The sequence below is a fragment of the Streptomyces sp. NBC_01390 genome (genome assembly GCF_045040105.1).
Classification (GTDB): domain Bacteria; phylum Actinomycetota; class Actinomycetes; order Streptomycetales; family Streptomycetaceae; genus Streptomyces.
The window spans coordinates 2,524,929-2,755,614 of sequence record NZ_CP109551.1 but is presented as its reverse complement, the minus strand read 5'-3'; the positions used below and the strand labels follow the sequence as shown (position 1 = coordinate 2,755,614).

Annotated in this window: 170 protein-coding genes, 1 tRNA gene and 2 pseudogenes (2 of these 173 only partly in view); 93 read left to right on the top strand and 80 right to left on the bottom strand. The window is 70.7% G+C overall.

The features are described 5' to 3' along the window. The 4 genes from OG241_RS12245 to OG241_RS12230 form a co-directional block, all read right to left on the bottom strand. Positions 1–1,280 carry the 5' portion of a serine/threonine-protein kinase gene (locus tag OG241_RS12245; protein ID WP_405815276.1) on the bottom strand. Its footprint begins 379 nt before the window's first position, so the window shows 1,280 of its 1,659 coding nt (coding positions 1–1,280); the start codon lies at positions 1,278–1,280; its stop codon lies off the left edge, out of view. 92 nt (positions 1,281–1,372) lie between these two features. Beyond that, positions 1,373–3,178, bottom strand: coding sequence for a sulfite exporter TauE/SafE family protein (locus tag OG241_RS12240; RefSeq protein ID WP_405815275.1), 1,806 nt, complete (start codon positions 3,176–3,178; stop codon positions 1,373–1,375). Further along, complete coding sequence (locus tag OG241_RS12235) at positions 3,175–5,043, bottom strand: tetratricopeptide repeat protein (RefSeq protein WP_405815274.1); 1,869 nt, start codon at positions 5,041–5,043, stop codon at positions 3,175–3,177. The genes OG241_RS12240 and OG241_RS12235 overlap by 4 nt, the downstream gene beginning before the upstream one ends. A 154-nt stretch (positions 5,044–5,197) precedes the next feature. Beyond that, positions 5,198–6,739, bottom strand: coding sequence for a DUF4331 domain-containing protein (locus tag OG241_RS12230; protein ID WP_405815273.1), 1,542 nt, complete (start codon positions 6,737–6,739; stop codon positions 5,198–5,200). A gap of 237 nt (positions 6,740–6,976) precedes the next feature. On the opposite strand from OG241_RS12230, the gene OG241_RS12225 reads away from it, so the two are divergent. The 3 genes from OG241_RS12225 (at position 6,977) to OG241_RS12215 (ending at position 8,763) form a co-directional block, all read left to right on the top strand. Beyond that, the gene (locus tag OG241_RS12225) at positions 6,977–7,519 is read left to right on the top strand and encodes a sigma-70 family RNA polymerase sigma factor (RefSeq protein WP_319288807.1); all 543 of its coding nucleotides are present in this window, start codon (positions 6,977–6,979) and stop codon (positions 7,517–7,519) included. After that, a complete protein-coding gene (locus OG241_RS12220) occupies positions 7,516–8,367 on the top strand; it encodes an anti-sigma factor domain-containing protein (protein ID WP_405815272.1) in 852 nt (283 codons plus the stop codon). The genes OG241_RS12225 and OG241_RS12220 overlap by 4 nt, the downstream gene beginning before the upstream one ends. A gap of 126 nt (positions 8,368–8,493) precedes the next feature. Next, positions 8,494–8,763: a hypothetical protein gene (locus OG241_RS12215; RefSeq protein ID WP_318320545.1), complete on the top strand. Its 270-nt coding sequence runs from the start codon at positions 8,494–8,496 to the stop codon at positions 8,761–8,763. A gap of 79 nt (positions 8,764–8,842) precedes the next feature. Here the strand turns inward: OG241_RS12215 and OG241_RS12210 are convergent, their stop codons facing one another. The 3 genes from OG241_RS12210 to OG241_RS12200 all read right to left on the bottom strand — a co-directional run bounded on the left by OG241_RS12210 (position 8,843) and on the right by OG241_RS12200 (position 11,993). Then, the gene (locus tag OG241_RS12210) at positions 8,843–10,045 is read right to left on the bottom strand and encodes a CaiB/BaiF CoA transferase family protein (RefSeq protein ID WP_405815271.1); all 1,203 of its coding nucleotides are present in this window, start codon (positions 10,043–10,045) and stop codon (positions 8,843–8,845) included. Between the two features lie 203 nt (positions 10,046–10,248). Continuing rightward, the gene (locus OG241_RS12205; RefSeq protein WP_405826170.1) at positions 10,249–11,001 is read right to left on the bottom strand and encodes an ABC transporter permease; all 753 of its coding nucleotides are present in this window, start codon (positions 10,999–11,001) and stop codon (positions 10,249–10,251) included. A gap of 47 nt (positions 11,002–11,048) precedes the next feature. Further along, a complete protein-coding gene (locus tag OG241_RS12200; RefSeq protein ID WP_405815270.1) occupies positions 11,049–11,993 on the bottom strand; it encodes an ATP-binding cassette domain-containing protein in 945 nt (314 codons plus the stop codon). Positions 11,994–12,057: 64 nt separating this feature from the next. Here OG241_RS12200 and OG241_RS12195 point away from each other — a divergent pair, with 64 nt between their 5' ends. Further along, entirely contained in the window at positions 12,058–12,771 is a 714-nt protein-coding gene (locus OG241_RS12195; protein WP_405815269.1) for a TetR/AcrR family transcriptional regulator C-terminal domain-containing protein, read from the top strand. An 8-nt stretch (positions 12,772–12,779) separates the two neighbouring features. On the opposite strand, the gene OG241_RS12190 is transcribed toward OG241_RS12195, so the two are convergent. The 3 genes from OG241_RS12190 to hmgA form a co-directional block, all read right to left on the bottom strand. Continuing rightward, positions 12,780–13,958, bottom strand: coding sequence for a type ISP restriction/modification enzyme (locus tag OG241_RS12190; RefSeq protein WP_405815268.1), 1,179 nt, complete (start codon positions 13,956–13,958; stop codon positions 12,780–12,782). 175 nt (positions 13,959–14,133) lie between these two features. After that, the gene (locus OG241_RS12185) at positions 14,134–14,883 is read right to left on the bottom strand and encodes a GntR family transcriptional regulator (protein ID WP_405815267.1); all 750 of its coding nucleotides are present in this window, start codon (positions 14,881–14,883) and stop codon (positions 14,134–14,136) included. Positions 14,884–14,910: 27 nt separating this feature from the next. After that, on the bottom strand, positions 14,911–16,254 hold the full coding sequence (hmgA, locus tag OG241_RS12180; protein ID WP_405826168.1) for a homogentisate 1,2-dioxygenase: 1,344 nt from the start codon (positions 16,252–16,254) through the stop codon (positions 14,911–14,913). 170 nt (positions 16,255–16,424) lie between these two features. On the opposite strand from hmgA, the gene OG241_RS12175 reads away from it, so the two are divergent. The 6 genes from OG241_RS12175 (at position 16,425) to OG241_RS12150 (ending at position 23,993) form a co-directional block, all read left to right on the top strand. Then, positions 16,425–17,042, top strand: a complete 618-nt coding sequence (locus tag OG241_RS12175) for a TetR family transcriptional regulator (protein ID WP_405826166.1) — start codon at positions 16,425–16,427, stop codon at positions 17,040–17,042. Between the two features lie 143 nt (positions 17,043–17,185). Then, positions 17,186–19,441: a molybdopterin oxidoreductase family protein gene (locus OG241_RS12170; protein WP_405815265.1), complete on the top strand. Its 2,256-nt coding sequence runs from the start codon at positions 17,186–17,188 to the stop codon at positions 19,439–19,441. A 133-nt stretch (positions 19,442–19,574) separates the two neighbouring features. Next, entirely contained in the window at positions 19,575–21,014 is a 1,440-nt protein-coding gene (locus OG241_RS12165; protein ID WP_405815264.1) for a CitMHS family transporter, read from the top strand. 40 nt (positions 21,015–21,054) lie between these two features. Continuing rightward, positions 21,055–22,314 carry an MFS transporter gene (locus tag OG241_RS12160; protein ID WP_405815263.1) on the top strand — a complete coding sequence of 420 codons (1,260 nt, stop codon included), beginning with the start codon at positions 21,055–21,057 and terminating at the stop codon, positions 22,312–22,314. 109 nt (positions 22,315–22,423) lie between these two features. Continuing rightward, positions 22,424–23,086, top strand: coding sequence for a hypothetical protein (locus OG241_RS12155; protein ID WP_405815262.1), 663 nt, complete (start codon positions 22,424–22,426; stop codon positions 23,084–23,086). Continuing rightward, positions 23,073–23,993, top strand: a complete 921-nt coding sequence (locus OG241_RS12150; RefSeq protein ID WP_405815261.1) for a class F sortase — start codon at positions 23,073–23,075, stop codon at positions 23,991–23,993. The genes OG241_RS12155 and OG241_RS12150 overlap by 14 nt, the downstream gene beginning before the upstream one ends. Here the strand turns inward: OG241_RS12150 and OG241_RS12145 are convergent. The 3 genes from OG241_RS12145 to OG241_RS12135 all read right to left on the bottom strand — a co-directional run bounded on the left by OG241_RS12145 (position 23,985) and on the right by OG241_RS12135 (position 26,525). Next, positions 23,985–24,962 carry a DMT family transporter gene (locus OG241_RS12145; protein WP_405815259.1) on the bottom strand — a complete coding sequence of 326 codons (978 nt, stop codon included), beginning with the start codon at positions 24,960–24,962 and terminating at the stop codon, positions 23,985–23,987. The two genes, OG241_RS12150 and OG241_RS12145, sit on opposite strands and share 9 nt — an antisense overlap. A 93-nt stretch (positions 24,963–25,055) precedes the next feature. Next, complete coding sequence (locus tag OG241_RS12140) at positions 25,056–25,787, bottom strand: ArsR/SmtB family transcription factor (protein ID WP_405815258.1); 732 nt, start codon at positions 25,785–25,787, stop codon at positions 25,056–25,058. A 72-nt stretch (positions 25,788–25,859) separates the two neighbouring features. After that, positions 25,860–26,525: a TetR/AcrR family transcriptional regulator gene (locus OG241_RS12135; RefSeq protein ID WP_405815257.1), complete on the bottom strand. Its 666-nt coding sequence runs from the start codon at positions 26,523–26,525 to the stop codon at positions 25,860–25,862. 74 nt (positions 26,526–26,599) lie between these two features. On the opposite strand from OG241_RS12135, the gene OG241_RS12130 reads away from it, so the two are divergent. The 3 genes from OG241_RS12130 (at position 26,600) to OG241_RS12120 (ending at position 28,825) form a co-directional block, all read left to right on the top strand. Continuing rightward, entirely contained in the window at positions 26,600–27,751 is a 1,152-nt protein-coding gene (locus OG241_RS12130) for an acyl-CoA dehydrogenase family protein (protein WP_405815255.1), read from the top strand. 72 nt (positions 27,752–27,823) lie between these two features. Beyond that, positions 27,824–28,111, top strand: coding sequence for a YiaA/YiaB family inner membrane protein (locus OG241_RS12125; protein WP_189146418.1), 288 nt, complete (start codon positions 27,824–27,826; stop codon positions 28,109–28,111). Positions 28,112–28,201: 90 nt separating this feature from the next. Beyond that, positions 28,202–28,825: a TetR/AcrR family transcriptional regulator gene (locus OG241_RS12120; RefSeq protein ID WP_405815254.1), complete on the top strand. Its 624-nt coding sequence runs from the start codon at positions 28,202–28,204 to the stop codon at positions 28,823–28,825. 15 nt (positions 28,826–28,840) lie between these two features. On the opposite strand, the gene OG241_RS12115 is transcribed toward OG241_RS12120, so the two are convergent. Beyond that, complete coding sequence (locus tag OG241_RS12115; protein ID WP_405815252.1) at positions 28,841–29,302, bottom strand: MaoC family dehydratase; 462 nt, start codon at positions 29,300–29,302, stop codon at positions 28,841–28,843. A 122-nt stretch (positions 29,303–29,424) separates the two neighbouring features. Here OG241_RS12115 and soxR point away from each other — a divergent pair, with 122 nt between their 5' ends. Beyond that, positions 29,425–29,940 (top strand): redox-sensitive transcriptional activator SoxR, encoded by a 516-nt coding sequence (soxR, locus tag OG241_RS12110; protein ID WP_405815251.1) that lies wholly within the window; start codon positions 29,425–29,427, stop codon positions 29,938–29,940. Positions 29,941–30,190: 250 nt separating this feature from the next. Here soxR and OG241_RS12105 read toward each other — a convergent pair whose 3' ends face one another. Beyond that, positions 30,191–30,910, bottom strand: coding sequence for a 3-keto-5-aminohexanoate cleavage protein (locus OG241_RS12105; protein ID WP_405815250.1), 720 nt, complete (start codon positions 30,908–30,910; stop codon positions 30,191–30,193). A gap of 69 nt (positions 30,911–30,979) precedes the next feature. Next, positions 30,980–31,585: a hypothetical protein gene (locus OG241_RS12100; protein WP_006382008.1), complete on the bottom strand. Its 606-nt coding sequence runs from the start codon at positions 31,583–31,585 to the stop codon at positions 30,980–30,982. A 416-nt stretch (positions 31,586–32,001) separates the two neighbouring features. On the opposite strand from OG241_RS12100, the gene OG241_RS12095 reads away from it, so the two are divergent. Then, positions 32,002–34,806 carry a penicillin acylase family protein gene (locus OG241_RS12095; protein ID WP_405815248.1) on the top strand — a complete coding sequence of 935 codons (2,805 nt, stop codon included), beginning with the start codon at positions 32,002–32,004 and terminating at the stop codon, positions 34,804–34,806. A 70-nt stretch (positions 34,807–34,876) separates the two neighbouring features. Here OG241_RS12095 and OG241_RS12090 read toward each other — a convergent pair whose 3' ends face one another. Continuing rightward, the gene (locus OG241_RS12090; RefSeq protein WP_405815247.1) at positions 34,877–36,235 is read right to left on the bottom strand and encodes a serine-threonine protein kinase; all 1,359 of its coding nucleotides are present in this window, start codon (positions 36,233–36,235) and stop codon (positions 34,877–34,879) included. Positions 36,236–36,313: 78 nt separating this feature from the next. After that, positions 36,314–37,552: an exo-beta-N-acetylmuramidase NamZ domain-containing protein gene (locus tag OG241_RS12085; protein ID WP_405815246.1), complete on the bottom strand. Its 1,239-nt coding sequence runs from the start codon at positions 37,550–37,552 to the stop codon at positions 36,314–36,316. Between the two features lie 196 nt (positions 37,553–37,748). Between OG241_RS12085 and OG241_RS12080 the strand changes: the two genes are divergently transcribed. From OG241_RS12080 to OG241_RS12070, 3 genes are all read left to right on the top strand, one after another. Continuing rightward, a complete protein-coding gene (locus OG241_RS12080) occupies positions 37,749–38,513 on the top strand; it encodes an SDR family oxidoreductase (RefSeq protein WP_405815245.1) in 765 nt (254 codons plus the stop codon). Continuing rightward, positions 38,510–40,195 (top strand): class I adenylate-forming enzyme family protein, encoded by a 1,686-nt coding sequence (locus OG241_RS12075; protein ID WP_405815244.1) that lies wholly within the window; start codon positions 38,510–38,512, stop codon positions 40,193–40,195. The genes OG241_RS12080 and OG241_RS12075 overlap by 4 nt, the downstream gene beginning before the upstream one ends. A gap of 62 nt (positions 40,196–40,257) precedes the next feature. After that, positions 40,258–40,851: a TetR/AcrR family transcriptional regulator gene (locus OG241_RS12070; RefSeq protein WP_164317892.1), complete on the top strand. Its 594-nt coding sequence runs from the start codon at positions 40,258–40,260 to the stop codon at positions 40,849–40,851. A 224-nt stretch (positions 40,852–41,075) separates the two neighbouring features. Here OG241_RS12070 and OG241_RS12065 read toward each other — a convergent pair whose 3' ends face one another. The 3 genes from OG241_RS12065 to OG241_RS12055 all read right to left on the bottom strand — a co-directional run bounded on the left by OG241_RS12065 (position 41,076) and on the right by OG241_RS12055 (position 43,814). Then, positions 41,076–42,290: an acyl-CoA dehydrogenase family protein gene (locus OG241_RS12065; RefSeq protein WP_405815243.1), complete on the bottom strand. Its 1,215-nt coding sequence runs from the start codon at positions 42,288–42,290 to the stop codon at positions 41,076–41,078. A 6-nt stretch (positions 42,291–42,296) separates the two neighbouring features. Then, positions 42,297–43,331, bottom strand: a complete 1,035-nt coding sequence (locus OG241_RS12060; RefSeq protein WP_405826164.1) for a phosphotransferase family protein — start codon at positions 43,329–43,331, stop codon at positions 42,297–42,299. 180 nt (positions 43,332–43,511) lie between these two features. Next, on the bottom strand, positions 43,512–43,814 hold the full coding sequence (locus tag OG241_RS12055) for a hypothetical protein (RefSeq protein ID WP_405815242.1): 303 nt from the start codon (positions 43,812–43,814) through the stop codon (positions 43,512–43,514). Positions 43,815–43,974: 160 nt separating this feature from the next. Here OG241_RS12055 and OG241_RS12050 point away from each other — a divergent pair, with 160 nt between their 5' ends. Next, complete coding sequence (locus OG241_RS12050; protein ID WP_405815241.1) at positions 43,975–44,925, top strand: NADP-dependent oxidoreductase; 951 nt, start codon at positions 43,975–43,977, stop codon at positions 44,923–44,925. 28 nt (positions 44,926–44,953) lie between these two features. Here the strand turns inward: OG241_RS12050 and OG241_RS12045 are convergent, their stop codons facing one another. From OG241_RS12045 to OG241_RS12030, 4 genes are read right to left on the bottom strand one after another with little or no spacing between them, the layout of a single operon-like run. Further along, positions 44,954–45,292 (bottom strand): DUF202 domain-containing protein, encoded by a 339-nt coding sequence (locus tag OG241_RS12045; protein ID WP_405815240.1) that lies wholly within the window; start codon positions 45,290–45,292, stop codon positions 44,954–44,956. After that, positions 45,289–45,681: a YidH family protein gene (locus OG241_RS12040; RefSeq protein ID WP_405815239.1), complete on the bottom strand. Its 393-nt coding sequence runs from the start codon at positions 45,679–45,681 to the stop codon at positions 45,289–45,291. The genes OG241_RS12045 and OG241_RS12040 overlap by 4 nt, the downstream gene beginning before the upstream one ends. 11 nt (positions 45,682–45,692) lie before the next feature. Further along, positions 45,693–46,214 carry an NUDIX hydrolase gene (locus tag OG241_RS12035; protein WP_405826162.1) on the bottom strand — a complete coding sequence of 174 codons (522 nt, stop codon included), beginning with the start codon at positions 46,212–46,214 and terminating at the stop codon, positions 45,693–45,695. 13 nt (positions 46,215–46,227) lie between these two features. Beyond that, on the bottom strand, positions 46,228–47,151 hold the full coding sequence (locus OG241_RS12030) for a DMT family transporter (protein WP_405815238.1): 924 nt from the start codon (positions 47,149–47,151) through the stop codon (positions 46,228–46,230). Positions 47,152–47,503: 352 nt separating this feature from the next. On the opposite strand from OG241_RS12030, the gene OG241_RS12025 reads away from it, so the two are divergent. The 4 genes from OG241_RS12025 (at position 47,504) to OG241_RS12010 (ending at position 51,631) form a co-directional block, all read left to right on the top strand. After that, positions 47,504–48,454, top strand: a complete 951-nt coding sequence (locus tag OG241_RS12025) for a hypothetical protein (protein WP_405815237.1) — start codon at positions 47,504–47,506, stop codon at positions 48,452–48,454. Positions 48,455–48,570: 116 nt separating this feature from the next. Continuing rightward, positions 48,571–50,136, top strand: a complete 1,566-nt coding sequence (locus OG241_RS12020) for an APC family permease (RefSeq protein WP_405815236.1) — start codon at positions 48,571–48,573, stop codon at positions 50,134–50,136. 111 nt (positions 50,137–50,247) lie between these two features. Next, entirely contained in the window at positions 50,248–51,021 is a 774-nt protein-coding gene (locus OG241_RS12015; RefSeq protein WP_405815235.1) for a molybdopterin-dependent oxidoreductase, read from the top strand. Then, positions 51,005–51,631 carry a cytochrome b/b6 domain-containing protein gene (locus OG241_RS12010; protein ID WP_405815233.1) on the top strand — a complete coding sequence of 209 codons (627 nt, stop codon included), beginning with the start codon at positions 51,005–51,007 and terminating at the stop codon, positions 51,629–51,631. Before OG241_RS12015 ends, OG241_RS12010 begins: the two co-directional genes overlap by 17 nt. 234 nt (positions 51,632–51,865) lie before the next feature. Here OG241_RS12010 and OG241_RS12005 read toward each other — a convergent pair whose 3' ends face one another. The 4 genes from OG241_RS12005 to OG241_RS11990 form a co-directional block, all read right to left on the bottom strand. Continuing rightward, on the bottom strand, positions 51,866–52,894 hold the full coding sequence (locus OG241_RS12005) for an L-idonate 5-dehydrogenase (protein ID WP_405815232.1): 1,029 nt from the start codon (positions 52,892–52,894) through the stop codon (positions 51,866–51,868). Between the two features lie 47 nt (positions 52,895–52,941). Beyond that, positions 52,942–53,709 (bottom strand): glucose 1-dehydrogenase, encoded by a 768-nt coding sequence (locus OG241_RS12000; protein WP_405815230.1) that lies wholly within the window; start codon positions 53,707–53,709, stop codon positions 52,942–52,944. A gap of 35 nt (positions 53,710–53,744) precedes the next feature. Beyond that, positions 53,745–55,142: a gluconate:H+ symporter gene (locus tag OG241_RS11995; RefSeq protein ID WP_405815229.1), complete on the bottom strand. Its 1,398-nt coding sequence runs from the start codon at positions 55,140–55,142 to the stop codon at positions 53,745–53,747. Positions 55,143–55,213: 71 nt separating this feature from the next. Then, the gene (locus OG241_RS11990) at positions 55,214–55,753 is read right to left on the bottom strand and encodes a gluconokinase (RefSeq protein WP_405826161.1); all 540 of its coding nucleotides are present in this window, start codon (positions 55,751–55,753) and stop codon (positions 55,214–55,216) included. A gap of 105 nt (positions 55,754–55,858) precedes the next feature. On the opposite strand from OG241_RS11990, the gene OG241_RS11985 reads away from it, so the two are divergent. Continuing rightward, the gene (locus OG241_RS11985) at positions 55,859–56,560 is read left to right on the top strand and encodes a FadR/GntR family transcriptional regulator (RefSeq protein WP_405815228.1); all 702 of its coding nucleotides are present in this window, start codon (positions 55,859–55,861) and stop codon (positions 56,558–56,560) included. A gap of 50 nt (positions 56,561–56,610) precedes the next feature. On the opposite strand, the gene OG241_RS11980 is transcribed toward OG241_RS11985, so the two are convergent. After that, positions 56,611–57,066, bottom strand: a complete 456-nt coding sequence (locus OG241_RS11980) for a YchJ family protein (protein WP_405815227.1) — start codon at positions 57,064–57,066, stop codon at positions 56,611–56,613. Between the two features lie 379 nt (positions 57,067–57,445). Here OG241_RS11980 and OG241_RS11975 point away from each other — a divergent pair, with 379 nt between their 5' ends. The 20 genes and pseudogenes from OG241_RS11975 (at position 57,446) to OG241_RS11880 (ending at position 87,872) form a co-directional block, all read left to right on the top strand. Continuing rightward, complete coding sequence (locus OG241_RS11975; RefSeq protein WP_405815226.1) at positions 57,446–59,311, top strand: phage tail sheath family protein; 1,866 nt, start codon at positions 57,446–57,448, stop codon at positions 59,309–59,311. Between the two features lie 64 nt (positions 59,312–59,375). After that, entirely contained in the window at positions 59,376–59,900 is a 525-nt protein-coding gene (locus OG241_RS11970) for a phage tail protein (protein WP_006376990.1), read from the top strand. A 644-nt stretch (positions 59,901–60,544) separates the two neighbouring features. Next, positions 60,545–60,991 (top strand): annotated as a pseudogene (locus OG241_RS11965) (hypothetical protein); the annotation flags it as partial. Next, a complete protein-coding gene (locus tag OG241_RS11960; RefSeq protein WP_405815224.1) occupies positions 60,984–61,721 on the top strand; it encodes a hypothetical protein in 738 nt (245 codons plus the stop codon). The pseudogene OG241_RS11965 and the gene OG241_RS11960, both read left to right, overlap by 8 nt. 70 nt (positions 61,722–61,791) lie before the next feature. Then, positions 61,792–62,742: a DUF4255 domain-containing protein gene (locus OG241_RS11955; protein WP_405815222.1), complete on the top strand. Its 951-nt coding sequence runs from the start codon at positions 61,792–61,794 to the stop codon at positions 62,740–62,742. 44 nt (positions 62,743–62,786) lie between these two features. Continuing rightward, a complete protein-coding gene (locus OG241_RS11950; RefSeq protein WP_405815221.1) occupies positions 62,787–64,757 on the top strand; it encodes an ATP-binding protein in 1,971 nt (656 codons plus the stop codon). Then, on the top strand, positions 64,748–65,044 hold the full coding sequence (locus tag OG241_RS11945) for a hypothetical protein (RefSeq protein ID WP_405815220.1): 297 nt from the start codon (positions 64,748–64,750) through the stop codon (positions 65,042–65,044). The genes OG241_RS11950 and OG241_RS11945 overlap by 10 nt, the downstream gene beginning before the upstream one ends. Continuing rightward, the gene (locus OG241_RS11940) at positions 65,041–71,514 is read left to right on the top strand and encodes a DUF4157 domain-containing protein (RefSeq protein WP_405815219.1); all 6,474 of its coding nucleotides are present in this window, start codon (positions 65,041–65,043) and stop codon (positions 71,512–71,514) included. Before OG241_RS11945 ends, OG241_RS11940 begins: the two co-directional genes overlap by 4 nt. A gap of 147 nt (positions 71,515–71,661) precedes the next feature. After that, the gene (locus tag OG241_RS11935; protein ID WP_405815218.1) at positions 71,662–72,384 is read left to right on the top strand and encodes a hypothetical protein; all 723 of its coding nucleotides are present in this window, start codon (positions 71,662–71,664) and stop codon (positions 72,382–72,384) included. Then, positions 72,381–73,082 carry a hypothetical protein gene (locus tag OG241_RS11930; RefSeq protein ID WP_405815216.1) on the top strand — a complete coding sequence of 234 codons (702 nt, stop codon included), beginning with the start codon at positions 72,381–72,383 and terminating at the stop codon, positions 73,080–73,082. Before OG241_RS11935 ends, OG241_RS11930 begins: the two co-directional genes overlap by 4 nt. Positions 73,083–73,093: 11 nt before the next feature. Then, complete coding sequence (locus OG241_RS11925; protein ID WP_405815215.1) at positions 73,094–73,456, top strand: hypothetical protein; 363 nt, start codon at positions 73,094–73,096, stop codon at positions 73,454–73,456. After that, a complete protein-coding gene (locus OG241_RS11920; RefSeq protein WP_405815213.1) occupies positions 73,449–74,588 on the top strand; it encodes a hypothetical protein in 1,140 nt (379 codons plus the stop codon). The genes OG241_RS11925 and OG241_RS11920 overlap by 8 nt, the downstream gene beginning before the upstream one ends. Before the next feature lie 80 nt (positions 74,589–74,668). Then, positions 74,669–75,205 (top strand): phage baseplate assembly protein V, encoded by a 537-nt coding sequence (locus OG241_RS11915; protein ID WP_405815212.1) that lies wholly within the window; start codon positions 74,669–74,671, stop codon positions 75,203–75,205. Positions 75,206–75,223: 18 nt separating this feature from the next. Then, entirely contained in the window at positions 75,224–75,562 is a 339-nt protein-coding gene (locus tag OG241_RS11910) for a hypothetical protein (protein WP_405815210.1), read from the top strand. Further along, entirely contained in the window at positions 75,559–75,972 is a 414-nt protein-coding gene (locus tag OG241_RS11905; protein WP_405815208.1) for a GPW/gp25 family protein, read from the top strand. The genes OG241_RS11910 and OG241_RS11905 overlap by 4 nt, the downstream gene beginning before the upstream one ends. Next, positions 75,969–79,184, top strand: a complete 3,216-nt coding sequence (locus tag OG241_RS11900; RefSeq protein WP_405815207.1) for a putative baseplate assembly protein — start codon at positions 75,969–75,971, stop codon at positions 79,182–79,184. Before OG241_RS11905 ends, OG241_RS11900 begins: the two co-directional genes overlap by 4 nt. After that, positions 79,181–83,098: a putative baseplate assembly protein gene (locus OG241_RS11895; protein ID WP_405815206.1), complete on the top strand. Its 3,918-nt coding sequence runs from the start codon at positions 79,181–79,183 to the stop codon at positions 83,096–83,098. Before OG241_RS11900 ends, OG241_RS11895 begins: the two co-directional genes overlap by 4 nt. Next, a complete protein-coding gene (locus tag OG241_RS11890; protein ID WP_405815205.1) occupies positions 83,098–85,308 on the top strand; it encodes a hypothetical protein in 2,211 nt (736 codons plus the stop codon). The genes OG241_RS11895 and OG241_RS11890 overlap by 1 nt, the downstream gene beginning before the upstream one ends. Before the next feature lie 105 nt (positions 85,309–85,413). Further along, the gene (locus OG241_RS11885; RefSeq protein ID WP_405815204.1) at positions 85,414–86,988 is read left to right on the top strand and encodes a DUF6519 domain-containing protein; all 1,575 of its coding nucleotides are present in this window, start codon (positions 85,414–85,416) and stop codon (positions 86,986–86,988) included. Beyond that, positions 86,988–87,872: a peptidoglycan-binding protein gene (locus OG241_RS11880; RefSeq protein WP_405815203.1), complete on the top strand. Its 885-nt coding sequence runs from the start codon at positions 86,988–86,990 to the stop codon at positions 87,870–87,872. The genes OG241_RS11885 and OG241_RS11880 overlap by 1 nt, the downstream gene beginning before the upstream one ends. Positions 87,873–87,996: 124 nt before the next feature. Here the strand turns inward: OG241_RS11880 and OG241_RS11875 are convergent, their stop codons facing one another. From OG241_RS11875 to eccD, 12 genes are all read right to left on the bottom strand, one after another. Beyond that, a complete protein-coding gene (locus OG241_RS11875) occupies positions 87,997–89,394 on the bottom strand; it encodes a M1 family metallopeptidase (RefSeq protein ID WP_405815202.1) in 1,398 nt (465 codons plus the stop codon). Between the two features lie 92 nt (positions 89,395–89,486). Next, on the bottom strand, positions 89,487–93,362 hold the full coding sequence (locus tag OG241_RS11870) for a Pls/PosA family non-ribosomal peptide synthetase (protein ID WP_405815201.1): 3,876 nt from the start codon (positions 93,360–93,362) through the stop codon (positions 89,487–89,489). A gap of 284 nt (positions 93,363–93,646) precedes the next feature. Then, positions 93,647–94,936: a ricin-type beta-trefoil lectin domain protein gene (locus OG241_RS11865; protein WP_405815200.1), complete on the bottom strand. Its 1,290-nt coding sequence runs from the start codon at positions 94,934–94,936 to the stop codon at positions 93,647–93,649. 204 nt (positions 94,937–95,140) lie between these two features. After that, positions 95,141–114,958 (bottom strand): hypothetical protein, encoded by a 19,818-nt coding sequence (locus tag OG241_RS11860; RefSeq protein ID WP_405815199.1) that lies wholly within the window; start codon positions 114,956–114,958, stop codon positions 95,141–95,143. A 7-nt stretch (positions 114,959–114,965) separates the two neighbouring features. Next, positions 114,966–115,307 (bottom strand): hypothetical protein, encoded by a 342-nt coding sequence (locus OG241_RS11855; protein WP_405815198.1) that lies wholly within the window; start codon positions 115,305–115,307, stop codon positions 114,966–114,968. A 6-nt stretch (positions 115,308–115,313) separates the two neighbouring features. Then, positions 115,314–115,772 carry a YbaB/EbfC family nucleoid-associated protein gene (locus OG241_RS11850; RefSeq protein ID WP_405815197.1) on the bottom strand — a complete coding sequence of 153 codons (459 nt, stop codon included), beginning with the start codon at positions 115,770–115,772 and terminating at the stop codon, positions 115,314–115,316. Positions 115,773–115,842: 70 nt separating this feature from the next. Further along, positions 115,843–118,572 (bottom strand): AAWKG family protein, encoded by a 2,730-nt coding sequence (locus tag OG241_RS11845; RefSeq protein WP_405815196.1) that lies wholly within the window; start codon positions 118,570–118,572, stop codon positions 115,843–115,845. Positions 118,573–118,641: 69 nt separating this feature from the next. Then, complete coding sequence (locus OG241_RS11840; protein WP_405815194.1) at positions 118,642–119,079, bottom strand: type VII secretion system-associated protein; 438 nt, start codon at positions 119,077–119,079, stop codon at positions 118,642–118,644. An 85-nt stretch (positions 119,080–119,164) separates the two neighbouring features. Continuing rightward, on the bottom strand, positions 119,165–119,488 hold the full coding sequence (locus OG241_RS11835; RefSeq protein ID WP_405815193.1) for a WXG100 family type VII secretion target: 324 nt from the start codon (positions 119,486–119,488) through the stop codon (positions 119,165–119,167). 62 nt (positions 119,489–119,550) lie between these two features. Beyond that, on the bottom strand, positions 119,551–119,889 hold the full coding sequence (locus OG241_RS11830) for a hypothetical protein (protein WP_405815192.1): 339 nt from the start codon (positions 119,887–119,889) through the stop codon (positions 119,551–119,553). 124 nt (positions 119,890–120,013) lie between these two features. Further along, complete coding sequence (gene eccB, locus OG241_RS11825) at positions 120,014–121,606, bottom strand: type VII secretion protein EccB (RefSeq protein WP_405815191.1); 1,593 nt, start codon at positions 121,604–121,606, stop codon at positions 120,014–120,016. A gap of 198 nt (positions 121,607–121,804) precedes the next feature. Then, a complete protein-coding gene (gene eccD / locus OG241_RS11820; protein WP_405826159.1) occupies positions 121,805–123,205 on the bottom strand; it encodes a type VII secretion integral membrane protein EccD in 1,401 nt (466 codons plus the stop codon). A gap of 268 nt (positions 123,206–123,473) precedes the next feature. Here eccD and eccCa point away from each other — a divergent pair, with 268 nt between their 5' ends. Beyond that, on the top strand, positions 123,474–127,403 hold the full coding sequence (gene eccCa / locus OG241_RS11815; RefSeq protein WP_405826157.1) for a type VII secretion protein EccCa: 3,930 nt from the start codon (positions 123,474–123,476) through the stop codon (positions 127,401–127,403). A 232-nt stretch (positions 127,404–127,635) separates the two neighbouring features. On the opposite strand, the gene OG241_RS11810 is transcribed toward eccCa, so the two are convergent. From OG241_RS11810 to OG241_RS11800, 3 genes are all read right to left on the bottom strand, one after another. After that, entirely contained in the window at positions 127,636–128,847 is a 1,212-nt protein-coding gene (locus OG241_RS11810; RefSeq protein ID WP_405815189.1) for a S8 family serine peptidase, read from the bottom strand. A 203-nt stretch (positions 128,848–129,050) separates the two neighbouring features. Next, complete coding sequence (locus OG241_RS11805) at positions 129,051–132,362, bottom strand: right-handed parallel beta-helix repeat-containing protein (protein ID WP_405815188.1); 3,312 nt, start codon at positions 132,360–132,362, stop codon at positions 129,051–129,053. A gap of 179 nt (positions 132,363–132,541) precedes the next feature. Continuing rightward, positions 132,542–132,626, bottom strand: a tRNA-Leu gene (locus OG241_RS11800). A 188-nt stretch (positions 132,627–132,814) separates the two neighbouring features. Between OG241_RS11800 and OG241_RS11795 the strand changes: the two genes are divergently transcribed. From OG241_RS11795 to OG241_RS11785, 3 genes are all read left to right on the top strand, one after another. After that, positions 132,815–134,149, top strand: a complete 1,335-nt coding sequence (locus tag OG241_RS11795; RefSeq protein WP_405815187.1) for a M20/M25/M40 family metallo-hydrolase — start codon at positions 132,815–132,817, stop codon at positions 134,147–134,149. A 223-nt stretch (positions 134,150–134,372) separates the two neighbouring features. Further along, positions 134,373–134,606 (top strand): chaplin ChpH, encoded by a 234-nt coding sequence (gene chpH, locus OG241_RS11790; RefSeq protein WP_319094163.1) that lies wholly within the window; start codon positions 134,373–134,375, stop codon positions 134,604–134,606. 136 nt (positions 134,607–134,742) lie between these two features. Then, entirely contained in the window at positions 134,743–135,996 is a 1,254-nt protein-coding gene (locus OG241_RS11785) for a chaplin family protein (RefSeq protein ID WP_405815185.1), read from the top strand. 114 nt (positions 135,997–136,110) lie between these two features. On the opposite strand, the gene OG241_RS11780 is transcribed toward OG241_RS11785, so the two are convergent. After that, the gene (locus OG241_RS11780) at positions 136,111–136,299 is read right to left on the bottom strand and encodes a DUF5703 family protein (protein WP_005485166.1); all 189 of its coding nucleotides are present in this window, start codon (positions 136,297–136,299) and stop codon (positions 136,111–136,113) included. Between the two features lie 47 nt (positions 136,300–136,346). Here OG241_RS11780 and OG241_RS11775 point away from each other — a divergent pair, with 47 nt between their 5' ends. Continuing rightward, positions 136,347–137,069, top strand: a complete 723-nt coding sequence (locus OG241_RS11775; protein WP_405815184.1) for a hypothetical protein — start codon at positions 136,347–136,349, stop codon at positions 137,067–137,069. Between the two features lie 107 nt (positions 137,070–137,176). Here the strand turns inward: OG241_RS11775 and OG241_RS11770 are convergent, their stop codons facing one another. Then, positions 137,177–139,459, bottom strand: a complete 2,283-nt coding sequence (locus OG241_RS11770; RefSeq protein ID WP_405815183.1) for a helix-hairpin-helix domain-containing protein — start codon at positions 139,457–139,459, stop codon at positions 137,177–137,179. Next, positions 139,456–140,439: an aldo/keto reductase gene (locus tag OG241_RS11765; RefSeq protein WP_405815182.1), complete on the bottom strand. Its 984-nt coding sequence runs from the start codon at positions 140,437–140,439 to the stop codon at positions 139,456–139,458. Before OG241_RS11765 ends, OG241_RS11770 begins: the two co-directional genes overlap by 4 nt. Positions 140,440–140,591: 152 nt before the next feature. Here OG241_RS11765 and OG241_RS11760 point away from each other — a divergent pair, with 152 nt between their 5' ends. Beyond that, positions 140,592–141,647: an LLM class F420-dependent oxidoreductase gene (locus OG241_RS11760; RefSeq protein WP_405815181.1), complete on the top strand. Its 1,056-nt coding sequence runs from the start codon at positions 140,592–140,594 to the stop codon at positions 141,645–141,647. A 278-nt stretch (positions 141,648–141,925) separates the two neighbouring features. Beyond that, positions 141,926–142,714: a ferritin-like domain-containing protein gene (locus OG241_RS11755; protein WP_405815180.1), complete on the top strand. Its 789-nt coding sequence runs from the start codon at positions 141,926–141,928 to the stop codon at positions 142,712–142,714. 18 nt (positions 142,715–142,732) lie between these two features. Here OG241_RS11755 and corA read toward each other — a convergent pair whose 3' ends face one another. Further along, entirely contained in the window at positions 142,733–143,737 is a 1,005-nt protein-coding gene (corA, locus tag OG241_RS11750) for a magnesium/cobalt transporter CorA (protein WP_405815179.1), read from the bottom strand. A gap of 77 nt (positions 143,738–143,814) precedes the next feature. Here corA and OG241_RS11745 point away from each other — a divergent pair, with 77 nt between their 5' ends. The 5 genes from OG241_RS11745 (at position 143,815) to OG241_RS11725 (ending at position 148,584) form a co-directional block, all read left to right on the top strand. Continuing rightward, positions 143,815–144,501, top strand: a complete 687-nt coding sequence (locus OG241_RS11745) for a histidine phosphatase family protein (protein WP_405815178.1) — start codon at positions 143,815–143,817, stop codon at positions 144,499–144,501. A 110-nt stretch (positions 144,502–144,611) separates the two neighbouring features. Next, positions 144,612–145,202, top strand: a complete 591-nt coding sequence (locus tag OG241_RS11740) for a DUF3090 domain-containing protein (RefSeq protein WP_405815177.1) — start codon at positions 144,612–144,614, stop codon at positions 145,200–145,202. Beyond that, the gene (locus OG241_RS11735) at positions 145,166–146,002 is read left to right on the top strand and encodes an SCO1664 family protein (protein WP_405815176.1); all 837 of its coding nucleotides are present in this window, start codon (positions 145,166–145,168) and stop codon (positions 146,000–146,002) included. The genes OG241_RS11740 and OG241_RS11735 overlap by 37 nt, the downstream gene beginning before the upstream one ends. Positions 146,003–146,168: 166 nt before the next feature. Further along, the gene (mshC, locus tag OG241_RS11730) at positions 146,169–147,398 is read left to right on the top strand and encodes a cysteine--1-D-myo-inosityl 2-amino-2-deoxy-alpha-D-glucopyranoside ligase (protein ID WP_405815175.1); all 1,230 of its coding nucleotides are present in this window, start codon (positions 146,169–146,171) and stop codon (positions 147,396–147,398) included. Positions 147,399–147,618: 220 nt separating this feature from the next. Further along, positions 147,619–148,584 (top strand): SMP-30/gluconolactonase/LRE family protein, encoded by a 966-nt coding sequence (locus OG241_RS11725; RefSeq protein ID WP_405815173.1) that lies wholly within the window; start codon positions 147,619–147,621, stop codon positions 148,582–148,584. Positions 148,585–148,660: 76 nt separating this feature from the next. On the opposite strand, the gene OG241_RS11720 is transcribed toward OG241_RS11725, so the two are convergent. The 8 genes from OG241_RS11720 to OG241_RS11685 form a co-directional block, all read right to left on the bottom strand. Beyond that, positions 148,661–149,665, bottom strand: a complete 1,005-nt coding sequence (locus OG241_RS11720; RefSeq protein WP_006381166.1) for a PAC2 family protein — start codon at positions 149,663–149,665, stop codon at positions 148,661–148,663. 236 nt (positions 149,666–149,901) lie between these two features. Then, positions 149,902–150,573, bottom strand: a complete 672-nt coding sequence (locus tag OG241_RS11715) for a FadR/GntR family transcriptional regulator (protein WP_334592220.1) — start codon at positions 150,571–150,573, stop codon at positions 149,902–149,904. A gap of 176 nt (positions 150,574–150,749) precedes the next feature. Continuing rightward, positions 150,750–152,051 carry an amidohydrolase gene (locus tag OG241_RS11710; protein ID WP_405815172.1) on the bottom strand — a complete coding sequence of 434 codons (1,302 nt, stop codon included), beginning with the start codon at positions 152,049–152,051 and terminating at the stop codon, positions 150,750–150,752. Next, positions 152,048–152,830, bottom strand: coding sequence for a nucleoside phosphorylase (locus OG241_RS11705; RefSeq protein WP_405815171.1), 783 nt, complete (start codon positions 152,828–152,830; stop codon positions 152,048–152,050). The genes OG241_RS11710 and OG241_RS11705 overlap by 4 nt, the downstream gene beginning before the upstream one ends. Then, complete coding sequence (locus OG241_RS11700) at positions 152,827–153,759, bottom strand: ABC transporter permease (RefSeq protein ID WP_405815170.1); 933 nt, start codon at positions 153,757–153,759, stop codon at positions 152,827–152,829. The genes OG241_RS11705 and OG241_RS11700 overlap by 4 nt, the downstream gene beginning before the upstream one ends. Next, on the bottom strand, positions 153,759–154,868 hold the full coding sequence (locus OG241_RS11695; RefSeq protein WP_405815168.1) for an ABC transporter permease: 1,110 nt from the start codon (positions 154,866–154,868) through the stop codon (positions 153,759–153,761). The genes OG241_RS11700 and OG241_RS11695 overlap by 1 nt, the downstream gene beginning before the upstream one ends. A gap of 1 nt (position 154,869) precedes the next feature. Further along, on the bottom strand, positions 154,870–156,423 hold the full coding sequence (locus OG241_RS11690; RefSeq protein ID WP_405815167.1) for an ABC transporter ATP-binding protein: 1,554 nt from the start codon (positions 156,421–156,423) through the stop codon (positions 154,870–154,872). After that, positions 156,401–157,453 (bottom strand): BMP family ABC transporter substrate-binding protein, encoded by a 1,053-nt coding sequence (locus OG241_RS11685; RefSeq protein ID WP_405815166.1) that lies wholly within the window; start codon positions 157,451–157,453, stop codon positions 156,401–156,403. The genes OG241_RS11690 and OG241_RS11685 overlap by 23 nt, the downstream gene beginning before the upstream one ends. A 320-nt stretch (positions 157,454–157,773) precedes the next feature. Between OG241_RS11685 and mtnA the strand changes: the two genes are divergently transcribed. Further along, on the top strand, positions 157,774–158,814 hold the full coding sequence (gene mtnA, locus OG241_RS11680) for an S-methyl-5-thioribose-1-phosphate isomerase (RefSeq protein ID WP_405815165.1): 1,041 nt from the start codon (positions 157,774–157,776) through the stop codon (positions 158,812–158,814). A 70-nt stretch (positions 158,815–158,884) separates the two neighbouring features. On the opposite strand, the gene mtnB is transcribed toward mtnA, so the two are convergent. From mtnB to OG241_RS11665, 3 genes are read right to left on the bottom strand one after another with little or no spacing between them, the layout of a single operon-like run. Further along, positions 158,885–159,505 (bottom strand): methylthioribulose 1-phosphate dehydratase, encoded by a 621-nt coding sequence (gene mtnB / locus OG241_RS11675; RefSeq protein ID WP_405815164.1) that lies wholly within the window; start codon positions 159,503–159,505, stop codon positions 158,885–158,887. Beyond that, positions 159,502–160,287 (bottom strand): acireductone synthase, encoded by a 786-nt coding sequence (mtnC, locus tag OG241_RS11670; protein WP_405826155.1) that lies wholly within the window; start codon positions 160,285–160,287, stop codon positions 159,502–159,504. Before mtnC ends, mtnB begins: the two co-directional genes overlap by 4 nt. A 2-nt stretch (positions 160,288–160,289) precedes the next feature. Continuing rightward, positions 160,290–160,889 (bottom strand): 1,2-dihydroxy-3-keto-5-methylthiopentene dioxygenase, encoded by a 600-nt coding sequence (locus OG241_RS11665; protein ID WP_405815162.1) that lies wholly within the window; start codon positions 160,887–160,889, stop codon positions 160,290–160,292. Between the two features lie 540 nt (positions 160,890–161,429). Here OG241_RS11665 and OG241_RS11660 point away from each other — a divergent pair. The 4 genes from OG241_RS11660 to mtnK all read left to right on the top strand — a co-directional run bounded on the left by OG241_RS11660 (position 161,430) and on the right by mtnK (position 166,452). Continuing rightward, positions 161,430–162,527, top strand: coding sequence for a substrate-binding domain-containing protein (locus OG241_RS11660; protein WP_405815161.1), 1,098 nt, complete (start codon positions 161,430–161,432; stop codon positions 162,525–162,527). Next, positions 162,514–164,064, top strand: a complete 1,551-nt coding sequence (locus OG241_RS11655; protein ID WP_405815160.1) for a sugar ABC transporter ATP-binding protein — start codon at positions 162,514–162,516, stop codon at positions 164,062–164,064. The genes OG241_RS11660 and OG241_RS11655 overlap by 14 nt, the downstream gene beginning before the upstream one ends. A gap of 166 nt (positions 164,065–164,230) precedes the next feature. Next, the gene (locus OG241_RS11650) at positions 164,231–165,271 is read left to right on the top strand and encodes an ABC transporter permease (protein ID WP_405815159.1); all 1,041 of its coding nucleotides are present in this window, start codon (positions 164,231–164,233) and stop codon (positions 165,269–165,271) included. An 11-nt stretch (positions 165,272–165,282) separates the two neighbouring features. Further along, on the top strand, positions 165,283–166,452 hold the full coding sequence (gene mtnK / locus OG241_RS11645) for an S-methyl-5-thioribose kinase (RefSeq protein ID WP_405815158.1): 1,170 nt from the start codon (positions 165,283–165,285) through the stop codon (positions 166,450–166,452). Between the two features lie 105 nt (positions 166,453–166,557). Here the strand turns inward: mtnK and OG241_RS11640 are convergent, their stop codons facing one another. The 4 genes from OG241_RS11640 to OG241_RS11625 form a co-directional block, all read right to left on the bottom strand. Then, positions 166,558–168,174 carry an FAD-dependent oxidoreductase gene (locus OG241_RS11640; RefSeq protein WP_405815157.1) on the bottom strand — a complete coding sequence of 539 codons (1,617 nt, stop codon included), beginning with the start codon at positions 168,172–168,174 and terminating at the stop codon, positions 166,558–166,560. 7 nt (positions 168,175–168,181) lie between these two features. Next, on the bottom strand, positions 168,182–169,732 hold the full coding sequence (glpK, locus tag OG241_RS11635; RefSeq protein WP_405815156.1) for a glycerol kinase GlpK: 1,551 nt from the start codon (positions 169,730–169,732) through the stop codon (positions 168,182–168,184). Between the two features lie 81 nt (positions 169,733–169,813). Further along, positions 169,814–170,599: an MIP/aquaporin family protein gene (locus tag OG241_RS11630; RefSeq protein ID WP_405815155.1), complete on the bottom strand. Its 786-nt coding sequence runs from the start codon at positions 170,597–170,599 to the stop codon at positions 169,814–169,816. Positions 170,600–170,921: 322 nt separating this feature from the next. Then, positions 170,922–171,686, bottom strand: a complete 765-nt coding sequence (locus tag OG241_RS11625) for an IclR family transcriptional regulator (protein WP_405815154.1) — start codon at positions 171,684–171,686, stop codon at positions 170,922–170,924. A gap of 317 nt (positions 171,687–172,003) precedes the next feature. Between OG241_RS11625 and metH the strand changes: the two genes are divergently transcribed. The 4 genes from metH to OG241_RS11605 all read left to right on the top strand — a co-directional run bounded on the left by metH (position 172,004) and on the right by OG241_RS11605 (position 180,121). Then, positions 172,004–175,522: a methionine synthase gene (gene metH / locus OG241_RS11620; RefSeq protein WP_405815153.1), complete on the top strand. Its 3,519-nt coding sequence runs from the start codon at positions 172,004–172,006 to the stop codon at positions 175,520–175,522. A 130-nt stretch (positions 175,523–175,652) separates the two neighbouring features. Then, positions 175,653–176,354: an HAD family hydrolase gene (locus OG241_RS11615; protein WP_405815152.1), complete on the top strand. Its 702-nt coding sequence runs from the start codon at positions 175,653–175,655 to the stop codon at positions 176,352–176,354. A gap of 496 nt (positions 176,355–176,850) precedes the next feature. Then, positions 176,851–178,455 (top strand): ABC transporter substrate-binding protein, encoded by a 1,605-nt coding sequence (locus tag OG241_RS11610; protein ID WP_405815151.1) that lies wholly within the window; start codon positions 176,851–176,853, stop codon positions 178,453–178,455. Between the two features lie 85 nt (positions 178,456–178,540). After that, positions 178,541–180,121, top strand: coding sequence for an ABC transporter substrate-binding protein (locus OG241_RS11605; protein WP_405815150.1), 1,581 nt, complete (start codon positions 178,541–178,543; stop codon positions 180,119–180,121). Between the two features lie 81 nt (positions 180,122–180,202). Here OG241_RS11605 and OG241_RS11600 read toward each other — a convergent pair whose 3' ends face one another. Together OG241_RS11600 and OG241_RS11595 are read right to left on the bottom strand one after the other, a co-directional pair. Further along, entirely contained in the window at positions 180,203–180,874 is a 672-nt protein-coding gene (locus OG241_RS11600; protein ID WP_006375930.1) for a response regulator transcription factor, read from the bottom strand. Between the two features lie 88 nt (positions 180,875–180,962). After that, positions 180,963–181,841 (bottom strand): RecB family exonuclease, encoded by an 879-nt coding sequence (locus OG241_RS11595; RefSeq protein ID WP_405815149.1) that lies wholly within the window; start codon positions 181,839–181,841, stop codon positions 180,963–180,965. A gap of 179 nt (positions 181,842–182,020) precedes the next feature. Between OG241_RS11595 and OG241_RS11590 the strand changes: the two genes are divergently transcribed. Continuing rightward, complete coding sequence (locus OG241_RS11590) at positions 182,021–183,466, top strand: site-2 protease family protein (RefSeq protein WP_405815148.1); 1,446 nt, start codon at positions 182,021–182,023, stop codon at positions 183,464–183,466. A gap of 32 nt (positions 183,467–183,498) precedes the next feature. Here OG241_RS11590 and OG241_RS11585 read toward each other — a convergent pair whose 3' ends face one another. From OG241_RS11585 to OG241_RS11575, 3 genes are all read right to left on the bottom strand, one after another. Next, entirely contained in the window at positions 183,499–184,824 is a 1,326-nt protein-coding gene (locus tag OG241_RS11585; protein ID WP_405815147.1) for an acyltransferase family protein, read from the bottom strand. Next, positions 184,821–185,906 carry a glycoside hydrolase family 113 gene (locus tag OG241_RS11580; RefSeq protein WP_405815146.1) on the bottom strand — a complete coding sequence of 362 codons (1,086 nt, stop codon included), beginning with the start codon at positions 185,904–185,906 and terminating at the stop codon, positions 184,821–184,823. Before OG241_RS11580 ends, OG241_RS11585 begins: the two co-directional genes overlap by 4 nt. 69 nt (positions 185,907–185,975) lie before the next feature. Then, positions 185,976–187,424: a glycosyltransferase family 2 protein gene (locus tag OG241_RS11575; protein WP_405815145.1), complete on the bottom strand. Its 1,449-nt coding sequence runs from the start codon at positions 187,422–187,424 to the stop codon at positions 185,976–185,978. Positions 187,425–187,621: 197 nt separating this feature from the next. On the opposite strand from OG241_RS11575, the gene OG241_RS11570 reads away from it, so the two are divergent. Further along, positions 187,622–188,524, top strand: coding sequence for a tRNA (adenine-N1)-methyltransferase (locus OG241_RS11570; RefSeq protein WP_319094121.1), 903 nt, complete (start codon positions 187,622–187,624; stop codon positions 188,522–188,524). 195 nt (positions 188,525–188,719) lie between these two features. Next, on the top strand, positions 188,720–189,295 hold the full coding sequence (locus OG241_RS11565; protein ID WP_405815143.1) for a hypothetical protein: 576 nt from the start codon (positions 188,720–188,722) through the stop codon (positions 189,293–189,295). Between the two features lie 76 nt (positions 189,296–189,371). Here the strand turns inward: OG241_RS11565 and OG241_RS11560 are convergent, their stop codons facing one another. Further along, positions 189,372–189,677, bottom strand: a complete 306-nt coding sequence (locus OG241_RS11560) for a ferredoxin (RefSeq protein WP_405815142.1) — start codon at positions 189,675–189,677, stop codon at positions 189,372–189,374. A gap of 253 nt (positions 189,678–189,930) precedes the next feature. Here OG241_RS11560 and arc point away from each other — a divergent pair, with 253 nt between their 5' ends. The 6 genes from arc (at position 189,931) to prcA (ending at position 196,050) form a co-directional block, all read left to right on the top strand. Beyond that, on the top strand, positions 189,931–191,697 hold the full coding sequence (arc, locus tag OG241_RS11555) for a proteasome ATPase (RefSeq protein ID WP_405815141.1): 1,767 nt from the start codon (positions 189,931–189,933) through the stop codon (positions 191,695–191,697). A 234-nt stretch (positions 191,698–191,931) separates the two neighbouring features. Beyond that, positions 191,932–193,443: a depupylase/deamidase Dop gene (gene dop / locus OG241_RS11550; RefSeq protein ID WP_405815139.1), complete on the top strand. Its 1,512-nt coding sequence runs from the start codon at positions 191,932–191,934 to the stop codon at positions 193,441–193,443. A gap of 155 nt (positions 193,444–193,598) precedes the next feature. After that, the gene (locus tag OG241_RS11545) at positions 193,599–193,814 is read left to right on the top strand and encodes a ubiquitin-like protein Pup (protein WP_161064777.1); all 216 of its coding nucleotides are present in this window, start codon (positions 193,599–193,601) and stop codon (positions 193,812–193,814) included. Between the two features lie 9 nt (positions 193,815–193,823). After that, a complete protein-coding gene (locus OG241_RS11540; RefSeq protein ID WP_405815138.1) occupies positions 193,824–194,420 on the top strand; it encodes an endonuclease VII domain-containing protein in 597 nt (198 codons plus the stop codon). Beyond that, positions 194,372–195,217: a proteasome subunit beta gene (gene prcB, locus OG241_RS11535; protein ID WP_405815137.1), complete on the top strand. Its 846-nt coding sequence runs from the start codon at positions 194,372–194,374 to the stop codon at positions 195,215–195,217. The genes OG241_RS11540 and prcB overlap by 49 nt, the downstream gene beginning before the upstream one ends. Before the next feature lie 89 nt (positions 195,218–195,306). Further along, complete coding sequence (gene prcA / locus OG241_RS11530) at positions 195,307–196,050, top strand: proteasome subunit alpha (protein ID WP_006379810.1); 744 nt, start codon at positions 195,307–195,309, stop codon at positions 196,048–196,050. 83 nt (positions 196,051–196,133) lie between these two features. On the opposite strand, the gene OG241_RS11525 is transcribed toward prcA, so the two are convergent. Next, a complete protein-coding gene (locus tag OG241_RS11525; RefSeq protein WP_405815135.1) occupies positions 196,134–197,153 on the bottom strand; it encodes a LacI family DNA-binding transcriptional regulator in 1,020 nt (339 codons plus the stop codon). A gap of 121 nt (positions 197,154–197,274) precedes the next feature. Here OG241_RS11525 and OG241_RS11520 point away from each other — a divergent pair, with 121 nt between their 5' ends. The 11 genes from OG241_RS11520 (at position 197,275) to OG241_RS11470 (ending at position 208,814) form a co-directional block, all read left to right on the top strand. Then, positions 197,275–198,534, top strand: a complete 1,260-nt coding sequence (locus OG241_RS11520) for an MFS transporter (RefSeq protein WP_405815134.1) — start codon at positions 197,275–197,277, stop codon at positions 198,532–198,534. A 9-nt stretch (positions 198,535–198,543) separates the two neighbouring features. Continuing rightward, the gene (gene pafA / locus OG241_RS11515; RefSeq protein WP_405815133.1) at positions 198,544–199,905 is read left to right on the top strand and encodes a Pup--protein ligase; all 1,362 of its coding nucleotides are present in this window, start codon (positions 198,544–198,546) and stop codon (positions 199,903–199,905) included. A gap of 130 nt (positions 199,906–200,035) precedes the next feature. Beyond that, the gene (locus OG241_RS11510) at positions 200,036–201,040 is read left to right on the top strand and encodes an FKBP-type peptidyl-prolyl cis-trans isomerase (RefSeq protein WP_405815132.1); all 1,005 of its coding nucleotides are present in this window, start codon (positions 200,036–200,038) and stop codon (positions 201,038–201,040) included. Between the two features lie 96 nt (positions 201,041–201,136). Continuing rightward, positions 201,137–201,508 carry an FKBP-type peptidyl-prolyl cis-trans isomerase gene (locus OG241_RS11505; protein ID WP_405815130.1) on the top strand — a complete coding sequence of 124 codons (372 nt, stop codon included), beginning with the start codon at positions 201,137–201,139 and terminating at the stop codon, positions 201,506–201,508. Positions 201,509–201,709: 201 nt separating this feature from the next. Next, complete coding sequence (locus OG241_RS11500; protein ID WP_405815129.1) at positions 201,710–202,663, top strand: helix-turn-helix transcriptional regulator; 954 nt, start codon at positions 201,710–201,712, stop codon at positions 202,661–202,663. A gap of 16 nt (positions 202,664–202,679) precedes the next feature. Further along, the gene (locus tag OG241_RS11495) at positions 202,680–203,747 is read left to right on the top strand and encodes a helix-turn-helix transcriptional regulator (protein WP_405815127.1); all 1,068 of its coding nucleotides are present in this window, start codon (positions 202,680–202,682) and stop codon (positions 203,745–203,747) included. Next, positions 203,744–204,037, top strand: a complete 294-nt coding sequence (locus OG241_RS11490) for a hypothetical protein (protein ID WP_405815126.1) — start codon at positions 203,744–203,746, stop codon at positions 204,035–204,037. Before OG241_RS11495 ends, OG241_RS11490 begins: the two co-directional genes overlap by 4 nt. Positions 204,038–204,086: 49 nt before the next feature. Beyond that, complete coding sequence (locus OG241_RS11485) at positions 204,087–204,281, top strand: hypothetical protein (protein ID WP_006379812.1); 195 nt, start codon at positions 204,087–204,089, stop codon at positions 204,279–204,281. A gap of 256 nt (positions 204,282–204,537) precedes the next feature. Then, positions 204,538–204,822: a Sec-independent protein translocase subunit TatA gene (tatA, locus tag OG241_RS11480; RefSeq protein ID WP_405815125.1), complete on the top strand. Its 285-nt coding sequence runs from the start codon at positions 204,538–204,540 to the stop codon at positions 204,820–204,822. Positions 204,823–204,875: 53 nt separating this feature from the next. After that, positions 204,876–205,835, top strand: a complete 960-nt coding sequence (tatC, locus tag OG241_RS11475) for a twin-arginine translocase subunit TatC (RefSeq protein ID WP_405815124.1) — start codon at positions 204,876–204,878, stop codon at positions 205,833–205,835. 117 nt (positions 205,836–205,952) lie between these two features. Then, a complete protein-coding gene (locus tag OG241_RS11470; RefSeq protein WP_405815123.1) occupies positions 205,953–208,814 on the top strand; it encodes a DEAD/DEAH box helicase in 2,862 nt (953 codons plus the stop codon). 327 nt (positions 208,815–209,141) lie between these two features. Here the strand turns inward: OG241_RS11470 and atzF are convergent. The 4 genes and pseudogenes from atzF to OG241_RS11450 form a co-directional block, all read right to left on the bottom strand. Continuing rightward, positions 209,142–210,821: pseudogene (gene atzF, locus OG241_RS11465) on the bottom strand (allophanate hydrolase); the annotation flags it as partial. Between the two features lie 378 nt (positions 210,822–211,199). Then, the gene (locus OG241_RS11460; RefSeq protein ID WP_405815122.1) at positions 211,200–214,715 is read right to left on the bottom strand and encodes a 5-oxoprolinase/urea amidolyase family protein; all 3,516 of its coding nucleotides are present in this window, start codon (positions 214,713–214,715) and stop codon (positions 211,200–211,202) included. After that, positions 214,712–215,350, bottom strand: a complete 639-nt coding sequence (locus OG241_RS11455) for an urea amidolyase associated protein UAAP2 (protein WP_405815121.1) — start codon at positions 215,348–215,350, stop codon at positions 214,712–214,714. Before OG241_RS11455 ends, OG241_RS11460 begins: the two co-directional genes overlap by 4 nt. After that, positions 215,347–216,171 carry an urea amidolyase associated protein UAAP1 gene (locus OG241_RS11450; RefSeq protein ID WP_405815120.1) on the bottom strand — a complete coding sequence of 275 codons (825 nt, stop codon included), beginning with the start codon at positions 216,169–216,171 and terminating at the stop codon, positions 215,347–215,349. The genes OG241_RS11455 and OG241_RS11450 overlap by 4 nt, the downstream gene beginning before the upstream one ends. Positions 216,172–216,388: 217 nt before the next feature. Between OG241_RS11450 and OG241_RS11445 the strand changes: the two genes are divergently transcribed. The 6 genes from OG241_RS11445 to OG241_RS11420 all read left to right on the top strand — a co-directional run bounded on the left by OG241_RS11445 (position 216,389) and on the right by OG241_RS11420 (position 222,140). After that, on the top strand, positions 216,389–217,024 hold the full coding sequence (locus tag OG241_RS11445; protein WP_405815119.1) for a TetR/AcrR family transcriptional regulator: 636 nt from the start codon (positions 216,389–216,391) through the stop codon (positions 217,022–217,024). 327 nt (positions 217,025–217,351) lie between these two features. Then, positions 217,352–219,097 carry a sensor histidine kinase gene (locus OG241_RS11440; protein ID WP_405815118.1) on the top strand — a complete coding sequence of 582 codons (1,746 nt, stop codon included), beginning with the start codon at positions 217,352–217,354 and terminating at the stop codon, positions 219,095–219,097. Next, positions 219,094–219,501, top strand: coding sequence for a roadblock/LC7 domain-containing protein (locus OG241_RS11435; protein ID WP_319094099.1), 408 nt, complete (start codon positions 219,094–219,096; stop codon positions 219,499–219,501). The genes OG241_RS11440 and OG241_RS11435 overlap by 4 nt, the downstream gene beginning before the upstream one ends. Beyond that, entirely contained in the window at positions 219,498–219,980 is a 483-nt protein-coding gene (locus OG241_RS11430; protein WP_405815117.1) for a DUF742 domain-containing protein, read from the top strand. The genes OG241_RS11435 and OG241_RS11430 overlap by 4 nt, the downstream gene beginning before the upstream one ends. Beyond that, entirely contained in the window at positions 219,961–220,581 is a 621-nt protein-coding gene (locus OG241_RS11425; RefSeq protein WP_006380993.1) for an ATP/GTP-binding protein, read from the top strand. The genes OG241_RS11430 and OG241_RS11425 overlap by 20 nt, the downstream gene beginning before the upstream one ends. A 74-nt stretch (positions 220,582–220,655) precedes the next feature. Further along, positions 220,656–222,140 carry a cytochrome P450 gene (locus OG241_RS11420; protein WP_405815115.1) on the top strand — a complete coding sequence of 495 codons (1,485 nt, stop codon included), beginning with the start codon at positions 220,656–220,658 and terminating at the stop codon, positions 222,138–222,140. 18 nt (positions 222,141–222,158) lie between these two features. On the opposite strand, the gene OG241_RS11415 is transcribed toward OG241_RS11420, so the two are convergent. The 5 genes from OG241_RS11415 to OG241_RS11395 form a co-directional block, all read right to left on the bottom strand. After that, on the bottom strand, positions 222,159–223,100 hold the full coding sequence (locus OG241_RS11415; RefSeq protein WP_405815113.1) for a pseudouridine synthase: 942 nt from the start codon (positions 223,098–223,100) through the stop codon (positions 222,159–222,161). Positions 223,101–223,206: 106 nt separating this feature from the next. Next, a complete protein-coding gene (locus OG241_RS11410; protein ID WP_405815112.1) occupies positions 223,207–224,322 on the bottom strand; it encodes a terpene synthase in 1,116 nt (371 codons plus the stop codon). Positions 224,323–224,694: 372 nt separating this feature from the next. Further along, positions 224,695–226,227 (bottom strand): amino acid permease, encoded by a 1,533-nt coding sequence (locus OG241_RS11405; protein ID WP_405815111.1) that lies wholly within the window; start codon positions 226,225–226,227, stop codon positions 224,695–224,697. Between the two features lie 305 nt (positions 226,228–226,532). After that, a complete protein-coding gene (locus OG241_RS11400; RefSeq protein ID WP_405815110.1) occupies positions 226,533–227,381 on the bottom strand; it encodes a siderophore-interacting protein in 849 nt (282 codons plus the stop codon). Between the two features lie 208 nt (positions 227,382–227,589). Then, positions 227,590–228,519 carry a 5'-3' exonuclease H3TH domain-containing protein gene (locus OG241_RS11395; protein ID WP_405826153.1) on the bottom strand — a complete coding sequence of 310 codons (930 nt, stop codon included), beginning with the start codon at positions 228,517–228,519 and terminating at the stop codon, positions 227,590–227,592. A 271-nt stretch (positions 228,520–228,790) separates the two neighbouring features. Here OG241_RS11395 and OG241_RS11390 point away from each other — a divergent pair, with 271 nt between their 5' ends. Continuing rightward, complete coding sequence (locus OG241_RS11390) at positions 228,791–229,885, top strand: glycine betaine/L-proline ABC transporter ATP-binding protein (RefSeq protein WP_405815109.1); 1,095 nt, start codon at positions 228,791–228,793, stop codon at positions 229,883–229,885. Continuing rightward, on the top strand, positions 229,878–230,686 hold the beginning of the coding sequence (locus tag OG241_RS11385) for an ABC transporter permease/substrate binding protein (protein WP_405815108.1). The gene runs 1,030 nt beyond the window's last position; the window shows 809 of its 1,839 coding nt (coding positions 1–809); it begins with the start codon at positions 229,878–229,880; its stop codon lies beyond the right edge, outside the window. Before OG241_RS11390 ends, OG241_RS11385 begins: the two co-directional genes overlap by 8 nt.

The window sequence follows — 230,686 nt, the reverse complement described above, 5'->3', positions numbered from 1 at the left end:
TGGACCTCGACGGTCTGCGCCGGCTGCGAGGACGCGCCACCGTCGCCGCTCGGGGTGGCGCTCTTCTCGTCGTCGGATTCGCTGGGGCTGTTCTTCGGCGAACTCGCGTCGCCCGTACCGGGGTTGCTCTGCTGGGTGCTGCTCCCGGCGCCGGTGTTGTCCCCGCCCTTGTCGCGGTTCAGCAGCGTGTACGTCAGTCCGGCCACCGCCAGTGCGACGGCGGCGAGGCCCGCGACCAGGACGACGGCCGCCCGGCGGTTGCGGGCCGGTTCGGCGGTGCGGGTCGCATAGGTGTCGGGCGGCGGTGAGGCGTCCCAACTCGCCGCCGCGGGAACGGGCATCGGCCGAGGGAGCGTCGGCGGGTGCTGAGGGAAGCCCGCCCCGGTCGTCGGCGTGTAGGGGACCGTCGGTCCGGTGTCCCCGCGCACGGGGCCCGTCCCGGAAAGCGTGCCGCCGGCCCCGATGATCCGCAGATCGTGCTCGGCCTGCTCGGCGGTGACACGGTCGGCCGGATCCTTGCGCAGCAGCCCCTCGATGACCGGCGTCAGCGGCCCCGCCCTGAGCGGCAGCGGCAACTCCTCGTCCACGATGGCCCGCAGGGTGCTGAGCGGGGTGTTCTGCCGGAAGGGGGAGTTGCCCTCGACCGCCGCGTACAACAGCACGCCCAGTGACCACAGGTCGGACTCGGGGCCGGGGGTGCGCCCCAACGCCCGCTCGGGCGCGAGGAATTCGGGGGAGCCGATGAGCTCGCCGGTCATGGTGAGGGCCGAGCTGCCCTCGACCGTCGCGATACCGAAGTCGGTGAGCACCACCCGGCCGTCGTTGGACAGCAGCACGTTGGCCGGCTTCACGTCCCGGTGCAGCACCCCGGCCTCGTGCGCGGCCCGCAGCGCGGCGAGCACCTCGGCGCCGATGTGCGCGGCCCGCTGGGGGGACAGCGGCCCCTCGGCGTTCAGCTGATCGGCGAGCGAGAGCCCGCGGACCACCTCCATGACGATCCAGGGCCGGCCGTCCTCGGTCGCCACGTCGTACACCGTCACGACGTTCCGGTTGGAGACGCGGGCGGCGGCCCAGGCCTCGCGCTCCAGCCGGGCGTACAGCCGCTCGATCTCGGAGTTCGGGAGTCCGGCGGGCGCGCGCACCTCCTTGACGGCGACCTCGCGGTACAGCAACTCGTCACGGGCCAGCCACACCGTGCCCATGCCGCCCTCGCCGAGCGGTGAGAGCAATCGGTAGCGTCCCGCGATCAGACGTTCACTGCCGCCTGGTTCCTCGGACACTGGCGTCCCCCCGTCGCAGCCGCGCGTTCACGGATTCCGTCTCATTGCACGCCGGTTTTCTGCACTCCGCCTGATTTCTTCCCAAAAGTAGCTCAGCCGAGCGCGGAAGCCGCCCCCTTGAGTACCAATCCGATGCCCAGCGCGACAACGAGAAACGCGGACGCCAGCGGCGCGGTACGCCGTACGAGCGCGACCATCGGCCCTCCGGCGAGCCCCGGACGCCGGTCCAGCAGCCGGTTCGCCCCGCTGCCCAGCCGTACGACGAGGAACCCGGCCCCGGTGAGGGTCAGCGCGAGCCCGACCCCGTAGGCCAGCACGAGCAGGAACCCGAACCACGCCTTCCCCAGCGCGGCGGCACCGACCAGCACGACCACCGCCGAGGGGCTCGGCACCAGCCCACCGGCGAACCCGAGGAGGATCGTGCCGCGCAGGGTGGGTGCGACGTCATGCGTGTGGGTGAAGCCGCCGTGGGTGTGTTCGAGGGTGGTGGAGGCGTGCTTGTGCTTGCGGTCGTGGTGCTCGTGGGTCTCGTGGGAGTGGTCGTGCCCGTGCCCGTGCCCGTGATCGTGCTGGTGGTCGTGGTCGTGGTCGTGGTCGTGGTCGTGGTCGTGCGCGTGTGCGGGAGCCGCGGCGGGTGCGGCCGCGAGAGCGGTGGCTGTGTGCGCGTTCGACGCGTGGGCGAGGACCAGTTCGCGTGCCGGGGCCTTGTCGGCGACGTGGGTGTGGCTGTGGGGGTGCTCGTGACCGTGGTCGTGATCATGGGAGTGACCGTGGTCGTGGTCGTGGTGGTCGTGACCGTGGTCGTCGTGCGGATGAGGGTGCGGATCGGCGGCGAGGTGTGTGCGCTCGTGTGCGCGCTGGCGCCAGGCCCGCCATGTGAGGGTCAGGCCCGCACCCGTCACCAGCACACCGCTCGCCGCGCCCAGCCAGGCGATCACCGAGGGCGCCGCCGCCGAACCGGCCGTCACCAGCAGGCCCAGGGCGACCACGCCCAGCGTGTGGGTGACCGTCACCGAGGCGGCCAGCGGCATGACGTCGCGCAGCCGGGCCTTGCCGCCCCGGGCGGCCGCCGTGGCCGCCATCAGGGTCTTGCCGTGGCCCGGGGCGAGCGCGTGCATCGCACCGAGGAAGACCGCGATGACCAGGGCCAGCGCGGCGAAGCCGATCGTCAGGTCGTGCCGGGCCACCAGGGAGTCCAGCGCGCGCGTCCAGCGGTCGGCGCCGCGCGGCAGCACGGAGGAGGCCGGGGCGGCCTTCTCGCCGCTCTCGACGAGGGCCGGCCCGCCCGGCCTCACCCGCAGGGCGGCCGTCGCGGTGTCGGCCGGTGAGGAGAGCAACTCCTTCGGATAGCTGGTCAGTTCGCCGGAGACCGACTTCTGCGACACGTCGGACTCGGCGAGCGTCATCCGGTCGCCGCGCGCGGTGATCTCCCGCCAGCCGGGGCCCGACTCGATGCCCGCGCTGTGGAAGCCGAGGGAAACGGTGTCCCCTTCGGCGACCTCGGGGAGGGCGGCCGTGAGCCCGCACTCCACGCGCAGGGTGTTGAGGCCGGCCTGACCGGGCCGTGTGCTCGCCTTGGCGCTGCCGACGGACAGGGGGACCGTACGGCCCGCGACGGTGACCGTGCTGCCCTTCGCGGCGGTCGCGCACCGCTGTTCGGCCCAGTCGGTCAGACCCAGCTTCTTGATGTCGGGCTTGGCCTGGGTCGCCGGGATCTCGGCGAGGTCCTCGACATGGGCGACCCGGAGCTGTCCCGGGGCGACGACGAGACCGTCGTACCGGTTGACGGTGAAGTTGCCGAGCGGATGCGCGCTCGCGGCGCCGGCGGGAACCAGCACGAGCGCGCAGGCTGCCGTGAACAGGGCGGCGCCGGAGGCGGCCACACGACGGGGCTTCACTTCGCCGCCTCCAGGGTCTTGAGAGCCGTACGGGCCTTCTGGGCGCCCAACGGGGAGAAACCGGGGTTGAGTTCGAGGGCGGCGGAGAGCGAGGCGCGGGCTTCCTTCGGGTGGCCCGTGGCCTGCTCGATCATGCCGCGGTGGTAGAGGAAGGAGGCGTTGCGGTAGCCGGTCGCGGTGGCGCGGCGGGCGTACGGGAGGGCTTCCTTGTCGTGGCCGTTGACGTGCAGGGCCCACGCGAGGGCGTCGGCCGTGTGCACGGTCTCGCGGCGCGCCCACTCGGCGCGGGCCGCCCGCAGCGCCGACTTCTTGTCGCCGTGGTCGGCGGCGGCGAGCGCGGTGTCCAGGTCGGCGTTGACGCCGTTGGCGCGGGCGATGGCCGTCCAGGCGTTGACCAGTGCGTACTGGTCGTGGGCCTTGGCCAAGTCGCCCTCGCCGCCCCGGACTTCGTACAGCTCGCCGAGTTCGACGAGCGGACCGGGCAGCGGATAGCGGGAGACGACGTCCTCCATGCCCTTGATCGCACCGGCCCGGTCGCCGTCGGCGAACTGGGCGCGGGAGCGGCCCTCCAACGCCGGGAGGTAGGCGTCGTCGGCGGCCAGGGCACGGGCGTAGAACTCCAGGGCGGACTTGTACTGGCCCTGGTTCCAGGCGAGTTGCCCGAGCGCGGTGGACACGTAGGCGATGTCACCGCGTGAGGTGGCGGAGGCGAGCGCCTGCTCCAGCACCCGCCGGGCGACGGTGACCTCGCCGCGCAGCTCACGCACGTACGCGTACCGGGTGAAGACAGGCACCCCGGGCCGCTTGGCGTCGGCCTCGTCGGTGGCCTTCAACGCCTCGTCGTAGCGCCCGAGTTCGACCAGGGCGTCGATACGGGTGGACAGGGCGCGCTCGCTGTAGGGGTTCTGCGCGAGGGCCTGGTCCGAGTACTTGAGGGCACCGGGAAAGTCATGGCGGGCGGCGGCGAGGGCGGCACGCCCGGCGAGAGCGGGGTCGTTGTCGGGCATCAGCTCGAGGGACCGGGCCAGGGCCTGCTGGGCCTGCGGATACCGGGAGGGGTCACCCTTGGTGCGGGCCTGCTCGACATAGGCGAGGCCGAGCGTCGCCCAGCTGCCGTAGTCCTTGGGCTGCGCCCGGAGATGCGCCTGAAGGGAGGCGATGCTCGCGCCGATGTCCCCGCTCGCGAGCAGCGCGGGAGACATGGCGGCCGGCGCCGACGAGACGGTGGCCGCACCGCTCCCGTCCCGAAGGGCGCCCAGCACCACGGCTCCGGCGGTGAACGCCACCGCCAACGCGGCGGCACAGGCCCCGAGTTGCACCGCCCGCCACCGCCGCGACGACTCCCCGAGCCGCCGAACAGCGGCGACGCGCTCGTCGGAGGGCACCTCGGGCGAGGCCTCGGTACCGTCCGCCTCAGCGACGCCGGGCGCGAGGTCGGCCGCCGCTGCCTTTTCGGTCTCCGGCGTCTCCTGGGGATCCGCCGTGCCCCCGGCATCCGTCCCGGCGGAGGGACCGGTGCCGGCGGCCGGGGTGATGGAACCCGGGCCCGGCTCAGTGTCGTTTGTGGCGGAGCCCGGTGTGTGGGTGGGCCTGGTGTCGCCCGTCTCGGCGACGGGTGGTGCGGGTACCGCGGTCGGGGCGCCGGTCGGTGTGGAGCTGTCCGGACCGGCCACGTCCGTTCCGTCCGGGCCGGACAGCTTTGCGCCGGGGCGCCCGTCGGTGCCGTCGGAATCCTCCGTGTCGAGGATGTCGGCAGCCCCCGCCGTGTCGGTCGGCCGGGGGCCGAGCTCACGGCCCGGTCGCGTGAGCGGCGGCTGCGGCGCCTGCTCGCGGTCCGGTGCGTTGTCGTTCGTACGCGGGGGCATGCCCTCTCCTCAAGGTCCTGGGCGGGTCATCTTCGGGGAACTGCTGTCAACCGCCCGGGTGGGGCCGGAAGTTGACGGGGTGTGACGCGGCCCGCGCCGTGGGGGATGGATACGAGCGGGCCGCGCCAGTTGGTGGGGGTGGGAACGGAACGGGTCAGTACGCCCGGTTGCCCATGTTCCGCCGCCACCACACAAAGCCGGCGGTGAGCAGCAGGAACCCGGCCGCACCGGCCGCCGCCGAACCGGCGATCAGCATGGTGTCGGTGCCGCCGCCGGAGGTGCCGGCGGGCTGCAGCGCGTCACCGAGCTGGCTGCGGACGTCGTTGGTGCCGCTGGTGCCCTTGGCGAGCGGACCGCGCGAACCCTCGGTCGGCAGAGCCACGTACGGGAAGTACTTCTCGAAGCCCTTGTCGTTCTTGTCGACCGCGTCGCCGAGGTCGTTCTTCGCGCCGACCAGCTCACCCTCGACGACCTGGAGCGAGGCGTCGATCACGTCGTCCGTCAGACGACGGCCGTTCGGGAAGCCCGCGTTGTCACCGTCGAGAACACCGAGACGCTTGGGGTGCATGGACGGGGCGATCGAGGTGTTGAGACGCAGTTCCTCGGCCGGGGTCACGTAAGGCGGCTGGTTGAGACCCTTCACACCCTTGAGGAAGACGTCCACCAGGTCGTTGCGCGGCTCCTTGGGCGCGGGGATCTTGTAGATCGCCTCGATGAGCTTGGGCAGCTCGGGGTTGGTCACGTTCTTCAGGAACTGGGCGTCGTCCCACGGCGAGGACGCGTTGAACCTGTCCTTGTCCTTGATGGGGTTGACGACCTCGTTGACGAGCGGCATGCCCAGGCGCGAGACCTGCGAGTAGTAGCCGCTGGCGTTCTTGCGCTGGGTCGTCGAATAGATACCGACGACCGGCTGCTTCGACGACTCCGCGATCATGTGCGTCGGCACCTGGAGCGCGATCGTGTTGACGTTGTAGCCCTTGAGCGTGTCGTTGCCGACCTCGGAGAGGTTCCCGCCGTACAGCAGGTCGAAGACCCGCAGGTCCGCGAAGAACGGGTCGTCGGCCTGGCCGGCGAACGTCGTCGAACCGTTCGTCAGCTTGTGGATGGCCTGGTAGCGCAGCTTCGAGTAGTTCGGCATCGACGCCTTGCCGACGTTGGACGGAGCCACCGGCACATCGTCGGCGATCTTCGTCTTCGACACCTGGTACTTCTTCTTGAGCTTGATCAGCTCGATGTCGTACGTCTGCGTGACGTTGAGGTCCGGGTCGTACAGGCTGTCCACCGCACCCGTGTTGTACAGGAACGACTTCTTGTTCTTCACGTGCGTCTTGAAGGTGTAGCGGAAGATGAGGTCGTCCTGCGCGTCACCGTTGTTGTCGATGTGCAGGTCGTACTGGGCGTCCTCGGCGAACTGGTAGAAGTTCGGGCCGCCGCCCGGCTCCTCGAACGGGATCCAGTTCGCGACGATCGTCGTCGTGTCCTTCTTGTCCGGGCTCACGAACGCGTACAGGTCCGTGTTGTCGTACTGCGGTGTGCCCGAGATCAGCGGAGCCTCGCGGTGGCTGGAGGCGGAAGCCGTACCAGGTACGAGCGCGGTGACACTGGCCGCCGCGAGCCCGCCGGTGGCCAGCGCACCGCATATGAGGGTCGCGATGCGCCTGCGCCGTGCGCCGCCCTTGGAGATGGTTGTCGTCATTCCGTCCGTCCTCACCGTGTCAACTTGCCTGACGACGGGGATTCGGAGCCCTCCCGCAGGCGGATTGGTCGAATCTGAAAACTTTCTTGAAAACGTTTGGGACCCGGCCGACCCGCGTTTCGAGGGCGGTTGATCCGTACCCATCCGGAGGCAGGTCGGCTACGAATGCCTAAGGTGACGGTGACAAGTGTGATGGAGCGGGGAGGGGCCGTGTGCGGCCATAGAGAGGGGACGCGGGTGGGAGCGGACGAGCTTCTGGTTCTCGTGGCCGGCGGAGACCAGAAAGCCTTCGAAGAGCTGTACGGGATCGTGTCCGGGCCGGTGTTCGGGCTGGTGCGGCGCGTGGTGCGGGACCCGGCACAGTCGGAGGAGGTGTCACAGGAGGTTCTGCTCGAACTCTGGCGCTCGTCACCGCGGTTCGACCCCAGGAAGGGCAGCGCCCTGTCCTGGATACTCACGCTCGCGCACCGCCGGGCCGTCGACCGGGTACGCAGTGCCCGCGCGGCCGGGGAGCGCGAGCAGCGCGAGGCACAGCGATCCCACCGTCCCGCCTTCGACCACGTCGCCGAGGAGGTCGAGGCCGGCATGGAACGCGAGTGGGTGCGCCGCTGCCTGGACCGGCTGACCACCCTGCAACGCCAGTCGGTCACCCTCGCCTACTACGACGGCTACACATACCGTGAGGTGGCGGAGCAGCTCTCGCTCCCGCTGGGCACGGTGAAGACACGGATGCGCGACGGACTGACCCGGCTGCGCGAATGCCTGGGAGGTGTCGCATGAGCGTGCTCGGCAGACTGTTCCGCCGCGAGGATCTCCACTCCCTCGCCGCCCCCTACGCCCTCGACGCCCTGGGCCCCGACGAGCGGCGCCGCTTCGAGAAGCACCTGTCCGGCTGTGACGCCTGTACCTCGGAGGTGCGCCTGCTGTCCGAGGACGCGGTCCGGCTGGCCTGGTCCACGGCCGCGCCGCCCCCCTTCGCCATGCGCGACCGGGTGATGTCCGCCGTACGCGCGACTCCGCAGGAGTCCCCGGGCCACTCCCCGGCGCGCGCCCCCGGCCGCTCCGCCGAAGCGCCCCGGAGGCGGAGCCATCAGCTGCCGGCGCATGTGTGGGGCACCGAACCGCTGCCGTCCGCCCGCCGTGCGCCCCGCATGCGCCCCATGTTCGCCCCGTTCGCCACACTGACGGCGGCGGCCGCCCTCGTCGTCGCCGCGCTGTTCGCCGTGCAGTACACCCAGACTCAGGACAAGCTGGACACCGCGCAGGCCCAGGCACGTGACATTGCCGACGTTCTGTCGGCTCCGGACGCGCGGGCGACCGCCGACCGGGACGCGAAGGGCCAGGGAATCACCGCGATCGCCTCCGCGTCCGAGGGGCGTGCGGTAGTGACCCTCAGTGGGTACGAAGAGCTGCCGGGCGACCGCGTGCATCAGCTGTGGCTCATGCGCCCTGATGTGCAACCACGCTCCCTGGGACTCTTCAAGGGCGACACGCCCTTGGTCGCGACCGGTCTCGACAAGTCGGCCACATCACTCGCTGTCACCGTCGAACCCGACGGAGGCTCAGAGCAGCCCACCAGTGCACCAGTTGTCCAACTCGCCCTGGAATCGGTTGGATTCGGAGAGTAATCAACGAGGAGTCGTCAACGCCCTTGCGGGGAAGGTGAATCCTGTGACCGAGATACACGAGTGCCCCGAGGGAGCGATAGGGTTAACCTGCCCGGGCCGGGTGGACTCGTACGGGTGGGGAGTGACATGGAACAGATAACGATGCACAGCAGGGCACGCGTCCCTGCGATCACGTGCGGGAGCAGCGCGACCAAGGCGCGTCTCGACCGCCATCTCTCGGTGCTGTCGGGACCCGCGGTCCCCCAGCGCGAGACGGCGGAGGCGACCTCGCTGATGCGCGAACTCACCTCACGGGACACCGTGAAGCAGCGCAGCGACCTCGGCAAGCGAGTCAGCAGGCTCTCGCTCTTCGCTCCTCTGCGCCGTCTGAGCCGCACCCTGTTCGGCGGACGCTGAGCGGACGGCCGTATCGGCGCCCCACGTCGATCACGGTTCACGCCGTCTCCGTAACCGTCCGGCCGCTTCAGGCCCGTGCTCAGGCGGTCACACCGTCCCGGCGCAGTGCTGCGATCTCCTCGTCCGTCATCCCCACGGCACGCAGCAGCGCCTCGGTGTGTTCCCCGAGCGCGGGCACATCACCCATCCGCGCCTCGACCCCGCCCGGCAGCGTGATCGGGGGCAGCAGCGCACGCAACGGCCCGACCGGTGACCCCACTTCCCGCCACCGGTCCCGCGCCGCGAACTGCGGATGCTCCGCCACCTCCTGTACGTCCCTCAGCCGCGCGCACGCGATCCCGGCGCCCTCCAGCCGTGCCAGCGCCTCGTCGACGTCCAGCGCGCCGAGCGACGCGGCCACATACGCATCGGTCCGCTCCCGGTTCCCGACCCGCGCCGCATTTGTCGCGTACGCCGGATCCGACCCCAAGTCGGGACGCTCCAGCACCTGTTCGGCCAGCCGCCGCCACTCGCGGTCGTTCTGCACCGACAGCAGCACCCGCCCGCCGTCCGCCGTCGCGTAGGCGTCGTACGGGGCGATGACGGCGTGCGCGAGGCCGGTGCGCGCCGGGGGAGTGCCGTCGTGCATCGCGTGGTGGAGGGGGTGCCCCATCCACTCGGCGAGCGCGTCCAGCATCGACACCTCCACCGGCCCGCCCCGCCCGGTCACGCCCCGCCGTACGAGGGCCGCCAGCACCCCGGAGAACGCGTACATGCCGGCCGCGATGTCCGCCGCCGGGATCCCGGCCTTCACCGGCTGCTCCGGCGTCCCGGTCACCGACACCAGCCCGGCCTCGCACTGCACGAGCATGTCGTACGCACGCTTGCCCGCGTACGGTCCTGACGGGCCGTACCCCGAGATGTCCACGGCGACCAGCCGGGGGTGCGCTGCGCAGAGGGTGGCCGCGTCGAGGCCGAGCCGGGCGGCGGCGCCCTGGGCGAGGTTCTGCACGAACACGTCGGCGTCCGCGAGCAGTCGCCGCAGGACGGCGAGCCCGCGAGGGTCCTTGACGTCGAGGGCGAGGGATTCCTTGCCCCGGTTGCACCAGACGAAGTGCGAGGCGAGACCGTGTGCGGCGGTGTCGTAGTCGCGCGCGAAGTCGCCGCCGTCGACGCGCTCGACCTTGATGACCCGGGCGCCGAGGTCGGCGAGTTGGCGGGTGGCGAAGGGGGCGGCGACGGCTTGTTCGAGGGCGACGACGGTGAGGCCGGTGAGGGGGAGGGGTTCCATGCGGGCGATCATGTCGGTTTTTCGCCCCCGCCGCCCCTACCCGTCCCATCCTCGGGGGCGCTGCCCCCGAACCCCCGCTCCTCAAACGCCGGAGGGGCTGGATCTTTCAGCCCGTCCGGCGTTTGAGGACGAGGCCCCTTCAGGGCCGACAGGGGGGTCTGGGGGCGCAGCCCCCAGGGATGGGACGGGTAAGGGCGGCGGGGGCGAGGAAAGACTCACCCCTCGCCCTCCGCGTACCGTCGTACCGCCAGCGGCAGGAACACCGCCAGCAGCACCCCGCACCACGCCACCGCCCCGGCGACCGGGTGGACGACCGGCCACGCCCCGTCCGCCGGGATCGGGGCGTTGCCGAACAGGCTTCGCATCGCCGTGGCCACCGCGCTGATCGGGTTCCACTCCGCCAGTGTCCGCAGCCACCCCGGCAGCCCGTCCGTCGGGATGTACGCGTTCGACAGCAACGGCAGCAGGAACGTCGCCCCGCCCAGCTGCCCGGCCGCCTCCTCGCTCCGGGAGAGCAGCCCCAGCCAGATTCCGATCCACGTCGTCGCGAACCGGAAGAGCAGCAACAGCCCCACCGCACCGGCCGCCCCCAGCGCCGAACCCTCGATCCGCCACCCCACCGCGAGACCGACCAGCAGCAGCGGCACGGTTGTGGCAGCGGTGACCACGAGGTCCGCGAGGGCCTGCCCCAGCGGGACGGCGGCCCGGCTGATCGGCAGCGTACGCAGCCGGTCGGTCACGCCCCGGTGGGTGTCCTGGGCGGCCTGGAACATCCCGGTCATGATGCCGTTGGCGGCGGTCGCCACCAGCAACCCCGGTACCAGGAAGGCGCGGTAGTCCTCGCCGGGCATCGCGAGGGCGCTGCCGAAGACGTACCCGAAGAACAGCAGCATGGTGATCGGCATGGACTGGGTGAGGATCAGCAGCCCCGGGTTGTGCCGCAGCCGCCGCAGATGCCGGCCCAGCATGGCCGTCCCGTCGTACGCCAGGGTGGACGTCGTGGAGGTCAACGTGCTCACGCGGCCAGCTCCTTACGCTCCGTCAGGCGGAGGAAGACGTCGTCGAGGGTCGGCGGGCGCAGGCTCGCGTCGAGCAACGCGACGCCTGCCGTGTCGAGTTCGCGCACCAGCCGGGGGAGGGTGATCGTCGGATCGGTGGTGACCGCGCTGACGGTGAGCCGGTCGCGGTCCAGCACCGGTTCGCAGCCGGTGAGTTGGTCAAGGACTCCGGCGGCCCCGAGCAGTGCGCCGGGGTCGGCGACCACGACCTCGGCGTAGGAGCCGATGAGCGCCTTGAGTTGGTCGGGTGAGCCGGTGTGCGCGACCCGGCCGTGCTCCACGAGGGCTATCTCGTCGGCGAGTTGGTCGGCCTCCTCCAGATACTGGGTGGTCAGCAGCACCGTCGTGCCCTCGTCCTTCAGCGCGCGCACGGCCGCCCAGATCTGGTTGCGGGCCGCCGGGTCGAGCCCCGTCGTGGGCTCGTCGAGGAAGAGCACCTCGGGCCGCTTCACCAGGCTAGCCGCGAGGTCGAGGCGGCGGCGCATCCCGCCCGAGTAGGTGGACGCGGGCCGGTCGGCGGCCTCGGCCAGTCCGAAGCGGTCGAGCAGGTCGTCGGCGCGTGCGGCCGGCCCTCTGACCCGGTGCAGCCGGGCGAACAGCCGTAGGTTCTCGCGGCCGGTGAGGTCCCCGTCGACCGAGGCGTACTGCCCGGTGACGCCGATCCGGCGCCGTACGGCCGCCCCCTCCCGGGCGAGGTCGTGCCCCGCGACGCGCGCCGAGCCCGCGTCGGGCCGCAGCAGCGTGGTGAGGAGCCGTACGGCGGTGGTCTTGCCCGCCCCGTTCGACCCCAGCAGCCCGCACACGGACCCCTCGGCCACGGCCAGGTCCAGCCCGCGTACGGCATGGATCTTCCCGAAGGATTTCTCCAGACCCTCACTAAGTACAGCGTACGTAGTAGTCATGAAGTGACCATAGCGCACTACGTACGCTGTACGTAACTACGATGGGTGGTCGAGGTGATGATCAATGGCCGGCCGAGCCGCCGTACCCGAAGTGATCTGGTCGCGTCCCGAGCGTGCGGGCCGTGGTCCCAAGGCCGCCTACAGCCGCGCCGACATCGCGGCGGCCGCGGTGCGGATCGCGGACGCGGAGGGGCTCGACGCGGCCTCGATGCGGCATGTCGCGGCCGAACTGGGCTGCGGCACGATGTCGCTCTACAACTACGTCCCCCGCAAGGAGGACCTGTACGAGCTGATGGTTGACGCCATCAGTGGCGAGCACGAGCTGTGGGAGCCCTCGGGTGACTGGCGCGCCGACATGCTCCGGGTGGCTCACCAGACGCGCGCCCTCATGTACCGCCACCCCTGGCTGCCGCGTCTGATGTCCCCGGTCTACGGGTTCAGCCCCAACGCCCTGCGTTATCTCGAGCACTGTCTGAGCTGCCTCGACTCGTTCGACGGCACCTACGGCACGAAGTTCGAGCTGATCGCGATGCTCAACGGCCTGGTGACGACGTACGTCGGCAACGAGCTGGGGACGGCCGAGCGGGTTCGGTCGTTGCCCTGGTCCCAGGAGCAGGAGAACGCCGTGCGGATGGGGTATCTCGGCGGGCAGGTGGCGAGCGGGGCGTATCCGAGGCTGGCGGCGGCGTTCACGGAGGATGCGGGGCCGATCGATCTGGAGGCGGTGTTCGAGCGGATGCTGTCGCGGGTGCTTGACGGGTTCGCATCGCGCCCCTGAGCGGTTGGTCAGATGAGCGCGAACTGACCTTCCGGGCCCTCTTCGTGGTGGTCCAGAACCGATGCCGGTCGGCGGGCCGCGTCAGCCACCGGGAGTACGCCCGCCGTTCGTAGCTCTGTCGCCGTGATCGGGTCCGTCACCGTCAACTCCGCCTGCTGCGGGCGCAGTTCCGCCAGCAGCGCCAGTACGGTGATCAGCTCGAGCAGTTCGGAGGTCCAGGGCTGCGGCCAGGTCGTCGGGCGGATCGCCTCCAGGGCCCCGGGCTCGGCGGGACCGGACACCCGTACCGCCAGCCACTGTTCAAGGACCCGCACCCCGCCGGCCTCGAAGTCCCAGGCCTCGGGCGGTACCGGGGAGATCCGGCCGTCGTCGATTCGGAGGGTCTCCTCGTCGCGGTCGTAGTGGACGGCCACCGGGTGGGAGGGCAACGGGGCTCGCACGTACGGGCGTCGGCCGCCCGGCAGTTTGGGGCGCTGGCCGTCCCGTCGCGTCAGCCACAGCAACCGGCGGCCCAACTCGACGCCCCTGGACCAGAGTTCGGGGTCGGCCGTGAGCGGGACGGTGAGTCCCGGGCGTACCGCGACCAGTGCCCAGGCGAGGACGTCAACCGGGTCAGGGCGGTGACCGAGGCGGTCGGCGAGGTGGTCCAACAGGCCCGGGGCCAGGTTGGGTTCGGCGCCGCCGGGGCGTCGGTACAGCGGACGGACGCGGCCCGGCCGGACCAGCGGCAGCCGGGACGAGGCGAGCAGCGGTGGCCATCCGGAGCCGGGAGGCGCGGTCGCCATCTCGGTGACGAACACCTGCCGTTCGTCCGCCACCCGCCACAGCTCGGGACGCGCCGCGTCGATCAGCCGGTGGTCCGGGATCAGCCACTGCTCGTCGAAGGGCGCCCGCAGTACCCGTACGGGTTCCGCGCAGGGGCCGGTGGCGCGGGCGAGTTTCTCCGTGCCGCCGCCGTGCCGGCCGGGCAGTTGGCCGACCGCCGAGAGGAGGGTGCGTGAGCGCGTCGGTTCGAACAGGGCCTCGCGGTCCGGTCCCTCGGCCTTCAGCAGGGCGTCCCAGCGTGCCTTCAGGGAGGCCGCGTCGGGGGCCGCCGGCCACCCCCGGCCCAGCCGTGGCGGTGCGACGGACCACGGCATGAGGTCCGCGAGCAGCGCAGCGTCGTCGTCGGGCGTCACGCTGGGCATCGTACGACGCGACTTCCTGAGCGTGCTCCCCAGCAGGCCGGGCGGAGTCGGCTGTGGCCCGGCAACGCGCCGAGGGGGCGCCGAGCCGTGATGTGTGTGGCTCCGCCGGGCGCGGCCGGACACGAGGGCGGCGCAGCCGGCCGACGGCACGATCGCGGCGCGTCCGGTGGAGCGCTCACGTCGCGTCCAGGGTCACCGTGAAGGAGAAGCGGTCGCCCCGGTAGTGGATGACGGCCACGTCCAGGACCCGGCCTGTCCCGTCGTACGCGACGCCCGTGTAGTGCAGGATCGGGCTGAGCAGCGGGACCCGGAGCAGTCGTGCCGTCTCCGGGTCCGCGAGACGGGCCTGGACGGTGTCCGTGATGCGGCTGATGTCCGCTCCCACCACGTCCCGCAGCACCTTGGTCATCGGCCAGCGCGCCAGATCGCGCGGGTCCATCCGCTCGGCGAGTTCCGGACGGACGTAGTTGCGGGCGTGGTTGGTCGGTTCGCCGGTCTCCTCCTCGCCGCGCAGCCGGTGGTACGTGGCCACCTCCACGAGATCCGGGAAGTACTCGGCGAGTTCGGCGGGCACGGGCGCGCTGCCGTGGTCGAGGAGTTCGGTCGTCATGCCGGACTGCTGCGCCACGATCGCGTCGACCGAGCCCAGCAGCCGGACGGGAGCGCCCCGTTGGGCATCGGGCTCGATGAACGTGCCGCGCCTGCGGTGGCGGCTGATCAGACCCTCGTCCTCCAGCTCCTTCAGTGCCTGCCGCATGGTCAGCACGCTCACGCCGTAGTGCGCCGCCAACTGCTCCTCGGTGGGCAGCCGCAGCGGGTCCCGCGCGGACCGGCCGAGGATCGAGGCGCGCAGGGACTGCGAAACCTGGTACCAGAGTGGCAGTTTGCGGTTCAGGACGATCGAGTCCGGGGCGAAGGAGGTCACGAAGGTATCCGTACCGGTCGCGATCGTTCAGTGCAACGGGCGGAAGTGCCGCTGGAGGCCCGACCACACGTCGTCGTACCCGGGTTGCAGATGATCCGCCCGCGCCGCCTGTGCCGTCAGGGTCATCGGCCACCGCGTCTCGAACATGAACGCAAGCCCGTCGTCGACCTTCTGCGGACGCAGCTCGGCGGCGCTGGCCCGGTCGAAGGTCTCCCGGTCGGGGCCGTGCGCGGACATCATGTTGTGCAGCGAGCCACCCCCGGGCAGAAAGCCCCCTTCCCCGGCCGCCTTCGCGTCGTACGCGCCCTCGATCAGCCCCATGTACTCGGTCATCACGTTCCGGTGGAAGTACGGCGGCCGGAAGGTGTCCTCGCCCACCAGCCAGCGGGGCGCGAAGACGACGAAGTCGATGCCCGCGAGGCCGGGAGTGTCCGACGGGGACGTCAGCACCGTGAAGATCGACGGGTCCGGGTGGTCGTACGAGAGGCTGCCCAGGACGTTGAAGCGGCGCAGGTCGTATACGTACGGGACGTGGTTGCCGTGCCAGGCGACGACGTCGAGGGGGGAGTGGTCGTACACGGCCGTCCAGAGGTTGCCGCAGAACTTGTTGACGACCTCCACCGGACCCTCGACGTCCTCGTACGCGGCGGTCGGCGCCCGGAAGTCCCGTGCGTTCGCGAGCCCGTTGGCGCCGATCGGGCCGAGGTCGGGGAGCCGGAAGGGGGTGCCGTAGTTCTCGCACACGTAACCGCGGGCCGAGGCGTCGGTCAGCTCCACCCGGAAGCGCACCCCGCGAGGGATCAGCGCGACATGGCCGGGCTCGACGGACAGCGGTCCGAACTCGGTGCGCAGCAGCAGCCCGCCGGCCTCGGGGACGATCAGCAGCTCGCCGTCGGCGTCGCTGAACACCCGCTCCATCGACGAGTTGGCGTGGTAGAGGTGCACGGCCATACCGCTGCGCTGGGTGGCGTCGCCGTTGCCGCCGAGGGTCCACAGGCCCGCCAGGAAGTCCATGCCGGCCGCGGGCTCGGGCAGCGGGTTCCAGCGCAGCCGGTTCGGATCGGGCACGGATTCCGTGAAGGGCGCCGTGCGGATCGAGCCATTGCCGGTGGCTGTGAACGGGGGATGCGCGGCCGAGGGGCGGATGCGGTACAGCCAGGAACGGCGGTTGTGGGCGCGGGGCTCGGTGAACGCCGTACCGCTGAGCTGCTCGGCGTAGAGGCCGAGGGGGGCGTGCTGCGGCGAGTTGCGGCCCACGGGGAGGGCGCCCGGGACGGCCTCCGAGCTGTGCTCGTTGCCGAAACCGGAGAGCGACGAGAGCCCGGCGAGCCCGGTCGGCCCTTCGGTGGCCTTCCGCGCGTCCCCGCTCACGTCGCCCGCCGTGCCTCCTGCGTCCCCTGCGTCCCCTGCGTCCCCGCTCATGCGTGCACCCTCGCTCCCTCACGCGCCCATTCCTATGCTTCACCGTAGGATTGGATGTTCACCGGCGCAAGAGGAGAAAACGAGGGGCACGGTTCACCGGATCGTCGGGGAGCGGCATGATGAGGCCCGTGCCCCCAGCGACCTCGCTACGTCGTGCGCCCGTACAGCGGCGCAGTGCCGAACGGCTGACCAGAATCCTCGACGCCTGTGCCGATCTCCTCGACGAGGTCGGCTACGACGCCCTGAGCACCCGGGCGGTGGCGATACGCGCCGGAGTCCCCATAGGTTCCGTGTACCGCTTCTTCGGCAACAAGCGCGCCATGGCGGACGCGCTGGCCCAGCGGAACCTGGAGGTCTTCATCGCGCGCGTCACCGAGCGCCTCCGGCAGGAGAGCGGCGGCGGGTGGCGCGAGGCCATGGACGCCGTGCTCGACGAGTACCTGACCATGAAACGGACGGCGCCGGGGTTCTCGCTCGTCGACTTCGGCAACCAGATCCCGGTCGGCAAACGCGACGCCGAACCCAACCACCGCGTCGCCGACACCCTCGCCACCCTCCTCTCCGGCGTTCTCGACCGCGAACCGGACGACGACCTGCGCCGCACCTTCCTGGTCGCCACGGAGACCGCCGACACTCTGGTCCACCTGGCCTTCCGGGTCACCCCCGAGGGCGACGAGCGGATCATCGCGGAGATGCGGGCACTGCTCCGGGCGTATCTGGCGCGGGTCCTGGACTGAGCCCCGGGCCTGCCCGGCGGCCGGGGCCGAGGTGAGTGCACGCAAGAGTGCGCTCAACCCCTCCCCTCCATCCCTACCGGTCGGTATGCTCGGCGCGTCACCACCCGTGCGTCACCGTTGCCGCCACCCCACCGGGAGGACCCGTGTCCAGCCCCACCGACTCCCGCACAGCCCTGCGCGTCTGCCCCCTGTGCGAGGCCACCTGCGGACTGACGCTCACCATCGAGAGCGGCCGGGTCGCGAGTGCCCGTGGTGACCGCGACGACGTGTTCAGCCAGGGGTTCATCTGCCCCAAGGGCGCCTCCTTCGGGGCCCTCGACAGCGACCCCGACCGGCTGCGCACCCCCCTCGTGCGACGGGACGGCGAGTTGCGCGAGGCCAGTTGGACGGAGGCCTTCGACGCCGTCGCCGCCGGCATCCGGGGCGTGGTCGAACGGTACGGAGCGAACTCCGTAGGAGCCGTCTTCGGGAACCCGAACGTGCACACCGTGGCCGGAGGCCTCTACCCGCCGGTCCTGCTCGCCGGCCTCGGCACCCGCAGCGTCTTCACGGCCTCCACGGTCGACCAGATGCCCAAGCACGTCTCCAGCGGGCTGCTGTACGGCGACGCCAACGCGATCCCCGTACCCGACCTCGACCGCACCGACCATCTGCTGCTCATCGGCGCCAACCCCCTTGAGTCCAACGGGAGTCTGTGCACCGCACCCGACTTCCCCGGCAAGCTCAAGGCCCTGAAGGCGCGCGGCGGAACGCTCACCGTCATCGACCCGCGCCGCACCCGCACCGCCAAGCTCGCCGACCGGCACATCGCGATCCGCCCCGGCGCCGACGCCCTGCTGCTCGCCGCGATGACCCAGGTCCTCTTCGACGAACACCTCGTCGACCTGGGCGAGTTGGCGCCGTACGTCCAAGGGGTCGACGAAGTCGAGGCGGCCGTACGGGACTTCACCCCCGAGGCCGTCGCCGAGGCCTGCGACGTGGACGCCGACACCATCCGCGCCCTGGCCCGGGAACTCGCCGCCGCGCCCACCGCCGCCGTGTACGGCCGCCTCGGCACCTGCACGGTCCCGTACGGCACCCTCGCCAGCTGGCTGGTCGACGTCCTCGACATCCTCACCGGCAACCTCGACCGGCCTGGCGGTGCTCTCTTCCCGCAGGCGGCGACCGACAGGACACCCCGGCCGGCCGGACCCAGCCACGGGTTCACGCTGGGCCGCTGGCACTCGCGCGTGAGCCGACACCCGGAGGCGAAGGGCGAGTTGCCGCTCTCCGCGCTCGCCGAGGAGATCGACACCCCCACCGCCGAGGGTGAGCCGATCCGGGCCCTCATCGCCGTCGCCGCCAACCCCGTCCTCTCCGCACCCGACGGCGACCGGCTCGACAAGGCGCTGGACTCGCTCGACTTCATGGTCAGCGTCGACCCCTACCTGAACGAGACCTCGCGCCACGCGCACGTCGTCCTGCCCCCGCCGCCGCCCTCACAGAGCCCCCACCACGATTTCGCCCTCAACACCCTCGCTGTCAGGAACCAGGTCCGCTACAACCGCCCGGCAGTCCCCCTGGAGCCGGGCAGGATGGCCGAGACGGAGATCTTCGCGCGGCTCGTCCTGGCCGCGACCGGTATGCACGGCGCCGACCCCGCCGCCGTCGACGCCATGGTCATCGACCAGACCCTCGGCAAGGCCGTCAAGGAACCCCACTCCCCGGTCCACGGCCGCGATCCGCAGCAACTCGCCAAGGAACTGGGCGGCGACACCGGCCCCGAGCGGCGCCTCGACCTGATGCTGCGCCTGGGCCCGTACGGCGACGGCTTCGGCGTACGACCGGACGGGCTGAGCCTGGCGAAAGTGCTCGACCACCCGCACGGCATCGACCTCGGGCCGCTCCAGCCGCGGCTGCCGCAGCCGCTGAAGACCCGCAGCGGCCTGATCGAACTGCTGCCGCGGCCCATAGCCGACGACCTGCCGCGCCTGCGCGAGGCCCTGGGCGAGCGCCCCGCCGGGATGGTGCTCATCGGCCGACGCCATCTGCGGTCCAACAACAGCTGGATGCACAACGTGCCCGCCCTCACCGGCGGCACCAACCGCTGCACCCTCCACATCCACCCCGAGGACGCCGCCGCCCTCGGCGTACTGGACGGAGCCCCGGTACGGATCAAGGGCGCCGGGGGAGAGGTGGTGGCCCCCGCCGAGATCACCGACGTCGTCCGGCGCGGGGTCGTGAGCCTGCCCCACGGGTGGGGACACGACCGGCCCGGGACCCGGCTCGCGCACGCCGCCACCGACCCCGGTGTCAACGTCAACCAGCTCCTCGACGGCCGACTTCTCGACCCGCTGTCAGGCAACGCCGTACTGAATGGTGTACCCATCGATCTCGCGCCGGCAGGCACAACGCCGTGACGGCGCTGTGACCTGGAGTTTTGCGCTTATTGCTCGCGCGTCAACGTCTTGTTAAGACTTGTCGGGCCGACCTAACGTCAACGCACTGCCGACTCCGGTGGGAGTTCAAGGGCGAACGTTAGGTAACCCACTCATGTTGACCATCCTGGGCTTCACGATGATCGCGACCTTCCTGGTCCTGATCATGATGAAGAAGATGTCGCCGATCGCGGCGCTCGTACTGATCCCGGCACTTTTCTGCGTCTTCGTCGGGAAGGGCGCCAAACTCGGTGACTACGTCATCGACGGCGTCACCAGCCTCGCCCCCACCGCGGCGATGCTCATGTTCGCGATCGTCTACTTCGGTGTGATGATCGACGTCGGCCTCTTCGACCCGATCGTCCGGGGCATCCTGAAGTTCGCCAAGGCCGACCCGCTGCGCATAGTCGTCGGTACGGCGATCCTCGCGGCGATCGTGTCCCTCGACGGCGACGGCTCGACCACCTTCATGATCACGGTCTCGGCGATGTACCCCCTGTACAAGCGCCTGAAGATGAGCCTCGTCGTGATGACCGGCGTCGCCGCGATGGCCAACGGCGTGATGAACACCCTCCCCTGGGGCGGCCCGACGGCACGTGCCGCGACGGCCCTGAAGCTGGACGCCAGCGACATCTTCGTCCCGATGATCCCGGCGCTCGCCGTCGGCCTGGCCTTCGTCATCGCCCTCTCGTACGTCCTCGGCCGCCGCGAGCGCAAGCGGCTCGGCGTGCTCACGCTGGACGCGGTCCTGGTGGAGGAGCCGGAGACGGAGACCGTCCTCGTCGGCGCCGGTTCGACCACGGGCACGGCCACGGGTAAGGGGTCCGGTGCGGGCAAGTCGGCCGCGCCCACCGGCGGTTCGGGTTCCGACGACACCGTCGACAGCGGCACGGACGATGACGACGACCGGATGCTGAAGGTCCTCGACCCGAACCGTGCCACCCTGCGCCCCAAGCTCTACTGGTTCAACGCGCTCCTCACGGTCACGCTGCTCACCTCCATGATCATGGAGTGGCTGCCGATCCCGGTGCTGTTCCTGCTCGGCGCCGCGCTCGCCCTGACGGTCAACTTCCCCCACATGCCCGACCAGAAGGCCCGGCTCGGCGCCCACGCCGAGAACGTCCTCAACGTCTCCGGCATGGTCTTCGCCGCCGCCGTCTTCACCGGCGTCCTCACGGGCACCGGCATGGTCGACCACATGGCCCGCTGGCTCGTCGACAACATCCCCGACGGCATGGGCCCGCACATGGCCTTCGTGACCGGCCTGCTGAGCATCCCGCTCACCTACTTCATGTCCAACGACGGCTTCTACTTCGGCGTCCTGCCGGTGCTCGCCGAGGCCGGCGCCGCCCACGGCGTCTCCCCGCTGGAGATCGCCCGCGCCTCCCTCATCGCCCAGCCCCTGCACATGTCCAGCCCGCTCGTCCCGGCCGTGTACGTCCTCGTCGGCATGGCGAAGGTCGAGTTCGGCGACCACACCAAGTTCGTGGTCAAGTGGGCCGTGCTGACATCCCTGACGATCCTCGGGGCAGGCATCCTGTTCGGCATCATCTGACCGGCGTCACAACCGCGCATACGTCCGAAAGGACAACACCATGAGGCCCGGTGGGAACCGCGGCTGGCTGCTCCGCCTGGTCATCGCCTTCAGCTTCACGCAGGGGGCGGTGTCGATGGCCCGGCCAGCCGTCTCCTACCGGGCCCTCGCGCTGGGCGCGGACGAGCGGGCGATCGGCGTCATCGCCGCCGCGTACGCCCTGCTCCCGCTCTTCGCCGCCGTACCGCTGGGCCGCCGCACCGACCACGGCCGCTGCGCACCCCTGCTGACAGTGGGGGCCCTGCTGGTCTCCGGCGGCTGCGCTCTTGGGGCGACCGCCGACTCCCTCGGCGTGATGGCCGCGTGGAGCGGGGTGATGGGCCTCGGCCACCTCTGCTTCGTCATCGGCGGCCAGTCGATCGTCGCCCGCCGGTCCGCCCCGCACGAACAGGACCGCAACTTCGGCCACTTCACCATCGGCGTCTCGCTGGGCCAGTTCGTCGGCCCGATGGCGGCGGGCGCGCTGATCGGCGGCCACGACATGGCGGCCACCAGCGCCCGCGCCCTGCTGGTCGCGGCCGGGGTCGCCGCGCTGTCGTTCACGTCGTTGTGGCGCGTCGAGGACCGTACGGCCGTCAAGTCCCGTACGGAGCAGGGCGAGCGCATCCCCGTGCACCGCATCCTGCGCACCCGGGGTGTGCCCGCGGGCATCTTCGTCAGCCTCGCCGTGCTGTCCGCGACCGACATCCTCACCGCCTACCTTCCGGTGGTCGGCGAGCACCGGGGCATCGCGCCCGCGGTGATCGGCGTACTCCTCGGGCTGCGCGCGGCGGCCACCATCGCGTGCCGTCTGGTGCTGACCCCGCTGCTGCGGCTGCTCGGACGCCGGGTGCTGCTCACCGTGACCTGTCTGCTCGCGGCGGTGCTGTGCGCGGGGATCGCGCTGCCGGTGCCGGTGTGGGGGCTGGCCGTGATGCTCGCGGTGCTCGGCTTCTGCCTGGGCGTCGGACAGCCGCTGTCGATGACGACGGTCGTGCAGGCCGCCCCGGCCGGCGCCCGTTCCACCGCCCTCGCGCTACGCCTGACCGGCAACCGGCTCGGCCAGGTCGCCGCGCCCGCCGCGGCCGGTCTGGTCGCCGGAGTCACGGGCGTGGCGGCGCCGTTCGTGATGCTCGGCGCGCTGCTGTTGCTGTCGGCGGGGACCGCGATGCGGCCGGGTGCCGAGCCGGGGCCGGGGGCGGGTGCGGGTGCGGAGCCGGCCGCCCCGGACCGGCACCGCAGATCAGGGGCGCCCTCGGGACGGCAGAGACCGGATGGGTGATATCCGACGGGGCATAGGGCGGTGCTCCCACCCCTGAGGGTGCGGATGTGAAAGAGAGTCAGAAGAAGCGGGATTTGTATGAAAATCATCTGACTCGGAGGAACCGCGCATGACCACCTCACTCCGTCCACGCCGGACCGGCGTCCGCACCGCCGCGCTCGCTGCCCTCACCCTCGCGGGCACCACCCTCTTCGTGGCCCCCGCCGTCGCCGCTCCCGGCGACAACGGAGACGTCAAGATCCACAAGGTGGGTACGCCCTTCACCGACCAGCGCAACGAACCGAAGGTCTGCGACTTCTACCTCGCCGCGTTCAACTTCGACGACCTCCCCGACAACCAGGACATCGAGTGGTCCATCGAGACCCAGCCCCTGGTGGCGAACGGCGCCACGCTCGCCGACACCCTCCAGTTGGAGGACGACGGCACCGGACACACCATGCCCCTCGCGCTCCCGGACGGTCAGTACAAGCTGACGTGGAAGATCGTCGGCGGCAACGGCGCGGGCAAGCACAAGGTGTTCCAGGTCGACTGCCCGATCGGCAACCCGAGCCCGTCCCCGACCCCGACCGGCGGCCCGGGTGGGCCCGGCGGAGGTCCCGGTGGTCCGGGCGGCGGTCCGGGCGGCCCGCACGGCGGGGTGCCGGCGGGCGGTGGCGGTGTCGCCCGGGCGGAGGCCTTCTCGCCGGTCGCCGGTGCGGCTGCCGTGGGCCTGATCGTGGTCGGCGGAGTGGTCTACCTCCGGACGCGCCGACGCGCCGATGGAGCGGCGTAACGACATCCGTCGGCCCAGGCCCTGGCGCCGGACGCGCGCCTACCGCCTGACGCGCACGGTCGTCCTGACCGTCGCCCTGGCGGTGGGCGGCGTCTGGTGGGCCCGGGTCGACGACCCCGCCCCCGCGCCCGTCACCGCCACTGACGGCGCACCGGTCGCACCGTCCACCGGGACCGGCGAGACCAGTGAGACCGGCGGGACCGGCGACACAGCGAGGGCGGCACGGGAGCCCACGCCCACGTCCACACCCACCCCCACACAGCGGCCGGCCACCGGGCGGCCCGAGCAAGCCGTACCTCCCCGGGCAGGTGGTCCCGCGCGGGGGCGGCCGGGGTCCACCGGTCGGACGCCGACCGTGGCCCGCCCGGGAAGGCCGGTCACGCCACGGGGGCCCGCCCTGCTCCCTCGCTCCCGTCCCACCAAGCTCACCGTTCCGTACCTCGATGTCGAGGCGCCGGTCGTGGATCTGCACCTCGACCGGCACGGTCAGCTCACCGCGCCCCCGGACGACAACTCCAACCTGGCCGGCTGGTACGCGGACGGGCCGTCCCCCGGCGAGAACGGCACGGTGATCGTCGTAGGGCATCGCGACACCCGCGCCGGGGCCGCCGTGTTCATCGGCCTCGACGAAGTCGCCCTGGGGCGGCTGATCGAACTCCGGCGCGCGGACGGGCGTACGGCGGTCTACACGGTCGACGCCGTGAAGACGTACGACAAGGCGCACTTTCCCAGCAAGGAGGTGTACGGCGCCCGCGCCCGCCCCGAGCTGCGGCTCATCACCTGCGGCGGCGGCTACGACCGACGGACCGGCTACAGCGGCAACATCGTCGTGTACGCCCATCTGACGGCGACACGACCGGCGCCGTCCGTGCCCCCGGGCCGTGGGGGCAGGGCGCGTTCACGCTGACTCGTCGGCCTTGTCGGGCCGTGGCAGGGCCGGGGCGACCTCCTCGGCGGCCACGGCCCCCGCCACCCGCGCCCGCGCGCGGGACCGTGACACCGCCACGCCCGCGAGGCACAGCCCGCCGCCCGCCAGCGTGAGCAGGCCCGGCACCTCGCCCAGCGCCAGCCAGGACATCAGCACGACCAGGGCGGGCACTGCGTAGGTGGTCGCGCCCATCCGGCTGGCCGTCGTACGGGCCAGTGCGTACGCCCAGGTCGTGAAGGCCAGCGCGGTCGGGAAGACGCCCAGGTAGATCATGTTGAGGGTGGCCGAGAGCGGCGCGTCGGCGGCATCGCCGACCAGCTGCCCGGCGAACGGCAGACAGGTCAGGGCGCCGACCAGGCAGCCGAACGTCGTCGCCTGGAGGGCGCTGGCCCGGCCGAGAACCGGCTTCTGCGCCACGACGCCCGTGGCCCACGCGGCAGCCGCGAGCAGACACAGCGCCACCCCGAGCACCGATGTGCCGCCCCCGCCGGACATCGACAGCCCGACGGTCACCGCGCCCGCGAACGACACCGCCATGCCCGCGAGCAGCCGGGGCGGCATCGGATCGCCGAGCAGCCGGGTGCCGAGCAGGGCTATGAGAATCGGGCCCACGTTCACGACCAGGGCGGCCGTCCCCGCGTCCACCTGCTGCTCGCCCCAGTTCAGGACCACCATGTAGATCCCGAACCAGAGCACCCCCGAGATCGCGATCCCGCGCCACGCCGACCGGGGCGGCAGCCCCTCCCGCCGTACGAGACAGATCGCCCCCAGCGTCACGAACCCGGCGAGCATCCGCCCGAGCGCCAGCGCCCCCGGCGAGTAGGCGGCCCCCGCGCTGCGGATCGAGACGAACGCGGACGCCCACAGCACCACGGTCACACAGGCGGCGACCGCGGCGAGCACCTCCGTACGGGGGGCCGGGCGCGAGGTCGGGGAGGAGGTCATCATGCTCCAGAGGCTAGGCAGCTCGGGCGGGAAGGGCTCGCGATTTTCGGACGTGAGGCTGTGCGGACGGCCGTGCCGCGCGGGTCGTACGGCGGCTCAGTGCAGGGCCGTCGCCTCGATGCCGAGGAGCTCGGCGAGGCGGTGTTCCCCCTCGGGGGTCACCCTGACCGCCCGCTCCGAGCCGATGCGTTCGCACCAGCGGGCGTCCAGGGCGTGCCGGCACAGGGCGGCGCCCGCGATGCCCGCGAGGTGGGGGCGGCGCTCGGTCCAGTCGAGGCAGGCGCGGGTGAGGGGGCGGCGACCGGAGCGGTCGAGGTCGATGCCGACGGTGGCGAACCAGCGCAGCCCGGCGTCCGTGAGCGCGAACCCGGTGTCCTGGCTGAGCAGCCCACGCTCGGTCAGTGCGTCGGTGAGGGCGATGCCGAGCCGGCCGGCGAGATGGTCGTAGCAGGTACGGCCGCGTGCCATCGCGGACCCGGCGTCGAACTCCCGCAGCGTGCGCGGCAGTTCGGGCGAGGGAGGCCCGACGTGGGCGGCGAGTTCCTCGACGAGCTGGGCCACGCGGGCGTCGGCCAGCCGTACATAGCGGTGCCGTCCCTGGCGTTCCTCGGTGAGCAGTCCGCCGGCGACGAGCCGGCCCAGGTGCTCGCTGGCCGTCGACGGGGCGACCCCGGCGTGCCGCGCCAGTTCTCCGGCCGTCCACGCCCGCCCGTCCAGCAGGGCCAGCAGAAAACCGGCCCGCGTCTCGTCCGCCATCAGCCCGGCCAGGGCCGCGAGACCGGACGCTCGGCCCGGCTTCCTCGCACTCCTCGCATCCCTCGTGGTCATGGCTCCAGCATGGGGTACGGACACTTCGGCACCCACCGAAGTGTCCGAGGCGGGTTGCCCCTCAGGTCCCCCTCAGGTCTGCTCGGGTCGCTCCAGCTGCTCGTACTGCTGTGCCAGCCCGGCCAGCAGCGCCGTGAGGCCGGTCTCGAAGGCCCGCTCGTCGATCTTCTCCTGCTGCTCGGAGAGGAGGTGGGCCTGTCCGAGGTGGGGATAGTCGGCCGGGTCGTACGCGCTCTCGTCGTCCACGAAGCCACCGGCGAAGGAGCCGAGGGCGGAGCCCATGATGAAGTACCGCATCAGCGCGCCGATCGACGTGGCCTGGGCGGGCGGCCAGCCCGCGTCGACCATCCCGCCGTAGACGGCGTCGGCGACGCGCAGGCCCGCGGGGCGGCGGCCGGGTCCGCGAGCCATCACCGGAACGATGTTCGGGTGGTCGCGCAGGGCGGCCCGGTAGGAGACCGCCCAGTCGTGCAGCGCGGTACGCCAGTCCGGGCGCTCCCCGGCTCCGTCGCCCCGGTCGAACATCGACAGGTCGACCAGCACACTCACCGAGTCCGCGACCGCCTCCAGGAGCTGGTCCTTCGTGCGGAAGTGGTTGTAGAGGGACGGCCCGCTGACGCCCAGCTCGGCGGCGAGCCGACGCGTCGACAGGGCGGCCAGTCCTTCCGCGTCCACCAGCGCCCGTGCCGTCTCGACGATCAGGTCGGTGCTGAGGAGGGGCTTGCGCGGTCGGGCCATGGCGCACATAGTAGGGCTGCACCTGTAAACTAGCGCTGCTAATTAAAAGTGGTGGGACTCGTAGGAGGCTGGCCGTGAACCTGGAACTGAGCGAGGAACAGACCGCTGTCCAGCGGCTCGCCCGGGACTTCGTCGAGCGCGAGATCACCCCGAACGTCGTCGCCTGGGACCGCGCCGAGGACGTCGACCGGTCGATCGTCAAGAAGCTGGGCGAGGTGGGCTTCCTGGGGCTGACCGTCGACGAGGAGTACGGCGGCTCGGGCGGCGACCATCTCGCGTACTGCCTGGTGACCGAGGAACTCGGCCGCGGGGACTCCTCCGTGCGCGGGATCGTCTCCGTGTCCCTGGGGCTGGTGGCCAAGACCGTCGCGCACTGGGGGAGCGAGGAGCAGAAGCGCCGCTGGCTGCCCGGCCTCACCTCCGGCGAGTACGTCGGCTGCTTCGGCCTGACCGAGCCGGGCACCGGGTCCGACGCCGGCAACCTCACCACGCGTGCGGTGCGCGAGGGCGACGAGTACGTGGTCAACGGCACCAAGATGTTCATCACCAACGGCACGTGGGCCGACGTGGTGCTGCTCTTCGCCCGCTCCACCGACGCCCCCGGCCACAAGGGCGTCTCCGCCTTCCTCGTGCCGACCAGCGCCCCCGGCCTGACCCGCCGCACCCTGCACGGCAAGCTCGGCCTGCGCGGTCAGGCCACCGCCGAGCTGGTCTTCGAGGACGTGCGCGTGCCCGCCTCGGCGATGCTGGCCCCCGAGGGCAAGGGCTTCTCCGTGGCCATGTCGGCGCTCGCCAAGGGGCGGATGTCCGTCGCCGCCGGATGCGTCGGGATAGCCCAGGCCGCCCTGGACGCCGCCGTCGGGTACGCGGGCGAGCGCGAGCAGTTCGGCGGGCCCATCGCACAGCACCAGCTCGTGCAGGAACTGCTCAGCGACATCGCCGTGGACGTCGACGCCGCCAGGCTGCTGACCTGGCGAGTGGCCGACCTGATCGACCGCGGCCTGCCCTTCGCGACCGAGTCGTCCAAGGCCAAGCTCTTCGCCTCCGAGGCCGCCGTCCGCGCCGCGAACAACGCCCTGCAGGTCTTCGGCGGCTACGGCTACATCGACGAGTACCCGGTGGGCAAACTCCTGCGCGACGCCCGCGTGATGACCCTCTACGAGGGCACGAGCCAGATCCAGAAACTGCTGATCGGCCGCGCGCTGACCGGCGTATCGGCCTTTTGAGTACCTTCCTGAGTACAGCCCTGAGTACCTCGGCGGATGTGGCACGGGTCACCGTCGCGCACCCTTTCCCCCATGAGTGAGACACCGGTCAAGCAGCAGAGCACGGCGGCCTTCTACGGTCAGGCCGTCGCGTCCTTCGGGATCGCCATGGGGGCCACGGCCATCGGCATCTTCCGGTTGCAGGCCGACGCCTGGGTGCGCGGCTTCCTCGGGATCGCCGTCCTCTATCTGGTGACCTCCGCCTTCACCCTGGCCAAGGTCATCCGTGACCGCCAGGAGGCCGGGCAGATCGTCAGCCGGGTCGACCAGGCCCGGCTGGAGAAGCTGCTCGCCGAGTACGACCCCTTCGAGAAGCACTGATCGGCAAGGCTCAGAGCAGGCGCACTAAGCGCTCGCTCACCCACGGCGGTACAGTGGGGGGTCACTGTCGGTGGAAGGGGCGAACGGGCGATGAGTACGGCGGAGCAGACGGCCGGCGGCGAGGCGGCGCCTTGGGCTGAGGTGACCCCCGACGCGGCCCGGCGGCTGCTTGTCGCCGCGGTGGAGGCCTTCGCCGAGCGTGGCTACCACGCGACGACGACCCGTGACATCGCGGGCCGTGCGGGCATGAGCCCGGCCGCGCTCTACATCCACTACAAGACCAAGGAAGAGCTGCTCCACCGGATCAGCAGGATCGGCCACGAAAGGGCTGTAGAGATCCTGCGTACGGCGGCTCGGACCGAGGGCACCGCGGCCGAACGGCTGGCGGAGGCCGTCAGCTCCTTCGTCCGCTGGCACGCCGGAGGGCGTACCACCGCACGGGTCGTGCAGTACGAACTCGACTCCCTCGGCCCCGACGCCCGCGCCGAGATCCTCGCGCTGCGCCGCCAGTGCGACGCCGAGGTGCGCGGGATCCTCGAGGACGGGGTGGAGGCGGGCGAGTTCGACGTGCCCGACGTGCAGGGCACGACGCTCGCCGTGCTGTCGCTGTGCGTCGACGTGGCCCGCTGGTTCAACGTCAACGGTTCGCGCACGCCGGACGAGGTCGGCGGGCTCTACGCCGACCTCGTGCTGCGGATGGTGGGGGCCGGGTAGCCCGCGTTCACCGGCTCACAGGTAGTACCGCGACACCGACTCGGCGACACACACCGGCTTGTCGCCGCCCTCGCGCTCCACAGTGAAGGCGACGGTCACCTGCACTCCGCCGGTCACGTCCTCGACCCCGGAGATCCGCGCGGTGGCGCGCAGGCGCGAGCCGACCGGGACGGGGGAGGGGAAACGGACCTTGTTCGTCCCGTAGTTGACGCCCATCTTCACGCCCTCGACCCTGATCAGCTGCGGCCCGAACAGCGGCAGCAGCGACAGCGTGAGATAGCCGTGCGCGATGGTCGTCCCGAAGGGGCCGGTGGCGGCCTTCTCCGGGTCCACATGGATCCACTGGTGATCGCCGGTCGCGTCGGCGAACAGGTCGATCCGCTTCTGGTCGATCTCCAGCCAGTCGGTGTAGCCCAGTTGCTCGCCCACCGCCGCCTTCAGGTCGTCCGCACCCGTGAAGATCCTCGGCTCTGCCATTCCCGGCCTCCTCGCCACTGTGTCCAAGCAACCACATGCGTCTAAGCAACTGCTTAGCATGGTAGGCCGTGGGCTCCATGTCAACGGACTGCGGTCCGTGCCGGGTGGGTAGGGTTCGAGGGGTGCCCCAGATTCCCGAGAAGATCCACGAACTCACGGTCGGCCAGCTCGCCGCCCGCAGCGGCGCCGCTGTCTCCGCCCTGCACTTCTACGAGTCCAAGGGCCTCATCACCAGTCGCCGCACCTCGGGCAACCAGCGCCGCTACAGCCGTGACGCGCTGCGCCGGGTCGCCTTCGTCCGGGCCGCACAACGGGTCGGCATCCCGCTCGCCACGATCCGTGAGGCGCTCGTCGAGCTACCCGAGGAACGCACGCCCACCCGGGAGGACTGGTCCCGGCTCTCCGAGAACTGGCGTGCCGAACTCGACGAGCGCATCAAGCAGTTGAATCGGCTCCGGGATCATCTCACCGACTGCATCGGGTGCGGGTGTCTGTCGCTGGAGGGCTGCGTCCTTTCCAACCCGGACGACGCGTTCGGCCAACGCCAGGCGGGGTCCCGGCTGATGGTGGAGAGGCGCGGCGTCCGTCCGGCTGCTCGGACTCCGTCCCTTCCTGGTGTGTCGGACACGCCGGACTGACCGCGTTGGCGATTGCCGGATCCGTGCCTGTGGCTCCGCCGGGGTGCGGATTTTTGTCTGCGGGTCCGTTGGGGCTGGTCGCGCAGTTCCCCGCGCCCCTTGAGGTGGGTTTCGTGGGGGGTGTGGGGTTGGCCGCGGGTCGGGTGGGGGCTGGTCGCGCAGTTCCTCGCGCCCCTGGAGGGTGGGGGTTGGTCGAGGAGTTCGCCGTGCCCCTGGAGGGTGGGGGCTGGTCGCGGTGTTTCCGCGTCCCTTAGGGGTGGTGTGTGGCCGCCAGGGCTGTCGTTATCAACTGGGCGTTGGACAGGGCCCGTTCGCCGTTCGGTAGGTGGAGGGTGTCTTCGAGGCCGATGCGGGTTGCCAGGCCCCGTCGGGCCGCGAGGCGGAGTACCGGCCAGGTGCTGGTGTCCTCGCCGTGCAGGAGGATCGGGCGGCCGTGGGGGGACGCGGCGAGGTCGGTGAGGAGGGTGTGCACCGTCGCCTCGGCCGTGGTCGGGTCGGTGTCCGTCACCTCTGCCAGGACACGCAGAACCTTGGAGGCGAGGGGTGAGGCCGCGAAGCGTGCCGCCCCGTCCGTCCCGGACCGGATGCCGGCCTCGACACCCACCCCGAGGCCGATGAGAAGGGCCGCCAGTTCCTCCGCGCCCGGCTCGTGCCAGTTGACGGAGGCGTGGTCGGGCAGCACCGTCCAGCCACTCACGCGTTCCAGCCGCCGCGCCGGATCCGGCTCGGCCCAGGCGCCCGTGGTCACGCCGACGGGCACGGTGACCCGAGACCGTATCGCTGTCAGCGTCGCCGCGACCGCGCGCGGCGACAGGGTGTCCTGTCCGCAGGGAGACTTGGGATGGACGTGGACGTCGGTCGCCCCGGCCAGTACCGCATCGGCCGCGGAGTCCGCCATCGCTCCCGGCGACAGCGGAATCAGCGCGCCGTGCGAGGCGCCCCGGGAGCCGTTGAGACACACCTGCGTCATACCCCGATGGTGCCATCCACGGCCGGTTCGATTGGGGGGTGCGGCATCCCCGGCGCACCCCCGTCGTGCTCAGGCCGACGCGAGCAGCAGCCGGCCGCGCCTGGATTCCGCCAGGGCCTCGGGGGTCAGTACGGGCCGCGGCACCACGATGCCGCACTCCGTGCAGACGGGACCCGACGACGGCTCATGGGCCAGGTCGTACTTCCACGTGAGGCGCTCCCCGTCGCACACCGGGCACACCGAGCCCGGTTCGCGTTCCAGGGCGGCGATCAGCCGTCGCAGCACCTCGGCCAGCGGTTCGTGGGGGTGCACCCCCGGATCGTCGCACCAGGCCACCCCGAACCCACCCCAGGTCAGCCGATGCCAGTCGTCCACGCTTCCGGGCCTGCGCAGCCCGTCGAACTTCTCCTTCTTGCGGCGCTTCGCGAACTCCACCTCGTACGCCTGCCAGACCGAGCGCGCTTCCTCCAGCTCGTCCAGTGCGGCCACGAGCCGCGCTGGATCGGGGGAGCGGTCTTCCGGTCCGAACCCGGCCCGGGAGCACAGGTGGTCCCAGGTCGCCCTGTGCCCGTAAGGGGCAAACCGCTCAAGGCACTTACGGAGCGAGTACCGCCGCAGCGCCAGATCGCACCGCGGGTCCCGCACCTGTCTCGCCAGACTCCGGAAACCGGCCATCGCCTTGCACCTCCGTCACATCTGCACCTGTACTTCGGTCACTTCGGCGTCGTCGAACGGACGTCGCCGAATAGACGTATCGACAAGCGATTCGGCTCCATCTGTTTTCCGATGACGGCCATAAGCCGTTCGCCGGGCCCCCTCGGGACCGACGTCAACGGCTCTAAGCCGTCCGCCGGACCACCCTTCACGGTTACCTCCCGCACCTGTCGGTTGTCTGTGCAACACCTGTTGAGCACGGCGCCGGAACCGGCTTCGCTTCCAGCGCCTCGAAGTGCCCCCGCACTCCCCAACGCAATTCCTGTACCACGTTGTTCAAAAGTGACGCATGTTCATCTTCTATCGCGGGGATACCGGCGGTAACCTCTGGCCCACTCCGCTAGGAGTGGCCCACCCCCCGGTCCGGAGGAGCTGCCATGTCACGGCGCACCCCAGGCAACACCGTCGATAGAACCTTCGACAGACTGAGAACTCCCGGCGGACTCTTCGGGTTCCTGAAGACCGCAGCCGTATGCACACTCATTGCCGGTCTTTTGTCGCCGCTTTCTCCGCTCTCCCCGGCGACCGAGGCCCAGGCCGCCGCCGCGAACGACTACTGCGGCGGCCAGTGTTCGGACATCCTGCCGCCCGGCGAGAACGGCAACGCGACCCTCGCCCAGATCCTCCTGAACCAGGCCTTCGGTTCGCAGCCCGACCACGCCGAGGACCAGCTCGGGCCCTATGCCAACCTGGCCACGGGGTACACCGGTCTCACCAACACCACGATCAACAACTTCTTCAACGACTCCTCGTTCGGGGTCGCCGCCGACCAGGTCGCCTCCACCCTGGCCCCGGCCGGCCGCACCGACGTGACGATCGTCCGTGACAAGAAAACGGGTGTGCCGCACATCACAGGCACCACCCGTTACGGCACCGAGTTCGGCGCCGGGTACGCCGCAGCCCAGGACCGCCTCTGGCTGATGGACGTCTTCCGCCACGTCGGACGCGGCCAGCTCACCCCCTTCGCGGGCGGCGACCCCTCCAACCAGGGCCTCGAGCAGGAGTTCTGGCGCCACGCCCCCTACACCGAGGCCGACCTCCAGGCCCAGATAGACAACGCGGTCGCCACCAACGGCGCCCGCGGCCAGCAGGCACTCGCCGACGTCAACGCCTATGTCGCGGGCATCAACTCGTACATCGACGCCTCCGACAGCGGCCGCTACTTCCCCGGCGAGTACGTCCTCACCGGCTGGAAGGACTCCGTCACCAACGCGGGCACCATCCAGCACTTCAAGACCACCGACCTGGTCGCGCTGGCCTCCGTGATCGGCGCGCTCTTCGGCTCCGGCGGCGGCGGCGAGGTCAACAACGCGATCGCGCTGATGGCCGCCCAGTCCCAGTACGGTGTCGCCGAGGGCACCAAGGTCTGGGAGGCGTTCCGCGAGCGCAACGACCCCGAGGCCGCCCTCACCGTCCATAACGGCGAGAGCTTCCCGTACGCGACCGCGCCCGCCAACCCGCAGGGCGAGGCCCTGCCGGACGCCGGTACGGTCGCCGAGGAACCGCTGGTGTACGACCGTACGGGCAGCGCCGCCACCGCGACCGCGACCAGCGCCTCCAGCACGGCGACGGCCACCGCCCTCACCTCCGCGAAGCGCGGTATGTCCAACGCCCTGGTGGTGAGCGGCGCGAAGACCGCCAGCGGCCACCCGATCGCCGTCTTCGGTCCGCAGACGGGCTACTTCGCCCCGCAGTTGCTCATGCTCCAGGAGATCCAGGGCCCGGGCATCAGCGCGCGCGGTGCCTCGTTCGCGGGCCTGAGCATGTACGTCGAACTCGGCCGCGGCCAGGATTACGCGTGGAGCGCGACGACCTCCGGGCAGGACATCATCGACTCGTACGCGGTCGAGCTCTGCCAGGACGACTTCCACTACCTCTACCACGGCACCTGCATCGCGATGGAGAAGCTCGAGCAGACCAACGCCTGGAAGCCGACCACGGCCGACGGCACGGCGGCCGGCTCCTACCGGATGCAGGTCTACCGCACCAAGTACGGCCCGGTGAGCCATCGGGCGACGGTCGGCGGCAAGAAGGTCGCCTACGCCAACCTGCGCTCCTCCTACATGCACGAGGCCGACTCGATCATCGGCTTCCAGATGCTCAACGACCCCGACTACGTGAAGAGCCCGGCGACCTTCCAGTCCGCCGTCCAGCACATCAACTTCACCTTCAACTGGTTCTACGCCGACTCCACCCACACCGCGTACTACAACAGCGGCGACAACCCGGTGCGCGCGACCGGCGTCGACGCCGAGTTCCCGGTCTGGGCACAGTCCGCGTACGAGTGGCGGAACTGGAACCCGACCACCAACACCGCCGACTACACGCCGCCTTCGGCCCACCCCAACTCGGTCGACCAGGACTACTACATCTCCTGGAACAACAAACAGGCCAAGGACTACACCACCGCCTCCTGGGGCGACGGTTCCGTCCATCGCGGCAACCTCCTGGAGGACCGGGTCAAGAAACTCGTCGCGGCGGGCGGCGTGACCCGGGTGCAGCTGGTGAAGGCGATGGCCGACGCCGCGCTCGCCGACCTGCGGGCCGAGGACGTGCTGCCGAAGCTGCTGCGGGTCGTCAACAGCTCGACGGTCACCGACACGACGGCCGCGGCGGCCGTCAGCAAGCTGTCCGCGTGGGCGACCGCGGGCGCCAAGCGCACGGAGACGTCGGCGGGTTCGAAGACGTACGCCAACGCCGACGCGATCCGCATCCTGGACGCCTGGTGGCCGCTGCTGGTGCAGGCCGAGTTCCAGCCGGGCCTCGGCACCGACCTCTATACCGCCATCACCACCAACCTCCCCGTCGACGAGGCACCCTCGGCCGCACACGGCCCGACCGGCTCACACGCGGGAAGCTCCTTCCAGTACGGCTGGTGGAGCTACGTCGACAAGGACATCCGGGCGGTACTCGGTGACCCGGTGCAGGGCGGGCTGACGCAGAAGTACTGCGGCGGCGGCACCCTCAGCGGCTGCCGGGACATCCTGATCAGCACCCTGAAGACCGCGGCGGGCAAGACGGCCGCCCAGGTCTACCCCGGCGACACCCTCTGCGCCGCCGGCAACCAGTGGTGCGCCGACTCGATCGTCCAGCGCACCCTGGGAGGCATCAAGCACTACAACATCAGCTGGCAGAACCGTCCGACCTTCCAGCAGGTCGTCGAGTTCACCTCACACCGGTGACAACGGGTGACAACCGGTAACGCCAGTAGCAGTTGAGGCACCTGTGTGGTGCCGGCGGCGGGTCAGTGGATCAGTGGATACGGCCCGCCGCCAGCACCACCTGCGCCAACTCCGAGTGGCAGATGTCGCTGTGGGCTCCCGAGGGAGCCCCGCCGTTCCTGACCACCGCCGCCGCGTCGACGTTCACGCACCCGCTCACCGGCAGCTTCCCCGCCGCCAGCGCTTCGGCGATCGTCAACCCGACCGTCCCCGGCACGGCCTGGACACCGTCGTGGCCCATCGCACCCCACTTGGGGCCAAGCGCCTCCGCGACGGTGAAGCCCGCGACGGGCCGGTCGGCCGCGAGGACCCCCTGGCTCTCGCCCGCCATGCGCGAGGCCAGCGGATAGAACGTGCTGAGCGCCCCGTCGTAACGGGAGTAGCAGCACACCAGCGGACCGTCGATACGGCTCTGCCGACCCTTCAACGCGCCCCCGCTGTGCGGGTCGTGCGGCAGCTCGGCCGCGAACGCGTAGTGCGAGAAGGCCCCTTGGAGCAGCGTCACCGACTTCACCGTACGCACCCCCTCGGGCAGCCCGCGCAGCGCGAACGACACAAGGCGCCCTCCGAAACTGTGCCCGACGAGATGCACCCGCACCCCGGGCACCGCCGCGGCGAGCCGCCCGAGCGCCGGCCCGAGACCCCGCTCGCCGACGGTTCCGGCCCGTCTCTTCATCGCGTAGTACGTGGCCTGCCGCAGCAGTTCCTTCGCGCCGTTCCAGGGATTGGGCAGTGCGAACTCGGCGACGGCGTCCGGGGATTCGGGCCGGGACAGGGCCCGGCCGAACTCCTCGCAGACCTCCGCCGTGCTCCCCGCGAACATCTCGGGGGTGCCCTCCGGCTCGCCGCCCGAGAGGAGGAGGTCCGCCGCGAACCCCGTCTGCGGCGCCTCCGGGGGCACCTCGACCAGCAGCCGCACCAGCCCCCCGAACTCCTCCAGGGCCTCGTCGTCGCCCGGCTGCCGGTCCAGCAGTCCGGCGATCTGCTCGACGACCGTGGCCCGCCCGGGGAACGTCTCGACGAGCGCCTGCCGGGTGTCCTTGTCGAGCCCGGGCCGACCGGTCGTCTCGGGCAGGACGGTGGCGGTCATGGACCGCTGGAAGTCGGGGATCGGCTCGTCCGTGAAGCGCATCGACGGCCACACCACCCCCACGTAGCCGATCCTGGCGGTCACGGGGGCGAGTGCGGGGACGGCCTCGAAGAATCTGCTGTAGAGCTGGGTCGCCATGGACCGGTCGTTGTTCCAGCCGTGCGCGAAGACGATGAGGTCACGCACCTGACGAGCCTTCACCTCCGCGAGCAGCCGGTCCCGTTCGCGCCCGTCCGCGTCGCCGTCCGCGTCGAACGTCAGCTCCCAGTAGGGAGAAACACTCATCTCCGGATCCGCCATGACATTCCCCGTCCCCCGTGGTGTGGTGATGTGGGGCGTATCGTCCCGCTAACAGGGGGAGTTGGCCATACGTCACGCTCACTTGTAGATGAGGTACTTCCCGCGCATGCGCCGGAACGCCGCCAGTTCCTCCTGCCAGCCCGCCACGACCTCGTCGGGACCGGCTCCCGCGTCGATCATCGTGCGCACCAGAGTGGAGCCGGTGAGCTTGTCGATCCAGTTGTCCGAGCGCCAACCGAAGCCGCTCCAGACCTTCTTGGATGTCACCAGCAACGCGACCCCGGTAAGCACCGGGTCGTAGGCCGCCCGGTCGTGCACATGGATCTGCACGCCCCCGATGGTCTTTCCCTGGAACTTGGAGAAGGTCGGCGCGAAGTACGCCTCCCTGAAGTGCACGCCGGGCAGCCCCAGTTGCTCGGCCGCGGCGGCCCACCGCCGGTCGATCCCCTCGGCGCCGAGCAGTTCGAAGGGCCGGGTCGTGCCGCGCCCCTCCGACAGGTTCGTCCCCTCGAAGAGACACGTCCCCGAGTAGACCAGCGCGGTGTCGGGCGTCGGCATGTTCGGGCTCGGCGGCACCCAGGGCAGCCCCGACGCGTCGTAGAACTCCGACCGCTTCCACCCCGACATCAGTACGGCGTCCAGCTCCACCGGCGCGGCCAGGAACTCCCTGTTGAACAGCCGCGCCAGCTCGACCACTGTCATCCCGTGGGCCTGGCAGATCGGCTGCCGACCGACGAACGTCGCGAACTCCCTGTGCAGCACGGGCCCGAGGGCCGCCCGTCCGGTCACCGGGTTCGGCCGGTCCAGCACGAGGAAGGACTTGCCCGCGAGCTGGGCCGCCTCCATGCAGTCGTACAGCGTCCAGATGTACGTGTAGAAGCGGGCGCCCACGTCCTGGATGTCGAAGACGACGGTGTCGACGCCGGAGGCGGTGAAGATGTCGGCGAGCGGGCGGCCGCTCTTGAGATACGTGTCGTAGACGGGGAGCCCGGTCGCCGGGTCGTCGTAGCGCCCCTCGGAACCGCCGGCCTGCGCGGTGCCCCGGAAGCCGTGCTCGGGGCCGAAGACGGCGGTCAGCTTCACCCGGTCGTCCGCCTGCATGACGTCGACGATGTGGCGTACGTCCCTGGTGACGCCGGTGGGGTTGGTGACGAGGCCGACCTTTTTGCCGTTGAGCGGGGCGTAGTTCCTGGCGGTGAGGTTCTCGAAGCCTGTGCGGAGTTTTTTGGGGCGGTGTTCGGTGGTTGTTGCTGCGCATGCCGGTAGGGCTGCGGCTGCTGCGGTTGTTGTCAGGAGGCCGCGTCTGGACAGGGGCATGGGGGTTCCCTCCATGAGGCGGTGCGGGTGGTGGTGGCACCGTATGCGCTTCCGCATGTAGTTCGTAGGGTGCGGGTTCGTTGTGGCTGGTCGCGCAGTTCCCCGCGCCCCTGGGGAGTTGCCGCACCCCTTTCTTGCAACATACCGACCGGTTAGTCTGGTCGCACTTGGAGCCGTCTTGCGTCAAGGGAGACCGATGGTGGGAGTCGTACAGGGTGCCGGAGTGGTGGTCACCGGAGCGGGGGGCGGGATCGGGGCTGCCATGGCCCGGCGGTTCGCCGCCGAAGGGGCCCGGGTGGTCGTCAATGACCTGGACGGGGACAGGGCCGAAGCCGTTGCCGCTGAGATAGGGGGGATCGCGGTGGCCGGGGACGCCTCCGTGATCGTTGGTGAGGCCCGGGCCGCTCTTGGTGGGACCGTCGATGTCTACTGCGCCAATGCCGGGCTTCCCTCGGGTGGGTCCGAGGCGGCCGAGGAGAAGGTCTGGGCGCTCGCCTGGGACGTGAACGTGATGGCGCACGTGCGGGCGGCCAACGAGCTGCTGCCGGAGTGGCTGGAGCGCGGCAGCGGCCGTTTCGTGTCCACCGTGTCCGCCGCCGGGCTGCTCACCATGATCGGCGCGGCGCCCTACAGCGTGTCCAAGCACGGTGCGTACGCCTTCGCGGAGTGGCTGTCGCTGACGTACCGCCACCGCGGACTCAAGGTGCACGCCATCTGCCCGCAGGGTGTGCGGACGGACATGCTGGCCGGGACCGGCAGCGCGGGCGACCTGGTGCTCGCGCCGACCGCGATCGAACCCGAGGCGGTCGTGGAGGCGCTGTTCCAGGGGATCGAGGAGGACCGGTTCCTGATCCTGCCGCACCCCGAGGTCGCCGACTACTACCGGGCGCGGGCCGCAGACCCCGACCACTGGCTGACCAGCATGAACCACATCCAGCAGAAGTGGGAGGCCACCCGATGACCGACGCGGACACCGGCTCCCGGTACGGGGCGAAGCCCTGGCTCGGCCTCCTCGACGACGCCCAGCGCGGGCCCGTCAGCCCCGACGACTCACTCGTCCACGCGCTGCGCCGGACCGCCGCCGAGGTCCCGGACCGTACCTTCCTCGCCTACTTCGACGGCCGGCTCAGCCACCGCGAGGTCGACGAGCTGAGCGACTCCGTCGCCGGGTACCTCGTCACCCGGGGGCTGGAGCGCGGCGACCGGGTCGCCGTCCTGCTGCAGAACTCGCCGCTCTTCGTGCTCGCCCTGCTGGGGGCCTGGAAGGCGGGCGCGACCGTCGTCCCCGTCAACCCGATGTACAAGTCGGGGGAGGTCACCCATGTCCTGCGGGACGGTGACGTGGCCGCGCTGATCTGTTCCGACCGGGCCTGGGAGTCGTACCTGAGGGAGACGGCGGCGGACTCTCCGGTGCGGATCGTGCTCACCGGTTGCGAGCTGGACTTCCAGGCCCGCGGTGACGCGCGCGTGCTCGCGTTCGAGCGGCTGCCGCAGGCCCCGGACGCCGAGGATCTGACGGCGGTCGCCAGCTACGGCCACCAGGCCCCCGACGCCCACGATCGTGATCCGCGCCCCGCCGACATCGCGCTGATCAGCTACACCTCCGGCACCAGTGGCTCCCCCAAGGGAGCCACCAACACCCACGCCAACATCATGTACAACGCGGAACGGCAGCGGACCGGGCTGCCGCTGCCCGAGGCGCCCGTCTACTTCGCGATGGCGCCCCTCTTCCACATCACCGGCATGGTCTGTCAGCTCGGCGCCAGTCTGAACAGCGCGGGCACCCTCGTCCTCGCCTACCGCTTCGAGCCCGGTGTCGTCCTGGACGCGTTCGCCGAGCACCGCCCGCACTACACGGTCGGCCCGTCGACGGCCTTCATGGCCCTGGCCGCACACCCGGCCGTCACCCCCGACCACTTCTCCTCCTTCCGGCACATCTCCTCCGGCGGCGCCCCACTGCCGCCCGCCCTCGTGGAGAAGTTCCGGGCCGGCTTCGGCCCCTACATCCGCAACGGCTACGGCCTCACCGAGTGCACCGCCCCCTGCGCCTCCGTACCGCCCGCCCTGGAGGCTCCCGTCGACCCGGTCTCCGGGACGCTCGCCGTGGGCGTGCCGGGCCCCGACACCGTCGTACGGATCGTCGACGACCAGGGCGTGGACGTTCCCTTCGGGGAGCAGGGCGAGATCCTCGTACGGGGACCACAGGTGGTCCCCGGCTACTGGCGGCTCCCGGAGGCCACCGCGGAGACCTTCCCCGACGGGGAGCTGCGGACCGGCGACATCGGGTTCATGGACGCCGAGGGGTGGCTGTACGTCGTCGACCGGAAGAAGGACATGATCAACGCGTCCGGCTTCAAGGTGTGGCCGAGGGAGGTCGAGGACGTGCTGTACACCCATCCGGCGGTACGTGAGGCGGCCGTCGTCGGGGTGCCCGACGGGTACCGGGGCGAGACCGTGAAGGCGTACATCAGCCTGCGGCCGGGCGCGGAGGGGGACCCGGACGCGCTCGCCGCGTACTGCAAGGAGAGACTGGCCGCCTACAAGTACCCGCGGCAGGTGGAGATCCTGCCCGAGCTGCCGAAGACGGCGACCGGAAAGATCCTCCGTCGGGAACTGCGTACCCGGTCAGGGGACTCTCAGTAGGCGACTCGTAGGCGACTTGTAGGCAACTTTCGGTGAAACGTATGGGAAGGCTGGTGGCGGTAGTGCCCAGGACGACGGACGGTGACGGTACGCCCGTCCCGCAGCGGCTGCTGGCCGCCGCCACCCGGCTCTTCGCGGAACAGGGGTACGACCGCACGTCCGTGCAGGAGATCGTCGAGGCGGCCGGTGTCACCAAGGGGGCGCTGTACCACTACTTCGGGTCCAAGGACGACCTGCTGCACGAGGTGTACGCGCGCGTGCTCCGGGTTCAGCAGGAGCGGTTGGACGCGTTCGCGAACGCGGACGCGCCGGTGGAGGAGCGGTTGCGGCGGGCGGCGGCGGATGTGGTGGTCACGACCATCGAGAACCTCGACGACGCGATGATCTTCTTCCGCTCGATGCATCATCTGAGCCCGGAGAAGAACAAGCAGGTGCGGGCGGAAAGACGCCGGTACCACGAGCGCTTCCGGGCCCTGATCGAGGAGGGCCAGGAGACGGGTGTCTTCTCGAGGGCGACCTCGGCGGACCTGGTGGTGGACTACCACTTCGGTTCCATCCACCATCTGTCGACGTGGTACAGCCCGGAGGGCCCGTTGAGCTCGACGGAGGTCGCGGAACAACTGGCGGACCTGCTGCTGCGAGCGCTGCGCCCGTAAGGGCGGTTTCTCGCCCCCGCCGCCCCTACCCGTCCCATCCTGTCCCTGGGGGCTGCCGCCCCCAGACCCCCGCTTCGCGCTGAACGCGCTCGTCCTCAAACGCCGGACGGGCTGGAGGTGTCGGCCGGCATTGGTATTTTCAGCCCCTCCGGCGTTTGAGGAGCGGGGGTTCGGGGGCGGAGCCCCCGAGGATGGGACGGGTAGGGGCGGCGGGGGCGAGACAACTACACGTACCGCTTCAGTTCACGTCGGGCCAGGGACCGCTGGTGTACCTCGTCCGGGCCGTCCGCCAGTTTCAGTGTGCGCGCGCTCGCCCACAGCTCCGCCAGCGGGAAGTCCTGGCTCACCCCACCCGCGCCGTGCAGCTGAATCGCCTTGTCGATGATGTCGACCACCGCACGCGGCGTCGCGATCTTGATCGCCTGGATCTCCGCGTGCGCCCCCTTGTTGCCCACCGTGTCCATCATCCACGCCGTCTTCAGCACCAGCAGCCGCAGCTGCTCCACCGTGACCCGCGCGTCCGCGATCCAGTTGTGGACCACGCCCTGCTGGGCCAGCGCCTTGCCGAACGCCGTCCGGGAGACGGCCCGGCGGCACATCAGCTCGATGGCCCGCTCCGCCATCCCGATCAGCCGCATGCAGTGGTGGATACGGCCGGGGCCCAGCCGCGCCTGCGCGATGGCGAAGCCGCTGCCCTCCTCGCCGATCAGGTTCGCGGCAGGCACCCGCGCCTCGTCGAAGATCACCTCGGCGTGGCCGCCGTGGGAGTGGTCCTCGTAGCCGAACACCTGCATCGCCCGCTTGACCGTGACGCCCGGGGTGTCCCGGGGGACCAGGATCATCGACTGCTGGCGGCGGATGTCGGCGCCGTCCGGGTCGGTCTTGCCCATGACGATGAAGATCCGGCAGTCGGGGTTCATCGCCCCGGAGATGTACCACTTGCGGCCGGTGATGACGTAGTCGTCGCCGTCCCGCCGGATCCTTGTCTCGATGTTCGTCGCGTCGGACGAGGCCACCTCGGGCTCGGTCATCGCGAACGCCGAGCGGATCTCGCCCGCCAGCAGCGGCTCCAGCCACTGCTTCTTCTGCTGCTCGTCGCCGAACTGCGCCAGCACCTCCATGTTGCCGGTGTCCGGCGCCGCGCAGTTCAGCGCTGTCGGCGCCAACTGCGGGGAACGGCCGGTGATTTCGGCAAGAGGGGCGTACTGGAGGTTGGTGAGGCCGGCGCCGTGCCGGGCGTCGGGCAGGAAGAGGTTCCACAGGCCCTGGCTACGAGCCTCGGCCTTCAACTCCTCGACCACGGCCGGGGTGTCCCACGGCGAGGCCAGCGCGGCCCGCTGTTCCTCGGCCACGGCCTCCGCCGGATAGACGTACTCGTCCATGAAGGCGAGGAGCTTGGCGCGCAGTTCCTCGGTGCGCGCGTCGAACGCGAAGTCCATGACGGATCAGCCTTCCTGGAGACCTGTGCGAAGTGTGGTCAGGCCGTGCTCGATGAACACGGGGACCAGGTCCCCGATACGGTCGAAGCCCGCGCCGAGCGTCTGGCCCAGCGTGTAGCGGTAGTGGATGCCCTCCAGGATCACGGCCAGCTTGAACCAGGCGAACGCCGTGTACCAGGCGACCGCCGAGACGTCGCGCCCCGAGCGCGCCGCGTACCGTTCGATCAGCTCGGTGGGGGAGGGATGTCCGGCGGCCTCGGCGGTCGTGGACACGGGGGAGTCGGGCGCGCCCAGCGGCATGCTGTACATCACCAGCAGGCCCAGGTCGGTGAGCGGGTCGCCGAGCGTCGACATCTCCCAGTCGAGGATCGCCGTGATCCTGTCGTCCGTGTCGATGAGGACGTTGTCCAGCCGGTAGTCGCCGTGCACGATCGCCGGGGCGGACGACCGGGGCAGGGCTCGGCCGAGCGCCGCCTGCAGTTCGTCGATGCCGGCCAGGTCGCGGTTGCGGGAGGCGTCCAACTGCTTGGCCCAGCGCCGCAGTTGCCGGTCGAGGAAGCCCTCAGGTCGGCCGAAGTCCGCGAGGCCCACCTCGGCGGGGTCCACCGCGTGCAGCTCGACGAGGGTGTCCACCAGCGACAGCACCACGTCCCGGGTCCGCGCGGGGCCGATCGGGGCGAGCTGCTCGGCCGTACGGTACGGCGTGCCGGGCACGAACTCCATGACGTAGAACGGGGATCCGAGCACCGCTTCGTCCTCGCACAGCAGCACGGGACGCGGCACCGGTACGGAGGTGGGGTGCAGGGCGCTGATCACCCGGTGTTCGCGGCGCATGTCGTGCGCGGTGGCCAGGACATGGCCCAGCGGAGGGCGTCGTACCACCCACCGGGTGGTGCCGTCCGTGACCGCGTAGGTGAGGTTCGACCGGCCGCCCTCGATCAGTCGGCCGGTCAGGGGGCCGTGCACGAGTCCGGGGCGTTCGCCGTCGAGCAGGCCGCGCAGCCGGTCGAGATCGAGACCTGGCAGGTCGTCCGGGGGCATCATCGCTCCTACGCGTACGGAAACAGGACCTGCCTCATGATGCCGACCGGTCGGTATGTCGTCCAGTGGGTGAGCGAAAAGTGACCGGCGTCTCGCTTCCAGTGTGCGGAAGGAGACGCCGGCCGGGTAGGGCGGGGGTGCGGTTCCGGGTTCCGGGTGGGTTCCGGTGGCCGGAAACGGTCAGTGGTCGTCCCAGTGGCCGTCGTGCGCGGCGTGGCGGTGGCCGTCGTGCAGATAGTCGACGTGGCCGCCGTGCAGGACGCTCGGGTGCCCGCAGCCGTCCCCGTGCACATGGTCGTGGGTCTCGTGCGCCACGTGGCCGCCGGGCTCGCACTCGTCCCAGTGGCCGCTGTGCGCGCGGTGCAGATGACCGTCGTGCGCGTAGTCGACGTGGTCGCCGTGCGGCACCTCGGTGTGGCCGCAGCCCGGGCCGTGGGTGTGCTCGTGGGCCGGGTGTTCGTGGTGAAGTGTGGGGGTGCTCATGATGCTCGCCTTCGGGCAATCGCGGGTACGGAAGTGGTGGAAGTGCGGGTGGTGACGTCGGACAGGCTGACACGCGAGACGTACATATCCGGCCATTCGACTTGCGTGGCGTACGCACACCCCGGAGGGTCGGGCATGAGGAAACCGGAGGACCAGACATATGAAGGCCATCACCTACAGCCGGTACGGCGGTCCCGACGTCCTGGAGTTCGACCAGGACGCCCCGGAACCCAAGGTCGGGCCCGACTCCGTGCTGATCAAGGTGCGGGCGGCGTCGGTCAACCCGGTGGACTGGAAGTGCCGCGAGGGCTATCTCGACGGCATCCTGGACGCCGTCTTCCCGGTGACGCCGGGCTGGGACGTCTCCGGGGTCGTGGTCCGTCCGGGCCCCTCCGTCACCGAGTTCGCCGTGGGTGACGAGGTCATCGGCTACGTACGCGAGGACTTCCTCTCGCGCGGCACCTTCGCCGAGTACGTCGCCGCCCCGGTGCGCACCCTCGCCCGCAAGCCCCGCAACCTCTCCTTCGAGGAGGCTGCCGGGCTGCCGCTGGTCGGACTCACCGCCTACCAGGTGCTGGCCAAGTCGCTCCGCGTCCGCACGGGCGAGACCGTCCTGGTGCACGCGGCGGCGGGCGGGGTCGGCTCCGTCGCCGTCCAGCTGGCCCGCCGGCACCTGGGTGCGGCGCACGTCATCGGCACCGCCAGCGTGCACAACCACGACTTCGTGCGCGAACTGGGCGGCGTCCCGGTGACCTATGGCGAGGGCATGGCCGACCGGGTGCGGAAACTGGCCCCGGGCGGCGTCGACGCCGTGTTCGACACCGTCGGCGGCGACACGTTGAAGGACTCCGTCGAGCTGCTGGCCCCCGGGGGCCGCCTGGTGTCGATCGCGGACCCGGACGTCGTCGGTTTCGGCGGTCAGTACTACTTCGTACGCCCCGACGCCGCGGACCTCGCGCACCTCTCCGAGCTGGCCGAGCAGCATGTCATCTCGCTGCACGTGTCCGACACGTTCCCCCTGGAGCGCGCGGCGGAGGCGCACCGGCTGAACGCGGAGGGCCGTACCAGGGGCAAGATCGTGGTGACGGTGGACTGGGCCGAGGAGGCCTGACCGGCCGAGTCGGCGCCGGGCTCCGGCGTCAGAGGACGAGCGCCGCTCCGCACACCGCCAGGGCGACCGTGCACAGGGCGGCGGCGGTGGCGTGCCGGGCGGCGAGTCGCGGCGGACCTTCGTCGGCCGTCGTCGCGAGCGTCCGGATGCGCCGGTGGGCGACGGTCAGGAACCACAGCCACAGCACGCAGCACACCGCGCAGACGGCGATCCCGGCCGTCGAGGGCCCGCCGTGCAGGGCGCTCTTCCCGGCGAGCACGGCGGCGACGGTGCTCGACAGCGTCGTACGCCGCCACGCCAGCCGGGTCCGCTCCGGTTGCAGCCCGGGATCCCGCACCTCGGCCCCACGCCCGCCCGGCTCGCTCACCCGTTCCCCCGGACCAGTACGACGACCACCATGGCGACCGCGACCACGGCGACCGCGAGGCTCAGCAGCGCCGGGAAACGGGACACCGGCAGGTCCTCGCCCCGCCGCATCGCCCGCTCGCACCGCACCCAGTGGTTGACGGCCCGCAGCGAGCACAGCACCCCGGCGGCCAGGAGCGCGAGCGCCAGCCCCACCCGCCACCCCCATCGCAGGTCGGGCAGGAACTGGTCCACGGCGAACCCGCCGCCGATCAGCGCGAGCGCGGTACGCAGCCAGGCCAGGAAGGTGCGTTCGTTGGCGAGGGAGAAGCGGTAGTCGGGGGTGCGGCCCTCGTCGCCGATGTCCTGGGGGGCGAACCACAGGCGGACGTTCCGTGCGAAATCGATCACGTGCCGGAATTTTACGGGTTCCCGGCCGAGCGGTACGCACGGAGGCGCCGGTACGCCTCCAGGCCGTCCGGCACCCACTCCCACTCCCCGAGCCGCCCTTCCACCTCGTCCTCGGGCAGGAACGCGTGCCAGGCGACCTCCTCCACCTGGGGGTGGACGGGAAGCTCGCAGCGGACCTCGTACACCGCCGACCACCAGCTCTGGCCGGTGCCGTTGTCGTACAGGAACCTGAAGAGGGGCTCGGGGCGAGGCAGGCCCGTGACGCCGAGTTCCTCCTCGGCCTCCCTCAGAGCCGCCGTGTCGTACGACTCGCCCGCGCCCACGACTCCGCCGACGAACATGTCGTACAGGGAGGGAAAGACCATCTTGGTGGCGGTGCGGCGGTGCACGAAGATGCGGCCGTGGGCGTCCCTGGCCTGGATGAAGACGCAGCGGTGGCGCAGCCCGCGCGCGTACGCCTCGCCCCGCGGGGACCGGCCGACGACCTCGTCGTTCTCGTCGACGATGTCGAGGATCTCGTCGGCGGGGTCAATGGGATCCGTGGGATCAGCGGGAGTAGTGCTCCCGGGGGAGTGAGTGCTCATGTCCGCCATCCAAGCCCATCGCCCTCGGTGTGCTGCCGTTCGGCATCGCCGGGTGGAGGCCCAGCAGGACGATGCCCACGACCACCGCCGCGAGGCCCGCCGCCTCCCATGCCAGCGCGCCGGTGTCGGTGTGCAGCCGGTCGCCGAGGAAGCCGACGCCGCAGACGATGCCGGCCAGTGGCTGGGCCGCCGTGAGGGCGGGGAGGGACATCCGCAGGGGAGCGGTCTCGAAGGCGCTCTGGACCAGGATCAGACCGGTGAGGCCGAGGAGCAGTACGCCGTACGGCTGCCAGCCGGTGAGGAGGTGGGTCAGGCCGCCCTCCGAGAAGCGCTGGCCGCTGACCCGCGTCAGGGCGTCCTGCACGCCGTAGAGGAGGCCGGCCGCCAGGGCCAGGAGAACGGGGCCCGCGCTGAGCCGGGACCGCTTCGCGTACGTCGTGAGGAGCAGGGCGACGCCGAGCATGGCGCCGATGATCAGCCAGTGACGCCAGGGGTCCGAGACGGCCGAGCCGCCGCGCGGTTCGCCCGCCACGATGAACGCCGTCACCCCGCCGGCGAGAAGCAGCAGGCCCGTCCAGCCCTGGCGGCCCAGCGGCTGCTTGGTCTGCTTGCGGGAGAGGGCGAGCGCGAAGAGCAGGTTCGTCGCGAGGAGCGGCTCCACCAGGGACACCTCGCCCTGGCTCAGTGCGACGGCGCCCAGCACCATGCCCGCCACCATCAGGCCGATGCCGCCGAGCCAGCGCGGCACCCGCACCAGGTCCAGCAGCAGCCGCGGGGAGAGGAAGTCGCTCAGGGGGGCCTGCCGGGCCACGTTCTGCTGCAGGACGAAGCCGAGGCCCAGACAGCAGGCGGCGCTCACGGCGAGAGTCAGAACCAGGACGGACACGCGACGTACCTCGATGACGGGGCAGGGTATGGGGTGTGGTAAAGGCCGACTGTAGTCGTCCTCGACCGGTCCTGCCCCGGAGATGTGACGGAATCGTGGAGCCGACGGTTCCTCCCCGTCCGCACGGTGACCGTTTCGCGACTTAACGTCATCCCTGCGGTATTGGCGGGGCCTGCCGGGTTCTGTCAGCTCGTCAGGTCAACTGTCCTATACGGATGCGTAATTGACACGTGTCGTGAACGGATCCGGCCTTGACGTGAAGCATTCGTGGAGGGTTTGCTGGCCGTGATCAACCGATGGCAGTCGAATGATCGCCGTCCGCAGACCGCGTCGTGTGAGGAAGTTCCCCGCGGTGTCTCCACCTCCACCACCCCTGGGCCGGGGCCGTAAGCGTGCCGCCCAGGCCTTCGACGCCGCGCTCGACGACACCGAACTCGTCGCCGCGCGCACCGCTCTGGCCCAGGGGCGCTGGCAGGCCGTCCGCGCACTGCTCACCACCACCGGCGACGACTGGGACCGCCGGGGACACCGGGTCACGGTCCTCGCCCTGGAATCCGGCACCGCCGCCTGGGCCCGTGACTGGCAGCTGGCCGAACCCGAGTCCGCCGACGCCGCCGTCCTGCTCGCCGTGGCCACCGTCCAGCGGGCCCTGGTGGGCAAGGATAATCCGGCCCGGGCCCGCGACGCCTGCCATGCCGCCGCCGCGCTCGCTCCCGCCGACCCCACACCCTGGCTCGGGCTGCTCCTGCTGGAGCGGAGGATGGGCCTGGAGGAGACCGTCGTCCAGCTCTTCGACGAGGTCCGGCACCGCTACCCGGACCATCACCACGCCCACCATCTGATGGTCGCGCGCCTCGCCGAGCGGCGTACCGCCGCCGGCCAGGATCCGCTGCACGAGGTGTACGACTTCGCCAACTGGGCCGTCGAACAGGCCCCCGCCGACTCGCCGTTGGCGATCCTGCCGGTCGTCGCGCACGCCGAGCGCTACCGCGTCCTCGCCGCCGCAGGCCTGGAGTCCGCAGACCCGGCGTCCTCCGGGCACTGGGTCGGACGGCGGGCCCGCCAGGTGATGAAGGCCGCGTTCGACTGGTGGCTGGAGTGGGAGCGCGACGACCATCCGCGCCGCCTGGTCGACCTCAACTTCCTTGCCCACGCCAAGTTCTGCGAGGGGCGGGGCGCGGAGGCCGCGGCCCTGTTCCACCGGATCGGCCCGCACCAGACGCCCGTCCCGTGGTCCTACCCGGACCGCGACCCGCACACCGCCTTCCGTGCCGCCCGCGACAGCGCGCTGGGCACGGTGTAACGCCCCCACACGCTTCACGCACGACTGAACAGCATGACCGATCACGCAACACCGCTCACGCTTCACCGATCACGCACCAGTGAAAATTTCCGTACGCCCGAAAGGACAACCCCGCGATGACGACGGGCAGTTCGAGCACCAGCAGACCCAGTGCCGGCGACAGCGGCATCAGTACCTTCAAGGGGCAGGAGCGCGCCCTGCGCGCGGACCGCCTCGGCACCGGGGGGCTGCTGCTCTCCGTGCTCGCCGCGACCGCTCCCCTCATGGTGGTCGCAGGTGTCATGCCCACCACATTCGCGGTGATGGGCATCGTCGGCCAGCCCCTGCTCTTCGTCCTTCTCGGCGTCGTCCTCGTCCTCTTCAGCGTCGGGTACGCCGAGATGAGCCGCCACGTCCACAACGCGGGTGCCTTCTACGCCTACATCTCGCGTGGCCTCGGCGGCACCGCCGGGGCGAGCGCCGCGATGCTCGCACTGGTCGCCTACAACGCCCTCCAGGTCGGTATCTACGGCATCTTCGGGTTCGAGGTCTCCAGCCTGTTCTCCACCTATCTGGACACCGAAGTCGCCTGGTGGATACCGGCGTTGCTGGCCGCGCTGGCCGTCGGCGCGCTCGGCTGGCTGAAGATCGACGTCAACGCGCGGGTGCTCGGCGTACTGATAGTCATCGAGGTCGTCCTCGTCGTCATCTTCGACATCGCCGCCGTCGCCGACCCGTCGAAGGAGGGACTGTCGCTGCACGCCTTCAACCCCGACACCCTCACCGGCGCGGGCGTCGGCACCGCCCTGTGCTTCTGCATCGCCGCCTTCACCGGCTTCGAACAGGCCCCCGTATACGCCGAGGAGACGAGCCGGCCGCACGTCCTGGTCCCGCGCGTGATGTTCCTCGCCGTCAGCTTCGTCGCCGTGTTCTTCGCGATCAGCTCATGGGCGTTCACGGTCGCCGCGGGCCCCTCCGCGATCGTCGGCACCGCGCAGAAGGAGAGCGCCGGACTGCTGTTCTCCCTCACCGAGTCCCGGCTCGGCGGTACCTTCACGGACGTCCTGCACGTCCTGTTCGTGACCGGCATGTTCGCCGCGCTGCTCAGCTTCCACAACGTGGTCGCCCGGTACGCCTTCGCCATGGGCCGCGAGGGACTGCTGCCCGCGACCTTCGGCCGTACCACCGGCGCCAGCGGCGCGCCCGGCACCGGCTCGCTCCTGCAGACCGTCGTGGCCGTGGTGGTCGTGGCGGCCTTCGCGGTGTCCGACGACGGACCGGTCGGTGACCCCACCACTCCCGTGCTGAAGCTGTTCACCTGGCTGGGCAACATCGGCGCCCTGGGCGTGATCGTGCTGATGGCGGCGGCCTCCGTCTCGGTCATCGCCTTCTTCGCCCGTCGTGGCGCCGTGGGCGCCCAGGCCTGGCGGCTGCTGACGTCCGCGCTGGCCGGCATCGCGCTGCTCGTCATCGCCGGCTACACGATCAGGGACTTCGACATCCTGGTCGGCACGGGCCCCGACTCCTCCCTCAACTGGCTCCTCCCCGGGATCATCGGCGCCGCAGTGGTCGTCGGCCTGGTCCAGGGCGTGGTGCTGCGCTCCCGCAAGCCCGAGGTGCACGCCCGGATCGGGCTCGGCAACGAGGCGTTCCAGCTGGACAAGGTGGCCGAGTCGGCGGAGTCCGCGGAGGCGGCCTCCTGAGCACGTTTTCCGGGGCCGCCACCTGAGAACCGGGTGAGAAGCGGTTACGGAAGTCTGACGCGTACCCGCGATCCCTGGCTCGACAGGGGTCGCGGGTGTTCGAATGGATACGTGAACTCCGAACGACCCCAACCCCGACCGTCCGAACGACCCGGGGCAGGCGAAGAACGCGACGGGCAGGACCGGGGTACGCCCATCGGCCGCCGGGTCCTGCTCGGCACCCTCGGCCTCGGCGCGCTGGGCGTGGTCGCCGCGCCCGGCCTTCAGCGCGGTATGGAGGCCTTCCTCGCCGGCGCGGCGGAGAAGGACCCCACCGGCCTGACCGGCCTCCTCCCGAACGGCGGCGGCTTCCGTTACTACTCGGTGACGTCCTCCGTACCCCACAAGGACGCGGGCAACTACCAGCTGAAGATCGACGGCCTCGTCGACAGACCGGCCACCTACACCCTGGCCGACCTGCGGGCGATGCCCCAGACCAGGATGGTCAAGGACGTCCAGTGCGTCACGGGCTGGCGGGTGCCCGGCACGCCCTTCGAAGGGGTCCGGCTGTCCCGGCTCCTGGACGCGGCGGGAGTGCGCTCCTCGGCCGGGGCGGTGCGCTTCACCTGCTTCGACGGCGCCTACTCCGAGAGCCTCACCCTCGACCAGGCGCGCCGCGCCGACGTCCTGGTGGCGCTGCGCATGCAGGACAAGAACCTGAGCCACAGCCACGGCGGCCCGGTCCGCCTGTATGTCGCCCCCATGTACTTCTACAAGTCCGCCAAGTGGCTCTCCGGCATCACGGTCACCGAGGACGTACGGGCCGGCTACTGGGAGAACCGCGGCTACGACATCGACGCCTGGGTCGGCAAATCGAACGGACGCGACGATGAGCCTACGAGCTGACGCCCCGGCCCCCTCCGCCACGGAGGTACGCCGCTTCGGCCGCTCCCAGAAGTGGGTGCACCGCGTGACGGCCGCGCTGATGGGCGTGTGCGTGGCGACGGCGGCCTGTCTGTACATCCCCCAGTTCGCCGAGCTGGTCGGCCGCCGCGAGCTGGTCGTCCGCGTCCACGAGCTGGCGGGCCTCGCCCTGCCGGTACCCGTCCTGGCCGGCCTGGCCTCCCGCGCCTTCCGACGGGACCTCGGCTTCCTCAACCGTTTCGGCCCGCACGACGGCGTCTGGCTGCGCGCGGCCCTACGACGTGACAAGCGCCGCACCTCGCGCCCGGCGGGCAAGTTCAACGCGGGCCAGAAGGTCTACGCGTCCTGGATCGCGGGCGCCACCCTGGTCATGCTCGGCACGGGCCTGCTCATGTGGTTCACCCACCTCACCCCGCTGATGTGGCGCACCAGCGCAACCTTCGTCCACGACTGGCTGGCCCTCACCATCGGCATCGTCCTGGCCGGCCACATCGGCATGGCCCTGGCCGACCCAGAGGCCCGCCGAGGCCTCAGAACGGGCACGGTAACCAAGAGGTGGGCGGACGAAGAACACCCCCTGTGGCGCCCCTGAGCCCTTGATAGGGGCGCGGGGAACTGCGCGACCAGCCACGACGGCCCCGCGCCCAACGCACTTCCGGGGGCTGACGGGCCCTTGTCAGGGGCGCGAGGAACTGCGCGATCAGCCACGACGGACCCGCAGCCAACGCACTCTCAGGGCCAAACGAGCCCTTGATAGGGGCGCGGGGAACTGCGCGACCAGCCACAGCGGCCCCGCAGCCAACGCCCCCCACCTCCAGCGGACCCCTCACACCCCGCCGAAATCCAACAGCACCTTGCACGACCTCCCCCGATCCCCCGCCAGCACAAACGCCGACTCCGCCTCCCCAACCGGCACCACCGCACTGACCAGCCCGTCCAGCCCCGGCTCAGCCGCCAGCAGAGCCAACGCCTCGTCGAACTCCGTGTCGAAGCGAAACGCGCCCCGCACCTCGATCTCCCGCGTGACGACGAGGTTCCCCGCGAAGGGACTGGGCCCCGGCGGCAACAGCCCGAGCTGCACGACGACCCCACCCCGCCGCACCAGACGCAGGCAGGTGTCCAACCCGGCGGCCACCCCCGACGCCTCGACGGCGACGTCCACCTCGGCCGGCCACCCGGGATCGCCGGGATCGTCCGCCCGTACGACCGAGTCGGCGCCCGCGACCACCGCGTACCGCAGGGCCTGCGGGAGCAGATCAGTGACCGTCACCCGAGCCGCGCCTGCCGCTTTCGCCGCCGCAACGACCAGGCACCCGATGGGCCCGGCGCCGGTGACGAGGACGTGCCTGCCGGACAGCTCCCCGGCCCGGCGTACGGCGTGCAGGGCGACGGAGAAGGGTTCGGCCAGGGCAGCCAGGTGCAGCGGCAGGCCCGCCGGTACGGGCCTCAACTGCTCTGCGGGGACGACCAGTCGCGCCGCGAAGCCGCCCTGGACGTGGGGCGTGCGGGCGGCGCTGCCGAGGTAACGCGTGTCCCGGCAGACGTTGCGCCGGCCGGACGCGCACTCGGGACACACCCCGCACGGGGTCGCCGGGTGCACGGCAACCGGCGTACCCACGACGGGACCTGACGCACCGTCACCGTACGAGACGACCGCCCCCACGACCTCGTGGCCCAGCACCATCGGCTCCTTGAGACGGAAGTCGCCGACCCCGCCGTGCCGCCAGTAGTGCAGGTCCGAGCCGCAGACCCCGCCGTACCGGACCGCCACCAGCGCCTCGCCGGGCCCGGGGGCCGGTACCGGCAACTCGTCGACCCGCAGGTCGCCCTCGCCGTGGATCACGCAACCGAGCATCGGGAGAACCCCTTTCGTGTCCGCTTTCGTGTCCGCGCTCGTCCGTGTCACAGGACGCTGGTCATGCCGCCGTCGACGTACAGCACCTGGCCGCCGACGAAGTCCGCCGCCGGGGAGGCGAGGAACAGCACACCGCCCACCAGGTCCTCCGTACGCCCCCACCGCCCGGCCGGCGTGCGTTTGCGCACCCAGGCGCTGAACTCCGGGTCGTCGACGAGAGGTTGGGTGAGTTCCGTCTCGATGTAGCCGGGGCCGAGGGCGTTCACCTGGACTCCGTGCGGGCCCCAGTCCGCGCACATGCCCTTGGTGAGCATCTTCAGCGCGCCCTTGGTGGCCGTGTAGGGCGCGATACCCGGGCGGGCCACCTCGCTCTGCACCGAGCAGATGTTGACGATCTTGCCGTGGCCGCGTTCCGTCATCCGGCGGGCCGCCTCCCGGCCCACCAGGAACGCGCTGGTGAGGTTGGTGTCGAGGATGCGGTGCCAGTCGGAGTCGCTGAACTCCAGGAGTGGCGCCCGCAGTTGCATGCCGGCGTTGTTGACCAGGATGTCGAGCGGGCCGACCCGCTCCTCGATGTCCGCGATACCGGCGGCGACCGAGGGGCCGTCGGTGACGTCGAACGCGGCGGTGTGGATGTCCCCGGACTCGGCGGCCAGTTCGGCGGCGGCCTTCGTCAGCCGGTCGCCATCGCGCCCGTTGAGGACGACCGTGCAGCCCGCCTCGGCCAGTCCCCGGGCCAGGGCGAGGCCGATGCCCCGGCTGGACCCGGTGACCAGGGCCGTACGGCCGCTGATGTCGAACAGGGGGTGACTCATGCCCGTACGTCCAGTCATTTCCCGTACCCCTGGCCCTAGATCACGAGTGAGAGCAGCAGGACCAGGCCGCCCGCGACCACGGAGATGATCGTCTCCATGATCGACCAGGTCTTGAGGGTCTGGCCGACGTTCAGGCCGAAGTACTCCTTGACCAGCCAGAATCCGGCGTCGTTGACATGGCTGAAGAAGAGGGAGCCGGCGCCGATGGCCAGGACGAGGAGGGCCGCGTGGGCCGTCGACATGTCGGCCGCGAGCGGGGCCACGAGGCCGGCCGCGGAGACCGTCGCCACCGTCGCCGAGCCCGTCGCCAGCCGGATCGCCACCGCGATCAGCCAGGCCAGCAGCAGCGCCGGGATCGACCAGTCCTCGGATATGTCCAGGACCATCTTGCCGACTCCGGAGTCGATCAGCGTCTGCTTGAAGCCGCCGCCGGCGCCGACGATCAGCAGGATGCCCGCGATGGGCGCGAGGCCCGTGTCGACGATCCGCGAGATGCGTTCCTTGCTGAACTCGGCCGGGCGGCCCAGCGTGAAGATGCCCACGAGGACGGCGGCGAGCAGGGCTATCAGCGGGGAGCCGACGACGTCGAAGACGCGCTGCACCATGTGCGTGGGGTCGTCGATGATGATGTCGACCAGCGCCTTGGACAGCATCAGGACGACGGGGAGGAGGATCGTGGCGAGGGTGGCACCGAAGCCGGGGCGCTTCTCCAGGTCCTCGGAGGGGCGCTGGGGGATCATGCGGTCGGGGGCGGGCACATCCACCCAGCGGGCCGCGACCTTCGAGAACAGCGGGCCGGCGATGATCACCGTCGGGACGGCCACCAGAACACCGAGCGCCAGCGTCACACCGAGGTTGGCGCCGACCGCGTCGATCGCGATCAGCGGACCGGGGTGCGGCGGGACCAGCCCGTGCATCACGGACAGGCCGGCCAGCGCCGGGATGCCGATGCGCATCAGGGAGTAGTTGCCGCGCTTGGCGACCATCAGGACGACCGGGATCAGCAGGACGACGCCGACCTCGAAGAACAGCGGCAGGCCGATCACGGAGGCGATCAGGACCATCGCCCACGGCATGGTCCGGCCGGAGGCCCTCGCCAGGATCGTGTCGACGATCTGGTCCGCGCCGCCGGAGTCGGCGAGCAGCTTGCCGAGGATCGCGCCCAGGGCGATCAGGACGCCCACACCGGCCACCGTCGAGCCGAGCCCGGTGGTGAAACTGGCGATGGCCTTGTCGAGCGGCGCGCCCGCGAAGGCGCCCAGCGCGAGCGAGCCGATGGTCAGGGCGAGGAAGGCGTGCAGCTTGAACTTGGTGATCAGCAGGACGATGAGCGCGATACCCGCCAGCACGGCGATGCCCAACTGGGCATGGCCGGCCGAGGTGATCGGCTCGACGGTGTCCGCTGCCAGCATCTCGACGCTGAGTCTGGTCACGGTGGTTCCCTTGTCTTCTGGAGTACTTCAGGGGGTCTGGAAAGGGACTTTCCAGCGCTACGAGCTACGAGCTACGAGCTGCGGAGTGCCTCGGGGCCGTTGAGGTCGCCGAGGTCGCCGAGCGCCGCCACAGCGCGGGCGGTGATCTCCTCCGGGGTGCCGGAGACGTTCACCGCGACGCCCGCCTCGTCCGCTTCGAGCGGCTGGAGGGTGGCGAACTGGGAGTCGAGCAGCGCCGTCGGCATGAAGTGGCCCTGCCGATGCGCCATCCGGTCCTCGATGAGGGCCCGGTCGCCGGTGAGGTGCACGAAGACCACCCCGGGTGCGGCGGCACGCAGTCGGTCGCGGTACGAACGCTTCAGCGCCGAACTGCTCACCACCCCGCCCAGCCCGGCCCTGCCGTGCGCCCACTCGCCGATGGAGTCCAGCCACGGCCAGCGGTCGTCGTCGGTCAGCGGGGTCCCGGCCGTCATCTTGTGAATGTTGGCCGGGGGGTGGAAGTCGTCGCCCTCGGCGTACGGAACGCCGAGCCGGGCCGCGAGCAGGGGACCGATCGTGGTCTTCCCGGTGCCCGCGACGCCCATGACCACGACGACGTGGGGGGTGCGCATCTGCTGCATGGACGCAATGAAACGCATTAGGTCTGACAAATTCAAGACCTGAGAATGATTAAGTCTGACTTTTTAGGAGTGTGACGTGCCCCGTACGCTGAGTGCATGAGCACACCGGGTCGAGGGCTGCACGGCCATGTACTGGAAACCCTCGGGCCGGCGATCACCGCGGGCGAGTACCCTCCGGGCAGCGTTCTGCGCACGGACGAGCTGGCCCAGCGCTTCGACGTGTCACGCTCGGTGATGCGGGAGGCGGTCCGGGTCCTGGAGTCGATGCACCTGGTCGAGTCCCGCCGCCGGGTCGGCGTCACCGTCCGCCCCAAGGCCGAGTGGAACGTGTACGACCCCCAGGTCATCCGCTGGCGGCTGGCAGGCACCGACCGCCCGCAGCAGCTGCGCTCCCTCACCGTGCTGCGCTCCGCCATCGAGCCGGTCGCTGCGGGCCTGGCCGCCAAGTTCGCCACCGCCGAGCAGTGCGCACGGCTCACGGAGTGCGCGCTGGGCATGGTCGCCAACTCGCGCGGCCATCAGCTGGAGGGCTATCTGGTCCACGACGTGGCCTTCCACCGGGTGATCCTGGAGGCCTCCGGCAACGAGATGTTCGCCCGTCTGGGCGACGTCGTCGCGGAGGTCCTGGCCGGCCGCACCCATCACGAGGTCATGTTCGAGGACCCCGACCCGACCGCCGTCACCCTGCACGTACAGGTCGCCGAGGCGGTCCGCGAGGGCGACGGGGAGCGCGCGGAGCGACTCACCCGGGAGATCGCGGTCGGGGCCCTCCAGGAACTGGACATCCTCGCGCCCTAGGGCCCCTAGGGGCCCTAGAAGTCATAGGAGCTATAGGAGCGCTACGAGTCCTAGGAGTCCTGGGCGCCCTGTCCGCTCCGATCGCCCTCGTCGATGTCCCCGTCGACGTACACCCATGCCCCGTCGACCCGCTCGAACCGGCTCCGCTCCCGCAGTGCACCGCCCTGGTAGGAGGCTCGGAACGTCACCGTCCCGGTGGTGTGGAAGGCCGTACCGGCGCCCGTTTCGATGATCTCCAGGCCCGTCCACCGCATTCCCGGGTCGAATGGGATCCCCGCCGGGCGGGTACGCGGGTGCCAGGTGCGCAGGAGGTAGGGCTCGTCGCGCTTCACGAAAGCGCTGTAGCGGGAGCGCATCAGGGTCTCGGCGGTCGGTGCCGCCGCCTCACCCCGATGGAATCGGCCACAGCACTTTTCGTACGTCTCCGCAAGACCGCACGGACATGTGAAGCTCTGAACAGGGGTGGAGGGGCGTTGGCGCCGGAGATGCGCGGTACGTCGTGACATGACCGCCATTCTGCGGTACTGCCGGACTCATCGGCTGTGCGCATTCTGTGAAGTGGCTGACCCGACACGAGTACATCACGTGCGAGTCGTGCGCGGGCGCCTCCACCGAACCTTCCCCACGGGTGGCGTGAACACGTCTTGCTGGCTCAACTCCCCACCCCCAAAGGTGGATTACGCACTTGAGCATCAGGAGTCGCAAGCGTGTTGCTTGGCCCGGACGGCCGTCCGTCCGGGGCTCTGACGGGGGAAAGCTGAAGAGGTGTCATGGGCCGGCGCGTTCTCGCGCTCCGGACAGTTCCGTGCGCACCCGACCGGACGACTCTCCCTCCGCCTCCTCTTGGTGCCCTCATCCGGTGCCCGGACAGAGATTGGAGGGGGAATGCCGACGACAGCAGTGGGTGCGGCCAGGCCGACATACCCCGGCGTCTACGTCGAAGAGCTTCCCAGCAGCAGTCGTACCGTCTCCGCCGTGACCACGTCGGTGACCGCGTTCGTGGGGCACACCCGGCGCGGTCCGCTGAACGAACCCGTGCGTGTCACCGGATTCACCGAGTTCGAGCGGCGGTTCGGCGGCCTTGCCTCGCAGAGCGCCGTCGCCTACGCCGTGCACCAGTTCTTCGGCAACGGCGGTTCCGTCGCCGTGATCGTGCGCGTGGCGAAGTCCGGCAGCGGCAAGGCCGCGTGTGTCGTCCTGGAGTCCACCGAGGGCCACAGCGAGGCCCACGTCCTCCAAGTGCACGCCAGGGAACCCGGCGTGTGGGGCAACGGCCTGCGCGTCGCCGTGGACTACGACACCCCGAACTGCGACGAGACCTTCAACCTGCGGGTGTACGACGCGAAGGGCGACGCCCGCGAGTCCTTCACCGGGCTGTCCATGGACGCGGGGAACGGGCGGTACGCGCCGACCGTCGTCAACGCCGGATCGCGGCTCATCCGCGTCGAGGCGGTCGGGGAGGGGCGGCCCGATCCGTCCGGGACCGTGTCCAAGCCCTTCGGCAACGAACTGCCCGACCTGGCCGTCGACGTGACCGTCAAGATCGGTGACGTGGAGCGGGAGTTCACGCTCTACGACCCCGAGTGCGACGGCGAAGCCCCGTGCTCCGTCGCCGAGTTGGCGCTGCTGCTGGAGCGCAAGCTGCGGGCGCTGCCCGACGCGCCGGGCAGGCACGCCTACGCGGGTGTCGAAGTCACCGCGTTCGGGCGGCGGTTGCAGGTCGTCGCCGGGTCCACCGACCCCGAGGACGTCGTCCGCTTCCTCGGCCAGTGCGCCAACGACCTGGGCCTCGAAGCCTCCGTCAACCCGCCTGTCTTCCCCCTGGAGGGCGGCGAAGACGGCAAGGCCCCCGGCCCGCGCGACCTCATCGGCTCCGAGGCCGCCAAGACCGGCATCCAGGCCCTGCGTGGCGTCGCCGACGTCAACCTGCTGGCCCTGCCGGAGCTGGCGGCGTACGAGAAGACGGAGGACATGCTGACCGTCGTCTCGTCGGCGCAGCGGCTGTGCGAGGAGCGGCGGATGTTCCTGCTCGTCGACGCGCCCAGCACCTGGGTGAGCGTCGACACGGCCCGTGCCGGGCTCGCCGCCTTCGACGCGGTCCGGGGCAGCCACGCCGGCCTGTACTTCCCGCACCTCCAGCTCACCGACCCGCTCACCGGACGGCTGCGCGCCTTCCCGCCGTCGGGCGCAGTCGCCGGCGTCGTCGCGCGGACCGACGCGGAGCGCGGGGTGTGGAAGGCACCGGCCGGCACGGAGGCCCGTCTCGCGGGCGTCCACTCGCTCACCGTCGACCTGACCGACCGCGAGACCGGGCTGCTCAACCCGCTCGGCGTCAACTGCCTGCGGACGTTCCCCATGACGGGTCCGCTGGTGTGGGGGGCGCGCACGCTGGAGGGCTCCGACGCGCTCGACAGCGAGTGGAAGTACGTACCCGTGCGGCGGCTCGCACTGCATGTCGAGGAGAGCCTCCAACGCGGCCTGCAGTGGGTCGTGTTCGAGCCCAACGACGAGAGTCTCTGGCAGCAGATCCGGCTGGGCGCGTCCTCGTACCTGCACACCCTGTTCCGGCAGGGCGCCTTCAAGGGCAGCACGCCGCGCGAGGCGTACTTCGTCAAGTGCGACCACGAGACGACGACCGACGAGGACGTCGCGAACGGCGTCGTGAACGTCCTGGTGGGCATCGCGCCGGTGCGTCCCGCGGAGTTCGTGGTCGTCAGGATCCAGCAGACGTCCGGACAGTTCGCCCTCTAGGGCCGAGCAGGTCCCCGACGGACCTCGTAGGTCCCCGAACATCGTGGAGAGTTGAAGGAATCCGATGGCTGAGTTCACGGTCAACGCCCAGCGCTTCGACCCGTACAAGAACTTCAAGTTCCTGGTCCTGTGGGACGGTCGTACGGTCGCCGGCATCAGCAAGATCAGTCCGCTCAAGCGGACCACGGAGGTCGTCAAGCACCGCCACGGCGGCGACCCCTCCTCCCCGCGCAAGTCGCCGGGACGCTCCGAGTTCGAGGGCATCACCCTGGAGCGCGGGGTCACCCACGACCCCGAGTTCGACCGCTGGGCCAACAAGGTCTGGCAGATCGGGGCGGGCCTCGGCTCCGAGGTGTCCCTCGCGGACTTCCGCAAGGACATCGTCATCCAGGTCCTCAACGAGGCCGGCCAGGTCGCCGTCTCGCACAAGCTCTACCGGACCTGGCCCAGTGAGTACCAGGTCCTCGGCGAACTCGACGCCAACGCGAACGCGGTGGCCATCCAGTCGCTCAAGTTGGAGTGTGAGGGCTGGGAGCGGGACTACGAGGTGCCCGAGCCGCAGGAGCCGTCGTTCCTGAACCCGGCCTGAAACGACGGTAGTTGATCGATCGGGGGATGGGCATGGCGATCACCTCGGCGGCCGGACTGCTGGCCGCCTGGGAGGCGGGACTCGCCGAGGCGCCGGTCGGGCGTGCGCTGCTGCTGCACCGCACGGCCCGCCCGGACGTCGACACCGGAAGGCTGCCGCAGCTTCCGGTGGGCGAGCGCGAGGCGGACCTGTTCGAGCTGCGCCGCGCGCTGTTCGGCGAGCGCATGCAGGTACGGCTCGCGTGCTCGGCGTGCGGCGAGGACATGGAGTTCGAACTGGACGCGGGGGAGCTGGCGCGCTCCCTGGGCGGGCGGGGCGGTTCGCCTACCGGCGGAGGGGTGGCCTCGGCCGGTAGTGGCGCGGCCGCTTCGGATGGGCTCGGCGAGGTGGCCTCGGCCCGGATTGGCGGAGGGTCTGCTGCTGAGCGCGGCGGGTTGGCCTTTGCGGGTGGTGGCGGGGTTGGTGGGACCGGGCGTGGCGATGTTGCCTCGGCCGGATTCGGCGGAGGGGCTGCGGTCAGGCGTGGTGAGGAGGGTTCGGCCGGGCGTGGTGGTGTGGGCTCGGCCGAGAGTGACGGGTCGGGCGCTGCCGGGCGTGCTGGAGGGCCTGCGACCTGGGGCGGTGAGGTGGCCTCGGCCGGGCTGGGCCGTTCCGTTGTGCGGGTTCGACAGGACGGGTGGGACGTCGAGTTCCGGGTGCCCGGGGTTGCCGACCTCGCCGCGGCGGCCCGGGCCGCCGACCCGCGGGGGGCGCTGCTCGCGCGGTGCCTCGTGTCGGCGGTGTACGACGGGGCCGCCGTGTCCGCGACAGACCTGCCCGGCCCCGTGCAGCGCCGGATCGCCGAGGCCGTCGAGGCGGCCGACCCGGGCGCCGATCTGACGCTGAACGTGGCCTGCCCGGAGTGCCGGGCGGCCACCCAGGCCGAACTCGACATCGCCTCCTACCTGTGGACCGAACTGGACGCCTGGGCACGGGACGTGCTCCTCGACGTCCATCTGCTCGCCACCGCGTACGGCTGGAGCGAGCCGGAGATCCTGGCGCTCAGCCCGCTGCGGCGCCGCTACTACCTGGAGCTGTGTGCGGATGTCTGACTCACCGGCCCCCGACGGGCCCGACTTCCTCGACCGGTTGATCGCCCGGCACACCGCCGGAGCCGTCCCGGGCGCGTCCCGGGTGCGCCCCCGGCTGCCCGGGCCGTTCGAACGGGTCGAGGCGGTACGGGCCACGGCGCCCGAACCGGACGGCGAGGCCCCGTTGTGGCCCGCAGCCGCTCCGGTCGCGGCCGCACCGCACCCGGACCGGCCTCGCCCGGCGGCATCCGGGGCACGCCCGGCTCCGGAACGGGAGCGGACCGTCGTACACACAGAACGGGTGTACGACAGCCGGCCGACCGAACCCGCGCCGCGCACCGCCGACCCTGAAGGGCCCCTGCTGCGGCCGGTCACGCAGCTGCTGCCCAGCCCGCGACCGACTGCCGGAGCCGCGCGCCGCACGGCGGGTGGTCGGCACCCGGAAGACGACTCCACCCGGAACGCGGCGCCCGCGCCCCGCACCCCGGGCCCGGACTCCGCCTCCCGCGCCACCGCGTCCACGGTCCCGCGACCCAGCGCCGCGGACACGACCGCTGCGCGTGAGGCCGTACGGCAGGCCGCCGCGCGGCGGCCCGGACGGGCGCCAGAGCAGGTCGTCGAGGTACGGATCGGGCGGCTCGAAGTGACGGCGGCGGCACCCGCGGGAGGTACCCGTCGGCGTACGACGGCTGGCGAGCGACCCGGAGCGACCGTGAGCCTCGCGGACTATCTGGCCCGGGGGCGCGAGTGAACCGCGCGACGCGGCCGGCCCAGGAAGAGGAAGCAGTTGGACGAGCAGCGGGGACCGGGGAACTGACCTCATGAGCAACGCACTTGCCATCGCCCACGTCACCCAGGCCCTCGCTGTCCTGATCGAGAACAACCTGGGGCCGGAGTTCGACGCGGCCGTCACGGTCGAGACACGTAAGCCGCCGACCGAACCGTCCGGCGAACCGACCATCCATGTGTTCCTGTACCAGGTCACGCCCAACACCTCACAGCGCAACAACGACCTGCCGACCCGCGCCGCCGACGGCACGCTGGTCAAGCGGCCCGCCGCCGCACTGGACCTGCACTTCCTGATCAGCGCGTACGGCGAGGAGAACGAGCTGGTCGGGCAGCGCCTGATCGGCTCTGTCGTCCGCACCCTGCACGAGATACCGATCCTGCCGAAGGACGTCATCGAACAGGCGGGTGAGAAGCCGTACTTGGCGGGCAGCGACCTTCTGGAATCGGCGCAGCGCGTCCGCTTCACACCGACGGTGATGGACGTCGACGAGACGTCGAAGCTCTGGGGAATGCTCTACCAGACGCCGTACTCGCTGTCGGTCGTCTACCAGGCCGCCCTCGTCCTCATCGAGGGACGTGAATCGCCGGTCGCGGCGAAGCCGGTACAGCGGCCCGATGTACGCGTGCTGCCGTTCGGGGCGCCGGGCGCACCTGAGCCGGGTGGGCAGGCGCTGCCACCCGTGAACGAGGTTGTGCAGGACGGGAGTTCGGAATCTGATCCGGAATCGGCGTCCCGGCCCGCGAAGGCTGCGGCGAAGGCGCCCGCCAGGAAAGCCGTGGTGAAGGCACCGGCGAAGGCGACACAGTCCCGCACCCGCAAGACGGCCCAGCCGGCGAAGGCGACGGAGCCGGGGTCGGGCGGCGGCAGGGGCGCGCGCGGCGGCGCGGGCAAGCGCGCGACCGCCTCCCCGGACAGGGCAGGAGAGCCCGACAAACCTGAGAACACCCAGAACACCCAGAACACCGAGAACGCCGAGAGCTGAGGGCCGGGTGCGGACAACGAGCGGGGGCAGCTGACGACATGGGGATGACAGAGGGGACCGGCGTGCACGCCACGGGTCCGACGACGCTGACGGCGGAGATCCGGCGTGTGCTCGCCCGCGTCGACGCACACGCGGCGCACGCCGGACAGGGGCAGGGGACACGGGGCGTCGAGGATTCGCAGCCCGACACCATGCCCGTGCCCGCCGGTCCCGTCACCGCGCCCCTCGACGCCCTCGTCACCTGCTTCGGCCTCACCCCCTTCGAACGGGACCTCGTACTCCTCACCGCCGCCCAGGAGTTGGAGCCGACCACCGCCGCCCGCTGCGCCGCCGCCTGCGGTGACCGGGAGCGGACGTACCCGACCTTCTCGCTCGCCCTCGCCGCGCTTGCCGAGCCGCACTGGAGCGCGCTCACCCCGGTGGCACCGCTGCGCCGCTGGCGGATCACCGAGCTGGACGACGACTCACGGCTGACGACATCCAGGCTCCGCCTCGACGAACGCATCCTGCACTTCCTGCTGGGCTCGCCCTACCTCGACGCCCGGCTGCACGGCCAGCTGCGACGCGCGAGCGTGCCGGACCGGCTGCCGCCCTCGTACGACCTGGCCGCGAGCCGGGTCGCGGCCGGCTGGGCGACCGCGACGAGCCCCGACGCGCCGCTGCTCGTCGAGGTGACCGGCGGCGAGCTGCGCAGCCGGGCCGACATCGGCGCCGCCGCGGCGGCCCGCGCCGGGCTCGGGCTGTACTCGCTGAGCGCCGAGGACATCCCGGGTGACCCCGCCGAACGGGACCGCTTCGCCCGGCTCTGGCAGCGCGAGGCGATCCTGCTGCCCGCCGCGCTCCTCGTCGACGTGGGCGAACTGGACCGCGACCAGCGGACGGCGACGGAGGCGTTCCTCGCCGGGGCCGCCGTACCCGTCGTGGTGTCGAGCGAGGACCCGCTGCGCACGGACCGCCCGCACGGCACCCGGGTCACCGTCCCCCGACTGGACGAGGAGGAGCAACTCGCCCTCTGGGCCGACGCGTTCGAGGAAGTCGCCGACCTCGGCCAAGGTGAACTCCGGTCCCTGGTCGCGCAGTTCCAGCTGCCCCCGCACGTGGTGCGGGCGGCGGCAGCGGCCGTACGGCGTGATCTCCCCGGCGAGGACGACCTGGACGCGGCCGAACTCGCCTGGCGGGCCGGGCTCGACGAGGCGCGGGTCGGGATGGACGAGCTGGGGCGGCGCATCGAACCCGAGGCGGCCTGGGGCGACCTCGTCCTGCACGAGCGGCAGACGAGCGTACTGCGCGAGATCGTCGCGCATGTCCGTCAGCGCCCGACCGTCCACCAGGAGTGGGGATTCGCCGCGACGCTGCGCCGAGGGCTCGGTGTCACGGCCCTCTTCGCGGGCGGCTCCGGCACCGGCAAGACGCTGGCCGCCGAAGTCATGGCGAAGGAGCTGGGCCTCGACCTGTTCGTCGTCGACCTCTCCCAGGTCGTCAGCAAGTACATCGGGGAGACCGAGAAGAACCTGCGCCGGGTCTTCGACGCCGCCGAACGCGGCGGCGCCCTCCTGCTGTTCGACGAGGCCGACGCTCTCTTCGGCAAGCGCAGCGAGGTCAAGGACAGCCACGACCGGTACGCCAACCTCGAAGTCAGCTATCTGCTGATGCGGATGGAGGCCTACCGGGGCCTCGCCATCCTCACCACCAACATGAAGAAGGCCCTGGACACGGCGTTCCTGCGGCGCATCCGCTTCGTCGTCGACTTCCCCTTCCCCGCCGAACACGAACGCGCCGAGATCTGGCGCCGCGTCCTGCCCCCGCAGGCCCCGGTGAAGGACATCGACGCCGCCCTGCTCGCCCAACTCACCGTCGCGGGCGGCTCGATCCGCAACATCGCCCTGTCCGGCGCGTTCCTCGCCGCCGAGGAGGGCGACCGCCTCCAGATGCGTCACATGCTCGCGGCGGCCCGCACCGAGTACCTCAAGCTGGAGCGCTCCCTGACGCCGACGGAGGTGCGCGGATGGGTGTGAACGGGCAGCGTCAGCAGGCGCCCTCGGCGATACGGCTGGACATCGGCGAACTCGTGCTCGACGGGTTCCGGGCAGACCCCGAGCGGGTCTCGGCGGCCTTCGAGCACGAACTCACCCGCCTGGTACGGGAGTACGGCGTGCCCCTCGCGGCCGACGGCGCGGTGGGCGTCGACGCGCTGACCGGGCTGCCGCCGCTGCCCGCCGGCCTGTCCGCACGCCGCCTCGGGCAGGAACTGGCCCGCGCCGTGCACCAGGGGCTCAGCGGTCAGGGGGAGGTGACCCGGTGAGCGGCAACGCGCAGTCCCAGGACGCCCGTTCGGAGCAGTCGGCCGCCGAGCAGCGCCGACGCAGGCGAAAGGAACGGGGCGCCAAGTCCCGTACCCCGTCTGCGAAGGACGTCGTCAGCGGCGCCGGACAACCGCTCGATCCCGGCGTACGACGGGAGTTGGAGGAGCGCCTCGGTCACGACCTCAGCCGCGTACGGCTGCACACCGGCCGGGACGCCGCACAGCTGACCGAGCTGCTCGGCGCGGACGCGGTGGCCGTCGGCCAGGACATCCTCTTCCGCGAGGGCGCCTACCGCCCGGGTACCGCGGACGGGCAGCGCCTGCTCGCCCACGAGCTGCTGCACACCGTCCAGAACCCGCACGGGCTCGGCGCGCTGCGGGCCGGGCGGGACCTGGGCGCGGTGAGCCTGCCGCAGCAGGCGATCGAGCGGGAGGCGGAGTCGGCCGCCCAGGAACTTGTCCGGGGCGGGGAGATCGCAGCCGGCACTGCGCAGCCCGAGGGCGCGGTCGAGGAAGGGCAGGCTACGCCGGGCTGGCTGCGCTACGCCACCGTCGACGCCGACCGGATGCGGGCCGAGGCCGTCGACCCGGCGACCCTTGTGGACCGGCTCGCGGGCGGTGTGCTGCGCTCGCTGCGCGGCGACCCCGCCGACGCCTCCGGCCGGGTGCGACTCGAACTGGCGCGTATGTCCGAGCAGTTGGAGGACGCCGTCATCGAGCGGCTGGAGGCGCGGCTGCTCACTCCGGAGTACGAGCGCCTCCTCGACCTCGCCGAACAGGCGGACGGCCCGGGCCCGCTGGAGCTCCAGCCCGCCGAGGTGCCGCTGCCCGAGATGGACCTCTTCGAGGCCCTCGGCGTCGAGCGCGTCCAGTGGAAGAAGCAGCAGGAGTCGGGCCGGGGTTCGCGTGACCGGCGTGCCGCCGACGCCCGCGAGGAGCGGCAGGACGCCAGGGACCGCGACGAGAAGGCCGGTGTGCAGCGCAGTCGGGCGCGGTCCGACGCAGCCACCGAGGATCAGGAGGCCGCGCAGCGCACGGAGCAGGAGGACGAGCGCAACGCGTCCCGGCAGCGGGCCGGGCAGGAGCAGCAACAGGAGGGCGAGAAGGCCGCCGCCGACCGGGAGCGCACCGACGAGGCGGCCGACGAGCGCGCCCAGGGGCAGCAGCAGGGCGCGGAGGAGGCCAAGGAGGAGCGCAGGGAACAGCGCGAACGCGAGGAGGCCGACCCCGAGCAGGCCAACGCCCCTGGGGCCGACAAGCGCGGGCGCAAGGACCAGCAGACCCAGCCCGCCGCCGGGGCCAGGCGCGAGGAACTGGACCCGAAGCAGAAGGGCCAGCCCGGTCCCGTACGGCCGGAGAAGGTGGACGAACGGGGTGAACAGGCCGACTCGGCGCTGTCCGAGCACGGGCTGAACGAGAAGGATGAGAACGGGGGCGCGGGGGACGCCGAGGTCGACCCGCGTGAGGAGGAGCAGCCGCTCGGCCTCGAAGCGGGCGCCGACCGGGAGGTCGCGGGCGGCCAGGACGAGGGCGCCGCGGCGGGCGGCGACTCCGAACCCGTGATCAAGCCCGAGGACCATCTTCCCGAGGCCGACCTCGACCTGTCGGCCGTACCGACCGCGGACCAGCTCCAGCCGGGTGCCTCCGAACCGACGCCGCCGACCTTCCCGACTCCGCCGCCGACGAAGGCGGAGAAGATCGAGCAGGAGCGGGAGAAGCGGGACCAGGAGGAGGACGAGCAGGCCGCCGGGCCCGAACCGAAGGCTCCCGGCCAGGACGAGGGGCCCGTCGAGGGCGAGGCGCCGCAGCCCGAGAACGGGCCGGCCGCCCAGGCCCAGGACCGTGGCACCAAGGACCTCCAGGAGACCGAGAAACCGCTCGACCAGGAGGTCGGCCGGGACCCCGCCACCGAGGACAGGGAACGGCCCGAGCCGGAGGCCGAGAAGCCCGCCCCGGAGCAGCAGCAGGAGAAGGAGCAGACCAAGGACGCCTCCGACGATCCCGGCGAGACCGGGGCGGAGGGCGGCGACGAGCCGCCGGACGCCAGGGACGCGCAGGAGGAGAAGAGCGATCGGCAGGAGCGTACGAGGGTGCAGGCGCGGTCGGCACCGGGTCCGGTGGCTGCCGTGGCGGGCTTCTCGCCGGCCACGGCCACCACGAGCATGGTGGCGACCGCCGGCGTGTCCCGTCCGGCCGGTGCGCAGACTCCGAAGACACCTGTCGAGGACCGTGATCCCTCGCCCGCCGCACGGCGTGGGGCCGAGCCGCCCAGGTCCGAGCGTGAGGCGCCCGGCGCCAAGAGCAGCATCCCCAAGGAGACGGGACCCGGCGCCGTACCGCGCGGGCCGGTGGGCGGTAGTGGCAAGAGCGGCCCGACGACCGCCGCCGGGCCGGGTGCCGCGCCGTCCGTCGCCCAGGCGGCGGTGAGTCCGGCAGCCGAGCAGACCGCGGCACCCGGCCAGACGTCGGACAGTGCATCCCCCCAGCCCGAGGCGTCCCTGGAGAAGGACGGCGGTGGCTGCGCGCCGCCCGAGCCCGCCGCGGAGAAGGACGACGGGGGCAAGGGCAGTTGCGGCGGGGGCGGCGGAGAGGCCGCGTCCGAGGAGAAGGAGCAGGAGCCGCCGGACGTCTCGGCGCAGGACCCCAAGACCGCCGTACAGACCGTGGGCAAGCTGGCACCCGACCAGGCGGCGGCGGCCCTGCCCGGTGTCGACCGGGCCGCGAGCAAGAAGGTCGGCGAGGAGCAGCAGCGTCTCGACGCCGCCCCGCCCACGCGGGAACGTCCCTCGGGGGCGCCCAGGACGCTGTCCGGGAAGCCCGAGGCCGCCCCGGCGGCGGACGCGGTCACCGGCAAGGTGGAGAAGCTCGGCCCGGAGGACCGGGCCGAGAAGCAGAAGGCCAAGGGCAGCGACAAGGCCGAGGGCAGGCGCCCCACGGACGACGTGCCTCCGCCGCCGCCCCCCGCCGTGCCGGACAAGGGACTCAGCGAGGCCGAGGCCGCGAACGTCGATGCCGCGGCCGACGCCGTACCGACCACCGACCCCGAACTCGCGAACAAGACGGTCGGACCGGCGCCCAAGATCCGGCTGGAGGGCGCCAGCGACCCGACGCGCACCGACGACCAGCAGCGGGCCCTGAAGGAGAAGCAGTCCGAGATCCAGCAGACGGGCCGTGACGACGCGGCCAAGCCGATGGGCGAGGACCAGATCTTCCCGGACGCGCCCCGGGAACAGCTCGCGGGCAAGGCGGCCGGCGGCCGGCGGGGCAAGGGCGGCGGGCTCAAGGCCATCTCCCGGCCCAAGGACGGCGTCGGAGCCGTCGCCAAGCAGGAGAAGGGCCCGGAGATCCAGGGCGCCGCGGGTCAGGCGCAGGGTGATCTCGGGACCGAGGAACAGAAGCACCAGCAGGGCGAACAGCAGGCCAAGCAGGAGAAGCAGGCCGAGATCGACCGCGAGGTCGCGCAGAACACCGACAAGCAGACCGCCGAACGGGGCAGGGCCGCCCGTGAGACCCAGGCGCAGCGGGAGGACTGGCGGGCCGAGCAGGACAAGAAGATCGCGGACGCGGACAAGGAGTCCGACGACGAGCACGGCACCAGGAACAAGGAGATCGTCAAGGCGCGCGACGACAAGGACAAGGAGGTCGCGGCGCGCAAGGACACGGACAACGCGCAGATCGACACCGAGCGCGAGAACGCCGAGAAGGAGGCCGAGAGGAAGAAGGAGGAGGAGAAGCCGTCCGGTGGCTTCTTCGGCTGGGTCGCCGACAAGGTGGGCGACTTCTTCAAGGGTCTGCTCGAAGCGGTCACCAAGGTCTTCGAGGCCGCACGTGCTCTCGTCAACGGCATCATCGACAAGTTCAAGGAGTGGGCCAACGCGGCGATCGACTTCGTCCGCGACCTGGCCGTCGCGGCGATCAACGCGCTCGCCGACGCGCTGATCGCGATCGGTGACGTGCTGCTGGCGGCCTTCCCGGAGCTGCGGGACAGGTTCCGCAACGCGATCGAGGGGCTGCGGGACGCGGCCATAGCCACGGTCAACGAACTGGCGGACGGCCTGAAGAAGGCGGTCAACTCGCTCCTGGACGCACTGGCGGCGGGCCTGAACGCGTTGCTGGACGTCCTCGAAGCAGGCCTCAAGGCGGTCATCAAGGCCTTCGAGGCCATCATCGTCGGCGCGATCAAGTTCGCGCAGGCGGCGATCGAGGCGCTGGGGAAGTTCGCGGCGCTGGTGGCCGACATCGCGCCGGACCCGGGTGGCTGGATAGGCAAGGCGGGCAGTTCGGCCAAGTCGGGGATCACGGACCATCTCTGGAGCGCCATCAAGGTGGGCGTGAAGCGGTGGTTCGACACGAAGGTCGAGGGCATCCTGGGCCTCGGCAAGGCGGTCATCAACGTCCTGGTCAAGGGCTGCGTCTCGCTGAAGCAGATCGGCAAGATGGCGTGGGACGCGATCATCGCGTCCCTGCCGATGATGATCGCGTCGCTGGTCATCGAGAAGGTCGTCTCGATGATCGTCCCGGCGGCGGGCGCGATCCTGACGATCGTCCAGGGCCTGATGGCGGCCTGGCAGTCGATCAGCTCGATCCTGGCGGCGTTCGGGAAGTTCTGGGCGTACCTGAAGGCGGTCAAGGCGGGCCCGGCGGCGTGCCTGTTCGCGGAAGCGGTGGCGGCGGGCGTGGTGGCCCTGCTCGACTTCATCGCCAACTTCCTGATGATCAGGCTCTCCTCGGCGACGAAGGGAGTGGGTGCGCGGCTCAAGGCCATGTCCCAGAAGGTCATGGACGGCCTGAAGCGGACGGGCAAGGGCGCGAGGTCGGCGGCGGGCAACGCGGTCAACAAGGCGCGGGGGGCGCTGCGGAACGCCACGCAGAAGGTGGCGGAGCCGGCGGCCGCGCCGAGGCCCAAGGGGGCCCCGTCCCCGGGCCCGAAGGCTCCGGTGAAGCCGAAGGACACGGCTACGCCTAAGGGGCCGGCGAAGCAGGAGCCGGTGGGGGCGAAGCGGCAGGACGCGGCGGAGCAGCGGCGTCCGGACCAGGACAGAACCCCCGACCGGGACCAGGCGCCGGCCAAGGACAAGAGCCCCGAGGCCCCGTCCAAGAAGAAGGAGATCGAGGGCCCCAAGCCGACCAAGCCGAAGAAGCCCAAGTCCCCTGCAGGGAAGGCCCTGTCGAGGGCAAAGGGAGCGGTCAAGTCCGCTCTGAAGAAGGTCGGGAACGCGGCGAAAACGCTCGGCCGGAAGTTGAAGAAGACGAAGGTCGGCAAGGCGCTGAAGAACAGCGCATCGAAGTTGCGCAACGCATTCAAGAAGAAGCGTGACCGATTGCGCGACGACAAGAAGAACTGGACGGACCAGAAGAAGCGCCAGTCCGACAATGGCAAGAAGAAGGAGAAAACAAAGGAGTCCAAGGAGGCTCGGCTGGCAGCAATCTTGGCACGTATCCGCCCCCTGGTCGAGAAACTCCTGAGAAAGGGAGTTCCCGACCATGCGCTGCGCGCTGCTCTCGCGGGAATGCGCCTCTGGTACCGACTGACGGATCTATCCACCGTCGGGTTCCCCGACTTCAAGATCCTCGCCACGCTCAATCCTCGCGGCTATGTAATCGACGGTGTCTACTACGACTACACCGGCGAGGAGATCGATCGCCTTGGCGACAAAATTCGACGCTTCAACTCGAATGCCGAAGCTGAGGCCTACGGAGAAGCGGTGCTGAGGCCCATCATCAAGGCGATTCCCGCCGCACAGCGGAAGGCAATCGAGGAGTACACCTGGTGGTCGTATCCTTATAATCAAATTTCCCGCGGGCGTGATCCGGGTGTCGCTCTTGCGGATTGGCAGCGGGATCGCGGCAAGAGGGCGCCCTTCCTCGATGTGTTCGGCGGCCGGGAGCCGACGTTGAGAGAGGTCGTGGCCGCTTCGCGGCGCACCGACATCACGCCCAAACAACGCAAGATCATTGACAGAATCGTAAGTTCTCAGGACCCGAGAAAGCAGCTTCGCGTCGAACTGAAGAACAAGGGTTTGCGAGATCGACTGACGAGAACCTTTGGGGGGACTTTCCCGACAGAGGCCGACATGATGTCCCGCATGGATCTGATGGACCAAGCGCTGCAGAATCCACTCCCGGAGGGGCTCGGGGTGCAACGAACCCTCCAGAAGGTGGATTTCATGCCCGGATACTCGGGCGATGCCAATAGCCTGAAGGGAACCACTCAGCGGGAGCCTGGTTATATGTCCACTTCGTTGGGCGCCACTTCTGCGTTTGCCGACACCAAGCGGAACCCCTATCGAATTCATCTGGATGTACCGAAGGGTGCGCCGGGTCTGTGGATCGGCCAGTTGAGCAAGTACTCGGAGCAGCGGGAGATAATCCTGCCGAGGAATACTGAATACATCATCACCGACGTCCGAGGGCCGACAGCCGATGGGGTCTGGGACATCTACGCCAGGGTCATCCTGCCCAGGCCCTAGCTCACCAATTTTCCAGTAGCGACAAAGTAGCCTATGAGAGGAGGGCAGTCACCAATGGTCCCACATGATGCGCACGAGCCTTCGAGGGCTTACTCCACTGGCACGGGGGCTCCCGTGCGATACCTACCGGTGACCATGGAGGGGGAGTTGATCGGCTACCTCTGGGCATCGGAGCGTAACGACGGAATCAGTTTTATTCGACGACTGGTTGCCCAACGCCCCACCCTTCTCGCGTCCGTAGCCTGGTCCGAACGGTTGGATCAGGCCGAGAGGGACGGTCTTGCACCGCTGCAGGCGCTGCGTCGTTGGATCGGAGTGCCGGAAGACGCCGAGGCCGGCTGTATCGCAGCCGACGCCGTAGAACAGGCGGCGCCAGATCTGCGAACACTGGAAGAGCTCACCAACCCGGAGCATAAGGAACCCTCCTCCGAAGAGGAGAACGACGATAATTCCGTCGTGGACGAGGCCATGATGGATCGTTCACAAGGTTGGGAAGATCTCTCTCCCTTCACACTCGAACGGCCTGGTTACGCGTTCTTGACCGACGGGCCGATTCGGTATCTTCCGGTCCGTCGAGGGCGGCTTCTGCTGGGTTTTCTGTGGGCCTCGGAGACTGACGACGCGGCCTATTTCATCAAGCGGGCAGGTGCCGGAGCCGACGGCACCTATGCCGAGGGCCGATGGATTTCGCTGCTGCGCCGGGCCAAGGAGGAAGGGCTCACCCCGATCCAAGCTCTGCACCATTGGATCGGCGCACCAGAGGACCCCGTGGCGGGTGGCATCGCCGCCGACGCGGTGGAACAGCAGCTGCCGGATGTGCAAGCGCTTGAAGCGCTTGCCGACATGCTCACAGAGGACAACAAGTCGTGACCCGCTACGCCGACATCCCCAAACCCATCCGCTCCGGAATAGTCGTCGTCAACCCCGACACCGGTACCCCCCAGCGCATCATCGTCCTCCAGTTCAACCCGGACACCCTGGAGCGCAGCCTCGCACCCCAGACCGCCGGCGACAGCGCCGACTCCGGAGGCGGCGGTGGGACCGGGGGTGGGGACAAGAACGAAGCTCTCCGGCTCAAGGGGCCCGCGCAGGAGACCTGGAAGTTCACCGCCGAGATCGATGCCACCGATCAGTTCGAGGTCGCCGCGCCCGACGGTATCCATCCCCAACTCGCCACCCTCGAAATGCTTGTTCAGCCCACCACTGACCAACTGCGCGCCGCGAGCCGGCTCGCGCAGAGCGGGACCATCGAGATCAGCCCGATCGAGATGCCGTTGACCCTGTTCACCTGGGGGAGCAAGCGCGTCATGCCCGTTCGGCTGACCGAGCTGTCCGTCAACGAGTCCGCGTTCGACGTGAACCTCAATCCGATCCGTGCCTCTCTCGGCATCGGTATGAAGATCCTCACCGTCAGCGATCTGCCCGCCGGGCACAGAGGCGCCGACCTCTACATGGCGCACCTCGCGCAGAAGGAACAGCTCGCCGCTGCCGCCCGGGGCGGAAGCCTCGGGGCACTCGGGCTCGGCGGCATCGGCGTCGGTGTCGGCGCGTTCAGTGGAAGGGGCTGAGGGAGACCGCCATGGCCGACATCGAACCGTACGAGAACGCCCTGGACGCCATTCCGGGCGCTCATCCCTATCCGCGCACCAGTCGGTATCACGACGCCGAGATCGGGGTTCACCGTCAGGCCGACGGGACCGAAGTCCGTTACGTCAAACGGCGGTTGCTGCCCCCTCTCCACGACGACACGCACCCCCACACCGTCGGGGCCGGCGAGCGCCCAGACCTTCTCGCCCAGCGCTACTTCGGCGACCCCGCCCAGTGGTGGCAGATCGCCGACGCCAACCCCGTACTCGACCCACGGGAGTTGACTGAAGAGCCCGGCCGGGTCATCGGCATACCGACCCTCGGCGGGCTCCCGCGAGGTGACCGGCGTGTTTGATCTGCCCGTGGGGCAGGGCCCCGTCCACATCACGCTTCTCATGGGGCCCAAGCTCGTCCAGCCCGTCCCCGCCGAGGTCACCCAGGCCCTGCTGTCCGCGCAGATCACCGCGACCGCGGGTGAACGCAGCGGATTCCAGCTGGCCTTCGACCTCACCAAGAACGGCATCATCAGCCGACGGCTGCTCCCCGAGGGGTTCTTCGACCCCAAGACCCGCCTCATCGTGACCGTCGCCGTCAGAGGCACCCCCGACGTCCTCTTCGACGGCCTGATCGTCCGGCACGAGGTCGGCGCCAGCAACCAGCCCGGCCACTCCACCCTCACCATCACCGGCGAAGACCTGACCCTCCTCCTCGACCTGGAGGAACGCACCGCCCGCTACCCCAACCTCCCGCCCTCCGAGCGCGTCCTCGCCATCCTGCGTCAGTACTCCGACTACGGCATCCGGCCCGACGTCTACACGGAGAAGATCGCCCAGCCACCGCACCAGGATCTCCGCGTCCACTACCAGACCGGCACCGACCTCCAGTACGTCACCGAACTCGCCCGCGCCAACGGCTACACCTTCTACCTCGAACCCGGACCCAACCCCGGCCAGTCCTCCGCCCGTTGGGGGCCCGAGGTGCGGCTCGGGATACGGCAGCACGCGCTCAACGTCAACATGGACGCCAACTCCACTGTCGATCAACTGACGTTCGCCTACGACGGGACGGCGCGCGAGGAGCCGCAGGCCCGTTGGCAGGACCCGGGGACCAGGCTGTCCACGCTGCTGCCCCAGCCGCCGATCAGCCCGCTGCGTCCGCCGCTGGGCAAGCGGCCCACCCCGGCCCTCAAGCGCCGCACCCTGTCCGGCACCGCCAAGCAGCAACGGGCGGAAGCCGAGGCCGAGTTGCTGGCGCGTGCAGCCGTCTCCGCCGATGTCGTCTCCGGTTCGGGCTCGCTCGACGTCAACCGGCACGGCTACATCCTCCAGCCCCGCCAACTCGTCGGCGTACGCGGCTCGGGACGGGCGTACGACGGCGACTACTACGTCAAGTCCGTCACCCACAACCTGCGTCCGGGCTCCTACCAGCAGAACTTCACCCTCTCCCGGGAGGGACTGGAGGCGCTGAGCGACTACGTCAGGCCCTGACCCCCGGCCCCCGGTGCGCCAACCGCGCAATACCCGCAACAGACCACAGACCGCAGATAACTAACCAGGAGCAGTTCAGCATGGCGGCACCCAGTAATCGCTACCTCGGCAAATTCCGTGGCCGGGTCGTCGACAACAACGACCCGCTGAGGATCGGACGTCTCACCGTCGAGGTTCCGGACGTCCTCGGCGACGAGCCGTCGACGTGGGCGCTGCCCTGTCTGCCGTTCACCGGTCACGAGTCCGGCCAGTTCGTGGTGCCGAAGGAGGGGGCGGGGGTGTGGGTGGAGTTCGAGCAGGGGGACCCCAGCTTCCCGATCTGGACCGGCTGCTGGTGGGGGACCGCCGACGAACTGCCGCCCGACGCGCGCCGCGAGCTGGAGGCCAACGCGGCCAACAAGCCGGTCGTCGTGCAGACGCCCCTCGCGCACAAGCTCGTCATGAACGACACACCCGGCGTCGAGCAGGGGATCCTCCTCCAGGCCCAGGGCGGCGCCTACATCCGCATCACCCAGGGAGTCATCGTCATCGCCAACGGCGCGGGCGCCGAGGTCCTGCTGAGTGGCGATCAAGTGACCATCAATGAGGGCCAGTTGACCGTGCTCTCGAAGCGATAGAAGACGGGGGACGAAGAAGTGTCCGGGAGTCTGCTCGATGCGAGCGCCGTGATCGGCTGCCCGCACGGCGGTCGTGTCAGCGCCGCCTCCACACCCACCGGCGGCGTACGGGTCGCCGGCGCCGTCGTCGTCACGGCGGCGCACGCCAACACCGTCGTCACCGGCTGCCCGCACACCGTCGACGGTGTGCCCACGCCCTGCGTCTCGGTCCGCTGGACCGCCGCCGACACCGGTGTCCTGGTCGACGGCGCGCCCGCGCTCCTCGACACCTCCGCGGCCCAGTGCTTCACATCGGGCCTCGTCCCGCAGGGGCCACCCGTCGTCCAGGCCGTGCAGCGAAAGGTCACCGTCCGATGAGCCGCCCGACCCGCCCCGGCGCCACCAGCATGGCGACAAGCCCGCGCAGCGACATCGCGTTCCCCTTCCGCGCCGACCGGCGTGGCCGCACCGCGCACGCCCGTCACGCCGAGCACGTCCACGACCTCGTCGAGCAGCTCCTCTTCACCAGTCCGGGCGAGCGGGTGATGCGCCCCGACTTCGGCTGCGGACTCCTCGAACTCGTCTTCGCGCCCAGCAGCCCGGAGTTGATCAGCACGCTCGAACTCTCCGTGCAGGCCGCGCTGCAGCGCTGGCTCGGCGACCTCATCGACGTGCTGGCCCTCGACGTGGTCGGCGAGGACAACGTCGTACGCGTGCATCTCTCGTACGTCGTCCGCGCCACCGGCACCCGACGTGACGACGTCTTCGAAGGGCGGGCCGCCGTATGAGCACCCACCAGAGCGACAGCGTCGCCGTACCACGGCGCGCGAAGGTAAGGGCCGCCCAGCTCAACGGAGTTGACGCCGTCGAGGTCGATGACGACGGGCTGCTGCTCACCGTCACCTTCCTCGGCAAGGCCCCCCACGGGCTGTGCCCCGAGAACATCCGCGTCGACGGCGGCCGACGCGTCACCGGCATCACCGCCGTCGACGTGAGCGTCGAGCGGGAGGAGGACCCGGAACTCGACGACCGGCTGTACGTCACCCTCGACAAGACCGGCGACAGCTCCCGCTACCGCCTCTCGGTCGTCGAGACCGACCCGTACGACCGCCCGGGCACCCAGCCCTACCGAGGCTTCGACCAGCGCTACCACAGTGCTCTCTTCTCCTTCCGGCCCGACCGTCCAACACCCTTCGACAGCGCGGGAGATGAGCCGGGCAGCGGCTCCGAGCGGGTCTTCCCGGCCGCTCCCGTCGTCGACTACACCGCCCGCGACTACGACACCATCCGCAAGCTCCTCCTCGACCGGCTCGCGCTCACCACCCCCGACTGGGTCGAACGCAACCCCGCCGACCTGGGCGTGGCCCTCGTCGAACTCCTCGCGTACACCGGCGACCAGATCAGCTACCAGCAGGACGCGGTCGCCACCGAGGCCTACCTCGACACCGCCCGCCGCCGCGTCTCCGTACGCCGGCACGTCCGGCTCATCGACTACGCGATGCACGACGGGTGCACGGCCCGGGCACACGTCACCGTCGAGACCGCCGGTGACCACACGCTCGCCCCGGGCACCTTCCGCTTCGCCTCCGTCGACGTTCGCAGCCTCGACCCGCACGACCGGCCCGAGCCCGGCACCGTCGTCGACGAACGTGACCTCGCCGATCTCGACGAGCGCGGCTCGGTGGAGGTCTTCGAACCGGTCCTCGCCGCCGACCCGTTGGAGCTGCGGGTCGCCCACAACGCGATCCGGCTGTGGACCTGGGGCGGCGAGGTGAACGCCCTCCCGAAGGGCGCCACCGCCGCCACCCTGCGCGACGAATGGCAGGACCCCGAGACCTGCCGCGACCGCCGACTCGACCTCAGGCCGGGTGACCTGCTCGTCCTGGAGGAGGTGAAGGGCCCGCGTACCGGCACCCCCGGCGACGCCGACCCCGCCCGCCGCCAGGCCGTCCGCCTCACCTCCGTCACCCCCGCCCTCGACCGCATCGAGGACCAGCCGGTCCTGGAGGTCACCTGGGCGGCCGAGGACGCCCTCCGCTTCCCGCTCTTTCTCACCGCCCGCGCAGGACGTGACTGCCTGCCCGTCGAGGACGTGACCCTGGCGCGCGGAAACGTGGTCCTCGTCGACCACGGCCGCTCCCTGCCCGGGGACGGACTGCCCGAGACGTTCACCGTGCCGCCCGTACCCGCCGTCGTCGCCCCGTGCGACCCTCCCGCCTTCGGCTGCTCCGACCGCACCGAGGGCAACGCGCCCGCGCGACTCGTCAACTCCCTGGCGGACAAGGCGGAAAGCGGGCAGGCGCTGACGGCAGACGACATCCGCGAGCTGTTCGACGTACTCGGTGAAGCCGCCACCACCCGCGCCGGCCTCGGCCTCGAACGTGCCGGACAGCGCCACGAGCGTGTCGTGCCCGGCACCGCCTACGCCCAGGCGGCCGCCCTGCGCACCCTGCTCGCGCAGTCCGCCTACCCCGGCATCGCACCCCGCTTCCGGCCGGTCCTCGGAGGGGCGCCGATCGCCCAGGCGGTGCCGTTCCCCGACCCGGTGACCGTCTCCGCCGGACAGGCCGAGCGGATCGCCGCCATCCCCGGACGGGTACGGCAGCGCCTCGTCGAACTGTGGCGCAGCGCCCGTGACCGCGACGGGCTCGGCGACGAGGAGATCGCCGAACTCGCCGTCGTGTACGGCCTGAAGGTGCTGGAGCGGTACGAACTCCGCCGCCATCCCGTGCGCGCCCTACGGGAACTGCTGCACGGGAACGACGAGTTGCTCGACGGCAAGCTGCGCCGCGTCGAGATCCTCACGGCACGGGCCCGCGCCGGGACCGTCCTCGACGGGCACATCGCCTGGGAGATCGCGCACAGTTGGGGCCCGGCGTACGCGGCCGGACTCCACCCCGACGAACCCGTGCTGCGCGGCTCCGCGACCGCCGCCCTCACCCAGGACCCACGCTGCGCCCTGCCCGCCGTACGGCTGGAAGAACAGGAAGGCGACAACTCCTGGTCACCGCGCCGGGACCTGCTGGGCAGCGGCCCCCGCGACCGGCACTTCGTCGGCGAACTGGAGGACGACGGACGCCTCGCGCTCCGCTTCGGCGACGGCAGGCACGGCGCCCGGCCCGTCCCGGGAACCCGGCTGGCCGCCCGCTACCGCCTCGGCGGCGGCAGCGCGGGCAACGTGGGCGCCGAGGCCATCAACCACCTGGTCGTCAACCACCAGACCGTCAGCGAGCAGACCGTCAACGACAAGGTCGTCAACGACCAGGACACGTCGGGGGAATGCCCGTCGCCGCCCGTCGCCGTCGTCCGCAACCCGCTGCCCGCCGCCGGTGGCACCGAGCCCGAATCCATGGAACTGGTACGTCAGTTGGCCCCCCTCGACCTGCGCCGCACCCGACTGCGCGCCGTCACCGCCGAGGACTACGCGGACCTCGCCGCCGCCCTCCCCGGCGTCCAGCGCGCCGCCGCCGAGATCCGCTGGACCGGCAGCACCCAGGAGGCCCACCTCGCTATCGACGCGTACGGCACCGGAACGCCCCCGCCCGAGCTGCTCGCGTCGGTCGCCCAGGCCCTGGAGGCGTACCGGCGCATAGGCCACGACCTCGTCGTCGGCCCCGCCCGGCATGTACCGCTGGACCTCGCGCTCACCGTGTGCGCCGCGCCGGGCCACCAACACGGGCAGATCCTCGCCGAGTTGTACCGCGTCCTGGGCACCGGCCGGTTGCCGGACGGACGGCTCGGGTTCTTCCACCCGGACGCCCTGACCTTCGGCGAGCCGGTCCGGCTCAGTCGGCTGGTCGCCGTCGCCGCCGCCGTACCCGGTGTGGAGGGCGTCCAAGTAGGCAGACTGCGGCGGCTGTTCGAGCAGGACCGAGGAGAGAGGGAGGACGGCGTGCTGCGGCTCGGCCCGCTGGAGATCGCCACCTGTGACAACGACCCGGACCGGCCGGAGAACGGCCTCCTGGCGATATCCCTGACGCCTCTTGGAGGTGCCCGATGACCACCGACACGACCCTCCCGGCGGCCGACTTCGCCGACGACTGCACCTGCGGCGGCGCCTGCCGTCCCGGTCACGACGAGCGCCTCGCCCCGGCCCCGCTCCACAACCCGCCCGGCCGCACCGCCCTCGACTACCGCGTCGACGAATACGGCGGCTTCCTGGCCGCCCTCCTCGACCGGCTCGCCTCGCCCGCATACCCGGCGCTCGGAGGCCTCACCGTCCGCACCCCGGACGACCCGGCGATCGGCCTGCTCGACGCCACCGCCGTCCTCGGTGACCTGCTCACCTTCCACTCCGAGCGGATCGCCGACGAGGCCTACGTCCGTACGGCCAACGAGCACCGCTCACTCGTCCTGCTCGGGCGGCTCGTCGGCCACCGGCCACGCCCCGGAGTCGCCGCCACCACCCATCTCGCGTACACCCTCGAACGCGACCCGCGTGCCGAGACGTTGCCCGTGCTGATACCTCGTGGGGCGCGCAGCAACAGCGTGCCGGCGTCCGCCGACGAGCAGTCGCAGACCTTCGAGACGAGCCGCGATCTGACGGCCCGCTGGGACTGGAACGAGCTGAAGGTCCGCCGTCGGCGCCCCTCCCTGCTCACCCCGCAGGACCTGGAGTCCCGCTCCGAGATCTTCGTCGAAGGCACCGCGAACTCCCTGCGCACCGGCGAACAGTTGCTCTTCGTCTTCGGCGAACAGGCTGATGGTGCACGCCTGTTGCTGCCGGTCGCGAGGACACGCGTCGACCGCGACGACGACATCACGGCGATCTCCCTGGCCTCGTCCGCGCCGGCCACGCTGAAGGAACTCGTCGACGAGGTCCGCCGCTGGACGGCCGAGCCTGCGATCCCCGGTGAGCCCGGCGACGAACCGCCGACGCCGGAGATCCCCAACCCGCGCCCGGTGAGCCGGTTGATCGAGGACTTCGACGATCAGGTTCTCGCCTCGCTCCGTGCCGACCTGGATGGTGTGAAGACGCCGGAGCAGTTGGCGGCCCGGCTTGCGGAGCCGGTGGCTCGGCTTGGTGAGGCGCAGGTGCTTGCCACTCCGTGGGAGGGCGTGGCGGTGTGGTTCGAGCGGTTGGAGGCGGTGCTGGGTGAACTCGGTTCGCGTGCACTTGAGTTGGCGCCGGTGCAGAGCGCAGAGGGGGGTGACTCTGTAGGTGGTCGGGCGGGTGCTGCGCCGTTGGGGCTGGTCGCGCAGTTCCCCGCGCCCCTGGAGGGCGATTCGCGTGCCGCTGGTTTTCAGGCTCCGGTCGGGCGGATTGCCGCGCCGCTGGAGGGGGATTCGCGTGGCGCTGGTTTTCAGGGTCCGGTCGGGCGGTTCCCCGCGCCTCTGGAGGGCGATTCGCGTGCCGCTGCTTTTCAGGCTTTGGCTGCTGTTCTGCCCGGGCTGCGGGCCTCGGCGCCCGCTCCTGCCGCTGGTGCCCGTGTCCGGCGGCCCGGTGGGGACGCGGCCCGTCTGCTCTCCGCTCTCGACCCCGGGCTTGGCAGCCTCTACCCGGCCTGGCGCTCCAGTGCCCCCGGGACTGCGCCCCAGCTGCTGCGTGAGCTGCTCGCGCTGCGTGTCACCACGGCCCCGTTCGGTGCCACCGCGCCGCTCAAGCCGGTTCAGGACGACCGGGGCCGGGTCATCCGTACCGCCGACTGGCCGCTCACCGGCGCCGCGCTCACGAGCATGCGCGTCGTCTACGACACGGCGGGCAAGGTTCCGGTCAGGGCCGAGTTCCAGTACGTCGAGGGCAGCAGCTCCGACCAGCGGGCCGAGAACCTGCCCGTCCCGCAGTTCGTCACCTTCCCGCTGGGCACCGGACAGGTGGACCTGTCCGTCCGCGCCGCCCAGGACCCCCAGCAGCCCGGGGTCACCGCCCGCCTCCACTCGGGGCTGCCGGAGCGCACGGTGTTCGTGTCGCGGCCCGACGACGAGGGGCTGGTGACCGTCGCCATCCACAACGGCACCAGCCAGGAGATCTCCCTGCGCCCCGGCGTCAGCGAGCAGTTCACCCACGGGGAGTACGAGGTGAGCCTGCGCTACGCGCTGGGCTCCACCGAGCCCAACGTGGAAGTGGTCATCGCGAGCAAGCCACAGCCCATCAACCACCGACTCCTCCAGCTCGACAGCGTGCACACCGGCATCACGGTCGGCAGCTGGGTCGCGATTCAGCGCCCCGCCAAGGGAGTTCAGGGCGGAATCCCCGGCGACCCGAAACTCGCCTTCGTCACCACGCAGGTCGTCGCCACCCGTACGGCCTCCTACACCAACTACGGCATCACCGGCCGAGGCACCGAACTCACCCTCGCCGACCCCTGGTTGGACGAGTTCGACGTCCTGCTCTCGCACATCCGGGACACCACCGTGCACGCCGCCGGGGAAACCCTGCACCTGGCCGACGAGCCGCTCGGCGAGGACGTGCACGGCAACGAGATCGAACTCGCCCAGCTCTACGACGGGTTGCGCGCGGGCCGCACCCTGATCGTCACCGGTGAGCGCACCGACATCCCCGGCGCGACCGGCGTCCGGGCCACCGAGGTCGTCACCCTCGCCGCGGCCGACCCGGCCGTCGACCCCCGGCTCCCCGGCGACCACGTCCACACCAGGCTCACCCTGACCGCCGACCTCACCCACCGCTACCGCCGGGAAAGCGTCAGCATCCTCGGCAACGTCGTCGAGGCGACGCACGGAGAAGGGCGCGACGAGGCCATCGGCAGCGGCGACTCGGACCGCGTCAACCAGACCTTCGCGCTCTGGCAGTCGCCGCTCACCTGGCTCGCCGACGACAACCCCCTGGGCGCGACACCCGTGCTGGAGATCCGCGTCGACGGTCTGCGCTGGCACGAGGTCGACAGCCTCGCCGGACGCGGACCGCGCGAACGCGTCCACATCACCGGCACCACCTCCGACGGCCGTACGACGGTGACCTTCGGCGACGGGGTCAACGGCGCCCGGCTGCCCACCGGCCACGAGAACGTCCGAGCCCGCTACCGCTTCGGCACCGGCAAGGCCGCCAACACCGCGGCCCACCGGATCACCCAGCCCCTCACCCGCCCGCTCGGCGTCAGCCAGGTCACCAACCCCCGCCCCGCGACCGGCGGTTCGGACGCGGACGGGCCCGGTCTGACCCGCCGGACCATCCCGCTCGCCGTGTCGGCCCTGGACCGACTGGTCTCCACGGCCGACTACGAGGACTTCGCCCGCTCCCGCGCCGGTATCGGCCGGGCCACCGCACGCGAACTCTTCGACGGACGGCGGCGGTTGCTGCACGTCACGGTCGCGGGTACGGACGACATCCCGATCGCCGACGACGCGGAGATCCTGCGTGCCCTGCGCGGCGCGCTCACCGAGTACGGAGACACGGGCCTCGCCGTCCGCGTCGACGTCCGTGAACTGGTCCTCCTCCTCGTCGCGGCCAGGGTCAAGGTCGCCCCCGACCACTCCTGGGAGCTCGTCGAGCCACGCCTCCGGCAGGCCCTGCTGCGCAGACTCGGCTACGAGGGACGGGAGTTGGCCCGCCCGGCGCGACTGTCCGAGGTTCTCGCCACGGCCCACACCGTGCCCGGCGTCGACTACGTCGACGTCGACGTCTTCACCGGCGTCCCCGCCGCCGCCACCCCCGAGCAGCTCACCGAGCTGCTCGCCCACCCCGGCACGCCGAGGCCCTCGGTCCCGGCGCACCCGGCGACGTACGACGAGAGGACCCACACGGTGCGGAACGCGGACGGCGAGACCCTCTCGTCGATCTGCGCCCGACACGGCGTCCCGCTCGCCGAACTCCTGCGCCTCAACCCCGACATCACCGACACCCGGCGCCTCGCCAAGGGCCGGACGGTGTACGTCTTCCGCGGCATCCGCCCAGCCCAGCTCGCCCTGCTGTCCCCGCGCGCCGCGGACACCCTGATACTCACGGAGGTCAAGTGATGGCCGCGAACCCCCCGGACGTCCAGTTCGAGACCGCAGCACAGGGGACCGCCCGGGACCCCGACGGCCTCGCCGCCCTGCTGCCCCGCTGGCACCTCCTGCGCGACGCCGAGGAGGGCGAACCGCTGCGTGCGCTGCTCGCGGTGATCGCCGAGCAGCTCGACCGGGTACGCGACGGAGTCGAGCAGGGCTACGAGGATCTGTTCGTCGAGACGGCGGCCCCCTGGGTGCTGCCGTACCTCGGCGACCTGGTCGGCTACCGCACCCTCCCCGGCTACGAACGCGTCCTTACCGACGGTCTGCACGACGGGGGCCGGGCGGCGCTCGCCGAGGCGATAGCCCCGCGCGCCGACGTGGCGGCCACCGTCGCGAGCCGCCGCCGCAAGGGCACCCTGCACCTTCTGGAGGAGATCGCCGAACAGGTCGCCGACCTGCCCGCGCGAGCCGTCGAGCTGTCGCGCCTGGTCGCCCACAACCAGTCGGTCAAGCTCCACCGGGACACCGGACGGGGCCGGCTCCTCGACCTCCGGAACAGTTCCGCGCTCGCCCTCGCCGGCGGCCCGTTCGACACGGCGGCCCGTACGGTCGACGTGCGCAGCGCCAACTCGCCGCGCAGGCAGGGAGGTTGGACCCCCGCCGGAGTCGCCCTCTTCGTCTGGCGGCTGAAGGCGTACTCACTGACCCGCTCCCCGGCGTACTGCGTGGACCGCGCCCGCAACCTCTACACCTTCTCGATCCTCGGCAACGACAGCCCCCTGGTCACCAAACCGGTCCCGGAGCCGTCACCCACACACCTCGCCGCCGTCGACAACGTGCCCGCCTTCGTCACCCGCCGTCTGCTCCACGACCGCCTCACCGACTACTACGGACCCGGCAAGAGCTTCGTCATCCGGCGCGACGGCGAGGACAAGCCCGTGCCCCCGTCCGACCTCGTGGTCACGGACCTGTCCGACTGGCGCTACCGGCCGAAGCGCGGCCAGGTCGCCGTGGACCCCGAGCTGGGCCGGATCGCGTTCGGCGCCCGCTCCGCACCCCGGCAGGGCGTCTGGGTCGACCACCACTACGCGTTCGGCGCCGACATGGGCGGCGGCGAGTACGAACGGGCCCGGGTGGCCCGGCCCGACGCCGACTTCTACCGGGTGGGCCCCGGACAGCCGTACCGCCAGATCATGGACGCCTACCGCGCCTGGCAGCACGACCGCCGGGCGGACCGCACCGGCCCCGAAGGCATCATCGAGATCACCCACAGCGGCGCCTACCAGGAGCAGCTGGACTTCGACCTCGACCCCGGCGACCGCCTCGAACTCCGCGCCGCCGAAGGCACCCGACCGGTGATCCGCCTCCTCGACTGGTACAGCAACCGCCCCGACGCCCTCAACATCCGTGCCGTGGCGGACGACTGCGCCCCGCACGAGCGCCCCCGGATCACCCTCGACGGGCTCCTCGTCGCCGGCCGGGGCATCAACGTCACCGGTCCGATGGGAGCGGTCGTCCTACGGCACTCCACCCTCGTCCCGGGCTGGTCACTGGAACCGGAGTGCGACCCGCACTCGCCCGACGAACCGAGCATCGTCCTCGAACGCACCACCGCCTGCCTCCAGATCGAGCACAGCATCCTCGGCACCATCGAGGTCATCGGCGACGAGGTCAGCGAGGACCCCCTCGACATCCACCTCCGCGACAGCATCCTGGACGCCACCGCCGACGACCGCGAGGCACTGTCCGCCCCCGACTGCCGCCACGCCCACGCCGTCCTGCACCTCCACCGCACCACCGTCATCGGCGAGATCCACACCCACGCGGTACAAGTCGCCGAGAACTCGATCTTCACCGGCCGACTGCACGTGGCCCGGCGCGGCATCGGAGGTCTGCGCTACTCCTACGTCCCCGCCGGGTCCCGTACCCCGCGCCGGTACCGCTGCCAGCCGGACCTGGCCGGTCCCGAACAGGCGGCACGCGTACGGCCGTTGTTCGCGTCGAAGCGCTACGGGACGCCCTGGTACGGCCAGTTGGCCGACCTCCCCCACTCTCGGCTTCGCTCGAGCGGGGGGACCCCCATCGCCGAGGAGATCCGGCGCGGCGCGGACGACGGCGCCGAACTGGGCGCCTTCCACGACCTGTACCGCCCGCAGCGCGAGGACGGTCTGCGCGCCCGGCTCGCGGAGTACACGCCCGCCGGTACGGACGCGGGGATCTTCTTCGTGACCTGAGCCGACCCGGGCCGCCTCGATCCCGCATCCGTCAACGACCGCGTGACCTCGCCCACTTCTCACTTCTGAGCCGTCTGAACCTTCCGAACCTGGGGGACCCCTTCCATGCACGCCGACCTCTCCCGACTCACCTTCCGCCCCGACCGCCACTACTCGTCGGTCATCGCCCAGCAGGGCCGCGTCCAACTCGACGCCGACGCCAACGAACAGGCGGCGATCCAGCTCCACCAGGCCCGTACCCTCGCCGCCGACCTGATCGGACCGCACGGCGGACCGCGCGACTCGGCCGGCTTCCGTATCGAGTACGTGGGCGGCAGGCACGACATCGACACCCTGTACATCCACGGCGGCCGGTACTACGTCAACGGCATCCTCCTCGACGCGAACCGCACGGCCCCCGGCACTCCCGTACCGAGGGACGACGGGGACACCCCGGACGCCCAGGACCAGGCGCCGACCGACAGCGCCCAACCGCCCGCGTACTGGACCTACTGGGACCAGCCCGACGGTTTCCGTGACCCCGAGCGGCCCGGCGACCGGCTGCCCTCGCCCGCCCAGTCGCCCTTCCTCGTCTACCTGAAGGTGTGGGAGCGCTCGGTCACGGCCGCCGAGGACCCGGCGCTGCGCGAGGTGGCCCTGGGCGCCGCCCTGCCCGACACCGCCGCCCGCGTGAAGGTCGTCTGGCAGGTGCTGCCGCTCGCGCTGGCCGCGCTGGACATCGAGGAGCCCGAGCCGTCGAAGGCGGTGGTCAGCGCCGCCTTCGACCGCTGGGCGCTGAAGCAGTCCACGCCCACGGCCCGTCTCGCCGCCCGCAGCGAACGCCCCGACCACGCCGACGAGGACCCCTGCCTCGTCAGGCCCGACGCCCGCTACCGGGGCCCGGAGAACCAGCTCTACCGCGTCGAGATCCACGACGGGGGCGAGGCCAAGGACGCCGGCTTCAAGTGGTCGCGCGAGAACGGCTCCGTGGTCTTCCCGGTCGACGAACTCGACGGCACCTGGGTCCAGTTGGCGTCCCTCGGCTACGACGACAAGCTCGACCTGGATGTCGGCGACCGGGTCGAGTTCACCGACAGCGCGTACTCCTCCCGGCTGGAACCCCTTCCCCTGCTGCGAGTCGAGGAGCTGGACCTTCCCGGCCGCCGGGTCCGTCTCTCCGCCGAACCTGAGCCCGGCGTGGGCCGCCTGCCCGAGCTGAACCCGTTCCTGCGCCGCTGGGACCATCACGAGGGCACCAAGCGCAAGGGCCGTACGACAGCCCTCCGCAACGGCGCCGTTCCGGTCACGGAGGGGGAGTGGCTGCCCCTGGAGGACGGCGTCGAGGTCTACTTCGCCAAGGGTGCCACCTACACGACCGGCGACCACTGGCTCATCCCCGCCCGCACCGCCACCGGCAGCGTCGAATGGCCGGTGGACCGGGCCCGGCGCCCCCTCCTCCAGGCGCCTGCCGGCATCGTCCGCTCCTACGCCCCGCTGGCCCTGGTGCAGGGCGAGGGCAGCACGGTGGACCTCCGCCGCGCCTTCGGGTGGGCGGCGAGCAGTGTCCCGGCGGCCGACGAGGCGGCCCTCGCGGCGGAGGCACAGGCCCGCCGGGAGGAACAGGCGGCGGACGCCGATCCCTCCCACGGGAGGTCCCAGACCACCGCGAAAGCGGAGGCAGCCGTGGACGGAGACAAGTAATGGCGAACCCGCTCAGCGCGTCCAAGCTGCTGGAGATCCTGCGCGCGGAGGGCCTGACGGTCCACGAGGTCCGCAGCTGGCGCACCCACAACCGCAACGCGAAGGGCCCTTGGGGCCCGGTCAACGGTGTGATGATCCACCACACCGTCACTTCGGGCACGAACTCCTCCGTCACCCTCTGCTACGACGGCCACGCCAACCTGCCCGGCCCCCTCTGCCACGGCGTCATCGACAAACAGGGCCACATCCACCTCGTCGGCAACGGCCGCGCCAACCACGCGGGGCTCGGCGACAACGACGTCCTCAGAGCCGTGATCAACGAGTCGAAGCTGCCCGTCGACAACGAGGCCGACACGGACGGCAACCGCCACTTCTACGGCTTCGAGTGCATCAACCTGGGCAACGGCACGGACCCCTGGCCCGAGGCGCAGAAGGAGGCCATCGAGAAGGTGTCCGCCGCGATCTGCCGCCACCACGGCTGGAGCGAGCGCTCGGTGATCGGCCACAAGGAGTGGCAGCCCGGCAAGGTGGACCCCCGAGGCTTCACGATGGACAGCATGCGGGCCCGTATCCGCGAACGCCTGGCAGGGGGCGGCGGCAAGGACACCGACCCCACCCCGACACCGCCCAGGCCGTCCTACGTGCCGTTCCCCGGCGCCGCCTTCTTCCATACGGGTCAGAAGTCCCCGCTGATCACCGCCATGGGCCTCCGCCTGGTGGCCGAGGGCTGCGGACGCTACGAGAAGGGCCCCGGCCCCGAATGGACCGAGGCCGACCGAAAGTCCTACACGGCCTGGCAACAAAAACTCAACTACAAGGGCAAGGACGCAGACGGAATCCCGGGAAAGACAAGCTGGGACAAACTAAAGGTGCCGAGCATCTGATTTTTTGCTGCCGCGTCCACAGGGCGCTATGGAGCAACGGCGAGGAGACGCGCCCCTACAGGGGCGCGGGGAACTGCGCGACCAGCCACAACGCACCCGCACGCACCCACTACGCACACACCCCCTACGCACTGGAAGACGGCGGATAAGAGGGCCGCGCAGGCACCCGCGGCCCTCCCGTCACCGGCGGCGCCGCCTTCGGCGAGGGCAACGCCGGCAACGCCCCCTCATAAAGCCACGCAGCGAACAACTCGTCCAACGGCTCCACAGCAAACCGAGCCACATACGCCGTGAACGTCCCCGTACTCACCGACCCACCCCGGTGCAACCCGGCCCACCCCCGCAACATGCGGAAAAACGCCTCGTCCCCCAAAGCGCACCGCACCGCGTGCACGGTCAGCCCACCCCGCTGGTACAACCGGTCGTCGAACATCAACTTCCGCCCGGGATCGGCGAGCCGCAGATCCTGCGGCCGCCCGGACAGCAACCGATGCGCCACCGCGGCGAGTTGCTGCGCACTGCGCCCACCGGACCGCTCCGACCACAACCACTCCGCGTACTTGGCGAACCCCTCGTTCAGCCAGATGTGCCGCCAGTCCGCGATGGACACGCTGTTGCCGAACCACTGGTGGGCCAGCTCGTGCGCGACGAGCCGCTCCGAACTCCGCGCCCCGTCGACATGGTTGGCGCCGAACAGCGACAACCCCTGTGCCTCGACGGGCACATCGAGTTCCTCCTCGGTCACCACGACCGCGTACTCACCGAACGGATACGGCCCGAACAGCTCCTGGAACAGCTCCATCATGGCGGGCTGACGTGCGAAGTCCCGGGAGAACTCGGTGAGCAACTCGGCCGGAATGTGCCCGTGTTGGGGCACCCCGCCCAGCCCGGGGTCGCCGAGCAGAACGGTCTGGTACTTCCCGATCGACAGCCCGACGAGATAGCTCGACGTCGGCGCGGACTGCTCGTACACCCACGTGGTGGTGGACGCCTTGGTCGTCCGGGTCAGCAGCCGGCCGCCCGCCACCACCGAGTACGCCGACGGTGTGGTGATCGAGATCTGGTAGGACGCCTTGTCGGCGGGCCGGTCGTTGCACGGGTACCAGGAGGGTGCCCCGATCGGCTGGCTCGCCACCAGCGCCCCGTCCTCCAGCTCCTCCCAGCCGATCTCGCCCCAGGGGCTGTTGACCGGCTTGGGGTTGCCCGCCCAGTGCACCTCGACGGTGAACGCGGCCCCGGTCCGCAGCGGCTTCGCGGGGCGGATGCGCAGCCGGCCGCCCCGGTGCGTGTAGTGGGCGGCCTTGCCGTCCACCCGTACCCGGCCGATCTTGAAGTCGCCGAGGTTCAGCTGGAATTCGGCGAGCGGGGACCGGCCCGCTATGGCGTTGATGCGGGCCGTGCCCGCGAGCCGGTTCGGGCCGGGGCGGTAGTCCAGCGCGAGTTCGTACCGGTGCACCCGGTAACGGGCGTCACCGTTTGCCGGAAAGTACGGGTCCGAACCCACTGTCTGCTGAACGCTCACTGCTGAGTCTGCTCCCTGCGATGTGCTCGTACGAGGTGCCGGAGATGAACCCACTCCCGCTCCGGTACCCGAACGAGCCGTGCCCACCGCTTTCAGGAACGCCATGACTCGATCGGGTTGCCCAGCCAGCGGGTGTCGTCGGGAACGGACTCCGCCGCCATGACCAGCGACGCGGGACCCAGAGTGGACCGGGCCCCGACCGTGGAGCCGGGCAGGACGATCCCGCCAGGACCCAGCGTCGCGCCCTCACGGAGGACCACAGTATCCGTCCGCAAGATCCGGTCGTGGAAGAGGTGTGTCTGGAGCACGCATCCCCGGTTAACAGTGGCCGCGTCGCCCAGGGTCACCAGGTCGGTCTCGGGCAGCCAGTAGCTCTCCACCCAGACCCCCTTGCCGATGTGCGCGCCGAGCCCCCGCAGCCACGCCGACAGCACGGGCGTACCCGGCACGGCACCCGCGAGCCACGGTACGGCGACGACCTCGACGAAGGTGTCCGCCAGCTCGTTGCGCCACACGAAACTGCTCCACAGCGGATGCTCACCGGCGCGGTGGCGTCCGACGAGCGTCCACTTGGCGACGATGGACAGGAGGCAGGCGAGGGCCCCGACAGCGAGCAGCACCAGGCCGCCCGCCAGCCAGAACCATCCGCCGAGCACGCTGAACGCGGCGACCGTCAGGACGGCGAGACCGGCCGAGCAGAACACCGGCACGATCCGGAACAGCTCCACCAGCGCCCGCGCCCACAGCAGGTGCGCCGGGGGATCGTACGTACGGCTCTGGTCGCCGCCGCTCGCCGACCGGGGCAGCTTCATGGGCGGCAGGCCCAGGTACGAGCTGCCCTTCTTGGCCTTCTTCGGCGTGGCCGAGAGGACCCCGACCAGCCCGCCGTCGGGCACCGACCGGCCCGGCGCGGTCATCCCGGAGTTGCCCAGGAAGGCCCGCCGCCCGATCTCGGCCCGCCCGATCCGCAGCCAGCCACCGCCGAGCTCGTACGGCGCGGTCAGGGTGTCGTCGGCCAGGAAGGCGCCCTCGCCGACGGTCGTCAGGCTCGGCAGCGCCAGCACGGTCGACACCTCGGCGCCGCGCCCGATCCGCATCCCGAGCAGCCGCAGCCACACCGGCGTGATCAGCCCGGCGTACAGCGGGAACAGCGTCTCGCGGGAGCGGTCCATGAGCTGGGTGACCGTCCAGGCCTGCCAGCCGATGCGGCTGTGCGTGGGATGCGTACCCTCGCGCAGCCTCAGACTCAGCAGCCGTACGGCGACCAGGATCACCAGCGCGTACGCGAGACCGAACGCCAGCGTGGCCGGCACCAGCGCGAGCGCGACGCCCCGCAGCGCGGCCCCGAGTCCGGCGTCGGGGTCGACGAACAGGCTCGTGACCAGCAGCGCGACCGCGCCCGACAGGACCGGCAGCATGGTCAGCGCGAACCCGGTGATGCCGTACATGGCCCGCCAGGCGCGCCCGCGCTGCGGACGCTCCTTGGGCCAGTTCCGCTTGGCCTTGCCGAGCTTCACGGCCGGCGCACCGGCCCAGCGCTGCCCGGTCGGCACCGTCCCGGCGACCGCCGAACCCGGCGCCACCTCGGCCCGCTTGCCGACCCGCGCTCCGGGGAAGAGCAGGCTGCGCGTGCCGACGACAGCGCCGGCACCCACCTTGACCTGCCCGATCTCCAGCCGGTCCCCGTCGAGCCAGTGTCCCGACAGATCCACCTCGGACTCGACGGCGGCCCCGCGCCCCAGCTTGAGCATGCCGGTGACCGGGGGCAGCGAGTGCAGGTCGACGTCCGCGCCGACCTTGCCGCCGAGCGCTCGCGCGTACCGCTCCAGCCACGCACCGGTCAGCGAGGTCGCCCCGCTGAACTCGGCGAGCCGCTCGGCGGTCCACAGCCGCAGATGGACGCTGCCACCGCGCGGGTACCGCCCAGGCTTCACATCGCGCAGCAGCAGCCGCGCTCCACCGGCCGCGAGGGCGAGCCGCCCGGGCGGGGAGAACAGCACGGCGGCTCCGACGGCCACCGCCCACCACGACGTGACGGGCGCCCACGGATAGGCACCGAACCAGTGCAGTACGTTCCCGGCGGCGGCCAGCGCGACCGCCCACCGCAGGCCCATCAGCGTGAACAGCGGAATCAGCAGCAGCAGCTGCACGGCCTTGGCGCGCAGGGGAACCGGCGCGATGATCCGCCCGCTCGTGTCGTCCTGTGCGGACTCCTCCAGGTGCCGGGCGAGCTTTCGCAGCACCGGCTGCTGGTAGATGTCGAGGACGGCGGCGCTCGGGTAGCGCGTCCGCAGGCGTGTGGTGAGCTGGGCGGCGCCGAGACTGCTGCCGCCGATCGCGAAGAAGTCGTCGTCCGCGCTGCCCACGGGGATGCCGAGGACCTCGCTCCACTGCTCGGCGACCCAGGCCTCGGTGCCGTACAGCTGGGCGGCGGGGCCGGTCTCCATGGCCTCCAGCGGCCACGGCAGGGCGCCCCGGTCGACCTTGCCGGACGTGCGCGTCGGCAGGTCTGCGACCGGCGCGAGCAGCGGCACCAGGGCGGCGGGCAGCTCGGCGCGCAGCCGCTCCACGGCGGCGGCATGGTCCCAGCCGTCCTGCGTCACGACATAACCGACGAGCAGCTGGTTGCCGCTGCGGGCGGTCCGGACGGCCGCTGCGGCGCCGGCGACACCGGGCAGGGCCTGGAGCGCCGAGTCGACCTCGCCCAGCTCGATACGGCGTCCGCCGAGCTTGATCTGCTCGTCGGCCCGCCCGAGGAAGATCAGCCCCTCGGGTTCGGCCTTGACGAGGTCTCCGCTGCGGTAGGCGCGCTCCCAGCCGAGGGATTCGAGGGGCGCGTACTTCTCGGCGTCCTTCTCGGCGTCGAGATACCGCGCGAGTCCGACACCGCCGATCACCAGTTGCCCACTGGCCCCCATGGCGGCGGGCTCCCCGGCCTCGTCGACGACGGCCAGCTCCCAGCCGTTCAGCGGCAGCCCGATCCGGATCGGCTCCTCCCCGGTCATCAGGGAGGCGCAGGCGACGACGGTGGCCTCGGTGGGCCCGTAGGTGTTCCACACCTCGCGCCCCTCCGTCACCAGCCGCTGCACCAGCTCGGGCGGGCAGGCCTCCCCGCCGAAGATCAGCAGCCGTACGTCGTTGAGGGTCTCGGGCTCCCACAGCGCGGCCAGCGTGGGCACGGTGGAGACGACGGAGATCTCCTGCTCGACCAGCCAGGGCCCCAGGTCGGCGCCGCTGCGGACCTGTGAGCGCGGTACGGGCACCAGACAGGCCCCGTAGCGCCAGGCAAGCCACATCTCCTCGCAGGAGGCGTCGAAGGCCACGGAGAGGCCCGCCATGACCCGGTCGCCGGGCCCCACGGGGTCGTCGGTGAGGAACAGCGCGGCCTCGGCGTCCACGAAGGCGGCGGCGCTGCGATGGCTGACGGCGACGCCCTTGGGCTTTCCGGTGGAGCCGGAGGTGAAGATGATCCAGGCGTCGTGCTCGACCCCGGGGCGGCGGGCGGGAAGCTCACTGCGGGCGCCGGGTACGGTGATCTCGTACCCGGCGCCGACCACGGCCCGTACGTCGGCCTCACCGAACACCAGCTCGGCCCGCTCGTCCGGGTCCTCGGCGTCCACGGGGGCGTAGGCGGCACCGGCGGCCAGCACGGCCAGGATGGCGACGTACAGCTCGTTGGTCCCGGACGGCACCCGGACCCCGACACGGTCCCCGAGGCCGACTCCGGCGGCGCTCAGCCGGCGGCGTACGCCCTCGACCTCGGCGGCCAGCGCCCGGTAGGTGAGCGCGGTGGTGCCGTCGTCGAGGGCGGGCTCGTTCGGGTACGAACGTACGGTGGCGTCGAACACGTCGACGAGGGTGCGCGGCGAGGCGGCGGGCCCCGCGGAGAAACGTGCTGAGTCGCCGAACCGCTCGCGGATCTCGTCGTCGAGCAGACCGAGAGCACTGCTCTCGTGTAGGGCTGTCATCAGGTCCTCGCGTCTCGTTCCCGGAGACCTCCGGGGCGCTGGCGAGGGCCCGCAGGTCTGCCTGGGGTTGTCCGGCTCCAGCTCCGTTCCGTAACAAGCCGGAAATTTTAGTACGAGACTAGGCTCGCGCCAGTGCGCCTGCCAGGTGAGAGCGCCGTACGGGGGGTGCGGCGGCGACTCCCGGCGCCGGGAGTCGCCGGGGCCAACCTCCTGACCTGGTGATCTTCGTAGGTCACCCGGCCGGACGAGATATCGCCCACACCCAGCCTAAAACAGCGAATCGGTCAGCGCGCGGTCCACTTCTGGTTGGGTTGACCGTTGCACGTCCACAGTTGGAGCCGGGTGCCGTTGCCCGTCTTCTGGTCCTTGACGTCGACGCATTTGTTGGCCTGCGGATTCACCAGGTCGTTGGGCCCGGCGAGGATGAAGTGCTGGGCCGGATTGCCGCTGCACTTGGCCAGTTGGATGACCGCGCCGTCCGCGGTGGAGCCCCAGGCGACGTCCATGCACAGGCCCATGGCGCGCACGGTGCCGTCGGACTTGAACGTCCACTTCTGCTGGGCCTTGCCGTTGCACGACCAGATCTCCAGCGGGGCGCCGTCCTTGCCCTTGTCGCCGACGACGTCGATGCACTTGTTGGACGCGTGACTGAAGATGATCGCGCCGGGGACGACCGGAGCGGCGCTCGGTTTGCTGCTCGTGCCGGTGCTGCCGCTGTTGCTCGAACCGCCGCCGCTGGTCGAGCCCTTCGTGCCGGACCCCGAACTGCCGCTCTTCGAACCGGAGGAGTTCTGCGACGTGTTGGAGCCCGCGCCCTGGCTCTTGCCGCCGGAATTCGCGGCAGCGCCGACGCCCGCACCGGCGCCCGGGGCCGCGCCGCCCGCAGCGCCCTTGCCGCCGGTGCCGGCGGGGGCCTTCGCGGGCGCCTTCGACGGCGACTTGGAGGGCTTCGCCCCACCCGCGTTCGGCTTCGGGTCGGCCGACTCGAAGGCGCCGGGAACCGCACCCTCCAGCGAGTCGCTCAGTACGGTGTCCGCCGTGCTGCCCCCGGCGGCGCTACGGGACGGGGTGTCGTCGTTGTCGCGGGCGCTGATCAGGAACGGCACCGACACCAGGAGCGCGCCCGCGATGGCCGCGGCGGCCAGGATGGCCCGCGACGGGCGGCCGGGGTGGCCGTCCTGCGCGGCGGTGGTGACGCCGCCGTCGGATTCGTCGCCCAGGGTGACCACGTCGGGCACGGCGCCGGCAGCGGCGGCACCGTCACCGGCGGGGCTTCCGCCCTCCGACCGGGCCTGGGCCTCGGCCTCGGGGTCAGGCCGGCGCGCCTCGCCCTCCGGCTGGGACTCCGGGTCCGGTTCGGCCTCCGGTTCAGCCTTCGATTCGGCCTCCGGCTCCGGCTCCGACTGCGGCTGCGGGGAGGACGCGGCTGTGGGTGCCGGTTCGGCCGCCGGCGCGGCAACGGCCGTGGGGGCGGGCGCGGTTGCGGTCGGGTCCGGCGTCGCCGGAGCGGCGGCACCGGAGTCCGGCTCGGCGGCTGCGGACTGCCCTTGGGGGGCGTTCTGTGCGGCGGTCATGACGTCCTCCTGGCGGAGCGGCGGTGGGGGGGCGGGGTCCACCGGGTACTGGGTCATCGGGCGGAACAGGGTCACCGGGTGCCGGGTCACCGAGTTCCGGGGCATTGGGTACAGAGGCGTTGCGTACAGAGGTATTGCGTACAGAGGTATTGCGTACAGGGGTGCTGCGTACGGGAGTTGCGGCTGAGCTGCACGGGCCATACCTCAGCTCTCCGGCGGGTGGTGAGCGGGCGTGGAGTACTCCGTGCCGTCGAACGTGATCCGAATCGGCTCACCGGGGCCGGAGCCGTACCGGTGTTCGAGGGGACCCGGGCCGACGATCACGATATCCCGGCCCAGCGCCTGGGCTGCCAGCGCGGCCACCGTGGCGACGTAATCTCCCGACTCCGGCCGGTTCAGAACGAGTTGGAGTTGTTGTCCGGGGTCGAGCGACACGGCGGCGACGGTCAGCCGACCGCCGAGCATGACTGCCTCGGCCTCCATGCCCGACGTCACTTCGACGCCCAGGGAGCGGATCTCCGCCATCGACAGGGTGTCGTCACCGGCAGGCAGCCGGACTCCCGGCGGGAGCCCGAGCGGCCCCGGCTCCATCAGCCGCCCCCGCGCCCAGTCGTGCAGGGCGCCGGTGCTGTCGACGCCGGTCAACTGCTGCGGCCCGCCGGTGTCCGAGGGCACGGTCACGGGCAGGGCGGCCAGCAGCGCGGCGCCGAACGAACCGTCCACCGGCACCCGGCCCGCGCCGTCGTCGATCGGTGCCGCGCCGTCGGTGCCCGACGCGTCACGGGTCGCCGCAGCCGGGGGAAGTCCCCGGGCCGGGGTGGCGTGGGCGGTGAGGTCCGGCCACCGGGGCGGGGCGGAGGCCAGGGAGCCCGTCGGTACGTCGACGGGTGGCGCCGTGCGGTCGGCGGCCACCAGGGTCGCGAGGCCGGGGAGAGCGTTCTCCCCGTCCGTCCGGACGCGGGCCTGGGTTCGCTGCTGGGCCTCGGCGGCCCTGATCCGGTCCGCGAGAGCCTGTGCGTGCCTGCGGGCTTCGGCGTGTGCCTCCTGGGCGGCACGGAGATGCTCGGCCGCCTCGGTGAGGGCGGCGCGGGGCCGGCCGGCGGCCCGCTCGGCCCGCTGCTCGGCGGCGCGCCGCTCGGGCACGACCCGCTGTGCGACGTCTTCGGCCGCCTCCCGCGCGGTCCACAACTCGGCGTGGATCCCGTCCAGAGCCGTCTGCTGCCCGTCCCTGGTTTCGCGCAGCTCGGCGAGCAACCGGTGGGCCTCGCGGGCCCGGACCTCGTCCGGACGCTCGTCACCGTCACCGTCACCGTTGTCGCCGTCACCGTTGTCGCCGTCACCGTTGTCGTCGACGTTGCCGGCGGGTCGGTTGCGGTTGATGTCGGAGACGATCGCGTCTGCCTCCCGAACCCGCAGTTCCGCGACACGGATGTCCTCGTCGAGTTCGTCGACGCGCGCCGACCGGGCGGTGGCGAGCCCCTGTTGGCGCTCGACCTCCCGCTGCAGTTGGTCACCGTCCCGCTGCGCCTCCTCCCGCGCCTCCCGGGCCTCGGTGACGGCCCGTTCGGCGGCCTCGGCGGCGCTACGCGCCCCTGCCAGGGCCTTGTACGCGAGGTCCGCCTCCCCCTGGGCCCGCGTCAGCACCCCCTGGTGCACGGAGCTGGCGCTCCGGAGGGCGAACTCCTCGTCGCGCGCCTTCTGTTCGGCATCCGCCGCGCCGGCCAGCGTGGTGGCCCGGCCCTCGAACTGTCCCCAGGCGGCTGTACCGGTCCCGTCGGGTCCCGAAAGGACGCCGTCGGGGCCGAAGTTCCAGAAGGTGAGGGTGCTGTCGTCGGCGCGCAGGACGAGTTCGACGGGTTTGCCGACCTCCGCGGCGGCACGTGACACGGCGAACAGGGCCCGGCCGAGCCCCTGTTGCCCGGCGTCGGTGGTCAGGTCGTCCACGGTGAGCCACAGTTGGGCCGCCGGGTCGGCGTCGTCGATCTGCGAGGCCAGGAGGCTGGGCAGGGTACGCAGCGGATGCCGCGTCCAGTCCCGCAGTTCGGGCGCCGCGACCACCGCCTCACCCCCCTGCGGGTCCGGGTTCGCCGTCCCGGCGGCTGCTGTCTCTGCCTCGGCGTCCGCCGCCGCCCGTACCATCGCGGGCAGGTCGTACACCTGTGGCTGGGTACGCGGGGGAGTGATCCCGTGTCCCAGGGCGTCCCGCTCCCCGATACGTACGGTGGCGGCGCCGGAGACGTGCCGGACGCCCTCCGGGCCGCGGACGGTGAGATGCGCGTCGACCAGTGCCTCGTACGTCCGGGTGCCGTGCGTACCGTCGGCGGGGGCGCTCGTGCTGCCCGTCTTGAGCCATTCGCGGACCCCGCCTGTGGTGCCCCCGTTGCTGCCCACCGCCTGCGGCTGCCGGGCGAGTACGGGCGCGGTGAAGCCGCCGAGGACCCGGTCGGGGTCGTCGGTGCTGTAGACGCCCTGGAAACTGATTCCGCCGGTGTTGCCGCCACTTCGGGACGAGCCGCCGGTGGTGGACGCGATCCGGACGCGGTCGAGGGTGACGTCCGCGCTCTGGGTGACCCGGCGCGGGTTGTGCAGGGTGACGGACAGGCTGGGCTGGCTGCCGGGGGCCGACTCGAAGGGGAAGGCGCCGGGCATGGTGTCGGTGAGGTCCGCGGCGGTGCGCGGGTAATCCAGGGCGATGTCGCCGGCCTGGATGAGCTCGCCTATCCGGACGGCGGTGCCCTCGGCGGACGTCGACGTGGAGGGTGACCGCCAGCCGCGGTCCTGACCAGGGGCGACGGTGTCCAGCGCGGTGGTCAGCTCCGACCAGGCGTTGAACTCGAACACCGGCGCGGGACCCATCGGCACGAACCGGGCGCCCCGCGGTACCGGGGCCGTCGTGTCGACCGCCGGCGTCAGCGGCGCCTCCACCGCCTCGGCAGGGGCCGCCTCGCCGCCGGTGAAGCGCAGGGTGACGGAGGCCGGCACGGTCGCCGTGCGGGACGGGCGGGCGCTCAGGGCACGGCTGATCCAGCTCTTGGTCGCGGCGGCGTCCGCGTCCGTGTCGTACCAGGCGAGGACACCGCCCTGGAGGGCGCCGCCGACCAGGTTGGGCGGCCAGTCCGCGACGAGTTCGGAACGTACGGAGGCCGTGAACTCGTAGTCGAGGTCGAAGTCGGCGGCGCTGTCCGTGCGCATCCAGAACCGGTCCTCGGCCGTGGACGCGGCCTTGGTGCCCTGGCTCTGCGTGCTGCCGACGCTCAGCCCGGGGCCGCTCCGGTCGGTGCGGGTGTCCTGCCCGGGACGCGGGTATCGCGTGGTGGGGTTGAAGGTGAGGCCGTGCTGCGTGGTACTGGTCGTGCCGGTGGTGACACCGGCCGGGGTGTGCCCGTGGAACTGCTCAAGTCCCGTACCCGGTCCGGCGTTTCGGCCGCGCACAGCGCGCAGTTCGTCTTCCTCGCCGCGCGGCCGGGCGGTCAGGGTGACCTCGACCAGCCGGGCACCGCCGAGCGCGAGGTGGCGGAAGTGGAAGCGCTGGGCGCCGCGCGGACCGCGTCCGGGGAGGGCGCGCAGACCGGCGGTGGAGGTGTAGTCGGCGATCCGGGAGGCCACGCCGGGCAGATAGGAGGAGTGACCGGGCTGGGTGACGCCCGGTGCCTCGGCCTCGACCAGCGCGGTCAGTTCGGCCCGCAGCCGGTCCCGGCGCTCGGCGAGGGTGGGCGGTGCGGGGGGCGCTTCCTCGGCGACTTCGGCGGCCTCGGCAGCCGGGCCCGCGACCGACGCACCGGTGGTCGCACCGGTGGTCGCACCGGTGGTCGCACCGGTGGTCGCACTGGTGGTCGGACCGTCGGTATCGGCGCCGGCCCCGTCCGCCTCGCCCTCGGGCGCCGGCTCCACCGCCTCGAACTGCGTGACCGACAGCACGGCGGCCATGCCCGGTTCCCCGGTGCGGGTGAAACGCTGCGGCAGAGGCAGCTCGGCCGGGGCGGGCGGCGGGGGAGTGAGTCCGTCGATGCCGGTGAACCACTCGTCGTGGCGGCTGAGTTGGCCGTCCGTCATCAGGAACTGCACGGCCTGCGGCAGGTCGACGGCGACGGTGATGTCGGACTCGCTGCCGTATCCGAGGGTGTTGCCGACCACGTTGCGGGTGCCGCGCCGGACGGTGATCAGGATCGTCGCGTCGGCGCCGACCCGGTGTTCCATCCCGCTCTCGGTGGACGTCCGGTTGACGGAGGTGCTGGAGGAGACCGTGCCCGAGTCCTCCGTACGGCTGGTGTACGCGTACTTCCCGGAGGGTCCGAAGACCGTGGGCGGGGCCGGGGTCGGGGCCTTCCCGGTGCCGGTGCCGGAGGGGGCGGGGGTGGGCGCGGCGGGAGCGGCGGGTGCCGTTGCCGGGGTCCTCGTCCCGGTGATGGCCAGCCCGGTCTGGTGCGTGCCGCTGACCGACTTCTGCTGGGCGGCGGAGTCGATGGCGGCGACGCCGGTCTCCAGGTACTGCTTGGCGCTGTGCAGATGCCGCGCGTTGTGCAGCACACCGCGGATTTCCAGCGCGTACTCCTGATCGGCGCCGAGCCCGGGCAGGGTGATGCCCTCGACGACGTATCCGCCCTTGAAGATCTGGTGCGCGCGGGCGACGAGATTGCCCGGGGACAGCGCGGCCTGCCGCACCTCGGCGGCGACGGTGGTCGGATCGCCGGCGCTCTGCCCGGCCAGGCTGGACCCCACCGATCGTGCCGCCCATGCGAGCAGTTGAGGGCTCGCCGCACCGACGGCGGAGGCCATGGACCCCAGCCGACCGGGTTGTGGATGCCCCGGATGGGTGCCCTCGGCGATCCCCCGCAGCGCCTCCTGGAGGACTCCCGAGCCGCGGAACACGTCCACGATCGCGTCGTCCGGCAGCTTGACGATCCCCGGCAGCGGGCTGCCGTCGGGGCCGGTCATGGCCAGCCGCGAGTGATCGGCGGCCACCGGTTCGGACACGGTGGGCGGCGGGGCCGGGGCGGCGGGCCCGGCCGCCGGTTCCTGTGTGCGGTGGTGGGGCACCGCGAGGGTGATGGTGCCGCCCACCGACCGGGGGAGCGGCCCGGACGGCCTGGCCTCCTCCAGGAGTTGCAACTGCAGATCAGCGAGGGCACCCGTCCCGGGCAGCGGGACGGCGGGCGGCTCGAACGGGGTCGGCACGGTGTGCTCGGCGAACCGCACGGCGGGCTCGGCGCCCGGACCGTCGTACAGGTCGAGCGCGAACAGCGCCGGTATCTCGAAGACCTCGCTGCCCTGCCCGGAACCGATGAAGAGCTGGTCGTGCGACAGACCCGCGCCGACCGTGGCCGTGTGGCCGGTCTGCCGGGCGTACGAGTAGTCGGCCGCCCCGCCGAGGGTGCCCGAGCCCTGTTTGTACGGCACCGTGAGGCCGCGCGGGCCGTCGGTGTACGGACCCACGGGGCCGGACGGGCCGCCGCCGAAGCCCAACGACCAGCCGTAGCCGGACGCCTGCTGCTCGGTACCGGACATGCCGAAGGAGGCCAGCGAGACGTGCTGGATGTCGGGGAGGGTACGGGTGTGGACGCTCGGGGGTGCGACGACGGCACCCGTACCACCTGCGGCACCTGTACCCGTACCTGCACCTGTGCCCGGGTCGCGGACGGCGGTGAGGTTCAGCTTGATGCGATGGGTGCCCGTGGCGGTCGGCCGTTCCAGCCACAGAGGGGCGCCCCCGTCGACCATGGCGTCGGTCGCGGCCCGCAACCCCAGGTCGGAGCGAGCCTGCTCGAAGCGCCGCAGATTGTTCAACTGGGCCTGCACCAGCGACTCGTCGGGCACCACAAGGCTGCGGGCGTTCGTCTCCGGCGGCAGGAAACCGTTGGCCCGCAGCCAGACCTGGGCGTGCTCGAAGAGCTCCTGAGGGCCCTCGACGGCCAGCGGGGCGGCGGTGATGCCGATGCTTTCGAGGTTCTCCAGTTCGGCGGGGAGCGCGCGCCGTTCCTCAGGGGTCGGCCGGCCGCCCTGGGCGGATTCCCGGGTCAGCAGCCGCAGCCGCATTCCGTCGCCCCAGGGCCCGAAGTCGCGCGGGGTCTCGCCGCCGCCCGGCCGGACGAGGGTGACCGTGTGCCGCACGGTGGCGGGGGCGAGGAGATGACTCCGGTTGGTGCGCAGGCCGTGCAGGACGGTGGCGGTGCCGCCGTTGCCGAGGCTGTCGCTGGTCTGCCAGCGCACACCGCCCTTGCCGACGAGGCTGCCCGCGACCTTCCCCGACGCGTCCGGATGCTTCGCCGCGTGGTCTCCGGTGAACGCGGGGCCGACCCCGAGGTCGACCCCGACGGCGTTGGTGATCTTTGCCTGGCCGTCGACCTTCACCGACTGGGTGAGATGGCTCTCCAGGTTGATCTTGGTGTCCACGCTCCGGTGCGTGGGTGTTCCCGGGGTGACCGCCGTGGTGACCTTGAACATGCCGATGGCCCGGCCCCGCGAGTCCAGGAGCAGTGGCGAGAAGATGCCGCCCGACCGCTGCATGGGCAGTGTTCCGCGCAGCACGGGCTCGGCCAGGAACGCCTCCAACTCCTGGGCGGAGGAGGCGCTCAGGGTGGACAGCTCGTCGTGGAAGGCGCTCAGCACGGACTCCAGCAACCGCTGCGGTTCCGCGACGGTGTCGACCCCCCACACCGGCAGATCGTCCAGCCCGGCCGCCGTCGGCAGCGGGGTCCCGGACGTGTCGGCCTCGGCCAGATGCTGCGGGAACCAGACGGTGACCGGCCCGTGGGCCTGCGCCGGACTCCAGTTGACCGGGGGCGCCATCCGGGGCGAGTCGACCCGCACCTCCCAGTCCGACGCGAACTCGTACGCCTGCGACAGCTCGTTGCTGCGCTGGGCAGTGGTGGTCTGCACGAGCTGGGTGACCGCCGTGGACAGCGACAGCTGGTTGTGCGTCAGGGAGAGGGACGGGCTGAACTCCCAGCCCCGCAGTACCCCGGCCGCGGCGACGGGCATGGACACCGACCAGGGCACGGGCACCGTGCGGAAGTTGCCCGATGACTCCGAATCCCCCGACTCCTGCGCGCCGAACCCACGGCGTTCCACCCGCACATCGGGGTCGGTGACGTCGTTGGTGCCGTAGCGGGGCGAACGCACCGGGTCGCGCAGTCCGAGCCGTACGTCCACGGTCCGTTCACGGCCGTCGACGGTGACTGTCACTCGGTGGCCCATGCTGCTGCGCAGATAGGGCAGCGCGAGTACCAGCTGCTCGGCACCCAGCCGGTCCCGCAACTGGCCGAGCACCGGGTGGTCCTCGGCCACCGGGCCACCGAACCCCAGGGCGCGCAGGACCTGTTGGTGAACACCGTCCACCACGCGTGCGGGCAGCGGTTCGACCTGTACGAGGCCGATGTTGCCGTCGTGTCCGCTCCCGTAGCCGAGCACGAAGGGCGAGGGCGGCGCGGGGGCGAGGGGGTCGGCGCCCAGGGCGGGGCCGGGGCGCGGGTCCGAGGCCTTGACCGGGGCGGGGTCGGGGTCGCCGATCAGTGCGTTGATCAGGGCGAGGTGGCGGGGGCGCAAGCCGCCGTGGGCGTAGTGCTGCTCGGCGCCGGTCGAGGTCGCCTCGGTGCTGACGGTCTCCGGTACGGGCAGTCCGTAGTCGCCCATCAAACTCCCCTCGACACGCGGGCGTTGGAGTGCGGTGGCGTCCGGGGACTCGTCGCGCAGGCCCAGTTGGTGGCCGACCTCGTGGACGAAGTCCTGGCCTGTGCCGTCAAGTCGCCAGGTGTGGTGGGACGTTCGGGCACCGGAGTCCGGGGCGGCCAGCCGCACCTTGAGGTGGGCGTGTCCGCCGGGGGGTACGGGGGCGACGGTGACGTGGACGCGGTCGCCGCCGGGGAGTCGGTGGCCGGGGGCGTTGAAGACGCGCTCCACGCCGGCCGCCATCCGGTCCCAGACGGCCTGGCGGTCCGCCTCGGGCACGGAGTCGGCGTTGGTGAACTGCACGTGGACCGTCAGGTCGGTGACGGGCTCGCCGTCGTGCGTGAAGCGTCGTACGTCGAATCCGGACCGTACGACGTACTGCGTGGGCGAACCATCGGCCGCCCTCGCCCTGGACACCGGGTCGACCCAGGTGTGCGAGCGCTTCTCCGGGACGGCCTCGGCACGCGCCGCATCCCACCCCGGAGGCGCCGGCGGCACCGGGTCCGGGGTCTCGGTGTGCTGCTGGCCGGCCGTCGGCGCGAGTGGATCGGCGCCCCCGGCCGTGTCCGTCGTGAAGACCCTGCCCAGCGCCTGCAGAACCTGGTCGTTGTCCGGACGGAGCGCCTGATCGGTCAACCTGCCGAAATACTGGCCGAGTTGCGAATCGGACCGGGCCGCGTCGGCGATCGCCTGGGCGATGACGGCCGCCTGCTCCGGGGCAGGGGCCACGGACAGCGCGGCGGACTCCGCCCTCAGATCGGCCAGTTGCTCCTCATGGATTCCCGTCACCACTGCCAGCAGACCGTCCCGGTTGGCCGGGGTCAGCTCGGCCCACTCCTCCTGCAGCTGCATCGACCACTTGTAGTCGGGCATGCCCGCGGGGGCCGGAGCGAGCATGGTGTCGATCGTGTCCATGGCGCTGTGGCCGCCTCCCAGGACGCCGAGGACGACCTCACGCGTCCGGTCACCGAACACGGCCCGGAGGCGGACCAGTTCGTTGTATCCCAGATACAGCGTCACCTCACCGTCGACGGTGTCCGAGGGCAATGCACCCAGCACACTGCGAGCGGTCTCCGCCCGGCCCGCCATCAGCCCCGCGGGAAGGTTCTCGAACTCCTCCCCCCACTCGCTGCGGGCGACGATCGCCTCGGTGACCTGCTGCAAGGCGTCCACGGCCGCCGCGTCGTCCGGAGTGCCGGCCAGCGGATCGTAGGGAGTGGTGTTGGTGCGCACCGAGAAGTACGGACGCCCCAGCACCTGAAGCATGTTGCTGGTGTTCGCGCCCTCCACGACGGCGGGCAGCGTGCCCAGCTGGTACACCTGCCGGAACAGGTCCTGGGTGAGGTTCCCGGCCTCGACGACGATGACCTCACCGGGCCCGGCCTCCGCGATCAGGCGGGGCAGTTCGGGATCGTCGAGCGTCAACTGCCGCAGCCACGGCGCCTGATGGCGGGGCGCGATGTCGACTGTCGCGTTGCCCAGCGCCAGCAGGACGGCGGGCCGGTCGAGTTGGGCGCCGTGGATGCCCTCCGCCAGGGCGCCCAGGGTCGACGCGCGCTCCGAGGGGTGCAGGTTGTGCATGCCGTACGCCGGCATCAGGTTCACCCGGTCGCCGTCGACCGCGTGGGCGACGGCCCGCAGACCCACCGCACGCGCGGGAGTCGAGGCCTGATCGTCGATCATCTCGTCGAGGGCGGCCCCGGTCACGCGCGGCACCGGGAACCGGTACAGGGCGCTGTCCGGGATGCCGTCCGTGCCCTGGAGGTCGGTGACTTCGGCGTCGGCGTCCGGCCCGGTTCGGGTGTAGAGGTAGCGGTGGCCGCCCGTCCAGGCGTACGGCTTGAGCACGACGGCCCGGTCCGCGCCGGTGAAGTGCAGGAAGTTGGCGGCGAGTTCGGCGTCGTCGACCAGTGCGTCGTTGGCGGCTACGAGGACCAGATGGCCGTCGCGCGGGCGGCTGGCGGTGTCGTAGGCGACGGCGGGGTCGAAGGTGTCCGTCACCCAGTCGATGCGGGCGCGCAGCGGCGCGGAGAGCAGGACACCGAGGCGCTGTTGGACGTTCTCCGGTGCGATGACGGTGACACGGCCGTGATAGCCCAGCTCGTCGAGTGAGTCGGCCAGCATGGTGGCGGCGGCCTGATGACCGAAGTTGGCGGCGTCGTCCACGACGAGGGTCACGCCGGGCAGCGCCCCGAGACCGTCCCGCACCCGTCGCCGAAGCGTCGCCTCCGAGACCGGGGCCAGAGGGTCGGCACCGACCGCGGGGGCCGGGTCGGTGCGCGCCTCCGAGGACGGGACCGGGTCGGGGTCGCCGACCAGCGCCGTGAGCAGCGCCAGGTGGCGGGGCCGCAGACCGCCCTGCGTGTAGCCGGACGCCGGCTCGCCACCGAGGTCGGGCACGGGCAGGTCGTAGACGCCCATCAAACTGCCCTGGATTCGCGGGCGTTGGAGTGCGGTGGCGTCGGGGGACTCGTCGCGCAGGCCCAGTTGATGGCCGACCTCGTGAGCGAAGTCGAATGCCGTACCGTCCGTGCGCCACACATGGTGGGAGGTGGGCCGCCCGGCGGCCGGGGCCACCAACTCCACCGTCAGAGGAGCACGACGTCCCGGCGGCGCGGCGACGACGGTGACATGAACCCGCACCCCACCGGCCAGCCGGTGCCCCGGCGCGTTGAACACCTGCTCCACACCGGCGGCCATCCGGTCCCACACCGCCTGACGATCCGCCTCAGGTACGGCGTCGCCGCCGGTGAACCCCACCTCCACCGTCAGGTCCACCACCGGCTCACCGTCGTGCGTGAACCGCCGTACGTCGAACTCGGACCGGACGACGTACTGCGTGACCTCGCCGTCGGCGTCCCTGGGCTTCGAGACCGGATCCACCCAATTGTGCCGCCGCTTCTCCACGGTGGCCCCGGCCCGCGCCGCGTCCCACCCGGGAGGAGACGCCGGTACGGACGTCACCGGCACGTCCGGACGCCGCGTACCGCTCTCCGTCCGGACCGTGGGTGCCTGCGGATCGGCACCGGGAGCCGGCTGCGGCGGGAAGACCACGCCCAGCGCCTGGAGCACCTGGTCGTGGTCCGCTCGGTGTGCCTGCTCGGTCAACCTGGCGAAATAGCCGCCCAGTTGCGAGTCGGGACGGCGCGCGTCCGCGACCGCCCGGGAGAGAAGAGCGACCTGCCGCGGGTCCGGCGCCACCGAGAACGCGGCGGACTCCTGACCCAGATTCGTCAGATACTGCCCGTGCAGCTCCTGCACCGCCGCGAGCAACGCGTCGCGCTCGGCCGGGGTGAGATAGACCCAGTGCTCCGAAAGCCGGGCCATCCGCCGGTACGAGGGCTCGTTCTGCCGGTCGGGCTCCATCAGCTCCCGGACGGTGTCCAGGTCGGCGTGGTCCGGTCCAAGAATCGCCGCGATGTCCCTGCCGGCCCGCTCGCCGAACGCCCTGCGGAGACGTTCCGCCTCGTCCGGCCCGAGCAGCAGCCGGCCGTCGTCGGACTCGGTGTCCGGCGGCAGGGCGTTCAGCACGCTGACAGCGGTCTCCGCCCGGCCTGCCGCCTCCCACGAGGGAAGGTTTTCGAGGGCCTCGCCCCATGCGCTTCTGGCGACGATCGCGGCGGTGACCGCCTGCAACTCGTCGACCGCCGCCGCGTCGTCCGGAGTGCCGGCCAGCGGGTCGTACGGGGTGTTGTTGGTGCGCACCGAGAAGTACGGACGCCCCTGCAGCTGGAGGGTGTTGGTGGTGTTGGCGCCCTCCACGACGGCGGGCAGCGTCCCCAATTGGTACACCTGCCGGAACAGGTCCTGGGACAGGTTCCCGGCCTCCACGATCACCACGTCGTCCGGCCCCGCCTCCGCCAGGACACGCGGCAGCTCGGGATCGTCCAGCGTCAACTGCCGCAGCCACGGCGCCTCATGGCGGGGCGCGAAGCCAACTGTGGCGTTGCCCAGGGCCAGCACGACCGCCGGTCTGCCGAGCCCCGCCCCGTGCACACCCGCCGCGAGCGCCGCGAGCGTCGAGGCCCGCTCGGCGGGGTGAAGGTTGTGCAGACCGTAGGCAGGCATCAACTCCATGCGCTGTCCGCCCACTTCGGCAGCCACCGCCCGCAGGCCCGCCGCCCGCTGTGGCGGGTCCACCTGCGCGTTGATCATCTCGTCGAAGGCGGCCCCGGTGACGCGCGGGACCTCGAACCGGTAGAGCGCGCTGTCCGGGATGCCGTCCGTGTCCTGCAGATCGGTGACTTCGGCGTCGGCGTCCGGTCCGGTTCGGGTGTAGAGGTAGCGGTGGCCGCCGTTCCACGCGTACGGCCGCAGCACGACCGCCTGGTCTCCTCCGGTGAAGCGCAGGAAGTTGGCGGCGAGTTCGGGGTCGTCCACCATCGCGTCGTTGGCGGCTACGAGGACCAGGTGGCCGTCGCGCGGGCGGCTGGTGGTGTCGTAGGCGACGGTCGGGTCGAAGGAGTCCGACACCCAGTCGATGCGCGCCCGCATCGGCGCGGAGAGCAGAACGTCCAGCCGATCGCGCACATTGGGCGGCGCGATCACGGTGACGCGGCCCTCGTACCCCAGCTCGGTGAGCGAGTCGATCATCATCGTGGCCGCCGCCTGATGACCGAAGTTCGCCGCGATGTCCACGACCACGGTCACCCCGGGCAGGTCCCCGAGACCGTCCCGCACCCGCAGACGCAGCGCCGTCTCGGCCCCGGTGGCCGGAGCGAGGGGGTCGGCGCCGACAGCGGGCGGAACTGGAGTCGCGGCGGCGGGGGCGAGAGACTGCGCGAGGGCCTGCCGGGCGTCCCGGTCGGCGGCGCGCAACTCGGGCAGCCGGCCCTCCCACGCCTGTACGGCCGCCTGTGCGCGGCCCAGTTCGTCGTGGACGTCCCGAAGGGCCCGCTCCCGCGCGGCCCGCTCGGTGCGCAGGGCGTCGAGGGCCTGGTGGGCCTGTCTGGCCCGGGCCTGGTCCGGGCGTTCCTGGGCGGGAACCGATGGCGCGGGCAGGTTAGGCCGGGCCGAGCGGACGCGGTCGATCCCGGCGACGACCGAGTCGGTGTTACGGACACGCCTCTCCGCGTCGGGGATGCGGGCGTCGATGGTGAGGATGCGCGTCGTGTGCTCGGTGGCCCGCTCGTTCAGACGGGTGATGTCGGTGGTGCCGCGCGCGATGCCGTTCTCGGCCTCGGACAGAGCGGCGCGGGCGCTGCTCGCGGCGACCTCCCGCTCGGTCGCGGGTTGTTCGACGGCGGGCTGCTCGGGGGAGGACTGCTCGACGGTGGTGTCGTCCGGGTTGGAGCCGGGCGAGGCGGACAGGGGATCGAAGTCACCGAGGGCCGCGAAGTCTCCGAAATCCTCCTCGTCGCTGTCACTGTCGTTGTTGCGGGCCTCGGCCTCGTTTTCGTTCGTGGTCGACGAGGAGGACGGGGCCGAGGCCGATGTGCTTGCCTCGGGCTGCCGGGCCGTGGACGGGGCGGGACCAGGCACCGCCGGAGGCGCGTTCACGGACGACGTACTGACGGCGGGCGGAACGGAGGATCTCTCCGTCGCCGGGGTGTCACGGGCGGCGCCGGTATCCGCCGCCGCCGGGAAGACCCGGCCCAGCGCCTGGAGGACCTGGTCGTTGGCCGGATGACGCGCCTGCTGGGTCAACTGGGCGAAATAGCCGCCGAGTTGAGTGTCGTCCTGAGCCGCCTCGCTGATCGCCGACGCGATGGCGGTGATGTGCTCGGTCGCGGGAGCCACCGAGTACTGCGCCGACTCCTCCCGCAGGGTCTTCAGACGCCGCTGGTGCAGATCCTCCGCCGCCGCGAGCAACGCGTCCCGGTCGGCCGGGCTGAGGGCGAGCCACTCGTCCTGGAGCCTGAGAATTTTTTCGAACTTCTGCTCACCGAGCATCGGGGGAGCCAGCAGCGCGTCGATCGTCTCCTGGTCGGGGCGATCCGGTCCCAGGGCATCCGCGACGGTGGTGTCGACCTCAAGGCCGAAAGCCTCCTGGAGGCGTTCCATCTCGTCGATACCCAGCCACAGCTTCTCCTCGCCGCTGTCGTCCGCCTCCGAGTGCAGACCCCGCAGCACCTGGAACGCGGTCTCCGCACGGCCTGCCGCCAGCCAGGCGGGAGCGTCGCCCAGCCGAGCACCCCAGTCGCTCTCGGCGGTGAGCGCCGCGGTGACGCCCTCCAGTGTCTCCACGGCCCCGCCGATGCCCGGGGGCGCGGTCTCCGCACGGTGACCGAGCAGGTCGTACGGGGTGTTGTTGGTGCGCACCGAGAAGTACGGACGCCCTTGCACCTGGAGGGTGTTGGTGGTGTTGGCGCCCTCCGCGACGGCGGGCAGCGAACCCATCCCGTACAGCTGCCGGAACAGGTCCTGGGAGAGATTCCCCGCCTCGACGACGATCACCTCGTCGCGACCGGCCGCCGCGATCACCCCGGGAAGCGCGGGATCGTCCAGCCGCACCTGGGTGAGCCACGGGGCCTGATGGCGGGGCGCGAAGTCGACCGTCGCGTTGCCCAGCGCCAGTACGACGGCCGGTTTGCCGAGCTCCGCCGCGTGCACGCCCTCCGCCAAGGCGGCCAGCGTGGAAGCCCGTTGCGAGGGATGCAGGTTGTGCAGGCCGTACGCCGGCATCAGCTCCATCGTCTCGCCGTCGACCGCGTGAGCCACGGCCGTCAGACCCGCCTCCCGTTCCGGGGAGAGGTGCGCGGCCTCGATCAGGTCGTCCAGTTCCGCACCGGTCACCGGCGCGACCTCGAAGCGGTACAGGGCGCTCGGTGAGATGCCGGCTTCGCCTTCGAGGTCCGTGACCGTGACGTCCGCGTCGGCGTCGGCACGGGTGTAGAGGTAGCGGTGGCCGCCGTTCCACGCGTACGGCCGCAGCACGACCGCCTGGTCCGCGCCCGTGAAGTTCAGGAAGTTGGCGGCGAGTTGGTCGTCGTCGACCAGCGCGTCGTTGGCCGCGACCAGGACCAGTTGGCCGTTCCGGTCGCGGGTGTCGGCGTCGTAGGTGGCGGTCGTGCTGAAGGTGTCCGGCACCCAGTCGACGCGGGCACTCGCCGCCGGGGAGAGCAGACTCACAAGCCGCTGCCGCACGTTCTCCGGGGCGATCACGGTGATCCGGCCCTCGTAACCCAGCTCGGCGAGCGACTCGATCATCATCGTGGCGGCGGCCTGATGCCCGAAGTTCGCCGCGTCCTCCACGGCCACGGTCACCCCGGGCAGGTTCCTGAGCCCGTCCCGTACCCGCCCGCGGAGAGCCACCTCGTCGTCGGACGGGGCGGTCCCGCCGCGGCTGTCGCCGATCGCGGTGAGCAGCGCGGGCTGTTGGTCGGCCGGGGCATCGAGGAGTCGGTGCCACAACGTGTGTTCCGGGACGCCCGTAGGCGTCGTCGCGGGTGCGAGGGGTTCGGCCCCGCGAGCGGGGCCGGCGGCGGTCTCGGCGCGGGGCGCGGGGGAGGCGTCGCCGATCAGGGCGTTGATCAGGGCCAGGTGGCGGGGGCGCAGGCCGCCGTGGGTGTAGTGCTGCTCGGTGTCGGTCGAGGCGGCCTCGTCCCGTACGGAGGCCGGAACCGGAAGTCCGTAGTTGCCCATCAAGCTGCCCTCGACCTGCGGGCGCCCGGGCGAGGTGGCGTCCCGGTACTCGTCGCGCAGGCCCAGCTGGTGGCCGACCTCGTGGACGAAGTCCTGGTCCGAGCCGTCCGTGCGCCACACGTGGTGGGACATGGCGCGACCGTCGGCCGGTGCGGCCAGCTCCACCTCCAGATGCGCCTGCCCGCCCTTGGGCACCGGTACGACGGTGACATGGACGCGGTCGCCATTGGGGAGCCGATGGCCGGGGGCGTTGAAGACCCGTTCGACGCCGGCCGCCATCCGGTCCCAGACGGCCTGGCGGTCCGCCTCGGGCACGGAGTCGCCGTTGGTGAACTGCACGTGGACCGTCAGGTCGGTGACGGGCTCGCCGTCGTGCGTGAAGCGTCGTACGTCGAATCCGGACCGTACGACGTACTGCGTGGGCGAACCATCGGCCGCCCTCGCCCTGGACACCGGGTCGACCCAGGTATGCGAGCGCTCCACGGGGACGGCCTTGGCACGCGCCGCATCCCACCCCGGAGGCGTAGGCGTGGGTGTAGGCGTCGGCGTCGGAAGTGTGTCGTCGTCGATGGTCGGGTCGTAGACGCCGGGCGGGAGTACGGCGGTCGGCAGGATGCGGTCCAGGGCCGTCGACTGGGCGTTCAGCTCGACCGAGGGAAGGTGCAGCAGCTGGGAGAGGCCCGGATAGTGGGCCGGGAGGACGGGTCCGCCCGGCGGGTGGGGGGTCGTGGGCGGAAGGTGCCAGTCGGAGTGCGCCTTGCCGATCACCGCGATATAGCCGTCATTGCGGCCGACCCGGTCGCGCTGGACCGTCAGTGCCGCGTAGGCGTTGAACTTCACCGCCCGCTCGTAGCTTCCCCAGCCTGATGTCATCGACGATGCGGCGGGGAGGCCGTCCATGGCGACGACCCGCACTCCGTTCGCCCGGGCGGCCTCCAGGGTGGCCAGCAGCCCGAGACCGGCCTGCGAGTTGTGCGAGGAGTCGTACAGCGTGGCCATCCGGTCCAGTTCAACGGGCATGGGCGCGTTGACCGGGGCCTGGAAATAGGCGTTCAGGGAGGGCGCGAAACTGTCGCCGCGCAGTGCCTCCACGTAGATGGTTCCCATGCCCTGGGCTCGCAGTGCGGCCATGTTGTTGATCAGGAAGGGCCAGCTGGTGGACGCGCCGTGCGTCTCCCCGAGGATCAGACCCTGGTGTGTGTTCAGCAGCGTGGTGGCGCCGGTGAGGGCGTCCGGCGCGGCCTGCAGGGTGGCGTCCACGGTCGCGAGTTCGGCCGGGGACAACGAGGGAGGACGGTTGTTCAACTGCCGGGTGATCTCTGCTTCCAGCGCCCGCGTCCGAGCCTCCTGCCCGCGCCAGAAACCGGCCGTACGGTGGTCGAGCTGCCCCACCGCCTTCCACCAGGCGGCGCTGCTGAGCAGCTGCATCTCGGGATGCGCCTGGTTGATGGGGTCCCGGATCTCCTCCCGGAGTGTCGCCCGGGTCAGCGGGTCCAGATTGCCGAAGGTCACCGGGTCCCAGTCGGCCTTGAACGTGGTTCTGTCGTCGTTCATACGAATTCCGGGCACCGGCCCGCCCGTGTTGATCGCGGTGGCGACCGGGGCCAGCCGGTTGGTCTCCGCCCTGTTGGGCTTCATCCAGCGGAACGTCTTGTGCACGACGTTCCGCCGGGGCGGATAGACGAGGGAGGGCCCGGCAGGGCTGGCCAGCAGATCCTGCGGTTGGGGCCGGCCGAAGCCGAGGACCCCGCCACGCAGCCGTGGCCGTCGGATCAGGTCCGCCTCGTCGACCTCCGACGACGGCGCGTCGACCTCCAGCACCGTCAGATGGTTGATCACGTCGGTGACCCGGGACTGCGCGTCGTGCATCCGCCCCTGCGCCTCGGCCCAGTCACGGCCGTGCGAAGTACCCTCGCCCGAGGCCCGCGCCGACTCGGCCGCGTCGAAGTCCGCCTGCGCCCGCCCCAGCTCGGTCAACGCCGAACCGTAGTCGGCCAGCGCCTGTTCGGCGTCGTAGCCGGCCAACTGCCGCCGGTAGGCGTCGGGTGACTGCGCCGGATCCTCCGGATGCTCCGGCGAAGCCTGGTCGTCCGCAGGGTCGGCCGGAACCGCCCGGCCCTTCCCCTTGTCCACGGCGGACGTCTCTACCACGTCGGCCTCGTCCGTCTCCGGCGAGGGAACGGCCGACGAGCCGCCCGCTGACACTTCGTACGATGCCTGCGACGTCGCCGTGACCCGGACAGGGGCAGGCGGGTCGGCGCCCTGGGAGGACTGGGACGCCGTATCTGCAGTTGTCCCGGGAGTGTCGGTCGGGCGGGACTCCGTGGCGATGCGCGACGGCGCGCTGATGTCGGCGGGCGGTGTGCCGACCGTACGGACGGAGTCCGGTAGGGGTGCGCTCTCCTGGCGGGGCAGCGGGTCGCGCAGGCCCAGCCTGTCGCCGATCCGCTGGACGAGGTCCAGCTCCGAATCCGCCTTCAGGGGCGCGCGTTGGCCGGGAGGCACCGGCACGACGGTGACCTGGACGCGGTCGCCGTTGGCGAGCCGGTGGCCCGGGGCGTTGAAGATCCCCTCCGCACCGGCGGCCATCCGGTCCCAGGCAGCCTGTCGTTCCGCCTCCGGGACGGCGTCGGTGCCGGTGAACTCCACCTCGACGGTCAGCTCGGTGACCGGGCCGCCGGCGTCGGTGAGACGACGTATGCCGAAACCGGACGTATCCGCCCCGGCGCCGGACTCCGCCGGGGCGGCACCGCGCTGCGACGGCTGCGGCGCGGAGGTGGATGTGGTCGAGGGGGACTGCTGCGAGCCGCCGGAATGGGAAGCGCCGGCGGCCGGGGAAGTGCCAGTGGTAGGGGAACCGCCGGGGGCGGGGGAAGCGCCAGGGACGGGCGCGATGCCGGTCGGCAGTGGGGTGGCCGCGACTGGGTTCACGGCGGTTGCCGCGTCGGACCCGGAGTCGGACTCCGGCGCAGGGATGGAGCCGGCCCCGGAGTCGGACCCGGAGTTGGCTCCGGACTCGGACACAGCCCCGGAGTTGGCACCCGACCCCGACCCCGACCCCGATGCCGCCCCCGACCCCGCCTCGGACTGGGCCCCCGAGTCCGACTCGGACCCCGTCCCCGATCCCGAATCCGTCAGGGTCTGGGTGTCGTCCCCCGTCGATGTGGTGCGGGCAGGCTGCGGGGCCCCGGAGCCGGTGTGTGCCGAACCGGTGGTCGGTACGTTGGCGGAGTTCGGGGCGTCCGACCCTGCGCCCTGGATCTGGGTGGCGGAGTCGCCCGTACCCGTGGAGTCCTGGGAGTTCGTGGCGCCGGGCCCGGCAGATTCCCCCGTGCCCTCGGCCTCGACCGTGTCCGAGGAGCCGTCGGACTCCTGGTCGGTGTCCGTGCCGTTGGACTGGTTGCCCCGAGTCCCGCCCGTGGAAGGGGAGTTGCTCGCCGGAGCACCGCCGGGGGAGGAGCCGCTGCTTCCGGTGGACGGCGTGGCAGCGGAGCCGGAGGACGTGGTGGACACCGTCCCCACACCGCCGAGCGCCCCGACGCCCCCCGAACCGACGACACCGCCGATGCCGTCCGCACCGGAGAAATCACCGTTCACCAGGTTCACGGACCCGGTGCCGTTCCCACCCTCGGCCCCGATACCCCGAGTACTGCCGCTGTCGGAGTCGCCGCGCCCGCTACTGCCCTTGCCGCTCTTGCCCGTACCCTCGCCGTCCCCGGTGACCGGCAACACGTTGACGCTGCTGAAGTCGAAGTTGGAGCCGAACTTGCCGGCGAGGGACGACGCCCCGGAGAACAGCGCCGAGGTGACCACGGAACTCATGCCCGCGCCGACGAAGGTCTCCCAACTCCCCTCCCACTTACCGTTGAAGATCCCGTTGACGAAGATCTCCGCGACCGCCTCCGAACCGCCGGCCACCAGGAACTCGTTGGCGCCGTCGCCGACTCCCCGGCCGAACCTGTCGCCCGGGGACGGCTTCGGTGGAGCGTTGAACTTCGAGGTGATGTCGTCGGTGATGTTCTTGGTGTTCGACTTGGTGAAGGGGTTGGTCCCGGGGCCGTCCAGCCAGTTCTTGAGGTTTTTGCCGAGGTTCTTGGTGATCGAGTCGAACGCCCCGTGGAACATGCCGGTGAAGGCGCCGAAGACGCCGTCCTGGAGGATCTGGTTCCAGTCGAAGCCGTCCGGACGGCGGCCCTCCGGGGCCATCGTCATCATCGCGAGCCGGACCACGAAGGTCTGGAACGCCTCGTCGAACGCCTCCGACAGACTCGGCATCACATGGGTGCGCTTGAGCAACTGGTCCAGGGTGGCCAGGATGGAGACGCGGCTGCGGGCCTTCGCCGTGGCGATCTGGCTGGCCGACGAACCGCCGGTGAAGAAGGACAGCGCCGTGATGATGGCCAACTCGATGAGCAGCCGCACCAGTTCGGCGATGATCTGCCACTTCGACTCCATGATGTCCATGGAGGTCTTCACCCGGCCGTCGCCGACGTCGTCCAACTGCTTGGCGAACTCCCGCAGATAGTTCGTACCGCCGTTGTCCACGAACAGCCGCATCGCCCGTACGTACTGCTGCCCGACCTGGGGCGGCAGCGCCGTGCCGACGCCCCTGACGGACTCCTCGATCAGGTCGGACAGGCTGCGGACGTTCTTGCCGAGCCGCTTGTACGGCTTGTGACTGGCGTACGCAAGGTCCTCGTCCGCCTGGAGCATCTTCTCGCCGATGAGCACGAAGAGCAGGTTGTTGAGCTCGGGCGAGACCATGATGCTCATGGCAGGGTCAGTGCCTTCCGCCGCGGCTGCCCGCGGAGTTGATCGAGTCCATGACACCCATCTGGGTGCTGCGGATGTTCGACAGGTTGCTCATGGTGCCGTCGGCGACGCTCACCACCGCGTCGACCAGGGACGACCCGGTCTGGACGGCCGTCTCACGCTCCTTCAGCTCCGCCGGGACGACCTCCTGCGCGAAGCTGTCGTCCCTGCCCGGCCACCCGCGCGTGTCGTTCACTGTGGTCGTGAAGTCACGGAGCATCTCGTGGGCGAGTGAGCTGATCGCGTTGATCTGCCGGACACCCGCCGCCAGCCTGTCCGGCTCGGCGTAGTACGCGTTTCCCTCGGCCATGACCGATCAGTCCTCCATGTCCTCGTTGATCTCGTCGCGCAGTCGGCTGGACGACGAACGGCCCGCACCGCCCCGGGGGCCGTCCAGCACCCCCGGGCCGAAGATCTTCTGCCAGTCGACGTTCACCCCGGTCATCTCGGGCACCGCGTCGCTGGGCCGGGTGAACGGCTCGAACGTGTCCATCACCCGGCGTGCCATCACCGCACGGGCCTCCTGGGCCGCCTCCAGGACGCTGGCCGCCAGCTGGGTGGCGGACATGGTGCGGTACTTGTCGTCCAGGAACTTCAGCTCGGTCAGATCGCCCTGCGCGCTGACGGTGACCTGCACCGAACGGTCGGGGGACCGTACGGTGGCGCTGGCGTCGGCGAGTTCGCGCTCCGCCCGCGCCACCTCGGTCTGGGTCGTCTCCAGATCGGCGATGGCCCGGGCGAGCCGCTGCTCGATCGTCTCCCGCATGTCGCTCATGCCCCCGCCTCCCCGGTCGCCCGTCTCATCTCGCTCAGCTTCCGCAGCACCCTGAGTACGCCCAGCACGCTCACCGTCCGATCACGGCCGGCGCGCCGCCCTCGTCGGTGCCCCACACGTCCTCGTCCTCCGGCTCGGCCATCCAGCTCTGCCGGTCACGGGTGCCGCTCTCGGTCGACCGGTCGCCCTGCCCGGCGCCCCCGGGGCCGCCCATCGGATAGGCGGCGCCGGAACTCGTGGACGTGCCGCGCCCCCGGGCGACGGTCAGCTCCTCGTCCTCCGTGGCGCCCCTGCGGTTCCCGGACCGGCCGCCGCGCCTGCCGCTGCTCCCGCCGGGTTCGGTGAGGACGTTACGGACCCGTTCCGAGGAGCCGTTGCCGCCGCCACCGGCACCGCCGGCACCGCCGCCGCCCATCCCTCCCATGCCGGGGAACAGCGGTGTCCCGCCGGAGCCCGCCGAGCCCGAGCTGTCCGCCGCGCCGCCCGAACTCGCGGCCGCGGTGAGCGGGGCGCCCAGGGCGCCGCCCGACAGCAGGTCGCTCGTGCTGTCCTCGCCGTCGTCGTAGTCGGCGTAACTGCCGCTGTCGTAGCCGCCGGTGGTGCTCAGCAGGCTGCTGGAGTCGAGCCCCGAGCCGCGGCCGAGGGACGAGCCGAGGCCGCTGCCGGAACCGGTCAGGCCGTCGCCCAGGCTGCCCAGGGTGCTCAGACCGTCGAGGGAACTGCTGCTGGTGGTCGGGGGGATGACGGTGGGGCTGGTCAGGTCGAGGTCACCGAGTCCGTCGCCAAGGCCGCTCGTGCTGATGTTGCCGGTCTCGACCGACCCGTCGGGGTTGGTCGTGGTGAGCTTGCCGGTGTCCGGGTCGATGGTGGTGACGGTGCCGTCGGGGAACCTGGTTGTGAGGGTCCCGTCCGGGTTGAGCCTCGTGACACTGCCGTCCGGGTTGGTGACGCCGCCGGGGGCGGTGAGATCGCCGGTGGTGACGGTGCCGTCCGGGGCGGTCGTCGTGACGAGGCCGGTCTCGGGGTCCAGGAGCTGGGAGGTGCCGTCGGGGTAACGGGTGGTCAGCGTTCCATCGGGGTTGAGGGTGGTGGTGCTGCCGTCCGGATTGGTGAGTGTGGAGCCCTTGGTGGCGTCGTTGCCGTCGTCGGCACCACCGAGATTGAGGCCGGGGCCCAGACCCGTACCCAGACCCGTACCCAGGCCGGTGCCCAGGCCCGTACCGTCGCCGAGACCGAGCCCGTCGCCCAGGTTGCTCAGGCTGTTCCCGAGGCCGTCACCGAGCCCGTTCAGCCCGTCCCCGAGACCGTTGATGCTGTTGCCCAGCCCGTCGCCCAGACCGCTCAGCCCGTCCCCCAGCCCGTCCAGGCTGTCGCCCAGTCCGTCGCCGAGGCCGTTGAGGCTGTCCCCGAGCCCGTCGCCCAACCCGTTGAGGCTGTTCCCCAGGTTGTCGCCCAGATTGTTCAGGCCGTCCCCGAGCCCGGCCCCCAGGGTGTTCAGGTTCTGGCCGAGGTTGTTCAGCGAGTTGTTGAGGTTCTCCTGGTTCTGGTTCGCCTGCTCTTCGAGGATGTCGCGCCGGTCCTCCTCGTACTGCTCGGTGAGCGTGGAGGTGTCCTTCGTCTCCAGCTCCTCGAAGGCGTCCTCCAGGTCGCTCCACGCCGTCTTGAGGTTGGTCAGCACCGTGCTCGCCGCGGTGACCAGTACGTCCTGCACGTGCTTGTCCCAGACGGCGACGGCGTCGTCGGCCATCTTCTTCCAGGACCCGGGGTAGTCCTTGAGGTTCCCGTAAGTGGGGTGGTTCTGCTTGAAGTTGTCGCTCGTCCGGTAGGAGTACGTCGACTCGTCCGCGTACACGGTGGTCTGCTTGATGTTGTTCTCCAGCACCCACACGGAGACCTTGTCGAGGATCTCCATCAGGATGCGGTGCGGGTCGTGCCGCCCGTCACTGGCCCAGGTGGTCCACGCGGTGTCGAGATCCGTCGCCGCGGTCCGCAGGGCCTGCTGGGCCTTCGCCAGTGCCTCACTGAGCTTCGACTGAGGGACGTGGCCGCTGCTGAAGTTCTGCGTCGCGGTGAAGGTGGTGCCGCCGAGCTGGTCCACGTAGTCGTCGTAGTTCGTGCGCAGCTGGTGGATGAGATGCCAGAACAGCCCCGCCGCCTGGCCCCGCCACGCCGCGTTCTCCTCACCGAGCGAGGTCTCCCACTGGGCCAGTGTCGCGGCGTGGGTCTTGAAGAACGTCATCGTCCGGTCGAAGGCCAGCCCCGTCCGCTCGAAGGAGTTGGTGTCCACGGCCTCGGCGTTCTGCACGTCGTAGCCGTTGAAGGAGAAGCCGCGGGTGGTCCCGTCGGTGAGCAGCTTCTGCAGCGCGGCCCTGGAGCCGCCCGCGTACTGCCCGAGCGGGGTGAAGTCCCACTCGTCGCCCTGACTCCCGGTGAACTTGCCGCCGCTCATCGACTCGCCGCCGTCGAGCAGCCGGGCCCGGCCGTTCCCGTCCACCGGTACGCCGATGAAAACCAGGGTGGCCTGGTAGAGGGTCCCGTAGTCGTGCTTGCCGTCACCGCCGGCGTCGACGAACGCCAGGTCGTAGTCCTCGCCCTCCTGGGTGTGCCAGCCGACCAGGGCCGTGAAGTTGTTCGCGGTCAGCGAGGTCGAGACGAGGATCTCCAGGCCGCCCCGCATCAGCGGGATGTGATCCTTGCTGCTCAGGGTGTCGAAGAGCGTCTTCCGGCTGGGTACGGCGTAGCCGGTGAGGAGGGTGACTGCCTGGCCCCAGGTGTCGTCGGGGTCGTGCTTGGCCGGCATGGCGGGCTCCGCTGGGTGAGGTGGGGGAGAGGGGGACGTACGGCGTGGGGCGGCGCGGGGCCGCCCGGATCAGTCGTCCTCGCCCTCGGACAGATCGCCGTCGATGTCCGACCAGATGTCCAGCAACTTCTCGCCGTTGATGCCTTCCAGGGTGGTGCCCTGCGTCTTCAGCAGTGTGCGGATGGTGGTTTCGAGGTTGTCGTCGATGTCGTCGAAGAGGTCGCCCTGGGCGTCGAGAATGGTGTCGATCGACGTCGCGGCCGACAGGACCGAGGACACCAGGGTCTTGCCGTAGGTGACGTCGTCGGCGCCCATGAGACCGATGCCCAGTACGGCGTTCTCGCCGAAGTGCTCCGCCGGCACAAGGCCCTTGACGACGCTGTGCACCGAGCGCACACCGTTCGTGTCGTCCTTCATGATGGCCTTGAGATCGGTGATGAACTCGGCCAGGGCGTGCGTCCTGAACGTGCCCAGTGACGTCGCGTCCAGACGGGTCAGATCCGCCATGGCTTCCTCCTGCTGGGTTGTCGGGGACGACGGTGGAACCGGACGGGCTCCGGCCCCGGTGGCCGTCCGTCCGGTTCGTCCGGCGTCAGCGGCCTATCTGGACTTCGGACCAGAGCTGGGAGAGCGAGTTCTCGCTGTACCGGTAGCTGTCGGAGATGTCCGTCAGCAGCGCGGAGTGCGAGGTGAGCAGGGTCTCCATGTTCTTCACCGCCGCGTCCCACGCCTGCTGCTTCTGGCGGTACATGGTGGCGTCCTCGCCGTACCAGGACTTCACCAGTTCGTTGAGCTCGGACTCCAGCGACGCGATGGTGTTCGCGATCGCCTTGGTCTGCTGGACCATGTCGTCGGCGGCGTTGTTCATGTGGTTGTAGTCGACGTAGATGTAACCGTCGGTCAGGTTGTCACCCATGGGAACCTCTCCTGCGCTGGGGGGGATGTGGGGCTTGAGCGGGGTACGGACCAGTGAGTCGGTCAGCCGGCGAGCTGGTCGAAGGCGGCCTGCGACTGCGAATAGGCCGAGTTGATCGACTCGTTGGACGAACCCTGGGTCTTGCCGTGCTGGCTCAGGCTCTGGTTGAGCTTGTCGACCATGTCCTCAAGACTCCGCAGGATGCTGGTGGCCTGGTCGTCCCACTGCTTGAGCAGCGAGCCGAACTGGCCGCCGTCGCTGCCCTGGTAGCCGCTGGAGAGTGTGGCGCGGGTCTGGTCGACGTCCTGCTTCGACTTCAGGATGCCGCTGAAGGCGGCCTCCAGCGCCTGGATGCCGTTGCGGGTCGCCTGTTCATTGGACTGCTGGCCGTTGCCTGCCATCGTTCCCTCCTCGGGATCGGGTACCGCGTCGACTCGCGTTACTGCCTTGACGTCAAGAGACTAGAGTTGCCTGCGAAATGGTTGCAACATGACGCGACTCAGGGGTAGTTGGATCGGCCACAGATCAACTGCTTTTACCTGAAAGCAACTTCCCGGCATTCTCCGAAGCGCCGAAAACCCCTGAAACGCCGGAAGCGTCGGGGGTACGACCGCACAGCGCAGCCGTCCCTGCCGACGAAGGGGCCGCCGCCCCGGTCGCCGCCTCCTGGCTCAGGTCGGGCCCGGTCGGCAGCATCGCCAGCAGCGGTGAGGGAAGCTGGCGTGCGTCGGACTCCGCGTAGCCCAGCGCCGCGAGAGCCGCCTTCGAGGCCACCCGGTACTTCACCCCGTCGTCGCCCACGAGGTACGTCGCCGCGCCGACCGCGCCGCCGCCCGCGCTCAGCGCCCGCACCAGCACACCGTGGCCGGGCCGCACCACGACCGCGTCCACCGGCAGACAGGCCGCAGCCACCGGCTCGCCGCTCGCCTGGGTGACCGGGGCGAGCTCGCTCTCCCGCACCAGCAGGGAACTGACCCGGACGCCGTCCGCCCCCGGCTTCACCTGTGCGCAAGCCGTCCAGCCGGCCGGCACGCGCATCGCGCGAGGGGGGACGTCGGGCAGTCCGGAGGCCGAGGGATCGACGCCGGAACTGCCGGGCGCCTGGTGGTCCTTGAGCACGTCCGCGCCGACCGGTACAGCGGCGGGCGAGGCACCGGCGTACGCCTTGGCGCGGACGTCCGGATCGCCCAGCAGCAACGCGGCACCGGTCGCGGTGACCGGGACCAGCCCCTCATCGCGCAACAGGTAGTACTGGCCGCCCGATTCGCCGCCGGCCCCGGTGCCCGAGTCGGCGCCCGGCACCGTGATCCGGAACACCTGGCCCACCTTGGTGGCCGTACCGCCCAGCGAGGGCCCCGCCGACCCCAGCCCCGGTATCTGCGGCGGGGCCAGCGCGGCGCCCGGCACCAGGGCGTCCAGGAAGGCGGCGGAGACCGGGCGGGGGGTCACCGAGCTGTACCCCATCGAGAGCAGCGCGCCGGACGCGGTGTCCAGCGGCAGCCGGCTGCCCTGCCACACCAGGTACGTCTTCTTGTCCGGGCCGCTCACCAGCACCGCGGCCCCGGCGCCGACCGGGTCGCCCGCCACCGCGCCCCCGGCGACCAGGGCCGTCACGGGGCGCGTGGTGACCGTACCGTCCGCCGCGGCCGTGCTGCCCAGCGCGGAGCAGACCTGCCAGGCGCCGGACTCCAGGTCGCCGGTGCCGGGCACCGAGTCCGGCGCTCCGGAGATACCGACCGCGGCGCCCACGGGCGTGCCGCGCAGCGACGCCGTGGACACATCGGTGGTCTTCAGGTCCGCGCCGCCGATCAAAAGCGCGGAGGAATAGTTGCGCACCGGGCGAAGCCGCCCGTTGAGGTAGAGATAGCGGGCCCCCGTCTCCCGGTTGACGATCAGACTCTCGCCGCTGCGCCAGGAGTCGTTGCCGCCGGGCGACACCAGACCGAACACCACCGCCCCCGCGGCGAGCAGCACCGTGATCAGCAGCCCGGCCACCGCACCCCGGGTGGTACGCCCGAGCGGGCTCTCCGGGGCGTCCGGATCGGCGAGCAGCATGCCCGAGGTGAGCCGGCTCATGATGAACGTGTGCGCCTGCACCTGGTCGCGCTTGGACTGCATGTACCGCGGGTCCTTCCAATAGGCCGGGGGTGGCAGGGGGGTGTCCGGTGGTGGAGCCGTACGGCCGGGGCGAGGTGGGGCGGGGCCGGGTCAGGGCGGGCGAAGAGGCAGTACACCCGCCCTCGCCGGTTCGGGTACGCCGGTTGCCCCGCACCCGGCCGGAACACGAGCCGCCCGGACAGGGGGGCACGCGCTGTCTCAGCCGGTGATCGCGCGCAGCGCGGCGAACGCGCCCAGCACCCACAGGGTCAGTGGCAGCAGGGCCATCGCCAGCAGGGAGTGCACCAGTTCCGCCGCCCGGCCCCAGTACGGCAGCATCCGCCGCCCCGGTACCGTCCAGGAGGCGACGGCCAGGATGGTGGCCAGCGCCAGCAGCCCCACCACCAGCAGCGGGCGGTCCGCCGGCTCCGCGTCCACGGCCAGCGCGAGCACCAGCAGCGCCACACCGAGCGAGCCCGGCAGCACCAGGGCGAGCCGCTGCCACACGTTGACCATGCCCCGGCCGTGCAGCAGCAGGAGCAGCGCCAGCGCCACCGCGGTCAGGGTCTCCGGCAGGCCGGGGTTCCTGGTCAGTGGCACGAGCGCGCCCGCGCACAGGACGCCGGTCGCCGCGTACAGGCCGGTCATCCAGCCGCTCGCGAGTTCCGTACGAGTGGCCACGTCCCGCCCGTTGTAGGGCTCGATGCCCTCCTGGAGCTGCTGCGCGTTCGTCGGCAGCGCCGGCATCCGCATCCCGGCCAGCTTGAACGACAGGGAGGGTACGAAGCCGCCCAGCAGCACCGCCAGCACGGCCACCGTCGCCGCGGCGCCGTCCACGGAAAGGTCGAGGACGCTCATCAGGCCCCCCGCGAGCGCCCCCGCCACGGCCACCAGCGCGGAGGCCACGAACAGGGGTGTACGCACCGCCGCCAGGGCCAGCGCCAGCACCGCGCCCCCCGCCCCGGCCGCCGCCGCGGCCAACAGCCGTGCGCCCAGCACCTGGTGGGCGTCGGGGCCGGCGATCTCGCCGCCCGGCACCAGCCAGCCCGCCAGCGCCAGATAGGGCGCCGCCATGAATCCCAGGGTCGCGCCCGCCGCCGCGTCACCGACCGCCCGGCTGGCCGAGGCCGCCCCCGCGAGCAGCAGCAGCCCGGCCACGCCCGCGGTGCCGATCCGGACCCCGGCCGGGCCGCCGGGCCAGGCCAGCACCAGCAGGCCCAGGGCCAGGGCGGCCACTGTCATACCGAGCAGCAGCCGACGGCCGGCGGCCGGGTTCCAGCCGTGCAGCCGGTCCCGGGTGACGTTGGCGATACCGTCCACCAGGTCGTCCAGCCGGACCTCCGGCAACGACTCGGTGTGCGGGCGGAGATACACCACCTCGCCGTCCTTGAGGTCGAGCGCCTCCAGGGTGCCCTCCTCGTCCAGCGGAGCGCCGCCCAGGCGCTGCAGGACCCAGCCGTCGTGCTCCAGCCCGTTCTCCTCGATGTCCTCCCCGGCATACCGCAGCACGGTGGGCAGCAGATCGGCCACGGGTACGTCGGCGGGCACCGCCAGATCGATGGTCCTGGCCGGGGCCCGTACCGTGAGGCGGCACAGGCCCGCCACGGAGCTGTCGGTCATCGTGAAGCTCACGTCTCCAGAGAAGTTCGGGCGGTGGACTCGTTCGCGTCCGCTTGGACGTACGAGTTGATGGCATGCAGACTACTGACCGCCGATCGAACGGAATTATGGGTCCCGTTTCAGTGGCGTGTCACAAAGCCCCACCGGCACGCCCCAGTTGGCCGGCTCACGACCAGGCGGCATTTCAGCCCTTGTCCAACCCTTCGAAGGAGCATGTCCGTTGAGCGTGGTTCTGTTCCGCAGGCCGGCCCGCCGCCGGGGTCCGGACATGCCCGAGGGCGAGCTGACTCTCCAGGAACCACCGACGCTCCCCGAGGTCGTCGCGGACAGCTCGGCGATCTGGACGTATCTGCCGATGGCCATGATGTCGGTGTCGATGATGCTGATGTTCATCAGGCCCGGCGGCGGCAACGGCGCGTTCATGTACATCGCGCTCGGCATGATGGTGCTGGCGTCCGCGGCCATGATGGTCGGCCAGGTGATGCGCAAGGCGGGCGAACGCAAGGAACGGCTGCGCGGTGAGCGCCGCGACTATCTGCGCTATCTCACCCAGACCCGCCGCAAGGTCCACCGGGCCGTCGTGGAGCAGCAGTTGGCGCTGGCCTGGCGGCACCCCGACCCCAAGGTGCTGCGCACCATGGTGCGTACCACCCGCCTCTGGGAACGGCGCGTCAAGGACGAGGACTTCGGCGAGGTGCGGATAGCCGTCGGAGACCAGCAGTTCGCTATGCGGCTCAACCCCTTGTCCACCAAGCCCGTCGAGGACCTGGAACCGCTCAGCGCGCACGCCCTGCGCCGCTTCGTCCGCGCCTACAGCACGGTGCCCGAGCAGCCCATCGCCCTCTACCTGCGCTCCTGGTCCCGCGTCCTGACCCGCGGCGACGACGCCGCCGTACGCGCCATGGTGCGGGCCGCGCTCTGTCAACTCGCCCTGTTCCACCCGCCGGAGGAGCTGTGGGTGGCGCTGTGCGTGTCCGACGAGCGGCGCGCGGAGTGGGAGTGGGTGAAGTGGCTGCCACACAACCTGCACCCGCAGGAGCAGGACGGCGCGGGCCCCGCCCGGATGGTCGCCACCGCCTTCAACGACCTGGAGGACCTGCTCGGCGCCGAGTTCACCGAGCGCCCGGTCTTCGATCCCGAAGCGGTCCCCGGCCGTGACGAGCCGTTCACGGTGATCGTCGTCGACGGCGTCACCGTGCCGGCCGGTCACCGTCTCGACGGCCCCGGATTCCGCAACACCATCGTCCTCGACCTGTCGGGTTCCCTCACCTGGCGCCCCGGCCGCTCCACCCTGCGGCTGGACGTGACCCCGGCGGCCGTCCGGCTCGTACGCACCGACCGTACCCGCAAGGAACAGACGACGCTGCTCGGCCGCCCCGACCGGGTCGGCCCGGCCGCCGCCGAGTCACTGGCCCGGCTGATCGCCCCCTACCGGATGGGCCTGACCGCCGACTCCGCCGAACCGCTCGCCGCCGACGTCCAGTTGACCACCCTGCTCGGTATCCCCGACCTGTACCGGCACGACCCGGCGACCCTGTGGCGCAAGCACACCGGCGCCGCCCGGCTGCGCGTGCCGGTCGCGATCGGTGCCGACGGCGGACCCGTCGAACTCGACATCAAGGAGTCCGCGCAGGGCGGCATGGGCCCGCACGGCATGCTGATCGGCGCCACCGGCTCCGGCAAGAGCGAACTCCTGCGCACCCTCGTGCTGGGACTGGCGCTCACCAACTCCTCCGAGACGCTGAACTTCATCCTGGTCGACTTCAAGGGCGGCGCCACCTTCCTCGGCCTGGACGAACTCCCGCACACCTCCGCCGTGATCACCAACCTCGCCGACGAAGTCGCCCTGGTGGACCGAATGCAGGACGCCCTGCACGGCGAACTCATCCGCCGCCAGGAGCTGTTGCGGGCGGCCGGAAACTACTCCTCAGCGCTGGAGTACGAGAAGGCACGCGCCGCCGGCACCCCACTCGCACCCCTCCCCAGCCTGTTCATCGTCGTCGACGAGTTCAGCGAACTCCTCGCCGCACACCGCGAGTTCATGGACCTGTTCGTGATGATCGGCCGCCTCGGCCGGTCCCTCGGCGTCCACCTCCTGCTCGCCTCCCAGCGCCTGGACGAGGGCCGTATGCACCAACTGGAGAGCCATCTCTCCTACCGGGTGGGCCTGCGGACCTTCTCCGCGATGGAGAGCCGGGGCGTCCTCGGTGTCCCCGACGCCTACCAGCTGCCCTCGCAGCCCGGCGCCGGCTTCCTCAAGAGCGGCGTGGACGCGCTGACCCGCTTCCGGGCGGCCTACGTCTCCGGCCCCTACCGGCACCGGCGCGGCGCCGTCGTACAGGCGCGGGTGGCCAGCCAGGTGGTGCCCTGGTCGGCGGGCTGGGTGGTGCCACGCACCCCCGCCGCCGTACCCGAACCGGAACGCGAGGAGGAGACCGAGTCCACCGACAGCCTGCTGTCCGTGGCCCTGGACCGGCTGCGCGGCCACGGCCCCACCGCCCACCAGGTCTGGCTGCCCCCGCTCGGCGCGGCTCCCACCCTGGACGCGCTGCTCCCGGGCCTGGCCCCCACGCCCGACCGGGGCCTGTCCGCGGCCGGCTGGCCCGGCACAGGGCGCCTGCGGGTGCCGGTCGGCCTCGTCGACAAGCCCTTCGACCAGCGCCGCGACCCGCTTGTGGTGGACCTCTCGGCGGGCGGTGGCCATGTCGCCATCGCGGGCGGCTCACAGAGCGGCAAGTCCACCGTCCTGCGCACCCTGATCACCTCACTCGCGCTCACCCACACCCCCGCCGAAGTCCAGTTCTACTGCCTCGACTTCGGCGGCGGCACCCTCTCCTCGCTGGCCGGCCTGCCACACGTCGGCGGGGTCGCGGCCCGGCTCGACAGCGAACGCATCAGCCGTACGGTGGCCGAGGTCACGGGCGTGCTCAACCAGCGCGAGCAGTTCTTCCTCGACCACGGCATCGACTCCATGGCCACCTACCGGAGGCGCCGGGCGGCCGGGGAGTTCGCCGACGAGACGCACGGCGACGTCTTCCTCGTCGTCGACGGCTGGGCACAGGTCAAGCAGAACTTCGACAACCTGCTGCCCACCTTCAACCAACTCGCCACCGGCGGCCTGAACTACGGCATCCACCTCATCGTCACCACCACCCGCTGGGTGGAGTTGTCCGCGCAGATCCGCGACCAGAGCGCCACCCGGCTGGAGTTGAGGCTCGGTGACACCATGGACTCCGTGGTGGACGTCCGCAAGGCAGCCACCGTGCCCCGCACTCCGGGCCGAGGCCTGACCGTGGGCGACAAACTCCACTTCCTGACCGCGCTCCCGCGAATCGACGGCCAGAACGGCTCCGAGGACCTCGCGGACGGCGTCACCGCCCTGGTGGAGAGAATCGCCGCGGAGTGGAGCGGCCCGCCCGCCCCGCCCGTACGGATGCTCCCGCACCGCCTGCCGGCCTCCGCGCTCCCGCCGGCCGAGCTGGGCGACGGCCTCCGCCTGCCCCTCGGCCTGGACGAGGAGACGCTCTCCACGGTCTGGCACGACTTCAGCCGGACCCCGCACCTCGTCGCCATCGGCGACTCCGAGAGCGGCAAGACCAACCTGCTGCGCCTGGCCGCCAACGCCATCACGTCCCGCTACACCGCCGCCGAGGCCCGCGTCCTGGTCGTCGACTACCGCCGCGACCTGGTCGACGCCGTCCCCGCCGAGTACCAGCTGGGCCACGCGGTCTCCGTGGACGCCCTCAAGGAACTGGTGGGCGGCTCCGCCCGCGCCCTCAAGACCCGCCTCCCCGGCCCGGACATCACCCCGGCGAGGATGCGGCTGGCGGACTGGTGGAACGGGCCCCGTCTGTTCGTCCTGGTTGACGACTACGACATGGTCGTGGGCAGCAACAACTTCGACCACCCCTTCGCCCCGCTCTTCGACCACCTGGCCCTCGGCCACGAACTGGGCCTGCACGTCATCGCGGTCCGCTCGGCGACGGGCGCAGGCCGCGGCCTGAACGACCAGCTCCTGCGCCGCCTGGACGAGGTCAACACCCCCGGCGTCCTGCTGTCCTGCCCCCCGAGCGAGGGCTACGTCTTCGGCAACATCAAGCCCCGCAACCTACCCCCGGGCCGAGCCCAGTACGTCGTACGCCGCAAGCCGACACTGATCCAGACGGCGGTGGTGGAGAGAACGGAGGAGACGGAGTGAGGGGAAGCCCGTCCGGCGTTTGAGGACGAGGCCCGTTCAGGGCCGGCTTCTTTCCCACCCACCCGCCCCCACCACATCTGCAGCCCCGGCCGGCACCATCCAGCCCGTCTGGGGGTCCCCCCTCTGGGGGAGTTTGAGGACGAGGCCCCTTCAGGGCCGATGGGGGGTCTGGGGGCGCAGCCCCCAGGTTCAGGATGGGACGGGTAGGGGCGGCGGGGGCGAAAAACCCACCTCAGCCAACCCTCCCCGCCCGCCACCCCCGAGCCCGCCCCCGAGGCACCACGACAGCCCCCCACACCACCAACAGCAACACCACCCCACCCCCCGCCGCGAACAACACCGCACGACGCGTAGGCGCAGCCCCCGCATCATCGGGCAACCGCACCGGCACAGCCCCCCGCCCCGGAGCCACCCCCACCCCCCGCTCAACCACCCCCACGGACGTCACCGCCGCGTACGGATCCAGCCGCGGCACCACATCGGGGTACGCCGTCGACACAAGCCTCGACGCGGTCTGCGCAGCGTTCAGCCCGGGATGCACCGACCGCACCAACGCCGCCGCCCCAGCCACGAACCCAGCCGCGAACGACGCCCCGGAGCCGATGTAGTGCCCACTGCCCCGAGGCCCGGGACCGACCACGCCATCACCGGGTGCCGCCAGATCGGCGTCACGCGGAACCAGGGCGTTGTCCGGCCGACCACCCTTCGCGTCCACGTCCACCACGGACAGCACACCCTCCTGCGCCGCGGGCCAGTACGCCCGCGGAACCGGCACATCCCCGGAAGCGGAAGCCGCGCTCCTCTTCGCCGGCGGATCGGGAACCGCGGCGGCCACCACCAACGCGTCGTGCGCCACCGCGTCCTCGACAGCCGAGGTCAGCGCCGCCGATCCCCGCTCCAGCGCCGGTGACACCTCGATCACCTTCGCCCCGGCATCCACCGCCGCCCTGATCCCCGCCGCGACGCTCGCCGCAGTGGCAGTGCCCCGGGCGTCGGTGCCGCGCACGGCGACGACGCGGGCCTGCTGGGCGACCCCGGCGAAGCGGACCCCGTCCGTGGTCGTGGCCGCGATCAGCCCGGCGACGAAACTGCCGTGCCCGACACAGTCCTGCCCCGCCTCCCCGACCGCTGTGACCCGCCCCTTCAACGCGGGCGCGGTCGTCGACACCCCGGTGTCCACGATCGCCACGGTCACCCCGGCGCCGGCCGAGAACTGCCACGCGCGCGGCAGTTGCAGACTCTGCTGCTCCCACGGCACGGACGTGGCCCGCTCGGCCGAGGTCCCGGTGCACGCGTCGTCGGCATCGAGCCGGGACGGCATCACGGGCAGCCGCACCGGCGAACCGTCCGCCGCGGAGGCGGCCGGTGCGGCGAGGAGAACCAGAGGCACGAGAGCTACAACGAACGTCCGGCCAGGACGGAGACGGCGGAGGGGGCGACGCATGAATCGCATCCTATGGCTCGGAAGCCGGCCCGCCGCAGACACCCTGCCCACAACCGCCGCCCACCTCAACCCAGTTGAGATCCCGACCGTCGCATCCCCCGACACACCGGGCCACCCGCCCCGTACGCCCCGCAGGAACCGCTCACAGACGCCCGGACTGCCGCCCCTCGACCCGCGGCCGGCCGCCTCAACCTCCGCCCCCTTCACCCCAGTTGCGGCACATCCCCAGGAACCAGCAACCGCAGGTCGTCCAGCCCCGGCGCGGCCATCACGCTGACGCGCCCGGCCTGCCGCGTCATCATGCCCTCCAACACCTGCCGCGCCAGCCGCGCGTTGCCGAACGAGCGGTTCCTCGGCAGCGCGTCGAAGTACTCCCGGAGCACGGCCCCGGTCCCCGGCCCGCACTCGTAGCCCGCGCTGTCCGCGTGCATCCGTACGATCGTGACCAGTTCGTCGGAGGAGTAGTCCGCGAACTCGACGCGCCGCGAAAACCGCGAGGACAGCCCGGGGTTGGAGGCCATGAAGCCCTCCATCTCGCGCGTGTAGCCCGCGACGATCACCACGACCTGCTCCCGGTGGTCCTCCATGAGCTTGAGCAGCGTGTCGACGGCCTCCTGCCCGAAGTCGGACCCGGAGCCCGAACCCGCGGGCGTCAGCGTGTACGCCTCGTCGATGAACAGGACGCCACCCAGGGCCCGTTCGAAGACCTCGCGGGTGAGCTGCGCGGTGTGTCCCACGTACCGGCCGACGAGGTCGGCCCGGGACACCTCCACCAACTGCCCGCGCGGCAGCACCCCGAGAGAGACCAGCAGCTCGCCGTAGAGGCGGGCCACGGTCGTCTTGCCGGTACCGGGAGGGCCGCTGAAGACGAGGTGGTGGCTGATCCGGGGTGCGGGGAGGCCGGCGGCCTCGCGCTGGCGGGCGGTGGACAGGAGGTTGACGAGATCGGTCACGTCGCGTTTGACGGCGGCCAGGCCCACCATGTCGCCGAGCCGGGACAGCGCGTCGCTCCGCGAGACCCCGCCACCGGCGGAGGCCGCCGCGTCGGCGGCCTCCGCACCGACGTCCTCCGGGAGCAGTAGCGAGAGGTCACGCTCGCCGACCTCGGCCAGCCCGGCCAGGCGTACGGCCTGCCGGTCGACCATCTCCTCGAAGACCTGCCGCGCGGCCCGGCCGTTGCCGAACGTGGCGTCCTTCGGCATGCGTTCGAAGTGCGTGGCCAGCGCGGCCGCCGTGCCCTCGCCCAGTTCGTACTGGTGGCGGACGCACATGCTCTCCATGATCGCGACCAGCTCGGGCACCGAGTAGTTCTCGAACTCCACGGTCCGGGAGAACCGGGAGGCCAAACCGGGGTTGGAGCCGAGGAACGACTGCATCTCACCGGAGTAGCCGGCCGCGACGACGACCACGTCCTCCCGGTGGTCCTCCATCAGCTTGAGCAGCGTGTCCACCGCCTCCCGCCCGAAGTCGGCCCCCGAACTCCCGCTGTCGGCAGTCAGGGTGTACGCCTCGTCGATGAACAGCACGCCGCCCAGCGCCCGGTTGAACGCCTCCGTGGCCTTGATCGCCGTACCACCGATGACCTGGGCGACCAGGTCGGCCCGCGAGACCTCCACCAGATGGCCGGAGCGCAGCGCGCCCAACTGGGCGAGGATCGTGCCGTAGAGACGGGCCACCGTGGTCTTACCGGTACCGGGCGGCCCTGCGAAGACCAGATGGCGGCTCATCGGCGGTGCGGACATGCCGAGTTGGGCGCGGCGCTGCGCCAGCTGGGTGAGGTTGACCAGCGTACGGACCTGCTGCTTGACGTTGGACAGGCCGATCAGCGCCTCCAGTTCGGCGAGCGGGCCGGTCTCACCCGCCGCGCCGCTGCCGGTCTGGGCGGTTCCGGCGGGGTCGGTGCCCTCGCTGTCGCCGTAACCCCAGGCGTCCCGCTGGCCGTTGCCGTTGCTGGTGAGTCCCTCGACGGCGAGCCGGTCGCCCTGCTTGGACTGGATCAGGCCGCCACCCTTGTTGTCCCGCACCACACAGTTGACGACGGATACGGGGTCGGTGCTCTCGACCCGCAGGCCGTCCTTCGAACTGCCGCCGATCTCACAGGCGTTGAGGGAGGCCCGGCCGCCCTCCCGAACCACGACACCGTTCTCGCCGGCCGCGTTCACCTTGACCCGGGTCGCGGTGAGTTCGCCCTGCCCGTCGACGACGACTCCGTCGCCGCCCGGCTCGCGGAACTCGCAGTCACGGGCGGTGGCGCTGCCCCCGGCGGCCACCATCAGGCCCACGGTGGCGGGGGCGAGGACGGTGGTGCCGCCGAGGTAGAGGTTCCCGTCGCTCTCGACATGGACGCCCGCGCCGCCGGCCCGGTCGATCTCGCTGTCCTCCAGCCGGCCCCGCCCGTCCTTGACGGCCTCCACGCCATGGCCGCCCGAGCCGCTGACCCTGACCCGGCGCAGCATCGGATTGGCGCCGCCGCGCACGCTGATGCCGGCTCCGGCGGCGTCGATGACGTCCAGCCGGTCGAGCTCGGCGGTGGACTCCTCCTCCAGGAGCACGCCGGTCGCCGCGCAGTCCCGCACGGTCAGCGAGGTCAGCGTGGGGGAGGCGGACCCGGCCACGCGCAGTGCGGGGGCCTGGGAGGTGTCCAGCCAGCAGTCCTCGAAGGTGCCGCGCGCCCGGTCGGTGACCAGGATGCCGTTGCCCGTCGTGCGGGCGGTACGGCAGCGGCGCAGCAGCGGGTCGCTGCCGTGCGAGACGACGATGGCGGGCCCGGTGGTCGCGGTGACCCGGAGCTCCTCCAGAACCGTTCGCGAGGAACTGGTCAGATGGACGCCGATGGACGTGTCGTGCACGACCGTGCGCACCACCTGGGTCGTGCAGTGCTCCTCCAGCGCGATGGACGGCTTGTCGGTGGACGATATGTCGCACTCCTCGACGGAGCCCTGCGCCTCACCGTTGGCGAGGACACCGTTGCCCCGGGCGTCCCGGATGGTGCAGCCGCGCACCGTGACCCGGCCGCGTTCCCCGATGACCACTCCCGAGGTCCCCAGGTGCTCGATGGTGCAGGAGTCCACCGAACTGTCCACGGCCGAGGTGACCACCACTCCCGCCCCCGACGGGCTGCTCACCCGGCAGTCACGCATCGCCAACGAGCCCGCGTCACGGGCCAGTACGGCCGCCCAGGCGGCGCCGGACACCTCGCAGCCGTCCATCGCGACCTGTCCCCGGGCGGCGTCCACGGCGGGCAGGTCCTCGTCGCGGCCGCGCAGCACCAGGTCGGTGAGCATCACCGCGTCCGCCTTCAGTGTGAGCACGCTGCCGCGCCGCGGACGTATCTCCACCGTGCCGCGCGCCTGCTCGGCCACGATGGTGACCCGGGTGGCGACGACGAGGTTCTCTTCGTAGATCCCGGGACGCACACTGATCACGGCGCCGCTTCGCGCCCTCGCCAGTGCCTCTCCGATCGTCCGAAAGTCCTCGGTGCCCTCCGGGCAGACCGTCAGTACCTGGCGTGACACGCGCCCTCCATCTCTCACGGCATTACCTGCCCGGCGTGGGCAGCACCATCATGCCGGGACGGGCGGGCATGGTCACGCCAGCGCCCGGGGAAGTGGACACTCCCGAGGCGGCCGGAGCACCGACGGGGGAAAAGCAGAAAACCCCACACGAAGTGGGGTTTCAGCGACTTACGAGTGAGTGTCCGAGGGGGGACTTGAACCCCCACGCCCGATAAAGGGCACTAGCACCTCAAGCTAGCGCGTCTGCCATTCCGCCACCCGGACAAGGTGTCTGTCGCGCGGGGTTCCCCCCGTGGCGACGAAGGAAACATTACCAGGCTTTCCGGGGTGGCCGATCACCCCCTGTCGCCGCGTGAACGGTGTGTGACGGGCCTGGACCGCTCTTGGGGTGCGGCGGGCCGGAGGGGGAGGATGAGGGTTGACCACCAGCAGGACCAGTGGGAGGTAGCACCGTGAGCGGGACGGGCAGGACAGACACGGCCAAGGGTGTCACCGGCGAGGACGAGGTCGTGGACCTCTGTCGCGAGCTCATCCGGATCGACACCAGCAACTTCGGCGACCACTCGGGACCGGGTGAACGCAAGGCCGCCGAGTACGTGGCCGAGAAGCTCGCCGAGGTGGGCCTGGAGCCGCAGATCTTCGAGTCGCACAAGGGGCGCGCCTCCGTCGTGGCACGCGTCGAGGGTGAGGACCGGTCCCGGCCGGCGCTGCTCATCCACGGCCACACCGACGTCGTACCGGCGAACGCGGCGGACTGGACCCACCACCCGTTCTCGGGCGAGATCGCGGACGGGTGTGTGTGGGGCCGCGGCGCGGTCGACATGAAGGACATGGACGCGATGACCCTCGCGGTCGTCCGTGACCGACTGCGCACCGGCCGCAAGCCCCCGCGCGACATCGTCCTCGCCTTCCTCGCGGACGAGGAGGCGGGCGGTACGTGGGGCGCGCGGCACCTCGTGGACAAGCACCCCGACCTGTTCGAGGGCGTGACCGAGGCGATCAGCGAGGTCGGCGGGTTCTCCTTCACCGTCAACGAGAACCTGCGGCTGTATCTCATCGAGACGGCCCAGAAGGGCATGCACTGGATGAAACTGACCGTCGACGGCACCGCCGGACACGGTTCGATGATCCACAAGGACAACGCGATCACCGAGCTGTCGGAGGCCGTCGGACGCCTCGGGCGGCACAAGTTCCCGGTCCGGGTCACCAAGACGCTCCGCCACTTCCTCGACGAACTCGGCGACGCGCTGGGCACCGAGCTGGACCCCGAGAACATGGACGCGACGCTCGCCAAGCTCGGCGGTATCGCCAAGCTGATCGGCGCCTCGCTGCAGAACACCGCCAACCCGACCCAGCTGGGCGCCGGCTACAAGGTCAACGTCATTCCCGGCCAGGCCACCGCGCACGTCGACGCCCGCTACCTGCCCGGCTACGAGGAGGAGTTCCTCGCCGACCTCGACCGCATCCTCGGCCCGAACGTGAAGCGCGAGGACGTGCACGCGGACAAGGCGCTGGAGACCTCGTTCGACGGGGCGCTCGTGGAGGCCATGCAGACCGCGCTGGTCGCCGAGGACCCGATCGCCCGGGCCGTGCCCTACATGCTCTCGGCCGGCACCGACGCCAAGTCCTTCGCGGACCTCGGTATCCGCTGCTTCGGCTTCGCACCGCTGAAGCTGCCGCCGGAGCTGGACTTCGCGGGCATGTTCCACGGTGTTGACGAACGGGTCCCCGTCGACGCGCTGAAGTTCGGGGTGCGTGTGCTCGACCGCTTCATCGAGGCATCCTGAATCCCGCGCCAGTCCTGCGTTCCGGGGGCTCGACCGAGGTCCCAAGGCCCTTGAAAACGCCCGGAATTACCAGATTGAACGACACTCCAATAATCGTCCGCACGTGCGTGGCTGACTGAGAAGAGTGAATGCGCTCATAGTGTCGTAGCCCTAATGCCCCCGCCTCGTTATTGGTGATGCGGTCCGCTACTCGGGATCGCATTTGCCAACAAGGAGAAAAAAAATGATCAAGAAGGTCGTCGCCGCTGCGGCTGCCACTGGTGGTCTGGTTCTCGCGGGTGCGGGCCTGGCCGTCGCCGATGCTGGTGCCCAGGGTGCCGCTGTGGGTTCCCCGGGTGTCCTGTCCGGCAACGTCATCCAGGTTCCCGTTCACGTCCCGGTGAACGTCTGCGGCAACACGATCTCCGTGATCGGTCTGCTGAACCCCGCCTTCGGCAACACCTGCGTCAACAACTGATGCTGCGCCTCGCTTCTTGAGGTTTCGACTCCCAGTGAGTCTGAGCCTGTCGGCCCCGGAACGCCTTGTGCGTCCCGGGGCCGACAGGTCGTTCCGGAAGGTTCACGACACATCATTTGAAGGCAGGGATGTAGTAATGCGAGAGGTCACCCGCAAGGGGCTGATGACCGTGGCGGCCGCGACTGGCGTGATGGCCGCCGCCGGTGGCGCGCAGGCGCATGCCGACTCGGGTGCGACCGCCGTCGCTTCCAACTCACCCGGTGTGCTGTCCGGCAACTCGGTGAGCGCTCCGGTGAACGTGCCGGTCAACGCCTGCGGCAACACCGTGAGCGTCGTCGGTCTGCTCAACCCGGCGATGGGCAACAAGTGCGCCAACGGCGGAGGCGGCGGCAACGGCTCACCGGGCGGACACGGTAACCACGGCAGCCCGGGCCACCAGGGCAATCAGGGCCACCACGGCAACCAGGGCGGGCACGGCGGCCACGGAGGTCACGGCTCGCCCGGCGGCTACGGCGAGAACGGCGGCTACGGCGGCTACGGCGGTCACGGCTCGTCCGGGGGATACGGCGACGAGGGCGGCTACGGCGGCCAGGGCTCGCCGGGAGGTTACGGCGGTTACGGCGGGTACGGCGACCAGGGCGGGTACGGCGACTCGGGCGGCCCCGGTGACTTCGGGTACCCGGGCAGCCCGGGAGGCTCCGGCGACTGGGCGAACTGGAACGGCTGGGAGGGCTCGTACGCCGGCGGGTACGCGACCGACTCGCCGGGCGTCGGGTCGGGCAACCACGTGGAGGCCCCGGTCGACGCACCGGTGAACCTCTGCGGCAACACCGTCGACGTCGTCGGTCTGCTCAACCCGGCGATGGGCAACGACTGCGCGAACACCGGGGACCACATGGGCGGCGGCCACCCGGCGCCGCCTCCGGAGACCGACGAGTCGTGCACGCCCCCGAGCGGTGGTCACGAGACCTCGCCCCCGCCCGGCCCGAGCGGCCCCGAGCAGCCGGGCAAGCCCCAGCAGCCGGAAACCCCCCAGCTGCCGGGCGGCCCCGCACAGCCGGGGATCCCGCAGCACCCCACCACCCCGCAGCACCCGGGAACCCCGGAGCACCCGGGAATGCCGCACCACCCGGGAACCCCGGCCCAGCCGGCCACTCCCACCGGGCCGGCGACCCCGCTCACCCCGCCCAGCTCCGCGCACGGTGTGACGCCTCCGGCCGGGCCCACGTACGTCGACCAGAGTGGTGCGCGGACCGTGCCGCAGCCCCGGAGTGCCGCGCAGCTCGCGCACACCGGCGGTGACCTGCCGCTGGGCGTCGCCCTGCCGATGGGCGCGGGCATGCTGCTCGCGGGCACCGTCCTCTACCGCAAGGCACGTCCCTCGGCGTAGACCCGTACGGAAATTCCGTATGAACGGGACAAACGCGCCGAAGGTCACCCGGCGGCATGATGTACGGAGCGGGCCCCGCAGACGCGGGGCCCGCTCCGTTTCGGCTGTGTCATCTCACCACGTGGCCCGCACCTGACGAATGATCCGTCTCCGGAGCCGCACCCTGCGGCTGCCGTCGCGCAGCAGGCTCAGGCGGTCCAACTCCCAGTGTCCGTACTCGGCATGGTCTGTCAGCAGGCGTGTGGCGTCCTTGCGGGAGACCCCGCGCGGTACGTACACGTCGACAAATTCGTATTCCGGCATCGCATCTATTGTGCGGGCAGAGCCCCGGTACGGATAGCGTCTGCACTATGTCTGATGCTGCGCAGCCCACCGCTGCCGAGGTACGCGCCGCCGCCGAGGCGGTCAAGACCGCGCTCGACCGCCACCTGGCGGCGGTCGAACGCCGGTCGGGGGAGGACGACCCCGATGTCTATGAGGCGTTCAACCAGCTGGCCGCTGCCGCCGAGGTGTACGACGAGCTGCTCTACGACCGCTACGACGAGGTCACACCCTTCGAGATCCCGGGTACGGACGACGCCCTGCCGCCGTACGCGGGCCCCGAGGAGCCGAACGCGCTGAGTGTGCTCATCCGCCGCGACTACGCCGTGGTGGAGCCGCAGCGCCTGCTGGCGCAGGCCCAGCGGGTGGAGGCCGTGGACGACGACGGCGCGGGCGTCGAGGTCTCGGGCACGGTGCACGGGGCGCTGGGCATTCTGTTCGGCGAGTTCGAGCCGGACGAGATCGCCTCCCGGCACAAGGAGTTCGGCCTGGAGGAGGGTGACTCCACGCTGTGGGTGACGGCGTCGGACGAGCCGGCCGACCCCGGCGAGTGGCTGGAGGCCCCCTTCGACCAGGTCGACGCGGAGCGGGTCGTCTGCCGTTTCGACGTCAGCGCGGTCTTCGACGACGACGCGGACGACACCGTCGAGGACGACGACCTGCTGGAGGACGGCCTCGATCCCGACCTGGTGGCGGCGGGCCTGGACGAGGACGAGGACCTGGAACCACTGGACGCCGATCGCCTGCGTTAGCCGCCGAGAACGGCGATTCGGACGCCCCGACAGCGGCGGTCACGGGAAGGTCTGCCTCCCGTGACCGCCGCTGTCGTTCGTCCTGGGCTCTGCCCCTCAGACGGGCGTCAGGCGGGCGTCGGCACCTGCGCCGCGAGCAGGCCCGGCAGCCGGGTCGTACGGGCCTTCGCCGGGACCTCCGCGACCGCGCGGGCCAGTGCCTGGTCCACGCCGTGCACCACGGAGAGGTGCCGTTCCGCGCGGCCGAAGGCCGTGTAGACCCAGGGCCGGGTCAGTGACCCGGCCGCGTCCCCGGGCAGCACCACGACGGCGGCCGGCCAGCGCAGCCCGACCGCCTGGTGCGCGGTGAGCGCCCACCCGTGCCGCACACTCTGCTCGACCAGCTCCTTCGGTACGACGACGGGGGCGCCGTCGCACTCCAGGTGCAGCCCCTCCGCGTCGGCCTTGACGACCTGCCCGGGCACCGTCCGCCCGGGCGCGGGGGAGTACGCGATCCGGTCACCCGGGTCGAAGCCGCCGAAGCGGCCCGGGCCCGGGTTCAGCCGCTCCTTGAGGGCGGAGTTGAGCGCGCGCGTACCGGCCGCGCCACCGTGCCCCGGCGTGATCACCTGGGTCTGCTCGGCCGGGAGACCGAGCGCCCTGGGCACCGAGTCCGCGACGAGCTGCACGGTCCGGTGCACCGCCTCGCCCGCGTCCCGCACGGGGACGATCACGACCTCCTTGCCGGGCGCCTCGACCTGGGTGAGCTCGCCGACAGAGACGCTCGAGACCAGTTCGCCGATCGGCCCGGGATCGGGCGTGCGCGAGACGATGTGCGGGCACGCGCGCGCGGCGAGCAGGTCGGCGAAGACCCGCCCCGCCCCGGCCGACCACAGCACCGCCGGATCACCGCTCAGCACCAGTCTGGCCCCGTCTGGCAGCGACTCCACGATCATCGCGGCGCTCTCCACGTCGAGCTGCGGCGCGTCCAGCACGACCAGCAGATCGAGCCCGAACGCCCCCTCGCCGTCCCGCCCGGGCCCCTCGGCCCCGGCCAGCAGCCCCGCGACGGTGACGACGGAGTCCGAAGCCGAGCCGTCCTGGGCTGCGAGAAGTGCCGCGAAGCGGCGGCGGCCGTCGGGTGTGTGGGCCGCCGTGCAGACCCGCAGGCCCAGGGAACGGGCCGCGGCGACGAGGGCGGCCGGTTCGGCGCGAGCCGCGTCACCGCCCGTGTGCAGCACGAGGCCGTGCCCGGCGACGGCGCGGATCAACTCGGCCGCGGAACCGGAGCCCGACGCCCCGGCCGACGACTCCCACTCCTCGGAGGGCGACTCCTTGGGCAGCGAGTTGACGATCCGGGCCAGCCCGTCGGCGAGGCTCTCCTCGGCGAGTGCGTACCGCTCCAGCCCGATGAGCACGCGAACGGGGTGCTCGACGGCCTCTCCGTCCGCCCCGTCCTCACCGTGCTCGTCGTCCGCGTCGGCCGTGGCGTGCCCGGGGGCTTCTTCGATGGCGTCCTGGAACTCCAGGGCCTCACCCTCGGCGACCGCGCTCTGCACGGCGGTGTCCGGGTCGGGCACGGCGCGCTGGGCGAGCGCGGCGTGGAGTGTGGCGACATCCAGCACCGTGTGTCCGGCCAGGGCGGCCTGCTCCAGCAGCCACACCGTGACCGCCTGGCCCCGCCGCTCGTCGTCCGGACCGCACTCGGCGCCGAGCAGCGCCCGCGCGAAGCCGTCGGCCTGCTCGGGCCGCACCCCGGCGACCCGCAGCAACTGCCAGGGATCCGCGCGCAGTTCTCCGTCCGCTCCGTCACCGAGCGCCGAGACGACCTGCGGCGCGAGCGTCTGAGGGGCACCCCCTTCGGCCAGCACGCCCCGCACGGCCTCGACGGCTTCCGGCGCGGGGGCGGTCACGGGTGCCGCGCCGGGCTGGGACGGCCGTACGGAATCGGTCGAGGCGGAAGGGGAGGCGGAGGGGGCGAGGGAAGGAGGCGGGGAAGCCGAGGGCCGTGCGGCAGGGGCACCGGACCCGGGTTGCGACCCCGCTGCGGATGCGGGCGGGGACTTCGGGGTGCGGAAGGTGACGGCCGACGCGGACTTCTCCCCGCTCTCCACAGCCCGGACCGCCGCCAGGAGATCGGCGGCCGTGCCGCTGAGCTTGGTGCCGCTCGCGACGGGCCCCTGCTTCTCGGCCTTGCGCCGCTCGATCCGCTCCCGCAGTTCCCGCTGCGCGGCCAGCTCGGCCTGGGCCTCGGACGGCTGACCGGCGGCATCGCCGCCGGCCGCCTCGGCGTTCTCCGTGGCCTCGGTGGTCCCGGTCCGGTCGGCCGAGGAGTCTTCGTTCGCGGGCTCCTCGGTGCTGCCCGGGGTCCCCGGCTCGGCTTCCTCCGTGGTGTCGGGCTCCGTGCTCACAGCGTGCTCCAGTCGTGATCGGGATAGCGGTGCACGGGCGCTGACACGTCGTCGAGCGCCCGGCAGATCTCGTCAGGAAGACTAAGGGGCTCCACTGACAACGCGGCCGTGAGCTGCTGCGCGTTGCGCGCGCCGACGATGGGGGCGGTCACGCCGGGCCGGTCCCGGATCCAGGCGAGCGCCACCTGCAACGGCGTCACCGCCAGCCCGTCCGCGGCGGTCTGTACGGCGTCCACGATGCGGCCGGCCGTCTCGTCGAGGTACGGCGCGACGAAGGGCGCCAGATGCTCCGAGGCACCCCGGGAGTCCACGGGGGTCGAGTTGCGGTACTTGCCGGTGAGGACGCCTCGGCCGAGCGGCGAGGAGGGCAGCAGCCCGATCCCCAGGTCGAGTGCGGCGGGCAGCACCTCGCGTTCTATGCCGCGCTGGAGCAGCGAGTACTCCAGTTGCGTGCTGGACAGCCGCGTACGTATGCCCGGTGCCGCGAGCTGCCAGGTCGCGGCCTTGGCGAGCTGCCAGCCGCAGAAGTTGGAGACGCCGGCGTAGCGGGCGCGTCCGCTGCTGACGGCGAGGTCGAGAGCCTGGAGGGTCTCCTCCAGCGGGGTGTCGGGGTCGTAGGCGTGGATGTGCCAGACGTCCACGTACTCCGTGCCGAGGCGGGCCAGGGAGGCGTCGAGGGCGGCGAGGAGGTGACCACGGGAGCCGTCGACGCGCCGGTCGGGGTCCGGGACGCTGCCGGCCTTGGTCGAGATGACCAGGTCGCGGCGCGGCACGAGCCCCTCCATGAGCCGTCCGAGCAGGTACTCGGCCTCCCCGTCGCCGTACACGTCCGCGGTGTCGACGAGCGTTCCGCCCGCTTCCCAGAACGCTTTCAACAGGCCCGCGGCGTCATGCTCGTCGGTGTCCCGACCCCAGGTCAGGGTGCCGAGCCCGATCCGGGACACGCGCAGGCCGGTACGGCCGAGATGCCTCTGCTCCATGAACGCCGAGATTACTGGCCAGAACTGACCGAGTGGGTTGCCTGTGGACAACGGTTTCCCCGACCGGCGAGATCTCCGGCCCCACCGTCGCAGGCCCACGCGCTAGGGTCGGTCCTTCAAGGGACGTTACTGATCGGTAAGGGGAATCGGCCATGCAGCTCGGGATCAACCTCGGCTACTGGGGCGCCGGAATGGACGCGGACAATCTGGCCGTCGCGCAGGAGGCCGACCGCCTCGGCTACGCCGTCTGCTGGGCCGCCGAGGCCTACGGGTCGGACGCGGCCACCGTGCTCACCTGGGTCGCCGCCCAGACCGAGCGCATCGACGTCGGCTCGGCCATCTTCCAGATTCCGGCCCGGCAGCCCGCGATGACCGCGATGACCGCCGCCACCCTCGACTCGCTCTCCGGCGGCCGCTTCCGGCTCGGCCTCGGTGTCTCCGGGCCGCAGGTCTCCGAGGGCTGGTACGGCGTCAAGTTCGACAAGCCGCTCTCCCGGACCCGTGAGTACGTGGAGATCGTACGCAAGGCGATGAGCCGTGAGCGGCTCTCCCACGAGGGTGAGCACTGGACGCTGCCGCTGCCCGGCGGCCCGGGCAAGCCCCTCAAGCTGACCGTGCACCCCGAGCGCGAGCACATCCCGCTCTACATCGCCGCGATCGGCCCCAAGAACCTCGAACAGACCGGCGAGATCGCCGACGGGGCACTGCTGATCTTCCCGTCCGCCGCGCACATCGAGGACACCGCCATCCAGTACCTGCGCGCGGGTCGCGAGAAGGCCGGCAAGACCCTCGAAGGGTTCGACGTCTGCCCGACGCTGCCGCTCGCCGTCGGTGACGACAAGGATGTGGCGTCGCTCGCCGACACCTTCCGGCCGTACACGGCCCTGTACGTGGGCGGCATGGGCAGCCGTAAGCAGAACTTCTACAATCAGCTCGCCCAGCGCATGGGATACGAGAAGGAAGCGGCCGAGATCCAGGACAAGTACCTGTCCGGCGACAAGAACGGCGCCGCCGCCGCCATTCCGCACGACCTGATCGACCAGACGACGCTGCTCGGCTCGGTGGACCGGATCGCCGACCGGATGCAGGCCTACGCGGCGGCCGGTGTGACCACGCTCACCCTTGCCCCGGCCGGCTTCACGCTCGACGAGCGGATCGCCTCGCTCCGCGCGGGCACCGACGCCCTGGAGCGCGCCGGACTCGCGTAGGGGCGGCACCGCAGGGGCGGGAAAAATTCCGCGGCCGTGGTGGGGGCTCGGGGGTCTTCCCCGCCACGGCCGTCACGGAGCACAACGCGCCGCGGACCGGGCGGTTACGGCCCCCGCACCTCTCCGCGCACTCGTACTCACGTCCCGGCGCGCCCCGGCCGGTCATCCGTTCGGCGGAGTTGTCCCGGGCAGCTGTTGCGGCGTCCCCGGCACCGCATTTGACTCGTTGACTGACACGTTCCTTGCGGAACCGCGCAGATCTGCGAGAGGTGCCTCTGATGCTTTCGGCCAGGAGCCTGTTCCAGGAGATCCTCGACAACGACGACTCCTTCCGCCTCTTCTGCTCCATCGCGGCCGGCGGGGAGTCCCAGGGCGGCTGGGAGAACGCCCGTATCGCCGCGCTCGTCCCGGCGAGCGAGCGCGCGCTCGCCCCCAGGATCACCCGCCACGGCGCGGACGAGGACAAGCACGGGCGGATCTTCAACGCCCTCATGAAGAAGCGCGGCCTCAAGCCCGTCGATGTCCCGGCCGACACCGACTACACGATGCTGCTCGAACGGCAGGGCATCGGACTCGCGCACGAGAGGCTCAGGAGCGACGAACCGCTGACCGTGCCGGACATCGTCACCTACCTCGCGCACAGCCGCGTCACCGAGCAGCGCGCCTCCGAGGAGATGGAGCTGCTGCGCAGGCACTTCGGCGACCACCCGGACCTCGGCCGCGCGGTGCGCATGATCTCCGACGACGAGGACAACCACCTCGCCTACTGCCACGAGGAACTCCTGCGCTTCGCCGCCGCCGGGCACGGCCGTGTCATCCAGCGGACGCTGCGTGCGTGCGCGCTCGCCGAGATCCGGGTCTACCGGGACGTCAGCCTCGCGGTCATGTCCCACATGGGGCGCGTCCTGGGCTGGTCCAGGCCCAAGGCGGTACTCCTCGCGACGGCCATCCGCGCGGTGTACGTCTACGAACGCGCCGTCGGCTGGCGCCGCATGGTCTCCCTTCGGATGCCCGAGCGACGCGACGCCCTGGGCGGCCGGGCGACCAAGGCGCCCGAGTTCGCCTGAGGACATACCGCGACAGCGCTACAGCCAGCCCCGGCGCTTGAACATCCGGTAGAGCAGAACCTCCACCACGGCCATGGCCGCGATCAGCGCCGGGTACGACCACAGCCAGCGCAGTTCCGGCATGTGGTCGAAGTTCATTCCGTAGATCCCCGCGACCATCGTGGGGAACGCGGCCATGGCGGCGAACGCGGAGATCTTCCGCATGTCGTCGTTCTGCCGGACGCTCATCTGTGCGAGGTGGGCCGACAGGACGTCGGAGACCAGGCGGTCCAGGCCCTCCACGGACTCGTTCACGCGCGTGAGGTGGTCGCTGACGTCCCGGAAGAAGGGCTCGGCCTCCTTGTGGACGAAGGGCACGCGCGAGCCGAAGAGGCCCGTGCCCGAGAGCCGGCCGAGCGGTGCGGCGAGCGGGCCTGTGGCGCGGCGGAACTCCAGGATCTGCCGTTTGAAGGTGTAGATCCGGGACGCCGTGTGCCGGGAGCCCCCGCCGGACGGCGAGAACACCTCCGCCTCCAGCTCCTCCAGGTCGGTGCCCAGTTCGTCCGCCACTTCCACGTAGTGGTCGACGACGGCGTCGGCGATCGTGTAGAGCACCGCCGTGGGGCCGTGCCGCAGCATCTCGGGCTCCGCCTCCAGCCGGTGCCGTACGGCTGCGAGAGGCGCCTCCTCGCCGTGCCGCACGGTCACCACGAAGGAGTCGCCGATGAAGACCATGATCTCGCCGGAGGAGACGATGTCGGCCTTCGGCTCGTACCCGACCGGTTTGAGGACCACGAAGAGCGAGTCGTCGTACACCTCCAGTTTCGGCCGCTGATGCGCATTGAGGGCGTCCTCCACGGCCAGCGGGTGGAGTCCGAACTCCTGCGTGACCTTCTCGAACTCCTTCTCCGTGGGTTCGTGCAGCCCGACCCAGACGAACGCGTCCCCGACGGCGTGCGCACGGCACTCGTCGAGGGCGTCGGAGAATTCCTCGGGCCCGTCCGTCCGGCGTCCGTCACGGTAGATGGCGCAGTCGACGATCACGATCGGCATTCTCCCGCCGCTGGGCCGGAAAAGCACCCCGGCCTCCCGCTGTGTGCCGTACGCCTACCCTGGGCCGCATGCCCACGTTGATCCTTGTCCGGCACGGACGTTCCACCGCCAACACCTCGGGAGTGCTCGCCGGCCGCACGCCCGGCGTCGCCCTCGACGACCGGGGCGCCGCGCAGGCCGCCGCGCTGCCCGGGCGACTCGCCGAGCTGCCGATCTCCGAGGTCGTCACCAGCCCGCTCCAGCGCTGCCAGGAGACGATCCAGCCCCTTCTCGACGCCAGGCCGCACCTGCGTCCGCACACCGAGGAGCGGATCTCGGAGTGCGACTACGGGGACTGGTCCGGGCGCAAGCTCGCCGAGTTGATGGACGAGCCCCTGATGCAGGTCGTCCAGGCACATCCGTCCGCCGCCGCCTTCCCCGGGGGCGAGTCCATGCGGGCCATGCAGACGCGCGCGGCCGAGGCCGTACGCGAGTGGAACGCGCGCGTGGAGGCCGATCACGGCGCCGACGCCGTCTACCTCATGTGCTCGCACGGCGACATCATCAAGTCCCTTGTCGCGGACGCGCTCGGGCTTCATCTCGACCTCTTTCAACGGGTGTCCGTCGATCCGTGTTCCATCACCGCGATCCGTTACACCCGTCTCAGGCCGTTTCTCGTGCGCCTCGGGGACACCGGAGACTTCGCCTCCCTGGCGCCGCGCGAGGAAGCCACGGGCGACGAGGCCGCGGTCGGGGGCGGTGCGGGCGCACCGTGATCGTCGGCCGCAGTAGGGTGAAGCGTTCGCGGTAGCGCCGCGCGCGATGTTTCAGCGGACGACTCAGCACAGCCGACAGACGACGACATTCGATTCAATGGAGACAGGACGTGTCCCGTCAGGTGTTCCTCTACGACCCCCCGGACCGCTTCGTGGCCGGTACGGTCGGACTGCCCGGGCGCCGTACGTTCTTCCTCCAGGCCACCGCCGGCCCCCGGGTGACCAGCGTGGCCCTGGAGAAGACCCAGGTCGCGGCGCTCGCCGAACGCATGGACGAGCTGCTCGACGAGGTCGTACGCCGTAGCGGGGGCAATGCCGCCGTCCCGGCCGTGGCCCCCACCGAGGTGTCCGACACCCGCCCCCTCGACACACCCGTCGAGGAGGAGTTCCGGGTCGGCACCATGGCGCTCGCCTGGGACGGCGACGAGCAGCGCATGATCGTCGAGGCGCAGGCCCTGGTGGAACTGGACGCCGAGTCCGACGAGGACCTCGCCGAGGCCGAGGAGCGGCTCCTCCAGGACGAGGAGAACGGCCCCCCGATGCTGCGTGTCAGGCTCAGCGGCGCGCAGGCCCGTGCCTTCGCCAAGCGGGCCCTCGACGTCGTCAACGCCGGCCGGCCGCCGTGCCCTCTGTGCAGCCTCCCGCTCGACCCGGAAGGACACGTATGTCCGCGCCAGAACGGATACCGCCGCGGAGCGTGACGGCCACCCGTACGCCCGCCGAACTGCTCGCCGAGGGCGAGCTGACCGTACGCGGGCGCATCCGCGAGGCGTCGAACGCGGCGCTGTACTGCACGGTCTCCTACGAGGGGCAGGAAGCCGCCTGCATCTACAAACCCGTGGCCGGGGAGCGGCCCCTGTGGGACTTCCCCGACGGGACCCTGGCCGAGCGCGAGATGGCCGCGTACGAGGTCTCCGAGGTGACCGGCTGGGGGCTCGTACCGCCGACCGTGCTGCGCGAGGGGCCGTACGGCGAGGGGATGTGCCAGCTGTGGATCGACGTGGCGGCGGAGGACGGCGACGGGCTGCTCGCCCTGGTCGACGGTGAGGAGGCCGGCCCCGGGTGGAAGGCGATCACCCTTGCCGAGGTGGGCGAGGGCAGGACGGCACTGCTCGTGCACGCCGACGACGAGCGGCTGCGGCGGCTCGCCGTGCTCGACGCGGTGATCAACAACGCCGACCGCAAGGGCGGCCATCTGCTGCCCGGCGACGAGGGGCGGCTGTACGGGATCGACCACGGGGTCACCTTCAACGCCGAGAACAAGTTGCGGACCCTGTTGTGGGGGTGGGCGGGGGAACCGCTCACACCGGAGGCGGTCGAGGTCCTGACGGGGCTGAAGGACGCGCTGGCGGAGGGCGGCACGCTGGCCGTACGGCTGGCGGAGCTGGTCACCGGTGACGAGATCGAGGCCACCCGGGTCCGCGTGGACGCGCTGCTGGCGTCCGGGAAGCATCCGGAGCCGAGCGGGGAGTGGCCGGCGATCCCCTGGCCGCCCGTGTGAGGGTGCGCGGCGCCGACGGCCGCTCGGGGCGACACGTTTAGCCGTGGCTACAGCATGGAGATATCCGTGGCTACGCCACTGAGACGAATCTCGCAAGACCCCCTTCCAGGCCATCTGGACCCGGTCCGGCTCGTATACGGAACATCCGTCCGGTTACGCTCATGTCATGCATGCCTGGCCCGCTTCCGAGGTCCCCGCCCTGACTGGTCAGGGCCGCGACCTGAGGATCCACGACACCGCGTCCGGTGCTCTGGTCACCCTCGACCCCGGTCCCGTCGCCCGTATCTACGTCTGCGGCATCACGCCGTACGACGCGACCCACATGGGTCACGCGGCGACCTACAACGCGTTCGACCTCGTACAACGTGTGTGGCTCGACACCAAGCGGCAGGTTCACTACGTCCAGAACGTCACCGACGTCGACGACCCGCTCCTCGAGCGGGCGCAGCGCGACGGAATCGACTGGGTGGGACTCGCCGAGAAGGAGACCGCTCTCTTCCGGGAGGACATGACCGCCCTGCGGATGCTTCCCCCGAAGGCCTATGTCGGCGCCGTCGAGGCGATACCCGGCATCGTCCCGCTCGTCGAGCGGCTGCGGGACGCGGGCGCCGCCTACGAGCTCGAAGGGGACGTCTACTTCTCCGTCGAGGCCGATCCCGACTTCGGCAAGGTGTCCAACCTGGACGCCGCCACGATGCGGCTGCTGTCCGCCGAGCGCGGGGGCGACCCCGACCGGCCGGGCAAGAAGAACCCGCTCGACCCGATGCTGTGGATGGCCGCCCGGGAGGGTGAGCCGAGCTGGGACGGCGGTTCGCTGGGCCGTGGCCGCCCCGGCTGGCACATCGAGTGTGTCGCCATCGCCCTCGACCATCTCGGTATGGGCTTCGACGTGCAGGGCGGCGGCTCCGACCTCGTCTTCCCGCACCACGAGATGGGCGCCTCGCACGCGCAGGCGCTGACCGGCGAGTTCCCGATGGCCAAGGCGTACGTCCACGCCGGCATGGTCGCGCTCGACGGCGAGAAGATGTCGAAGTCCAAGGGCAACCTCGTCTTCGTGTCCGCGCTGCGCCGCGACGGCGTCGACCCGGCCGCGATACGGCTCGCGCTGCTCGCCCACCACTACCGGGCCGACTGGGAGTGGACCGACCAGGTGCTGGCGGACGCCGTAGCCCGGCTCGGGCGCTGGCGGGCCGCCGTGTCCCGGCCGGACGGGCCGTCCGCCGACGCGCTCGTCGAGGAGCTGCGCGAGGCTCTCTCGAACGACCTGGACGCCCCGGCGGCACTGGCCGCCGTGGACCGCTGGGCGGCCCTCCAGACGGAGCAGGGCGGTACGGACGAGGGCGCCCCCGGCGTCGTCTCCCGAGCCGTGGACGCCCTGCTGGGCGTGGCGCTGTAACGGAGTCCCCGGAAGGGGTGGGGCGCCGGGCGGGTTCAGCCGCCCGGCGCCCCACCCGTGCGTGGACCTCCGGAGCGCAGGAGCCTGTTCGCCCGTTCCTGTCGAGGTGCTGTCGAGTCTCCCGGGCAGGCTGTGGCGGGAGTCGGCATGTGATGTGGTGTCAGGGCCAGTTGACCCGCAGGACCGGCCAACTGCCGGTCCCTTCCTGGAGGGAAACCCCGTGGCACCCACGCACGGTTCCTTCGCACGCCACGTCAGCCGCCGCGGACTGCTCCTCGCGGGAGCCGCCACCGCTACCGCCGCCCTGGTCGCCTCACCGGCCGCGGCCTCCCCGAACACCCTGCCGACCCTGATACCGCTGCCGGACGGCTTCCGTCCCGAAGGCATAGCCACCGGCTCCGGCCCCTACGCCTACCTGGGCTCCCTCGGTGACGGCTCGATCTACCGCGCCGACCTGCGCACCGGCGCCGGCGAGATCATCTCGACCGGGCCCGGCACCCCGTCCGTAGGGCTCAAACTCGACGGTCAGGGACGCCTGTTCATCGCCGCCCAATCCGCGGGCGCCCGGGTCGTGGACACCCGTACCGGGGCGATCCTCGCTTCGTACGCCCTCACCACCGCCACCCCCACCTTCGCCAACGACGTGGTTCTCACGCCGCGCGCGGCGATCTTCACCGACTCCTTCCAGCCGGTTCTGTACGTCCTCCCCCTCGGTCGGGGCGGCGCCCTGCCGGACGCGGACGGCGTCGTACGGATCCCCCTGAGCGGCGACTGGAGCCAGGTGCCCGGCGAGGTCTTCAACGCCAACGGCATCAGCACCACGCCCGACGGGAAGGCGCTGCTCGTCGTCCAGTCCGGGGTCGGCGCACTGCACCGGGTGGACCCGCGCACCGGGGTCACAAGGCTCGTCGACCTCGGGGACGCGGCGCCGCTCACCAACGGCGACGGACTGCTGCTCGTCGGGCGCACGCTGTACGTCGTACAGAACCAGCAGAACGCGATCGACGTGTTCACGCTGGCCGCGGACGGGCGCAGCGGGGTCTTCCAACGGCGCATCACCGACCCGGACTTCGATGTGCCGACCACGGTGGCCGCGTACCGGAACCGGCTGTATCTGCCCAACGCGCGCTTCTCGACGACGCCGACGCCCGAGACGACGTACGCCGTGGTCGCCGTGGACCGCTGACGGACGCCGGGACGTCACGGACGCGGAAGGGCCGGTGCGCGTGGTGCGCACCGGCCCGTTCCCCTGCGTGACCGGGTCAGTCCTCCGGGGTGTCCTCGTCGTCCGTGCTGGGCAGCTGGGGCGGCTTCGGCGGCTGCGGTTTGGGGCGGCCCGCCGGGTTGTCCCGGAGGTACGACCCGCTGTCGGTGCCGTCGGCGGTGGCGTGGCCGCCCGGGGTCGGGCCGGGGCCCGCCGGGCCGGTGCCGTCGCGGCGACGCAGATAGCGTTCGAACTCGCGGGCGATGGCCTCGCCCGTCGCCTCGGGCAGCTCGGCGGTGTCCCGGGCCTCCTCCAGCGTCTGCACGTACTCCGCGACCTCGCTGTCCTCGGCGGCCAGCTGATCCACGCCGACCTGCCAGGCACGCGCGTCCTCGGGCAGCTCGCCCAGCGGGATACGGATGTCGATCAGGTCCTCCAGACGGTTCAGGAGGGCCAGCGTCGCCTTCGGGTTGGGCGGCTGCGACACATAGTGCGGGACCGCCGCCCACAGCGACACCGCCGGTACGCCCGCGTGCGTGCACGCCTCCTGGAGGATGCCGACGATGCCGGTGGGGCCCTCGTACTTCGTCTCCTCCAGATCCATCCGCTGGGCCAGATCCGCGTCGGACGTGACCCCGCTGACCGGAACCGGACGGGTGTGCGGGGTGTCGCCGAGCAGGGCGCCCAGGACCACCACCAGCTCCACGCCCAGTTCGTGCGCGAAGCCCAGCAGCTCGTTGCAGAACGAGCGCCAGCGCATCGACGGCTCGATGCCCCGGACCAGCACCAGGTCACGGGGCTTGTCGCCGCCGACCCTCACCACGGACAGCCTGGTCGTCGGCCAGGTGATCTTGCGCACACCGCCGTCCAGCCACACGGTGGGGCGGTTGACCTGGAAGTCGTAGTAGTCCTCGGCGTCGAGCGCCGCGAACACCTCGCCCTTCCACTCCCGGTCCAGATGCGCGACCGCGCTGGAAGCTGCGTCGCCGGCGTCGTTCCACCCCTCGAACGCGGCCACCATGACTGGGTCGATCAGCTCGGGAACCCCCTCCAGCTCGATCACCCAGCGCCTCCTTCCGATGTGCCCTCGCTTGACCACCCAACCTTACGGCGTGCGGCGGGGGCGCCCGCAGCCCCCTTGCACGGGGGAGTGAACGGATCACTGCCCCGATAGACCCCCCGGAACACCACCCGTGAGCCACCCGCACCACGCCCGCCCATCCCTCCTCATTCATCCGAGCGCTCGGGAGGCGGGCTGCGCGGCCTTCGCCAGGGGCCCGGAGGGGGCTCGGAGAGGGCCTAGAGGGTCGACCTCAGCCACTGCTCCACGCTGGCGATGTGCACCGTCGCCCACGACCGTGCCGCCTCCGCGTCCCGGTCGCGCAGGGCGCCCAGGATCGCCCGGTGCTCGTGCAGGGTGCGGCTGACCGCGTCCTCCTGGGTCAGCCCGCGCCAGATCCGGGCCCGGGTGGTGGGCCCGGACAAGCCGTCGAGGAGGGAACAGAGCACCGAGTTGCCGGAGCTCTGCACGATCCCCCGGTGGAACTCCAGGTCCGCGGCGACCAGTTCCTCCACCGACGGTTCACCGCCCAGCCGCTCCAGCTGGGCGGCCAGCGCGTCCAGCTGCTGTTCGCTGACACGCGCCGCCGCCATCGCGGTGGCGGCCGGCTCCAGGATGCGGCGGACGGCCAGGAACTCCAGGACGGTGTCGTCGCGGTGGAAGTCGACGACGAAACTCATCGCTTCCAGGAGGAGTTGGGGATCGAGGCTGGTGACGTAGGTGCCGTCGCCCTGTCGGACGTCGAGGATCCGGATGAGCGACAGGGCGCGCACCGCCTCCCGCAGGGAGTTGCGGGACAGCCCCAGCTCGGCGGCCAGCTCGCTCTCTTTGGGCAGCCTGTCGCCGGGGCGCAGCGATCCGGAGACGATCATTCCCTTGATCTTCTCGATCGCCTCGTCGGTGACTGCCATGGCGGGCCTCCCAGTCGTTCAGACATCCGATGTCTCAGGCCATTATGGGGGTTCAGTGGGCTGAACGGAGCACAAAATGCGATGTCAGCCCGTACGAGGGTGCCCCAAGGGCGGCCGGAACGGTACCTGCGGGTTGTCGGTTCGGCGTGGTGTCGGACGTCGTGTCGGACGTGGAGTCAGAGGAGTGCTTCCAGCTCCGCGAGCGCGGTGGCCTCGTCGATGGTGGTCAGGGTCCGGTTCCGCATCAGCACCTGGCCGTCCACGACGGTGTCCCGGACGTCCGCCGAGTGCGCCGCGTACGCGAGCGTCGACCAGGGATCGTGCCGGGGCCGCAGATGGGGGGCGCCGAGGTCGACCACGATCAGGTCGGCCCGCTTGCCCGGCTCCAGGGAGCCCAGCCGGTCGCCCAGGCCCAGCGCCTTGGCGCCCTCGACGGTCGCCATGCGTACGGCCTGCTCCGCGCCGACCGCCGTGGGGTCGCCGCCCGCCTTGTGGACGAGGGCCGCCTGCCGCACCGCCCCCAGCACGTCCAGCGTGTTGGAGCTGACGGCCCCGTCCGTGCCGAGCCCGACGGTCACACCGGCGCTGAGCAGCCGGGGTACGGGCGCGACACCGCAGCCGAGCTTCAGGTTCGAGACGGGACAGTGGGCGACGGACGTGCCGGTGCGGGCCAGCGCCGCGATCTCCGGGCCGGTGAGGTCCACGGCATGGGCCAGTAGCAGGTCGGGGCCGAGGAGGCCGAGCGAGTCGAGCAGTTCGACCGGGCGCTTGCCGTACCGCACCTCGACGGTGGCGACCTCGGTCGCGTTCTCGGCGGCGTGGATGTGCAGCAGTGCGCCGAACTCCCGTGCCAGGGCGGCGATCTCGACGAGCTGGTCGGGGGAGAGGGTGTAGGTGGAGTGGGCGAAGAGGATCGGGCGGTGGCCGGGGCGCGGGGTGCCACGGGCTGCCAGGTCCTGGCGGGCCCACGTCAGCCGGTCCTCGTAGGCGATGCCGTCGGGCGGTTCCGGTACGTCCATGAAGGTGGGGCCGCTGTGCAGCCGCCAGCCCGCCTCGCGCGCCACCTGCTCGGCCGCCTCGTGGAACCAGTACATGTCGAGGGCGGAGGTCACTCCGGCCCGTATGCTCTCGGCGAGCGCGACCCGGACCGCCGCCGCCACGTTCCGCGGCGACAGCAACTGGGCCTCCCACTTCAGCACGCGCTCCAGGAAGCCCTGAAGAGTGACGTCGTCGGCCCGGCCGCGCAGAAACGTCATCGCGAGATGGGTGTGCGTGTTGACCAGGCCGGGAAGGACGAGGCAGTTCGCGGCGTCAAGGGACTCGTCGGCTGTGAACCGGGTTGTCAGCTCCCCGGTCGGGCCCACGGCGACGATCTCGCCGTCCCGGACGGCAACCGCCCCGTCCTGTACGACGGTGCCGGCCTCGTCCATGGTGAGCACGTCACCGCCTTGCACCAGCAGGTCGATGCGCTCGCTCATACGAGGGGCTCCTCGTCCTTGGCCTCGGTCTCGTCCTCGTTCTCGGCCAGCAGGCGCAGCGCCTCCAGCGACACGACCGCGCCGCGTTCGACGCCCTCCGCCACGACTTCCCGGTGGGGGTCGTATCCACCGGTAGCCGTCTCGTCGACGAGTTCGTCGGCGTTCGCCCCGTCGACGACGACCACTCCGCCCGCGACCAGTCCGCGCAGTGAGGCGGTCACCAGCAGCGCGCTCAACTCCATCTCGATGGCGGCGAGTCCGGCACCCTCGTAGGAGAAGAGGGGGAGCAGCCCGGGCTGAAAGGCGGCCCGTGTCCACACGATGCCCCGGTGGTGCGAGGCGCCCGCCTCACGTGCCGCCCGCTGGAGCGCGAGCACGGCCTCGGGGGAGGACACCGCCGGGTACTCCGGGGGCAGCAACTGCTGGGTGACACCGTCGTCCCGGACGGCCGCCTCGGCGATGACCAGGTCGCCGTCGCCGATCCCCGGCTTCATCGCACCCGCCGTACCGAACCGCAGGAAGGTCCGCACACCGGCGTCCGCCAGTTCCTGGAACAGCAGGATCGCCCCCGGAGCGCCCACCCCGTGCGAGGCGACCAGCACCGGCACGCCCTTCCAACTGCCCGTGAACACACGGTATTCGCGGTGGTACGACACCTCCCGCGCGCCCTCCAGCCGGGCGCCGACGAGAGCGGCCCGCTGCGGGTCGCCGACGACCAGCGCGCGCGGCGGCAGCCCCGTGCGGGGTATTCGGGTGACGGGCGACAGGTCCTGCGTCATGAAACGGCTCCAGCGGAAGACGACGTGGAAGGGGAAGAAGAAGGGGAAGAAGAAGGAGTGGACGGAGAGGACGGAGGCGAAGACGCGGGGGCGCGGCGACGGCGGCCGGTCGTCAGGAAGAGGGCGCCGAGTGTGACGACGTACGGCGCGGCATCGGTCGCCTGCTGGGGCAGACCGAGGCCCTGCAGACGGAAGCCGGCCGCCTCCGCGAGCCCGAACAGCAGCGCCGCCAGCAGTACACCGAGAGGCAGTGCCCGGCCCAGCATCACCGCGACCACGGCGATCCAGCCCCGCCCCGCCGTCATGTTCTCGGAGAACAACGTGACGTTGCCGAGAGCGAGTTGAGCCCCCGCGAGCCCGCACAGCACCCCGGACACGAGCACGGCACCGTACTGGTACCTGGACGGACTCACGCCGAGCGTGGCCGCCGCGTCCGGCGCCTCGCCGACCCCGCGCAGCCTGAGGCCCCACACATGCCGGGACAGCATCAACGCGGTCACGCCGACCGCCGCCCACGCCAGATAGGCGAGCGGTGAGAAGCCACCGGCCAACGGGAGCCCCGCCAGTGACGGATTGTCAAAAGTCCCCTGCACCCCGAAGACGGTACGGAGGAGAAAGCTGGTCAGGCCAACTGCCAGGAGATTCAGGGCGATTCCGAGCACCACCGCGTCTCCGCGCAGAGTCACCGCGCCCACGGCCAGGATCAGCGAGTACGCGGCGGAGGCGAGCGCCGCCGCCAGCACGCCCAACCAGGGGCTGCCGGTGAACCAGCTCGTGGCCACGGCGGTGAAGCAGCCCATCAGCATCATGCCTTCGAGGCCGATGTTGAAGACGCCCGCCCGTTCACAGATAGCCCCGCCGAGCGCCGCCAGCAGGATGGGCGTCAGCGCGCGCAGCGCCGACATGAGGAGATCGGAGTCGAAGAACATCAGACCAGCTCTCCTTGCGGGCTCTGTGCGGCTTGCCCGGTGTCGGTGTTGCGGTCGGGGTCGCGGTCGCGGGAGAAACGTGGGAAGCGCAGTCGGGCGGCCAGGAACACGATCACGATCGCCTGGAGTATCTGGGTCAGCTCGCGCGGTACCTCCGTCGTCCGTTCCATCGACAGGCCGCCCACCTGCAGCACGGCGAAGAAGAAGGACGCGAGGACCGTGCCGACGGGTGCGGCGCCGGCCAGCAGGGCCGCCGTCAGGCCTGTCCAGGTGTAGCCGGACGCGGTGAGCGAGCCGTCGAGGAAGCGGTACGGGAAGCTCAACACGCCTATGGCGCCCACGAGTCCGGCCAGCGCGCCCGACACCGCCATCAGCCGGAGCGTCAGGCCTCCGCGCTCGACGCCCGCGTAGGCGGCGAACCGGGAGTTGAGGCCGGTCATCCGCATCTCGTAGCCGAACGCGGTGCGCCGGTCGGTGAACCAGTACGCGGCGGCCGCCACGACGACCAGCAGCAGCCCGACCGTCACGGTCGACGAACCGAACGTGGCCAGCGCGACCCCGTCCGGCAGCTGCCGGGTCTGGGGGAGGCTGGAGCCCGGTTCCTTGAGCGGGTAGCGGGCCAGGTAGGAGGCGAAGGACGCCGCCGGATAGCTGAGCAGCAGGCTGCTCACCAGCAGTGGCACGCCGAACCGGTTCTCGCACAGGGCGGCCAGGGCCGCGTACCCGGCGCCCGCCGCCATGCCCGCGAGCAGCGCGAGGACGACGGTGAGTGGCGCGGGCAGCGGCGAGTACAGCCCGGTCACGGCCGCCGCCATCCCGCCGAGCACCAACTGCCCGTCCCCGCCCAGGTTGATGAGCCCGGCGCGCAGCGGCACGGCCAGCGCGAGGGCCAGGCCCAGCACGCTCGTCAGGGTGGTCAGCGTCGACCCGATGCCGTCGGCGCCGAGCGAACCGCTGAGCACCGCGCCGTACGCGGCGAGGGGATCGGCGCCGGTCCCGACGAGGAACAGGGCGCCGACGACGACTCCGGCGAGCACCGAGAAGGCGACGGGGGAACGGAGGACTTTCGTGAGTTTTCCGAGTCCCGTGAGTTTCGTGACGTGATCCATGTCAGTCCCCGACCTCCACCGGGGCCGGCGGAGCCGAGCTGTCGGCGCTGCCGCCCGCCATCGCGAGCCCCAGCGTCCGTTCGTCCGCCTCGGCCTTCTCGTACGACGCCGTCACCCGGCCCTCGTACATCACCAGGACCCGGTCGGCGAGCCCCCGGATCTCGCTGAGCTCGGCCGAGACGAGCAGGACGGCGTGGCCGGCGTCGCGGTAGGCGATCAGCTGGTCGTGGATGTTCTGGACGGCTCCGATGTCGACCCCGCGCGTGGGCTGCTCGACGAGCAACAGCGGTGCGTCGTGGGCGAGTTCACGTCCGATGAGCAGCTTCTGCAGGTTGCCGCCGGACAGCGAGGACGCGGGCACCTCCGGGGAGGCCGCCTTGATGCCGAAGCGCTCGATGAGGCGCCGTGCGTGACCTCGTACGGCGGCCGGCGGCAGCAGTCCGCGTGCGGACAGCGACGTACGGTGGTGGCCCATCGCCAGGTTGTCCGCGACAGACGCGGCTGGCGCCGTACCCACGGCGTGGCGGTCCTCCGGGACGTACGCGAGCCCCTTGGCGCGGCGCTCGGTCGCCGTGGCGTGCGTGATGTCGTCGCCGAGCAGCGCGACCCGGCCCGAGACCACCGGCCGCAGTCCGGCCAGCGCCTCCACCAGTTCGCTCTGGCCGTTGCCGGCGACGCCCGCGATGCCGACGATTTCCCCGGCGCGGACGGTGAGTTGGACATCCCGCACACCGGCCGTGGCGAGGCCGGTGACGTCCAGGATCACCTCACCCGGAGTGCCCGGGGCGTGGACGCGGTCGAGTTCCACGGCGCGGCCGGTCATCGCGGCGGCGATCTCGGCGGCGGACGTCTCGGCGGTCACCAGCCCGGCGACGACCCGGCCGTCCCGCAACACCGTGACACGGTCGCTGCCTTCGAGTACCTCACGCAGTTTGTGGGTGACCAGGATGACCGAACGGCCCTGTGCGGCAAGGGACTTGAGAACCGCGAAGAGGGCGTCCGCCTCGGCGGGAGTCAGGACCGCGGTCGGCTCGTCGAGGATGAGCGTCCGGGCGCCGCGGTGCAACAGCTTGAGGATCTCGACGCGCTGGCGCAGCCCCACCGGCAGGTCGCCGACCCGGGCGTCCGGATCGACCGCGAGGCCGTGCTCCTCGGCCAGCTCACGCACCCGGCGGCGGGCCGCGCCCCGGTCCACCAGGCCGAAACGGCGCGGCTCGGCGGCGTACACCACGTTCTCGGCGACCGTGAGCGAGTCGAACAGCTTGAAGCTCTGGTGGACCATGCCGAGCCCGGCGGCCATCGCGGCACCGGGATCGGCGAAGACGACCTCGCGCCCGTCCACCCGGACCGAACCGGCGTCCGGGCGCTCCATCCCGTAGAGGACCGACATCAGTGTCGACTTGCCGGCGCCGTTCTCGCCCATCAGGGCGTGGATCTCGCCGTGCCGGACGGTCAGGTCGACGGAGTCGTTGGCGAGCGTGCCGGGGAACCGCTTCGTGATTCCCCGGAGCTCGACGGCCGCCGCCTCCGGGTCAGCCGACGGCGGCGGGGTCATCGACCGTCAGCTCTCCGGACACGATCTGGTCGCGCAGCGCCTCGATTTTCTTCAGGACGTCGGGGTGCTCGGCGATCACGCACTTGGACGAGCCGACGCCCTTCTCCAGGCCCGTGAGGCTGATGCCGCCCTCCTTCAGGCCGTACGAGGTGGTCGTCCCCGTCTGACCGGCGAGGACCTGCTCGACGCCCTTCTCCACGGCGATGTCCGTGCGCTTGATCACATTGTCGACGACCGTGCCGGGCGCCGAGGGGCACTGGTTGACGTCGACGCCGTACGCGAACGCGCCCTTCGCCTTGGCGGCCTCGAACACGCCGTAGTTGCCCGCGGCGGCAGCCGCCATCAGCTGGTCGTAGCCCTTGGACAGCAGGTCGTTCGCCTGCTCCTTGGCGCGCGCCGAGTCGTCGAACGGGGACTGGCCGCCGACGAAACGGGTGCTGGTCTGCGTCTTCGCCGCGACCTGCTGGGCGCCGGCCGCGAACGGGTCGCTGAAGCGCCGGAACACGGGCGTGTCCAGCACGTCCACCGCGCCGACCTTGCCGCTCTTGCTCAGCAGCCCCGCCTCGGCGCCCGCGAGGAAGACGCCCTCGTGCTCGCGGAAGACCTCGCAGCTGACGTTGTCGAGCGCCCTGGTCGTGCACGCGTCGATCATCAGGAACTGCTGCTTCGGGTGCGCCGCCGCCTGCTGCGCGACCAGGTCCGCGAACTCGAAGCCGACCAGCACGACGACATCGGGCTTCGCGTCGACGGCGGCCTGCACGTTCTGCTGCTGGGAGGCGGTGTCGGTGGACTCGAACACCTTCTCGGTCCCGTTGTGCGCCTTCGCGGCTGCCTTGACACCGGTCACGGCCAGCTTCAGGAACTCGTTCTGTCCGACGGCGTCCGGTGTGACGAGCGTGAACGACGTACTGCCCGCACTGCTGTCCGAGGACGCGTCGTCCTTCGCGGCGGCGTTGCAGGCGGTGGCACCGGCGACGAGCAGGACGGTCATGGCGGCGAGCGGGAGCGTACGACGGGATCTGCGAGGCATCGGGGACCTTCCGGAGGCACGTACGGCACAGCCCGCGCTCTGCGCTGAGCTGAGCACGGGAGTGGGGAGAGGAAAGAGGCAGCGGGACGGGGGACGCCGAGGGGGACGGGTCAGCGTCGACAGCCGTCGCTCGCACAGTGGCCGTGGTCGAGGAAACGGCGCATGGTGAGCGGCACGCGTCCTCCTTCACATGGGCCCTACTGGTCCGAGTGCTGGACTGTAACACCGGAATTCGGCCACCGGCCCAGCTGTCTCGAACTGTGGTTCTTCGAGGTCATGTACGGTATCGCGCACCGCCGGAACTTCAGGAGCGTCCCGTTATGCCCCAGGAACTGCGCGCCGTCGGCTGGACCGGAAACAGCCTCGCGCTCATCGACCAGACCCTGCTGCCGCACCGCCATGAGACCAGGGATGTCCGCGATGTGGACGCGTTGGTCGACGCGATCCAGCGCCTCGTCGTGCGCGGCGCGCCCGCGATCGGCGCGGCCGGCGCGTACGGGGTCGCCCTGGCGCTGCTCCAGGGCGAGCGCGAGGGCTGGACGGAGGCGCGGGTGCGCGAGGCCGTGGCCCGGATCCGCGAGGCCCGGCCGACCGCGGTCAACCTCATGGTGTGCGTGGACCGGGTCATGACCCGCTTCGAGGAGGGCCTTGAAGCGGTCCTCGAAGAGGCCGCCGCCGTGCAGCGCGAGGACGTCGAGGGCAACCGGGCGATGGGCGCGCACGGCGCCGACTGGCTCCTCAAGCGCGTCACCGACACCGGCGGGGACCGCCCGCTGCGCATCCTGACCCACTGCAACACCGGCGCACTCGCAACAGCCGGATGGGGTACGGCACTTGGCGTCATCCGGGAACTGCACGCGCGAGGCCGGCTGGAGCTCGTGTACGCCGACGAGACGCGCCCGCTGCTCCAGGGCTCGCGCCTGACCGCCTGGGAGCTGGTCCAGGAGGGCATCCCGCACTACGTCCAGGCCGACGGGGCCGCGGCGGGCACGATCCTGCGCGGCGAGGTGGACGCGGCGATCGTCGGCGCGGACCGGATCGCCGCGAACGGGGACACCGCCAACAAGGTCGGCACGGTCGGGGTCGCGCTGGCCTGCGCGGACGCCGGAATCCCGTTCCTGGTGGCGGCGCCCACGACCACGGTGGACCTGGCGACGGCCACCGGCGACGACATCCACATCGAACTCCGGGGCGAGAACGAGGTGTTGGAGTGGGCGGGCGTCCACACGGCACCCGCCGAGTCGCGCGGCCACAACCCGGCGTTCGACGTGACGCCGGGGCGGCTGGTGACCGGACTGGTCACGGAGCGGGGCGTGTTGGAGGTCTCGGCCGGTGAACTCCCGGGCGACCGCTTGAAGTAGCGAGTTCCCCGCGCTCCCCGACAGGGGCGCGGGGAACTGCGCGACCAGCCCCCACCGGCCCGCGGTGTGACTACCGTCCGTCCCGCGGAGCGCTGAGCTCCAACTCCAGCAGCCACTCCACGACTTCGGTGTGGTGCCGGGCCTGACGGGGATCGTCCCCCCACACGTAAAGCCCGTGCCCCGCGACCACCACGGCCGGCATCCGGGGGTCGCGCGCCGCCTCCAGGCGGTCGCCGAGCACCTTCATGTCCTGGCTGTTGGTGATGACCGGGAGGGTCACCTCGACGTCGTGGGCGGGCTGGCCGACACCCTTGAGCATCTCGATGTCCTTGAACACGATCCCGCCCGGCTCACGCCGGCCCATCGCCACCGACGCCACGGTGTGCACGTGCACCACCGCACCGGCCCCGGTCAGGGCGGCCACCCGGGCGTGCAGCTCGGCCTCGGCGGACGGCTTGCCGCCGTTGACCGCCGCACCCAGCGCGTCGACCAACACCACGTCGGCGGGCGTCAGTTCACCCTTGTCGTGGCCGCTCGCGGTGACCGCCAGAAGCAGCGGATCCCGGGACAGCACCACGGACAGGTTCCCGGAGGTGCCCCGCATCCAGCCGAAGGAGGCGAAACGGGCGGACTCGGCGGCGAGCACCGCCCCCGCCTCCTCCAGGTCGAGCGTGCTGATGTCGGCGGTCACGTGGTGCTCCTCGAACTGGTGCTGCTGGCATTGCTGGTGATGCTGATCCTGTCGAACGTCCCCGCCTGCGCGTGGTCCCCGACGCCCTGCTCGTAGTACGGCTCCCCGGGCCGCCGGATCCCGACGGCCCGCCAGCCGGCGGCGCGTGCCGCGTCCAGCTCGCCCGGCCGGTCGGAGAGGAAGAGGAGACGGCTCGGGTCGGCGGTGCCGATGGCCCCCGCGATACGGCGGTACGACTCCGGCTCCTGCTTGGGCCCCGCGTTCTCGGTGTCGTACAGGCCCGAGACGAGTGGCAGCAGGTCGCCCTCCGGGGTGGACGCGAACCACGCGCGCTGCGCGGCGACCGACCCGGAGGAGTAGACGTAGAGCCGAAGCCCCGCGGCGTGCCAGGTGCGCAGCGCCGGCAGGACGTCGTCGTAGAAGTGCGAGACGAGGTCGCCGCGCGCGAAGCCCTCGGACCAGATGATGCCCTGGAGCGTCTTGAGGGGCGTCGCCTTGCGGTCCTCGTCCAGCCAGGCGTTGAGGGTCTTCTCGACGAGTACGGCATCCGCGTCGGGCTCGCCGATCAGCTCGCGCACCTGCGCGACCGCCCGCGCCACCTCCGGATCACCGCACCGCTCCGAGAGCAGCGCTCCGAAACGAGAGCGGGAGTACGGATACAGCACGTCGACGACGAACCCCGTGGCACTCGTGGTGCCCTCGATGTCGAGCACCACGGCGTCCACACCGTCCACGGCGTACGTGTCGGTCGCCGTATCCTCCGTGCCCCCCGCGTCCCGCAGGGTCACGCGGCGGCCCTGTCCTGCTGGAACCCGGCGTCGATCGTGTCGTAGTCCGGGAAGCGGGAGGCGATGGTCGAGCCGGTGAAGCTGCCGATCCAGCCGTCCTCCTCGTGGAAGAAGCGGATCGCGGTGAAGGCCGGGCTGGTGCCCATGTCGAACCAGTGGGTGGTGCCGCGAGGCACGCCCAGCAGGTCGCCCTTCTCGCAGTACACGGCGTGCACCTCGCCGCCCACGTGCAGGTAGAAGATGCCGGAGCCGGAGACGAAGAAGCGGACCTCGTCATCGTCGTCGTGCGTGTGCTCCTGCAGGAACTTCGCGCGGGCCGCCTTCGCCTTCGCCGGGTACTCCGGGTCGTCGCTCGGGTGCAGACCGAGGACGTCGACCGTGGTGAAGCCCTCCTCGGCGTTCAGCTTGTCGATCTCCGGGCCGTACGCGGCGAACACGGTGTCGCTGTCGGCGTCGGCGGGCACGTCCTCGCGGATCGGCCACTGCTCGTAGCGGACCCCGATCGGGGCCAGCGCGGCGGCGATCTCGGCCGGGTCGGAGGTACGGCGCACGACGGTCTCCGGGCCGGACTCGGGCCAGGTCGTCAGCAGGGTCATGGGAGCAACTCCAGTGGCTGGAAGGGGGAATGCCGGCGAAAGCGAAGGCCAGGGGGCAGGGACAGGAGGAGGGTGGCGGGCCGGTCGTCAGCCGCGACACGGCGCGTCGGTACAGCGTCGTACCGCTGTCGCGCAGGGTGTCGTCATCATCGAAAAGCCTCACTGTCCCGGGTCGGATGCCGGTTCCGTGATGGTAACTCCCCTCCGCGGGTCGTCAGAGTGTGACGAATCCGGCGTTCCATATGCTGAGATCCGGTGTCCAAGGCTTTGACGAATGGCTGGAAACGTTCTCATGATCTCCCTATGAAGACGCTGCTGCTCGTGCGGCGGCTGTACGTGGACTTGCTCCGGTCGACCACAGCCCGCTGTCGCTGACCTGACCCGGAGTACCCGAGGACGCCCTCGGCCGTGGAGTGGATCCCGCCCCACACGGCCATCTCGCGCTCGGGGCCGGACACTCCCGCGCCTACGCCTTCAGGCCATCGCGCCCCTTCATCCCGCTCTCTCCCTCCCGTACCACCCCGCACCTGGAGTCCCGCCATGTCCCGTACCCGTCTCCCGCTCGCCGCGCTCTCGCTGGCCTCCGTCTCGGCGCTCTTCCTCGCGGGCTGCTCGCAGTCGACGAACGCCTCCGAGAACACCGGCGACACGGGCGCCTCGGCTTCCGCCGCCACCGGCACAAAGCCCGCTCCCTTTGACAAGGGCACGGTCAAGGTGGCGCTGGTCCGCCAGAGCGGCGCCGGCGACTACTTCGAGCAGTGGGGCAACGGCGCCAAGGCGCAGGCCAAGGCCCTCGGCATCGACCTGACCGTGTACGACGCCCAGGCCGACAACGCCAAGCAGGCCACCGACCTCTCCTCGGCGATCAACTCCGGCGCGCAGGCGATCATCGTGGACCACGGCTTCCCGTCGACGATCCAGCCCGAGATCGACAAGGCCGTGAAGAAGGGCGTCAAGGTCGTCGTCTACGACGTCGAGACCGCGACGAAGGGCGTCGTCAGCACCAAGCAGGACGACGCGAGCATGGCCCAGGCCGTCCTCGACGTGATGGCGAAGGAACTCGGCAAGAACGCGAAGGTCGGCTATGTCAACGTCGCCGGCTACGCGGCCCTCGACAAGCGCGACAGCGTCTGGAAGACGGCGGTCGACGCCAACGCCTGGAAGCAGGCCTTCAAGGTCGGCAAGGTCACCGACTCCACCGCCACGGACAACGTGCCGCTGGTCTCCGCCGCGCTCACCCAGCACTCGGACGTGACGGGCATCTTCGCCCCCTACGACGAGCTGGCCAAGGGCACCGTCCTCGCCGTGCAGAACAAGAAGCTCCAGGACAAGGTGAAGGTGTTCGGCGCGGACGTCTCCAACGCCGACATCCAGAACATGACCGCCGCCGACAGCCCCTGGGTCGCCACGGCGGGCACGGACCCGTCCGCGGTCGGCGCCGCGGTCGTCCGTACGGCCGCCCTGGAGCTGGCCGGACAGCTGAACAAGACCTCGGTCGAGTTCCCGGCCGTCGCCATCACCCAGGACTTCCTGAAGAGCAAGAAGATCCAGAACATGGACCAGCTGCGCGCCGCGCTGCCCGCGCTGAACCTCTCCCAGGTCAGCACGGCCGACTGGATCGCCAATGTCGCCCACTGAGGCGTCCCCGGCGGCTCAGGCTCCTTCGGTTCCGCCCGCGGTCGGTCTGCGGGACGTCAGCATGGCCTTCGGCGGCAAGACGGTCCTGGAGTCCGTCTCGATGGACATCGCACCGGGCAGCGTCGTCGCGCTGCTCGGTGCGAACGGGGCCGGCAAGTCCACGCTCATCAAGATCCTGTCCGGCGTCCACACGGACCACGGCGGCGAAGTGACGGTGAACGGGGTGCGAGCCGCCCTCCAATCACCGCTCGCCGCCCGCCAGTTGGGCATCCAGACGGTGCACCAGCGGATCGGTGAGGGCATCGTGCCCGGGCTCACCGTCGCCGAGAACCTGGTCTTCGAGGAACTGGCCCAGGCCCGCGGCAACCCCTTCCTGAACGGGCGCCGCGTGCTGGCCCGCGCCCGCGAGATCCAGTCGGCCCTCGATCTCGGCTGGAGCGACGCCCTCCTCAAGCGGGACGTCACCGAACTCGGCATCTCCGACCGCCAGTTGCTGATCCTGGCCCGAGCCCTGGCCACCCGCCCCGGGCTCCTGATCCTCGACGAACCGACCTCGGCGCTCTCTGCGGCGGAGGCGGAGCGCCTGTTCGCGCTGGTCGAGAGAATGCGCGACGACGGCATCGCGGTCCTCTACGTCTCCCACCGCCTCGGCGAGATCGACGCACTGGCGGACCGCCTGGTCGTCCTTCGAGACGGCCGTCTCACCGAGGACCAGGTCAAGCCCTTCGACTGGGACAGCGCCCTGCGCGCCATGCTCGCCCAGGCCCAGGAAGCGACAACCGCCCGCCCCCGCGCCGAGTCCGCGCCCGGCGAGACAGTGCTCTCCCTGCGCGGCGTACGGCTCCTGGACGGCCGTACGCCCCAGGACCTGGACCTGCGCGCCGGTGAAGTCACCGGCATCGTGGGCCTGTTGGGCGCCGGCAAGACGGAACTGGCCCGCGGCCTCTTCGGCGCGGAACCCTTCGCCGACGGTGCCGTGGAGCTGGACGGCAAGGCGTACGCGCCGCGCCGCCCCGCCGACGCGATCCGGGCCAGCATTCACCTGGTTCCCGAGGACCGGCACGCGGACGCTCTGGTCCCCGGCTGGTCGCTCGCCCAGAACATCTCGCTGCCGTTCCTCAAGTCCCTCTCGACGGCCGGGCTGGTGAACCGCTCCAAGGAGGACGCCCTCGGCCGCGACACCATCGAGGCCCTCGGTGTCGTCGCCCGCGACGAGCACAGCACCGTCGAGGAACTGTCCGGCGGCAACCAGCAGAAGGTCGTCGTCGGCCGCTGGCTCGCCGAACGCCCCCGCGTCCTCATCCTGGACGAGCCGTTCCGAGGCGTGGACATCGGTGCCCGGCGCGACATCGGCCGCCGCGCCCGCGCCCTCGCGGCGGAGGGCTCCGCCGTTCTCGTCCTGTCCGCCGACGTCGACGAGATCCTGGAGGTCGCGGACCGGGTCGTTGTCCTCGCGGCCGGCGAGGTTCATCTCGACGCTTATGGCGAGGACGCGGAACGTGACCGGGTCATCCGGACGATCTCGGCGTCGGTCTGATGGGCGCTCCGCGGGTTGGGCGGTTCTTCGGCTGCGGGCCGGTGGGGGCTGGTCGCGCAGTTCCCCGCGCCCCTGGAAGGGCCTCCGGCCCCTTCCAGCGGCGTATCCCGCCGACCGCCCTCCGTCTCACGTCCGCCCCACCGCACGTCATCCCAGGAAGTGCCCCATGACCACCACTCAGAGCGCTCCCGTGAAGACGGCGACCCCGTCCTCTCTCGCTGCCGGTCCGCGTATCCAGAACGCGGTCATCAAGTACGGCTTCATCTTCGTCACCGTCACGCTCTTCGCGTACTTCGCGCTGAGCGAGCCGTCCTTCCGTGACTCCGCGACCCTCCTCGACACCCTCAGGTACGTCTCCGTCGCCGCGATCCTCGGCCTCGGTGTCACGCTCACCATGGCCGTCGGCGGGATGGACATGTCGGTCGGCGCGGTGGCCGGGCTCGGGGTGACCGTCGCCGCGAAGACGATGGTCACGTACAACCAGGTCGGTGTGGTCGCGATCATCGCGGTGATCGTCGCGGGAGCGCTGGCGGGCCTGCTCAACGCCCTGCTGATCGTGGTCCTCAAGATCCCCGACATGCTGGCCACCCTGGGCACCATGTTCGTCATCCAGGGCACCAAACTCATCCTGGTCGACGGCCAGTCCATCACCCCGGGCATGACCCAGTCCGACGGCACGACGGCCCCCGGCAGGTTCACCGAGGGCTTCCTGCGCATCGACCGGGGCACGATCCTCGGCATCCCCGTCTCCGTGGTCATCTTCGGCGCCCTGACGGTCGTGGCCTGGATCTTCCTGGCCCGCACCCGCTGGGGCCGCGTGCTGTACGCGATCGGCGCCAACCCCGAGGCCTCCCGCCTGGCGGGCATCCGCGTGGGCGCGTACCGGGCCCTTGCCTACGTCCTTTCCGGCGTCCTCGCCTCGATCGGTGGCCTCATCCTGGCAGCGCGCATCGGCCAGGGAGACGTCTCCGCGGGCACGTCCCAGCTCCTCGAAGCCGTCGCTGTAGCCCTGGTCGGCACCTCCGTCCTCGGCCGGGGCCGCCCGAACGTCTGGGGTACCGCCCTGGGCGCGGTCCTCATCGGCATCATCACCACCGGCCTGACCATCAAGGGCCTGCCGTACTACACGCAGGACGTGGTCGAGGGCGCCGTCCTGATCCTCGCCCTGGTCTTCAGCTTCACCCTGTCCAAGCGCCGCACCGCATAAGGAAGTTCACGATGGGCTACCGCATCCTGGAGCCGGCCGACGTCCCCGCGTACCTGAACGAGCGCGGCCACTGGCCCGACCCGTCGGACATCCAGGTCCGCGAGGTCTCCGACGGCAACATGAACCGCGTGTTCCTCGCCAGGTCCACCGACGGCACCCGCAGCCTGGCCGTCAAGCAGGCCCTGCCCTGGGTCCGGGTGGCGGGCCCCTCCTGGCCGATGAGCCCCGAGCGCGCCGACGCCGAGGCACGGGCGTACGAGCAGGTCGCGAAGGTGGCCCCCGACAAGATTCCGGCGATCCTCGGGTACGACCCGGAGAACTACGCCCTCGTCATGGAGGACATGTCGGACCTGGAGGTCCTGCGCACCCTCCTCAACGAGGGCGCCTCGTACGGCCCGCACACCTCTGCCCGGATCGGCGAGTTCGTGGCCCAACTGACGTTCGCGACCAGCGACTTCGGCATGGCGTCGGCGGACCGCAAGGCACTGCTGGCGGCCTCGGTGAGCCCCGAGCTGTGCAAGATCACCGAAGACGTGGTCCTGTCCGAGCCCTACATCGAGCACGAACACAACCACTGGCACGAGGGCCTGGACGACCTGGCGACGGAGTTCCGCGCCGACTCGAGGCTCCGCACAGAGGTCGCCGACCTCCGCCACACCTTCATGACGAGCGCCCAGGCCCTCCTCCACGGCGACCTGCACACCGGCAGCGTCATGGTCGGCGAACGCGAAGGCGCCCCGGTGGTACGGGTCTTCGACCCCGAGTTCTCCTTCGTCGGCCCGATCGGCTACGACCTCGGCCTGTACTGGGCGAACGCCCTGGTCTCGGCGGAACGGGCCCGCGCACTCGGCTCGTTGACCGACCACGCAGACCAACTAGTCCTGTCCTGGCAGGCGTTCGACACAGAGTTCCGCCGCCTCTGGCCGACCAGAATCGACACCTTCTTCGACGACGCCTACCTGGACCGCTTCCTCCACAGAATCTGGACGGAGGCGGTCGGCTACGCGGGCACCGAGATCATCCGCCGAATCATCGGCTTCGCCCACCTGACAGACCTGACAACCCTCCCGGACCAGGTTCCAGCGTCCCGCAGGGCCCTGTTGATCGGCCGCGAACTGATCGTCCGTAGAGGCGAGTTGACCACCCCGAACGATGTAAGGACGGTAGTGGAAGCGCCCTGAAGGGGCGCGGGGAACTGCGCGACAAGCCCCCACGGACCCGCAGACGACACACAACGTGAAGGGGCGGCACCTCACCCGAGGTACCGCCCCTTCACGACGTAACGCCTACTTCTTGTCAAGCAGATCCTGAACCTTGGACCGGACCTCGTCCGTAGCCAGCCCCCGAATCGTCAAGGTAGTCCGACGGCGCAGCACGTCGTCAGCTGTCTCCGCCCACTCGTTGTCCCGCGCATACACAACCTGCGCCCAGATCTCCGGCGCATCCGCATGCACCCGCTCACCCAACTCGGGGTTCTCGTTCGCCAGCCGCGCGATGTCGAACGCCAACGACCCATAGTGCGTAGCAAGGTGCTTCGCCGTGTCGGCGGCCATCCGCGGACCCGGCGCCGGATTGTCCACCAACAGCCGGTGCGCGACAGCGCGCGGGTTGGCGACACCCGGAAGCGGCAGATGCTTCGGCAGGGACGAGATGGGCTCGAAGTCGTCACCCAGCGGACGCCCGGGCAGCTTCTCCAGCTTCTCCATGACCGTACGGCCGATGTGCCGGAAGGTCGTCCACTTGCCGCCCGAGACAGACAGCATCCCGCCCTTGCCCTCGGTCACGACCGTCTCCCGCTTGGCCTTCGCCGTGTCACCGGGGCCACCCGGCAGCACCCGCAGGCCCGCGAAGGAGTACGTGATCAGGTCGCGGGACAGCTGCTGGTCCCGTACGGAGAACGCGGCCTCGTCGAGGATCTGCGCCGTGTCCTTCTCGGTGACCGAGACATCCGCCGGGTCGCCCTCGAACTCCTCGTCGGTGGTGCCGAGCAGCAGCATGTCCTCCCAGGGGAGGGCGAAGGTGATGCGGTACTTGTCGATCGGGGTCGCCAGCGCGGCCTTCCACGGAGACGTCCGCTTCAGGACCAGGTGCGCGCCCTTCGACAGCCGGATGGACGGCGCCGCGTCCGGGTTCTCCATCTTGCGCAGGTGGTCGACCCAGGGGCCGGTCGCGTTGAGCACGAGCCGGGCGTTGACGCCGAAGTCGTCACCGGAGAGCCGGTCGCGCAGGTCCGCGCCGGTGACCCGGCCGTTGGTGAAGCGCAGGCCGGACACCTCGGCGTGGTTCAGCACGACCGCGCCCGCCTCGACGGCCGCACGGACCGTCATCAGCGCCATGCGCGAGTCGTTCATCTGACCGTCGCCGTACACGGCCACGGCCTTGAGGTTCTCGGTGCGCAGCTCGGGCACGTCCTGCGCGGCCTTGGCCGGCGACAGCAGGTGGCCGACGCCGTCACCGAAGGCCGACAGGGCGGAGTAGGCGAAGACGCCAGCTCCGAGCTTCGCCGCGCCGTGCGGCCCGCCCTTGTACACGGGGAGGTAGAACGTGAGCGGATTCGCCAGGTGGGGAGCCACCTGACGGGACACCGCACGGCGCTCGAAGTGGTTCTCCGCCACCAGCTTCACCGCGCCGGTCTGCAGATAGCGCAGACCGCCGTGGAGAAGCTTGGAGGAGGCGGAGGAGGTGGCGCCGGCGAAGTCACCGGCGTCGACCAGAGCCACCCGCAGCCCGGACTGCGCGGCATGCCAGGCCGTCGAGATGCCGAGGATGCCACCGCCGATCACGAGAAGGTCGTACGTCGCCTTGGAGAGCTGCTCCCGGGTCTCGGCGCGGCTCGGGTTGACGCCGAAGGCCGGGTGCGTACCGAGGGCAGGCACGGACTGCAGGGTGGACTGGCTGGTCATGTGTTTCTTACTCCTCGACAGAGCTGTCTTCGAGCCAGCCCATGGACCGCTCGACGGCCTTGAGCCAGCTCTTGTACTCACGGTCGCGCTTTTCCGCGTCCATGTTGGGGGTCCATTCGGCGGCCCGGCGCCAGTTGGCGCGCAGGTCGTCGGTGTTGGTCCAGAAGCCGACGGCGAGACCGGCGGCGTAGGCGGCACCGAGGCAGGTCGTCTCGGCGACCATCGGACGCACCACCGGCGCGTCCAGGAAGTCCGAGAGGGTCTGCATCAGCAGGTTGTTGGAGGTCATGCCGCCGTCGACCTTGAGGGCAGCGAGCTCCACGCCCGAGTCCTTGGTCATGGCGTCCGTGATCTCACGGGTCTGCCAGGCGGTGGCCTCGAGCACGGCGCGCGCGAGGTGCGCCTTGGTGACGTACCGGGTCAGGCCGGCGATCACACCGCGGGCGTCGGAGCGCCAGTACGGGGCGAACAGACCGGAGAAGGCCGGCACGAAGTAGGCGCCGCCGTTGTCCTCGACCGACGACGCGAGCGTCTCGATCTCGGCGGCGGTGGAGATCAGGCCCATCTGGTCGCGCATCCACTGCACCAGCGAACCGGTGACCGCGATCGAGCCCTCGAGGGCGTAGACCGGGGCCTGGTCGCCGATGCGGTAGCCGACCGTGGTCAGCAGGCCGGAGTACGAGTTGATGATCTTGTCGCCGGTGTTCATCAGCATGAACGTGCCGGTGCCGTACGTCGACTTGGCCTCGCCCTCGGCGAAACAGGTCTGGCCGAACAGCGCCGCCTGCTGATCCCCGAGCGCGGAGGCGACCGGGATGCCGCCGAGCAGGTCGCCCAGCTTGCCGCCCGTGACCTCGCCGTACACCTCGGCGGAGGAACGGATCTCCGGGAGCATCGACAGCGGTACGCCGATGGACTCGGCGATCTTCGGGTCCCACTCCAGCGTGTGCAGGTTCATCAGCATGGTGCGGGAGGCGTTGGTGACGTCGGTGACGTGGTGACCGCCGTTGACACCGCCCGTCAGGTTCCAGATGACCCAGCTGTCCATGGTGCCGAAGAGGATGTCCCCGGCCTCGGCGCGTGCGCGCAGGCCCTCGACGTTGTCGAGCAGCCAGCGGGCCTTGGGGCCGGCGAAGTACGAGGCCAGCGGCAGGCCGGTCTCACGGCGGAAACGATCCTGCCCGACATTGCGACCCAGCTCCTTGCAGAGCGTGTCGGTGCGGGTGTCCTGCCAGACGATGGCGTTGTGGACGGGCTGACCGGTGTTCTTGTCCCAGAGCAGCGTCGTCTCGCGCTGGTTGGTGATGCCGATGGCCTTGATGTCGTCGCGGGTGATGCCGGCCTTGGAGATGGCTCCGGCGACGACCTCCTCGACGTTCGTCCAGATCTCGGTGGCGTCGTGCTCGACCCAGCCCGGCTTCGGGAAGATCTGCTCGTGCTCCTTCTGGTCGACGGAGACGATCCGGCCGTCCCGGTCGAAGACGATGCAGCGGCTGGAGGTGGTGCCCTGGTCGATGGCCGCGATGAACGGGCCGGCGGTGTGCGCGTCGTCGGTCACTGTGTGCTCCTGAGAGGTCCGTGGGTGAGGGGCTGGCTTACGGCGTTGGTGCTCAAGGCTGCCTCAAGTGTTCTGGCTGCTCTAAGCAAAAGCGACGTTGTAGATGCCTGCAGCGATCGCGCCGCCGATCAGCGGACCGACCACCGGGATCCAGGCGTACGACCAGTCCGAGCCGCCCTTGTTGGGCAGGGGCAGAAGCGCGTGCACGATACGCGGACCGAGGTCACGGGCGGGGTTGATCGCGTAGCCGGTCGGACCACCGAGGGACAGACCGATGGAGACCACGACGAGCGAGGTGATCAGGGCGCCCAGGACGCCGAGGCCCTTGCCGCCGTCGTTGAGACCCTGCGTGAGGATGGCGAGCACCAGCACGACCGTGCCGATGACCTCAGTGGCGACGTTCTGCCAGGCCACGCGGACCTCGGGCCCGGTGGAGAAGATGCCCAGGACCGGACCGGCCCCCTTCTCCTGCGCCTCGACGGACTTCGCGGCCGGAGTGCCGACGATCTCCTTGTCGGTCAGGTGCGCGAGGAACTGGCCGTAGTAGGCGATCCAGACCAGGGTCGCGCCGATCATGGCGCCGAGCAGCTGCCCGCCCCAGTAGATCGGGACGTCACTCCAGTCGATGCCGTCCTTCTTGAGGGCGAGCGCGAGGGTCACGGCCGGGTTGAGGTGGGCACCGGAGAGCGGTGCCGAGGTGTAGACGGCCGTCAGAACGGCGAAACCCCACCCGAAGGTGATGGCCAGCCAGCCGGCGTTGCGGGCCTTGGAGGCCTTCAGCGTGACGGCGGCACAGACGCCGCCGCCGAGCAGGATGAGTATGGCGGTACCGATGGTCTCGCCGATGAAGATGTCGGAGCTGGACACCCGCGACTCCTTTGTCCTTCGTTCCAGGGGAAGAGCTGCCGGCCCTTGGCGTTGTCACACCCTAACGCCTATTGCCGGTCAGTGTTCGGCAATGTCGACCGATGGACGGGAGTCTTGCCTCCGTGTTACAGGCACGTCAAGAGCTCTGTTATCGAAAACACGATCGTTATTGATTGCTGTGAGCTATCGATCTTGAGCCGGTCGCGACCCGCGTCCGTCCGCACACGCCACGCACACGAAAAGACCGGAACATCCAAGATGTCCCGGCCGTTCTCGTACGAAAGTTCAGACCCTGTCGGATCTGTCGGACCTGTCGGTTCGGTCAGAACCGTCCCGCGCCCAGATCGCGTGACACCGCGCGGGCGCAGTCCCGCACCGCCGCGATCAGCTCGGGGCGCAGCTCACCCTCCCGGCAGAGCCGCTCCACCGCCCCGGTGACGCCCACCGCGCCGACCGGCATCCGCCGCCGGTCGTGGATGGGGGCGGCGATGGACGCGACGCCCTCCCAGGTCTCCTCGACGTCGGCCGCGTACCCGCGCGCGCGGGTGAGGTCCAGGACGCCCTCGAAGCCCTCCAGGTCGCTGATCGTCCGGTCGGTGAACGACTTGCGCTCGGCCTCCAGGACCTCGCTGTGCGCGACGGGGTCGTAGGCCGACAGGACCTTGCCCAGGGCCGTGGAGTGCAGGGGCTGCATGGCCCCGACTTCCAGTACCTGCCGGCTGTCGTCGGGGCGGAAGACGTGGTGCACGATCAGCACGCCCCGCTGGTGCAGCACCCCCAGATGGACACTCTCGCCGCTGGAGCGGGCCAGGTCGTCGGTCCATACGAGGGCACGCGCGCGCAGCTCGTGGACGTCCAGGTAGGTGGTGCCCAGGCGTAGTAGTTCGGCGCCCAGCTGATAGCGCCCGGAGGCGGCCTCCTGCTCGACGAAGCCCTCGTGCTGGAGGGTGCGCAGGATGCCGTGGGCGGTGCCCTTGGCCAGGTCGAGGGACGAGGCGATGTCCGAGAGACCGAGCCGACGCTCGCCGCCCGCGAGGAGCCGCAGCATCGCCGCCGCCCGTTCGAGCGACTGGATGTTCCGTGCCATCGCCGTCCTGCCTCCGTCCCCTCGACCGCTCGCGCGGCGTTCACTGCCACCGTTCGGCAATGTCGAACACTACCGGTCCATGTCGACCACCCGCCAATGGCTTGGCGGCACCTGTTACATCCCTCGTACATCTCGCGTACATCGGGGTGGACGCCACGCCCACCCCCGGGGGGATTTTCGGCCACGGCACACGCGCCACGTACGTCCGTCCCGTGGACGCCCTGACCATACGGCCCCGCACCGGGCTACCCTGGCCGCGTGCGTCTTCCCCGGGAAGGCGCAAAGCCGACAGCCGTCGCACTCCAGGGAGCCCTTACATGGCCGCCTCGTCGTCCGCCCCTTCCACCGACAGCAGGACCCGTGTGTCCGCCCTACGGGACGCGCTCGCCACCCGAGTGGTGGTGGCCGACGGTGCGATGGGCACCATGCTGCAGGCGCAGGACCCGACGCTGGAGGACTTCGAGAATCTCGAAGGCTGCAACGAGATCCTGAACCTGACGCGCCCCGACATCGTCCGCTCCGTCCACGAGGCGTACTTCGCCGTGGGTGTCGACTGCGTCGAGACGAACACGTTCGGCGCGAACCATACGGCGGCGAGCGAGTACGACATCGCCGACCGCGTGTACGAGCTGTCCGAGTCCGGCGCCCGCATCGCCCGCGAGACCGCCGACGACTTCGGTGCCCGCGACGGCCGCCAGCGCTGGGTCCTGGGCTCGATCGGCCCCGGCACCAAGCTGCCGAGCCTCGGCCACATCGACTACCGCACCCTCCGCGACGGCTTCCAGGCGAACGCCGAGGGCCTGCTCGCCGGCGGCGCAGACGCCCTGATCGTGGAGACCACGCAGGATCTCCTCCAGACGAAGTCGTCGATCCTGGGTGCCCGCCGCGCCATGGAGGCCACCGGCCACGACGTGCCCCTGCTGGTCTCGATGGCCTTCGAGACGACGGGCACGATGCTGCTCGGCTCGGAGATCGGCGCCGCGCTGACCGCGCTGGAACCGCTCGGCATCGACATGATCGGCCTGAACTGCTCGACCGGCCCCGCCGAGATGAGCGAACACCTTCGCTATCTGTCCCGCCATTCCCGCACCCCGCTGCTGTGCATGCCCAACGCCGGTCTGCCGATCCTCACCAAGGACGGCGCTCACTTCCCGCTGGACCCCGAGGGCCTGGCCGACGCCCAGGACGCCTTCGTACGCGACTACGGCCTGAACCTGGTCGGCGGCTGCTGCGGTACGACCCCGGAGCATCTGCGACAGCTCGTGGAGCGTGTGCAGGGCGCCGCGCCCGTCGCACGCGACCCGCAGCCCGAGCCCGGCGCCGCCTCGCTCTACCAGACCGTGCCGTTCCGCCAGGACACCGCCTACATGGCGATCGGCGAGCGGACGAACGCCAACGGGTCGAAGAAGTTCCGTGAGGCCATGCTGGAGGCCCGCTGGGACGACTGCGTCGAGATGGCCCGCGACCAGATCCGCGAGGGCGCGCACATGCTCGACCTCTGCGTCGACTACGTGGGCCGCGACGGCGTCGCCGACATGCAGGAGCTGGCGGGCCGCTTCGCGACTGCCTCCACCCTGCCGATCGTCCTCGACTCCACCGAGGTGGAAGTCCTCCAGGCAGGCCTGGAGAAGCTCGGCGGGCGCGCGGTCATCAACTCCGTCAACTACGAGGACGGAGACGGCCCCGAGTCCCGCTTCGCCAAGGTCACCAAGCTGGCCCGGGAGCACGGCGCCGCGCTCATCGCGCTGACCATCGACGAGGAGGGCCAGGCCCGCACCGCCGAGCACAAGGTCGCCATCGCCGAACGACTGATCGAGGACCTGACGACGAACTGGGGCGTCCACGAGTCGGACATCCTCATCGACACCCTGACCTTCACCATCTGTACCGGTCAGGAGGAGTCCCGCAAGGACGGCATCGCCACCATCGAGGCCATCCGCGAGCTCAAGCGCCGCCGCCCCGACGTACAGACCACCCTGGGCCTGTCGAACATCTCCTTCGGCCTCAACCCGGCCGCCCGCATGCTGCTGAACTCCGTCTTCCTCGACGAGTGCGTCAAGGCCGGCCTCGACTCGGCGATCGTGCACGCCTCGAAGATCCTCCCCATCGCCCGCTTCAGTGAGGAGGAGGTGACCACCGCCCTCGATCTGGTCTACGACCGCCGCCGCGAAGGTTACGACCCCCTCCAGAAGCTGATGGCGCTGTTCGAGGGCGCCACCACCAAGTCCCTCAAGGCGGGCAAGGCCGAGGAACTCGCCGCGCTTCCGCTGGACGAGCGGTTGCAGCGCCGGATCATCGACGGCGAGAAGAACGGCCTGGAGGCCGACCTTGGCGAGGCCCTGACGACCCGCCCCGCCCTCGACATCGTCAACGACACCCTCCTGGAGGGCATGAAGGTCGTCGGCGAGCTGTTCGGCTCCGGCCAGATGCAGCTCCCGTTCGTCCTGCAGTCCGCCGAGGTCATGAAGACGGCCGTCGCCTACCTCGAACCGCACATGGAGAAGACGGACGACGACGGCAAGGGCACGATCGTGCTCGCCACCGTCCGCGGTGACGTCCACGACATCGGCAAGAACCTCGTCGACATCATCCTCACCAACAACGGCTACAACGTCGTCAACATCGGCATCAAGCAGCCGGTCTCCGCGATCCTCGAAGCCGCGCAGGAGCACCGGGCGGACGTCATCGGCATGTCCGGTCTCCTCGTGAAGTCCACGGTGATCATGAAGGAGAACCTCCAGGAGCTCAACCAGCGCAAGCTGGCCGCCGACTACCCGGTGATCCTGGGCGGCGCCGCCCTCACCCGCGCCTACGTCGAGCAGGACCTGCACGAGATCTACGAGGGCGAGGTCCGCTACGCCCGCGACGCCTTCGAGGGCCTGCGCCTGATGGACGCCCTGATCGGCGTCAAGCGTGGCGTCCCCGGCGCCAAGCTGCCCGAGCTCAAGCAGCGCCGCGTCCGCGCGAGCGCCGCCGACACGGTGGTCGAGGAGCGGCCGGAGGAGGGGCACGTCCGCTCCGACGTCGCCACCGACAACCCGATCCCCACGCCGCCCTTCCAGGGCACGCGTGTCATCAAGGGCATCCAGCTCAAGGAGTACGCGAGCTGGCTCGACGAGGGCGCCCTCTTCAAGGGCCAGTGGGGCCTCAAGCAGGCCCGCGCCGGCGACGGCCCCACCTACGAGGAGCTGGCCGAGACCGAGGGCCGGCCCCGGCTGCGCGGCCTCCTGGACAAGCTCCAGACGGAGAGCCTGCTGGAGGCGGCCGTTGTCTACGGCTACTTCCCGTGCGTCTCCAAGGACGACGACCTGATCATCCTCGACGACCAGGGCAACGAGCGGACGCGCTTCACCTTCCCGCGCCAGCGCCGTGGCCGCCGACTGTGCCTGGCCGACTTCTTCCGCCCGGAGGAGTCCGGCGAGACGGATGTCGTCGGCCTGCAGATCGTCACCATGGGCAACCGGATCGGTGAGGAGACCGCCAAGCTCTTCGAGGCGAACTCCTACCGCGACTACCTCGAACTGCACGGCCTGTCCGTCCAGTTGGCGGAAGCCCTCGCCGAGTACTGGCACGCACGGGTCCGCTCCGAACTGGGCTTCGCCGGTGAGGACCCGGCCGATGTCGAGGACATGTTCGCCCTCAAGTACCGGGGCGCCCGCTTCTCCCTCGGCTACGGCGCCTGCCCCGACCTGGAGGACCGCGCCAAGATCGCCGACCTCCTCCAGCCCGAGCGGATCGGCGTCCACCTCTCCGAGGAGTTCCAGCTCCACCCCGAGCAGTCCACCGACGCCATCGTCATCCACCACCCCGAGGCGAAGTACTTCAACGCACGCTGAGAACGCCCTTCGAATACGGCAGCGCGCGTTGATCGGACAAGACGTACACTTGACGGTCCACCGCAGGCCGGTTGCCCTCTGTGCACTCAGGGGCAACCGGCCTGATCGTCCCTCAAGGAGGTGCGCCAGGATGACCAGCACGATCCCCGCGCTCGGAACCCGTACGGCCGAAGGCTCAGCACTGCAGGCCGTACTCCTCGACATGGACGGCACCCTGGTGGACACCGAGGGGTTCTGGTGGGACGTCGAGGTCGAGATCTTCGCCGGCCTCGGCCACATCCTCGACGAGTCCTGGCGGCACGTCGTGGTCGGCGGCCCGATGACCCGCAGCGCCGGGTTCCTCATCGAGGCCACCGGTGCCGACATCGGCTTCGCCGAACTGTCGGTGCTGCTCAACGACGGGTTCGAGGACCGTATCGGCCGTTCCCTGCCCCTGATGCCGGGCGCCGCCCGACTCCTCGCCGAACTCTCCGCGCACGAGATCCCGACGGCCCTCGTCTCCGCCTCGCACCGCCGGATCATCGACCGTGTCCTGGCCTCGCTGGGTCCGCAGCACTTCGCCCTGAGCATCGCCGGCGACGAGGTGGAGCGTACGAAGCCGTACCCCGACCCCTATCTGATCGCGGCCGCCGGACTCGGCGTCGACCCGGTGAGATGCGCCGTCGTCGAGGACACGGCGACCGGGGTGGCGGCCGCGGAGGCCGCCGGCTGCCATGTCGTGGCCGTACCGTCGGTAGCCCCCATCGCCCCCGGCGCGCGCCGCACGATCGTGACCTCGCTGGAAGAAGTCGACCTGCCCTTTCTGCGTGGACTGATGAAGAACGACCGATGAAGAACGACCGATGAGGGACAGCCGATGACGGAAATAGGCTGACTCGTTTACCGAGTGTGTCTGATCGAATGCGGGATAACGCGCGGATGAACGGGCAGTCCATCAATTGAGAATTGCGACCCTCGGTTGATCTCCGTCGGCCTGGGTAGGGTGACGGAATTCATGTACGCCCTCGCGCATCCGAATGTGTGAGTTTCACCACGCGGCGGGGGCTCGACAGCAGGCAAGTGTCGTGTACACGTACCTCGTTCGAGGGCTTCCGACGCACCCTTGTGTCCTGATTGGGGACAGCCTGCGCGGAATCCTTCCGTGGTCGGTTTTTCGGTGCGTCCACAGCCGGTCTCGCAGCGTGATGAGCCGCCAACTCCGGCTGCATGCGGGCGTCTGGGCGGTCCGGACTAATCTCGTTGGGAGAACATCGACACAATCCCTCACCCGCGCGCACCACCCCACGCCCGCCGGGTCCTTTGGGATCGACAGCCTGGAGAACCCGAGCATGAACCGCAAGACTTTGGTGCTGCCGACCGTGGTCGGCCTGCTCGCTCCGGTACTCGCCGCCTGCGGCGGAGTCGACGGCGCGGGCAGCAGCAGCGGCGCGATCGTCGTCGGCACCACGGACCGGTTCACCGCCACGAAAGACGCACCCGCGCCGATCGACCCGGCCTACGCCTACGACGTCGGCACCTGGAACATCCTGCGCCAGACCGTGCAGACCCTCATGGTCCAGCCGCGCGGCGACGGCGAGCCGGTGCCCGAGGCCGCCGAGAAGTGCGCGTTCACGGACAGCGGCAACGAGCGTTACGCCTGCACCCTGCGCAAGGACCTCAAGTTCTCCAACGGTGACGCCGTCAAGGCCTCCGACGTGAAGTTCTCCATCGACCGGGCCCTGCGGATCCAGGCCGACAGCGGTGTGTTCGCCCTGCTGTCCACCATCGACACCGTCGAGACCCAGGGCGACCGCGAGGTCATCTTCCACCTCAAGAGCGCCGACGCCACGTTCCCGTTCAAGCTGTCCACCCCGGTCGCGGGCATCATCAACCCCGCCGACTACGACAAGGACAAGCTGCGCGACGGTTTCGACGTCGACGGGTCCGGCCCGTACACGCTGCACGCCGAGGTCAAGAACGACGAACTCGTCAAGGCCGTCTTCACCAAGAACACCCATTACCAGGGGCAGTTGACGCCGAAGAACGACAAGGTCGAACTGCGTTCCTTCACGGACGCCGACGAGATGGGCACTGCGCTCTCCAAGGGCGACATCGACCTGATGACCCGCTCGATGTCGCCCGAGCAGATCAAAAAGCTCGACAACGACTCGACCGGCGACATCGACCTCGTCGAGATGCCCGGCCTCGAAATCCGCTACCTCGGCTTCAACACCGACGCCCCGACGGTGAAGACGAAAGCGGTCCGCCAGGCGATGGCCCAGATCATCAACCGCGCCCAACTCGTCGCGAAGGTGTACGGCGACGAGGCCCAGCCGCTCTACTCGCTGGTCCCGGCCACCATCACCGGCCACTCGAACTCCTTCTTCAACAAGTACGGCGAGCCCAACGACGTCAAGGCCAAAACCCTGATGGAGGCCGCCGGCGTCACCACCCCGGTGAAGCTGACCCTGCACTACACGACCGACCACTACGGCTCGGCCACCAAGCAGGAGTTCGAGGAACTGCAGCGGCAGCTCAACGCCAGCGGACTGTTCAAGGTGACCGTCAAGGGTGCCCCCTGGGACACCTTCCGCCCGGCGGAGAAGAAGGGCGAGTACGACGTCTACGGCATGGGCTGGTTCCCCGACTTCCCCGACGCCGACAACTACCTCGCGCCGTTCCTCGACAAGGACAACTTCCTCAACCTGCCGTACGCCAACACCAGGATCCGCAACAGCCTGATACCCGAGTCCCGCCGTGAGGCCGACCGCCTCACCGCCACCGCGAGCCTCACGGACATCCAGGACATCGTGGCCGACGACGTACCCGTACTGCCGCTGTGGCAGGGCAACCAGTACATCGCGGCACGCGACGGCATCACCGGCGCCGAGTGGGCCCTCAACTCCTCCTCGACGCTCCAGCTTTGGGAGCTCGGCCGCGGTGTGAGCAACTGACCAGCACACCAGTCCGAGGCACATTTCCCGACCCGGGGCTGGGACGGCTCCGGGTACCCAAGACCCGACGACAAGGCACTTCCACGTGAATCTGCGCAACCAGTGGCCGGTCCTGCCCATCGTGGCGGGGCTGGCCTCCGGCCTGCTGACCGGATGCGGCTCGGAGAACGGTGACTCGGGGGCCGACGGCTCCACCGTGGTGATGGGGATGTCCGACGACGTCCTGGCCACCGACCCGGCCTCCGGCTACGACCCCGGCTCCTGGCTGCTGTTCAACAACGTCTTCCAGTCGTTGCTGAGCTTCCCCAACGGGGGCACCGAACCGCAGCCCGAGGCGGCCAAGGAGTGCGCCTTCAGCGACGCGCAGACCAAGGTGTTCAAGTGCACCCTGCGCGACGGACTGAAGTTCAGCAACGGTGACGCGCTCACCTCGAAGGACGTCAAGTTCTCCTTCGACCGCATGCTGAAGATCAACGACGACGCGGGCCCCGCGATCATGTTCCCGATGCTCGGCTCGGTGGACACCCCGGACGAGAAGACCGTCGTCTTCCACCTCAAGGTGCCCGACGCCACCTTCCCCAGCAAGCTCGCCTCCGGCGCCGGCTCGATCGTCGACCACAGCCAGTACGACAAGGACGGCCTGCGCAAGGACGGCGAAGCCGTCGGCTCCGGCCCCTACAAGCTGGACTCGTTCGGCGAGGACAGCGCGGTCTTCTCCGTCAACCCGAACTACAAGGGCACCGCCGAGGTCCGCAACTCCGGTGTCACCCTCAAGTTCTTCCACGGCGACCAGACCAAGCTGAAGGACGCCCTCGTCGACAAAGACATCGACATCGCCTACCGAGGCGTCAAGGCCGGCGACATAGCCGACATCGAGAAGGACAGCGGCAACGAGGGCGTCGACATCGTCGAGGGCACCAGCGCCGAGGTCCAGCACCTCGTCTTCAACATGAACGACCCGGTCGCCGGGAAACTCGGGGTGCGCAAGGCCATCGCCTACCTCCTCGACCGTGAGGCCCTCGTCGACCAGGTCTACGAGGACACCGCGACCCCCCTCTACTCGATCGTCCCGGCCGGCATCGCGGGTCACAACACCGCCTTCTTCGACACCTACGGTGCCCGCCCCTCCCGGGCCAAGGCCCAGGCGGCCCTCCAGGCCGAAGGCGTCACCGGCAAGGTCAAGCTGACCCTCTGGTCGACCCCGTCCCGCTACGGCCCCGCCACCGACGACGAGTTCAAGGCCATCGCCAAGCAGCTCAACGCCAGCGGCCTGTTCGAGGCGACTGTCAAGTCCGTGCCCTTCGCGCAGTACGAGAAGGACATCGAGGCCGGCAAGTACGGCGTGTACGTGAAGGGCTGGGTGCCGGACTACCCCGACGCCGACAACTTCACCGCCCCGTTCTTCGGCCAGGGCAACGTCCTCGGCAACAACTACACCAACGACACCATCACCGACACGCTCATCCCCGGCACCGCCGCCCAGAGCGACCGGTCCGCGACCGACACGGACTTCGCGGAGCTCCAGAACATCGTCGCCAAGGATCTCCCCGTCATCCCCATCTGGCAGGCCAAGCAGTACGCCGTCGCCCGCGACAACGTCTACGGCCTGGAGTACTGCCTCGACGCCTCGACCGTCTTCCGCTTCTGGGAGATCAACAAGGGCTGACCCGGCCGCACACACACGAGGGCGCCCCTTCCGATCCAGGAAGGGGCGCCGTCGTCGTACGTCGTCGTACCCACCGTTCCGCTACTGCGCGCCGGGCCGCACCAGCCCGCTCTCGTACGCGTACACCGCGGCCTGCACCCGGTCGCGCAGCCCCAGCTTGGTCAGCACATGCCCGACATGCGTCTTGACCGTCGTCTCACTGACGAAGAGGTCAGCGGCGACCTCCGCGTTCGACAACCCCCGCGCCACCAGCTTCAGCACCTCGACCTCACGCTCGGTCAACGTGTGCAGCGCGTCCGGAACCGGCTCGTCACCCGACGGCAGATGCCCCGCGTACTTGTCCAGGAGCCGACGCGTGATGCTCGGCGCGAGCATCGCCTCACCCGAGGCCACCACCCGGATCGCCTGCACCAGCTCGTTCGCCGGCGCGTCCTTCAGCAGGAAGCCGCTGGCACCGGCCCGCAACGCCTCCACCACGTACTCGTCGAGATCGAAGGTCGTCAGCACCAGCACCTTCGCCGGCCCGTCGCGCCCCGGCCCGGTGATCTGCCGGGTCGCCTCCACACCGTCCATCCGCGGCATACGGATGTCCATCAGCACCACATCGGGCTGCAGGGCCCGCACCTGGTCGATCGCCTGAAGACCGTCTCCGGCCTCGCCGACAACCGCGATGTCCTGCTCGGCCTCCAGAATCATCCGGAACCCGGTACGCAGCAGCGGCTGGTCGTCGACAAGTAGGACGCGGATAGCCACGTAAGTCTCCTTCGGTAGTCGGCCCCATTCTGCCCTGTACGGTGCGGGGCTCCGTAGGGGGCGCGACGCAGCACCGGACCGCGGCCGGCTACGGCTCCGTCGGCGGAGCCACGGCCACCGGCAACGGATAGGGCGGGGGAGTACCCCCGAACTCCGGACACACCGACTGGTGATCGCACCAGCCGCACAACTTCGTCGGCCGGGGCCGCCACACCCCCGTCGCCGTCGCCTCCCGGATCGCCTCCCACAACGCCAGCAGCTTCCGCTCCACCCGCTCCAGATCGGCCACGACCGGGTCGTACGTCAGCACGTCACCACTGCCGAGATACACCAGCTGCAGCCGCCTCGGCACCACGTTCTTCAACCGCCACACGACCAGCGCGTAGAACTTCATCTGGAACAGCGCGCCCTCCGCGTACTCCGGACGCGGCGCCTTCCCCGTCTTGTAGTCGACGATCCGCACCTCGCCCGTGGGCGCCACATCGACCCGGTCGATGATCCCGCGAAGCTTCAGCCCGGAATCCAGCTCCGTCTCGACGAACAGCTCACGCTCGGCAGGCTCCAGCCGGGTCGGATCCTCCAGCCCGAACCAGCGCTCCACCAGGCGCTCCGCCTCACCCAGCCACCGCGCCAGACGCTCCCCGTCCGGATCGTCCGCGAACAGCTCCACCACCTCGGGGCGGGACTCCCGCAGCCGGTCCCACTGACCCGGGATCAACGACTTCGCCTGCGGAGCCGTCCGCTCAGCCGCCGGCGCGTCGAACAAACGCTCAAGCACCGCGTGCACCAGCGTGCCTCTTGTCGCGGCCTCGCTCGGTTTCTCCGGCAACCGGTCGATCACCCGGAACCGGTACAGCAACGGACACTGCATGAAGTCACTGGCCCGGGAGGGCGACAGCGACGCCGGCGCGGAGGGCGGCACGACCGGCGAGACGGACTCGGCGGCGCCCTCGGTGCTCATTTCCATGACGACGACCATACGGCCCGCCACTGACAGTGACCCACCCGCCGCCACCCTCCGACCGTGACAGCCCGGCGAACACAGGGGGTGCCGGGGCGGAACCCGGCGCGACGGCCGCATACCATCGACCCGAGGCCCTTCCGCCCCGGAGCGGAAAAGGGAGACGCATCCGACAAGGGGACACCGTGGACGAGAGCGGCGGGAGCGGACAGCCGCGCTCCGGCAACGACCAGTCGACCGACCGCCACACCGGCGGCACGGCGCCGACCACCGACCCCACACACCCCGAACCCAGGACGGCCGGCACCAGAGTCGCGGAGACCGGTGAACCGGAGAAACCCGACACGGAGCCCACCCCGACCGACGAGCCCACCGACACCGGCGAACCCGCCGCCCCGGCAGCACCGGAACCGGACGCGCCCGCCGACACCCGGCGCCTCGCCAAGTCCCGGGCACCCCGGACCCCCCGCAAAGCCAGGGAACCCGGCGGCGGACTCCTCATGGGACGCCCCTTCGGCGTACCCGTCTACGTCGCCCCCAGCTGGTTCCTCGTCGCCGCCCTCATCACCTGGGTCTTCGGTGGCCAGCTCGATCGCGTACTGCCCGAACTCGGCGCCCTGCGCTACCTCGTCTCCCTCTTCTTCGCGGTCGCGTTCTACGCCTCCGTCCTCGTCCACGAACTCGCCCACACCGTCGCCGCCCTCCGCTTCAAACTCCCCGTACGCCGCATCCAGCTCCAGTTCTTCGGCGGCGTCTCCGAGATCGAGAAGGAGTCGGAGACCCCCGGCCGCGAATTCGTCCTCGCCTTCGTCGGCCCACTGCTCTCCCTGATCCTCGCCGGCGTCTTCTACCTCGCCCTCCAGACCGTCGAACCCGGCACCGTCCCCGGCGTCCTGCTGGCCGGCCTGATGATCTCCAACCTCATCGTGGCCGCCTTCAACCTGCTGCCCGGCCTGCCCCTCGACGGCGGCCGCATGCTCCGCGCCGTCGTCTGGAAGATCACCGGCCGGCCCATGACCGGTACGATCGCCGCCGCCTGGGTCGGCCGCGCCCTCGCCGTCTCCGTCCTCATCGGGCTCCCGCTGCTCACCCAGTCCGGCGCCCTCGGCTCCACCGCCGAGGACAGCGTCGGCATGGACACCGTCACCGACGCCCTGCTCGCCGCCATCCTCGCCGCGATCATCTGGACCGGCGCCGGCAACAGCCTCCGCATGGCCCGCCTGCGCGAACACCTCCCGGAACTGCGCGCCCGCAACCTCACCCGCCGCGCCGTCCCCGTCGAGACCAACACCCCCCTCTCGGAGGCCCTGCGCCGCGCCAACGACGCCGGCGCCCGCGCCCTCGTCGTCGTCGACCCCGACGGAGAACCCCTCTCCCTGGTCCGCGAGGCCGCCATCGTCGGCGTACCCGAACACCGCCGCCCCTGGGTCTCCGTCAGCGGCCTCGCCCAGGACCTCACCGACGGAATGCGGGTCTCCGCGGAACTGTCCGGCGAGGAACTCCTCGACGCCCTGCGCGCCACCCCCGCCTCCGAGTACCTGGTGGTCGAGGAGTCCGGCGAGATCTACGGAGTCCTCTCCGCGGCGGACGTGGAACGCGCCTTCGTCAAGGCGATGGCCCGCCCCAACTAGAGCCCGTACCGAGCACGGTTCCGTCCGCGGGATCAGTGAGCCGACCGCCCGCGACGCCAGGGACGGGCGGCCAGGCGCTCGACGAGCAGATAGTGGACGAGCAGCGACAGGAACCAGGTCACCCCGCCACCGACCAGGAACAGCCCGAGCGGACCGAGCCCCGGCTGACCGCGCTCCAGCAGCCAGTACACGGGGAGGTGCAGCAGAAAGAGGCTGTACGACATCCGGCCGACCTCCGTGACCAGCTCCCCCGACAGCAGCCGCACCAGAAGGCCCCGGCCGCCGCAGAGCACCGCCGTCAGCACAGCGCTGCTCAGCACGACCGAGACCACGTACCGCGTCTCGCCCTGCCCTCCGCCGCGCAGGACGGCCGACACCGCCAGGGCCACCGCCGCGGCCAGGCCGGTCACCGTCAGCAGCACGGCGACCGGTCGGGACACCGCACGACCACCGCGTTCGGCCAGGTGTACGAAGCAAGCGGCAACCGCACCGGCCGCCAGAGCCAGTGACCGCACCCCGGTGAGGGCGCCGGCCCCGGGCAGCGCCCCGCTCACCGACGCGGCGGCCACCACCCCGGCGAACAGGGCGGCGACCAGCGCCACCGGAGCGAGCCTGCGCCGGGCCAGGAGACCCAGGAACGCCAGCAGAAGCGACCACGCCGTCGCGGAACACACGACGAGGTCCCACCCCTGAAGCGGAGCGAGCGGCGAGTCCACCGTGGGGACGACACCCAGGGGCCGCCCGTGCAGCCACTGTGCCCAGCTCCCGTAACCCAGCGATTCAGCCGGATCGAGGACCGCGCGCGCGGAACCCAGCGTCCAGCCAGCCGTGAGGGTGAGGACGGCCACCACCAGCAGCGCGGGGACCAACCGCTTCGCCCTGCGGACCAGGAAACCGGCGGCCCCTGTCCCGCCGGAAGCCGTCGCCTCGCGGAGCAGGGGCAGAGTAGCGAGGAAACCCGTCAGCACCAGCAGGACATCGACGCCCGCACCGGTCCAGGAGAAGTACGGCCCGCCCACGCCGGTGTCATGCGCCAGCACGGCCAGCACAGCCGCTCCCCGCAGCCCGTCCACGGCGGAGAACCGCCCACTGGCTCCGCCCGCCGAACCCCGAGCCGACACGGGGCCCGGCTCGGCCCCTGGCCCGGGATCGGCGAGCGGCACAGGGAATCGGACGACGACGTCAGTGGTGGGACCACCGCCGAACGATCCCCCCAGCGCGACCGGCCCGCGCCCGACGCCGAACTCCGGCCAGGTGACAGCAGCCGCGGCAGGCGAACCGTGGCGCCGCAGGGCACCGCCCTCGTACCGCGACGACTCGGCGGGGTGGGGCTGCTGCCCGTACAGCTCTTCGTTCATCGTGACCAGGTCCGGAAGCAGGAGGTGATGACGGCCTCGGCGGGACGGCCGAGGAAGGAGGTGTGGGAGCCGGCGGGGGCGCCGGCCGCGGGGTCGGCGTGGAAGTCGAGGTTCCACCAGTACAGGCCGGCCATGTCCCGGTCCCGGGCGACCCGGCAGGCCGCCTCGAACCAGCGTTGCTGCACCGTGGGGTTGAGCTTCCCCCCGCCCTTCCAGACCGCCGGGTGACGATAGGCGCCGTCCTCCGCGATGATGCCGACCTCGCTCAGCACGACCCGGGGCAGTTTCCCGGTGCTCTTGCGATCCAGCCAGCGCTGCCAGCCCCCGGCGATCTCCGCCACGGACGCGTCGTCGCCGAGCCCGGCGAGCGGGAAGTACGCGTCGACCCCCAGATGGTCGACAGGGACGGGGACATGCCGGGAGACGTAGTCGTCCCAGTTGGCGTCGTAGGACAGCTCACCCGGGAACGACCTGCGCGCCGCGGCGATCAGCGAACGCCAGCGCGGGTCGTCCTCCAACGACGTCAGCTCCGCCCCGACGACGAAGGTACTCGCGTGATGGCGGGCCGCGAGATCGAGATACGGCGCGAGGAACGCCCCGTACGACCGGAACCAGGCCGCCCTGTCGGCAGGGGCGAGCGAGCCGCGCCAGGCCAGCGGATCCCGGGCCATCAGGCTCCGCTCGTCGAGCAGCGGACGCAGCGTGATGCGCAGCCCGGCCACCGCCGCGGTGTCCATGAACATCCCCAGCTGCCGTACGGACGGCGTCCGGGCCGAAGCGCCGACCCCGCTCGACGTGGGGCCGGCGGTCACGAAGGGAAACGTCACCGAGACCGCGTTCATGTGCATGCCGACCATGTAGTTCACCAGGCGCAGCGCGTTGCCGCGCACCGACCGGTCCGTTTCGCCCGGGTAGGTGTACCAGAGCACCTGCGCGCCGAGTTGGGGGTCCCCGCGTCGCCAGGGCCGGGCGACCCGCGCCGGCGCCGGGTCACCGGCAGCGGACGCCGACGCCGACTCCGCGCGCGGCACGGGGGCGCCGCCTCCGACGGAGACACACCCGGCGGTCGACAGAAGGGCCACGACAGACAGAAGAGACAGAAAGGCCGGAAGGACGAGACCACAAGAGCCTCGAAGACGTGTACGCATCCCTCAGGCCGGCTTCGCTATCACGACGAACTGGTTCTCCACCCCGCGCAGACACCGCAGCAGCCCCCGGAAGGAACCGACCGCCTCCCACAGCGCGAAGAACGGCATCAGGGCGACCACCGCGACCGGCTCCCACCACAGACGCCGGCCATTGGCCGACACCGACGCGTTGATCTTGAGACCCTCCCAGTACATCCACACCGCGTAACCCATGGTCACCGCCCACAGCGGCAGGATCCACGGCGTGACGGGCGAGGTGTTGAGATCGCCCAGCAGCGCGCCGACCGCCAGCACGACACCCACGTGCTGGAAGGGCCCCATGACCCACGTCGTCACGCTGTACATCAGCAGCGCCCTGGAACGGCGCGGCAGACTGCGGTTGAACGCCAGCCCCACCAGACCCCACGACCAGCGCTCCCGCTGCTTGAGGAAGTCCCGCATGGTCGCCGGGGACGCGCCGTAACTGCGGCCGGAGAACCAGTCGCTGCGCCCCTTGTAACGGCTCGCGAAGACCAGAGCCAGATGAGCGTCCTCACAGATGGAGTCAGGACCGAAGTCCCAGCCGATCGTCGCCTCGACGGACGCACGGAGCAGCAGCAGCTCGCCGTGCAGCCCGGCCAGCGGAGTACCACCCCCGGTGAGAACGGCGAAGCGGGCGATGTCGTCGGCGGGACGGATCGCGTCCGCCAGCCACGTCAGACGGTTGACGGCGTTCTCCCGCGGATACGTCAGCATGCCCTGCGCCAGGTGCTTGCCCTCCGGACCGGCGCGGCGCTGGGCGTTGATGAACCGCGCGACCTGCTCGGCCGTGTCCGGACCGACGCCCGTGTCGTCGTCCATGTGCAGCACCCACACGTCGTCCAGCGCCTCACCCTCGGCGATGCGCAGCTCATGGGCGTAGTGATTGGCGCGGGCCTTGAAACGGGTGCCATTGGCGGTGCAATAGGCCTTCGGCACAGTCACCACACGAATCAGGGGACTACGGGCGGCCAGCGCGTCGATGCGGCCCGCGGCCTCACAGCCCTCCTCCGTCAGGACGTCCACGCGCAGAGCGGGAAACCAGCGCGGCAGGAACGCGCAGTACGACGGCACCGACCGCTCCAGAGCCGGATAGGTGTCGTCGCGGCCGATGGTCGGGACCAGTACGACGAGCCGGTCGTGCAGCGCCGGCGCGGCCTCGGCCCAGCCGCGCTGACGGGCGACCCGGCGGCGGGTCAGCACGGCACCGGTGACACCGACCACCGAACTGACGACGGGCAGCGACCACAGCACGGTCACCACCCAGCCCATCAGCGTCCGCTCGGAGGAGTACAGCGCGAAGGAGAAGGCGTAGGCGAGGCCTGCAGTCACCAGGAACGACAGAAAGCCCGGCCTCCAGACCGCCTGACGTCTCACCATCCGTGCGGTGCGGCGAGACGGGAAGGCGCCGACGCCGTCAGCGGAGGCGGTCATGATCACCCACTTGTGTACGTAAAGACCTGACTCATCACCAAGAGCCGCAACGCCCTGGAAGTACTAAGCGGAACCATGCATGCCGATTGTAGATTTTGTGAAGATGATTCCCGTCACAGGACAGGACTCCGGAAGCCGCTCCGGCACCCGCAAGCCCGGTGGTCAGCGGCCCCCGACAACACCGGTACGCTCTTCACATGTCCGAACCGACCGGTGCCGCCCGCAGGCGCGGGCCCTTCAAGGTCGGGGACCAGGTTCAGCTGACCGACCCCAAGGGCCGCCACTACACGTTCACGCTCGAAGCCGGAAAGAACTTTCACACCCACAAAGGTTCCTTCCCGCACGACGAGCTGATCGGCGCACCCGAGGGCAGCGTTGTCCGTACCACCGGAAACGTCGCCTACCTCGCGCTGCGCCCCCTGCTCCCCGACTACGTCCTGTCCATGCCCCGCGGCGCCGCCGTGGTCTACCCCAAGGACGCGGGGCAGATCCTCGCCTTCGCCGACATCTTCCCCGGCGCACGCGTCGTCGAAGCGGGCGTCGGCTCCGGCTCGCTCAGCACCTTCCTGCTGCGCGCCGTCGGCGACCAGGGCATGCTGCACTCCTACGAGCGCCGCGAGGACTTCGCCGAGATCGCCCAGCAGAACGTCGAGCGCTACTTCGGCGGCCCCCACCCCGCCTGGCAGCTCACCGTCGGCGACCTCCAGGACAACCTCAGCGACACCGAGGTCGACCGCGTCGTCCTCGACATGCTCGCCCCCTGGGAATGCCTGGAGGCCGTCTCCAAGGCACTCGTCCCCGGCGGCATCGTCTGCTGCTACGTGGCGACCACCACCCAGCTCGCCCGGACCGTCGAGTCCATCCGCGAGATCGGCTGCTTCAACGAGCCGAGCGCCTGGGAGTCGATGGTCCGCAACTGGCACATCGAGGGCCTCGCCGTCCGCCCCGACCACCGCATGATCGGCCACACCGGCTTCCTGCTCACCGCCCGCCGCCTCGCCGACGGCGTCGAGCCCCCCATGCGCCGCCGCCGCCCCTCCAAGGGTTCCTACGGCGAGGACTACTCCGGTCCCAACGCCGACGGCGGCAACGGCCGCTGACCGCGACAACGCACGAACACCGTGGCCGAGTTCCCGCAGCACACCGGGAACTCGGCCACAGCACTTTCCCGTTGACGCCGCAACGGCGCCACCGCCGGCACCGAACACCACCCGCCCCGCCGTTCCCCCGCTCTGTGACGTGTGGCACTATGCGGGACACCCCACCGGCACAGCCCTCCACGGGAGACACTCCGAGTGCAGCGATCCGTCGTCCCGGAACTGGCACACACGCAGACCCGCCCCATCCACTGGCTCGCGACGGCCACTGTCCTCGCCGGCGTCGTCGCCCTCTCCCCGGCCTTCCAGCCCGGCTCCGCCACAGCGGCCCAGGCAGCCGGCCCCGCAGGACATTCCGCCGTGGGCGCGGCACCCCCCGACCCCACCGGAGTCGCCTTCCCCCTCCAGTGCGGCCCGCTGCCGGTCCTCGTGCAGGACAAGGCCACCGGAGACCTCGACGGCGACGGCAGACCCGAAACGGTCGCCTCCGTCCGCTGCGACGCCGGCTCCGGCACCCCGCCCAACGGCGTGTACGTCCTCACCCAGGCCGCCGACGCGAAGCGGCCCCGCCTCGTCGCGACCCTCGTCGACCCCAAGAGCCGCCTCACCGTCACTGACCTCACCGTCAGGGACGGCGCCGTCACGGCCACGCTCCTCGGCTACTCGTCCCTCGACGTCCCGCGCTGCTGCCCCGACGTCGACGAGCGCGCCAAGTGGCAGTGGAAGAACGGCGCGTTCCTCCGCTCGACACCCGCCGGCGCACAGAGCGCCTGAACACCCGGCACGTGAGAAACCAGACAGCGGTGAGCGGACGAATTTCAGCCAACAGTGGCACGGAGTGGTTGGACGATTACTCCGCGTCCGGTCCGAAAACCTCGACCCTGTCCGAAACTCGACGTACGTGAATACAGTCCCCCGGACACTCCTTCGCGGAGTCCACCACATCCATCAGCAACGGCAGCGGAACCGGCGTCGTCGCCCCCGGGGCCTGCAGCAACTCGTCCCCGGGACTCTTCACATACGCAAGCCCGTCAATGTCCAGTTCGAAGACCTCAGGGGCGTACTGGACACAGATCCCGTCCCCGGTGCACAGGTCCTGATCGATCCAGACCTCCAACGCCTCACCGTCGACGACGGCCTGTTCCTGCACGGTCATGTCTCCTGCCGTTTCTGTCCCGAGCAGGACAATCCGACGGCAAGTCGGCCCAGCTCTGACGGGTGTTGAACACTTCGACCCTACCTCCGGCCGCTTCCCAATCATGTTCTGTGGGTATTCCCCTGGCGTGAGGGAGAGCGCAAGGGTGAAGATCGGACACACCGCTAGAGTCTTTGTGATCTAGGGGTTTCAATCGACACCCACCCAGGTAGGGTCTGGAAGCGTCCAGCTCCCCTTGGAGGAGGTGAGGACCGTGGCAGCCCACGACGACGACATGAACCGCGGCATCCGCCCGGGACGAGGGTCCGACGACCCGTCCGGGCAGGTTGCCTACCTTGAGCAGGAGATCGCCGTCCTGCGGCGCAAGCTCGCCGACTCTCCGCGACACACGAGGATTCTCGAAGAGCGGATCGTCGAGTTGCAGACCAACCTGGCCGGCGTGTCCGCACAGAACGAGCGGCTCGCCAACACACTCCGGGAGGCCCGCGACCAGATCGTGGCCCTCAAGGAGGAGGTCGACCGGCTCGCACAGCCCCCGGCCGGCTTCGGTGTCTTTCTGGAGGCCAACGAGGACGGCACGGCCGACATCTTCACCGGAGGCCGCAAACTCCGAGTGAACGTCAGCCCCAGCGTCGAGCTCGAAGAGCTCCGACGCGGCCAGGAACTGATGCTCAACGAAGCTCTCAACGTGGTCGAGGCCATGGAATACGAGAGCGTCGGCGACATCGTCACCCTCAAGGAGATCCTTGAGGACGGCGAGCGCGCCCTGGTACAGGGGCACACCGACGAGGAACGGGTGGTACGGCTCGCCGAACCCCTCCTGGACGTCGTCATCCGCCCCGGCGACGCTCTCCTGCTCGAACCACGCTCCGGCTACGTCTACGAAGTCGTACCGAAGAGCGAGGTCGAGGAACTCGTCCTCGAAGAAGTACCCGACATCGGCTACGAGCAGATCGGCGGCCTGGGCAACCAGATCGAAATGATCCGCGACGCGGTCGAACTCCCGTACCTTCACCCCGACCTCTTCAAGGAGCACGAACTCAGGCCGCCCAAGGGCGTCCTGCTCTACGGGCCCCCAGGATGCGGAAAGACGCTCATCGCCAAGGCCGTCGCCAACTCGCTGGCCAAAAAGGTCGCCGAGGTCACCGGCCAGGCCCAGGGCAAGAGCTTCTTCCTCAACATCAAGGGTCCCGAACTCCTCAACAAGTACGTCGGCGAGACCGAGCGGCAGATCCGCCTCGTCTTCCAGCGTGCAAGGGAGAAGGCCAGCGAGGGCACCCCCGTCATCGTCTTCTTCGACGAGATGGAATCCCTCTTCCGCACCCGCGGATCCGGCGTCAGCTCGGACGTGGAGAACACCATCGTCCCCCAGCTCCTCGCCGAGATCGACGGCGTGGAAGGCCTGCAGAACGTGGTCGTGATCGGCGCCTCCAACCGTGAGGACATGATCGACCCCGCCATCCTGCGCCCCGGCCGCCTCGACGTGAAGATCAAGATCGAACGTCCGGACGCCGAATCGGCCAAGGACATCTTCCAGAAGTACCTCACCGACCGCCTCCCGCTGCACCCCGAGGACGTGGGGGAGCACGGCGGCGACAAGGGCGCCACGGTCCAGAGCATGATCCAGACAGCCGTGGAACACATGTACACGGAATCCGAGGAGAACCGCTTCCTGGAGGTCACCTACGCCAACGGTGACAAGGAAGTCCTCTACTTCAAGGACTTCAACTCCGGCGCCATGATCGAGAACATCGTGGGCCGGGCCAAGAAGATGGCGATCAAGGACTTCCTCGACCACAAGCAGAAGGGCATCCGCGTCTCCCATCTCCTCCAGGCATGCGTGGACGAGTTCAAGGAGAACGAGGACCTCCCCAACACCACCAACCCCGACGACTGGGCCCGGATCTCCGGAAAGAAGGGCGAACGGATCGTGTACATCCGTACGCTCATCACCGGCAAGCAGGGCGCGGACACCGGACGCTCCATCGACACGGTGGCCAACACCGGTCAGTACCTGTAAAAAACGGGGTGGCTGCGGGTGCCCTCACCGGGTACCCGCAGCCAACTGTTTTTCAGGCCACAGCCGGAGCGAGGCAATGACGCAAATGATCTCCCCACCAGCGCAAAGGCGTTCTAGGCTCTTTCGTACCGCCGGGTCGCGCAGTGCGGGGACGGGCACCGCACACGCACCGGAGCACCACCGGTACTTGAGCGGCGTCCCCGACCGAGGACACCGCCGGGCAAGGAGGGCCGCATGACCGTACGGCGAGTAATGGGCATCGAGACGGAGTACGGGATCTCCGTCCCCGGCCACCCGAACGCCAATGCCATGCTCACCTCGTCCCAGATCGTCAACGCCTACGCGGCGGCGATGCACCGGGCCCGCAGGGCCCGCTGGGACTTCGAGGAGGAGAACCCGCTCCGCGACGCGCGAGGCTTCGACCTCGCCCGCGAGGTCGCAGACTCCAGCCAGCTCACCGACGAGGACATCGGCCTGGCCAACGTCATCCTCACCAACGGCGCGCGGCTCTACGTCGACCACGCACACCCCGAATACAGCGCCCCCGAGGTCACCAACCCCCGCGACGCCGTCCTCTGGGACAAGGCCGGCGAACGCATCATGGCCGAAGCGGCCGAACGGGCCGCCCAGCTTCCCGGCGCCCAGCCGATCCACCTCTACAAGAACAACACCGACAACAAGGGCGCCTCCTACGGCACGCACGAGAACTACCTGATGAAGCGGGAAACCCCCTTCTCGGACATCGTGCGCCACCTCACGCCCTTCTTCGTCTCCCGCCAGGTCGTCACCGGCGCCGGCCGCGTGGGCATCGGCCAGGACGGCCACGAACACGGCTTCCAGCTCAGCCAGCGAGCGGACTACTTCGAGGTCGAGGTGGGCCTGGAGACCACTCTCAAGCGCCCGATCATCAACACCCGGGACGAGCCGCACGCGGACGCGGAGAAATACCGCCGCCTCCACGTGATCATCGGCGACGCGAACCTGTCGGAGATCTCGACGTACCTGAAGCTGGGTACGACGGCCCTGGTCCTCTCCATGATCGAGGACGGCTTCATCGCCGTCGACCTGGCCGTCGACCAGCCCGTACGCACCCTCCACCAGGTCTCCCACGACCCGACACTCAAGCGACTGGTCACGCTCCGCAGCGGGCGCAAGCTGACCGCCGTACAGCTCCAGATGGAGTACTTCGAGCTCTCGCGCAAGTACGTCGAGGAGCGGTACGGGGCCGACGCCGACGACCAGACGAAGGACGTCCTGGTCCGCTGGGAAGACACCCTGAACCGGCTGGAGAACAACCCCATGAGCCTCGCGGGCGAGCTCGACTGGGTCGCCAAGCGGGAGCTCATGGAGGGCTACCGGCGCCGGGACGACCTCGACTGGGACGCCGCCCGGCTGCACCTGGTCGACCTCCAGTACGCCGACGTACGGGCCGAGAAGGGCCTCTACAACCGCCTCGTGGCTCGTGGGCGCATCAAGCGCCTGCTGGACGAGAACGAGGTCGAGAGGGCCCGCACGAAGCCCCCGGAGGACACGCGCGCCTACTTCCGCGGACGCTGCCTGGAGCAGTACGCGGACGACGTCGCCGCGGCCTCCTGGGACTCGGTGATCTTCGATCTGCCGGGCCGGGACTCGCTCCAGCGCGTCCCAACCCTGGAGCCGCTTCGCGGAACGCGTAATCACGTGAAAGAGCTCCTGGACCGCTGCCGCACGGCAGAAGACCTGGTCAGGGTCCTGTCGGGCCACTGAGCGGGCCTTCGGGCCGGCGCGGCCGGGCGGGGTGGAAAGTGTGGCGTCCGGGAATCATCGAGGTGGTTCCCGGACGTTGTAGCAACAGCGGGGCCAATGTCGGACCCTGCTTGTAGGGTCTGATCAAGAACGTCGAACCGAGCGGGGTGAGGGTTATGGCGACCAAGGACACCGGCGGCGGACAGCAGAAGGCGACGCGCAGCACCGAGGAGGTCGAGGAGGCACCTGAGGCACAGGTGTCGGAGGACCTCAAGGAGCGCCAGGAGAAGCTGAGCGACGACGTGGACTCCGTCCTGGACGAAATCGATGATGTCCTCGAGGAGAACGCCGAGGACTTCGTACGCTCGTTCGTTCAGAAGGGTGGACAGTAGCCTACGGATGTGAACGGTGTGGAGCTGAAGCGATGCCCTCGCTGTGAGGAGCGCCTGCCCCGCGAAGCGTTCGGACGTCACCAGGGGCGGGACGACGGCTTGCAGGACTACTGCAAGCCGTGCGCTCGCGACTATGCGAAGCGGTGGGATCAGAGGAAGCGGCGCGAGCGTCGTGAACTAAAGAATCCTGCTGTGCCTTCCGGGTTCAAGCGTTGCCGCGGATGCGGCGAGGTGAAACCCCACAGCGAGTGGCATCGAAATGTGACGGCGTCGGACGGACTGTCGACGCGCTGCAAGGCATGCAAGGCCAAACAAGGGCGCGCGGACCATCTGAAGCGCAACTACGGCATGACCGAAGCCGAACGTGACGAGATGGGCGCCTCTCAAATGGGGCTCTGCGTGATCTGCCTGAAAGCTCCTGCCGTTCATGTGGATCACTGCCACAACACGGGTAGGGTCCGGGGCGTACTGTGCTTCAACTGCAATTCGGCCATCGGCAAGTTGGGAGACGATCCCGACGCTGTTCGTCGGGCTGCCGCTTACCTGGAAGGAACTCCATGGAAGCCAACACTCGTAGCACCGGGCGTCTACCGGCTGCCTTCCTGACGCCCGGGTCGTCGTCCTTCATGGACTTTCTGTCCGACCATCAGCCGGAGATGCTCCCGGGCAGGCGGCAACTGCCGCCCACCCAGGGCGCGATCGAGGCCCCGCACGGTACGACCATCGTGGCCGTCACCTTCCCGGGTGGTGTCGTCCTCGCCGGTGACCGGCGGGCGACCATGGGGAACGTCATCGCGCAGCGGGACATCGAGAAGGTGTTCCCGGCGGACGAGTACTCGGCTGTCGGGATCGCCGGCACCGCGGGTCTCGCCGTCGAGATGGTGAAGCTGTTCCAGCTGGAGCTGGAGCACTTCGAGAAGGTGGAAGGCGCGCAGCTCTCGCTCGAGGGCAAGGCGAACCGGCTGTCGACCATGATTCGTTCGAATCTCGGGATGGCGATGCAGGGGCTCGCTGTCGTGCCGTTGTTCGCCGGGTTCGACGTGGACCGCGGGAAGGGGCGCATCTTCTCGTACGACGTGACGGGCGGGCGTTCCGAGGAGCACGGTTACGCGGCGACGGGGTCGGGGTCGATCTTCGCGCGTGGTGCGATGAAGAAGCTGTACAGCCGTGATCTGAGCGAGTCGGATGCGACGACGCTGGTGATTCAGGCGTTGTACGACGCGGCGGACGACGATTCGGCGACCGGTGGTCCGGATGTCGCACGCCGGATCTACCCGATTGTCACGGTGATCACCGAGGACGGTTTCCGCAGGCTGACGGACGAGGAGTCCGCCGAGATCGCCCGTTCGATTCTTGAGCGGCGTCTGGAGCAGCCCGACGGCCCGCGTGCCGCGCTGCTCTGAGCTGTTGGAGTGCGGAGGCCGTAGTGCCTCTCGTTGTTCAGGTGGTCCAGTGACTTCGACAGATTCGACAGGAAGGGACGGTTAATCCGGTGTCGACGCCGTTCTATGTCTCACCCCAGCAGGCGATGGCCGACCGCGCGGAGTACGCCCGGAAGGGCATCGCGCGTGGTCGCAGCCTGGTTGTGCTGCAGTATGCCGATGGCATCGTGTTCGTCGGCGAGAACCCGTCCCGTGCGCTGCACAAGTTCAGCGAGATCTACGACCGGATCGGCTTCGCGGCTGCCGGTAAGTACAACGAGTACGAGAACCTGCGGATCGGCGGTGTGCGGTATGCCGATATGCGTGGGTACACGTACGACCGTGCCGATGTGACGGCTCGTGGGCTGGCCAACGTGTACGCGCAGACGTTGGGCACGATCTTCTCATCGGCGGCTGAGAAGCCGTACGAGGTGGAGCTGGTTGTCGCGGAGGTCGGTGAGACGCCCGACGGTGACCAGATCTACCGGCTTCCTCATGACGGGTCGATCGTCGATGAGCACGGTTCGGTGGCGGTCGGTGGTAACGCGGAGCAGATCAGCACGTATCTGGATCAGCGTCACCAGGACGGTATGTCCTTGGCGGAGGCGCTGAAGCTGGCGGTTCAGGCGCTGTCGCGGGATACGAACGGTACCGAGCGGGAGATTCCGGCGGAGCGGCTGGAGGTGGCGGTGCTGGACCGTACGCGGCCTCAGAAGCGGAAGTTCAAGCGGATCGTGGGTCGTCAGCTGGGGCGTCTGCTGGAGGCGGGCGGGGCGGCTACGGAGGCGGAGAGCGCCGCGGAGGAGGACGAGTAGCCGCTGTTGTTTTTTCTTGTCTTGCATGCGCACCCCGGTTGCCTCTGGCGCCGGGGTGCGGGCGTTGGTGGGGGCTCGGGGTGTCAGGTGTGGCTGCGGGGTGGGGCTGTGGAGCCTCGTACGACGAGTTGGACGGGGATGTCGCCCTGGGTGGGGGTGCGGCCGTCGAGGACGGCGAGGAGGGCTTGCATGCCGCGTTCGCCGAAGAGTTCGGCGTCGAGTCGGACGGTGGTGAGTTCGGGGTCGATGGCGGTGGCGAGGGCGAGGTCGTCGATGCCGGTGACGGAGAGGTCGTCGGGGATGCGCAGGCCGAGGCGGCGGATGGCCTTGTAGGCGCCGGTGGCGAGTTTGTCGTCGTCGCAGACGAGGGCGGTGGGGTGCGGGCCGGGGCCGGCGAGGGCGGCCGTGGTGGCCCGCTGGGCGCCTTCGATGGTGATGGGGGCGTGGATGGTGCGCAGGCCGGTTCCGGGGACGGTGGCGAGGCGTGTGGCGAGTTCGTGGGCGCGTACGGCGAAGGTCCAGGAGGGGATGTCGGCGGCGAGGTGGAGGAAGTGGCGGTGACCGAGGGTGAGGAGGTGGTCGGCGACCTGGCGGACGCCGTCGGCGATGTCGAGGTTGACGGTGGCGGCGCCGAGGCTGCCGTGGGGGTCGCTGTCGAGCATGACGAGGGGGAGTTGGTCGCCGCGGATGGCGGTGAGGGCGTCGGCGGCCATGGAGGAGGCGAGGACGCCGTCGAGGGCGGCCTGGGCGGAGTGGAAGGGGTCCCGGGCCGGGCCGATGCCTTCGGGGGAGGGGTAGAGGACGACTCCGAAGCCGTGTTCGGCGGCGATGCGGGCGGCTCCGGTGTAGACGCCGGCGAAGAACTCGGTGGTGAGGACGGGGACGACGAGGAGGACGGTGCGGGTGTGGCCGAGGCGTAGGTTGCGGGCGGCGAGGTTGGGGCGGTAGCCGAGGTCGCGGGCGGCGGTGCGTACGCGTTCGGCGGTGGTCTCGGAGACGCGGCCTCGCCATTTGTCGCCGAGGACGAGTGAGACGGCGGCCTGGGAGACACCGGCGGCCCGGGCGACGTCGCGGCTGGTGGGTCGGGTGCTGCCTCGTGCCACCGGGGCCTGCTCCTTCGTCGGGGATCCTTCGTGTGGACGTGCGGACTGGGCACATGGTACGTATGACGGGCGACGTTATACGTACAACTTCCGGCGTCGCGGGTGAGGGGAAGGGCTGGTCATGGCGGCGGGATACCTGGAGATCCTCAGGGCGCGGCATGCGGTGCGGCTGCTCGTGGGCACCCTGGTGGGGCGGCTGCCGAACGCCACGGCGGCGATCGCGATCGTGCTGTTCGTCCGGGCCGGGGGAGGCACCTACAGCCTTGCCGGCGGGCTCGCGGCGGCGTACGGCGTGGCGAACGCGGTGGGGCAGCCGCTGCTGGGGCGGCTGGTCGACCTGTACGGGCAGCCGCGGGTCCAGTTGTCGGCCGCGTTCGTATCGGCCTGCGGTATGGGGGCGTTCGCGTTCGCGGGCACCGAGCCTCTCCCGCTCGCGTATGTCACCGTTGTGGTCGCCGGGCTTTTCACGCCTCCATTGGAGGGTGGTCTGCGGGCGCTGTGGCCCTCTGTCCTCCGTAAGGAGGACCAGGTGCACACGGCGTACGCGATGGACGCGGTGGCGCAGGAAGTCATGTTCACCGTGGGGCCGTTGCTGGTGACGCTGTGCGCGTCGCTGTGGTCGGCGCAGGCCGCGTTGCTGGTGCTGAACGTGATCGGGGTCCTGGGGGCCCTGTCCGTCGTGCTGTCGCCGCCTTCGCGGGAGTGGCGTTCGGCGCCGCGTGAGGCGCACTGGCTGGGCGCGCTGCGGTCGCCCGGGCTGCTGGTGATGCTGGGGGCGTTCCTGTTCGTGGGGATCGCGATGGGGTCCATCACGGTCGCGTCGGTGTCGTACGCGGACGACCACGGCGGGGACGCGGTGTACGGCTGGCTGATGGCGGCCGTCGGACTGGGCGCGCTGCTGGGCGGGACGGTGTACGGGGCGCGGCAGTGGAGTGCGCCGGCGGAGCGCCGGCTGACGGTGCTGGTGGGGTTGCTGGCGGTGTGTTACCTGCCGTTGACGCTGATGCCGGGTGCGGTCGCCATGACGTTGCTCATGGTGCTGGCGGGTGTGTTCCTGGCGCCGGCTCTCGCGTGTGTGTTCGTGCTGGTGGACCGGCACGCTCCGAGGGGGACGGTCACCGAGGCTTTCTCCTGGCTTGTGACGACGTTCACCGTGGGTGCGTCGTTGGGAACGGGCCTTGCGGGGCCGGTCGTCGAGTGGGGCGGAACGCTGTGGGGGTTCGTCGTGCCGGGGGGCGCCGGGGCCGTGTCGTTGCTGGTTCTGCTGGTCACCGGGCGGGTGCTGGCGGCTCCCGTGGAGGGCTCGGTTGTTGCGGTCTCATCGGAAAATGATCCGAACCGTGCTGCCGGAACCCGTTTCAGCTCGGGTGATCGGGCGTAATGTTCAGTCATGGACCGCCGCATTTTCGGGCTGGAGAACGAGTACGGCGTCACGTGTACGTTCAGGGGACAGCGGCGTCTGTCTCCCGACGAGGTGGCTCGGTACCTCTTCCGCCGTGTCGTGTCATGGGGCCGTAGCAGCAATGTCTTTCTGCGAAACGGCGCACGCCTCTATCTTGACGTGGGATCACATCCGGAATACGCGACACCGGAATGTGACAACGTGACGGAACTCGTCACCCACGACAAGGCCGGCGAGCGCATTCTCGAAGGACTCCTGGTGGACGCCGAACGACGCCTGCACGAGGAAGGAATCGCGGGCGACGTCTACCTCTTCAAGAACAACACGGACTCGGCGGGCAACTCGTACGGTTGCCACGAGAACTATCTGGTGGCGCGGCACGGGGAGTTCTCCCGGCTCGCTGACATCCTCATTCCGTTCCTGGTCACCCGCCAGCTTCTGTGCGGTGCGGGCAAGGTGCTGCAGACGCCGCGCGGTGCCGTGTACTGCGTGAGTCAGCGGGCGGAGCACATCTGGGAGGGCGTCTCGTCGGCGACGACCAGGTCCCGGCCGATCATCAACACGCGTGACGAACCGCACGCGGACGCCGAGCGTTATCGTCGGCTGCATGTCATCGTCGGCGACTCGAACATGTCCGAGACCACGATGCTTCTGAAGGTCGGTGCCACCGACCTCGTGCTGCGCATGATCGAGGCGGGCACGGTGATGCGGGACCTGACTCTGGAGAACCCGATCCGGGCGATCCGCGAGGTCAGCCACGACATCACGGGCCGCCGCAAGGTGCGGCTGGCCAGCGGCCGGGAGGCCTCGGCGCTGGATGTGCAGCGCGAGTACTACGAGAAGGCCGTGGACTTCGTCGAGCGGCGGGGTATCCGTACGGGCACGGTCGCGCAGGTGCTGGAGCTGTGGGGCCGGGTGCTCGACTCCATCGAGGCCGAGGATCTGGACCGGATCGGCACCGAGATCGACTGGGTGATGAAGTACCAGCTCATCGAGCGGTACCGGGCCAAGCACAACATGACGATGTCGCATCCGCGCGTCGCTCAGATAGACCTCGCCTATCACGACATTCACCGCAGGCGGGGTCTTTACTACCTGTTGGAGAGGAAGAACCAGGCCGCCCGGATCTGCAACGACATGAAGATCTTCGAGGGCAAGTCGGTTCCGCCGCAGACCACTCGGGCACGGTTGCGCGGTGACTTCATCCGGCGGGCGCAGGAACAGCGCCGTGATTTCACGGTCGACTGGGTGCATCTGAAGCTCAACGACCAGGCGCAGCGCACAGTGTTGTGCAAGGACCCGTTCCGGAGTGTCGACGAACGGGTGGAGAAGCTGATCGCCGGTATGTGAGATTTGCGGCCGGATGTCATTCCGGAACGCAACACGGGCGCCGTACGTTTTCCGTACGGCGCCCTTCGCACGCCGTAGAGTTGCGCGCACCCCAGCAACACAAGATCGACACCGATACGAGGCTTTCACCGTGCGCCGACGCTCAGTTCTCCTTGCCGTACCTGCCGGACTTGTCACGCTCGCCGGATGCGGTGACGACAAGTCCGACGAGAGCAAGGCCAGTGACAGCAGCCCGTCCCCTTCGGCGTCGGGTTCGTCGACGGCCCCGGCGCCGAAGATCGTGGACGGTCCGCTGCCGGCGATCACGGCGGGGGCGAAGTTCGACGAGAAGCCAACCGTGGCCAAGGGCAGCGGTGAGCCGTCGAAGGACCTCGCGGTGAAGACCCTCATCGCCGGCAACGGCAAGACGGTCGTGGAGAACGACTACGTCGTGGCGAACTACCTGGGCCAGATCTGGGATTCGGGGAAGGTCTTCGACAACTCGTACGACCGGGGGACCGCGCTCGTCATCCAGCTCGCGCAGGGCGGCATCATCGACGGCTGGCGGTACGCGCTGACGGGCCGGAAGGCCGGCAGCCGGGTCGAGATGGCCATCCCGCCGACCTGGGGCTACGGCACCAAGGGCAACTCGCAGGCCGGTATCAAGGGCACCGACACGCTGGTGTTCGTCGTGGACGTCAAGGACACGTTCAACGCGAAGAGCTCGGCGAAGGGCAAGGTCGTGGCCCAGGACGACAAGGCGCTGCCCAAGGTCGGTACGAACACCGACGGTGCGGCTCCCTCGATCGAGGTCCCGAAGTCGGCCGCGCCGACGAAGCTCGTGGCGAACTACGTCATCGAGGGTGACGGCGAGGTGGTCAAGGAGACCGAGTCGGTCCTCGTGCAGTACAAGGGCGTGCTGTGGGACACGGGCAAGGAGTTCGACTCGTCGTACAAGAACGGGCAGCTGGTGTCGTTCGGGTTGTCGCAGGTCGTCAAGGGCTGGGCGCAGGGGCTGGCCGGGAAGAAGGTCGGCAGCCGCGTGATGATCTCCATTCCGCCGGCCCTGGGCTACGGCGACAACCCGCCGCAGGGCAGCGGTATCTCGAAGGACTCCGTACTGGTGTTCTCCGTGGACATCCTCGCGAAGATGTGACCCCTCGGGGAGGTCGGCCCGGCGCGGGCGGCACCGCGCCGGGGATGAAAGACTGTGCGTGTTGCCTTTGTTCATTCACCAGCAGGAGCCAGAGACGTGAGCATCGAGAAGCCCGAGATCGACTTCCCCGAGGGCGAGCCGCCGGCGGACCTTCAGATCAAGGACATCTGGGAGGGCGACGGCGCCGAAGCGGTGGCGGGTAAGAACGTCACCGTCCACTACGTGGGAGTTTCCTTCAGCACGGGCGAGGAGTTCGACGCCAGCTGGAACCGGGGCAGCGCGTTCTCGTTCCCGCTGGGCGGCGGCCGGGTCATCAAGGGCTGGGACCTCGGTGTGCAGGGCATGAAGGTCGGTGGGCGGCGTGAGCTGACCATCCCGGCCCACCTTGCCTACGGTGACCGGAGCCCCACGCCGGCGATCAAGCCGGGCGAGACGCTGATCTTCGTGGTGGACCTGATCGCGGTCTGACCGTCCGATCCGATCGTCGTACGACGATCGAATGGGATCGGGATCAGGTCGGATCGTCGTACGAATCAGGTACGGGGTCCGACCGAAGCCGATCATCCAGGGTCCATGCCTGTCCGGGCATGGACCCTCGGCTTTTGCCGCGCCACTTCGGAGCGGTACGGTCATCCGTCGTAAGCACCATAGGGAAGACGAAGGGCGTCGATGGCCATTGCCAAGGCCGAGCGGCTGATGAACCTGGCGCTGTGTCTGCTCGGGACGCGCCGGCCGCTGAGCAAGCGCGAGCTGCGTGACTCCATCGAGGCCTATCTCGAAGCGGGCAGCGACGACTCCTTCAACCGGATGTTCGAACGGGACAAGGACGATCTGCGCGAACTCGGGCTGGTCATCGAGACGGTGGAGAACCTCGACGGTGAGGTCGGCTACCGCGCCGGCCGTGACAGCAACCGGCTGCCGCCCATCACCCTCGACGCCGAGGAGGCCGCCGCCCTGGGGCTGGCCGCGAAGGTCTGGCAGCAGGCCCGCCTCGCCGGTGCGGCCAGTGGCGCGCTGCAGAAGCTGCGCGCGGCCGGTCTGCCCGAGGACGTCGACCCCTACGAGCCCCACGGCGCCCTGGAACCGCGTATTCCGGTGCATGAGGCCGCGTTCGAGCCGCTGATGCTGGCCTGCCGGGACCGTCGCCCGGTCGTCTTCGACTACCGCAAGGCCACCGCCGCCCGCCCGGAGCCCCGTCAGGTGGAGCCGTGGGCGCTGGAGTGCTGGCGCGGTCACTGGTACCTGGCCGGCTGGGACCGCGACCGGGGCGCCGAACGGGTGTTCCGGCTGTCACGGATCACCGGCAAGGTCCGCAGCCGGAGCGCGAAGTTCACCGCGGAGGTGCCCGACGTCGTCACCGTCCGCGAGACCGTCGCCAGCTGGGCGGGGGAGAGCGCCGACCGTTCCGCGCTGATCAGGCTGCGGACGGGTGCCGGCTACCCCCTTCGGGCGAAAGCGTCCCGCGTGCGGGAACTCGGCGACGGCTGGGACGAGTTGGAGATTCCGTACGGGCACGGGCTGGACGCCTGGCTGGTGGAGTTCGGGCCGGACGTGGTGGTCCTCGAGCCGGCCGAGCTGCGTGCCGACGTGGTGGACCGGCTGCGCGCCGTGGCCAAGGGCTGAGGGGGAGCACAAGCAAGTGGCAGGCAAACCGGCCAGGCCAGTGAACGCCATCGACCAGACACGGCGCATGCTGTCTCTGGTGACATATCTGCGCGAGCGGCCCGGCGCGCGCGTCGGCGACGTGGCCCGCGCGTTCGGGATCACCGAGGACGAGCTGGTCTCGGACCTGGACGTGCTGCCCATGTGCGGCACCAGCTTCCGCGGTGGCGACCTGCTCGACATCGACACCGACGGCGAACGGATCTGGTGGCACAACCCGGCGGCCCTCGGGGAGGAGGCCGCTGAACCGCTCAGGCTGGCCGCCGACGAGGCGACCGCTCTTCTGGTGGCCGCCCGCGCGGTGTCCACCCTGCCCGGGCTGCGCGAGGGCGACCGGCAGGCACTCCTGCGGGCCACCGCCAAGGTGGAGACGGCGGCCGGCGAGGCCGCCGGGGCCAGCACCCGGCTGTCGGTGACCTTCGAGTCGGAGGGCGGCGTCTTCGCGGACGTCGACCGGGCGATCTCCGAGCGCCGCCGCCTGCGGATCCGTTACTACTCGCCCGCGCGCGACGAGGTCACCGAACGGGAGATCGACCCGATCCGCCTGGTCAGTGTGGGCCACACCTATGTCGAGGCCTGGTGCAGGCGCTCCGAGGCGCGCCGCACTTTCCGTCTCGACCGGGTCGCCGAGATCGAGATCCTGGACGAGCCGGCCGCCCCGCCCGAGATAGAGCTGCGGGACCTGTCGGAGGGGCTCGTGCAGCCCGCCGCCGAGGACCCCGAGGTAGTCGTCGAGGTCGGGCCCGGCGGGCGCTGGGTCGCCGAGTACTACCCGCACGACAGCGCCGATGAGCTTCCCGACGGCGGGCTGCGTATCACTCTGCGTACCCCCGATCCGGCGTCACTGCGGCGCCTGGGGCTGAGGCTCGGCCGCGACGGGCGCATCGTCTCGCCGCAGGATCTCGCGGACAGCGCCCGGGAGGCCGCCCAGGAGGCGCTGGCGGCGTACGACGCCCCGCAGGCGGCCCTCGGGACGGCGACGCCGGGATCCGGGGCGCACGGAGTTCAGGACGGGCTGTACGACAGACGGGAGCAGGAGCGTTGAGCGAGTCTGCGATGTCAGATGTGCGGGACATGACCGTGGCTTCAGCCTTCGCCGGAATGAAGAGAGTGGCCCCCGTCGTGTTCCGCGCCGCCTGTCCGGACTGCCGTGGCAACTTCGAGCTCACCGCGGGCTCCCTGCGCCTGGCCATCGGCGCCACCAGCCGCACCACCTTCTACTCCTTCACCTGCCCCGACTGCGACGTGACCGTGCGCAAACCGGCTGGCGAGCGGGTCGTCGAGCTGCTCACCGGGGGCGGGGTCAAGACGCTGCGGCTGGCCACGCCGTCCTGAGGCCCCGGGGGCCCGCGGCCGGGACCCGGTGAGGGACTAGGCTCGGGCCATGTTCTGGCCGATGTTCGCGATCGCTGTGGGGTTCCTGGGTCTCGCCGTTCTCGGGGTGCTCGCCGTCCGGGTCTTCCTGGAGGCGCAGCGCCTGGGAAGGCAGGTCACGGACTCCGCACGGCGCATCAACCGGGCCGCGGAGGATCTGGAACGGGCCGCGGTGCACACGGCGCGCTCTGTGGACGCGCTGTGAGTGCCCGGCGGCTTTCCTGTGAGTCCTTGGGCTGATGTGTTTTGGGCGACTTCGCCCTGTCACCTTGTCGGTGGCGGCAGGTACGCTGCTGATCGCGGCCGGAAAACGAGGCCCGGACCGCATACCGGGAGTACGCACAGGGATTGCCTCAGGTTTACCCCCGAGAGTTACGATCGCTGTGAACACGAAGGTCGGACACCTGTCCGAACCATCGGACAGCACCCCCACCCAGCCGCCTCGGTGAGAAGGTAAAGAAATGTTCGGAAGGCTCGGCGCTCCCGAGATCATTCTCATCCTCGTCGTCATCATCCTGTTGTTCGGCGCGAAGAAGCTTCCGGACATGGCGCGCTCGCTCGGCAAGTCCGCGCGCATCCTGAAGAGCGAGGCCAAGGCGATGAAGTCGGAGGGCCAGGAAACCGCCCCCGCCGGCCCGCCGCACACCGACGAGCAGCCCCCGGTGCAGCGCACCATCCAGGCCTCCCCCGGGGACGTGACGAGCTCGCGCCCGGTCACCGAGCCCACGGACACGACCCAGCGCTGACGCTGACGCAGGGCCGGACACCTCCGGCCTGCCGCACGAGATGAGGACGTGGGTTGCTCAAGTCTGCCCGCAACAAGGAGAAGGAGAGGGATCCCGAGGGGCGGATGCCTCTCGTGGAGCACCTTCGCGAGCTTCGCAACCGGGTCGCGAAGGCCATGCTCGCCATCGTGCTCGTCACGATCGTGGCGGCCTTCTTCTACAACGACATCATCAACTTCTTCACGAAGCCGGTGCTCGACTCGGTCGGCTGCCCGTCCTCCTTCTCGGAGCTGGCGAAGCAGCAGACCCAGAGCCAGAACCCCTGCGCGAAGATCACGATCAACGGTCTGCTCGCACCCTTCACGCTCGCGCTGAAGGTGTCGCTGATGGCCGGTGTCGTGCTCGCCTCGCCGATCTGGCTCTACCAGCTCTGGGCCTTCGTCGCCCCGGGCCTGCACAAGGGCGAGAAGAAGTACGCGTACGCGTTCGTCGCATCCGGCGTTCCGCTGTTCCTCGGCGGCGCCTACTTCGCCTACCGGGTGCTCCCGACCACCGCGAAGGTGCTCATCGAGTTCACGCCGTTCGGCGTCGACAACCTGCTGCCGCTGGACGACCTGCTCGACCTCGTCACACGCATGGTGCTGGTCTTCGGTCTCTCCTTCGAACTGCCGCTGCTGCTGATCATGCTCAACCTCACCGGCATCCTCTCCGGCAAGAAGATGGCCGGCTGGTGGCGCGGCATGATCATGGGCATCACGGTGTTCGCGGCGCTCGCGACCCCCAGTACGGACCCGCTGACCATGCTGGCGCTCGCCGGACCGATCTGGCTCCTGTACTTCGGCGCGGTGGCCTTCTCGCTGACGAACGACCGGCGCAAACGCCGGCGCGAGAAGGCGGGCCCGGGTGACGACGAGGCCTCCGACCTGGACCTCACCCCCGAGGACATCGGCGAGATCGAGACCGTCTCCGCCAGCCGTGCCCTGCCCGAACAGACGGGCACGGAACGGGTCAACGGCTATGACGACGTGACCTGACGCACCCTCTCACCATCCCGACGCGGAAGCGGCCGGGGCGCCCACCCGGGTGCCCCGGCCGCTTCCACATTGCCTGAGCTGCACGGATTGTGGGTTTCCCAGGCATCGATCCGGATAATGATCGTCCTGTTGTCAGTGGGGGCCGGTAGTCTCGAAAGCACGATGACAGAGGACCTCTCACCGGCCGAGCGGTATGCGGCAGCACGTAAGCGCGCTGTCGAGCAGGCCACCGCGCTCGCGTCCTTCCGCGAGATGTACGAATTCGGTCTCGACCCCTTCCAGATCGAGGCCTGCCAGGCGCTCGAAGCGGGAAAGGGCGTGCTGGTGGCCGCCCCCACCGGTTCGGGCAAGACGATCGTCGGCGAGTTCGCCGTCCATCTCGCCCTTCTGCAGGGCAAGAAGTGCTTCTACACGACCCCCATCAAGGCCCTGTCGAACCAGAAGTACTCCGACCTCTGCCGCCGTTACGGCGCGGACAAGGTCGGCCTGCTCACCGGCGACAACAGCGTCAACTCCGATGCCCCGGTGGTCGTGATGACCACCGAGGTCCTGCGGAACATGCTGTACGCGGGCTCGCAGACCCTCCTGGGCCTCGGCTATGTGGTCATGGACGAGGTGCACTACCTCTCCGACCGCTTCCGCGGCGCCGTGTGGGAGGAAGTGATCATCCACCTCCCCGAGTCGGTCACCCTCGTCTCGCTGTCGGCGACCGTGTCCAACGCCGAGGAGTTCGGCGACTGGCTCGACACCGTGCGCGGCGACACCCAGGTGATCGTCTCCGAGCACCGGCCCGTGCCCCTCTTCCAGCACGTGCTCGCCGGGCGCCGGATGTACGACCTCTTCGAGGAGGGCGAGGGCAGCAGGAAGGCCGTCAACCCCGACCTCACGCGGCTCGCGCGCATGGAGGCCCAGCGACCCTCCTTCCAGGACCGCAAACGCGGGCGTGCCATGCGCGAGGCCGACCGTGAACGCGAGCGCAGATCCCGCTCGCGCGTATGGACACCGGGGCGCCCCGAAGTCATCGAACGCCTCGATTCCGAGGGCCTGTTGCCCGCCATCACGTTCATCTTCAGCCGCGCGGCCTGCGAGGCCGCCGTACAGCAGTGCCTGTACGCGGGGCTGCGGCTGAACGACGACGAGGCGCGGGAACGGGTGCGCGCCCTCGTCGAGGAGCGCACCGCCTCCATCCCCGACGAGGACCTCCACGTCCTCGGGTACTTCGAGTGGCTGGAAGGTCTGGAGCGCGGCATCGCCGCCCACCACGCGGGCATGCTGCCCACGTTCAAGGAGGTCGTCGAGGAGTTGTTCGTACGCGGCCTCGTGAAGGCCGTGTTCGCCACCGAGACCCTCGCGCTCGGCATCAACATGCCCGCCCGCTCGGTCGTGCTGGAGAAGCTCGTCAAGTGGAACGGCGAACAGCACGCCGACATCACCCCCGGCGAGTACACCCAGTTGACCGGCCGCGCCGGCCGACGCGGCATCGACGTCGAGGGTCACGCCGTCGTGCTGTGGCAGCGCGGTATGAGCCCCGACCACCTGGCGGGACTGGCCGGCACGCGCACGTACCCGCTGCGCTCCAGCTTCAAGCCGTCGTACAACATGGCGGTCAACCTCGTGGAACAGTTCGGGCGGCACCGCTCGCGCGAGCTGCTGGAGACCTCGTTCGCGCAGTTCCAGGCCGACAAGTCGGTCGTAGGGATCTCCCGGCAGGTGCAGCGCAACGAGGAGGGACTCGATGGCTACAAGGAGTCCATGACCTGCCACCTGGGCGACTTCGAGGAGTACGCGGCACTGCGCCGCGAACTCAAGGACCGCGAGACCGATCTGGCCCGCCAGGGCGCCGCCCAGCGCCGCGCCGAGGCCGCCGTCGCACTGGAGAAGCTCAAGCCCGGTGACATCATCCACGTCCCCACCGGCAAGTACGCGGGCCTCGCGCTCGTCCTGGACCCGGGACTGCCCGCCGGCCGGTCCAACGGCCACCGCGGTTTCGAGCAGCACGACGGGCCGCGCCCGCTGGTGCTGACGGCCGAACGGCAGGTGAAGCGACTGGCGTCCATGGACTTCCCCGTGCCTGTCGAGGCATTGGAGCGGATGAGGGTCCCCAAGACCTTCAACCCGCGCTCCCCGCAGTCCCGCCGTGACCTCGCGTCCGCGCTGCGCACCAAGGCCGGGCACATCCCGCCCGAGCGGGCCCGCAAGCAGCGGGCGCAGGCGGCCGACGACCGTGAGATCGCCCGGCTCCGCACCGCGATCCGCGCGCACGCCTGCCACGGCTGCAACGACCGCGAGGACCACGCCCGTTGGGCCGAGCGTTACCACCGGCTGCTGCGTGACACCTCGCAGCTGGAGCGGCGCATCGAGGGCCGTACGAACACCATCGCCCGGACGTTCGACCGCATCGTCGCCCTGCTCACCGAGCTGGACTATCTGCGGTCCGACGAGGTGACCGAGCACGGCAAGCGGCTCGCCCGGCTCTACGGCGAACTGGACCTGTTGGCCAGCGAATGCCTGCGCGCGGGCGTGTGGGAGGGACTCTCTCCCGCCGAACTCGCCGCCTGCGTCTCGGCGTTGGTCTACGAGTCGCGGGTCGCCGACGACGCCATGGCACCGAAGGTGCCGTCCGGGAAGGCCAAGGCCGCGCTCGGCGAGATGGTCCGCATCTGGGGCCGGCTCGACGCGCTGGAGGAGGAGTTCCGGATCACCCAGAGCGAGGGCGTAGGCCAGCGCGAGCCCGACCTCGGCTTCGCCTGGGCGGCCTACGAGTGGGCCTCCGGCAAGGGCCTCGACGAGGTCCTGCGCGAGGCGGAGATGCCGGCCGGCGACTTCGTCCGGTGGTGCAAGCAGGTCATCGACGTCCTCGGGCAGATCTCGGCCGCGGCGCCGGTCTCCGGCAGCGAGGGGTCGACGGTCGCGAAGAACGCGCGCAAGGCCGTGGAGGGGCTGCTGCGGGGCGTTGTGGCGTACTCGTCGGTGGGGTAGCCCCCGGCGGTTAGGGGTGTTCCGGTCCACCGGGGCTGGGCTGGGCCGGCTTGGTGGTTGGTCGAGCCCAGCGTGCGTGCGGGGCGTGCGCGGGTGGTCCGGGGTCTTGCGGCGCCCGGCGGGGGTGTGGCCTGCGGTGGTCTGGCGGGTCGGGGCGAGGCTCGCTGCGCGCAGTTGTGGGGTGCGGGCCGATCGGCCATGGCTCTACGGTGGCTGCCCTGCGGGGTCGCACACTCGGTGTCCCGCCCGGCGCCGACCTCATACGCGGAGCGTGTGAAGTCGGTCTGCGTCTTCTCCGGGTGAGACACGGCGCAGCGCGCGCGGTCGTCAGGGGCGACTGTTCAGGTACGCGCGCCAGCCGCCGTACGCCGTGATGTCCTCGGCGCCTTCCAGCGCGGCCGGTTCGCACAGGAAGCCGGGTACGCGGGTGCCGTCGGCGAGTTCGAGGCGGCCCAGCGCCATCGGGCGGGGGAGGGCCGCGAGGAAGTGGCCGAGTCCCTCGGCGGGCAGGCGCCACACCTCGGCCTCGATGGCCGCACCGGTGGTTTCCCCTTCGCCGACGTGGACCAGGCCCGGCTTCGGCGGGGTCGTGGGGAGGGCGTGCAGACGGTAGACGGGGGCTGTCGTCGTCGTACGTTCCAGCCGGGCGCCCAGGGCGAGGAGCTGGGGGTTCAGCGGCTGGCCCGCGAGATGTGCGCCGACCACCGCGAGTCGGACCTCGGGCTGCACCAGACGGGCGATCGTGGCGAGCCGTTCGTCGGTGAACGCCGGGCCGATCAGCATCACGCCGAAGGGAAGGCCGTCGACCTGGCCGGCGGGCACGGCGACCGCGGCCAGGTCGAAGAGGTTGGTGGAGTTGGTGAACCGGCCGAGGCGGGCGTTGGCGCCCAGTGGGTCGGCGGCGACCTCGGCGAGGGTGGGGTGCCCGGGGGCCGTGGGCAGCAACAGGGCGTCGGCGTCCCCCAGTTCCGCGAGGGCGTCGGCGCGCAGGGCGGCCAGTCGCTCCTGGTCGGCGTAGAGCTGGTGGGCGGGGATGTCGCGGGCGCGGGTGATGATGCCGGCGACGGTGGGGTCCAGGGTCGCGCTCGCTTCACCTCCCTCGGCGAGCAACTTGTCGACAAAGGCACCTACAGCCGTATAGCGCTCCGCGACGAACGCGCCCTGGTACAGCATCGCGGCGGCCTCGGTGAACGGCGTGAGGTCGAGCGTGCGGACGGAGACACCTGTGGCGCGCAGCCGCGTCACCACGGCCTCGTACGCCTCCGCCCAGCCCGGGTCGAGTTCTCCGAGCTGGGCGAGCGGTGGGACCGCCACGCGCCAGGGGCCTGGGGTGCGCTGCGGGAGGTGCGGGAGTTCCCGGGCGGACGGGGACGCCATGTGCGAGAGTGCCTGCTCGGCCTCGGGGAGCGTACGGGCGAAGACGGTCACGCAGTCGAGCGACGCGCAGGCCGGGACGACGCCGGTGGTGGGGACGAGGCCTCGGGTGGGCTTGAGGCCGACGATGCCGTTGAAGGCGGCGGGGACGCGGCCGGAGCCGGCGGTGTCGGTGCCGAGGGCGAAGTCGACGAAGCCCAGCGTCACGGCTGTCGCGGAGCCGGAGCTGGAGCCGCCGCTGATACGGGCGGGGTCGTGGGCGTTGCGGACGGCGCCGTAGGGGGAACGGGTGCCGACCAGGCCGGTGGCGAACTGGTCGAGGTTGGTGGTGCCGAGGAGGAGGGCGCCGGCGTTTCTGAGTCGGGCGACGACCGGGGCGTCGGCCTCGGGGTGGTAGGCGTAGGCCGGGCAGCCGGCGGTGGTGGGGAGGCCCTCGACGTCGATGTTGCCCTTGGCGGCGAAGAGTCTGCCGGCGAGGGGGAGGTGGTCGCCGGCGGCGAGGCGGGCGTCGATGGCCTGGGCCTCGGATTCGACCTCGGCCTGGGGGCGTAGGTCGATCCAGACCTCGGGGCGGTCCGCGGCGTCGATGCGGGCGTAGGCCATACGGACTCGGGTCAGGGTCGACATCTGTGCTCCTTGGGCTGGGGTGGTGCTGTCGGCTGCGGGTGGGTGGACAAGGGTTTCCTCGCCCCCGCCGCCCCTACCCGTCCCATCCCGTTCCTGGGGGCTGCGCCCCCAGACCCCCGCTGTCGGCCCTGAAGGGGCCTTGTCCTCAAACGCCGGACGGGCTGGAGGTGCGGGCCGGGGCTGGAGGGGTGCGGCCTGGGGTGTAGACACGGTGGGGGCGGGTGGGTGGGAAAGAAGCCGGCCCTGAACGGGCCTCGTCCTCAAACGCCGGACGGGCTGGTATGTCAGCCCCTCCGGCGTTTGAGGAGCGGGGGTTCGGGGGCAGCGCCCCCGAGGATGGGACGGGTAGGGGCGGCGGGGGCGAAATCCTGCACAGGTCGGCTGTCAGGGGCTCGGAGTCAGCACGATCAATGCCGTGCCTGCCTCCACCTGGGCGCCCGGTCTGGTCAGGATTTCGTGGACCACGCCGGTGATCGGGGCGTGTATCCGGGACTCCATTTTCATCGCCTCCAGGGCCAGGAGCGGCTGGCCCGCTGTTACCTCGTCGCCCGGAGAGACGTTCAACTGCCATACCGACGCGGCGAATTCGGCCTCGATGAGGTGACCCCCGGCCGGGACCGTCACCTCGGTGGAGGGGGCCGGAGGTGCCGTGACGGCCTCCGCCCTCGTGAACTCGCCCGCCGCTTCCCACGCGTCCCGTTCCGCCGAGAAGGCCGCACCCTGGCGGGAGCGGAACTCCGCGATCGACTCGGCGTTCTGCGCCAGGAACTCCTCGTACTCCGCCAGGGAGAAGACGCCCTCCTCGATGCGGGGGACGAAGCGACCCGAGACGATGTCGGCGCGCAGGTCCAGGAGTTCGTCGGGCTCGACGGCGTACCACTTGATGCGGTCGAAGAAGCGCAGCAGCCACGGTGAGCCCGGTTCGAACGCGCCGCGCTGCTGCCAGCCGGACCACACCTGGGTCGTACGACCGACGAACTGGTAGCCGCCGGGGCCCTCCATGCCGTAGATACAGAGGTAGGCGCCGCCGATGCCCACCGAGTTCTCCGCCGTCCAGGTGCGGGCCGGGTTGTACTTTGTCGTGACCAGGCGGTGGCGGGGGTCCAGCGGGGTGGCCACCGGGGCGCCCAGGTAGACGTCTCCCAGGCCCAGTACGAGGTACTCCGCCTCGAAGACCGTGCGGTACACGTCGTCGACCGAGTCCAGACCGTTCACCCGGCGGATGAACTCGATGTTCCACGGGCACCAGGGGGCGTCGTCGCGGACGCCCGCCATATAGCGGGCGATCGCCTCGCGGGTCGCCGGGTCGTCCCAGGAGAGGGGGAGGTGGACCGTGCGGGAGGGGACCGTGAGGTGGTCCGCGGGGGGCAGGGCGGTCGCCGTCCGCCGTATCGCGGCGAGGAGTTCGGGCTGGGGGAGCACGGCCGGGTTCGCCTGGATCTGGAGGGAGCGGATACCCGGGGTCAGGTCCGTCACCCCTTCCAGGTCCAGCTCCGTCACCGCCTCCATCAGGGCGTGGACGCGCATCCGGAGCGCCAAGTCCAGCTGCATGGGCCCGAATTCGACCAGCAGGTTGTCGTCGCCGCTGCGCCGGTACGTGATGTCGCCGTCCCGGGCCAGGATGCCCCCGTCCACAATCGCCGCCCGGCGTACGCCTGTTGTGTCCACCGGTGCGAAACGGACCGTGTCGCCGGGCCGCAGCTGGCCCAGTTTCCAGCGTTCCGTGCTGAGGACGGTCGCCGGGCACACGAAGCCGCCGAGCGAGGGGCCGTCCGGCCCCAGCAGCACCGGCATGTCGCCCGTGTAGTCGACGGCGCCCACGGAGTACGGCGTGTCATGGATGTTGGACGGGTGCAGGCCCGCCTCACCCCCGTCGGTACGCGCCCAGCGGGGCTTGGGGCCGACCAGTCGTACGCCCGTGCGGGCCGAGTTGAAGTGGACCTTCCAGTCGGCCGCGTAGAAGTCGTGGATGTCCTCCTCGGTGAAGAACTCCGGTGCCGCGTGCGGGCCTTCGACCGCGCCGATGTGCCAGGGCGAGGCGAACTCCGGGCGGTCGGCGGAGGGGACCGAGGTTCCCGACTCCGTCGCCGCTCCGCCGTGCAGTACGTCGCCCGTGCGCAGCGCCCGGCCGCCGTGGCCGCCGAATCCGCCCAGCGTGAAGGTGGCCGCGCTGCCGAGGAAGGGCGGCACGTCCAGGCCGCCGCCGGCGAACAGTACGTAGGTCCGCAGGCCCTGTTCCGTCGGGGCCCCGATCGCCAGTACGGCACCCGCCGGGACCGTCACCGGTTCCCACTGCGCGACCGGCGCACCGTCCAGGGTGACCGGCGCCGGAGCCCCGGTCACACACACCGTCGTGGGGTGGGTGAACCTCAACGACGGTCCCTGGAGGGTGCATTCGAGGCCGGGGGCGCCCTCGTCGTTGCCCAGGGCGCGGTTGCCGAGCCGGAACGAGCGGTCGTCCATCGGGCCGCACGGAGGCACGCCCACCTGCCAGTAGCCGGTGCGGCCCGGCCAGTCCTGGACCGTGGTGAGCGTCCCGCCGGAGACGACCTCGATGCGCGGAGTCGGATCACTCACCCCGGCGAGGGTCGCCGTCGAGTGCGTCGCGGAGCGGAAGTCCTGGTTCGCCAGCGCCGCCCGCACCAGCCCGAGGTTGGTCTCGATGCCGTCGACCCGGGTGCGGGCCAGCGCCTCGTCGAGCCGGCGCAGCGCGTGCTCCCGGTCGGCGCCGTACGCGATCACCTTCGCGAGCATCGGGTCGTACGAGGTGGTCACCTCGGTGCCCGTCTCCACCCAGCCGTCGATCCGCACTCCGCCCGGGAACTCGACCCGGGTCAACAGGCCCGCGCTGGGCCGGTGTTCGCGCGAGGGATCCTCCGCGTAGACACGGGCCTCGACGGCGTGACCGCGGGGCGTGCCCGGGTCCCGTACGACATCGCGCTCACCGCGGGCCAGCCGCAGCATCCAGGCGACGAGGTCGACGCCGTAGATCTCCTCCGTGACCGGATGTTCCACCTGGAGACGGGTGTTGACCTCCAGGAAGTACGCTTCCTCGCGGGCCGCGTCGTACACGAACTCCACTGTTCCGGCAGAGCGGTAGTCGACGGAGGAGCACAAGTTGCGTGCTGCGTCCGTCAGTTGGGTGCGCACGTGCTCGGGGATACCGGGGGCCGGGGCCTCTTCCACCACCTTCTGGTTGCGGCGCTGGAGCGAGCAGTCGCGGTCGCCGAAGGTGACGACCCGGCCCTCGCCGTCGCCGAAGACCTGTACCTCGACATGGCGGGCGTGTTCGACGAGCCGTTCCAGGAAGACGCCGGCCGAGGAGAAGGAGGCGGCGGCGACGCGCTGCACCCGCTCCCAGGCGTCGGCGAGTTCGGCCGCCGAAGCACAGGCCGACATGCCGATGCCGCCGCCCCCGCCGGTCGCCTTGAGCATCACGGGATAGCCGATGGCCGCGGCCTGTTCGTACGCCTCGTCGAGGGAGGCCAGCAGTCCCGTGCCGGGTGCGAGGGGCACGCCGGCCGCTTCGGCGGCCGCCCGGGCCGTGTGCTTCGCGCCGAACAGGTCCAGCTGAGCGGGCGTCGGCCCCACGAACACGATCCCGGCGTCCTCGCAGCGCCGCGCGAAGGCCGCGTCCTCGGACAGGAAGCCGTACCCGGGATGGATCGCCCCCGCCCCCGTCGCCTTGGCCGCCGCCAGCACCAGGTCGGCGTCGAGATACGACTCCTTGGCGGGCGCCGGACCGAGCCGCACCGCCTCGTCGGCGAGCCGGACGTGCGGGGCGGAGCGGTCGGCGTCGGAGTGGACCGCGACCGTGCGCAGGCCCAGCTCCCGTGCCGTACGGATGATGCGTACGGCGATCTCGCCCCGGTTGGCGACCAGCAGCGTGTCGAAGGTCATGCCGTGGCCGCCGGGGTGTCCGTCTCAGGCTCGGTGATGGTCATCTCCACCGCTGTCGGGTCGAAGCCGTTGCAGGGGTTGTTGATCTGGGGGCAGTTGGAGACGAGGACCAGGACATCGCGCTCGGCGCGGAGCGTGAGCGAGAGCCCCGGCGCCGAGAGGCCGTCGACGATGCCCAGCGTGCCGTCCTTCTCCACCGGCACGTTCATGTACCAGTTGATGTTGGAGACCAAGTCCCTCTTGCCCAGGCCGTGTTTGGCGCCCTCGGCGAGGAAGTTGTCCACGCAGGCATGCTGAGACCAGGTGTGATGGCCGTACCGCAGGGTGTTCGACTCCTTGGAGCAGGCACCGCCCACCGTGTCGTGGCGGCCCACGTCGTCGGCGGTCACGGTCATCAGGGGCGTGTGCTCGTTCGACATCAGGACACTGCCCGTGGTGAGGAAGACGCCGCCCTGGGCATGGATCGTGTCGGGCGCGCTGTAGCGCACGGACGTGTCGTGGGCGTCGTACACGAGGAAGTCGACGGCCTGGTTGCCGTGCAGGTCGGTGATGGTCAGCGTCCCGCCCGCGCGGACGACGGACGACCAGGCGGCGCGGGCCGCGACGACGTACTTCCGGACGGTCGGCGTGCTCATGCGAGCCCCCTCGCGGCAAGGAATTCAGCGGTGTTGAGGAAGGCCCGGTGGCCTTCGGGCGTGGCCTCCCACAGGGGGTCGCCGGGGCGGGTCGCCTCGGCGCGCCACGCCAGCACCTCCAGCGGGGTGCTGACGTAGTCGTCGCGCGGGTCCGCGGGGTGCGGGACGTTCGCGATCAGCACCGTGACGTCCTGCTCGGCGCGCAGCGTCACACTGCCGCCGGGTCCGGCCGAGCCGGTGAAGTCGAGGGAACCGTCCTCGCGTACCTCCACGCCCTGGAAGAACGAGAGCGAGGGCGGCAGATCGCGCGGCTGGAGGCCGTTCTTGGCCGCGGCCAGCTTGAACAGCTCACGGCCGGCGGGGGAGGGCGACTGCGGGGTGCCGTCGCCGTACCGGTTCGTGTTGCGTACGAGGGTGGAGGTGCCGCACAGCGCGTCGTGGCGCCCGGAGGTGTCGGCGACCAGCGAGGCGAGGACCCGGCCCTGGTCGGACAGCAGCAGCTGCCCCTCGCCGAGGTAGGCGTTCCACTGGACCTTGACCGTGTCGGCGACGTTCAGCCGCTCCCAGGGCCGGTCCGCGACGAAGAGCAGCAGATGGGCGCAGGCGTCGCCGCGCAGGTCGGTCAGGCGCAGCTCAGTGCCGCGGGCCAGGACCCGGTGCGTGTAGTTGCCGCCCGCCACTGTCTCGGCCCACACCAGATGGCCGGCCGCGCAGGGCGGGGCGGGCCAGTCGGCGGCCGGGACGACGGGCATGGCCTCCGCCTGGGCGCCCTCCTGGGCGCGGGCGTGATCGCGGGCTCCGTACGTGGTCGATGTCCCCATCGAGGGTCCTCCGGCTCCGAAGTCGTACTGCTTCTCGTACTGCCTCTGGTACTGCTTCTCGTGCTGCTGCTGGAGCTGTCTGTCCTGCCGGTCTAATTTCTGTCGCCCGACAGAAATTAGGCGGGAGTCGAGACGCTGGAGTTGCCCGTGTGTTGCCACCCGGTTACCGATCGCTCACGGAGATCATCCGGCAGGGGGGTGTGCGAGGATCGAACGCATGGGAACGACGGGCGGGCCGGGCGGACGGCGGGTCGGCAGACCGCGGGCCGCGCAGCGGCCGGACAGCGGGCTCGCCCCGCGGGCCGAACTGCTCACCGCGGCCGCCGAGTTGTTCACCACCCGCGGCTACGCGGCCACCACCACGCGGACCATCGCCGAGCGGGCGGGGATGCGCCAGGCGTCCATGTACCACTACGTCTCCGGCAAGGAAGAGCTGCTCGCCGAGCTCCTGGAGTCCACCGTCACGCCCTCGTTGACGTACGCCCGTGGGCTGCTGGCCGACGACGCCACCCCGGCCGAGGACCGGTTGTGGGAGCTGTGCCGCACCGACGTCGAACTGCTCTGTGGCGGCCCGTACAACCTCGGCGGTCTCTACCTCCTCCCTGAGGTGAGTGCCGAACGCTTCGCCGGTTTCCATGCCGTCCGGGCCGAACTCAAGGATGCCTACCGGCAGTTGCTCGCCGCGACCGCCGCCGGGGGCGTGCTCGCCAAGGGTGAGCTGGAGCTGCGCACGGATCTGCTCTTCGGGCTCATCGAGGGTGTCATCCTCGTGCACCGCTCCGGCGCCGAGCGCCCCGTCTCCGTCTTCGCGCAAGCCGCGGCGGACGCCGCACTGCGCGTCGCCGGTATCTGAGGGCAGAGGCGGCCCCGGGCCTTTCGGAGGCCCGCGTTCACCCGTCACGGTGAGTGCTTTTCGTACGCCCATCCGTCGTTACGCACTGTGTGTGATTGCATCCGCAGCGTGCAAATGGGCCGAGGGTACTCCACTCGCAAGGGGCATTTCAGAGGCTTGCCGAATATGACACGGCGTTGATCCGGTCGGACTAAGCTCGCCCGCAGCGCACCGAGTTGGGATGTATTCGTGCGCTTGTTCCCAAAAATACCGAAGATCCAGACAGTTCCCAGACGTACCCCACAGCAAGCTCCCCCAACCCCAGCCGATTTGTCTCAGAGGGCATACATGGTGAGTGTTCAATCGCCTCCCAATGGCCGTGAACTTCCCTACGCGCGCGTGCTGTTGCTACCTGCCATAGCAATGGCCGGTGCGACCGGAGCCGCCGCCGCCCTGGTGACGGGGCCGGTCCGCGCCGCCGTCGGCTGGTGCGGAGCCATCGCCACGGTCCTGGTCGTCGCGGTCGCCGCCGAAGTGGTCCGCCGGGGCCGTACGGTCCGTAGCCTGCGGGCCGAGCACGCCCGTCACACCGCGTATCTGGAGCGGCGCATCGCCGCCCACGACGAGGAGTTCGCCCGGTTCGGCACGGAAGTCCTGCCCCACGGGCTCCATCTGCTGCGCGTTGCCGGTTCACCCTCAGGGGTGATTCGCGAACTGCGTGGACCGGACTCTCCGTACCGCGAACTCCCGGTTCCGCAGCGCAAACTGCTGGAGCGGGTCCTGGAGATCATCGATCGCGAGGAGTCCATGCGGGACGGCGCGCAGCGCGCGTTCGTCAGCATCGCCCGGCGCGTCCAGGCGATCGTCCACCAGCAGGCCAACGAACTCCGGGAGATGGAGGAGGACCACGGCCGCAACCCCGAGGTCTTCGACGACCTCCTGCGCATCGACCACGGCACCGCGCTGATCGGCCGTCTCGCCGACTCCATCTCCGTGCTCGGCGGCGGTCGGCCCGGGCGCCAGTGGCCGCAGCCCGTCGCGCTGTACAGCGTGCTGCGCGGCGCGATGTCCCGGATCCTGGAGTACCGCCGTATCGACCTGAGTTCCATCGCGAAGGTCAACGTCGACGGCAACTCCGTCGAACCGCTCATCCACGCCGCGGCCGAACTCCTCGACAACGCCACGCGCTACTCGCCGCCCCACACCAAGGTGCACGTCACCGCGACCGAGGTGCAGACCGGCATCGCCATCGAGATCGAGGACGCCGGCGTCAGCCTCAGCGAGGAGTCCCGCAAGCGCGCCGAGGTCATGATCGCCCGCGCCCAGGCCGGCTTCGACCTCAACGACCTCGGTGAGTCACCGCGCCTCGGCCTGGCCGTCGTGGGGCGACTCTGCGAGTCGTACAAGATGCAGATCTCGCTGAGGCAGTCCGCGTACGGCGGTGTCCGCGCCGTGCTGGTCGTGCCGTCCGAGATGCTCACCAGCGACCCGGCGCCCGGGCTCGCCCATGGCATCGGCGCCACCGCCGCACCCAAGATCGAACTTGGTGCGCTGGAAGGCCCCAAGCGCCCGCCCAAGAAGCGGCGCCCCACGACGGGCCCACGGATCCCGGCGTCGGTCTCCATGGAGGACGACGTCCCGGAGGTCACCGAGTGGACCGAGAACGGTCTGCCGCAGCGCCGCAGCCGGGTCAAGACACCGCTCAGCGAGCGGTACGCCCGGTCCAGGGCGTCCGAGGCCGCGTTGGAGGCCGACCCCGAGCTCCGCAAGCTGTGGGAGCCCGAGTCGCAGAAGAAGAAAAAGGACGACGAGCCTCTGCCCGGCCTGTGGGTCGAGGCGTTCATGGAGGGGCTCAAGGGCGACCCGGACCCCACGGCCTTCACCAGGAACCCCGACGACCCGACGATGTTCTCCGGCCACCCGGACGACGCGGTCGACTTCACCGCGTTCCCGGGCGCCGACGCCACGGCTTTCGGCGGGCAGCCGGACGACCGAGCGGCCTTCGGCGGCCACCGGGACGACCCGACCGCCGCCAGTGCGACCAACCAGCAGCCGGCCCACGCTGAGGCCGACGACGAGGGGGACCTCAAGTGATCTCGCAGCGAGCCAACTTCGACTGGATGCTCAAGGAGCTCGCCGACGGCGTACCCGGTATCCAGCAGATCGTGGTGCTCTCCGCCGACGGTCTGCGCATCGCGCGCTACGGCGGCGACCCCGACGCCGCCGACCGTGTCGCCGCCGCCTGTGCGGGGCTGCAGAGCCTCGCCGGCGCCGTCGCGCACGAGATCCCGGACAGCGACGGCACGATGCGCATGGTCATCATCGAGGTCACCGGCGGCTACTTCTACCTGATGGCCGCCGGCCCCAACGCCTATCTCGCGGTCCTCGCCAACGTGGTCGCCGAACCCGGCAACATGAGCAACCACATGCGCGACCTCGTCGTCCGCATCGGCGCCCACCTCACCAGTCCGCCCCGGCGGAACGGGCAGACCGTATGACTCCTCCGCAGCGCCGACGGCGCTACCCCATCAAGCAGGAACCTCCGTCCGAGCCGCTCCCGCAGAGCGCGGCCGCCGCGGAGGGCGAAGCAGGCCAAGAGGGCGCGGCGGGCAAGGAAGGGGAAGCCGGGGAAGCCAAGGAAGGCGAGCGCAAGAACCCCGAGCGGCTCTACGTCCTCACCGGCGCGGCCCCGGGCGGCGAGCGCGCCTCGCTCGACCTCGTCACGTTAATCGTGGCGTGCGCCGAGCCCCCGCCCGCCGCCCCGCCGGAGCAGTCGGCGCTGCTCCGCCTCTGCAAGGCCCCTCTGTCCGTGGCCGAGCTCTCGGCATACCTCAACCTGCCGTTCAGCGTGGTGACCGTCCTGCTCACCGAGCTGCTGACGGCCGAACTGGTCCAGGCGCGCTACCCGCTCATCCGCGAGTCGCTCGCCGACCGTTCCCTCCTCGAAGCGGTGATGCATGGACTTCAAAAGCTCTGACACCATCCCGGGCCCACGGACCGAGGACCGCCTGCCGTCAAGCACCCAGGCCGCGGTGAAGATCGTGATCGTGGGCGGATTCGGCGTGGGCAAGACGACCATGGTCGGCTCGGTGAGCGAGATCAGGCCGCTGACCACCGAAGAGACCATGACGCAGGCCGGCATCGGCGTCGACGACAACTACGGCTCCGACTCCAAGACGGCCACCACCGTGGCCATGGACTTCGGCCGCATCAGCATCACCGACCAACTGGTGCTGTACCTGTTCGGCACCCCGGGCCAGGAACGCTTCTGGTTCCTGTGGAACGGCCTGTTCGAAGGCGCCCTCGGCGCGGTCGTCCTGATCGACACCCGGCGCCTGGAAGTGAGCTTCGACGTCATAGGGCGACTCGAGGAGCGGGGCGTGCCCTTCGTCATCGCCGTCAACTCCTTCCCAGACGCGCCCCGTTACCCGGTCGAGGACCTGCGCTCGGCCCTCGACCTGGCCCCGGAGATCCCCATCGTCGAGTGCGACGCACGCAGGCGGGCCTCCAGCCGGGACACGCTCATGACGCTGATGCGCTTTCTGCACTCGCTGGAGATGACGAAGGCGTCCGTCTGAGCGCGCCCACCGGCAACCCAGCACACCATCAACCCTCCTGACACCGGATCCACCTCAGTTTCGGAGCGATCACCGTGACGCCTGACCCCCACTCCCTGACCGGCACGGCCGACACCGACCTCAGCCCACCCCCCGGCTGCCCCGCCCACAACACCGGCACCGGCCCCGGCGGCCTGCGCCGGCTGTACGGCCCAGAGGCCGAGGACCTGGGAGCCGTGTACGAGAAGCTCCGCGCCGAACACGGCGCGGTGGCTCCTGCGCTGCTTCATGACGACGTACCGATCTGGGTGGTGCTGGGTCATGGCGAGAACATGCACATGGTGCGGAGCCCTTCGCAGTACTGCAAGGACAGCCGGTTGTGGACGCCCATGCAGGACGGCACCGTCAAGCCCGACCACCCGCTCATGCCGCACTTCGCACGGCAGCCCATCTGCTGTCACACCGAGGGCGACGAGCACCTGCGGCTGCGCGGCGCGGTCACCAGCGCCATGTCGACCATCGACAACCGAGGCATCCGCCGCTACATCAACCGCGCGACCCAGCATCTCGTCAACAAGTTCTGTGAGCAGGGCAGCGCCGATCTGGTCAGCCAGTTCGCCGAGTATCTGCCGATGGCGGTGATGTGCGAGATCCTCGGCATGCCCGAGGAGTACGGCGACCGGATCGTGCAGGCCGCCCGCGACATGCTCAAGGGCACCGAGACCGCGATCGCCAGCAATCAGTACATCATGGACGCCCTGATGCGGCTCACCGCCCGCCGCCGGGCCGAGCCCGAGGACGACTTCACCAGCCGCCTCATCGCCGACCCGGCGGGGCTCGACGACGAGGAGGTCGGCCAGCACCTGCGTGTCGTCCTGATCGTCGCGTACGAGAGCACGACCAACCTGCTCGCCAACGTACTGCGTGAGGTGCTCACCAACCCGGGCTTCCGTGCCCGACTCAACGGCGGTCAGATGACGGTGCCCGAAGCGGTCGAGCAGTCCCTGTGGGACGAGCCGCCGTTCAGCACGGTCTTCGCCTACATCGCCAAGCAGGAGACCGAGCTGGGCGGGCAGCGCATCCGTAAGGGCGACGGACTCCTCCTGGGCATCGCACCGGGCAACGTCGACCCGAGGGTCCGCCCCGATCTCGAAGCCAACATGCAGGGCAACCGCTCCCACCTGGCGTTCAGCGGCGGTCCCCACGAGTGTCCGGGCCAGGACATCGGCCGCGCCATCGCCGACGTCGGCGTCGACGCGCTGCTGACCCGAGTTCCCGACATCCAACTTGCCTGTGATGAGGACGAGTTGCGCTGGCGGTCGTCAGTCGCGAATCGCCACCTGGTGGAACTGCCGGTGAAGTTCGCGCCGAGGTCCCCCCAGGAGGTCATGGAGAACCCGGGCGTCAGGCCGGTGCCGTCACAACGCCCGAACAACTGGGAGGTCGGCACGGAGCAGCTGCAGCTCACGGTGTCGGAGCCGGTGGCCCCGGTCGGTGAGCCCACGTCGACGTCGGCACCCGAACCGACGCGCCCAACGGGTGTGTTCCGGCGCCTTCTGCGCTGGTGGCGCGGCGCCTGAGCCGATCGGCCACCGGGGCTACTCGGCCCACTCCGGGTACGACGACCAGGCCCGCAGCACCCGCGGGCTGACGAACCGGTGCTCGAGACCCGTGACCGGATCGCTGAACTCAAGAACCCGCGCCAGCAGTTGGAGCGGACGGCGGAAGTCACCGGCCGCCACAGGGCCGGTGACTTCCGGATAGAGGGGATCGCCGAGGATCGGCACCCCCAAGGTGCTCATGTGCACCCTTAGTTGGTGCGTCTGCCCGGTACGCGGCATCAGCCGGTACCGGGCACGCCCGTACCCGTGCTCCAGCAACTCGATCCGGCTGACGGCATTGGGCTCGCCCTCGACCTCGCGGGCCGCCATGACCCCGCGCTCCTTGACGATTCGGCTCTGTACGGTGCGGGGCAGGACCAGGGTGGGATCGTACGGCGCCACGGCCTCGTACTCCTTCGCCACCAGCTTGTCCCGGAACAGCGACTGATACACGCCGCGTTCCTCGGGACGCACCGTAAACAGCACCACCCCGGCCGTGAGCCGGTCCAGGCGGTGTGCCGCGCCGAGAGTCGGGATGCCCAACTGCCTCCGCAGCCGGGCGAGGGCCGTCTCGGCGACATGACTGCCGCGTGGGATGGTGGCCAGGAAATGGGGTTTGTCGGCCACCACCACGTGATCGTCCCGGTACAGGACATCGACCGGGAAGGGCACCTGTTCCTCGTTGGGCAGTTCCCGGTGGAACCAGACGAACATCCCGGGCACATATGCCATGTCCCGCGGCACCGGACGTCCGGTCACATCCACGATCCGGCCGGAGTCGAGCATCTCGTCGACAACGCCGGTCCCTGCCGCGAGCCGAGCATTGAGATGATCTCGCACGGTCGTCCACTCGTCCCCGACCGGCAAGCGAACGCGTACCGGATCCACCCCGTCGCGCTGCGGCAGGGGAGAGGGCGGGGGCGGATTACGGCGTCTCATCACGATCAAGCATATGAGAAGCGTGGTCTGCCGGGCCCCGTCTCCGGCGCTCGGTCGTTCTCGCACCGCAGGTCAGGGCGCTGCTGCCTGGTCTCCGCCAGGCAATCTACGCAACGGCTGTGACTGAGTGGTGTCGGTCCCCGCAGTGGGGACAGACGCCTGCGGCGGCCGAGTGGTGCTTGTCGGCCTTGATGCGGTCGTGGGTGGGACCGTGCGGTCCTGTCCTTGGAGTTGGGCGTCCCGCGCGGTTGTTGTGTCGTCCGGTGAGGGTGTGCCATTCAAGATTTCCCCGCATCCAGTGCCTCAGCCCCGCGAGGTAGCGGGTGAGTTCGGGCGAGGCGTCGCGCGCGACATCGGGTTCCAGACGCAGATACGCGCGCATGAGGTTGTCGTGCAGTTCGCCAGTCGCGCACATGCTCCGTTCGAGGGACCACCCGTGGCGTGCGGAGAGCACTGTGGGCAAGCTGTGGCTGCCGATGTCAGCGCTTTCCTTGGCGACCGAATACAAGTCGTTCACCAGCATGATCATCAATGAGGCGGCCAGCGACAGAGATCGGACACCAGGGGCTTCCCAGTCGCGGGCGGGCAGTTCGTAGCCTCCGGCGACATCGATCAGTACCAGGCATGCCATGGCTCCGTTGTACTTACGATGAGCCAAGTACTCCGCGGGATCGGGAACGTGCCCGGCTATACGCCATGAGTTTTCCGCCGACATTGCCAGGAACGTAGCGGTTGTCTCGTGGCGCAGACGGCCTACTTGCGCCGGCGTGCCCAAGCGTGCAATGTGCTCTGCGGTTTCGCGGAGGGCATGTGCCACTGGGTCACTGCCGACAAAGCCCTCGATCGAGGGGCAGTCGGGCAGCCGTGCGCCGTTCTCCAGCGCGGTCAACGACCCCGCGAGCCGGGAGGCACTCATGGCGAGGCGGACGCCTTCTATGCCCTCGTCGCAGTAGTGGTCGTCCGCGGCGAACAGGGCGGTCATGTTGCGGGCCACGAGCATCAGGTGATCGTGATCGACCGCGTCAGGGTGCGTGAGCGCGGCGAAAGTGCCGAAGCGGTATCCGTTCAGCTCGGCCCGTTGCCCGGGGAAGAGATCAAGGCTGAGCGCCCAAGCGACTATGTCCTCGTCCGCCCTGCGAGCCGCCGGCTCGTTGTACATGACCGGAAAGGGGCACAACACACTCGGCACTGACCAAATCCGCGTGGAGGTGTCGCTATTCATGCGTCTTATGATGCGGCGCTCGGGCTCTTTGGGGAATGGCTGGTTCTGGCCACACTGACAACGGTTCCCAGGCCCTTTCCCCTCGCAGCAGCATCGACCGCCCCTGGCGCATCGGATTTCGTGCTGGATTGAGGCAGGGTGGCCGGTCTTGAGTGAGGCCGCAGTTTCGACGATGTTGCGGGCCCGCTATTGGATCGACTGTGAAATCACGTCACCGCACGGGTCGGCGTCGGTCACCCGGAATGCGCTGTAGGGATTGGCTGACCGAAACTGGATGCCGACCCGGCCAGGTCGCCGTGGCCGGCTGCCGAAACCTCGGGCACCCGGCTGCGGCGAACGCTGTCTGTGCGGCGGAGGCCGTCGTGCGGTGGGTCAGGTCCTCCCGGCAGAGCGCACCCGTTGCGCACGCACAAGCCGGTACCCGCCCCCACCCCCCACCGTGACCACCAGGAACAGCACCGTGAACCACTGGAAGTACCAGTGGCCGCCCGCCGGGTCGTACACCGCTGCCCTGGGCCAGGCCAGGTTGACCGTCATGATGAGGCCGTAGAGGAGGGCGAGGGCGTTCACCGGGATGCCCCAGCGGCCCAGGGAGAAGAGGGGCTTGCCGGCTTCGTCGGTGCCGTCGGCGGTGAAGGTGCCCTTCAGGCGCTGGACCAGCAGCGGGCCCGTCACCATCGCGTACGCCAAATACAGCATCACGATGCAGGTGGTGCCGATGGCCAGGAAGGCTTCCGGGGAGGCGAAGTTGAGGAGGAGCAGGATCGCCGCCAGGGCGCCGACGACCAGGGCGGGGGCGTTCGGCATGCCCGTGCGCGGGTTGACCTTCGCGAGGCGGGCCGAGAACGGCAGCTGGCCGTCGCGGGCCATCGAGAACAGCATCCGGCAGGCCGCCGTCTGGATCGCGAGCGTCGCCACCGCGATCGCCACCACCACGTCGACCAGCAGGGCCCGGCCCACCCCGTCGCCGAGGCTGCTCGTCAGGACGTAGCTCAGGCCCTCCACGCCGAGCCGGCCGTCGGTGAGGCTCGGCGCGGCGAGCAGGCCGGCGAGGATGATCAGGCCGCCCAGCAGGCCGGCCGAGGCGAGCGCGGTGAGGATCGTACGGGGTGCGGTGCGCCGGGGATGGTGTGTCTCCTCGCTCATCTCGCCCGCGCTGTCGAACCCGATCATCACGTACGCCGCCGTGAACGAACCCACCAGCAGCGCCCCGGTCAGGCCGGACTGCAGTGCCGTACCCGTGTGGAAGGTGATGCCGGGAGTGCGCTCGGAGTGGGTGAACAGGAGCACGATGATCAGGACGGCGCCGATGATCTCGGCGGTCACGCCGACCCGGTTGATCACCGACATCACACGGTTGTCCAGGACGTTCACCAACGTGGTGAGGGCCAGCAGGAGCACGCCGAGAATCGCCGCGTTGGCGGCGCCGCTCGCCGAGGTCGGGGCCGGGTCGTCGCCGACCAGCTGGAAGCCGGACCAGATGGCCGGCATGACGACCTGGAGCGCGAGGGCCGCCGCCGCGACCACCACGATCTGCCCGATCACCATGATCCAGCCGGCGAACCAGCCGAAGGTGAGGTTCGAGAGCCGCGACGACCACTGGTAGATCGCACCGGAGATCGGATAGCGCGCGGCCAGTTCCGCGAAGCAGGCGGCGACCAGCAACTGGCCTGCCAGTACCGCGGGCCAGGCCCAGAAGAAGACGGGGCCGCCGAACGCGTATCCGAAGGCGAAGAACTGGAAGACCGTCGTCAGGACGGAGATGAAGGAGAACCCGGCGGCGAACGAGGCGTAGCGGCCGAGGCTGCGGTGCAGTTCCTGGGGGTAGCCGAACTCGGCCAGGGAGCGGTCGGCGGATGGCTCCGGCGGATCGGGGCGTACGTCGGGGGAAGCGGTCGTGGTCACGGCGGGACCTGCCTTCGGCGCGTAATTCCTGTCGGGTGACAGAAATTAGGGAGGCGCTGTTTCGCAGGGATGTCGTGGCCGTGTCGAGGCGGGACCCAAGTCCTCACGTGTCGATGGCGGCCCGCCAACTGGGCGACCCGAACAGCGACTCAGTCATGGGGGAGGGCAGTTCGGGCTGGCTGGGAGCCCCGGCCGGGGAGGGCCCACTCAGCCGCCGGGGTGGTACGTCGTCGGCCCGGCTCCACAAGGGGCCGGGCCGGGGAAACGGGGCCCGGATGGTCTCGGGCCCCGGAAGTCGCGAAGACTCAGGAGGCCGCCGGTTCGGCGGTCTCCTGCTCCGCCTCCACCCGCGCGTTCCAGTCCCGCTTGGACGCCTGCCAGCCGTCCTCGTTGTGGCCGAGGCGCCAGTAGCCGGAGATCGAGAGATCCTCGCGCGGGATCCCGTGCTCCACCCGCAGCAGTCGGCGCAGGTCCTTCACGAAGGACGCCTCGCCGTGCACGAACGCCTGTACCCGGCCTGTGGGGAACTCCAGGGCGCTCACGGCTTCGACGAGGGCCTGGCCGAGGGGGCGGTCGCCGCGGTGCAGCCAGTGGACCTCCACGTCGGAGTCGATCTTCTGCTCCTCCTGGGGGCCGGCGATCTCGACGAACGCGTACACCTTCGCGCCGTCGGGCAGCGCCTCCAGGGTGCAGGCGATCGCGGGCAGTGCGCTCTCGTCGCCGACGAGCAGATGCCAGTCCGCGTCGGGGTCGGGGGCGTAGGCCCCGCCGGGCCCGCCGAAGACGACCGTCTCGCCCGGCTGTACGCGCATCGCCCAGGGGCCGGCGATGCCCTCGTCGCCGTGCAGGACGAAGTCGAGGGTCAGTTCGCGCAGTTCGGGGTCCCAGGCGCGCACCGTGTAGGTGCGGGTCACCGGCCACTGGTCGCGGGGGAACTCCTCGCGGATGCGCTGCATGTCGAAGGGCTCCGGATAGGTGACGCCCTTGGCCGGGAACTGCAGCTTCACGTAGTGGTCGGTGCGCGTGCCTGCGGTGAACTCGGCGAGGCCGTCGCCGCCGAGAACCACGCGCTGCATGTGCGGCGTCAGTCGCTCGGTACGGACGACCTGCGCGGAGTGGGTCTTCGGAGCCCTGCGTTCCGGGCGCTCTGCCATGACGGCCTCCCTGTTCCCTTGCTTAGGCTTACCTAAGTTAACACCTCTCCCTGATGCAACCCTGTCGCCCGAGGCGATTTATTTCGTAACGATGCCTTAAAGCGAGAGCGGTATTCTCTGTAGCGAGGATTCCGTTCTCCTTGGGTGGGGGTGTCGCGCCTGGTGGTGAGGCCTCCTACAGCGTGCACCTCCCGCGAGCGGTGGTGCCTCACCTTCCGAGTGTCGTGAGCAATCTCTCCAACGAACCCCCAAGTCCCCAGCGGGCAGCGAGCGCGTCGAGTGCCTCCGGGTCGCGGGGGGCGCGCGGCAACGCCGTGTTGACATCCGGCAGCGGCACGTCGCCGGCCACCAGGACGACCTTGGGCGCGACCTCCACGTACGGCCGTGACTCGTCGAGCCGCTTGCGCTGCGAGGGCGTCAGCTTCGCCTTCGGGTCGTCGACGGCGGCCATGATTCCGGCCACGTCGCCGAACTCGGCCAGCAGCTTCGCGGCCGTCTTCTCGCCGATCCCCGGCACGCCCGGCAGCCCGTCGCTCGGATCGCCGCGCAGCAGCGCCAGATCCGCGTACCCCTTCCCGTCCACCCCATACCTCTCGCGCAGCCAGGCCTCGTCGGTCAGCTGCAGGGTGCCCACGCCCTTGAGCGGGTACAGGACGCGCACCCCGCGCGCGTCGTCGACCAGCTGGTACAGGTCCCGGTCGCCGGTGACGATGTCGACGGGGCCCGCCGCGCGCGCGGTGAAGGTGCCGATCACGTCGTCCGCCTCGTATCCCGCGACGCCCACGCGCGCGATGCCGACCGCGTCCAGCACCGCTTCGATGATCGGCACCTGGGGAGACAGGGTGTCCGGCACCTCCTCCTCGTCCGGACCGACCTCGCGCTCCTCTGCGACGCGGTGGGCCTTGTACGACGGGATCAGGTCGACCCGCCACTGCGGACGCCAGTCCGCGTCCATGCACGCCACCAGCTGGTCCGGCTGGTGGTCCTTGACCAGCCGGTCGATGAATTCGAGCAGCCCGCGCACGGCGTTCACCGGCGTGCCGTCCGGAGCCTTCACGGACTCCGGGACGCCGAAATAGGCGCGGAAATAGAGCGAGGCGGTGTCGAGGAGCATCAGTCGTCCGGTCACGTCTCGCATCATGCCGTACGCCACTGACAGTCACCCCGCGCGCCGCCTTCCGGCGCACCGGCGGCTCCCACCAGGGGCTCCGCGTTCCAGCTGCGAAGCCTTGTGAACTGGCACACTCGCCCGTTTGCCCATGTCGGGAGGGGGCATGCGCGACCCCGAGTGAACCCGGATGTTCGCGCAATCGACGCAAATGGAGAACGTGAACGAAAACGCGATCGAACAGCTCGAACGACGAGCGCAACCGAAAAGCACGACCGAAAAGTACGACCGAGGAGCACCCTTGTCATCCAGGCTTGAGGCCGAGCATCTGTACAAGGTGTTCGGCAGACGACCCGGCGACGCGGTAACCCGGCTCGAACAAGGAGCCGACCGCGAGGAACTGCGCGACGACGGCATCACCGCGGCCGTCGTCGACGCGTCCTTCAGCGTGGAACCCGGCGAGATCTTCGTCGTCATGGGCCTGTCCGGCTCGGGCAAGTCGACGCTGCTGCGCATGCTCAACGGCCTGCTGGAACCGACGGCCGGACATGTCCGTTTCGACGGTGAGGACCTGACCGCGCTCGGCGACCGTGAACTGCGGGCGCTGCGGGCGAACAAGATCAGCATGGTCTTCCAGCACTTCGCGCTCTTCCCGCACCGCAGCGTCCGCGAGAACGCCGCGTACGGCCTGTCCGTGCAGGGCGTGCCCCGCGCCGAGCGCGAGCGTCGCGCCGGCGAGGCGCTCGCCCTGTGCGGTCTGGCCGGCTGGGAGGACTCGTGGCCGGACGAGCTGTCCGGCGGCATGCAGCAGCGCGTGGGCCTGGCCCGGGCGCTCGCCACCGATGCCGACCTGCTGCTCATGGACGAGTCGTTCAGCGCGCTCGACCCGCTGATCCGCCGGGACATGCAGGACCAGCTCCTGGAACTCCAGAAGACCCTCAAGAAGACCATCGTGTTCATCACCCACGACCTCAACGAGGCCATGCGCCTGGGCGACCGTATCGCCGTCATGCGCGACGGCCGCATCGTCCAGACCGGCACGGCGGAGGACATCCTCGTCCGCCCGGCCGACGACTACGTCGCCTCCTTCACCAAGGACGTCGACCGCTCCCGCGTCCTCACCGCGGGCGCCGTCATGGACCCGGAGACCCGCGGCGACGAGGCCGACTGCGACTGTCCGACGGCGACGCCCGACACGCCGTTCACCGAACTCTGCGCGCTGAGCGCCCGGCTGACCCACCCCGTCGCGGTGCTCACCGCGGACCGCGAACTGGTCGGCGTCGTACCGAGACAGCGCATCCTCGGATTCCTGGGCGACCAGCAGGGCGACCCCGAGCACGGCGGCAGCCCGATTGTCCCGGCCCACGCGGAGGGGAAGGTGACCGCCCGTGCCTAGGCTCCAGCTCGGCGACTGGGTCGACGACGGCGTCACCTGGCTCGTCGACCACATGTCCTGGCTCTTCGACGCGATCAAGACGGTCGTGGAAGGCCTCTACGACGGCATCAACGCCGTCCTCAGCGCCCCGGAGCCCCTCCTCCTGGCCGGCATCCTCGCGGTGGCCGCCTGGTGGCTGCGCGGCCTGGTCGCGGGCGCCCTCGCCATCGCCGGATTCGCACTCGTCGACTCCATGGCCCTGTGGGACCGCGCCATGTCGACGCTCTCCCTGGTGCTCGTCGCCACCCTGATCGCCCTGGTGATCTCGATCCCGCTGGGCATCTGGGCAGCCCGCTCCAAGACGGTCAGCGCCGTCGTACGGCCCGTCCTGGACCTGCTCCAGACGATGCCGTCGATGGTGCTGCTGATCCCGGCGATCCTGTTCTTCGGCATGGGCGTCCCCGCGGGCGTCGTCGCCACCCTGATCTTCGCCCTGGCTCCCGGGGTGCGCATGACCGAACTCGGCATCCGCCAGGTCGACGCCGAACTCGTCGAGGCCGCCGAGGCGTTCGGCACCCCGCCCCGCGACACGCTGCTGCGCGTACAGCTGCCACTCGCGCTTCCGACGATCATGGCGGGCGTCAACCAGGTCATCATGCTCGGCCTGTCCATGGTCGTCATCGCCGGCATGGTCGGCACCGGCGGGCTCGGCGGCGCAGTCAACGAGGCCATCGGCCAGCTCGACATCGGCCTCGGCTTCGAGGCGGGCCTCGGCATCGTCGTCCTCGCCATCTACCTCGACCGCATGACCGGCGCGCTCGG

Bases quoted from the DNA above. Each gene is read 5' to 3' on its own strand.
- OG241_RS12235 (WP_405815274.1), bottom strand. From the start codon at position 5,043: ATGCCCCCGCGTACGAACGACAACGCACCGGACCGCGAGCAGGCGCCG.
- OG241_RS12230 (WP_405815273.1), bottom strand. From the start codon at position 6,739: ATGACGACAACCATCTCCAAGGGCGGCGCACGGCGCAGGCGCATCGCG.
- OG241_RS12220 (WP_405815272.1), top strand. From the start codon at position 7,516: ATGAGCGTGCTCGGCAGACTGTTCCGCCGCGAGGATCTCCACTCCCTC.
- OG241_RS12215 (WP_318320545.1), top strand. From the start codon at position 8,494: ATGGAACAGATAACGATGCACAGCAGGGCACGCGTCCCTGCGATCACG.
- OG241_RS12210 (WP_405815271.1), bottom strand. From the start codon at position 10,045: ATGATCGCCCGCATGGAACCCCTCCCCCTCACCGGCCTCACCGTCGTC.
- OG241_RS12205 (WP_405826170.1), bottom strand. From the start codon at position 11,001: ATGCTGGGCCGGCATCTGCGGCGGCTGCGGCACAACCCGGGGCTGCTG.
- OG241_RS12200 (WP_405815270.1), bottom strand. From the start codon at position 11,993: ATGACTACTACGTACGCTGTACTTAGTGAGGGTCTGGAGAAATCCTTC.
- OG241_RS12195 (WP_405815269.1), top strand. From the start codon at position 12,058: ATGGCCGGCCGAGCCGCCGTACCCGAAGTGATCTGGTCGCGTCCCGAG.
- OG241_RS12190 (WP_405815268.1), bottom strand. From the start codon at position 13,958: ATGCCCAGCGTGACGCCCGACGACGACGCTGCGCTGCTCGCGGACCTC.
- OG241_RS12175 (WP_405826166.1), top strand. From the start codon at position 16,425: ATGAGGCCCGTGCCCCCAGCGACCTCGCTACGTCGTGCGCCCGTACAG.
- OG241_RS12165 (WP_405815264.1), top strand. From the start codon at position 19,575: ATGTTGACCATCCTGGGCTTCACGATGATCGCGACCTTCCTGGTCCTG.
- OG241_RS12160 (WP_405815263.1), top strand. From the start codon at position 21,055: ATGAGGCCCGGTGGGAACCGCGGCTGGCTGCTCCGCCTGGTCATCGCC.
- OG241_RS12155 (WP_405815262.1), top strand. From the start codon at position 22,424: ATGACCACCTCACTCCGTCCACGCCGGACCGGCGTCCGCACCGCCGCG.
- OG241_RS12150 (WP_405815261.1), top strand. From the start codon at position 23,073: ATGGAGCGGCGTAACGACATCCGTCGGCCCAGGCCCTGGCGCCGGACG.
- OG241_RS12145 (WP_405815259.1), bottom strand. From the start codon at position 24,962: ATGATGACCTCCTCCCCGACCTCGCGCCCGGCCCCCCGTACGGAGGTG.
- OG241_RS12140 (WP_405815258.1), bottom strand. From the start codon at position 25,787: ATGACCACGAGGGATGCGAGGAGTGCGAGGAAGCCGGGCCGAGCGTCC.
- OG241_RS12135 (WP_405815257.1), bottom strand. From the start codon at position 26,525: ATGGCCCGACCGCGCAAGCCCCTCCTCAGCACCGACCTGATCGTCGAG.
- OG241_RS12125 (WP_189146418.1), top strand. From the start codon at position 27,824: ATGAGTGAGACACCGGTCAAGCAGCAGAGCACGGCGGCCTTCTACGGT.
- OG241_RS12120 (WP_405815254.1), top strand. From the start codon at position 28,202: ATGAGTACGGCGGAGCAGACGGCCGGCGGCGAGGCGGCGCCTTGGGCT.
- OG241_RS12115 (WP_405815252.1), bottom strand. From the start codon at position 29,302: ATGGCAGAGCCGAGGATCTTCACGGGTGCGGACGACCTGAAGGCGGCG.
- OG241_RS12105 (WP_405815250.1), bottom strand. From the start codon at position 30,910: ATGACGCAGGTGTGTCTCAACGGCTCCCGGGGCGCCTCGCACGGCGCG.
- OG241_RS12100 (WP_006382008.1), bottom strand. From the start codon at position 31,585: ATGGCCGGTTTCCGGAGTCTGGCGAGACAGGTGCGGGACCCGCGGTGC.
- OG241_RS12095 (WP_405815248.1), top strand. From the start codon at position 32,002: ATGTCACGGCGCACCCCAGGCAACACCGTCGATAGAACCTTCGACAGA.
- OG241_RS12090 (WP_405815247.1), bottom strand. From the start codon at position 36,235: ATGGCGGATCCGGAGATGAGTGTTTCTCCCTACTGGGAGCTGACGTTC.
- OG241_RS12085 (WP_405815246.1), bottom strand. From the start codon at position 37,552: ATGCCCCTGTCCAGACGCGGCCTCCTGACAACAACCGCAGCAGCCGCA.
- OG241_RS12080 (WP_405815245.1), top strand. From the start codon at position 37,749: ATGGTGGGAGTCGTACAGGGTGCCGGAGTGGTGGTCACCGGAGCGGGG.
- OG241_RS12075 (WP_405815244.1), top strand. From the start codon at position 38,510: ATGACCGACGCGGACACCGGCTCCCGGTACGGGGCGAAGCCCTGGCTC.
- OG241_RS12065 (WP_405815243.1), bottom strand. From the start codon at position 42,290: ATGGACTTCGCGTTCGACGCGCGCACCGAGGAACTGCGCGCCAAGCTC.
- OG241_RS12060 (WP_405826164.1), bottom strand. From the start codon at position 43,331: ATGCCCCCGGACGACCTGCCAGGTCTCGATCTCGACCGGCTGCGCGGC.
- OG241_RS12055 (WP_405815242.1), bottom strand. From the start codon at position 43,814: ATGAGCACCCCCACACTTCACCACGAACACCCGGCCCACGAGCACACC.
- OG241_RS12050 (WP_405815241.1), top strand. From the start codon at position 43,975: ATGAAGGCCATCACCTACAGCCGGTACGGCGGTCCCGACGTCCTGGAG.
- OG241_RS12020 (WP_405815236.1), top strand. From the start codon at position 48,571: ATGACGACGGGCAGTTCGAGCACCAGCAGACCCAGTGCCGGCGACAGC.
- OG241_RS12010 (WP_405815233.1), top strand. From the start codon at position 51,005: ATGAGCCTACGAGCTGACGCCCCGGCCCCCTCCGCCACGGAGGTACGC.
- OG241_RS12005 (WP_405815232.1), bottom strand. From the start codon at position 52,894: ATGCTCGGTTGCGTGATCCACGGCGAGGGCGACCTGCGGGTCGACGAG.
- OG241_RS12000 (WP_405815230.1), bottom strand. From the start codon at position 53,709: ATGAGTCACCCCCTGTTCGACATCAGCGGCCGTACGGCCCTGGTCACC.
- OG241_RS11990 (WP_405826161.1), bottom strand. From the start codon at position 55,753: ATGCGCACCCCCCACGTCGTCGTGGTCATGGGCGTCGCGGGCACCGGG.
- OG241_RS11985 (WP_405815228.1), top strand. From the start codon at position 55,859: ATGAGCACACCGGGTCGAGGGCTGCACGGCCATGTACTGGAAACCCTC.
- OG241_RS11980 (WP_405815227.1), bottom strand. From the start codon at position 57,066: ATGTCACGACGTACCGCGCATCTCCGGCGCCAACGCCCCTCCACCCCT.
- OG241_RS11975 (WP_405815226.1), top strand. From the start codon at position 57,446: ATGCCGACGACAGCAGTGGGTGCGGCCAGGCCGACATACCCCGGCGTC.
- OG241_RS11970 (WP_006376990.1), top strand. From the start codon at position 59,376: ATGGCTGAGTTCACGGTCAACGCCCAGCGCTTCGACCCGTACAAGAAC.
- OG241_RS11960 (WP_405815224.1), top strand. From the start codon at position 60,984: ATGTCTGACTCACCGGCCCCCGACGGGCCCGACTTCCTCGACCGGTTG.
- OG241_RS11955 (WP_405815222.1), top strand. From the start codon at position 61,792: ATGAGCAACGCACTTGCCATCGCCCACGTCACCCAGGCCCTCGCTGTC.
- OG241_RS11950 (WP_405815221.1), top strand. From the start codon at position 62,787: ATGACAGAGGGGACCGGCGTGCACGCCACGGGTCCGACGACGCTGACG.
- OG241_RS11945 (WP_405815220.1), top strand. From the start codon at position 64,748: ATGGGTGTGAACGGGCAGCGTCAGCAGGCGCCCTCGGCGATACGGCTG.
- OG241_RS11925 (WP_405815215.1), top strand. From the start codon at position 73,094: ATGGCCGACATCGAACCGTACGAGAACGCCCTGGACGCCATTCCGGGC.
- OG241_RS11915 (WP_405815212.1), top strand. From the start codon at position 74,669: ATGGCGGCACCCAGTAATCGCTACCTCGGCAAATTCCGTGGCCGGGTC.
- OG241_RS11905 (WP_405815208.1), top strand. From the start codon at position 75,559: ATGAGCCGCCCGACCCGCCCCGGCGCCACCAGCATGGCGACAAGCCCG.
- OG241_RS11900 (WP_405815207.1), top strand. From the start codon at position 75,969: ATGAGCACCCACCAGAGCGACAGCGTCGCCGTACCACGGCGCGCGAAG.
- OG241_RS11895 (WP_405815206.1), top strand. From the start codon at position 79,181: ATGACCACCGACACGACCCTCCCGGCGGCCGACTTCGCCGACGACTGC.
- OG241_RS11890 (WP_405815205.1), top strand. From the start codon at position 83,098: ATGGCCGCGAACCCCCCGGACGTCCAGTTCGAGACCGCAGCACAGGGG.
- OG241_RS11885 (WP_405815204.1), top strand. From the start codon at position 85,414: ATGCACGCCGACCTCTCCCGACTCACCTTCCGCCCCGACCGCCACTAC.
- OG241_RS11880 (WP_405815203.1), top strand. From the start codon at position 86,988: ATGGCGAACCCGCTCAGCGCGTCCAAGCTGCTGGAGATCCTGCGCGCG.
- OG241_RS11870 (WP_405815201.1), bottom strand. From the start codon at position 93,362: ATGACAGCCCTACACGAGAGCAGTGCTCTCGGTCTGCTCGACGACGAG.
- OG241_RS11865 (WP_405815200.1), bottom strand. From the start codon at position 94,936: ATGACCGCCGCACAGAACGCCCCCCAAGGGCAGTCCGCAGCCGCCGAG.
- OG241_RS11860 (WP_405815199.1), bottom strand. From the start codon at position 114,958: ATGAGCATCATGGTCTCGCCCGAGCTCAACAACCTGCTCTTCGTGCTC.
- OG241_RS11855 (WP_405815198.1), bottom strand. From the start codon at position 115,307: ATGGCCGAGGGAAACGCGTACTACGCCGAGCCGGACAGGCTGGCGGCG.
- OG241_RS11850 (WP_405815197.1), bottom strand. From the start codon at position 115,772: ATGAGCGACATGCGGGAGACGATCGAGCAGCGGCTCGCCCGGGCCATC.
- OG241_RS11845 (WP_405815196.1), bottom strand. From the start codon at position 118,572: ATGCCGGCCAAGCACGACCCCGACGACACCTGGGGCCAGGCAGTCACC.
- OG241_RS11840 (WP_405815194.1), bottom strand. From the start codon at position 119,079: ATGGCGGATCTGACCCGTCTGGACGCGACGTCACTGGGCACGTTCAGG.
- OG241_RS11835 (WP_405815193.1), bottom strand. From the start codon at position 119,488: ATGGGTGACAACCTGACCGACGGTTACATCTACGTCGACTACAACCAC.
- OG241_RS11830 (WP_405815192.1), bottom strand. From the start codon at position 119,889: ATGGCAGGCAACGGCCAGCAGTCCAATGAACAGGCGACCCGCAACGGC.
- eccB (WP_405815191.1), bottom strand. From the start codon at position 121,606: ATGCAGTCCAAGCGCGACCAGGTGCAGGCGCACACGTTCATCATGAGC.
- eccD (WP_405826159.1), bottom strand. From the start codon at position 123,205: ATGACCGACAGCTCCGTGGCGGGCCTGTGCCGCCTCACGGTACGGGCC.
- eccCa (WP_405826157.1), top strand. From the start codon at position 123,474: ATGCCCGAGGGCGAGCTGACTCTCCAGGAACCACCGACGCTCCCCGAG.
- OG241_RS11810 (WP_405815189.1), bottom strand. From the start codon at position 128,847: ATGCGTCGCCCCCTCCGCCGTCTCCGTCCTGGCCGGACGTTCGTTGTA.
- chpH (WP_319094163.1), top strand. From the start codon at position 134,373: ATGATCAAGAAGGTCGTCGCCGCTGCGGCTGCCACTGGTGGTCTGGTT.
- OG241_RS11785 (WP_405815185.1), top strand. From the start codon at position 134,743: ATGCGAGAGGTCACCCGCAAGGGGCTGATGACCGTGGCGGCCGCGACT.
- OG241_RS11780 (WP_005485166.1), bottom strand. From the start codon at position 136,299: ATGCCGGAATACGAATTTGTCGACGTGTACGTACCGCGCGGGGTCTCC.
- OG241_RS11775 (WP_405815184.1), top strand. From the start codon at position 136,347: ATGTCTGATGCTGCGCAGCCCACCGCTGCCGAGGTACGCGCCGCCGCC.
- OG241_RS11765 (WP_405815182.1), bottom strand. From the start codon at position 140,439: ATGGAGCAGAGGCATCTCGGCCGTACCGGCCTGCGCGTGTCCCGGATC.
- OG241_RS11760 (WP_405815181.1), top strand. From the start codon at position 140,592: ATGCAGCTCGGGATCAACCTCGGCTACTGGGGCGCCGGAATGGACGCG.
- OG241_RS11755 (WP_405815180.1), top strand. From the start codon at position 141,926: ATGCTTTCGGCCAGGAGCCTGTTCCAGGAGATCCTCGACAACGACGAC.
- OG241_RS11745 (WP_405815178.1), top strand. From the start codon at position 143,815: ATGCCCACGTTGATCCTTGTCCGGCACGGACGTTCCACCGCCAACACC.
- OG241_RS11735 (WP_405815176.1), top strand. From the start codon at position 145,166: ATGTCCGCGCCAGAACGGATACCGCCGCGGAGCGTGACGGCCACCCGT.
- mshC (WP_405815175.1), top strand. From the start codon at position 146,169: ATGCATGCCTGGCCCGCTTCCGAGGTCCCCGCCCTGACTGGTCAGGGC.
- OG241_RS11715 (WP_334592220.1), bottom strand. From the start codon at position 150,573: ATGGCAGTCACCGACGAGGCGATCGAGAAGATCAAGGGAATGATCGTC.
- OG241_RS11710 (WP_405815172.1), bottom strand. From the start codon at position 152,051: ATGAGCGAGCGCATCGACCTGCTGGTGCAAGGCGGTGACGTGCTCACC.
- OG241_RS11705 (WP_405815171.1), bottom strand. From the start codon at position 152,830: ATGACGCAGGACCTGTCGCCCGTCACCCGAATACCCCGCACGGGGCTG.
- OG241_RS11700 (WP_405815170.1), bottom strand. From the start codon at position 153,759: ATGTTCTTCGACTCCGATCTCCTCATGTCGGCGCTGCGCGCGCTGACG.
- OG241_RS11695 (WP_405815168.1), bottom strand. From the start codon at position 154,868: ATGGATCACGTCACGAAACTCACGGGACTCGGAAAACTCACGAAAGTC.
- OG241_RS11690 (WP_405815167.1), bottom strand. From the start codon at position 156,423: ATGACCCCGCCGCCGTCGGCTGACCCGGAGGCGGCGGCCGTCGAGCTC.
- OG241_RS11685 (WP_405815166.1), bottom strand. From the start codon at position 157,453: ATGCCTCGCAGATCCCGTCGTACGCTCCCGCTCGCCGCCATGACCGTC.
- mtnA (WP_405815165.1), top strand. From the start codon at position 157,774: ATGCCCCAGGAACTGCGCGCCGTCGGCTGGACCGGAAACAGCCTCGCG.
- OG241_RS11665 (WP_405815162.1), bottom strand. From the start codon at position 160,889: ATGACCCTGCTGACGACCTGGCCCGAGTCCGGCCCGGAGACCGTCGTG.
- OG241_RS11660 (WP_405815161.1), top strand. From the start codon at position 161,430: ATGTCCCGTACCCGTCTCCCGCTCGCCGCGCTCTCGCTGGCCTCCGTC.
- OG241_RS11655 (WP_405815160.1), top strand. From the start codon at position 162,514: ATGTCGCCCACTGAGGCGTCCCCGGCGGCTCAGGCTCCTTCGGTTCCG.
- OG241_RS11650 (WP_405815159.1), top strand. From the start codon at position 164,231: ATGACCACCACTCAGAGCGCTCCCGTGAAGACGGCGACCCCGTCCTCT.
- mtnK (WP_405815158.1), top strand. From the start codon at position 165,283: ATGGGCTACCGCATCCTGGAGCCGGCCGACGTCCCCGCGTACCTGAAC.
- OG241_RS11640 (WP_405815157.1), bottom strand. From the start codon at position 168,174: ATGACCAGCCAGTCCACCCTGCAGTCCGTGCCTGCCCTCGGTACGCAC.
- OG241_RS11625 (WP_405815154.1), bottom strand. From the start codon at position 171,686: ATGGCACGGAACATCCAGTCGCTCGAACGGGCGGCGGCGATGCTGCGG.
- metH (WP_405815153.1), top strand. From the start codon at position 172,004: ATGGCCGCCTCGTCGTCCGCCCCTTCCACCGACAGCAGGACCCGTGTG.
- OG241_RS11615 (WP_405815152.1), top strand. From the start codon at position 175,653: ATGACCAGCACGATCCCCGCGCTCGGAACCCGTACGGCCGAAGGCTCA.
- OG241_RS11610 (WP_405815151.1), top strand. From the start codon at position 176,851: ATGAACCGCAAGACTTTGGTGCTGCCGACCGTGGTCGGCCTGCTCGCT.
- OG241_RS11595 (WP_405815149.1), bottom strand. From the start codon at position 181,841: ATGGAAATGAGCACCGAGGGCGCCGCCGAGTCCGTCTCGCCGGTCGTG.
- OG241_RS11585 (WP_405815147.1), bottom strand. From the start codon at position 184,824: ATGAACGAAGAGCTGTACGGGCAGCAGCCCCACCCCGCCGAGTCGTCG.
- OG241_RS11575 (WP_405815145.1), bottom strand. From the start codon at position 187,424: ATGACCGCCTCCGCTGACGGCGTCGGCGCCTTCCCGTCTCGCCGCACC.
- OG241_RS11570 (WP_319094121.1), top strand. From the start codon at position 187,622: ATGTCCGAACCGACCGGTGCCGCCCGCAGGCGCGGGCCCTTCAAGGTC.
- OG241_RS11560 (WP_405815142.1), bottom strand. From the start codon at position 189,677: ATGACCGTGCAGGAACAGGCCGTCGTCGACGGTGAGGCGTTGGAGGTC.
- dop (WP_405815139.1), top strand. From the start codon at position 191,932: ATGACCGTACGGCGAGTAATGGGCATCGAGACGGAGTACGGGATCTCC.
- OG241_RS11545 (WP_161064777.1), top strand. From the start codon at position 193,599: ATGGCGACCAAGGACACCGGCGGCGGACAGCAGAAGGCGACGCGCAGC.
- prcB (WP_405815137.1), top strand. From the start codon at position 194,372: ATGGAAGCCAACACTCGTAGCACCGGGCGTCTACCGGCTGCCTTCCTG.
- OG241_RS11520 (WP_405815134.1), top strand. From the start codon at position 197,275: ATGGCGGCGGGATACCTGGAGATCCTCAGGGCGCGGCATGCGGTGCGG.
- pafA (WP_405815133.1), top strand. From the start codon at position 198,544: ATGGACCGCCGCATTTTCGGGCTGGAGAACGAGTACGGCGTCACGTGT.
- OG241_RS11500 (WP_405815129.1), top strand. From the start codon at position 201,710: ATGGCCATTGCCAAGGCCGAGCGGCTGATGAACCTGGCGCTGTGTCTG.
- OG241_RS11485 (WP_006379812.1), top strand. From the start codon at position 204,087: ATGTTCTGGCCGATGTTCGCGATCGCTGTGGGGTTCCTGGGTCTCGCC.
- tatA (WP_405815125.1), top strand. From the start codon at position 204,538: ATGTTCGGAAGGCTCGGCGCTCCCGAGATCATTCTCATCCTCGTCGTC.
- OG241_RS11470 (WP_405815123.1), top strand. From the start codon at position 205,953: ATGATCGTCCTGTTGTCAGTGGGGGCCGGTAGTCTCGAAAGCACGATG.
- OG241_RS11460 (WP_405815122.1), bottom strand. From the start codon at position 214,715: ATGACCTTCGACACGCTGCTGGTCGCCAACCGGGGCGAGATCGCCGTA.
- OG241_RS11455 (WP_405815121.1), bottom strand. From the start codon at position 215,350: ATGAGCACGCCGACCGTCCGGAAGTACGTCGTCGCGGCCCGCGCCGCC.
- OG241_RS11450 (WP_405815120.1), bottom strand. From the start codon at position 216,171: ATGGGGACATCGACCACGTACGGAGCCCGCGATCACGCCCGCGCCCAG.
- OG241_RS11445 (WP_405815119.1), top strand. From the start codon at position 216,389: ATGGGAACGACGGGCGGGCCGGGCGGACGGCGGGTCGGCAGACCGCGG.
- OG241_RS11440 (WP_405815118.1), top strand. From the start codon at position 217,352: ATGGTGAGTGTTCAATCGCCTCCCAATGGCCGTGAACTTCCCTACGCG.
- OG241_RS11430 (WP_405815117.1), top strand. From the start codon at position 219,498: ATGACTCCTCCGCAGCGCCGACGGCGCTACCCCATCAAGCAGGAACCT.
- OG241_RS11425 (WP_006380993.1), top strand. From the start codon at position 219,961: ATGGACTTCAAAAGCTCTGACACCATCCCGGGCCCACGGACCGAGGAC.
- OG241_RS11415 (WP_405815113.1), bottom strand. From the start codon at position 223,100: ATGAGACGCCGTAATCCGCCCCCGCCCTCTCCCCTGCCGCAGCGCGAC.
- OG241_RS11410 (WP_405815112.1), bottom strand. From the start codon at position 224,322: ATGAATAGCGACACCTCCACGCGGATTTGGTCAGTGCCGAGTGTGTTG.
- OG241_RS11400 (WP_405815110.1), bottom strand. From the start codon at position 227,381: ATGGCAGAGCGCCCGGAACGCAGGGCTCCGAAGACCCACTCCGCGCAG.
- OG241_RS11395 (WP_405826153.1), bottom strand. From the start codon at position 228,519: ATGCGAGACGTGACCGGACGACTGATGCTCCTCGACACCGCCTCGCTC.